The sequence below is a fragment of the Agromyces sp. NPDC057865 genome, from assembly GCF_042796995.1.
GTDB lineage: Bacteria > Actinomycetota > Actinomycetes > Actinomycetales > Microbacteriaceae > Agromyces.
The window spans coordinates 903163-1128791 of record NZ_JBHVMJ010000002.1 but is presented as its reverse complement, the minus strand read 5'-3'; the positions used below and the strand labels follow the sequence as shown (position 1 = coordinate 1128791).

Sequence of the window (225629 nt, the reverse complement as noted above, 5' to 3'; positions counted from 1 at the left end):
CAGGTGGTGCGCGACACCTACCCGGGAAGCGCGTTGAAGCAGTTGAGCTCCTTCGGGCGCTTCACGCAGGTGCTCGACGGCGACGCGGGCGTGAACGAGGTGCGGATGCGACTCGAGGGCAGCTTCGAGGGGGCCTCGATCATGGGGGACGAGGTGCTCGTCGTCCTGCCGACCGCCGGGGAGTTCGCGTGGTCCGTCGGCGACGAGCGCGGCATGGGCAACCACCCGTTCCTCTGCCAGCCGGGCGACCGCATCCGGAGCCGCCAGGCCGACGCGTCGCTCCAGCTCATGAGCTTCGACGCGGGGGCGATGGCGGGGTTCGCGGCCGACGCGTACGGCATGCCCGACGTCGACGTCCGCTTCGATGGCCCCGACCCCGTGTCGCCCGATCTCGAGCGGTTCTGGATCGCCACGGCGGAACTGGCGGCGGCGGTGTTCCGCGACCCGGCGCTCGACGCGATGCCGATCGTGCATGCCACGACGCGTCGTCACCTCGCGATGGTCACGCTCGAGGCGTTCCGCCTCGCCGGCGAACCAGAGGTGCGCCTCGCGGCGATGGGTCGCCGTCAGCGGCTTCGGGGGCGGGCGGTCGCCTACCTCGACGAGCACGCCCACGAGCCGATCACGTCCGATGACGTCGCGCGTGCCGTGGGCGTCCCGACGCGGGTGCTCGACGAGCTCCTCCGTGCGACGGCGGGGTCGACCACCGCCGACCTGCTCGGTCGCGCCCGCCTCGCCGGCGCGCACGCCGAGCTCGCGCGAGCGGACGCCGAGTCGACGACCATCGCCGCCGTCGCCCGCGCGTGGGGCTACCGGGACGCAGCGGCCTTCGCCCGCCACTACCGGGCGGCCTACGGACGGCCGCCTTCGCACACGCTCCGCTCGTAGCGAGCGCGGGTCGACACCGCGAGCCGGGCGACGCGACGCCGGCTCGCGGATGTCGCCCCCGATCGGCCGCGGATGCGGCAGGGTGGTCGCATGGACTCCCCGCGCCCGATCGCCTGGTCGTGGCGGAACGTCGCCCACGGCGTGCTGCTCGCGCTGCCGGCGGTCGTGGCATGCGTGTTCGATCCGTCGCTCGGACTGCCGCTCGCGGTCGGCGTGCTTCCTGCGGCGGCCCTGGGCCTGCGCAGCACGCGTCGGGAGCGCGCCCTCGTGATCCTCGTCGGAGTGGTCGCGGGCGCGTCCATCTTCCTCGGGTCGGTGGTCGCGGGCCGTGCCGTGCTCGCCGTGCTGATGGTGTTCGTGCTCTGCGTCGTCGTGGCCGCGATGACCGCCGATCCCTCGCGCCGCCTCGCTCCGTTGATGCAGATGCTCGGGCTGCCGCTGTACGGCGCCGGACTCTCCGAATCCTCGTGGACGGGACTCGCGGCCGGGCTCCTCATGGTGGCGGGATCCGTCTACGGCTGGCTCGTCTCGCTCGCCTGGACCGAGGGGGAGCGCGCGCCCCGACCCCCGCGGGTCTCCGCGTCACGGACGACGATGCTCGTCTACGGGGTGCAGATCGGGCTGGCCGGCGCCGCCGGCGCGGCGCTGGGGTTCGCGTTCGGCGTGGACCACCCCGGCTGGGCGTGCACCGCCGCCCTGCTCGTGAGCCGCCCCGATCGGCGTCAGCTCGACGCCCGCGGCTGGGGACGCGGGGCATCCGTCGTGCTCGGCGCGGTGGTCGCCTGCACCATCGCCGCGTTCTCCGCGTCGGACCCCGTGATCGCCGTGCTGGTGCTCGTGACGCTCGCCGTCGGCACGGGGACGTCGGGGAGCCGCTGGTACGTCTTCCCGTTCTTCTCGACGGTGCTCGTGCTGTCGATGCTGCTGCTCGACGAGACCGAGTCGGCCTCGCACTGGTTCCTCGAGCGAGTCGGGCTGACCCTGCTCGGCGTCGCGCTCGCGCTCGTCGCGGCGTGGATCTTCACGCCGATCAGGCAGCGCGTGCGAGCGGCCTCGGTCGCAGCGGGCCCGTGAGCGCCCGTTCGGGCCGGGCCCCAGGCGGTGGCGGATGCCGGAGCGAGCACCGATAATCGCATCGGATCCATCGCGGCGGGCGGAGCGTCACGCCGGAATCGGGGAGGCGACGTGGGGGAGATCGGCTTCGAGGACGCGCTCGCGCGGACGGCGGAGGGCCTGCGGGCGATGGGGCGCGGCGACCCCGCGCCGTACCGCTCGTGCTGGGCGACCACCGACGACGTCACGCTGTTCGGCGCCTTCGGCACGATCGAGCGCGGGTACGACGACGTCATGGCGACGCTCGACTGGGTGGCGAGCCGGTTCAGCGAGGGTGCCCTGGTGCCCGAGTACGACCTCGTGCACGTCGGGGAGGACACGGCCCACACCGTCGGGTTCGAGCGGGGCGTCGTGCGCGTCGACGGGGGAGACCCCGGCGAGATCACGATCCGCGTGACGCACGTCTACCGCCGCCTCGGCGACGGGTGGCGCATCGTGCACCGTCACGGCGACCATCCGCCGGTGCTCGCGCGTCCGCCGCGGCTCGACGCATAGCCGGCGCCGAAACGCGACGGATGCCGCGCGCCGCCCTCAGCTCATCCGGTCGAGCCGGCGCAGGATCAGCCCCTCGCGCAGCGCCCACGGCGACACGTCGAGCTCGGGTACGTCGAACGCCTTCATCGCCTCGGAGAGCACGACGGCGCCCGCGACGATCTGGAAGGTGCGGTCGGCCGTGATGCCGGGCAGCGCCGGCCTGGCGTCGGCGGGGATGCGCGCGAGCCGCGGGATCCAGTCGTCGAGGCCCTTCCGGCGCAGGATGCTCCGCTCCTCGGAGCCGACACCCTCCTCCGTCCACCCCGCCAGCCGTGCCAGCGACCGGATGGTCTTCGACGAGCCGACGACGTGGTCGGGCGAGGGCAGGTGGGCGAAGTCGGGCAGCGCGGATTCGAGCACGCCCGCCGCATGCTCGCGCAGCGCCTGCACCTGCTCGGTGCTGGGCGGGTCGTCGGGGAGGAACGCGACCGTCGACCGACCGGCGCCGAGGGGCAGCGACTCCGCCACGTCGGGCACCTCGTCGGCGCCGCTCGCGATCTCGAGCGAGCCCCCGCCGATGTCGAAGAGCAGGATCCGCTCGGCCGACCACCCGTACCAGCGGCGCACCGCGAGGAACGTGAGCCGCGCCTCGTCGTCGCCCGACAGCACCTGCAGCTCGACGCCGGTCTCGCGCGCGATGCGGGAGAGCACCTCCTCGCCGTTCGCCGCCTCGCGGATGGCGGAGGTCGCGAACGGCAGCAGCTCCTCGATGCCGGCCTCGCGCGCGGCATCCGCTGCACCGCCCACCGCGTCGAGGATGGCGACGACGCCCTCGTCGCTGATCGCGCCGTCGGGCTCGAGGTACCGCATGAGGCGAAGGACCGCCTTGTGCGAGGCCGTGGGGATGGGGCGGGCACCGGGATGGGCGTCGACGACCAGCAGGTGCACGGTGTTGGATCCGACATCGAGGACACCGAGGCGCATGGTGCGAGCGTAGCCGTGCGGGCGTGCACCGCGGGTCCGTTTCGTGCATACTGGTGCGACTGGGACGATCGTCCCACTTCGGTCGGCAACGGAGTCGAGAGGAGCCGCGTGGCCCGCATCCCCGCACCCGAGCGCCGTGCGGCGCTCATCGAGGCGGCCCTGCGCGTCGTGTCCCAGCACGGCATCGCGCAGGCGACCACACGCGCGATCGTCGCCGAGGCCGACATGTCGCTCGCGAGCTTCCACTACGCGTTCGACTCGCGCGACGAGCTCATCGACGAGCTCATCGCCACGGTCGTCGCCCGCGAGCAGGCGGCGGTCATGCCCCAGGTGGTGCCCGGCCAGGGCCTCCGCGAGATCCTGGAGGCGGGCATCCTCCGCTACTTCGAGCACCTCAGGGCCGACCCCGAGCACGAGCAGGCGATGCTCGAGCTCACCCAGTACGCGCTGCGGTCGCCCGACCGGCATCCGCTCGCGCTCGCGCAGTACGCGCGGTACGTCGAGCTCGCCGAGCGCTCGCTCGAGCTCGCCGCGAGCGTGGCGGATGCCGCGTGGCGCGTGCCCGTCGCCCTGGCGGCGCGCGTGCTCGTCGCGTTCACCGACGGGCTCACGCTCACCTGGCTCGTCGACCGTGACGACGCCGCCGCTCGCGCGGTCGCAGCAGCGGCCGCGGACGCCCTCTCGAGAATGGCCGACCCCCGATGACCCACCTCGACGCGCCCGCCGGCCACTCGGCCACCGCGCCCGCGGCGCTCGGCGAACCCACCCGACGCGTCGGCGCCGGCTGGATCACCGCGTTCGCGACGGCCTGGTTCGGCATCTGGATGGCGCAGCTCACACCCGTGCAACTGCTGCTGCCCGCCCAGGTCGACGAGCGGCTGCATCCCGAGAACTGGGTCGACAGCGTCGTCGCGTTCGGCGCGATCTCGGGCGTCGCCGCGCTCGCGACGATCATCGCGTATCCGCTGACGGGAGCGCTCTCCGACCGCACGACGTCGCGGTTCGGCCGCCGTCGCCCGTGGATCCTGATCGGCGCGCTCGTGTTCGCGGTCTCGCTCGTGCTCCTCGGGTTCCAGTCCGAGATGTGGGCGATCGGCGCCGCGTGGGTCGCGGCATCCGTCGGCTTCTGCATCATGACCGCCGCGCTCACCGCGACGATCTCCGACCAGGTGCCCGTGAACCAGCGCGGATTCGTGTCGGGATGGATGTCGGCGCCGCAGGCCGTCGGCATCATCGTGGGCCTGCTGCTCGTGACCGAACTCGTCACCGACCGCGTGACGGGCTACGCGCTCCTCGCGGCGATCCTGGTCGTGCTCGCCGTGCCGTTCCTGTTCCGCCACGACGAGCCGCTCACGGCGACCGAACGCACGCGGGTGTCGGCGAAGCACATCATCGCGGGCTTCTGGATCAGCCCCCGCAAGCACCCCGACTTCGGCTGGACGCTGCTCAGCCGCGTCATGGTCTCGATCGGCAACGCGCTCGGCACGAGCCTGCTGCTCTACTTCCTCATGTTCCAGCTCGACGACGAGCACGCGGAGGACGACCTGATCATCCTCACGCTCATCTACATGGTGTTCGTGATCCTCGCCTCGCTCGGCCTCGGGAGGCTCTCCGACCGGCTCGGGCGACGCAAGGCCTTCGTGTTCCTCGCCTCGGGCCTGCAGGGCGTCGCCGCGCTCCTGCTCGCGATCGTGCCCGACCTCTCGGTCGCCATGGTCGCCGCCGGCCTCCTCGGGCTCGGCTACGGCTGCTTCCTCTCGGTCGACCAGGCGCTCGCCACACAGGTGCTGCCGGATGCCGCGACGCGCGGCCAGGACCTCGGCATCATGAACATCGCCTCCGCCGTGCCGCAGGCGATCGCGCCGCTCATCGGCGCCGCCGCGGTGCTCATGACCGGGTCGTTCGTGCTCGTCTTCGTGCTCTCGGCCGTGTTCGCCTTCGGCGGCGCGCTCGCCGTGGCCCGGGTGCGGAGCGTGCGATGACCGCCTCGCTCGACCTGCGCGTCGGCCCCGCGACGACGGATGCCGCGCCCTGGACCGACCCGTCCCGGTACTGGCCCGCCCTCACCGCCGCCACCCGGCAGCTCGACGCGCCCGTGGGCGCGATCCACCTCGGCGCCCTGCGGCACAACGCGGAGGACATGACCCGCCGCGCGGCGGGCACGCCCATCCGCATCGCGTCGAAGTCGGTGCGCGTGCGCAGCGTGATCGAGTCGCTCCTCGCGCAGCCCGGCTACCACGGGGTGCTGGCCTACACGCTCGCCGAGGCGCTCTGGCTCGCCGACACGATCGACGACCTCGTGGTGGGCTATCCCACGGCCGAGCGCGGAAGCATCCGCCGACTCTCGACCGACGCCGGCCTCGCCGGCCGCATCACGCTCATGGTCGACTCGCCGCAGCAGCTCGACCTCGTCGACGACGTGCTGCCGCCCGGCCGCCGCGAGGAGGTACGCGTGTGCCTCGAGCTCGACGCCTCGTGGAACGCGCCCGTGCTCGGGCACCTCGGCGTGCGGCGGTCGCCCGTGCACGATCCGTCCGACGCGGGCGCGCTCGCCGCGTACATCGCCGAGCGGCCGGGCTTCCGCCTCGTCGGCGTCATGTCGTACGAGGCCCAGATCGCGGGCGTCACCAATCGGCCCAAGGGCAGGCCCGTCGACGGCGCGATCAACCGCTGGATGCAGTCCCGCTCGATGCCCGAGCTCGTCGAGCGCCGGGCCCGCGCGGTGGCGGCGGTGCGCGAGCACGCCGACCTCGAGTTCGTGAACGGCGGCGGCACCGGCTCGCTCGAGGTCACCTCGGCCGACCCCTCGGTCACCGAGATCGCGGCCGGCTCCGGCCTGTTCGGCGGCCACCTGTTCGACGGGTACGCCCACTTCACGCCCGCCCCGGCCGCGGCGTTCGCGCTCGATGTGGTCCGCTCGCCGAGCCCCGAGCACGCCACCATCCTCGGCGGCGGGTGGATCGCGTCGGGGCCGCCCGCGGCCGACCGTGTGCCGAGGATCGTGTGGCCCGAGGGCCTCGAGCTGCTGGGGCGGGAGTCGGCGGGCGAGGTGCAGACGCCCGTGACGGGCGCGGCGGCGCGCGCGCTGCGCGCGGGGGACCGGGTGTGGTTCCGGCACACGAAGTCGGGCGAGCTGTCGGAGCACCTGAACGAGTTCGCCGTCGTCGACGGCGACGAGGTGGTCGACACCGTGCCCACCTATCGAGGCGAGGGGAAGGCGTTCCTGTGACGGCGAGCGGAGCGACGTGGCGCAACTGGGCGCGCACCGAGTCGGTGCGGCCCCTGCGGGTGGAGCGGCCCGCCACGGCCGGCGCGGTGCAGCGGGCGGTGACCTCCGCCGCGGCATCCGGCCTGCGCATCAAGCCCATCGGCGCGAGCCACAGCTTCACCGGCATCGCCCTCGCGCCCGACGTGCAGCTCGACCTCACCGAGCTGTCGGGCGTCATCGACGCGGATGTCGCGACCGGCCGGGTGACGCTCGCCGCCGGCACGCGGCTCCACGCGCTCCCCGAACTGCTCGCGCCGTACGGCCTCGCCCTGCAGAACATGGGCGACATCGACCGGCAGACCATCTCGGGCGCCACCTCCACCGGCACGCACGGCACCGGCCTTGCGTTCGGCGGCCTCGCGACCCAGATCGTCGCCGCCAAGCTCGTGACCGGCACCGGGGAGCTCATCACGATCAGCGAGACCGAGCGCCCCGAGCTGCTGCCCGCCGTTCGCCTCGGCCTCGGCGCGCTCGGCGTGCTCGTCGAGGTGACGCTGCAGCTCGTGCCGCGGTTCGTGCTGCACGCGGTCGAGCGCCAGGAGCCGTTCGGCCTCGTGCTCGACGAGTGGATCCACCGCGTGCGCGAGCACGACCACTTCGAGTTCTACTGGTTCCCGCACACGGACACCGCGCTCACCAAGACGAACACGCGCCTGCCGGGCGACGCGCCGCGCAAGCCCCTCGGGCGGGTGTCGCGCTGGATCGACGACGAGCTCCTCGCCAACGGCGCCTACCGGGCGATGTGCCTGCACGGGCACCTGCAGCCCGGCATCACCCCGAGGCTGGCCCGGCTCGTCGACACGTTCACCGGCGAGCGCGACTTCACCGACTTCTCGCCGAAGGTGTTCACCACGAACCGCACGGTGCGCTTCCGCGAGATGGAGTACGCGATCCCGCTCGAGGCGATCCCGGAGGCGGTGCGCGGGGTGCGCGAGCTCATCGAGCGGAACGGGTGGAGCGTCAGCTTCCCGATCGAGGTGCGCGCCGCGGCATCCGACGAGAACTGGCTCTCGACGGCGCACGGTCGCGACACCGGCTACATCGCCGTGCACCGGTACCACCGCGAGGACCCCACCGAGTACTTCGCGGCGGTCGAGCAGCTCATGCGCGGCTTCGGCGGCCGCCCGCATTGGGGCAAGATGCACACCCAGTCGGCCGAGACCCTGCGCGAGGTGTACCCGCGGTTCGACGACTTCCTGCGGGTGCGCGACGAGCTCGACCCCGAGCGTCGCTTCGCGAACCCCTACCTCGACCGCGTGCTCGGCACGGGACGAGCGGATGCCGCGGCCGACGCCGCCCCCGACGCCGGCGCTACGGCGTCCGCCGACGCAGCGTGACCGAGCCGACCACGATCGACCCGACGATCCAGGCGCCGATCGCGAGGATGCGTGCCCAGATCCAGGCGGCATCCTCGGAGCCGTCGGCGACGGCCGTGAGCGCGTCGATCGCGTAGCTCAGGGGCAGCCAGTCGCTGATCGCCTCGAGCACCTCGGGCAGCTGGTCGCGCGGGATGAAGATGCCGCCGAGCAGGATCTGCGGGAACACCAGCAGCGGCATGAACTGCACGACCTGGAACTCGGTCCGGGCGAACGCGCTCGCGAGCAGCCCGAAGGCGGTGCCGAGCAGCGCGTCGGCGACGGTCACGGCGAACAGCAGCCAGATCGAGCCCTCGATCTCGAGGCCGCACACGAACACCGCGAACGACACCGCGATCGCCGTCTGGAAGACCGCGAGGAAGCCGAACGCGAGCGCGTAGCCGAGGATGAAGTCGCCCTTGCCGAGCGGCATCGAGAACAGCCGCTCGAGCGTGCCGCTGCGCCGCTCGCGGAGCGTCGAGATGCTCGTGACGAGGAACATGACGATGAACGGGAACAGCGCGATCATCGCCGGCCCGATGGTCTGGAACACGTCGGTGTCGGTGAAGATCCAGGCGACGAGCCCGATGAGCAGGCTCGGCACGACGAGCAGCAGGCCGACGGTGCGCGGATCGTGGCGGATCTGCGTGAGCACGCGGCCCGCGGTCGAGAACGTGCGGACGAGGGTCATCGCGTCGCCTCGCTTCCGACGTCGTCGGCCGCCCTGGCATGCTTCGCGACATGCACCGGCGCATCCCCCGATTCGCCGTCGTGCGGCTGGAGGTCGGGCTCCCCGCGGCCGATGAGGCGGAGGAACGCCTCCTCGACGTCGTCGGTGCCGGTGAACGCGAGCACGCCCTGCACGGTGTCGTCGGCGAGCAGTTCGCCGTCGCGCATGAGCAGGAGCCGGTCGCACCGCTTGGCCTCGTCCATGACATGACTCGAGACGAGGAGGGTCGCACCGTCGGCGGCGAGCTCGTGGAAGAGCTGCCAGAGCTCGACGCGAAGCACCGGGTCGAGTCCCACCGTCGGCTCGTCGAGCACGAGCACCTCGGGGTCGCCGAGGAGGGCGGCGGCCAGCGAGACCCGGCCGCGCTGCCCGCCCGAGAGCGAGCCGGCGAGCCGGCCGGCGACCGAGCCGAGGTCGGTGCGCTCGATGACCCGGTCGATGTCGGATGCCGGAGCGCCGAGCACCTTGCGGAAGTACGAGAGGTTCTGCCGCACGGTGAGGTCGTCGTACACGCTGGCCTGCTGCGTATAGTACGCGACGCGGCGGCGGAGCCCCCTCGAGCCGGCGGGGAGGCCGAGCACGTCGATGGTGCCCGACTGGACGACCTGGACGCCCACGATCGAGCGCATCAGCGTGGTCTTGCCGCTGCCGCTCGGGCCGAGGAGGCCGACGATGAGCCCCTTCGGCACGGCGAGCGAGAGCCCCTGCAGCACGGGCGTCTTCGCCCGCTTCACGTGCAGGTCGTGCACGACGATGGCGGGCCCGCTCGTCGCGGCATCCGCGTTATTCATCATGTGCTGAATTGTGCGCCGGTGCCACGGTGCTGTCAAGGATCCGCGCGTCGCCCGTGAGATGGAACTGCACGACCGGCGCGACGCGTGCGACGAGTTCGTCGTCGGACATCGACGCGACCGGCTCGAACGCGAGCACGTACCGCACCATGATGATGCCGACGACCTGCGATGCGGCGAGCTCCGCGCGCAGCTCGGCGTCCTCGGCGTCACCGAGCCGCGTGGCCAGGCGCAGCATGATCTCGCGCCGGAGGAACTCGCGCAGCATCCGCGAGACCGGCCCCTGCGCCATCACCGATCGCATCGCGGCGGCCGCCGCGGGCTGCACCTTCGGATTGCCCCACGCGGCGAGCACGGCCCGCAGCAGGCGGGCACCGAGCTCGTCCATCGGCCCGTCGAGCGCGCCCTGCACGATGCGGTCGGGGCGGAGCGGCACCGCCACCACCTCGGCCACGAGCGCGGACTTGTCGTCGAAGTAGTGGTGCACGAGGCGCGGGTCGACGTGCGCGCGGCGGGCGATCGAGCGGATCGACGCCGCCTCGTAGCCGCGCTCGCCGAACTCGGCGGCCGCCGCCGCGAGGATGCGCGCCTTCGTGTCGTCGGGGTTGGCGCCTCGCGGTCGCCCGCGTCGGCGCGGCCCCTCACGCTGCTCCACAGGCTGAGCCTACGCCCGGAGCCCGCCGCGGCTTCCCTTCGAGTCTCATGGGAAGCTCACTGCCGCCGCCTGACCGATCGGTAGGATGAATTCCACACCCCGACAGTCGCCGCAGCGCTAGGAGTCCGTGCCATGGAATGGCTCATCCCCGTCATCATCGTCGTCGTACTCCTCCTCATCATCGGCATCTACCTGTGGGCCACCTACAACTCCCTCGTGACGCTCAACGTGCGCGTCGACGAGGCGTGGAGCGACATCACGGTGCAGCTCAAGCGGCGAGCCGACCTGATCCCCAACCTCATCGAGGCGGTCAAGGGCTACGCGGCGCACGAGAAGGCGGTCTTCGAGAACGTCACCAGGGCGCGTGCCGAGACGCTGCAGGCGCAGGGTCCGGCCGAGGCGGGTGCCGCCGAGAACCACATGCAGCAGGCGCTGAAGTCGATCTTCGCGGTCGCCGAGGCGTACCCGCAGCTGCAGGCCAGCCAGAACTTCCTCCAGTTGCAGTCCGAGTTGGTCGACACCGAAGACAAGATCCAGGCCTCGCGGCGCTTCTACAACGGCGGCGTGCGCGAGCTCAACACGAAGATCAAGGTCTTCCCGAACACGCTCTTCGTGCGCGGCCTCGGCTTCCACGAGCGCGAGTTCTTCGAGGTCACGGAGCCGGCCGCCATCGCCGAGCCGCCGCGCGTGCAGTTCTAAGGGCCGTCGTTGTACCGAGCGATCGCCAGGAACAAACGCAACACCGTCTTCATCATCCTGTTCTTCCTCGCCATCATCGGCGGGTTGGGCTGGCTCGCCGCGTGGGTCTACAACGACCTCACGATCGTGATCGTCACGCTGGTGATCGCGACGGCGTACGCGGTGTTCCAGTACTTCACCGCCGACCGGCAGGCGCTCGCCATGTCGGGCGCCGTCGAGCTGCGCAGCAAGGCCGACCACCCGCGGCTCTGGCGCACGGTCGAGAACCTCTCGATCACGACCGGCACGCCCATGCCGCGCGTGTTCGTGATCTCCGATCCGGCGCCCAACGCGTTCGCGACCGGACGCGACCCCGAGCACGCCGTCGTCGCGGCGACCACGGGCCTGCTCGAGCTCATGGACGATGCCGAGCTCGAGGGCGTCATGGCGCACGAGCTCGGCCACGTCCGCAACTACGACATCCGGCTCTCGATGATCGTCTTCGGCCTCGTCGTGGCGGTGGGCTTCGTCTCCGACATGCTCGTGCGCATGACCTTCTTCGGGCGCGGCAACAACAACCAGAACCCGATCGTGCTGGTCTTCGGCCTCATCGCGCTCCTCATCGCGCCGCTCGTCGCGAGCCTCGTGCAGCTCGCGGTCTCGCGGCAGCGCGAGTACCTGGCGGATGCCACGGGCGCGATGACCACCCGTCACCCCGATGCCCTGGCGAGCGCCCTCGAGAAGCTCGAGGCCTACGGTCGGCCGATGCAGCGCCAGAACTCGTCGATGGCCCACCTCTGGATCGCCGACCCGCTGAAGCCCGGCGTCATCGACCGCCTCTTCGCGACGCACCCGCCGATCGCCGAGCGCGTCAAGCGGCTCGAGCAGATGGGCGGCGCGTTCTAGGGCAACGCCCCAGCCCTACGCCGCCAGCTCCGCTCGCAGCGCGGGCGCGAGGTCGCCGCGGCCCACGACGTGCACCTCGTCGAGGCCCTGCCACGCGGCCGCCTGCCACAGCACGGGCAGCAGCCGCGCCGCCGTCTCGTCGGGGGCGCCGTGCTCGATCCACGCCGACTGCACGCGCAGCACCTTGGCCTTGCGGTCGCTCTTGAGGTCGACGCGACCGACGACGTCGTCGTCGATGAGCACCGGCAGCGAGTAGTACCCGAACTTTCGCTCGGGCTCGGGCGTGTAGATCTCGATGCGGTAGTGGAAGTCGAAGAGCCGTTCGGTGCGCGGCCGGAACCACACCACCGGGTCGAACGGCGAGAGCACCGCGGCCGCGTCCATGCGGCGGGGCCGACGGGCGTCGCGATGCACCCACGCGGGCGTGGCGCGAGTGCCGGTGGTCCACCCGGGGACCTCGACGGGCAGCAGCTCGCCGGCCTCCTCGAGGTCGCGCACGGCGACGCGGACGGGCGCGCGCAGCATGCGCCAGTAGTCGGCGAGATCGGCCTCGGTCGCGATGCCGAGCGCGATCGACGCACGGCGCACGAGCTCGCGCACCGCCTCGGGCTCGGGTGGCGCCGCATCGAGCAGCTCGGGGGCCAGCGCCTGCTCGGGCAGGGCGTAGACCCGCTCGAACCGCACGCGCTCCACGCACACGACCTCGCCGACCCGGAACATCCACTCGAGCGTGCGCTTCACGTCGGACCAGCCCCACCACGGGCCGCGCCGCTCGTTGGCGTCGTGCTCGATCTCGCTCGCCCGCATCGGGCCGTTGGCCAGGAGCTCGCCACGGAGCCAGTCGGCGAGGGTGCGGTTCTCGACGAGCCAGCCGCCCCACTCGCTGCCCTTCTGCCGGTACTCCTCGCGGCGGAACTCGAACAGCGGCCAGAGCTCGCGTGGGATGAACGCCGCCATGTGCGCCCACGACTCGACCATGCGCCCCCGCCGGCCCGTGGTGAGCCGGTCGAGCAGGTCGCGGTCGTAGGCGCCGAGGCGGCTGAACGCGGGCAGGTAGTGGCTGCGCTCGAACACGTTGACCGAGTCGATCTGCAGCACCCCGAGCCGGTCGACGAGCCCGGCGACCTGCCGCAGGCCCGGCTCGGCGGCGGCCGGGCGCCCGAAGCCCTGGGCCGCCAGGGCGATGCGGCGCGCGAGCGCGGGACTGACGGTGTCGACCATGATCCTCAGACCCTATCCGGAGCCACCGACAGGCACCGACCGCCGCAGGCGGCCCCGCCGCATGCCGTGCCCGGAATGCGGCCCGCCTAGACTGGAGCGATGACGGGGTCGAGCGACCAGGGGCGAGGCAGGTTCGTCAAGCGGTGGCGTGCCGCCGAACGCGATTCGCCGCCCGCGCCGCCGCATCGCGACGCCACCGACTCGATCCCGTTCGGCATGCGCATCGCGGCCGCCTGGTCGTGGCGGCTCCTGCTCATCGGCGGCGTGCTCGCGGTCGTGATCTTCCTCGTCATCCAGCTGCGCCTCATCGTCATCCCGCTGCTGGTCGCGGTGCTCCTGGGTGCCCTGCTGGTGCCGTTCTCGCAGCTCCTGCAGCGCCACGGCTGGCCGAAGTGGCTCGCGGTCACGGTCGCGATGCTCTCGACGCTGATCGTCGTCGGCGGGCTGCTCGCGGTCGGGATCTCGTTCATCGCGCGCGACCGCGACGAGCTGTACGCGCAGAGCATCGTCGCGTGGGACGACTTCCGGGCGTGGCTCCTCGAGGGCCCGTTCCACATCACCGAGCAGCAGCTCAACGACTGGGCCTCGCAGATCTTCACCTCGATCCAGCAGGACAGCAGCGTGCTCGTGAGCGGCGCGCTCTCGGTCGGCTCGACGCTCGGCCACTTCCTCGCGGGCATGCTGCTCGCGCTGTTCGCGACCCTCTTCATCCTCATCGACGGCAAGCACATCTGGCGCTGGATCGTCGGGGTCTTCCCCAAGCGGGCGCGCGCGGCCGTCGACGGCGCCGGCCGGGCCGGCTGGGCGACCCTGCAGAACTTCGTGAAGGTGCAGATCCTCGTCGCCACGATCGACGCCATCGGCATCGGCCTCGGCGCGTTCCTGCTCGGCGTGCCGCTCGCCGTGCCGATCGCGATCCTCGTGTTCCTCGGCTCCTTCATCCCGATCGTCGGCGCGGTCGTCACGGGTGCGCTCGCCGTCTTCGTCGCGCTCATCTACAACGGCTGGGTCATCGCGCTCATCATGCTCGGCGTCGTCCTGCTCGTGCAGCAGGTCGAGGGGCACATCCTGCAGCCGCTCATCATGGGCACGGCCGTGAAGGTGCATCCGCTCGGCGTCGTCATCGCAGTCGCCACGGGGTCGCTGCTGGCCGGCATTCCCGGTGCGCTCTTCGCCGTGCCCGTCGCCGCCGTCGTCAACGTGATGATCAGCTACATCGCCGGCGGCAGTTGGAAGGGCGAGACCGGCCCACCCGCGACGGAGGCGCGGTCGCCGCTCTGGCGCACCGTGCCGCAGCGACCGGGCTACCAGCGAGGAGAATGAACGAGTGATCACGACCATCCCGGGTCCGGGACTCGCCGAGTTCGAACGCGCGCGCGAGGTCGTGTCGCGCGTCGCCCGGCGCACGCCCATGGAATCCTCCCAGTACCTCGCCGAGCGGCTCGGACTGCCCGTCTACCTGAAGTGCGAGAACCTGCAGCGCACGGGCTCCTACAAGCTCCGCGGCGCCTCCAATCGCATCGCCGCGCTGAGCGACGCCGAGCGCGCCCGCGGCGTCGTGGCGGCGTCGGCCGGCAATCACGCGCAGGGGGTCGCCTACGCGGCCCGCGAGGGCGGCATCCGCGCGACGATCTTCATGCCCGTCGGCGTCGCGCTGCCCAAGCTCGACGCGACGCGGGCGTACGGGGCCGACGTCGTGCTCGTCGGCGACTCGATCGGCGAGACCATCGAGGCGGCCGAGGCGTTCGCCGCCGAGTCGGGCGCCGTGATGATCCCGCCGTTCGACCACCCCGACGTCATCGCCGGCCAGGGCACGCTCGGCCTCGAGATCCTCGAGCAGGCGCCGGATGCCACGACGATCGTCGTGCCCATCGGCGGCGGCGGGCTCGCCGCCGGCATCGCCAGCGCCGCGAAGCAGCAGGCCGCGAAGGAGGGTCGCCCGCTGCGGATCGTGGGCGTGCAGGCCGAGAACGCCGCGCCCTACATCGCGTCGCTCGCGGCGGGGGAGCCGCGCCAGGTGCCGGTCGTGCCGACCATCGCCGACGGCATCGCCGTCTACCGGCCGGGCGAGCTGAACTTCGCGATCATCCGCGACACCATCGACGAGGTCGTGACCGTCACCGAGGACGACATCGCCCGAGCGCTGCTCGTGCTGCTCGAGCGCGCCAAGCTCGTGGTCGAGCCGGCGGGCGCGGTGGCGGTCGCCGCGATGATGACGGGCGCCGTGCAGTCCGACGGACCCGTGGTCGCGGTGCTCTCGGGCGGCAACATCGACCCGTTGCTCATGCAGCGCGTCGTCGCGCACGGGCTCGCGGCATCCGACCGGTACCTCACCATCAGCGTCGGGCTGCCCGATCGTCCGGGCCAGCTCGCGAACGTCGCCGCGCTCCTCGCCGAGGCGAACGCGAACGTCGTCGAGGTGCTGCACACGCGGCACGGCTCGGGCATGCAGATCACCGAGGTCGAGCTGCGGCTCTCCGTCGAGACCCGGGGCCCCGAGCACCGGGCGGCGGTCGTCGAGGTGCTGCGCCGCGCCGGCTACGATCCGCGCGTCGAGACCGACTGAGCAGCGGCACGGATGCCGCGGCGTCGCGTCGCGGCATCCGCTCGCGCCCTGCCGACGACGACAGCCCCCGCGCATCGCGCGGGGGCCGTCGGACGTTTCGGAATCGGGAAGCCTACTGGCCGCCCCAGGTCTCGACGCCGGTGACCTGCACCGCGATCTCGCGGCCGTTCGGCGCGGTGTAGCTCGTCGAGTCGCCGACCTTGAGGCCGAGGATGGCGGCGCCGAGCGGCGAGGATTCGCTGAAGACGTCGAGCTCGGAGTCGCCGGCGATCTCGCGGCTGCCGATGAGGAACCGCTCCTCGTCGCCGGCGATGACCGCGGTGATGACGGTGCCGGGCTCGACGACGCCCGACGACTCGGGCGCCTCGCCGACCTGCGCCGTGCGGAGCAGCTGCGTCAGCTGGCGGATGCGGGCCTCCTGCTTGCCCTGCTCGTCCTTCGCGGCGTGGTACCCGCCGTTCTCCTTGAGGTCACCCTCCTCACGCGCGGCCTCGATGCGCTTGGCGATCTCCTCGCGGCCGTGCGTCGAGAGCTGCTCGAGCTCGCCGGCGAGTCGGTCGAAGGCCTCCTGCGTGAGCCAGGTGACGGTGGCGTCCTGCGCCATGGTGCACTCTCCCGTGTATCGGATACACACTGTATAGACGTGACGCCCCGACGTCTGCCGGGGCGAATGACCCATATTAGGTGAGCCAGCAGGTCGAAATCAAACCCGTGTTCGCCTCCCGGGCGACCCGCACGCGCTCCGTGAACGTGCGCAGGTGCCGGTCGGATGCCGGGATCTCGACGACCTTCCAGCCGACGACGGTGAAGTCCTCGTCGTAGGCCTGGACGATGCACGCCGTGGGGTTGCCGGGCGGCACCGAGAGGGTCCAGCTGACCTCGACCGCGCGCTCGTCGTTGAGGAGCCGGTGACCCGTGTCGGTGGCCTGCACCGTCGGCTTCTGGCCGTCGAGTCCGGCCCAGACCACCCACGCGACGAGCACGACCGCGAACGCGATCGCGGCGCCGATGATGAGCCACCGATCGCGGCTGCGGTTGGTGCGGGTTCGGCCGTATCGCGCGGCGAGCGCGTCGGTCTCAGGCTCGGCCACCGCCCGGCTCCTTCCAACCTCGATCGTCTAGGCTTGGAACCAGCCTAACCCCGCCCCGCGAAGCCGAGATCCTCGGTGAAAGTGAGTCCGATGCTCGCCGTGCCCGCCTGTTCCACCGTCGGAGCACGCTCGTGATCGCTGCCGTCCTGCCCGCCCTCGTGCGCGCCGCGACGCAGGAGCCGAGCGACGAGTTCGACCCCGACACCGTCACCCCCGGCATCTGGGGCTTCGTGCTCACGTTCGTCATCATGGTCGTGGTCGTGCTCCTCGTGCTCGACATGGTGCGTCGCATCCGCCGGGTGAACTACCGGGCCGAAGTGCGCGAGCAGCTCGAGTCCGAGCGACTCGAGCAGGAGCTGATCGAGAGCGGGCTCGAGCGCGACCCGCTCGACGACCTCGACGACCTCGACGGCACGGATGCCACAGGCCGCCCCGCGCGCGAGGGCCGCCCCGCGGCATCCGACGACGACCAGCCGCCGGCCCGCTAGCTCACCGGCCGCACCGCACCGACTGCGCCGCGGCGGAACGCCTTGCGCGCCCGCTCAGGCCGCGTGGTACGCGGGCGCCATCGCGATGAGCAGCGTCGCGGTCCAGTGGCACATGAACGCGAGCACCGTGCACGTGTGGAAGATCTCGTGGAAGCCGAACACACCGGGCCAGGGGTTGGGCTTCTTCAGGCCGTAGACGATCGCGCCGGCCGTGTAGAGCAGGCCGCCGACGATGACGAGGACCATCATGGCGACGCTCGCGGCGAGCAGGTCGCCGAGGTACATGACCGCCGCCCAGCCGAGCAGCAGGTAGATCGGCACGTAGAGCCAGCGCGGGGCGGTGATCCAGAACACGCGGAACCCGATGCCGAGCAGCGCTCCCGCCCAGACGACCGCGAGCAGCACGAAGCCCTTGTCGGGCGGCAGCGCGAGGAGCGCCAACGGCGTGTACGTGCCCGCGATGAGCAGGAAGATGTTGGCATGGTCGATGCGCTTCAGCACGACCTTGGTGCGCGGCTTCCAGTTGAAGCGGTGGTAGAGCGCCGAGTTGCCGAAGAGCAGCATCGACGTGAGCATGAACACCGCGCTCGCCCACTTCGCCCATGGTCCCTCGGCGAGCACGATGAGCACGATGCCCGCCGCGATCGTCACCGGGAACGTGCCCGCGTGGATCCAGCCGCGCCACTTCGGCTTGACCTCGGCGGTGTGGCTCAGCGAGTCGTCGAGGAGGGGGATGTTCGGCAGGTCGGGGCCGTGCGCCTCGCGGCTGATCGCGACATCCGCCGTGTCGTCGGGCGCGACCGGGCTGCTGAGGTCGTCCGCGAGGGTGGGTGCCTCGCGGTGGCGCTTCGGGGTCATGGACACACTGTAGGGCCGACAGCATCACGATCCGCTGTGAGCCCGGGAGCCGCGTCGGGGTAGCGTAGTGCCGTGCAGACGAGCGATCAGCCCCTCGGTCGCGGCATCCTCTACCGCCTCTACCAGAACCGGCTCCGCCGCGGCCTCGACTCCGCGGCCCTGCCGCAGCACGTCGCGATGATCATCGACGGCAACCGGCGCTGGGCGAAGCAGCTCGGCTACGACTCCGCAGCGCACGGTCACCGGGCGGGCGCCGCGAAGATGCGCGAGTTCCTCGAGTGGTGCGACGACCTCGGCATCAAGGTCGTGACGCTCTACCTGCTCTCGAGCGACAACCTCGGCAACCGGCCGAGCGCCGAGCTCTCGGACCTGTTCGAGATCATCGCCGAGCTCGCCGAGGAGCTCTCGCACTACCGCGACTGGCGGGTGCAGCACGTCGGGTCGGATGCCGGCCTGCCCGAGCCGCTCGTCGCCGCGCTCGACGCCGCCGAGCACCGCACCGCCGACAAGCGCGGCCTGCACGTGAACCTCGCCGTCGGCTACGGCGGGCGCAAGGAGATCACCGACGCGATGCGCTCGATCGTCGCCTCGCACCACGCCGAGGGCCGCAGCCTGGAAGACCTGGCAGAGCGCCTGACGCCCGACCTCATCGGGGAGCACCTGTACACCGTCGGGCAGCCCGATCCCGACCTCGTCATCCGCACGTCGGGCGAGCAGCGGCTCAGCGACTTCATGCTCTGGCAGGCCGCGCACAGCGAGTTCTACTTCGTCGAGGCGCTCGGGCCCGACCTGCGCCAGGTCGACTTCCTGCGCGCGCTGCGCGACTACGAGAAGCGCCACCGCAGATTCGGCGGCTGACCCCGTTCTTTCCCGGCCTCCGGTTCTGCCATGATGAGGCTCGGAGAAGGGGGCGTACGTGACGATCGACGCATTCATCGCGGGCTTCACCGAGGAGCCCGGCTACCTCGACTACGGCCGGTTCGGTCCGCTCGCGACCCCGGCCGCCGAGGAGGCGTTCGCGCTCACCCAGGTGCTCGAGCGCGCGCGCCACGGCAGCGTCGACGTGTTCGCCGAGCAGGACGCGCGGGTGCGCGCCGCGGCATCCGCCCTCACCGGCTTCCCGACCGACCAGATCGTGTTCCAGCCGAACACGTCGCAGGGCATCATGCACGCGATGTTCGGGCTCACCGGCAGCGTGCTGCTCTCGCCCGGGGAGTTCCCGAGCCTGCCGATCGCCGCGGTGCGCGCGCAGGAGGCGCTGCACTCGGTGCAGCCCGTGTGGCTCGAGACCGACCACGGCAAGGTCACGCCCGGGCAGATCCGCGAGCAGCTCGAGACCAACGTCGCCGCGGTCGCGGTGAGCCTCGTCGACTCGCGCACGGGCTACCTGTGCGACATCGAGGGCATCCGCCAGGTCATCGGCGACCGACTGCTCATCGTCGACGCGATCCAGGGCTTCGGCGTCGTCGACGCGCCGTGGACGGCGGCCGACGTGGTGCTGACCGGCGGGCAGAAGTGGTGCCGCGCCGGGTGGGGCACGGGCATCATGGCGCTCTCCGATCGCGCGCTCGAGCGGCTCACGCCCGTCTTCTCGGGCTTCACCGGCACCGAGGAGGACGAGCCCTGGGGGCACGTGCCGCCGCCCGCGCCCGACGCGCGCGCGTACCGCGTGTCGAATCCCGACCCCATCGCCGAGGCGCGGTTCGCGGCCGCGCTCGAGGACATCGCCGCGGCGGGCGTGCCCGCGATCAACGCGGCGATCGCCGGCTGGGTGAGTCGCGTCATCGAGCTGGCCGACGAGTTCGCGCTCGCGGTCGTGAGCTCGCGCGACGAGCAGGAGCGCGCGGGCATCGTCGTGCTCGAGCCGCCCGCCGGACAGGTCACGTACCTCACGGCCTCGCTCCACAACCACGGCGTCACCGCCACGACCCGCAACGGGCAGGTCCGGCTCAGCGTGCACGCGGCGACGAACGAGGAGACCCTCGACATGCTTCGGGGCGCGTTCGTGTCGTACGGCACGGCCGCGTCGTACTGAGCGTCGCACCGGCCGAGCGGATGCCGCGGCATCCGCTCAGGCACCCCACCCGTTTGTGAACACGGTGTGAACGTTTCGCGTGTCGGAACCATGGGTGTCGGCACCCCGACGTACGCTCGACCCATCGGGCAACGTGCCTGATCGAGTCGGCTTCGTGAAGCGCTCGTGGAGGGATTCGCCGGCCGGCGCGAGAGCCGAGCGGAAGCTCGGGGCGGGAGCGGTTGTGGCCTCACTCGATACCTCCAAGTCCGTCGGTCAGAACACCGGTCGCGTATCGCGGCCCGACAGCGCGGCACCCACGGGTGCCGCGCAATCCGTGCGGACGTACGTGCTCGACACCTCGGTGCTCCTGTCGGATCCCCGGGCGCTGTTCCGCTTCGCCGAGCACGCGGTGGTCCTTCCTGTCGTCGTCATCACGGAGCTCGAGGCGAAGCGCAACGACCCCGAGATCGGGTACTTCGCGCGCCAGTCGCTGCGGATCCTCGATGAGCTGCGCGTCGAGCACGAGCGGCTCGACTTCCCGATCCCGGTCGGCGAGGGCGGCTCGCTGCGGGTGGAGCTCAACCACTCGAGCCCGTCGGTGCTGCCGAGCGGACTGCAGCTCGGCGACAACGACTCGCGCATCCTCGCCTGCGCGGCCAACCTCGCGAACGACGGCGTCGCCGTCACGGTGGTCTCGAAGGACCTGCCGCTGCGCGTGAAGGCCGCGTCGATCGGCCTCGACGCCCAGGAGTACCGTGCCGAGCTCGCGCCCGACTCCGGCTGGACCGGCATGGCCGAGCTCTCGCTCGGCTCCAACGACATGGCGAAGCTCTACGAGCACGAGCGCCTCGAGACGCGCGAGGTCGAGGCGCTGCCCGTCAACACGGGCCTCGTGATCCACTCCGAGCGCGGGTCGGCGCTCGGCCGCGTCGTCGGCGAGCACGAGGTGCGCCTCGTGCGCGGCGACCGCGACATCTTCGGCGTCCACGGCCGCTCGGCCGAGCAGCGGCTCGCGATCGACCTGCTGCTCGACCCCGAGATCGGCATCCTCTCGCTCGGCGGTCGCGCCGGCACCGGCAAGTCGGCGCTCGCGCTGTGCGCCGGGCTCGAGATGGTGCTCGAGCGGCAGCAGCACAAGAAGATCATGGTGTTCCGCCCGCTCTACGCGGTCGGCGGCCAGGAGCTCGGCTACCTGCCCGGCGACCAGGGCGAGAAGATGAACCCCTGGGGCCAGGCCGTGTTCGACACGCTCGGCTCGGTCGTCTCCGACAACGTGCTCGAGGAGGTCGTCGACCGGGGCATCCTCGAGGTGCTGCCCCTCACGCACATCCGCGGGCGGTCGCTCCACGACGCGTTCGTGATCGTCGACGAGGCGCAGTCCCTCGAGCGCAACGTGCTGCTCACGGTCCTGAGCCGCATCGGCCAGAACTCGCGGGTCGTGCTCACCCACGACGTCGCCCAGCGCGACAACCTGCGGGTCGGCCGCCACGACGGCGTCGCGAGCGTGATCGAGACGCTGAAGGGGCATCCGCTGTTCGCGCACGTCACGCTCACCCGCTCGGAGCGCTCGGCGATCGCCGCGCTCGTCTCGGAGATGCTCGACGGGGCCGAGCTCACCTGACCCTTCCTGAGCACTCGCGGGGCGGTCGGGGGGCCGTCCCGCGAGTGGAGGTCGGATCGTACGCGCGGACTGAGTTGCGTCTCGCCGGCTCGGTCAGCCGTAGATCTTCTCGGCGTACGAGGGGCCGTAGTACTCCTCGAGCAGCTCGAGCGACTCGTCGGGGCGCTCGAGCGTGCGCGCGATGACGGGGCGGCGGGGCGCGGCATCGGGCGTCCAGGTGGTCGGATCCCACGTCTTCGAACGCAGGAACGCCTTCGAGCAGTGGAAGAACACCTCGTCGATCGCGACCTCGAGCACGAGCGCGGGCACGTGCGTGCGCACGCACATCCGCTCGGCGTAGGGCACGTCGCGCAGGAGCCGGGCCCGGCCGTTGACGCGCAGCGTGTCGCCGCGGCCGGGGATCACGAAGTCGAGTCCGACGTGCGGATTCGCGAGCACGTTGTGGAAGCCGTCGGCGCGCCGGTTGCCGGGCCGCTCGGGGAGCGCGATCGTCGTGTCGTCGAGCACGAGCGCGAAGCCCGGCGGGTCGCCCTTCGGCGAGACGTCGGCGTTGCCCTCGGCGTCGGCGGTCGCGATGAAGCACAGCGGCGAGGCGGCGAGCCAGGCGCGGTCGAGCTCGTGCAGCCGGTCGCGCACCTTGCTCCGGGCGGCTGGCAGCGGCTGCCCGACGAGCTCCTCGAGCTCGGCGACCGAGGTGACCGGGGTTCCTCCGTGATCCATGGCTCCCACGCTACGCCCGCACGACCAAGCGCCCCGACGCCAGGGACGTCGGGGCGCTTCGCGATGCGGGTCAGGCCTTCGGCGGCCGCGTCATCGACAGCAGGTCGAGGGCCGCGTCGAGCTGCTCCTCGGTGAGCTCGCCGCGGTCGACGAAGCCGAGGTCGACGACGGCGTCGCGCACGGTGATGCCGTTCTTCACCGAGTGCTTCGCGATCTTCGCGGCGTTCTCGTAGCCGATGTGCTTGTTGAGCGGCGTCACGATCGACGGCGACATGCCGGCGAGGGCGCTCGTGCGCTCGACGTTCGCCTCGAGCCCGTCGACGGTCTTGTCGGCGAGGGCGCGCGTCGAGTTGGCGAGCAGGCGGATCGACTCGAGCAGTGCGGTGCCCATGACGGGGATCTGCACGTTGAGCTCGAACGAGCCGGATGCTCCGGCCCACGCGATCGTCGCGTCGTTCCCGATGACGCGCGAGGCGACCATGAGCACGGCCTCGGGGATGACCGGGTTCACCTTGCCGGGCATGATCGACGAGCCCGGCTGCAGGTCGGGGATGCTGAGCTCGCCGAGGCCGGTGTTCGGGCCGGAGCCCATCCAGCGCAGGTCGTTGCAGATCTTCGTGAGGCTCACCGCGATGGTGCGCAGGGCGCCGGATGCGTCGACGAGGCCGTCGCGGTTGGCCTGCGCCTCGAAGTGGTCGACCGCCTCGGTGATCGGCAGCTCGGTCTCCTGCTGGAGGAGCTCGATGACGAGCTGCGGGAAGCCCGCGGGCGTGTTGATGCCGGTGCCGACGGCGGTGCCGCCGAGCGGAACCTCCGCGACGCGGGGGAGCGCCGTGCGCACGCGCTCGATGCCGAGGCGCACCTGGCGGGCGTAGCCGCCGAACTCCTGGCCGAGGGTGACGGGTGTCGCGTCCATGAGGTGCGTGCGGCCGGCCTTGACGACGTCGGCCCACAGCTCGGCCTTGGCCTCGAGCGAGACCGCGAGGTGGTCGAGCGCCGGGACCAGGTCGTCGATGAGGGCTGCCGTCACGGCGATGTGCACCGACGTCGGGAAGACGTCGTTCGACGACTGCGACGCGTTCACGTGGTCGTTCGGGTGCACCGGCGAGCCGAGCTTCTCGGTCGCGAGCGTGGCGAGCACCTCGTTCATGTTCATGTTCGACGACGTGCCGGAGCCGGTCTGGTAGACGTCGACGGGGAAGTGCGCGACGACGTCGTGGCGGCCGGCGATGACCTCGTCGGCGGCGTCCTCGATCGCACGCGCGATCGCCGGGTCGAGCACGCCGAGGCGGGCGTTCGCCTGCGCGGCGGCCTTCTTGATGCGCGCGAGCGCCTGGATCTGCTGGACCTCGAGGCCCGAGCCCGAGATGGGGAAGTTCTCGACGGCGCGCTGCGTCTGCGCCCGGTAGAGCGCCGCGGCCGGCACCCTCACCTCGCCCATCGTGTCGTGCTCGATGCGGTACTCGGCGGCGTTGTCCACCACGGTTCGTTCCCCTTCGGTTCGCATGCCGGATGCCCCGGCCGGACGCCGCTCGCGCGGCTGGGCGGCGTTAGATGCGGCCGACGACGACGTCGGTCTCGGCGCGGCCCTCGACGAGCCGGTAGTTCGCGCCCACGACAGCCAGCGTACCCGCTGCGACGGCGTCGCTGATGACCTCCGAGCGCTCGAGGAGCTCGGCCACGGTGTTGCGCAGGTGCTCTCGGCCGACGTAGGCCGCGTCGATGTGGTCGACCTCGACGGGGGCGCCGGCCTCGACGCCCGCGACGCGTCGCACGGCGGGGACGATCTTCTCGACGAGCGACGAGATGTGCGGCGGCAGCGGCGCCGCGTCGGGGCCCTGCGACTCGATCGCGGCGCGCACCGCGCCGCAGTGGTCGTGCGCCAGCACGAGGATGAGCGGCACGCCCAGCACGCCGACGGCGTACTCGAGCGAGCCCAGCGCCGAGTCGGAGACGACCTGCCCGGCGTTGCGCACGACGAAGGCGTCGCCGAGCCCGATGTCGAAGATGATCTCCGCCGACAGTCGCGAGTCGGAGCATCCGAAGATCGCGACCGACGGACGTTGGGAGAGGGCGAGCTCGCGCCGGCGATCGACGTCTTGACGTGGATGCCGCGGCTCGCCCCCGATGAACCGCTGGTTGCCGGCGCGCAGCTCGCGCCAGGCCTCTGCGGGGGACTCGGGGCGGCGTTCGGTCGGCTGCTCGCTCACGGCGGCTCCTCTCGGGGCGGGTCGGGCTCGGCTTCGGATCAGCGCAGTGCGTCGATGGTGGGGGTGAGGGCGGTGGCCAACGTCTCGAACTCCTCGGGCGTGCCGGTGCCGAGCAGGACGAACGTGCTGTCGCCCGCCTCGGTGGTGAGTCCGTACTTCGCGTTGCCCACGTCGTCGCCCGTGTCGCGGTTGTCGTACACGGTCCACTCGACGCCGTCGATCGTGGTCGTGCCCGTGGCCAGCGTGCGGGCGAGCAGGCCCGCCACCCACGTGGGGTTGGCGTCGAAGCCCTGGTACATGCCGATGTACTCGTCGCTCGGCGTGAGGTAGCCAACGTACCAGGCGGTGACCTCGTCGACCTGCGACGTGCGCAGCTCGGCGGCGTTCGCACGCCAGCCCTCGGGAAGCTCGGGCACGGCGAGCTGGTCGTCGCTCGCCACCTGCGCCTGCTCGGCGATGGGCGCCACGTCGACGTCGCGCGTCATCGCCGTGTCGGAGCGCGGCACGAGCAGCACGATCACGAGCACGACCAGCAGGCTCGCGCCGAGCGACAGCACGAGGTTGAGCACGGTCTGCCGCTGGCGGTGCAGGCGCGAGTTCTGGGCCTTGCGAGCGGCCGTCTCCTCAGGGGTCTCGGGGCGGCCGAGCTCGGCCACCACCCGCTGCGGTCGCTGCGCCATCAGCGGGCGCCGGGGTCGTCGGATGCCGCGGGCGTGCCGCGCCCGGCTCCGGCGCGCGCCGCGTCGAGGCGCGCCCGCGCGCCGATGAGCCACTCCTCGCACCGTGCTGCGAGCGCCTCGCCGCGCTCCCACAGCGCGAGCGACTGCTCGAGGGTCGCGGAGCCCTGCTCGAGCTCGGCGACGACCTGCACGAGTTCGTCGCGCGCCTGCTCGTACGTCAGCTCGGCGACATCCGTGGTGGGGGGCATGCCACCCATTCTATTCGGCGTCGCCGACCCCGTCGTCGCGGCCCGACGCCCCCGTGGAGCGCCCCGCGCCCCCTGTGGACGGTGCGGGCTCGCGGAGGTCGTGCGACGCGGCGCCGGTGGAGACCGCCCCGAGCACGCCCTCGGCGAGCGTGAGCGTGAGCGTCGCGCCCTCGGGGGCGCCCCCCGGCGCCCGCAGCACGTGCCCGTCGGGACCCTGCACGATGGCGTAGCCGCGGTCGAGCGTCGCCTGCGGCGACAGGGCGCGCAGGTGGCCGCGGAGCTCGCCGACCCGCGCCGTCTGCTTCTCGATGCAGCGCTCCATGAGCTCGGTGCCGCGCGCGACCCAGCGCGTGAGGTCCTCGGCGCGACGGTCGACGATCCAGCCGGCCTCGGCGAGGGCCGGGCGGGCCCGCAGGTGGCCGATCCGGTCGATCTCGCGCGAGAGCAGCGCGGAGAGCCGCATGCCGAGGCGGGCGCGGGCCTGCTCGACACGCATGAGCTCCTCGGCGACGTCGGGCACGACGCGCTTCGCGGCATCCGTCGGCGTCGAGGCCCTGAGGTCGGCGACGTCGTCGAGCAGCGGCCGGTCGGCCTCGTGGCCGATCGCCGAGACGATGGGGGTGGATGCCGCGGCCGCCGCGCGCACGACCCGCTCGTCGCTGAAGCCCAGCAGGTTCTGGAAGTCGCCGCCGCCGCGCGCGACGATGATCACCTCGACGTCCGGGTCGGCGTCGAGCCGTCGGATCGCGTTGACGACCTCGGGCGCCGTGCGGTCGCCCTGCACCGACGCGTACGCCGTGCGGAACTCGACCGCGGGCCAGCGCAGGCGGGCGTTTCGCAGCACGTCCTGCTCGGCGTCGCTGTCGCGCGCCGTGACGAGGCCCACCACGGCCGGGAGGAAGGGGAGGCGCTTCTTGCGGTCGGCGTCGAAGAGGCCCTCGGCGGCGAGCTGCCGGCGGAGGCGCTCGAGGCGCTCGAGCAGGTCGCCGAGGCCGACGTGCTTCATGTCGTAGACCTGCATCGAGAGCGTGCCGCCCTTGACCCACCAGCTCGGCTTCGCGAGCAGCACCGCGTGGTCGCCCTGCTTGAACTGCTCGGCCAGGCGTGCACGCACCGACGACCACATCGTGAACGAGACCGTGGCGTCGGTCTCGAGGTCCTTCAGCTTGCCGTAGACGTTGCCGCCCGAGACGCCCCACTGCGTGATCTCGCCCTCGACCCAGACCGTGCCGAGGCGGTCGAGGTAGTCCTTGAGCTTCGCGGAGAGCAGCGCCACGGGCCACGGATGCTCGCGCGTCGCCGGTGCGTCCGTCATGGGTCCTCCCGCCGCCCGCCCAGCATCGCCCGCGTAGGATGGACACCGTGACGAGCACGACGGATGCCCCGCGAATCGGCCTTGGGATGCCCAGGATGCCGGGCGTTCGCGGCCGGCTCAAGGATATCCCCGCCCCCGGACGCAAGCGGGTGCTGCTCGCGGCGCCCCGCGGCTACTGCGCCGGCGTCGACCGCGCCGTGATCGCCGTCGAGAAGGCGCTCGAGCACTACGGCGCGCCCGTCTACGTGCGCAAGCAGATCGTGCACAACATCCACGTGGTGACCGAGCTCGAGAAGCAGGGCGCGATCTTCGTCGACGAGGTCGACGAGGTGCCCGAGGGCGCCCACGTGGTGTTCAGCGCGCACGGCGTCTCGCCGGCCGTCGTGAACGCGGCATCCGATCGGGGCTTGCACGCCATCGACGCCACGTGCCCGCTCGTCACCAAGGTGCACCGCGAGGCCGTGCGCTTCGCGCGCGACGACTACGAGATCCTGCTCATCGGCCACGAGGGCCACGAGGAGGTCGAGGGCACCGCAGGCGAGGCGCCCGACCACGTCACGCTCGTGAACAGCCCCGACGACGTGCCGAACATCGAGGTGCGCGACCCCGAGAAGGTGGTGTGGCTCTCGCAGACCACGCTGTCGGTCGACGAGACCATGGAGACCGTGCGGCGGCTGCGCGAGCGGTTCCCCGCCCTGCAGGACCCGCCCTCCGACGACATCTGCTACGCCACCCAGAACCGCCAGGTCGCGATCAAGAAGGTCGCGCAGGAGGCCGAGCTCGTCATCGTCGTCGGCTCCGCGAACTCGTCGAACAGCGTGCGCCTCGTCGAGGTCGCGCTCGAGAACGGCGCCAAGGCCGCGTACCGGGTCGACTACTCGACCGAGATCAGGCAGGAGTGGCTCGACGGCGTGACGACGGTCGGCGTGACGAGCGGGGCATCCGTGCCCGAGGGGCTCGTCAAGGAGGTGCTCCTCGAGCTCGAGGACGCCGGCTACGGCGAGGTCGCCGAGGTGAAGACGGCCGAGGAGGACCTCATGTTCTCGCTGCCGAAGGAGCTGCGCCGCGACCTCAGCGGCAACCGCGACGCCCGTGCCCTGGGCGGGCGCTCGCGCGCGAACGCCGACGCCTGACACCCGCGTCCGGCGGGGCCGGGCGCGTTCGCTGTGAGCGTGCGTCCTGATGAGTGAGTGAGCGCTCACTCCGAGGTACGATCGCCGAATGGAACGCACCGTCGAGCGCCCCGGCCGCGCGAGCCCGCTTCCCGTCGAGGAGCGCCGCCGCGCCATCGCCCGCGCCACCGTGCCGCTCATCGTCGCGTACGGCCGCGACGTGACGACGCGCCAGATCGCCGAGGCGGCCGGCGTCGCCGAGGGCACCCTCTTCCGGGTGTTCGACGACAAGGAGGCGATCATCGACGCCGCCGTCGAGGAGTTCCTCGACCCCGAGCCGTTCCGGGCCGCGCTCCGGTCGATCGACGCGTCGCTGCCGCTCGAGCTCAAGGTCCGGCTCATCATCGACCGCTTCCACGACCGGTTCACGGGCATCTTCGGGGTCTTCGCCTCGCTGGGCGGTCGTCCGCGGCCCCCGGCATCCGCGGACCCGGCGGTGATCGTGTCGATCTTCGAGCAGCTGCTCGCACCCGAGCTCGAACGCCTGCGCGTGCCGCCCGCCGGCGTGTTCGCGTTCGTCCGGCTCGTCGCCTTCGCGTCGGCGATACCGCACCTCAACGACCTGCCCGGCAGCCTCGACTCCGCCGAGCTCGCGCACCTCGTCGTCCACGGCATCGAGAAGGGATCCGACCCATGCTGATGCGACTCCTCGTCCAGCACCTGCGGCCGTACTGGGGCCTGTTGATCGGGGTGGTGGTGTTCCAGTTCGCCCAGTCGATGGCCTCGCTCTACCTGCCCACGCTGAACGCCGACATCATCGACGACGGCGTCGCCAAGGGCGACATGGGCGTCATCCTCTCGATCGGCGGTGTCATGCTCGGCGTGACGCTGGTGCAGATCGCCTGCGCGATCGCCGCGGTCTGGTTCGGCGCCAAGGCGGCCATGGCGTTCGGCCGCGACGTGCGCCGCTCGGTGTTCCGCCGCGTCGGCGACTTCTCGGAGCAGGAGGTGTCGCGCTTCGGCGCGCCGAGCCTCATCACCCGGTCGACGAACGACGTGCAGCAGGTGCAGATGCTCGTGCTCATGTCGTGCACGGTGCTCGTGTCGGCGCCGATCCTCGCCATCGGCGGCGTCATCTTCGCGCTCCGCGAGGACCTCACGCTGTCGTGGATCATGGTGGTCGCCGTGCCGGTGCTGCTCCTCGTCCTGGGCATCATCCTCAGCCGCATGGTGCCGCTGTTCCAGTCGATGCAGAAGCGGATCGACGGCGTGAACCGGGTGCTGCGCGAGCAGCTCACCGGCATCCGCGTCATCCGCGCCTTCGTGCGCGAGCAGGTCGAGGACGACCGGTTCGAGCAGGCGAACGACGCGCTCACCGACACCGCACTGCGCGCCGGCCGGCTCTTCGCGCTCGTCTTCCCGATCGTGCTGCTCGTGCTCAACGTGTCGAGCGTCGCGGTGCTCTGGTTCGGCGCCTTCCGCGTCGAGGACGGCTCGCTGCAGATCGGCTCGCTCATCGCGTTCCTCAGCTACCTGATCCAGATCCTCATCGCGGTCATGATGGCGACGATGATCGCGTTCCTGCTGCCGCGTGCCGTGGTCTCCGCAGGCCGGATCGGCGAGGTGCTGGGGACCGAGCCGTCGGTCGTCGAGCCGATCGGCGGCACGACCGAGTTGACGGAGCCCGGCACCCTCGAGTTCCGGCACGTGACGTTCGCCTACCCCGGTGCCGAGGATCCGGTGCTCAAGGACGTCAGCTTCGTCGCCGAACCGGGCAGGGTCACGGCGGTGATCGGCGCGACGGGCGCCGGCAAGACCACGATCGTCAACCTCGCGGCGCGCCTCTTCGACGTGACGAGCGGCAGCGTGCTCGTCGGCGGCGTCGACGTGCGCGAGCTCGACTCCGACGTGCTCAACGCCCAGTTCGGGCTCGTGCCGCAGAAGCCCTACCTCTTCGCCGGCACGGTCGCATCCACGCTCCGCTACGGCGATCCCGACGCGACCGACGACGAGCTCTGGGCCGTGCTCGAGACCGCGCAGGCGCGCGACTTCGTCGAGGCCATGCCAGAGGGGCTCGAGGCATCCGTCGCACAGGGCGGCACCAACGTGTCGGGCGGCCAGCGGCAGCGCCTCTCGATCGCGCGGGCGCTCGTGCGCAGGCCGCCGATCCTGCTGTTCGACGACTCGTTCTCGGCGCTCGACACGGCGACCGACGCGCGATTGCGGTCCGCGCTCGCACGAGCCGAGGCCGGCGCCACGATGCTCGTCGTCGCCCAGCGCGTCGCGACGATCGTCGGCGCCGACCAGATCCTCGTCGTCGACGACGGACGCATCGTCGCACGCGGCACGCACGAGGAGCTGCTGGAGACCTCGCCGACCTATGCCGAGATCGTGGAGAGCCAGCTGAGCGCGGAGGAGGCGGCGGCATGACCGACGAGCGACAGGAGACGCAGGCTCCGCCGCGGCCGCCCATGCGGCGCGGGCCGATGGGCGGCGGCCCCATGGGCATGATGGCGATGCCCGGCGAGAAGTCGATGGACTTCTGGCCGAGCGCCAAGCGACTGCTCGGCCGGCTCCGTCCCGAGCGCGCGCTCGTCGTGCTCGTGATCCTGCTCGGGGTCGTGAGCGTCACGTTCTCGGTCCTCGGGCCGAAGATCCTCGGCGAGGGCACGAACCTCATCTTCGAGGGCTTCATCTCATCGCAGATGCCCGCCGGCGCCACGCAGGAGCAGGTCGTGGCCGCGCTCCGCGCGCAGGGCAACGACCAGCAGGCCGACATGGTCGCCTCGATGCACCTCGTGCCCGGACAGGGCATCGACTTCACCGCGCTCGCCACGGTGCTCGCGTGGGTGCTCCTGCTCTACGTGCTCGCCGCACTGTTCGCGTGGGCCCAGGGCTACGTGCTGAACGGCGTCACCCAGCGCACCGTCTACCGGCTGCGCCAGGACGTCGAGGCGAAGATCCATCGCCTCCCGCTGTCGTACTTCGACCGGATGCCGCGAGGCGAGCTGCTCTCGCGGGTGACGAACGACATCGACAACATCTCGCAGACGCTGCAGCAGACCATGAGCCAGCTGCTCACCTCGCTCCTCACGGTGGTCGGCGTGCTCGTCATGATGTTCATCATCTCGCCGGTGCTCGCGCTCATCGCACTCGTCACGATCCCGCTGACGCTGGTGATCACGGCGCTCATCGCGAAGCGCTCGCAGGGGCTGTTCGTGAAGCAGTGGCGGCACACCGGCGAGCTCAACGCCCAGGTGGAGGAGGCCTACTCGGGCCACGCCCTCGTGCGCGTGTTCGGCCGCCGTCCCGAGGTCGGCCGCCGGTTCGACGAGAAGAACGAGGAGCTCTACCAGCAGAGCTTCGGCGCCCAGTTCGTGAGCGGCCTGATCATGCCCGCCATGACGTTCGTCGGCAACCTCGTCTACGTCGGCATCGCCGTCGTGGGCGGCCTGATGGTCGCGGCGGGCACCATCTCGCTCGGCGACGTGCAGGCGTTCATCCAGTACTCGCGCCAGTTCACGCAGCCGCTCGCGCAGCTCGGCTCGATGGCCAACCTGCTCCAGTCGGGCGTCGCGAGCGCAGAGCGCGTCTTCGAGTTGCTCGACGCCGACGAGCAGTCGGCCGACCCGGCGAAGCCCGAACGGCCGGCCGCGACGAGCGGGCGCCTCGTCTTCGACGACGTGTCGTTCCGCTACGACCCCGAGAAGCCGCTCATCGACCACCTCTCGCTCACGGCGGAGCCCGGCATGTCCATCGCCATCGTCGGACCCACGGGCGCGGGCAAGACCACGCTCGTGAACCTGCTCATGCGCTTCTACGAGCTCGACTCCGGCCGGATCACGCTCGACGGACTCGACGTCACGCGGATGACGCGCGACGAGCTCCGCTCGCGGATGGGCATGGTGCTGCAGGACACGTGGCTGTTCGCCGGCACGATCCGCGAGAACATCGCCTACGGGCGCCCGGGCGCGACGGAGGAGGAGATCCTCGAGGCCGCCCGCGCGACGTACGTGGACCGGTTCGTGCGGAGCCTGCCCGACGGCTACGACACGCGGCTCGACGACGAGGCGTCGAACCTGTCGGCCGGCGAGAAGCAGCTCATCACGATCGCGCGCGCATTCCTCGCGAGCCCGTCGGTGCTCATCCTCGACGAGGCGACGAGCTCGGTCGACACCCGCACCGAGCTGCTGCTGCAGCACGCGATGAACGCGCTCCGCGCCGACCGCACGAGCTTCGTGATCGCGCACCGGCTCTCGACGATCCGCGACGCCGACCTCATCATCGTGATGGAGGAGGGGCGGATCGTGGAGCAGGGCTCCCACCAGGAGCTGCTCGCCGCGAGCGGCGCGTACGCGCGGCTGTACGAGGCCCAGTTCGCGGCGCCGCTCGAGGAGGCCACGGACGCCGGGGAGGGCGCTCCGGCGCTGGCGCGGTGACCCGGGGTGGAGACCACGGACGGGCCGGCGCGATGCGCTCGGCCCGTCCGCCGTTACTGCGCGCTGCTCCTGCGCATGAACTCGAAGAAGGTCGGGTCGCTCGCGAACACGATCAGGCCGACGACCATCACGACCGCGAATGCGACGACTCCGGCGACGACGGGTACCCACCACGCGAGCCGGCCGGCGCGCATGCGCGCACGGGACCACAGCAGGGCCCCGATCCACAGCGTCACCTGGAGGATGGCACCGATCCCGATCGCGACGGGCACGATCGGACCCGGCGTGAACGACGTCGGGGGCTCGGTGCCGAGCAGACCGGCGGTCAGCTGCGCCGAGGAGAGCGCGGCATCCGGCATCGTGAGGAGCGACAGCACGTTGTAGATGACTCCCAACACGCCGAACGCCAGGAGCGCGATGGTCCAGCCGCGATCGAGCGGGTGGGCGTGCGCGCCGGTGCCGGCAATCGTCGCCGGCGTGGGGGCGGCAGCGGGTGTCGCCGGTGCCGACGGCGGAGACTCGGCGGACGCCGCCTCCCGCGGCGGCTGCCAGCTCCAGCCTTCGGGGGCGTACTCGCCGTAGCGCGGACGAGGCCGCGGGTCGACGGGCCGCCCCTCATCGGAAGGGGGATTCGTCGGCCGAGCGGCCTCGTCCTGCGGCATCCGTCTGCCTACGCGCTGATCGAGTTGCCGGCCGAGCCCAACTGACGAGTGGACTCGCCCACGCGGACGGCCATCGCCGACTCGGCGACCTTGCCCCAGGCGCGCGGGTCGTAGAGCTTCTTGTTGCCCACCGAGCCGTCGACCTTGAGCACGCCGTCGTAGTTCTCGAACATGTACCCCGCGATCGAGCGCGTGAACGCGTACTGCGTGTCGGTGTCGATGTTCATCTTCACGACGCCGTTGCGCACGGCCTCGGCGATCTCCTCGTCGGTCGAGCCCGAGCCGCCGTGGAAGACGAGGTCGAGGGGCTTCGGGCCGGTGCCGTACTTCGCGGCGAGGCCGTCCTGGATGTCCTTCAGGAGCTCGGGTCGGAGCTTCACGTTGCCGGGCGCGTAGACGCCGTGCACGTTGCCGAACGTGAGCGCGGCCATGTAGCGGCCCTGCTCGCCGAGGCCGAGCGCCTCGACCGTCTTGATCGCGTCGTCGAGCGTCGTGTAGAGGTGCTCGTTGATCTCGTGGCTGACCCCGTCCTCCTCGCCGCCGACGACGCCGATCTCGACCTCGAGCACGGCGTTGATCGCCTTCATGCGAGGGAGGATCTCCTTTGCGATCTCGAGGTTCTCGTCGAGCGGAACCGCCGAGCCGTCCCACATGTGGGACTGGAAGATCGGGTTGCGTCCGGCCTTGACCTCCTCCTCGGAGGCGGCGATGAGCGGGAACACGAAGTCGTCGAGCGCGTTCTTCGGGCAGTGGTCGGTGTGCAGCGCGACCGTGATCGGGTAGGACTTCGCGACCTCGTGCGCGAACCTCGCGAATGCGAGGGCGCCGGTCGAACGGGCCTTCACCGTGTGGCCCGCGAAGTAGTCGGCGCCGCCCGTCGTCACCTGGATGATGCCGTCGGAGCCCGACTCGGTGAGACCCTGCAGCACCGCGTTGAGCGTCTGCGAGGAGGAGACGTTGAACGCCGGGAAGGCGAAGCCCTTCGCCTTGGCGGTGTCGAGCATCTCGGCGTACTGCTCCGGGGTTGCGATGGGCATGGTGCTCCTTCGAAGGTGACGTTGGGGTTCGTTGACGAGTCTAGCGAGGTGACGAGGAGTGCTCAGGTCGCCGGCGACCGGCAGGATGGACGGGTGACCTCCCCGGCCCCCACGCCCCTCGACGAGCTCGGCGACGCGCTGGCGCATGCGCTGCGGGATGCCACGGCGGCGGCCGCGGCATCCGTCGTGCCGCTCGTCGGCTCGGGCGACGGCATGGCGGTCGACGGCACCGCGGTGGGCGCGCTGCGCGCCGCACTCGCCGTGATCGCCGTCGACGGGCGCGTCGTCGCGGGGGAGGGCGAGAAGGACGAGGCGCCGATGCTCGCACCGGGCGAGCGGTTCGGCACGGGCGGGCCGGCGCTCGACCTCGCTGTCGACCCGGTCGACGGCACGAGGCTCGCGGCATCCGGTCGCGACGGGGCGCTGGCCGTGCTCGCCGTCACCGGCCGCGACGGCTTCGCCGACCTCGGCCCGGCGCACTACCTCGCCAAGCAGGTCACCTGGTTGCCGGATGCTGCGGGGCTCCCCATCGAACGGCTCGTACGACGCCTCGCCGACGTGCGCGGCGTCGCGCCGGCGCAGGTGCGCGTCGCGGTGCAGGACCGGCCGCGGAACGCGGAGGTCGCCGCGCGCGCCCGAGCCGCCGGCGCGACCGTGGTGCCGTTCGAGCACGGCGACATCGAGCGATCGCTGCGGGCCGCGCAGCGTGGCACCGACCTCGACGTGGTGACCGGCATCGGGGGAGCGCCCGAGGGGCTGCTCACGGCCGCCGCGGTCCGGGCGCTCGGGGCCGACATGGTCGCGTCGTACGCGCCGCAGTCCGCCGCGGAGGCGGAGCGGCTGGCGGCGTCGGGGCGGACGGCGGGAACGCGGTTCACGCTCGACGACCTCTGCCGAGGTCCGGCGTGGCTGTTCCTCAGCGCGGTCACGGCGTGCCGGCCGGGCGCCGACGGCGTGCTCGAGGCGGCGCGGCGCGAGGCCCGCGGCATCCGTGTCGCGTCGTGGCACGTCGGGCCGCGGAGCTCGCCGCAGTGGTCGGAGCTGGTCGTGGGAGACGACGGAGTGGTCGTGGGCGTCGTCTCGTGAGGCGGTTCCGGCTGATCGTTAAGAACGCACGAACTTTCACGTCCTCGACGCCACGGAATGCGTTTTCCCAACCTCGGAATCGTTAAGCTCGAAAGCAGGCTCGGCACCGGTTCGCGGATGCCACTCAGGCCCCGACCTCCGACCGACCACTCCGGGAAGGACCTCCGATCGTGAGCACCGACATCGAAAGCAGCCTCTACCTGCACCCCGACCGCAACATCGCGCTCGAGCTCGTGCGCGCGACCGAGGCCGCTGCGATCCGCTCGTACCCGTGGATCGGGCGCGGCGACAAGCTCGCCGCCGACGGTGCCGCGGTCGACGCCATGCGGGCCTTCCTCGGCACGGTGAACTTCGACGGCGTCGTGGTCATCGGCGAGGGCGAGAAGGACGAGGCGCCCATGCTCTTCAACGGCGAGCGCGTCGGCAACGGCCGCGGCCCCGCCTGCGACATCGCGGTCGACCCGATCGACGGCACCTCGCTCACCGCCGCCGGGCGTCAGAACGCCCTGTCGGTCATCGCCGTCGCCGACCGCGGCACGATGCTCGACGCGTCCTCCGTCTTCTACATGGACAAGATCGTCACGGATGCCTCCGGCATCGGCGTCGTCGACATCCGCAAGCCCATCGGCGAGAACCTGCGCGCGCTCGCGGCCGCCAAGGGCAAGGACGTCGGCGAGCTCCGGGTCGCGGTGCTCAACCGCCCGCGACACGAGCAGCTCATCGCCGACATCCGCGCGGTCGGCGCCGGCACGCGCCTCATCAGCGACGGCGACGTGGCCGGCGGCATCAACGCGGCGCGTTACGAGTCGCGCATCGACATGTGCGTCGGCATCGGCGGCAGCCCCGAGGGCATCACCACCGCGTGCGCGATCAAGGCGCTCGGCGGCTTCATGCAGGGCCGGCTCGCGCCGAAGGACGACGCCGAGCGTGCCCGCGGCGAGGCGGCGGGACTCGACTGCGACCAGGTCTACGAGCTCGATGACCTCGTGCGCAGCGACAACACCTTCTTCGTGGCCACCGGCGTGACCGACGGCGAACTCGTCGACGGCGTGCGCAAGAAGGGCCCGATCATCCGCACCGAGTCGATCGTGCTGCGCGGCAAGTCGGGGACCATCCGCCGCGTCGTGGCCGACCACCTCGTGGAGAAGTGGCTCGACGAAGCCGACCGATGACGCGATTCCACGGGCGGATGTCCGTGGAATTCGCGAGAATGGCCGGATGAGCGACGGGACGAGGCTGCCGCGCGCGCTGCGCCCGTTCACCTCGGGCCAGTACCGGCTGCTCACCGTCGCGCTGGCGGCGTCGCTGCTGTCGGCCGGCGCATGGATCGTCGCGGCCGTGTGGCAGGTCGTCGAGCTCGGCGGATCGCCGGTCGACCTGTCGTTCGTCGCGGTCGGGTCGAGCCTCGGACTCGTCATCGCCGTGCTGTTCGGCGGGGTCGCCGCCGACCGCATCCCGCAGCGGCGCATCCTGCTCACGGTCGAGGTCGTGCGCGGCGTCGGGTTCGCGACCGCCGCGGTGCTCGCCGCGACCGGGGTCATCGAGGTCTGGCACGTCGCCGTCATCTCGTTCGTGCTCGGCCTGGCCGACGGGTTCTTCTATCCCGCGTACTCGGCGTGGCTGCCGGCGATCCTGCCGGCCGACCGGCTCCTCGCGGCGAACGGCATCGAGGGCGTGCTGCGTCCGGCCGTGATGCAGGCGGCCGGTCCGGCGCTCGCGAGCGCATGCATCGCGCTGCAGGGTCCGTGGCTCGCGTTCGCGGTCGTGGCGGTGCTGCAGGTCGCGGCCGCCGCCGTGCTCGGCTTCATGCGCACGACCCCGGTGCGGCGCGACCTCGACTCGCTCGACGTGCACCCCGTGCGGCAGTCGTTCATCGACCTGCGCGACGGCTTCGCCTACCTGCTGCGCACGCGCTGGCTGTTCGCGACGCTCGCGTTCTCGATCATCCTCGTGTTCCTCATCATGGGCCCGATCGAGGTGCTGCTGCCGTTCGCCGTCAAGGACCAGACGGGCGGCGGCGCGGGGGCGTACGCGCTCGCACTCGCGGGCTTCGGCGTCGGCGGCGCGGTCGGGTCGCTCGCGGTCGCCTCGATGAAGCTGCCGCGGCGGTACCTCACGCTCATGATCCTGGCCTGGGGCTTCGGATGCCTCCCGCTCGCGATCATCGGGTACACCTCGTGGCTCTGGGTCATGGTCGTGGCCGTGTTCATCTGCGGCGTCCTCTTCGACGGTGCGCAGGTGGTGTGGGGCACGCTGCTGCAGCGGCGCGTGCCGCCCTCGATGCTCGGCCGCGTCTCGAGCCTGGACTTCTTCGTGTCGCTCGCGCTCATGCCGATCTCGATGGCCGTGGCTGGCCCGGTCGGCGAGTGGATCGGGCTCGCCCCGGCGTTCCTCATCGCGGGCGTCATTCCGCCGCTGCTCGCGCTCGCGACGCTCGCGTTCGCCCGGCTCGGCCGTGATGAGCTGGCGCACCCGCTCGACGGGCACCCCGACGAGGACGTCGTGACGGGTGCCGAGGCGGCCGCCGGCTTCGCCCCGCCCGTCGACGAGCCGCACCACCGGCACGAGCCGACCCGACGCGCCGACCCCGACCTCGAGCCCGGATAGGCCGCTCGCAGCTCGCCGCGACAACCCCTCGACGACGAAGCGGACGTGTGGAAGCGTGGCTCGTGCCGACCCGGCATCACGAGTACGGAGGAGGACCCACGTGGTCACGATCAAGGATGCATTCCCGGGATTCAGCGTCGACGACCTCGGTGCGGTGCGCGAGTTCTACGGGACGAAGCTCGGGCTGCGCATCGAGGACGGGCAGATGGGCTCCCTGAACATCACGCTGCCATCGGGCCAGACCGTCTTCGTCTACCCGAAGGACAACCACGAGCCGGCGACGTTCACGATCCTGAACCTCATCGTCGAGGACATCGACCGCGCGGTCGACGAGCTCAACGAGGCCGGCGTCGTGACGAAGATCTACTCGGGCGACCAGGACTTCGGCACCGACGAACGCGGGATCTCGCGCAGCTCGGACGAGAATCCCGGGCCGAACATCGCCTGGTTCACGGACCCCGCCGGGAACGTCATCAGCGTCATCGAGGGCTGAACGCCGAGTTGTTCGCGCGCCCTGGCCGCCCCGTCGACCTGACGCCCTCGCGCTCGGGCGGCGACGGCGCGCGCTGGCCGCTGGCGTCGACCTGACGCCCTCGCGCTCGGGCGGCGACGGCGCGCGCGTCACCCCTTGTGCGAAGCGTCGCCCGACTCGATCTGGCGACGCAGCTCGGGGTCGAGGTCGGCGCCCGTGCCCGCGACCAGCTCGTAGGCGGTGAGCTCGCGCGGCGCCTCCTCGATGCCCTGCAGCGGCGCGAGGATCTTCGACTCGTCGAGGGCCCCGAGCTTGCGCGCGGTCGGCAGCACCTGGCGCTCGAGGGAGCCGACGAACGCGTTGTAGTCCTTCACGCTGCGCTCGATCGTGCGGCCGAGCTTCTCGATGTGGGACGCCGTGGTGGCGAGGCGCGAGTACAGCTCGCGGCTGAGATCGAAGAGCGTCTTCGCCTCGTTGGTCAGCACGTCCTGCTGCCACGAGAACGCCACGGTCTTCAGGACCGACCAGAGGGTCACGGGCGACGCCAGCGCCACGCGCTTCGCGAACGCGAACTCCATGATGCTCGGGTCGGCCTCGAGCGCGGCCGAGACGAGCGACTCGCTCGGGATGAACGCGATGACGAGCTCGGGCGAGGCGTCGAGGCCGTTCCAGTAGCCCTTCGAGCCGAGCGCCGTGATGTGCGCGCGCACGGCCTGCACGTGCTGCTTCATGAACTCGGCGCGCCGGGCCGCGTCGGCGCCGACCGCCGTGGCGGGGATCTGGCTCGCCTCGAGGTAGGCCGAGAATGGCACCTTCGCGTCGACGGCGATCGACTTGCCGCCGGGCAGGCGCACCACCATGTCGGGACGGCCTGCGCCGGAGTCGCTCGAGATGCTCGACTGCAGGTCGAAGTCGACGCGCTCGATGAGGCCGGCGGCCTCGACCACGCTGCGCAGCTGGGTCTCGCCCCAGACGCCGCGGGTGCTGTTCGAGCGGAGCGCGGACGCGAGCGCCTCAGCGGTGGAGCGCAGCCGCTCCTCGGACTCGGCCGCGGACTTGAGCTGCTGGGCGAGCTCGCCGTGCTGCTGGTGGCGCTGGGTCTCGAGCTGCGTCACCTTCGACTGCATCTCGGTGAGCGACTGCTTGACGGGCGCGAGCGCCGTCAGGACGCGGCTCTCGGCCTGCTCGCGCGCCTCGCGGGCCTGCTGCTCGGCGCGGTGCTGCTCGACGAGCTCGCGGTGCTGGTGCTGGGCCGTGAGGATCTGCTCGCGGAGCGCCTCGGCCGTGGCCGCGGTCGCGGCGAGCTCCTCGCGGAGGAGGGACTTGGCCGCCTCCTCGCCGGCGCGGACCTCGGCGATCTGCGCCTGGTGACGCGCCTCGATGAGCGCCGGGTCCTCGACGACGACCGGGTCGCCGGCCCCCGCGATTCGGCGCGCGGCCACGAACCATGCACCGAGCGCGCCGAGCGCGACGCCGAGGACGAGGCCGATGACGAGCAGCAGGATCTCCATGTCCCCGAGTGTGGCAGCGGCGTCCGACATCGCTCGCGAGGCGGCTCGGCCGGGCGGGGATCGGAGGTCGCGAGTGGCGTCTCGATACGCGTCGGCCTGCGGCCGGCGCTACTCGACGACCGGAGGGGGTCGGCCTGCGGCTTGCGCTGCTCGACGACCGAGGGCTCGCGCCGTTGCGCCACTTCAGCGGCCCGCGCACCGCTCCGACTGGCGCGGGGAGCGTCGAACTGGCGCGGGGAGGCGTCTCGATACGCGTCGGCCTGCGGCCGGCGCTACTCGACGACCGGGGACTGGCGCAGCGCGCCTACTGCAGGGCCATCGGCCCCTGCGCCGACTGCTGCGCCTGCGTGGCGACCGACCCGATCGCGCCGAGCGGCACCCGCGTGAGGTGCGCCAGCCGTTCGACGTCGTCGGCCTCGTGGCGCTTCGCCGCGTGCACGATGATCGCCGCGCACGCCTCGGCGTCGGCCAGCGCGTCGTGGTGCGAGAAGTCCTCGAACCCGGCGGCCATCGCCGCCGACGGCAGGCGGTACGACTCGAGGTGGTACGTGCGGCGCGCCACCTGCAGGCTGCAGAGGTAGCGGAAGTCGGGGACCTCGAGGCCGAACGCGGTCGAGGTCTTGGCGATGACGCCCATGTCGAACCCGGCGTTGTGGGCGACGAGCACGTCGCTCCCGGCGAACTCCCGCAGCGCGGGCAGGTGCACGGGCCAGCCTGGCGCGTCGTCGACCATGTCGCGCGTGATGCCGTGGATGCGCACGTTCCACTCCGAGAACTCGTCGTGCGGGAACGGCGGCCGGATGTACCAGTGCACCCGGTCGACGACCCGCCCGTCGCGGACCTTCACGAGGCCGACCGAGCAGGCCGACGCGCTCGACGGATTGGCGGTTTCGAAGTCGATCGCGGTGAAGTCCACTGGCACGCGTGCATCGTCGCACGCGGTTCCGACACGGCCGGGCGCGTCGTGTGGCGCGTCGGCGATCGGGCTGCGGATGCCGCGTCGGCGCCGCATCCGACGGTTGACGGATGCCGCGGGCAGGGCGTGGAATGGCTGCGGGAGCGCCGAGCCGACGGGCGCCGCGAGGGTGAGGAGACCGGATGACCGAGTTGCCCGCACCGGTTGCCGAGGCGTTCGACGCCACCAACGCCGGCGACCTCGACCGGTTCGTCGCCGCGTTCGCCGACGACGGCGTCATCGACGACTGGGGGCGCGAGTTCCGCGGCCGCGAGGAGATCGCGGGCTGGAGCCGTCGCGAGTCGATCGGCGTGCACCAGACCTTCGACGTCGGCGACGTCCGCGAGGCCGGCGACGAGGTGATCGTCGCGGCCGACGTCGGGGGCGACGGGTTCAACGGGCCGTCGACGTTCATCTTCCGGCTCGCACCCGGCGGCGCGGCGATCGAGCGAATGGTCATCACGGGGTGAGCGAGCCGTGAGCGACGTCCCCGAATCGACCGGTCCCGAGCGCCCCGACGGCCTCGTCGTCGACCCGAACGACCCCGCGACGATGCGCACGGCGCGCTCGTTCGGCGCCGCGGCATCCGTGTACCACGCGTCGCGCCCGGGCTACCCGGTCGATGCGGTCGCCTGGCTCATCGGCGACGCGCAGCGCGTGCTCGACCTCGGGGCCGGAACGGGAAAGCTCACCGAGGCGCTCATCGAGCTCGACCGCGACGTGATCGCCGTCGACCCCGTCGAGGAGATGCTCGAGGAGCTCGAGGTCGCGGTGCCCGGGGTGCCGCGCATCCTCGGCACTGCCGAGGACATCCCGATCGAGGACGGCTCGGTCGACGCCGTCGTGGCCGGCCAGGCGTGGCACTGGTTCGTGCCCGAGCGCGCGGTTCCCGAGATCGCGCGCGTGCTGCGTCCGGGCGGCGTGCTCGGACTGGTCTGGAACAGCCGCGACACGAGCGCGGACTGGCTGCGCGAGTCCGGCGAGATCATGCACGAGCGGCACGACGCGAGCGCCACGTTCGAGAGCTACGTGCGCATCGGGTCGCCGTTCGGTCCTATCGAGGAGCACACGGTCGAGTGGCGCGAGCCGATGTCGCGAGTGCGCTTCCTCGACCTCGTGCGCTCGCGCAGCTACTTCATCACGGCCCCGCCCGAGGAGCAGGCGTCGACCATCGCCGCGCTCGAGACGCTGCTCGACACGCATCCCGACCTCGCGGGCGCGGAGGAGCTCGCCGTGCCCTACGTGACGCGCTGCTTCCGCGCGCGGCTGCGCTGAACTCGCGCGGCCGGCTTCCAGGCGCGCCCGCCGGTCGCCTCACGCGTCCAGCAGGTCGGCCGTCGCGCGCAGGATCGCGACGACGGCGTCGCGCTGCCGATCGGATGCCGCGCCGGCGTCGGTGCGCGCGCCGGGTCCGACCGGCGTCACCGCACCGGTCCCGACCGTCCCCGCGCCGTCGCCGGCGACGGCCGACGCGCTCGCCGTGCCGAGCAGGATCCGCCCGCCGAGCACCTCCTCGCCATGGAACTCGGGCGTCTGCCGGCGGTTCGGCCCGAACTGCTCGACGACCTGCCGCACGAAGTCCCGGTTCGAGACCGAGCCGACGCCGGTCGTCAGCAGCGGGATGGCCGTGCGCGTGAAGTCGCCGTGGCCGCCCGACTCCCACGCCACCTCGGTGGCCTTGCAGGCGCTGAACAGCACCTCGCGGCGCACCCCCGCGGCCCTCGGAGCGGCCGGCGCGACCACCTCGGACGCGAGCACGCTCGCGATCGCGGCATCCCGCACCGGGTCGGCCTCGTCGGACACCGGCGCGACCCCGCGGTCGGCGCGGTACGCCTCCTCGTCCTCGCGCGTGAGCACCACGGCGCGCGGCAGCGAGTCGCCGACGGGCGTGAGGTCGACGCGCGGCGCACGGTTCGCCGAGCCCGAGTGACAGCTGTCGAAGAACGCCGTGAGCGCGACGCCCTCGGGGATGACGTCCCAGATGCGGGCGAGGTCGTCGTCGATGATGAGCCGGCCCTGCTTGCGGAAGTCCACGGGGCAGAGCGCCTCGTCCTTGGCGACGTCGCCGTCGTCCTCGTCGGCGTCGAGGTCGGGCACGAACGTGCCGTGTCCCGAGTACTGCACCGCGAGCACGTCGCCCGGCGCGGCCTGGCTGACGAGCTCGAGGATGCCGCGCAGGATCGCGTCGCGGCTGGCCGCGGCATCCGTCAGCTCGGTGACCTCGAACTGCGCGGCGCGCAGGGCTTCGGCCCAGGCGCGCTCGTCGGCGACGCAGCCCTTCAGGCGGTCGCCCTCGTCGGGGTAGGCGTCGACGCCGATGCAGAGCGCCCGGCGTGCGCCGGCGCCCGGCGCGGCATCCGCCGCCCCTGCGGCCCCTGCGACCGCGCCCGCTGCGGACCGCGAGCCTGCTGCCGCGGGCACGTCCTCGTACTCGGGCCACGGCGCCACCTCGCGCGACTTCCTCGGGAACGACGTGACCGTCGCCACGCCCGCCACGCGCCGGGCGACGCTCTCCATGGTGGGCCCGTCGTTGTCGAAGTCGCCGTGCGAGGTCGCGGCGCTCGCCGTGCGCACGCCCACCGCGTTCGGGGCGAGCACGAGTTCGCCGTCGGCAGAGGCACCGGTGAAGAAGTCGGCGAGCTCGGCGTCGCGCGTGAGGAACTTCGCCATGCCGAGGATCGGCGTCGCCTTCTGCGGCTCGAACGACGCCGACACGAGGTAGAGCAGCGACTTGTTGTAGATCCGCAGGCACGTGTCGGCACGCTCGGCCTCGTCATCCATCGTGAAGATCGCGACGCGCGCGATCTTGCCGCTGCGCGCGTGCGGCATCACGAGCTTCGAGAACGTGTCGACGCGCACGGCCGGGGCGAGCAGGTTGAGCGACGCGATCTCGGGGACGTCCGCCGCGAGCGCCGCGTCGAGCAGGTGCGAGTGGAAGATCGAGCCCGCGCTGTGGCCGACCGCGTGCACCTCGATCTCGTTGGGGTGGTCGGCCATGAACTTCGCGAGTGCGCGCACGAAGTAGTGCCCGCCGCCGCCCTTCACGGATGCCGCGGCGGCATCGATCTTCATGTCGTTCCAGATCCCGCCGCCGCCGAGCAGCCGCGCCGCGACCTCGAGGAACGTGTCCTTCGCCTCGTCGACCCAGCCGCGGCGGCCGCCCGACGCCCAGCGCCGCAGCGCGTCCCAGAGCGCCGTGCCGAGGCCCGTCTCCCACACGAAGTGGATCGGGTAGACGCCGTTCTCCTTCCACCACGCCACCTGCTGCTGAGCGATCCCGAAGCCCGACGCCTTGTCGACGAGCCCGCCGTGCGCGTAGAGCACGACCGGCACCGGGCCGGGCGCGTGCGCGGCGACGAAGGCCGGCAGGTGCGTCTCGAAGAGCGCGTCGATGTCGCCCGTCGTGGTGCGGTAGGCGCCCACGTCCCGCGGCTCGGAGGGGGCGCCGGTGGCGAGCTTCCCGTCCTCGAGCGTGATCACGTGCGGCCGGAGGTCGGCGAGCTCGGCCGCCGAGAGGTCGGGTCCGCCGCGCGGGGCGGCCGGTGCCGCGGCGGTGGGCGGCGACGGGGGAGCGGACGGGCTCGGCGGGCGTACGGCGTTCATGGCTGCGGTCCTTCCGGGATGGGCTGGTCGAGCGGGTCGGGCGGTGCGGGCGGTGCGGGCTGATCTGGCTGGTCGAGTGCTGCGGGCTGGTCTGGCTGGTCGGGTGCCGCGGGCTGGTCGGGTGCTGCGGGTGCTGCGGGCCGGTCGACGTGCATGCGGGCGCGCGGGTGGGCGTACACGGCGTAGGCGAGCTCCGAGAGGTCGGCGTCCTCGTGCGCGGCGCGCCGGGCCTCGCGGGCCGCCTCTGCGATCGTGAGCTCCCCGTCGGCGAGACCCACGTAGAACGCCTCGACGAAGGTCGAGGCCGGCTCGTCGCCGACGGCCCATGAGCATCCGACGAACGCGGCCGCGCCGCCGCGGAGGAACGCCTCGGGGAATCCGCCGAGGGCGGTCGGACCCGCCGGCAGGCGGCCGATGTCGCACGCGTTGAGGAACACGAACGGTCCCGTGTCCGCATCGTCGAGGCGTCCGCGGTCGGGCAGGTCGCGACGCAGCTCGCCGTCGGAGTACCGCGCGAGCGGCACGTCCTCCGTCTCGCTGAACGCCGCCAGCAGGAGCTCCTGCACCTGCGGGGATGCCGCGCTCCAGCGTCCGTGCCCGGCGAAGTGCAGCAGGTCGAAGCCCTGCTGCATGAGCCCGGTGATGCCGTCGGCGTCGTCGGGGTCGATGGTCGTCGCCGCGAACCGGTCCTCGAGGAACCGCCGCTCCTCCGCGGTGTGCGTCAGGCGCAGGTGCTGGTCGGCGTACTCGGGGCAGACGAAGCGCACGCCCGCGGGCGTCACGGTGAGGTCGATCGGGTGCGCGGTGTCGTACACCCAGCGGGTGAGTCCGTAGGTGCTGAGGAACCGCGGGATCAGGTCATCCTCCGGCTGCTTCGCCGTGGTCGGGTCCTTCGGCGGCACCAGATGCACGATCTCCCACGGGATGTCGAGCTCGCCCGCGGTCTGCACGATGAGGCCGTCGAGCTCGTCCTGGGAGTTCCAGAGGAGCTCCCGTACCGGTCCGCTGAAGAGGCGATCCGCGAGTCCCATGCCGAGCTTGCGCAGGCGCCAGAGGCCTCGGCGGGCGCGCTTGTCGCGATCGGTGATCTCGGCGAGCTCGGCACGGATGCCGCCGACCTTGTCGTACGTGCGCGAGATGAACGCGGCCTTGTCGTCGAGCGGCGTCGTGCATTCCGCGGAGTCCGAGCCGACCGTCACGCGGATCCGCAGCACCGACTCGGTGCCGACGATCGACTCGTCGATGCGGATGCTCGGCAGCACCAGGAGCTCGGGATCCGGCTCGATGACGTCGGCGGTCACCCGCGTCGGCTCGACCGCGGCGCGCACGCCGGCCGCGATGATCTCCGCGGTGAGGCGGAGCGTGGCGAGCGGCAGGTCGGCGTCCTGGCGCACGACGAGCGACACCTCGCCGCTGCCCGGGATCGGCCCGACGACGTGGAACACGTGCTCCGCGACCTCCGCGTCGGACTCCGGCAGTCGTGCGGCGACGGTCTCGGGCTCGCCCGCCACGAGCCGGAACCCTCGCAGCGCGATCGTCACGGTGACATCGCGTCGCGGGTCGACCATGATCCCCTGCTCGGCGTGCGTCGTGCCCGCGGATGCCTCGAGCCGCTGTCGGCTCAGGCGGAACCGCACCTCCGTGACCTCGTCGACGACGACGCGGCGGGGCATCTCGGCGTGCACGTGCGCGAGGACCCGGCGCTCGATGGGCTCATCGCCGGCGCCCCCGACGCCGAGCGAATCCTCGGGGCCGAGCTCGGGACCGGCGCCGAGGCCGTCGTCCGGCGAGACCGGGGAGGGGACGGGCGTGACCGGCCCGGGCGCGGGCGCGCCGCGCATGGGCGGCGGCTCGGCGGCGGGCGGCGGCGGCGCACCGGGTGCGGGCATCGATGGTGGCGGCGGCGGCGGCGGGGGAGGCGGTGCCGGCGGTGGCGGCGGCGCACTCGGCGCGGGCATCGAGGCCGGTGGCGGCGCCGTCGGCATCGGGAATGACGGTGCCGGCGGGGGCGGCGCGGAGCGTGTGGGGGGCGGCGCGGAGCGAGTCGGTGGCGGCGGTGCCTCGGCGCCGGGTTCTGCGGCTTCCTCGGGCGGCTCGGCGCCGCGCGGCGCCTCGGGCGCGGCGGCCTCGAGGCGCTCGGCGGCGTAGGCGCGGGCGAGCTCCTCGGCCTCGGCCTCGGTCTCGCACTCGACCACGACCACGATCCCGCGTCGCGGACCGATGCCGAACGGCAGCACGACCTCGAGCGCGTCGGGGTCGTCGCCCCTCGGCCGGAAGGTGCAGAGCAGGTCCTCGACCTGCACGAACACGATGACGCGCCGCGGGTCGACGTCGTCGGCGAGCGAGAGCACGATGGCGGGCGGCCCGCCGCCGGTGCCGACGAGGTCGGCGCGGGCGAGCACGCGTCCCGACGAGGGCGGCGTCCAGTCGACGGCGTCCGCCGCGGCGACGACGCGGATCGCGCCGCGCGCACCGAGCACCGCCGACGGCGGCATCATGGCCCGGGCCTCCGCCCGAGGCATCCGACGACAACGTTCGCCGAGGCCCCCGCCACCATGTGCAATTCAGGTGCGGAGGCGTGTCGCGGCGCGAGAGTCCGGCGTGTCGCACCGACACGCCGCGTCGGGACCTGAATTGCGCACCCGCCGATCCGCCTGCACGTGGCGTACATGGCCGATTCCCCCTCGACTCGTCGCACCGCCGACGAACATGAGCGGTGCTCGACTTCACCCTCAGGCGCAGCATACGACCGCGGGGACTCCGCCCACCAGCGTCTGCGGGCACGTTCAGTGGCACCCCGGATGCCGCGGAGGGACCGCCCTGAGCGTGCGCTTCGTGTCGGGGCATCCGGCCGCGGCATCCGTGCACAGGACCGCGGTCGGAACCACCCCCAGACGCGACGTACGCTGTTCGGGTGGAACGCGGGCGGATGTACCTCTTCTTGGCGCTCGCGAACCTCTTCTGGGCCGGCAACTACGTGTTCGGCGAGATGGTCACGCGGGAGATCTCGCCGATCTCGCTGACGTTCTTCCGGTGGGCGTTCGCGGTGCTGCCGCTGCTCGCCCTGGCGTGGCTCATCGAGCGTCCGAACTGGCGCGAGGCGTGGCGCGAGTGGAAGCTGCACCTGCTGCAGTCGGTGCTCGGCCTGACCGGCTACACGCTGCTGCTCTACGCCGCGCTGGGCCTCACGGGGGCAGTGAACGCCGCGGTCATCAGCGCCATCAACCCGGCCACGATCGCGCTCGCCGCGGCGATCTTCCTGCACGAGCGGCTGAACCGGGTGCAGGTGCTCGGCATCGTCGTCGCCTTCGTCGGCGTGACCGTCGTGCTCACCGGCGGCGACGTCGTGCAGCTCGTCGAGCAGGGCTTCGGCGTCGGCGACCTGCTCGTCATCGGCTCGGTGCTCGCGTGGACGGTGTACTCGCTCATCTCGCGGCGCCTCGTGACGCCGCCCATCACCGCGACCTCGGTGCAGGCGGTCTTCGCCGTCGTCACCATGCTGCCGCTCATCGCGTTCACGGGCGTCTCGCTGCCGTCGTCGCCCGGCGGCGCGCTCGGACTGGCGTACATCGTGGTGTTCCCCTCGATGGCCGGCTACGCGCTCTGGAACATCGGCGCGTCGAAGGTCGGTCCGTCACGGGCGGGCATCTTCCTCAACCTGCTGCCCGTGTTCACCGTGGTCATCGCGCTCGCGTTCGGCGCCACGCTCGAGCTGCCCGCCGTGATCGGCGGCGCGATCGTGATCGCGGGCGTGTACCTCACGCTGCACCAGCGACGCGGCTCAGCGCCTGGGCTCTCCGGCGACCCGATCGAGCCAATCGCGAAGAAGCGCCCCGAATAGCTCGGGTCGCTCGAACTGCAGGTTGTGGCCGGCGACGTCGAGCACGGCGAAGGTCGCGGTGGGGTAGCGCTCCACGAGGCGCCATTGGTCGCGATAGCCCACGACCCAGTCCTGCCGACCGGCGATGATCAGCGTGGGCGCCGTGAACGGGTCGCCGCGCTCGATCGGCTCCTCGAGCCCGTACTCGCCGCGGATCCGCGTGATGGCGACGGGGTCGCCCGCCTCCAGGCCCGGTGCGACCTCGGTGCGGAAGCGCTCGAGCGCCTCGGTCGACTCGACCACCGCGATGTCGGTGAACTCGGCGGCCTCGACGGGATCGAGGCGTGCGATCAGCTCGGGGTCGGGGCGGCGCACCGCGCGCGCCGGGACGCGCCGGGCGGACGCGTCGGCGACGACCATCGGGCAGATGAGCGCGAGTCCGAGCACCTGCGCCCGCCGCCGTTGCACGAGCGCGCGCGAGAGGTAGCCGCCGTACGACTCGCCGACGAGCAGGAACGGCTCGTCGCCGATCGCCTCGTCGATGAACGCGTCGACCCGGTCGAGCACGTCGCGCGTGCTGGAGATGCCGTCGCCCGGGGAGGCGCCGAGCCCCGGAAGGTCGGGGTAGACGCGCCGGATCGGCTCGTCGGGGCCGAACAGGGGCTCGAGGCATCCGCTCATGAGGCGATGGTCGACGGGGAAGCCGTGCAGGGCGAGCAGGGGCAGCCCGGCGCCGCGCTCGAGGACGTTGAGGGCCGGAACGGTCACGCTCGAACCCTATGCGTCGGTCCCGACATCCGTCGCACAGCAGCCCCCGGGCCGCCGCCGGGTACGATGGACGCCCGTGGCTCTCACTATCGGCATCGTCGGCCTGCCCAACGTCGGCAAGTCCACCCTCTTCAACGCCCTGACCAAGAACCAGGTGCTCGCGGCGAACTACCCGTTCGCGACGATCGAGCCGAACATCGGCGTGGTGAACCTGCCCGACCCGCGGCTCGAGACCCTCGCGGGTATCTTCGGCTCCGAGCGCATCCTGCCCGCGACCGTGTCGTTCGTCGACATCGCCGGCATCGTGCGCGGCGCTTCGGAGGGTGAGGGGCTGGGCAACAAGTTCCTCGCCAACATCCGCGAGGCCGACGCGATCGCGCAGGTCGTGCGCGGGTTCGACGACTCCGATGTCGTTCACGTCGAAGGCACGATCGACCCCAAGGCCGACATGGAGACGATCAACACCGAGCTCATCCTCGCCGACCTCGAGACGCTCGAGCGCGCCATCACGCGCTTCGAGAAGGAGGTCAAGGGCAGGAAGCTCGACCCCTCCGTGCTCGCGGCCGCCAACGAGGCGCTCGAGGTGCTGCAGAAGGGCACGCCGCTCAGCGCGGCATCCGTCGACCTCGCGCCCATCGCCGAGCTCGGCCTGCTCACCGCGAAGCCCTTCATCTACGTCTTCAACGTCGACGAGGCGACGCTCACGGATGCCGCGCGCAAGGCCGAGCTCGCCGCGCTCGTCGCGCCCGCCGAGGCCGTCTTCCTGGACGCCAAGATCGAGTCCGAGCTCATCGACCTCGACCCCGCGGATGCCGCGGAGCTGCTCGCGTCGACCGGCCAGGACGAGTCGGGCCTCGACCAGCTCGCCCGCGTCGGCTTCGACACGCTCGGCCTGCAGACGTACCTCACGGCCGGCCCGAAGGAGTCGCGCGCCTGGACGATCCGCAAGGGCTGGAAGGCCCCGCAGGCGGCGGGCGTCATCCACACCGACTTCGAGCGCGGCTTCATCAAGGCGGAGGTCATTTCGTTCGCCGACCTCGTCGAGACCGGCTCGGTCGTCGAGGCCCGTGCGAAGGGCAAGGCCCGCATGGAGGGCAAGGACTACGTCATGCAGGACGGCGACGTGGTCGAGTTCCGGTTCAACGTGTGACATCTCGGGCGACATGACGGGTCGTATCGAATGAGCCGTCGAACGGGCGGAAATCGGTACGAGCCTGATGCACACTGGCGATTCGGCAATCGAGCCGGCGCTGCAACGCTCGTCGCAGCAGGCATCGCATGCATGATGGCGTCTGCCGAGAGCTGGAATGCGGGTATCGCGGTGCTCGGCGTTCTGTTCGTGACCGTCGGCGCACGGTGGGTCACCAGGGTGAAACGCGCCGCCGTGGAGTACGACACGGTCGGCGTGACGATCGTCGGACTCTTCTGGACCCGTCGTATCGCTCGCTCATCGATCCGCGACGTCCACGCGGACCACCGTTGGGCCGCCGTCGTCTGGTGCGACCAACGCGGCCGGTGGAGGTGGACACCGCTCAGTCCGATAGCCACCGGAGGCGGGTGGCGCGGCATCCTGCTCATTCCCGAGGCGACGCTCGAAGCGCGGCAACGCTACCTGAAGCGCCTCGCGAAATGGGCTCGGCTGTGAGCCGAGCAGCGAAGGCGCTGCACTCGAGGGAGTCGTGAACCGACCGAACCGGCTGCAGCGTGTCGGCCGGATCGCCTTCTACGCATTCGCGTCGCTCCTGCTCTGCATACTCGCCGGGCTGGGTGTCGCGGGTGCGATCGACTCGACGCAACCCGTGCGGTGGGGGACGTTCACCGAGGAATCCTGTGAGTCCCGGACACGAGGAGGGTGCAGGAGTCTCGGAACATGGGTGAGCGACGACGGGACGATCACGAGGCGCGAGGTCTACCTCGACGGGCGGACCGAGCCCGGCGGCATCGTCCGAGCCGGATATCGACCTGCGGGGATCATCGATTACGACAATGACATCGTGCACACCGAGGTGTGGATCGGTGGCGGGGTCTGGATGCCATGGGTATTCGCAGCCGGATTTCTCGGCTACACGATCGCGAAGGCGTACAAATGGGGGCACCTCAGGCCGGCGAGTCTCTGCGCGCGTGGGCGTGGCCGGCACGTGCGTCAGCCGGGCTGACGCCCGCCTTCGCCGGGCGCGATATGGTCAGCGGATGCGCGCGATCCCGGACTCCCTCGACTCTGCCGTTGTCGCTGAGATCGATGCACGCCTGGCCGGCATCGAGCTGGAGCACGGCGTGCGGATCCCGTGGGCGATCGAGAGTGGGAGTCGAGCCTGGGGGTTCCCTTCGCCTGACAGCGACTACGACTGCCGATTCATCTACGTACGGCCCGACACCGAGTACCTCACGCTGTGGCCGGCGCGGGACGTGATCGAGACGCCCTTGGACCGCATCTTCGATGTGAACGGCTGGGATCTCGCCAAGGCCGTCCGCTTGGTCGTGAAGGGCAATGCCGCGGCGATCGAGTGGCTCCGCTCGCCGATCGTGTACTCGGGTGACGTGGGCTTCCGCGATCGCCTGCTGGGTTTCGCGAACGAGGTGGTCGAGCGAGTGCTGATCGCACGTCACTACCTGCACGTGGCGCGACAGCAGCAGACGGGAACTCCGTCGCTCAAGCGCTTCTTCTACGTGCTTCGGCCGGCGGCGGCGTTGCGTTGGCTCGCTGACAATCCGGAGGCGGCCCTTCCCCCCATGGATCTCCCGACCCTGCTCCGGGAGACCGACGTTCCGTCGAACGTTCGGGACGCAGCATCCGAGCTGATCGCGACGAAGGCGGTGACCCGCGAGATCGGCAGTGTCGCTCCGCACGATGCGCTCGTCCGGTTCGTGGCGGAGGAACTCGACCGGGCGGAGGCCTTCGAGGGCGCCTCGACGACCCGGGATGCCACGGAGGTGCGAGAGCAGGCGGACGCGTTCTTCCAGGCGGAGATCGCTGTTCGTGCATACTCCGGGCCTGCCGCGCTGCGGCTCGATCAGGTCGCGCGATGATCGCAGACTTCTTCGGTGACGTCCTCGCCTGGTTCGTGGGGGACACGGTCACGGATGGCGTCCTCGGCGGATAGCGCTCAGGAGCGCGACGCAAGGTCTTCCCGGGCGGGATACGCGTGGTGTCCGGCCGTCAGTCCGGCCTCAGTCCCGAATGGCTCATCGGGGAGTGGACGATCCGCACCGGGCGCCTGACCATGGACACGTTGGTCGTCCCGATCATCGAAACCGTCGCGGGCTCGCGTCGACCGGCCGGAATCGATGAACGGCCCATGAGGAGTGAGACGATCATCGTCACCGCTCGCACCGAGACCGCGACGCTCGAATGGGCGATGCCGCGTCGATCCGACGGGCTCGCACTGAGGGCGTTGGGCGTCCCAGACTCCGCCGAGCGCCGTTCCCTCGGCTGAATCGTCGAGAGGACGCAAAGTGCCGCTTCTGGCGCGGGAAAGCAGCACATTGCGTCCTCTCGCGGCGCGGCCGACGCTGTGGGCGCGCCCCCGCGACGAGGAAGATGATCCCCATGACTGACGTGATCGTGGTCGGGGCCGGCCCCGCCGGCATGATGCTCGCCGGCGAGCTGGCGCTGGCGGGCGTCGACGTCTCCGTCGTCGAACGCCGTACCACCTCGGAGCTCGTCGGTTCGCGCGCAGGCGGCTTCCACTCGCGCACGATCGAGATCCTCGACCAGCGCGGGATCGCCGATCGGTTCCTTGCGGCGGGGCAGACGGCGCAGACGGCGAGGTTCGGGACATCCGTGCTCGACATCGGCGATGTCCCGACGCGGCATCCGTATGGCCTCGCGCTCTGGCAGAACCAGATCGAGCCGATACTTCGCGCCTGGATCGAGGAGCTGGGCGTTCGCATCGAGCACGGCCGCGAGGTGACCGGCTTCGTGCAGGACGACGACGGCGTCGACGTCGAGTTCGCCGACGGCGAGACGAGGCGCGCGAGCTACCTCGTCGGGGCCGACGGCGGCCGCAGCGTGATCCGCAAGGCCGCAGGCATCGACTTCCCGGGCTGGGAGGCCACGCGGAGCAACCTCATCGCCGAGGTCGAGGTGACGGGGGAGCCGCCGCCGGGGATGCGACAGGACGAGTCGGGAACGCACGGACTCCTGCCGATGCCGGGCGGACCGACGTACCGGGTCGTCACGACCGAGCGGCAACTCGTCACGGCCGCGGAGCCGACGCTCGCCGACCTCAGCAACGCGCTCACGGCGGTGTACGGCACGGACTTCGGCGTGCACGACCCGACCTGGATCTCGCGGTTCACGGATGCCACGCGCCAGGCCGCGAGGTACCGGAACGGGCGCGTCCTGCTGGTCGGCGACGCCGCGCACATCCACTACCCCGCGGGCGGCCAGGGCATCGGGCTGGGCATCCAGGACGCCGTCAACCTGGGATGGAAGCTCGCGCAGGTCGTGCAGGGCGCCTCGCCGGAGGCGCTGCTCGACACCTACACCGCCGAGCGGCATCCCGCGGATGCACGGGCACTTCAACTCTCGATGGCGCAGACGGTCCTCCAGCGCGCCGACCCGCGCACCGGTGCGCTCAACGAGATCATCGACGACCTCCTGATGACGGATGCCGCGCGCACGCAGCTCGCGGCACGTATCCACGGTCTCGACGTCGCGTACGACCTCGGCGCGGGGCATCCGCTGCTCGGCCGACGGATGCCCGACCTCGACCTCGACTTCGTGACTGCGGATGGCCCGACGCGGGTCTACGAGCTCCTGCACGATGCCCGGCCGCTGCTGCTCGACCTCGCCGGTTCACGCAAATTCGAGGTCTCACCGGGGGCGGACCGCGTGCGCATGGTGGGCGCGCGATTCGAGGGCGCCTTGAAGCTGCCCGTTCTCGGGGAGGTCGCACGGCCGACCGCCGTGCTCGTGCGGCCCGACGGCCACGTCGCGTGGGTCGAGGACGGATCCGAGGAGTCCCTCGCCGACGCGCTCACGCGCTGGTTCGGTGACGCATCATCGCCCACCGCCGACCCTGGCCAGAGCTGACGGACAGGCTCAGTCGACCTCGGACCCGTCCACCGCGTCCTCCGATCGCAGCCGCGGCTCGGTGCGAAGGTGCGGTCGCAGGCCGGCCTTGTCGGCGTAGAACGCGCGGATCCGGTCCATGTCGGCGGGCACGTCGCCGGTGAGCTCGATGGTCGGGCCGAGGCCCGTCGTCATCGTCGTGCGGTCGACGTAGCCCAGCGTGACGGGCATGCCCGTCTCCCGGGCGATGCGATAGAAGCCCGACTTCCAGTACTCGTTCGCGCCGCGAGTGCCGTCGGGCGTCACCACGAGGCCGAACACCTCGCCCGAGTGCACCCGGTCCACGACCTCGCCGACGACGCGGCCGGGGTCGGAGCGATCGACCGGGATGCCGCCGAGTGCCCGCATGATCGGGCCGCGCCATCCGGCGAACAGGCTCTTCTTGCCGAGCCATCGAACGTCGATGCCGAGCCGCCAGGCGATGCCGAGCATGAGCACGAAGTCCCAGTTCGACGTGTGCGGCGCGCCGACGAGCATGGTCGGGCGATCGGGCGCCGGCTCGCTGACGAGACGCCAACGACTCACGGCCCAGTAGACGCGGGACACGAGTCGTCGGAGCATCCGGCAACCGTATGCCACGCCGCATGTCCGCCGCGGCATGCGATCCAGTGGCGCGACTCAATCGCCCGCGCCCGCCTTCCGCGCGAACCCCGCGAACCGCTCGTGCACCTCGACGCCGCTGCCGCCCAGCATCGCCGCCTTCTGCTCGAGCATCTCGAGCGCGCGGTCGCTGATCGACCCGTAGACCTCGACCCCGGTGAGGGTGATCATGTCGGCCAGGCTGCGGAACTGCTCCCGGCCGACCTCGAGGTGCAGCTCGAGCGATTCGCTGTCGGGGTGCACGGCCGTGACCGTCATGCGTCGGGATGCCGCGTCGAGATGGAATCCGTAGGCGATGAGGCGCGGCTCGAGCTCCTGGATCACCCCGACGACCCGACGGATTCCCTGCTCCAGCTCCCCGAGGCGCCCCTCGTGGATGTCGGAGTGGTCGAGGTAGACGATGACGTCCGCGTCGAGAGGTGCGGGTTCGCCGGCCATGTGTTCACGGTACTCCGCGGGGGCCCCGGCGGCGTTGATGCATCCGGTTGCGAGGGGACGCGAATCGCCGTGCGACAGGGCGCGAAAGCGGCGATCCGCGTCCCCTCGCGGCACCGCGCATGCGGGAGACGCGAAGTCCGCGACCGGCACGTGCAAGACTCACCGCAGTGGCGACACATCCTCTACGTGAGGACTCCGAACGCCGCAGTGGAAGCCGACCTGAGCGAGGGGGTGGCGATGGCCGACGGTGCCGACGCGACATCCGATCGCCCCGACGACCTCGCGTGGTTCACCGACGTCGTGCGCGAGCACTCGACCGCGCTCGTGCGGTACTTCGCCCGTCGTGGCCCCCGCCAGGACGCGGAGGACCTCGCCGCCGACGTGTTCGTCACCGCCTGGCGCCGTCGCGACGACGTGCCGCGCGACGCCGCGCTGCCCTGGCTGTACCGCACCGCCGGCTTCACGCTCGCGAACCACCGGCGCAAGATCGTCGACCTCCCCGTCGACGAGGTGCCCGAGGCCGGCACGGCGCGCGTCGCCGACGACCCCGAGCTCAGCGCGCTCTTCGACGCCGAGCTTCGTGGCGCGCTCGCGAGCGTCGGCGAACGCGATCGGCAGATCCTGCTGCTGCATGCGTGGGAGGGCCTCGACGGCGAGGAGCTCGCCGCGGTGCTCGGCATCTCGCGATCGGGGGCGGATGCCGCGCTGTCCCGTGCCCGCAAGCGCCTCCGCGAGGCGTGGGGCGAGCGACTCTCGTTCTAGTCGCCGCACGCGGTCACGGCTCCGTGCAAGGTCGGGGCCGCTCGCGACACATCCATCAGTGAACGGATGTCACGGAGGGTGATCGACATGAACGACCGGCACGACGACGAACTCGACCCCGTCGAGCGCCTCCGGGCCGCCGACCCCGCCGCGAACGTCGAGCCCAGCGCGGGCTTCACCGACGGGGTCGTCGCACGAGCCGCAGCGGATGCCGCGGGCGAGGGTGCCCAGGCGGGCGAGGCGACGCCCTCCGAGACTCCGGCCGTCGCCGACCTCGCGGCCGAACGCGCACGCCGCCGCAACCGCTGGCTGACGGCCGCGGCCGTCGCGGCATCCGTGCTGATCATCGGCGGCGGTGGGTACGCGATCGGCGCGACCACGACCGGAACGAGCACGGTCGCCGGCAGCGCCGCGCCGCCCATCTCGCTGCAGTCGGGCGTCGGTGCGGCGACCGAGCAGGGCGTGCCCCAGCCCGACGCGGCGGCCGGCGCCCCCGAGAGCAGCAAGATGTCCGCCGGATCGGGTGCGACCGACCGAATGCTGCCCTACGGCTACGGCCGGAACGTCTTCAGAGCGTCGGGCCTCTCGACCGACGAGGGCACGGCGACCGCGTACGCCTACGACGCGCGCTCGGCGTCGAACGCCGAGACCGTCGGCGCGCTCGCCGCGGCGCTCGGCCTGTCGGGCACGCCCGAGCTCAAGGACGGCGGCTGGGTCGTCGGCCCGCAGGACGGCACGGCGCCGTCCCTCTGGGTGGGCCTCGACGGCACCCTCTCCTTCTCCTACTGGGACCCGCAGCTCAACCCGTGGCAGTGCGCGCCCGACGCGACCGTCTGCGAACCGACCGGGACGGCACCCGGCGAGGCCGCGGCGATCGACGCCCTGCGCTCGCTCATCTCGTCCGCCGGGCGCGACGCCGGGTCCTTCGAGTACGCCTCCCAGGTCTACGAGGGCTCGCCGACGCGCACCGCGCAGGCGTGGCCGCTCGTCGACGGGCAGCGCACCGACCAGGGCTGGTACCTCGAGCTCGCCGAGGGCGGCATCGTCAACGCATCGGGTTCGCTCGCCGAGCCCGTGCAGCTCGGCGACTACCCGATCGTGAGCGAGCAGGAGGCCTTCGAGCGCCTCTCCGACCCCCGCTTCGGCGCTCAGGTGATGGCCATGCCGTTCGCGGCGCAGGAGGCGAAGTCGGCCGAGTCGGCCGCGCCCACCGAGTGGGTCCCGCCGACCGAGCCGCCCGCGATCCCGGCCGACGGCACCGCCATCTCGTGGCCCGTCAACGAGGTCGAGATCGTCGACGCCCGCCTCGGGCTCGCGACCCAGTGGCAGCCCGACGGCAGCGTCCTCCTCGTGCCGGCCTACGAGTTCACGGATGCCGCGGGCGGCACCTGGTCGGTCATCGCCGTCGCCGACTCGAAGCTCGATTTCGCGACCGAATAGCCCTCGACCGGGGGTCCCGGCACACGTAGCGCTGGAGCGGACGGATGCGTACCCTTGGCAGATGCTCGCATGCCCGGAACACGACCTGCCGGTCGAGCGCCACGAGGACGTGGACGCCCTGGACACACGACTCGGCCGACGCGCGCCCCAGGTCTGGTACACCTGCAACGAGGGGTGCCATCTCTCGGGGCAGGAACTCGTCGACGACTAGCGATCGCCGGCCACGACGTGATCGCCGTCCGACTCGCGCCGGACGGGTGGACAGGGGTGGAGCGATGATGAAGCAGGTGGCCGACGGCGTCTGGGTTCGCCAGAGCGAGTGGGTGTGGTCCAACTCCACCGTGGTGCGCGTCGACGACGGGGTGATCCTCGTCGATCCCGGCATCGACGGTGCCGACCTGAACGCCCTGGCCGATGAGATCGATCGACTCGGCCTTCTGGTGATCGCCGGGTTCTCCACGCACCTGCACTGGGACCACCTCCTCTGGCACGAGCGCTTCGGCGACGTCCCGCGCTACGCCACGGCTCCGTCCGCACAGGCGGTCGACGCGGTGCGCGATCGAGCGCAGGCGATGGCGGAGGAGAGCGCCGAGGGCGTGCCGCTCGAGCTGATCGGGCGGCTCACCGCGCTGCCCGCCGACGGCGGCCCGATACCCGGCGAGCTCATCGAGCACGAGGCCCACGCCATCGGCCACGCCGCGGTCCTGCTCGCGGACCGTGGGGTGCTCATCGCCGGCGACATGCTCTCCGACGTGCTCATCCCGCTCCTCGACTTCCGTCGCGACGGTCAGGTCGACGCCTACGAGGTCGCCCTCGACCGGCTCGGCGCGGCCGCCGCGGACGTCGACGTCGTGATCCCCGGCCACGGCGCCGTCGCGGAGGGTCCCGAGGTGGCTTCTCGCCTCGCCGCCGATCGTGCGTACATCGACGCGCTGCGGCGCGGGGTGGAACCCGACGACGCCCGCCTGGAGCAGGAGTGGCTCGCCGGTCCGCACCAGGGCAACGTGGAGCAGGCGCGACGCTCGTCGGAGTGATCGTCGGAGGCATCACGAACCTCCTCTACCGGCGTCGGCGCGGCGAGGGCTAGGGTCGAGGCATCCCGCGACGGCGCGGGGGTGGGGAGCCGGCCATGAGCAATCACGTCTACCGCGTCACCGAGATCGTCGGGACCTCTCCCGAGGGCATCGACACCGCGATCCGCAATGCGATCTCCCGCGCGACCAACACGCTGCGGCACGTCGACTGGTTCGAGGTCGTGTCGGTGCGCGGCGAGGTCGAGGGCAACGACGTCGCGCACTACCAGGTCACGATCAAGGTGGGGTTCCGGCTCGAGGACTGACCTCGCCGACGAGGGGTCCCGACACCTCACGCCGCAGGCGCGCGTCGATCGGAAGCCGCAGCCCGAGCCGCTGCAGCTCCGCGGCCATCCAGGTGCGTCGACGTCCCGTGCGGAACCGGTGCACGAGCCAGCCGACCAGGATGTCGGCGACGCCGCCGATGTAGACCAGCCAGAACCACCACTGGTGACCGGGCGCCGCCAGCAGGTACACCACGCCCACGATCAGCACCACGATCCCCGCTGCGTACGCGACCGAGCCAACGGAGCGCATCGTCGGGAGCAGCGGCGCGGCCTGGCGGAGCGCCCACACGGTCGCATGGTCGTCGCGCAGCTGCTCGAGGAGCCGGCGCTGCGTCGACGGCGGCATCGCGTCGAGCACCGAGGTGAGGCTCTCGGCCCGCCGGAGGTCGTCGGCGTTCGAGTGCAGGCGCGGCACGATGATGGCTCCGGCGAGCGTGATCAGCGTCACGATGATCGGGATCACCATGGCGTCCACGGTCGACGGACCAGCGACTTGGACCTGAAGCATCCTCGTCTTCCCCCTGGGCACAGGCTAGCAGCGCATCCGATCCCGCCGACAGTCGCGGCAGCTCCCGGATCGCTGCGGGGCGTGGCGGTTGTCGTCGGCCCGTGCGAGGCTGGGCGCATGCCCGAGTCACCTGAGGTGCAGGCACTCGCCGACGATCTCGGCCGCCGGCTCGCCGGTCACGAGATCCTCGGCGTCGACGTGCTCGAGTTCCGGGTCACGAAGACGCGGGCGCGTCCGCTCGAGTCGTTGATCGGCCGCCGCGTAGCGGGTGTCACCAGGCGCGGCAAGCTGCTCGACTTCGCGCTCGACGACGACGCGCACCTCGTCGTGTCGCTCGGGCGGCACGGCTGGGCGCGCTACGGCGGCGCCGAGGCATCCGTCACCGAAGCGCCGACCGGCGAGGCCGAGCCGCCGCCGCCCGCCCTGATCGTGCTCGAGTTCGACGACGGCACGACGCTCGAGCTGACGGATGCCGGTGACTGGATCTCACTCGGCGGCTGGGTGGTCGACGACCCCTTCGAGGTGCCCGCCGTGGCGAAGCTCGGCCCCGACCCCGCCGACCCGGCGTTCAGCCGGGCGGACTTCGACGCCGGCGTCGTCGGCCGTCGCAAGCAGGTCAAGGCCGTCCTGCAGGAGCAGGAGTCGCTCGCGGGCATCGGCAACGCGTACTCCGACGAGATCCTCCACGCGGCGCAGGTGTCGCCCGTCGCGCACGCCGCGTCGCTCGGTGGCGATGAGCTCGACCGCCTGTTCGAGGCGACGGTGGGCGTCATCTCCGAGGCCGTCACGGCCCGGAGCGGCGTCCCGATCGACCAGCTCAAGGCCGCCAAGATCGCGTCGATGCGCGTGCACGGGCGAACGGGGGAGCCGTGCCCGCGGTGCGGCGACGAGATCCGGGACTTCTCGTTCGCGAGCACGACGGCGCAGTACTCGGCGACGTGCCAGACGGGCGGCGACGTGCTGCCGCTGCGCGAGTCCTGACGACGGGTCTCGTGGTGGACGCCCGCATCCTGCTCGTGCGGCACGGCGAGACCGACTGGAACACCGACGGACTGGTGCAGGGCCGCAGCGACCTGCCACTCAACGCGCGCGGTCTCGTGCAGGCCGCCGAGGCGGCTGCGGCGCTCGTGGGTCGCGGCATCCGTCGTGTGGTCAGCAGCCCGCTGCAGCGGGCGACGCAGACCGCCGAGGTCATCGCGGAGGCGCTCGGCCTCGACGGCTTCGACGTCGACGACGACCTCGTCGAGCAGGCGTTCGGTCGCGCGGAGGGGTTGCGGTGGGCTGATGCGACCGCGCGCTATCCCGAGGGCGTGCCCGGCATGGAGGACCGCTCGTCCGTGGTCGCGCGGGCCGTGGCGGCGCTCGAGCGCTGGGCCGTGCCGGGGGAGACGATCGCGGTGGTCACGCATCGCGGCGTCATCAACGCGCTGCGCCTCTCGGTCGGCGAGCACCCCGACACCGTCACGCCCGCGTTCGGGAATGCCGCGATCCACGAGCTCGTGCTCGCCGACGGGCGACTGCGCGCCGTCGAGGAGCCCGGATGACGTCCCGATGGCGACCCGATGACGACCAGGGCGAGCGCGCTCAGTCGGGCGATCCGAGCGGGCCCGTGCCGGTCCCGTCGGGCACGGTCCGCACCTCGAGGAGCTCCTCGCGGCCGCTGCCGCCCGACGACGTGAGCGTGAGCACCGGCCCGACGCCGGTGGCATAGAACTTCAGCTCCTCGACGGTCGGCTCGAGCGGTGTGGTGTCGCGGGTGAGCAGAGCGCCCTCGAACGCCCCGTAGGGCACCTCGACGAGCTCGGTGACGCCGAGCACGGCGCCCTCGTCCTCGGCCTCGCCCGCGAGGTACTCCTGCCGGTACGACATCCCGGGTTGCGGACCGGCCGGCAGCGCGATGCCCGGCAGTGCGCCGTCGACGCCTGCCTCGAAGCTGCCATCGCGCGACACGACCCGGCCGCCCTCGAACTCGGCGGTGTCCTCCCCGAGGTACCAGATGGCGCCGTCGGCGTCCTGGGCGTACCAGTCGAACGTGTCCTCCACGAGCTCGTCGCCTCGCGTCACGCTGTCCCGCACCACGCGCGCCTCGATGCCGTTCGCGATGCGCTTCGTCTGGGAGGTCACGGTGACGTGCACCGTGAGGTCGCCGGCGGGGTCCGTCTCGCGGTAGACCCACTGGGTGCCCGGCTTCATCGGCCAGTACGGATTGTCGATGTCGGTGGTGAAGTCGGCCGGGTCGAGCGAGACCGGCTCATCGCTCCGGGGGAGTGACGACGGCGCGGCCGCGTGCTGCGGGGAACCGGTGCAGGCGGTGAGCAGCGCTGCGGCGACGGCGGCGATCGCGACCGGTGCGGTCCTCGTCCTCCTGGCGTTCATGGGATGCCTCGATTCCGACGCGATGGATCCTCACTCCAGGATGCGCCGCGACGCCGATCGCCGCGATCGGCGTTCAGGCGAGGTTCAGCCGGGTTCAGCGTCCCTTCAGCGGGAGCGTACTCCCGCGCGATCCGAGAGCCGGCGCTCGAGGTCGGCCTCCGACTCGACGAACCACACGTGGTCGGCCCGGTTCGACTCGCGCACGTAGTCGCGCAGCGCATCGCTCTTCGCGACCTGGTCGCCGATGTCGCCCACCACGGCCAGGCGGATGCGGTAGTTGACGAGCTTCTGCGTGATCTCCCCGGCGATGCCGGTCTTCAGGCGGAAGAACTTCGGATCGAGGCGCTCGACGGGCACCGCCACGAGCTCGGCCTGGTGCGACCAGGCCGATCCCACGAGGTCGGCGGCGTCGTCGGGCGTCGAGATGGGCTCACCCTCGGAGTCGAGGAGGAGCACGCGGACGCCATGCTGTTCGTCGATGCGCATGAGACGACCATAGCCCCCGGATGGGGGTGGCGGGTCATGTTTCGTAGTGCGCCAGCCACGTGGCGAGCAGGCGCTCGAGGGTCGCGGCATCCGTCGCCGACAGGGCGTCGTCCAGCAGCCGACGCTCGTTCGCGACGTGGGCCGTGAATGCGCGATCGATGAGCTCGCGCCCGGCGTCGGTGAGCGCGATGACCCGACCCCGCCCGTCGTCGGCGCTCTGCCGGCGGCTCACGAGCCCGCGGGCCTCGAGTCGGTCCAGCCGCTTGGTCATCGCACCCGTCGTGACCATGGTCGTCGCCGCGAGCTCGCCCGGAGTGCGCTCGAAGGGAGCGCCCGCCCGTCGCAGGGTCGCGAGCACGTCGAACTCGCCCTCGGCGAGATCGAACGTGCGGTAGACGGCCACCAGGTCTTCGGTGAGGTGGTTCGCGAGGCGATGCAGGCGGCCGAAGACGCCCTGCGGCGCGAGGTCGAGATCGGGTCGTTCCCGCTCCCACTCGGCCATGATGCGGGCCACGCGATCGGAATGCTGCTCCATGCCTTCCATAGTAGCTTCCGGGGAAGCTATAATAGCTTCCATGGAAGTTAGTTGGCGGTGGACCATGGTGGCGATGATCGCGCCGATCGCCTGGGGCAGCACCTACTTCGTGACGCGGCAGTTCCTGCCGGCCGACATCCCGCTGTGGGGTGCGGTGCTGCGCGCCCTGCCGGCCGGCCTGCTCCTCTTCGTCGTGCGCCCGCGGATGCCGCGTGGCGCGTGGTGGTGGCGCGCCCTCGTGCTCGGGGCGTTGAACATGGGCGCCTTCTTCGTGCTCGTCTACCTGGCCGCGCAGCTGCTGCCCACGAGCATCGCCTCGATGATCATGGCCACCTCGCCGATCGTGATGATGCTGTTCGCGTGGCTCCTCGTGTCCGAGCGGCTGCGGGTGCTCTCGCTCGTGGGAGCCGTCGTCGGCGTGGCCGGCGTCGTGCTGATGCTGATCGGCGGCGCGGCATCCGTCGACCCTTGGGGGGTGGTCGCCGCGGTGGCCGCGATGACCATGGCGTCGTTCGGCTACACGCTCGCGAAGCGCTGGGGCGGCGACGTCGACGCGATCTCGCTCTCGTCGTGGCAGCTCATCGCCGGCGGCGTCCTGCTCGTGCCGTTCGCCCTCGTCTGGGAGGGCGCGCCGCCCGCGCTCGATCCGCCGGCGATCGCCGCCTTCGCCTACGTCGGCGTGGTGGCGACGGCGATCGCGTTCGTCGCCTGGTTCAGTGCCCTCCGCCGCCTCGATGCCGGCGCGGTCGGCCTGATCGGCCTGCTCAACCCCGCGACGGGCGTGCTGCTCGGCACGCTCGTGGCCGGCGAGGCGCTGTCGGCGAACCAGGCGGGCGGCATGGCGCTCGTGCTGGTCGGCATCGTGATCGGGCAGCCGGTCGCCGCCCGCGTGGTCGCCGCATGGCGGCGTCGGCGGCCGACGGATGCCGCGGCGCCCGGGTCGACGCCGAACCCGACGTCGCCGCCCCGCCGGGAGCTCGCTACGGCGAGCCGAGGCACGTGACCTGGTTGATCCACCCGTACGCGTAGTCGTCGTTGCCGTAGACGACCGGCGTCGCCTCGCCGGCCACGACGTCGTCGATCTCGATCGTGTCGGTGACGTCCGGCACGAGCGCGTCGGCGTCGTTCGAGAACCCGAGCTGCACCTGCAGCGTCGCGCAGTCCGACTCGGTGAAGAGCGCCGCCTCCCAGCAGCCCTGTTCGTGCTCCGTCGAGCACTCGGCGTCGTAGCGACCGTCCGTGTAGAACTCGAGTGCGGCCGGGAAGGCGAAGTACGTCTCGCTCGACTCGAACCGTTCGACGCCGTCCTCGTCCGGGCCGTTCGAGCCGTTCGACTCCTGTGCCTCCTCGATGGCCTCCTGCGCGGTCGTCGCCGCCTGCGTCACGAGGTTCACGGCGCCGATGGTCCCGAAGGTGATGAGGGCCAGGAGCGCGACGCCGCCGGCGACGATGGCGGCGATCGCGCCGCCCGAGAGACCCCGCTTCCGTGGCGGCGCGGCCGCGGCATCCGTCGCCGTCGCCGTGCCGGCCTCGTGCAGCAGCACCTGCCGCGCGGTCGCGAGCGTTCCCGCCCACTGCTCGGCCTCCCGCCGCTGCGTCGAGTCCTGGTACCGCGACGGATGCCGCGCCCAGTACTCCTCGGAATAGGCGCGCTCGACGAGCTCGACGGTGAGGGGTGCGTCGGGGAAGATGCGCAGCACCTGCCGCGCCGTGATGGGGTCCACAGGGTGATCGTAGGGCGAGAACGGCCGTGATGTGGCCGGAGGGTGAGACGATGTCATGGTGCCCGAGCTGCCCGAGGTGGATGCGCTCGTGGGATTCCTCCGCGAGCGCGCCGTCGGCCGTGCCGTCACGGGGGCGACGGTCGCGGCCATCTCGGCGCTGAAGACCTTCGATCCGCCGCTGCAGGCGCTCGCCGGGCGCACGATCGACGGTGCGCAGCGGCACGGCAAGTTCGTCGACCTCGAGCTCGGCGACCTGCACCTCGTCTTCCACCTCGCTCGCGCCGGCTGGCTGCGCTGGTACGAGGAGCTGCCGAAGACCGTGATCCGACCGGGCAAGTCGCCCATCGCCCTGCGTGTCCGACTCGACGACGGCTCGGGGTTCGACCTCACCGAGGCGGGCACCAAGAAGTCGCTCGCGGTCTACGTCGTGCGCGATCCCGCCGAGGTGCCCGGCATCGCCCGGCTCGGTCCCGACCCCACGGCGCCCGACTTCACGCTCGACGACTTCACCGGGATCCTGAAGGGGCGCCGCACGCAGATCAAGGGGCTGCTTCGCGACCAGTCCGTCTTCGCCGGCGTCGGCAACGCGTACTCCGACGAGATCCTGCACAATGCGCGCATGTCGCCCTACGCGCTCGCCGCGAACCTCAAGCCCGACGATGTCGAGCGCCTCTACCGGGCGCTGCGCGACACGCTCGCCGAGGCCGTCGCCGGCGCAGCGGGCCGGCCCCCTGAGGAGTTGAAGGACGGCAAGCGCAGCCGCATGCAGGTGCACGGCCGCACCGGGCAGACGTGCCCCGTCTGCGGCGACACCGTGCGCGAGGTCATCTTCGCCGACTCCACCTTCCAGTACTGCCCCACTTGCCAGACCGGCGGCAAGCCGCTCGCCGACCGCGTGCTCTCGCGGCTGCTGAAGTAGCGCGCCGCCGCCGTCTCCGGCAGCTCGCTCCGATGTCGGATGCCGCTGCGAGACTGTGAGCGATGACGTACCTGCACACCCGTCGCCTCCTGCTCACGTCCCTCACGCTCGACCACCTCGACGACTACCACCGCGTCTACGGCGACCCGCGCACGTGGGAGCACCTCCCGAGCGGTCGGCACGCCGATCGCGCGCAGTCCGCCCGTGCCATCGAGCGCTCGATGGAGAGTCGGCGCGCGCACGGGTTCGGTCACCTGGCCGTCACGCTGCGCGAACCCGTCGGCGACCTTCCGCCGGGCGGATTCATCGGCACGGCCGGCGCAGCGATGCTGCCGTTCGGCGCGTGGAACCTCGGCTACCGGTTCCTGCCCGAGGCGTGGGGGCGCGGGTTGGCGGGCGAGGCCGCCGCCGCGTCGATCGAGGCCGCCAGGTCGACCGCGCCCGACGTGCCGGTCACGGCGCGCGTCCTGGCGAACAACCCCGCGTCGATCCGCGTGCTCGAGCGACTCGACCTCGAGCTGGTGTGGCAGGGCGCGTCGACGACCGAGCCGAGCGGGCCCGACGACACGACCCACCTCGAGCGGCTGGTGTTCGCCGACCGCCCGCTCGACGACGCCATGCTCGCCGAGGTCATCGCCCTCGGCTGATTACCGGGGCAGACTGCATCCATGGCCATCTCCGAGACCGACCTCGTCCACCTCCGCCGTGCCGTCGCCCTCGCCGAGGAGGCAGCCGACGCCGGCGACGGCCCCTTCGGCTCCGTGCTCGTCGACGCCGACGGGGTCGAGCGCTTCGCCGACCGCAACCGCGAGCAGAGCACCGGCGACCCGACGCGGCATCCCGAGATCGAGATCGCGCGCTGGGCCGTCACGCACCTGACTCCCGCAGGCCGCGCGGCCGCGACCGTGTACACGTCGGGGGAGCACTGCCCGATGTGCTCCGCGGCGCACGCCTGGGTGGGCCTCGGCCGCATCGTGTTCGCTGCGTCGTCGGCGCAGATCACCGAGTGGCGCGCAGCGGCCGGCGCCGGTCCGTCGGCCGTGGCCGCGCTGCCGATCGCGGTCGTCGCGCCCGGCCTCGACGCCGAGGGTCCGGTCGACGGCCTCGCCGACGAGGTGCGCGTGCTGATCGAGCGCGAGGCCGCGGCTGGGGCGTGACGCGCCGACGGGCGACGAAGCGTCCTGCTCCGCCGCCCGCCGAGGTCGTTCCGCCTAGATGTGGCGCCCGCTCTCCGTGTTGCGCGGCTCCGGGGACGCCGCCTGGGCGTCGAGCGTGGCCCGCTCGTCGCGCGCGGCCTGATCGCGCTCGGCGGCCGTTCGCTCGTCAGAGCCCGCGTCGCGGTCGTCCGTGGCGGCCACGCGGTCGTCGTGCAGTGCCGTGCGGTCGTCGCGGGCCGCGACGCGCTCGTCGGTCACCGCGGTGCGGTCGTCGGCTCGTGCCTCCGCCGTCTCGGCGCGGGCCGCGTCCTCGTCGCGCACGACATCGGGGTCGACCTCGTCGGCCTTGCGCATGCGCTCGTCGGTCTGGGTGCGCAGCTGCTGCGCATCCGCCTGGTGCGCCGCGCTCTCTCGCTCGAGTCGCTCGGCCTCGAGCTTCGCCTGCATCGCGTCGGCCTCGGCCTGCTTCGCCGCGGCGGCCGCGGTCGCGGCATCCGCTTCGCGCTCGCGGCGCGAGACGTCGGACTCGTAGGCGTCGCGGCGCAACTCCTCGGCCTTGCGGCGCTCGGATTCGAGGTGCGCCTCGCGGCGGCGCCGGCTGGTCATGAGCACGACGACCACGATGATCGCGATGACGACGATGATGCCGACGATGATCCAGATGATGGTGCTGGTGTCCACAGGGAACCGCCTCCTCGGGTCGGGTCACGTTCAGCACATCCCGTGCGACCGCATGTCCGCAACGCCTTGCCAAACACCGCGGAGTGCGGGATCATCCGCACGCGCCGGCCGCGGTGGCCGGCTCACGAAACTCCTCCTGACCTGCGAGTACGCCGTCGACGAGTCGCTCCAGCACCGCGAGCCCGTCGGGCGAGGTGACCGACTCGAGGTGCCCCTGCACGGATGCCACGCCGGACCCGCGCAGCGCATCGACGACGCCGGTCGTGGCATCCGCGGCCACCTCGAGCCCGAGCCTCGGCGTCGTCGAGCCCGCCGGCGCGACGGCCGAGAAGGTGTTGTGAAGCCGATCGCCGCGCGCTGTCCGAAGACGTCGACCTCGAGCTGCACGCCCTGCCGCGGTGCGGGCAGGGGCGCGATCCCGAGTCCGGCGAGGTCGGCCAGCAGCTGATGGCTGAGGCAGACCGCGAGCAGCGGTCGCTGCGTCTCGAGGCGCGCCGCGATGAGGTCGCGCAGGCGCGCGATCCGCGGGTCGGAGCGGTCGCGCGGATCGCCGGGACCGGGTCCGAAGACCACGAGGTCCTCGGTCGGATCGTGGTCCACCGCGTGCCATTGCGCGACCCGGGCGTCGAGGCCGAGATGGCGCAGCTGGTGGGCGAGCATGGTCGTGAAGTCGTCGCCGGCGTCGATGACGAGGGCGCTCGTCGCCTGCGAGGGCCGCGCCGCCTGCGGTGAACGCCAGAACGCCGCGAGCCGGTCGTTGCGCGCCTTGAGCAGCGTGTCGAGGTGGTCGGCCTCGAGACCCCGCTCCGGTGCCGACGCGCGCCGCAGCGCTCCGAGCGCCGTGAGCACGCCCGCCGCCTTCGCCCGGGTCTCGGCGACCTCGCCCTCGGGGTCGGAGTGCCGCACGAGCGTCGCGCCGACGGGCACGCGCACGCGGCCGGCGCCATCGAGGTAGGCGGTGCGGATGAGGATCGGCGCGTCCACGTCGTAGCCGCCTGGTCGGGGCGTGAAGCGGGCGAGCACGCCGGCGTAGTAGCCGCGCGGGGTGGGCTCGTGCCGTGCGATCACCGCGCAGGCGTTGCCCATCGGCGATCCCGTGACCGTCGGCGCGAACATCGTGCGCCGGAGCACCTCGCGCGGGTCGAGCGCGGAGCGACCTTCGAGCAGGTACTCGGTGTGCGTGAGCCGCGACATCCGCTTGAGGAACGGGCCACGGATGCGCCCGCCCTCGGGGCACACCGCGCTCATCATCTTGAGCTCCTCGTCGACCACCATGACGAGCTCCTCGCGCTCCTTCACGTCGTCGAGGAACGCGAGCAGGGCATCGTCGTCGCGTGCCGCATCGCCGTGCCGGAACGTGCCGCTGATCGGGTTCATCGAGACGACGCCGTCGATCGAGGAGACGTGCCGCTCGGGCGTGGCGCCCACGGCGGCGAGCCCGGGCGTGCTGAGCGCGAACGTCCAGTAGGCGCCGGTCTCGTGCTCGAGGAGCTGCCGCAGCCAGCCCAGCACCGCCTCGGCGGGCGAGGCATCCGTCGAGCCGGTGAACTCGCGCCGGATGACGAAGTTGGCGCCCTCGCCCCGGCCGATCTCGTCGTCGATGACGTGACGCACCACGGCCGCGTAGTCCGCGTCGCTCACGTCGACCTCGAGGTCGCCGACGACCACCGGATGCCGCGGCAGCACCGCGATCGCCTCGTCGACGTCGAGCGACTCGCGGTCGCGGACGACGAGGCAGCGGATCGGCGCGCCGTCGTCGTGCGCCGCGAAGCCGCGCTCGCGCACCTGCCGGAAGGGCACGAGGGCGAGCACCTCCGCTCCGTCGAGCGGGATGTCGGCGAGGCGGTCGACGTCGACGACGTCGCCGACGAGCACGTCGAGCACCGGTTCGTGCTCGCGGTGGATCACCGCGAACGACGGCGCGTCGGCGGCGAGGAGCGTGTGGAGCAGGCGGGTCATGTCGGTCTCCGGTCGGGCCCTCGGCCGGAAACGTGCCCGCACATGCGAGACGACCGCCCTCGGGCGGTCGTCGTGCGTCGGTGTACGCGTGAAGGCCGCCTAGGAGGCGGGCCACCAGGTGCGGATCGACGCGGTCATGACGAGCACTCTATGGCATGCGCACCTCGGGCGCACCATGCGGGACGCGCCGTTACGATGCGAGGGTGCAGCCCCACCCCAGCTCCGACGACCGGCCGACGACGCCGTCGACGTCCGAGCCCGATCCCGTGGTCGTGGCGCGCCTGCGCGCCGCCGGCTGCGTCTTCGCCGAGGACGAGGCGGTGCTGCTCGCGGCCGAGGTCGACGGTCGAGCGGATGCCGCGACGGAGCTCGAGCACCTCGTCGCGCGCCGCGTGGCGGGCGAGCCCCTCGAGCAGGTGCTCGGCTGGGCCGAGTTCGCCGGACTGCGGATCGTGGTGGAGCCCGGTGTGTTCGTGCCGCGCCGCCGCACGGAGCTGCTCGCGGCGGAGGCCACGCGGCTCGCGTCTGCCGTTTCGGGGCGACCGGCGGTCGTGGTCGACCTCTGCTGCGGTGCCGGCGCGATCGGCGCGGCCGTCGCGGCCGGGGTCGCTGCCGCCGGAGGTCGCGTCGAGCTCGTCGCCGCCGACGTCGACCCCGCCGCGGTGCGCGCCGCCCGCCGCAACCTCGAGCCGATCGGAGGCCTGGTCGTGGAGGGCGACCTCTTCGACCCGCTGCCGGAGGAGATCCGCGAGCGGGTCGACGTGCTCGCCGTGAACGCGCCCTACGTCCCGACGGCCGAGATCGGCCTGATGCCGCCCGAGGCCCGCGACCACGAGGCGCACGTCGCGCTCGACGGCGGGGACGACGGCCTCGACGTGCACCGGCGCGTCGCGGCATCCGCTGCGCAGTGGCTGGCGCCGGGCGGTCACCTGCTCATCGAGACGAGTCGCGGTCAGGCGGCGCGCACGACCGCGCTGGTCGAGGCCGGCGGACTCGAGGCGCGCGTGCTGCGCGACGACGAACTCGCGGCGACCGTGGTCGTCGGCCGCCGCCGCTGACTGCTCGGATGCGGCGGTCCCACGACCGGCTCAGGCGCCGCCCGGTTCCTCCCGGCGCGCATCCTTGAGGATCCGTTGCACCTCGGCGTCGGACGTCTGCCGGAAGTCGAGGTAGTGCATGCCCACCGCCATGAAGCCCGGCGGGGTCGACAGGCACACCACCTCGTCGACCTCGGGCATGGCCGCGAGCTCGGCCATGCTGTCGGGCGCGCCCACGGGCATGGCCAGCACGACGGATGCCGCGCCGAGCTCCTTCGCGACGACCGCGGCGACCCGCGCGGTCGCACCGGTCGCGACCCCGTCGTCGACGATCACGGCGGTGCGTCCCGTGAGCTCCACGGGATCGGCGGTGCCGCGGAAGCGCACGACCCGCGCCTCGAGCTCCGCGCGCTCCTTCCGTTCGACGGCGGCGAGGTCGGCGTCGCGCACCCCGCCGTACCGCAGGACGTCGTCGTTGAGCACGCGGGCGCCGCGCTCGCCGATGGCCCCCATGGCGACCTCGGGCTGTCGCGGAAGGCCGAGCTTGCGCACCACGAGCACGTCGAGCGGCGCGTCGAGCGCCGTGGCGAGCTCGGCCGCGACCGGGACGCCGCCCCGCGGCAGACCGAGCACGACCGGACGGTGCAGCGCACGGCCCGCGAAGGCCCGCGCCAGACGCCGGCCCGCGTCACGTCGATCGGTGAAGTGCTCCATGTCGTAGCATCCGTCCGCCCGCCGCCGTGTCGCTGTTCCCGGTCGGCTCCCGTTCAGATCCCGGAGACGAGCGCCGCCCGGAGCGGTTCGCTCAGCGACGGCGCCTCGTCGACGTCGACCGCCAGCGCCTGCAGCATCCGTCCGAGGTAGACGCGGGCGGCGGCCGCGATCGCGATGTCGACAATCTCCTGGTCGCTGAAGCCCGCCGCGCGCAGCCGCAGCGAATCGGCATCCGTCATCGCTGCGGCATCCGTCGCCACCCGCTCGGCGAACGCCATCATCTCGACCTCGGCGTCGGTCAGGCCCGCGTCCCGATAGTCGCGGGCGATGCGCTCGAGCTGCGCCTCCTCGAACACCGAGAGCGACTTCACGCCGTGCGCCAGCCGGCAGTGCCGGGAGCCCGTGGCATGGGCGGCCGCGAGCGTGACGAGCTCGTAGCGGCGGATGCCCAGCGGAATCGCGACCGAGCGCGTGAGCGCGACGAACGCGCGGTCCGCCGCAGGGTTCAGCGCCATCGCGCGGGCGTGCGTCGGGATGTACCCCGACGACGCGCGTTCCTCGTCGTAGATCGCGGCCACCTCGCCGGTGGCCTCCTCCTCGGGCACGGTCGGCACGATCATCGCTGCACCTCGGTTCGCGTCGCTGGGATGGCCTCATGCTCGCACGCGACTGCGTCGGACGCCACCCCTCCGAGATGCCCCGATTCCCGCCCCGAAACCCCGCCGAACCGCTCGCGCGAATAGCCTGCGGCACCCCCTCCGTCAAGCCCTGTCATCGAGTCGACCCGTCCGCTTAGCGTTGGAGATCCGACGGCAGGGGACGCGGCTCACGGAGCCCCGGAGCCGCGTGTTCGTCGGGACGGGAGAACACCGAAGACGCCTGTGTGACGACTGAGGGGTCGCACCCAGGGCGGGGGAGCGGGTCGGATGACTGGGGGTCATCCGACCCGCGGTGTTCCCACTCCGCGGGACCCTTCGCATGCTTGGCACGACCCTTCCCATGCCCGTCGGGTGATCCGATGACGAGCCGCTCGCCACCCACGCCCACGTCCCCCGACCGCGTCGAGGATGGCGCCGACGGCAAGCGCTCTCCCATGCGTTCGTCGGCGGCACCGATCGGGACCGCCGTACGATCCCGAGCGAAGTTCGCGTATCGGGATGCGTCGCCTATGCTGATGGGCATCCTTCCCCCGGACGGGGGAACCCGTCCAGTGAGGGAATCGGCGGCGCCACGGCACCGTCCAGCTTGGAGTGTCCGTGGGGCGTCACAGTGTGAAGGCTCCGGCGAAGAGGCCGGGCCGTGCACTCATCCTTTCCATCGTGGCCGCCGTCGCGGTCGTCGGCGTCGTCGCGTCGGGGGTCTTCCTCTGGGTCGGCGGGTACCTCAATCCGCTGTTCGCCGCGGCCGACGCCGGCTGCGCCGACCGCGAGCGGATCGTCATCGTGGCCGACACCACGATCGCTCCGGCGCTGACCGACATCGCCAGGGACTTCGACGCCGCGTCGGAGACCTGCGTGCAGACGAAGATCACGTCGCAGGACTCGGCCGACACGTCGGCGGTGCTCGCGTCGGGCGGCCTCGACGCCGACGCGTGGATCCCCGAGTCCGACGTGTGGGTCGACCGCATGGCCGCCACGGCCGCCTCGCTCGGGCAGACGCCGCCCGAGGTCGAGGTCGGCGAGGCGGTCGCCACGACGCCCGTCGTGTTCGCCGCGCCCGCCACGAAGGCGGCCGAGATCGCGAGCGAGCCGGTGACGTGGACCCGCGTGCTCGGCGGCGGCATGCCCACGATCCTGCCCGACCCCGAGGCGTCGTCGACCAGCCTCGCGGGCCTGCTCGCCCTGCGCGGGCACTCGTCGCCCGACGACCCGCGACAGTTCGCGGGCGCCATGATCGAGCTCGGCAAGTCCATCCCCGCCTCGACGGGAGCGGCTTTCGCGGCGCTCGCCGCGGTGCAGCAGCCGAGCGTCGTGATCACGAGCGAGGCGCAGGTGGCGGCGTACAACCTCGAGGACCCGTCGGAGACGCTGGTCGCGGCCTACCCGGCCGACGGCACCGTGCTCGTCGACTACCCGTTCGTGCGCCTCCCGGGGCGCGCCGACGAGGGCAAGGCGTCGACCGCCGACGGCGCCGCGAGCGCGACCCAGACCCGTGCCGAGCTGCTCACCGCCTTCGCCGCGGCGGCTCGCGACGCCACCGATCGCCTCGCCGCCGACGGATTCCGTTCGCCCGACGGCGCGGGCACGATCGACGTGGCCGGCCTCGCCGCCGAGGGACCCGTGGGTGCGGCGACCGAGCTCGACGCTGCCGCGCAGCTCGAGATCCTGCGGGCCTGGGCGGTGCTGACGCTCCGCTCGCGGATGCTCGCGGTCATCGACGTGTCGGGCTCGATGGAGGAGCCCGCCGAGAGCGGCCTGCGGCGCATCGACATCTTCCAGCAGGCCGCGATCGGGGCCATGGAGAAGTTCTCGGGCGAGGTCGAGATGGGCGTCTGGGTCTTCTCGACCGCGCGCAACGGCGACCTCGACTGGGAGGACCTCTCGCCTATCGCGCCGCTCGCCGACCAGGCGCACAAGGCCGAGATCGCCGGCATCATCCAATCGCTGCCGGCGCGACTGGGCGGCGCCACCGGTCTCTACGACACGACGCTCGCGGCCGTGCAGCGCGTGCGGGAGTCGTACGACCCCGAGAAGGTCAACTCGGTGCTGCTCATCACCGACGGTCGCAACGAGGACGAGAACGGGATCGACCTCGACACCCTGCTCGCGGAGCTCGCCAAGATCGACGACCCGACGAAGCCGGTGCCGGTCATCATGATCGGATTCGGTCCCGACACCGACCTCGCGGCGATGCAGCAGATCGCGCAGGCGACCAAGGGGGCGGCGTACTCCGCCTCGCGACCCGAGGACCTCGGGACCGTACTGGTCGACGCGCTCTCGCAGCGCACCTGCCGCCCGAACTGCGGCTGACGCGCACGCACCGCGCACGGCGCAAAGCGCACGGCGCACGGCGCATGACGAAGGGCCCGGCATCGTGCCGGGCCCTTCGTCATGCCGTGGTCGGATGCCGCGTCGTCACGCCTCGGTCGAGGCCGCCTCGAGTGCGGCGTCGCCGTGCGCGCCCGTCGCCATGTCGGCCGGCTTCCGCACGAAGAAGGCGCCGACGACGGCCGCGATCGAGATGATCGCGCCGACCATGAACGCCGTGCGCAGGCCGGCCGCCTGGGCCGCCTCGGCCGTCGCACCCGTCGCGGCCACGGAGGCGGTGACCGCCGCCATGACCGTGACGAAGAGCGCGGTGCCGGCGGCGCCCGCGACCTGCTGCACGGTGCCGACGATCGCCGAGCCGTGCGAGTAGAAGCGCGGCTCGACCGACCCGAGGGCCGACGTGAACAGCGGGGTGAACATGAAGGCGAGACCTGCGGAGAGCGCGACGTGCGCGATCAGGAGCATCCACGGGGACGTGGTCTCGGTCACCATGGTGAGCGACCAGAGCACTGCGCTCACCACGATGCTGCCGGGGACCAGCAGCGGCGTCGGCCCGAACCGGTCGAAGAGGCGACCGACGGTGGGGCCGAGCAGACCCATGAGCAGGCCGCCGGGGAGCAGGAGCAGGCCGGTGATGGCGGGCTCGAGGTGCAGCACGTCCTGGAGGTAGATCGGCAGCAGGATGATCGTGCCGAACAGGGCGGCCATCACGACGACCATGAGCGCGACCGAGATCGAGAAGTTGCGCGACCGGAACGTGCGCAGGTCGAGCAGCGCGCGGTCGCGTCGCTGCAGCAGCAGCTGGCGGAGGATGAACGTCGCGATGCCGATCGCGCCCACGGCGAGCGAGATCCACATGCCGGCGGGCGAGCCCGTGCCCGAGACGACGCCGCCGACGAGGCTCAGTCCGTAGACCAGGCCGCCGAAGCCGAACGCCGACAGGATCACCGAGAACACGTCGATGGGGATGACGCGCGGCTCGCTGACGTTCTCGACCCGGCGGATGCCGATGATCAGCATCACCAGGGCGATCGGCAGCACGAGCCAGAACATGTACCGCCACGACAGGTACGTGAGGATGAGGCCCGAGATCGTCGGCCCGATCGCGGGCGCGACCGAGATCACGGTCGAGACCCGACCCATGAAGCGGCCGCGGTCGGCGGGCGCGACGAGCGTCATGAGCGTGGTCATGAGCAGCGGCATCATGATGGCCGTGCCGCTCGCCTGCACGACGCGCGCGACCAGCAGCACCTCGAAGCCGGGCGCGAGCGCGGCGATCAGGGTGCCCGCGGAGAAGAGGGTCATCGCGGCGATGAAGATCGGGCGGGTGGCGAACCGCTGCAGCAGGAAGCCGGTGATGGGGATGACGACCGCCATCGTCAGCATGAACGCCGTGGTGAGCCACTGCGCGGCCTCGATGGTGATGCCGAGGTCGGTGACGAGGTGGGGGATGGCGACGCCCATGATCGTCTCGTTGAGGATGACGACGAAGGCGGAGGCGAGGAGCAGCCAGATCACGCGCGAGTTGCGCTTGCCGTGGAGGGCCTCGGCGTCGGTGTGGTGCTGGGCGTGCTCGGAAGCCGCATCGCCGGCGGCGACGGGCTGGTTCTGGGTCAGGTCGGGAACGGCGCGTTCGGTCAAGGAAAAGGCATCCAATCGATCTCGGCGCAGAGCGGCGCCGGAGGAGTTGCGTCGAATGTGAGAGACAACCCGCGTCGGATGAGTCGCTATTCCCGATTCGAGGGATCGATCGGAACGTATGGAATCCAGCGGCGCGAACACGCGGAAGCGCGTGCAGGTTGCATATGCGGAGTGCGGTTCAGCCGCGCACCACGAGTCGTGTGCACGGAAGGCACGGACTACGGAGCGGGCGCGGGCCCGTCGGTCGGCGTGGCGTCGGGAAGCCACCCCTCGAGGAGCTCCTCTTCGGGAGCGACCTCGTCTTCGACCCGCGTCTCGGCGTCGCGCTCGGCGTCGTCGTCGGCGGGGATGGTGGTGGGATCGGTCATGGCTTCACGATACTGCGCACCACCGACACCGCCCGGGCGACCGCGGCCGCGGCATCCGCCACGTCGTGCTCGGTCGTCTCGGCGCCGAGCGTGAATCGCACGGCGGTCTGCGCGAGCTCCGCGGGAAGCCCGATCGCCGTGAGCACGTGCGACGGCTCGTCGCTGCCCGCGGCGCACGCCGATCCGCTCGAGCAGATCACGCCGTCGCGCTCGAGCTCGAGCAGCACCGCCTCGCCGCTCGTGCCGGGGAAGACGTACGACACCGTCCCGGGCAGCCGGTGCACGGGATCACCAGTGAGCACGGCATCGGGCACCGAGGCGGCGATGCGGGCGATGAGCTCGGCGGCGAGCGCGCCGACGCGGGCCGCGGCATCCGCCCGCTCGGCCTCGGCGAGGCGCAGGGCCGTCGCGAAGGCCACCGCGCCCGCCACGTTCTCGGTGCCCGAGCGACGCCCGCGCTCCTGGCCGCCGCCGTGCACGACGGGCTCGAGCGGGATCCGGCCGCGCACGATCAGCGCGCCCGTGCCCTTGGGTGCGCCGACCTTGTGGCCCGCGAGCGAGAGCGCGTCGACGCCGAGCCCGTCGAGCGGGAGCGGCAGCCAGCCGGCCGCCTGCACGGCATCCGTGTGGAACCGGGCTCCCGACGCGTGCGCGACCTCGGCGAGCTCGGCGACGGGCTGCACCGTGCCGATCTCGTTGTTCGCGAGCTGCACCGACACGAGTGCGGTGCCGGGTCGGATGACGCGCGCCAGCGCCTCGGCATGCACCAGGCCGCCCGCATCGACCGCCACCTCGTCGACCGTGAAGCCGTGCACGCGCGCGAGGTACGCCGCGGACTCGAGCACCGCCTCGTGCTCGATCGGGGAGACCACGAGGTGCCGGCCGCGCGGGTTCGCGAGCGCGATGCCCTTGATCGCGAGGTTGTCGGCCTCGGTGCCGCCGCTCGTGAACACGACGTCGCCGGGACGGCATCCGACCACCGCGGCCACCTCGGCCCGTGCCGCCGCGAGCGCCCGGGATGCCTCGTCGCCGAGCCCGTGGTGGCTCGACGGGTTCCCGAACGAGCCCGTGAGGTAGGGCCACATCGCCTCGAGGGCCTCGCGGCGCACGGGCGTGGTGGCGGCGTGGTCGAGGAAGATCACGGCGACACCTCGGGTGCGGGGGCCGGGGTTGCGGGCGCAGTCGAAGCGGCCGCCGCGGCATCCGTCGTCGCCTCGATCACGACGTCGAGCCCCAGGTCGAGCGCCCGCGCCGAATGCGTGAGCGCGCCGACCGAGATCACGTCGACGCCGGTCGCGGCGATCGCGGCGACCGTGTCGAGCGAGACGCCGCCGGATGCCTCGACGACGGCCCGTCCGCCGATGCGCGCGACGCCCGCGCGCAGGTCGTCGAGCGTGAAGTTGTCGAGCATGATCGTGTCGGCGCCGCCCGCGAGCACGGCGTCGAGCTGGTCGAGCCGGTCGACCTCGACCTCGAGGTGGGCGGTGTGCGGCATCCGCTCGCGCGCCTCGCGCAGCGCCGCGGCGAGGTCGCGGCCGCCCGCGGTGAGCACGGCGAGGTGATTGTCCTTCGCCATGATCGCGTCGGACAGCGAGCGGCGGTGGTTGCGCCCGCCGCCGTCGCGCACGGCCTGGCGCTCGAGGCTGCGCAGCCCCGGCGTCGTCTTGCGGGTGTCCACGACGCGCGCGCCGGTGCCGGCGACCGCGGCGACGTACGTCGCGGTCAGCGTCGCGACGCCCGACATGCGCTGCACGAGGTTGAGGCCGACGCGCTCGGCGGTGAGGATGCCGCGAGCCGGTCCCTGCACGCGGGCGAGCACCGCGCCCGCCTCGAAGGCCTCGCCGTCCGCGGCGAGGCGCTCCACGACGATCCGCGGATCCGTGAGGCGGAACGCCGCCGCGAACACCTCGACGCCGCTCAGCACGCCGGGCTCGCGCGCGACGAGCTCGGCCGTCGCCGTCGCCGACCCGGGGATGAGCGTCTCCGACGTGAGGTCGCCCCAGGGCGCGTCCTCGTCGAGCGCGGCGGTGACGATGCGGTCGATCTCGCGGACGTCGGTCATCAGGCGGCCTCCTCGAGGGCGTGGGCGGCGGGGGTCGGGGTCGGCGTCGCCAGGAGCGGCTCGGCCGTCGTGGCATGCGGATCATCGGTGCGGAAGTGCGCGCCGACGCTCTCGGTCCGCGCGATCGCAGCGGCCACGGTCAGGCGCGCGAGGTCGAGCAGGTTGCGGTCCTCCGCCGTGCGGCGGTCGACGACCTCGGGCGCACGCCACGCGTCGAGCGCAGCGGATGCCGCGGCGAGCCCGTCGCCCGAGCGCTCGAGCCCGGCGTGCTCCCACATGAGCTCCTGCAGCTCGGCTCGGTCGACGATGTCCAGCGGATCCGCCGTTTCCACGCGCGAGATGCAGGAAGAAACGGCCGCCGCGCCGCGGACGCGAGTGGCCCGGTCGGCGTGTCGCCTGGAAGTTCCTGCAGCCGGTCGGTCGACGTGGACGTCGGCGGATGAGGCGGATGCTGCGGATGAGGCGGATGCTGCGGGCGCGGGGCCGAGCGCCCGTGCCGCCCGGTCGGCGAACACGGCCGCCTCGAGCAGCGAGTTCGACGCCAGCCGGTTCGCGCCGTGCACGCCGGTGCGCGCGCACTCGCCGACCGCGAAGAGCCCGGGCAGGCTCGTGCGCCCGTCGAGGTCGGTGACCACGCCGCCCATGGCGTAGTGCGCCGCGGGCGTGATCGGAACGGGCCGCGTGCCCCACTCGAAGCCGGCGTCGCGGCACGCCGCGTCGATGCCGGGGAATCGGGCGGCGAGGAAGTCCGCGCCGAGCGCGGTCGCGTCGAGGAGCACGGGACGTCCGTCCTGCTCGGCCATGCGCTTCCACACGGCTCGGGCGACGACGTCGCGCGGGGCGAGCTCGGCCCGCGGGTCCACCTCGGGCATGAAGCGCTCGCCGCGCTCGTCGACGATCACGGCGCCCTCGCCGCGCACCGCTTCGGAGATCAGGGGCGTGCCAGGCGCGGCCAGCGCCGTCGGGTGGAACTGCACGAACTCGAGGTCGGCGACCTCCGCTCCGGCGCGCCACGCGGCCGCGACGCCGTCGCCGGTCGCCACGCCGGGGTTCGTCGTATGCCGGTAGAGGCATCCGCTGCCGCCGGTGGCGAGCACGACGGCGTCGGCCCGCACCTCGGTGAAGCCGGATGCCGCGAGCAGCCGGGCTCCCACGACGCATCCGTGCTCGACCACGAGGTCGACGAGCATCGTGTGCTCGTGCACGCGGACCGCGCGACGACGCACCGTGGCGACCAGCGCGGACTCGATCGCCGCACCCGTGCCGTCGCCGCCCGCGTGCAGGATGCGCGCACGGGAATGCGCCGCCTCGAGACCGCGCGCAAGGCCCGAGTCGCCGCGGTCGAACGCGACGCCGAAGCGGATGAGGTCGCGCACGCGGGCCGGTCCCTCGTCGCAGAGCGCACGGACCGCCGCCGGGTCGGAGAGGCCCGCTCCAGCCGCGATCGTGTCGGCGTAGTGCCGCTCGGCCGAGTCGTCGGGGAACAGCGCCGCGGCGATGCCGCCCTGCGCGTGGCGGGTGCTGCCCTCGACGAGCGCCGCCTTCGTGACGACCTCGACCTCGTGGCCGGCGTCCGCGGCCTTCACCGCGGTCCACAGGCCGGCGATGCCGCCGCCGATCACGAGCACGCGAGCCATGGTCAGGCTCCCGCCGGGGCCTCGAGACGCGTCGCCTTCGGCGTCGCCTTCGGCGTCGCTCCTCGACCAGCGGTGTCGGCCGGCGTCGCGGCCGGCGGCTTCGCCGCGAGCATCCGCTCGAGGGCGAGCCGCGCCGGGTCGGCGACGCTGTCGGGCACCGTGATGCGGTTGACGACGCGGCCGGCGACGAGCTCCTCGAGCACCCACGCGAGGTAGCCCGGGTGGATGCGGTACATCGTCGAGCACGGGCACACGACCGGGTCGAGGCAGAAGATCGTGTGCTCGGGGTACTCCGCGGCGAGGCGCTGCACGAGGTTGATCTCGGTGCCGATCGCGAAGGTCGAGCCGACGGGGGCTGCCTTGATGGCCTTCACGATGAAGTCGGTCGAGCCTGCGGCATCCGCTGCGTCGACGACCGGCATGGGGCACTCGGGGTGCACGATGACCTGCACGCCGGGGTGCTCGCGCCGCGCCTGGTCGATCTGGTCGACCGTGAAGCGGCGGTGCACCGAGCAGAAGCCGTGCCAGAGGATGACGCGGGCGTCGGCGAGCTCCTCGGCGGAGTTGCCGCCGAGCGCCTTGCGCGGGTTCCACATCGGCATCTGCTCGAGCGGCACGCCCATGGCCTTCGCGGTGTTGCGGCCGAGGTGCTGATCGGGGAAGAACAGCACGCGCTGGCCACGCTCGAACGCCCACTCGAGCACCGTGCGCGCGTTCGACGACGTGCAGACGATGCCGCCGTTGCGGCCGACGAAGCCCTTGAGGGCCGCGGACGAGTTCATGTACGTGACCGGGATGACCGGCACGCGACCGTCGGCGTCGGTGGCCGTGAGGTCGCCGTAGACCTCCTCGAGCTGCTCCCAACACTCCTCGACGCTCGACTCGTCGGCCATGTCGGCCATCGAGCAGCCCGCGGCGAGGTTAGGCAGGATGACCGCCTGGTCGGGCGTCGAGAGCAGGTCGGCCGTCTCGGCCATGAAATGCACGCCGCAGAACACGATCGCCTCGGCGTCGGGCTTCGTGAGCGCCGCGTTCGCGAGCTGGAAGGAGTCGCCCACGAAGTCGGCGTGCTCCACGACCTCGTCGCGCTGGTAGAAGTGCCCGAGCACGACGACGCGGTCGCCGAGCGTGGCCTTCGCGGCGCGGATGCGGTCGTGCAGCTCCGCGTCGGAGGCGCGGCGGTACTCGTCGGGCAGCGCGCCCTGGCGCGGCGAGCCGGTGGGGATGACGTCGCCCATCGACGCGCCGGGCCCGTATCCGGCCGGGCCGCGGTCGAACTCCCACGGCCCCTCGGCGAGCTCGGGCGCGCAGGTGGAGCCGGCCGACGAGCCCGTCGAGATGAGCCGGATCGAGCGGTCGACGGATGCCGCGAGCCGGACGTCGCGGGCGGGAGGCTGGACGATGGTCATGATCGGCTCCTCGTCAGGGGTGGGGTCAATGGGATGGGATCAGTGGGATGGGTCGGTGACGTGGGTCAGCGGGCCGGGTCGGACGCGGGCGCCATCGCGGACGCCGTGTCGAAGCGGTAGAGGGCGGGCGGACGGTGCCGCGTGCCTGAGAGGCGCTCGCCCGTGTCGACGAGCGTGCCGGAGGCCTCCATGGTGCGGCGGAAGTTCGCGGGGTCGAGGCGCTTGCGGAGCACGACCTCGTGCACGGCGCGGAGCTCGGCCAGGGTGAACGTCTCGCCGAGGAAGGCGTGCGCGATGCGCGAGTACTCGAGCTTCGTGCGCAGCCGCAGCAGCGCGTAGTCGATGATCGCGCGGTGGTCGAACGCGAGGTCGGGCAGCTCGTCCTCGTCGAACCACTGCACGTTCTCGTCGGAGACCGCGCGCTCGACCTCGTCGGAGTGCACGAGCGCCCAGTACACGACCGACACGACGCGCTCGTCGGGGGAGCGGTCGACGGCTCCGAACGTGTAGAGCTGCTCGAGGTACTTCGGCGTGAGCCCGGTCGTCTCGGCGAGCGTGCGCGCCGCCGCGCCCTCGAGCGCCTCGCCGACGGGCAGCCAGCCGCCGGGCAGCGCCCAGCGCCCGAGACCCGGCTCGCGGAGCCGGCGCACGAGCGGCAGGCGGAGGCTCGGACGCTCGGCGCCCTCGTCGGGGCTGAGCGCGAAGATGACCGTCGAGACGGCGAGGCGCGCCTGTGTGGCCGGGTCGTGCTGCTGCGGCATCCGTGGCCCCTCACTCGTTCGGATCGGTCTTCGAGTCATGATGACCCTAAGTGCTGGGAATCAGCTTACAGTCAACGTGACACGAACGCGAATTCCGTGACGTCACCGAGGTGCAGACCGGTGCTGGCCCGGATGCCGCGGCCCATGCCGGGCGGGCACCATCGACGAAGCCCGATTCCACTCCTGAAAGCGAGCCTGCACATGCGCAAGCTGTTCCTCGTCGTCACGATCCTGTTCACGGCCTCCGTGATCCTGCAGCTCTACTTCGCCGCCGTCGGCGTGTTCTCGAACCCCGAGGACGAGCTGTTCGCTTGGCACGGCACCAACGGCCGCATCGTGCTGCCGATCCTCGCGCTGCTGCTCATCGTCACCGCGGCCCTCGCGCGGGCCGGGAAGCGCACGATCTGGCTGAGCGTGCTGCCGCTCGTGCTGATCCTGTTCCAGACCGTGCTCTTCATCCTCACGGGCGTGATCTTCGGACTCGACGAGTCGAGCCACGCCGACCCGCCCCTCGCCGCGACGCTCTTCCTCGGGCTCCACGCCGTGAACGGCGCCGCGATCCTGCTCCTCGGCGTGCTGCTCGTGGTGCGTGCCCGCAGGCTCGTCCGCGAGGGCGCGCCGACGAAGCCCGCCGTCGCCGCGGACGACGCGCCCGCCGCCGTGCCGAGCGCCTGAGCCGGGACGCACGATTCCGCTCACCGACTCCCGACGCGCAGCGAGGAGGGCCCGATGACCACCGCGGCCCTCCTCCTGCTGCAGTCGGCCGCCGCCATCGCCGGCGCGGGCCTCTGGCTCGCCGCCGGCTTCACCGCGGGTTCGACGACCGATCGCGCCGACCGGCGCGAACGACGGACCGTGACCGCGCTGGCCGCGGCCGGGACGCTCCTGCTCATCGCCGCGGGCGCCGGGGCACTCGCCCTCGCCGGCCGCGGCTGGTGGTTCGCCGGCGAGAAGCTCGTCGTGGGCCTGCCGTTCCAGGCCGCGGGCCTCGTCGCCGGCGCCGTCGGCCTCGCCTGGTGGCTGCGTGGCATCCAGGTGCCCGTGGCCCGCACGCTCGTGCTCGGCGGCGGCTACGCGATGGCGGCCGCCGCGGCCGCCACCTGGCTGGTCGGCTACCCGCCGCAGCCCCTCGCGACGCTGCTGCTCCTCCTCGCCGTGCTGCTCGCGACCGGATTCACCTGGACGCTCCTCGCGCACCGCGGGCGTCGTGCCATCACGGGCTTCGCGGGCCTGCTCGCGGTGCTGCTCGCCGGCGGGGTCGGGTGGTCGTGGCTATCCGACACCTCGGCGCCGCGCCTCCAGGCATCCGCTTCGCATGGTCACGGCGAGCCGGCGACGGATGCCGCGACGACGGTCTCGACGAGCGCGACGGCCTCGACGACCTCCGTGAGCGACCTCCGCACGCCCGCCGACGCGACCGGCGACGTGCACGCGTTCGAGCTCACCGCCGCGCGCCACGACGTGGAGCTCGCGTCGGGCGACACCGTGGAGGCGTGGGGCTTCGGCGGCGACACCGTCGTCGGTCCCGAACTGCGCGTCACCGAGGGCGAGCTCGTCGAGGTCGCCCTCGCGAACCGCGACATCGACGATGGCGTGACGCTGCACTGGCACGGCTACGAGGTACCGAACGGCGAGGACGGCGTCGCCGGCGTGACCCAGGACGCCGTGCTGCCCGGGGAGCGATTCACCTCCCGGTTCGTCGCCGACACGCCCGGCACGTACTGGTACCACACGCACCAGGCCGCCTCGGAGGGCGTGCGCCGCGGCCTGTACGGCATGCTCGTCGTCGAGCCGGCGGCGGGCATGGCCGAGTCGCTCGACCTCGCGCTCCCGGTGCATCGCATCGGCGGCGAGGTCGTGGTGGGCACGACCGACGGGCCGCAGTCGTTCGAAGCCGCTGAGGGCGACACCGTGCGGCTCAGGGTCGCGAACACCGAGCAGACGCCCATGCGCGTCACCGTGGTCGGCGCGCCGTTCCGGGTCGCCGCGGTCGACGGCCGCGAGCTGTCCTCGGGCGACGAGGTGGAGCGTCGGTCGGTGCGGCTCGGCGCCGGCGCGCGGGCCGACCTCGTGTTCACAATGCCCGCGGACGGCGTGCGCTTCGAGACCGACTTCTCCGCGGCATCCGTGGTCGTGGTCGCCCCGCCGGGCTCGGAGGGGCCGGGCCTCGCGCGCGAGGTGTCGGAGGTGCCCGAGCTCGACCTGCTCGCCTACGGAGCGGGCGACCGGAGCGTCGACGACGCCCTCGCCGAACTCGGACCCTTCACCGCCGAGGGCGAGCTGGTGCTCGATCGGATGCCGCGCTTCGTCGGCGGCGCGCCGACCTACGCGTACACCGTGAACGGGCAGGTGTTCCCGCATATCGACCCGGTCGATGTGCGCGAGGGCGACGTCGTGAAGCTCACAGTCGTCAACCGCGGCTTCGACGTGCACCCGATGCACGTGCACGGCCATCACGTGCTCGTGCTCTCCCGGGACGGAGTGCCGGCGACGGGTGCGCCGCTCTGGCTCGACACGGTCGACGTGCGGCCCGGCGAGGTCTGGGAGCTCGCGCTCGTCGCCGACAACCCGGGCATCTGGATGGACCACTGCCACGACCTCTCGCACGCGGCCGCCGGCATGATGATGACGCTCGCCTACGAGGGCGTGACCACGCCGTTCGAGCACGACGCGCACGGCAACCGGCCCGAGTAGGGCTGCACGCGCCCGCGTCGGCTAGGATCGGCGGTACAACCTCACACCGGGCCATCGACGCGTCGCGGGAGAGCCGGGCAGTTCCATCAGGAGACACACTGGCCGGCACCGAAGGAGCAAGCCTCCCCGCCAATCTCTCAGGTCTCACACCGCGACGACGAGGCCGCTCTGAAAAGCGGATCGGGCATTCCCGCCACATCCCGCCGACGGTGAAAGCGCGAACCTTCGCGTGAAGCTCTCAGGCCCATGACAGAGGGGGAGTTCCCAGCGGCATCCGCCGACCGCCCGCGCGACTCTGGAGAACTCGTGACCGACCCCGGCACCACCGAATCCGGCCCTACCGAACGTCGAAGCCCCCTCGATGCGGTGCACCGCGCCGCCGGCGCGTCGTTCACCGACTTCGCGGGCTGGCAGATGCCCGTGCGCTACTCGAGCGACCTCGCCGAGCACCACGCCGTGCGTACGCACGCCGGCATCTTCGACCTCTCGCACATGGGCGAGATCATCCTGCTCGGGCCGGGCTCCGCGGCGGCGCTCGACTTCGCGCTCGCCGGCAGGCTGTCGGCCATCGAGATCGGCCAGGCCAAGTACTCGCTGCTGCTCGACGAGGACGGCGGCATCATCGACGACCTCGTCGTCTACCGCACCGGCGACGACCGCTACATGGTCGTGGCGAACGCCGCCAACCGCGAGGTCGTCGCGAAGGAGCTCGTCGCGCGTGCCGAGGGCTTCGACACGTTCGTCTCCGACGAGAGCGACGACGTGGCGCTCGTCGCCCTCCAGGGCCCCGACGCGCGCGCGGTGCTCGAGGAGACGCCGGGCTTCGGCGTCGACGACGGCCCGAGCAACGACGTCGAGGAGTTCGACGTGCAGCTCGCCGCGCTCAAGTACTACCGCGCCTTCCCGGCGACGTTCGAGGGCGAGCCCGTGCTCGTCGCCCGCACCGGCTACACGGGTGAGGACGGCTTCGAGCTCTACGTCGCCCCCGACCGCGCAGCGCGCCTCTGGGAGGCCCTCACCGAGACCGGCGGTCCGCGCGTCGTGCCGGCCGGGCTCGCCAGCCGCGACACGCTGCGCCTCGAGGCGGGCATGCCTCTCTACGGCCACGAGCTGAACCGCGACATCCTCCCCGTGCAGGCCGGCCTCGGCCGCGTCGTCGCGCTCGCGAAGGAGGGCGACTTCGTCGGTCGCGCCGCCATCGAGGCGGGTCCTCCGACGGATGCCCCGGTGCTCGTCGGCCTCGCCGCCGAGGGCCGCCGCGCCGCGCGCGCCGACTACGAGGTCTACGACGGCGAGGGCGCGGATGCCGCGCGCGTCGGCGTCGTGACGAGCGGCGCCCTGTCGCCGACGCTCGGCCACCCCGTGGCGATGGCGTTCGTCGCGCCCGATGCCGCGGAGCCCGGCCGCGAGCTGTACGTCGACGTCCGGGGCACGCGCGTCCCGGCATCCGTCGTGCCGCTCCCCTTCTACAAGCGCCCCGCCTGACGCACACGACCGAACCCACCGCACCGCCCACCGCGAGGAGAACCCATGACCGACCTGACCGCCCTGCAGTACACCGAGGAGCACGAATGGGTGCTCGTCGACGGCGACACCCTGACGATCGGCATCACCGACTACGCGGCCGAGAAGCTCGGCGACGTCGTCTACGTCGACCTGCCCAAGGCCGGCACGCAGATCACGTCGGGGAACGTCGTGGGCGAGATCGAGTCGACGAAGTCGGTCGGCGAGCTGTTCGCGCCCGTCGACGGCGAGGTCGTCGAGGCGAACCAGGCGGTGATCGACGCGCCCGAGCTCGTGAACAGCGACCCGTTCGGCGAGGGCTGGCTCATCAAGGTCACCGCGCCGAACCTCCCGAAGCTGCTCACCCACGACGAGTACCGGGCGCTCACCGGCGAGTAGCCGGCCACCCCACGCCACACCGGTCTCGAGACGCCGCTGCGCGGCTCCTCGACCAGCGAACCAGAGAAGGATCCCCATGCCCACCTCCCCGGCCTTCGACCTCGACGCGTTCGGGCGCCGCCACATCGGCACGACCCCGCGCGACCACGAGTGGATGCTCGCCGCGCTCGGCTACGACTCGCTCGATGCGCTCATGACGGCGGCGGTGCCGACGGCCATCCGCATGGGGGAGGTGGTCGACTCGGTGATCCCGCCGGCCGCCACCGAGCGCGAGGCGATCGCGGAGCTCGCCGCGCTCGCCGAGCAGAACACCGTGCGCACCTCGATGATCGGCCTGGGCTACTCCGGCACGATCACGCCCGCCGTGATCCAGCGGAACGTGCTCGAGAACCCGAGCTGGTACACCGCCTACACGCCGTACCAGCCCGAGATCTCGCAGGGCCGCCTCGAGGCGCTCATCAACTTCCAGACGATGGTGTCCGACCTCACGGGGCTCGACACCGCGAACGCGTCGATGCTCGACGAGGGCACCGCGGTCGTCGAGGGCATGCTCCTCGCCCGCCGCGGCTCGAAGTCCGCCTCGAACCGCTTCGTCGTCGACGCCGACGCGCTGCCGCAGACGCACGCGCTGCTCGTCTCGCGCGCCGAGGCCGTGGGCATCGAGCTCGTCCTCCTGCCGCTCGCGGAGCTCGTCGAAGCGAGCGAGGCCGACGGCGATGCCCGTCTCGACCGGCTCACCGAGCGGTTGGGCGAGCACTTCGGCATCTTCGTGCAGTACCCGGGCGCCTCGGGCCGCGTGTGGAACCCGGCATCCGTCATCGCCGCATCGAAGGAACAGGGTGCGCTCGCGGTCGTCGCGGCCGACCTGCTCGCGATGTCGCTGCTGACGAGCCCGGGCGAGCTGGGGGCGGATGTCGCGGTGGGCACCTCGCAGCGGTTCGGCGTGCCCATGGGCTTCGGCGGCCCGCACGCCGGCTACATGGCGGTGCGCAAGGGCCTCGAGCGCCAGCTCCCGGGTCGCCTCGTCGGCGTCTCGCAGGATGCCGCGGGCCACCCGGCCTACCGGCTGAGCCTCCAGGCGCGCGAGCAGCACATCCGTCGCGAGAAGGCGACCTCGAACATCTGCACCGCCCAGGTGCTCCTCGCCGTCATGGCGTCGATGTACGCCGTGTACCACGGGCCGCGCGGCATCCGGCACATCGCGACGACGACGGCGGCGAAGGCCAAGGCGCTCGCCGACGTGCTCACGGGCCACGGCCTGACGCTCGCGCACGACTCCTACTTCGACACCGTGCGGGTGCACGTGCCCGGCCTCGCGAAGAACGTCGTCGAGCGCGCCCGCGAGCTCGGACTCAACGTCTGGGAGGCCGACGAGGCGACCGTGCACATCGCGGTCGACGAGACCACCACCGCCGACGAGCTCGCGCGGGTCGTCGAGGCGTTCGGGTTCGACCCGCGCATCGACGTGCCGGTGTCGCTCCGCGAGCTGCCCGCCAGCCTGCCCGAGTCGCTGCGCCGCACCTCCTCGTACCTCGAGCACCCCGTCTTCAACACGCACCAGTCCGAGACGCAGATGATGCGGTACCTGAAGTCGCTCGCCGACCGGGACTACGCGCTCGACCGCGGCATGATCCCGCTCGGCTCGTGCACCATGAAGCTCAACGCCGCCACCGAGATGCAGTCGGTCACGTGGCCCGAGTTCGCGAACCTGCACCCGTTCGCTCCCGAGGCCGACGTCGTCGGCACGCTCGGACTCATCGAGCAGCTCGAGAACTGGCTCGCCGAGGTCACGGGCTACGACACGGTCTCGCTGCAGCCCAACGCGGGCAGCCAGGGCGAGCTCGCGGGCCTCCTCGCGATCCGCGGCTACCACCGCGCGAACGGCGACCTCGACCGCGACCTGTGCCTCATCCCGTCGAGCGCGCACGGCACGAACGCGGCATCCGCGGTGCTCGCCGGCATGCGCGTCGTGGTCGTCGCCTGCGACGAGCTCGGCAACGTCGACCTCGACGACCTGCGCGCGAAGATCGCGGAGCACGCCGACCGGATCGCTGCGCTCATGATCACCTACCCGTCGACGCACGGCGTCTACGAGCACGAGGTCACGCAGATCACCCAGGCCGTGCACGACGCCGGCGGCCAGGTGTACGTCGACGGCGCGAACCTCAACGCGCTGCTCGGCTTCGCCCGCTTCGGCGACTTCGGCGGCGACGTGTCGCATCTCAACCTGCACAAGACGTTCTGCATCCCGCACGGCGGCGGCGGGCCGGGCGTCGGCCCGGTGGCGGCGAAGGCGCACCTCGCGCCGTACCTGCCCGGCCACCCGCTCGCGCAGCGCGCCGACCACTCGGGCGGCGTCACGCACGACGGCGGGCCCGTCTCGGCGGCGCCGTACGGCAGCCCGTCGATCCTCCCGATCTCGTGGGCGTACGTGCGCATGATGGGCTCGGAGGGCCTCAAGCAGGCGACCGCGACCGCGGTGCTCGCGGCGAACTACGTCGCGGCGCGCCTGCGCGACCACTTCCCGGTGCTCTACACGGGCGACAACGGGCTCGTCGCGCACGAGTGCATCCTCGACCTGCGCCCGCTCACCGCGGCCACCGGCGTCACGGTCGACGACGTCGCGAAGCGGCTCATCGACTACGGCTTCCACGCGCCGACCATGTCGTTCCCCGTGGCGGGCACGCTCATGGTCGAGCCGACCGAGTCGGAGGACCTCGCCGAGCTCGATCGCTTCATCGAGGCGATGATCGCGATCAAGGCCGAGGCCGACGCGGTGGGCCGCGGCGAATGGCCGGCCGACGACAATCCGCTGCGCAACGCGCCGCACACGGCGGAGTCGGTCATCGCGGGGGAGTGGACGCATCCGTACACCCGCGAGCAGGCCGTCTACCCGGTGCACTCGCTCGTGCGCAACAAGTACTGGGCGCCGGTGCGCCGAATCGACCAGGCCTTCGGCGACCGCAACCTCGTCTGCGCCTGCCCGCCGGTGGAGGCGTTCGCGTAGCCGACCGATGCACCATGCGGATGCTTCGGCGCGACGGTGTCGAAGCATCCGCGAGACTGAACCCCACGGGGCTCCTTCTCGTTGTCACCGCAGGAGGTGACCGATGTCGCAGGACGACGATCGTCGGCTCGTCGCGCTGTACGACGCGCACGGGCCGTCGTTGTGGCGGTACGTCGTGCACCTCACGGGCGACCCAGCGGGCGCCGACGACATCGTGCAGGAGACGCTCCTGCGCGCATGGCGGAGCCCGCGCATCCTCGAGCAGGAGCCCGCGTCGACGCGGTCGTGGATGTTCACCGTCGCGCGGAACCTCGTCATCGACGAGGCGCGCAGCGCTCGCCGCCGGCACGAGATCGGCGTCGGCGAGCTGCCCGACCCCGGACGCGAGGACGGCACCGACCAGCTCTTCGAGAGCCTCATCATCGAGGAGGCGCTCGCCGGCCTCGACTTCGAGCACCGTGCCGTGATCGTGCACGCCTACTACGGCGGCTGCAGCATCGCGGAGGTCGCGCGGCGGCTCTCTATCCCGGAGGGGACGGTCAAGTCGCGGCTGCACTACGGATTGCGGGCCCTGCGCCTCGCATTGCAGGAGAAGGGGGTGACGCGATGAACCCGGATCACTCGCGCTACGCCGACTGGGACTCCGCCTACGTGCTCGGCGCGCTCTCGCCGGCCGAGCGCCGTGAGTACGAGGAGCACCTCGAGACCTGCGACGCCTGCCGCCGATCGGTGGCCGAGCTCTCGCCGATGCCGGGCCTGCTCGCACGGCTGTCCGCCGACCGCGCCGAGGCGCTCCTCGAGGAGCCCGAGGGCGCGACGTCGTCGCCCCACCCCGCGCTGCTCGACGCCGTGCGTCGTGAAGGCCGACGTCGTCGCCTCCGTCGCACGCGCATGCGCATCGTGCTGGCCGCTGCGGCGGCGGTCGTCGCGATCGCCGCGGTCGCCGTGCCGCTCTCGCTCATGCGGCCGGCGACGGATCGGCAGCTCGTCGCGTTCGAGACCGTCGCCGATCGCCCGGTCACCGCGAGCGCGGTCCTCACGCCGGTGGAGTGGGGCACGCGGATCGAGCTCGACTGCACCTACGAGACGACGCCCGGCGAGGACCACGCCGAGGAGAGCTGGCCGTACGCGCTCGTCGTGATCGGCCACGACGGCACGACCTCAGAGGTGTCGACCTGGCGGGCGACGCCGGGAGCGACCGCGCGACTCGAGGCGGGCAGCGCCCTGCCCGTCGACCAGATCGCGTCGCTCGAGATCCGGGCGGTCGCGACCGGCGACGTGCTCATGCGCAGCGTCGCCGGCTGAGCGGCATCGGCCGGGTCGGGCGGCGTCAGGCCGTCGCGGGCCGCTGGGGTGCCGGGCGCGGCGCGACGTGCCGTCCGCGTTCGGTGTAGACGCGGGCTGCGGATGCCGCTACGGCGGCCCTGCTGCGCTCCACGACGCGGCGCTCCGCGTCGTGGATCTCGTCCTCGGTCGCCCGGAATCGGCGGTCGGTGGTGCGTGCGGAGAGGCCGCCCGCGGCGATGGCGTGTGCGAGGTCCATGGTCCTTCGTTCCCTTCGGCGCGAGGGGAGTCGGTTCGCGCCCAGACCATGCTCGCGATGCGCGCGACGCGACGGATCCGGGCGGTCCCGATGGTCGCCCCCGGGAGTACACTGAGGTTCTCTCGAAGAGGGGGTTGCGCAATGATCTCCGCCGACCTGATCGGAGTGCTGGGCACGCTCGCGTTCGCGGGCCTCTTCGTCGGGAGCTCGATGCTCGCCGGCCGGGGCTTCGGGCTCGAACAGCGAGCCGGACTCCTCGAGCGACGCGACCCGGGCACGGCCGAGGCGCTGCGCCGCGCCCAGTCGTTCACCGACTACTCGAGCAGCACCGTCTTCGGCGGCGAGGGGTTCTCGGCCGTCTGCTCGCCGAGCCGGCGCAGCTGGCACGACATGGCGCGCGTGCGCGCGACCGACTCCGACCTCCGCGTCGAGGTGCCCGAGGAGTCGCTGCCGCCCATGCCCGCGACGGTCGTGGCCCTCGCGCGCAGCGAGCACGTGCCGCAGGCGCCGCGCACGCGGCATCCGTCGCCCGTCGCGCCGCAGGCCGCTCAGGCCGGGGGAGCGAAGAGCTCGGGCCACCAGCCCACCGCGAGCGGATAGCCCACGAACGACACGATGTCGAGGATCCAGTGCGCGATGACGAGCGGCATCGTGCGACCCCATCGCGAGTAGACCCACCCGAACACGACGCCCATCGCGACGTTGCCGACGAACGGCCCGAACCCCTGGTAGAGGTGGTAGGTGCCGCGCAGCACGGCGCTCGAGAGGATCGTCGCCCAGCGGCCCACGCCGAGCTCGCGGAACCGCGTGAACAGGTAGCCGACGACGATGATCTCCTCGGTGAGCGCGGCCTCCAGCGCGCGGAACACGAGCATGGGCACCGTCCACCAGAACCAGTCGACCGGTGAGGTCTGCACCGCGACCGTGACGCCGAGCGCCCGGCCGATCGCGTAGAGCGCGAGCCCGGGGACGCCGATGACGGCGACGAGCAGCAGGCCGGATGCCGCGTCGCGCCCCGGCCGGGTCAGGTCGAAGCCGATGCGGCGGAACGGGCTCAGACCCGGCTGCCACAGCAGGTAGAGCACGAGCGCGACCGCGAACAGCCCGAAGAAGACGTCGAGGAACTGGTACGTGAAGTCGAGCCACTCCCGGCTCGAACGCGACGGATTCAGCGCGACGGACTGGTCGCCGAGCGCCCGTTCCTCGGTCAGCTTGGCGATCAGGGAGACGATCGAGTACACCGCCGACGCCCCCAAGCTGAGACCGAGGACGATCACGACCTCGATCCGGAGGCGGCGCCGGGGGGTTGACATGCGGTTATCCTCGCATGTCAACCCCCCATGCAAGATTCGTGCGTGCTGACAGCGGTTTCCGCTTCCGGACCGGGCGCTACATTGCGCGTCGGTAACGGTTTCCTCTGGAGTTTGATTCCACAGGAAGCGATACATAACCTCGATCTATCCCAGCGCACCACGCGGCCATAAGTCGTGCGTCTGCGCTCATCTCACAGGAGGAACATTGAAGATCAAGAGAATCGGCGTCGCCGCCATTGCTCTTGCTGCAGCCGGCGCACTCGCGCTCACTGGCTGCACGAGCGGCTCGCCCGAGTCGACCGGCGGTGCCGGCAGCTCGACCGCGGTCATCACGACCAACGGCTCGGAGCCGCAGAACCCGCTGGTTCCCACCAACACCAACGAGACCGGTGGTGGCAAGATCCTCGACGCGATCTTCGCGGGCCTCGTCTACTACGACGCCGACGGTGCTCCGCACAACGACATGGCGGAGTCGATCGAGACCGAGGACGCGCAGAACTACACGATCAAGATCAAGGCCGACCAGAAGTTCTCGAACGGCGAGCCGGTGACGGCGAACTCGTTCGTCGACGCCTGGAACTACGGCGCGCTCCTCTCGAACGAGCAGCTCTCGAGCTACTTCTTCGAGTCGATCGAGGGCTTCAGCTACGACGAGGACTCGGAGCTCACGGGCCTCGCGGTCGTCGACGACCTGACCTTCACGGTCAAGCTCAAGCAGCCCGAGTCGGACTTCCCGCTGCGCCTCGGCTACTCGGCGTTCTTCCCGCTCCCCGAGTCGGCCTTCGAGGACATCGCCGCGTTCGGTGAGAACCCGGTCGGCAACGGCCCGTACATGCTCGACGGCGAAGGCGCCTGGAAGCACAACGAGAAGATCGACCTCGTCGTGAACCCCGACTACGACGGCCCCCGTGTCGCGCAGAACGGCGGACTCGACATCATCTTCTACGCCACGCAGGAAGCGGCGTACGCCGACCTCCAGGGCGGCAACCTCGACGTGCTCGACGCCATCCCCGACGGCGCGCTCTCGACCTTCCAGGACGAGTTCGGCGACCGCTCGGTCACGCAGGCCGCGGCGATCTTCCAGTCGTTCACGATCCCGGCGCGTCTCCCGCACTTCGACGGCGAGGAGGGCAACCTCCGTCGCGCCGCGATCTCGAAGGCGATCAACCGCGAGGAGATCACCGACGTGATCTTCTCGGGCACCCGCACCCCGGCGCACGACTTCACGTCGCCCGTCATCGACGGCTACTCGGAGGACATCCCCGGCTCCGACGTGCTCGACTTCGACGCCGACGCCGCGAAGGACCTGTGGGCCCAGGCTGACGCCATCTCCCCGTGGAGCGGCTCCTTCCAGATCGCGTACAACGCCGACGGCGGCCACCAGGCCTGGGTCGACGCAGTCGCGAACCAGCTGAAGAACAACCTCGGCATCGACGCGTCGGGCGCTCCGTACCCGACCTTCGCCGAGGTCCGCACCGCGATCACCGACCGCACCATCCAGACCGCGTTCCGCACCGGTTGGCAGGCCGATTACCCGGCCCTGTTCAACTTCCTCGGCCCGATCTACGCGACCGGCGCCGGCTCGAACGACGGTGACTACTCGAACGCCGACTTCGACGCGCTCCTCAAGGAGGGTCTCGCCGAGACCGACCTCGAGAAGGCCAACGAGAAGTTCCAGCAGGCTCAGGAGATCCTCTTCAAGGACCTCCCCGCGATCCCGCTGTGGTACTCGACGGTCAACGGTGCCTGGGGCCAGACGGTCGAGAACGTCCAGTTCGGCTGGAACTCGGTCCCGCTGTACTACGAGGTGACCAAGAGCGAGTAATTCTCGTTCAGGGGTGACTCGGGGTTAGACTCTGAGGCGCCCGTGGGGCGGCAGTCGAATCGACTGCCGCCCCACTCCCACGTATCCCCGGTGCCCGGCCGATCGGCGTAGCATCGTGTGGACGAACTTCCAAACGGTGAGGTTTCTTTCAACATGTCAACATCCACGAACAGCGGGGCCTGATCAATGGCCGGCTACATCGTGCGCCGACTGCTTCAGGCGATCCCTGTCCTGCTCGGCACCACCTTCCTGATCTACTTCATGGTCTTCGCAATGCCGGGAGACCCGATCGTCGCCCTGTTCGGCGACAAGACCCCGCCCCCGCAGGTCATCGAGCAGCTGCGCGAGCGCTACCACCTGGACCAGCCGTTCATCGTCCAGTACTTCATCTTCCTCGGCAACATCTTCCGCGGAGACCTCGGCACCTCGTTCTCGGGCCAGCCCGTCTCGGAGATCCTGGCGGCGACCTTCCCCGTCACGCTCCGCCTCGCGGTGCTCGCCATCTTCTTCGAGATGATCGCCGGCATCTCGGTGGGCCTCATCTCGGGCCTCCGCAAGGGCGGCATCTTCGACGCGAGCGCGCTCGTCGTGAGCCTCATCCTGATCTCGCTGCCGATCTTCGTGGTCGCGTTCGTCGCGCAGTACATCTTCGGCATCCAACTCGGCTGGTTCAGAACCACCGTGGGCGTCGGAGCCCCGACGCAGGACCTGATATTGCCAGCGCTGGTGCTGGCGACGATCAGCTTCGCGCAGATCACCCGACTGACGAGGGCGTCGGTCATCGACACGGACACGCAGGACTTCGTTCGCACCGCCGCGAGCAAGGGCCTGTCGCGCACCCGCATCGTGCCCGTGCACATCCTGCGCAACTCGCTCATCCCCGTCGTCACCTATCTCGCCGTCGACTTCGGCGTGCTGATGGTCGGCGCGACGGTCACGGAGGGCATCTTCAACGTGCCCGGCGTCGGCCGCACCCTCTACCAGGCGATCATCCGCGGAGAGGGACCCACCGTCGTCTCCTTCGTGACCGTCATGGTGCTGATCTACCTCGTGGTGAACCTGCTGGTGGATCTGCTGTACGCCGTTCTCGACCCGAGGATCCGCTATGCCAAGTAACACCACCAGACCCGATCAGCAGCACTTCGTCGCGCCGATCGAGGAGACCCCGCTCGTCGCGATCGACAAGGTCCAGACCGAGGGCAAGCCCTCGAACCTCTGGCGCGACGCCTGGAACGACGTGCGCAAGCGCCCGATGTTCTGGATCTCCTCGGCGCTCATCGTGCTCGTCGTGATCGTCGCGCTCTTCCCGGGCCTGTTCACGCAGGTCCCGCCGAACAACGACTGCCAGCTGGCGAACAGCAACGGCGCGCCCACCGATGGCCACCCGCTCGGCTTCACGAAGCAGGGCTGCGACATCTACTCGCGCATCATCCACGGCACGTCGACGTCGCTCTCGGTCGGCATCATCGTGACCGTGCTGGTCTTCGTGCTCGGCATCGTCTTCGGCGCCTTCGCGGGCTTCTACGGCGGCTGGATCGACTCGGTCCTCTCGCGCCTCGGCGACATCTTCTTCTCGATCCCCTACATCCTCGCGGCCGTGGTCATCATGTCGGTGTTCTCGCAGTACGCGAACGTGTGGGTGATCTCGCTCGCCATCGGCATATTCGCGTGGCCGGCGACAGCACGTGTGCTGAGAGCCGAGATCCTCAGGGTGAAGAACGCCGACTTCGTCATGGCGGCCACCGCCCTCGGCGTCTCGCGGTTCCGCATCCTGGTGCGCCACGTGCTCCCGAACTCGATCGCGCCCGTCATCGTCATCACGACGATCTCGCTCGCGTCGGCGATCGTCGCGGAGGCGACGCTGTCGTTCCTCGGCGTCGGACTGCCCTCGTCCACCATGTCGTGGGGCAACGACATCAGCGCCGCGCAGACCGACCTCCGCACGGCGCCGCAGGTGCTCATCCTCCCGTCCATCGCGCTGTCGATCACCGTGCTGAGCTTCATCATGCTCGGCGAGGTCATCCGTGACGCGCTCGACCCGAAGGCGAGGGCGCAGCGATGACCGAGATCGTCAACACCGACGTCCAGCAGACCAGCGTCGACACCGGCGAGCGTCCCCTCCTCGAGATCAAGGACCTCCAGGTCGGCTTCAACACCCAGGACGGCCTCGTGAAGGCCGTGGACGGCGTGAACATCACGCTCTACCGCGGCCAGAGCCTCGCCATCGTGGGCGAGTCGGGTTCGGGCAAGTCGACGACCGCGCACGCGATCATCAACCTGCTCCCCGGCACCGGCCACATCTCCGGCGGCCAGATCCTCCTCGACGGCCAGGACCTCACCAAGGCGTCGAAGAAGGAGATGGAGTCGATCCGCGGTCGCAAGATCGGCTTCGTCCCCCAGGACCCGATGTCCAACCTCAACCCGGTGTGGTCGATCGGCTTCCAGGTCGAGGAGGCCATCAAGGCGAACGGCATCGCGACCGGGCGCAAGGAGGTCAAGAAGCGCGCGATCGAGGTGCTGAAGCAGGCCGGCCTGCAGGACGCGGACCGGCGCCTGAAGCAGTTCCCGCACCAGTTCTCGGGCGGCATGCGCCAGCGCGTGCTCATCGGCATGGGCCTCGCTGCCGACCCGCAGCTGCTCATCGCCGACGAGCCCACCTCGGCGCTCGACGTCACGGTGCAGCGCGTGATCCTCGACCACCTCGAGTCGCTCACCCGGGAGCTCGGCACGACCCTGCTGTTCATCACGCACGACCTCGGCCTCGCGGCCGAGCGCGCCGAGCAGCTCGTGGTCATGTACAAGGGCCGCGTGGTGGAGTCGGGTCCGTCGGCACAGATCCTTCAGAACCCGCAGCACCCCTACACGCAGCGCCTCGTGGCGGCGGCCCCGAGCCTCGCCTCGCGTCGCATCCAGGCGTCGGGCAGCATCGCGGCGGCCGAGTCGTCGATGGCCGCGGACGCCTCCTCGGCGGCCGGCGACACCATCGACCTCATCGCCACGGCCGAGGCCCGCGCCGAGGCGCTCGAGGCCGCGGCATCCGCCCCGCCCGCGATCGTCGTCGAGAACCTCACGAAGGTCTTCAAGATCCGCGGCTCGGGCGACTTCACGGCGGTCGACGACGTCTCGTTCCAGATCGCGAAGGGCACCACCACGGCGCTCGTCGGCGAGTCGGGATCGGGCAAGTCGACCGTGGCGAAGATGCTGCTGAAGCTCGAGGACGCCACGAGCGGCAAGATCGTGGTCGGCGGCAAGGACCTGGCGAGCGTCACCGGCAAGGAGCTCTTCGACCTCCGCAGCCGGATGCAGCCCGTCTTCCAGGACCCGTACGGCTCGCTGAACCCGCTGCGCAACATCGGCAACACCATCTCTGAGCCGCTGTTCACGCACAAGGTCGGCACTCGCGCCTCACGCCGCGAGCGCGTGTTCGAGCTGCTCGACCAGGTGTCGCTCCCGCGCACCCTCATCAGCCGCTACCCGAACGAGCTGTCGGGCGGACAGCGCCAGCGCATCGCCATCGCGCGCGCGCTCGCGCTGAAGCCCCAGATCGTGGTGCTCGACGAGGCCGTGTCGGCGCTCGACGTGCTCGTGCAGGCCCAGATCCTGCGCCTGCTCGCCGACCTGCAGGCCGAGCTCGGGCTCACCTACCTGTTCATCACCCACGACCTCGCGGTGGTGCGCGTCATCGCCGACCACGTGTGCGTGATGCAGCGCGGCAAGATCGTGGAGAAGGCGACCACCGACGAGGTGTTCGACAACCCCAAGGAGCAGTACACCCGCGACCTGCTCGCGGCGATCCCCGGGGCCGGCATCCAGCTCGGCGCCTAGTCACGCGACGACCGGAACGCCCGGCATCCGCTCATCCGGATGCCGGGCGTTCGGCGTTCCCAGCCGAACCCGCGCCGCGCACGGTAGGATTGGATGGCGCGCGCCGCGCTTCGGCGCCGCGCCATCCCACCGACCTCCACACACAGCGCTTCCGCGCTGCCGTCGTGCCGCCCGCCCAGGGCTGCGCCGGTGCCATGTGACGACACGTACCCCACTGAGGACCCACCAATGGCCAACGCCACCCGCAACGACCTGCGCAACGTCGCGATCGTCGCCCACGTCGACCACGGCAAGACGACCCTCGTCGACGCCATGCTCAAGCAGACCAACTCGTTCGCCGAGCACGCGCACGTCGACGAGCGCGCGATGGACTCGAACGAGCTCGAGCGCGAGAAGGGCATCACGATCCTCGCGAAGAACACCGCGGTCGAGTACCGCGGTGCGCACGCGAACGGCGGCGCCGTGACCATCAACGTGATCGACACCCCGGGCCACGCCGACTTCGGCGGCGAGGTCGAGCGCGGCCTCTCGATGGTCGACGGCGTGGTGCTCCTCGTCGACGCGAGCGAGGGTCCGCTGCCGCAGACGCGCTTCGTGCTGCGAAAGGCGCTCGAGGCCCGCCTCCCGGTGATCCTGCTCGTCAACAAGACCGACCGGCCCGACGCGCGCATCGACGAGGTCGTCGCCGAGAGCCAGGACCTGCTCCTCGGCCTCGCGAGCGACCTCGCCGACGACGTCCCCGACCTCGACCTCGACGCGATCCTCGACGTGCCCGTCGTCTACGCGTCGGGCAAGGCCGGCCGCGCCTCGAGCACGAAGCCGGCCAACGGCAGCCTGCCCGACAGCGACGACCTCGAACCGCTCTTCGCGGCGATCCTCGAGCACGTTCCCGCGCCGACCTACGACGACGAGGCGCCGCTGCAGGCGTGGGTGACGAACCTCGACGCGTCGCCGTTCCTCGGCCGCCTCGCGCTGCTGCGCGTCTTCAACGGCACCATCCGCAAGGGCCAGACGGTCGCGTGGGTGCGCCACGACGGCTCGCACTCGAACGTGCGCATCACCGAGCTCCTGAAGACGAAGGCGCTCGAGCGCTTCCCCGCCGAGGATGCGGGCCCCGGCGACATCATCGCCGTCGCGGGCATCGAGGACATCACGATCGGCGAGACCCTCGCCGACTCCGAGGACGTGCGCCCGCTGCCGGCGATCCACGTCGACGACCCCGCGATCTCGATGACGATCGGCACGAACACGTCGCCCATCGTCGGCAAGGTCAAGGGCCACAAGCTCACCGCGCGCATGGTGAAGGACCGCCTCGACCGCGAGCTGGTCGGCAACGTGTCGCTGAAGGTGGTCGACATCGGCCGCCCCGACGCGTGGGAGGTGCAGGGCCGCGGCGAGCTCGCGCTCGCGATCCTCGTCGAGCAGATGCGCCGCGAGGGCTTCGAGCTCACGGTCGGCAAGCCGCAGGTGGTCACCCGCACCGTCGACGGCAAGGTGCACGAGCCCTTCGAGCACCTCACGATCGACGCGCCCGAGGAGTACCTCGGTGCGATCACGCAGCTCCTCGCTGCGCGCAAGGGCCGCATGGACAACATGGCGAACCACGGCACGGGCTGGGTCCGCATGGAGTTCATCGTGCCGAGCCGCGGGCTCATCGGGTTCCGCACCGAGTTCCTCACCATCACGCGCGGCACCGGCATCGCGAACGCGATCTCGCACGGCTACGACGAGTGGGCCGGCGCCATCATGACGCGCAACAACGGCTCCATCGTGGCCGACCGCGCCGGCGTGGTCACGCCGTTCGCCATCATCGCGCTCCAGGAGCGGATGACCTTCTTCGTGAACCCCACGGAGGAGGTCTACGAGGGCATGGTCATCGGCGAGAACTCGCGCAGCGACGACATGGACGTGAACATCACGAAGGAGAAGAAGCTCACGAACATGCGTTCGTCGACGGCCGACACCTTCGAGTCGATGACGCCCTCGCGCCAGCTCACGCTCGAGGAGTGCCTCGAGTTCGCCCGCGAGGACGAGTGCGTCGAGGTCACGCCCGAGAAGGTGCGCATCCGCAAGGTCGAGCTCGACCAGACGGCGCGTGCCCGCGCGGCGTCGCGCCTGAAGAAGCAGGGCTAGCACGCCCGGACGAAGGACGCCCGGGGGAGTACCTCGGGCGTCCTTCGGCGTCTCCGGCGGGGCCAACCATTTGAATCGTTTCGGGAAAGCGTTCTCAGGGCTTTCCCAGATAACGGTTCGATAACGGAGGAACCTCCCAGACTCGGTGCGTACGGTAGGCGAGATTGTCTCAACGCCCCCGAACCCGAATACATAACGCACTGCATGACTCCCCCCAAGCACGGCCGTCGAGCCGCCTCAACGCCCCCTGTCCGCTTCACCACCCGCAGCACCCGAGCGACCCGTGAGTCCGCCGCACGCTCCAGCGAGCGTCGCGAGGCCGCGGCAGCCACGGCCTCGACGCCGACGACCCGTCCCGACGGCCGTCGGCGGTCGCTCCGCCCGGCCGTCTCGGTGCTCGCGATGTCGTTCGTCGGCGGCATGATGATCGCCACGAGCGTGCCGGCGCTCGCCATCAGCGCGACCGACGCCGAGCCGCGCGCCTCGGTCTACGCCCCCGTCGACGACACGATCTCGCTCGACCCGCAGACGCTCGACGTCGCGAGCGAGGCCGTGCTCGAGCCCATGATGCCCGGCGGCTACTCGGTCGAGGCGGCTCCGCCGCCCATCACGAGCGAGGTCGCCGGCCTCGGCTCGGTCTCGGTCCTCGAGTCCGGCCGCATCGTCTGGCCGGTCGTCGACTGGTCGAAGCGCGCCTCGGGCTTCGGCCCCCGCGAAGCGCCCTGCGACGGCTGCTCGACGTATCACGACGGCGTCGACTTCAACCCCGGCAACGGCACGCCCGTCATGTCGGTCGCCGACGGTGTCGTCGTGCTCGCCACCGAGGACGGCGGCGGGCTCGGCGTGAACGTCGAGGTGCAGCACAACATCGGCGGCGAGCTCATCACGACCTCGTACGGCCACATGCAGTACGGCTCGCTCCAGGTGTCAGAGGGCCAGCAGATCACCGCCGGCCAGCAGATCGGCCTCGTCGGCACCACCGGCCAGTCGACCGGTCCGCACCTGCACCTCGAGATGTTCGGCGCCGACGGCGTCCGCTTCGACGGGTTCGCCTGGCTCTCCGGACACGTCAACGCCTGACGAGTACCGCGGATGCCGCGGGGCGGGCGTGCGTGCGCCCGCCCCGCGCTGCACCCGGAGGCGTTGCCGCCGTGACGCCCTGACGTCTCAGGCGCCCCCGAATCGCGGCTCGCGCTTCTCGAGGAACGCGGCGACGCCCTCACGCATGTCGTCCGTGCGGAATGCGTCCTCGAACGCGCCGACCTCGAGGTCGCTCGCGACCTCGGTGGGCTGACCGGCCGCCTCGACGAGCACGCGCTTGGCGATGCCGACCGCGGTGGGGGAGTTCGTCGCGATCAGGTCGATCGTCGCGCGGGCTCCGTCGAGGAGCGCCGCGCGGTCGGCGAAGCTGCGGGCGACGAGGCCCGAGTCGAGCGCCTCGTCGATCCCGATCCGCCGTCCGGAGTAGATGAGCTCCTTCGCGCGTGCGAGGCCCACCGCCCGCGGCAACCGCACGGTGCCGCCGAAGCCGGGGATGAGGCCGAGCTTCACCTCGGGCTGGCCGAACGTCGAGGCATCCGTCGCGTAGATGAGGTCGCACGCGAGCGCCATCTCGAGCCCGCCGCCGAGCGCGTAGCCGTCGACGCAGGCGATGACCGGTGCCGGGAGCGCCTCGATCGCGGCCGCGGCCCGGTGCCCGCGACGCGAGAGCTCGGCGGCCTCCTCGGGCGTCAGCGCGGTCATGGCGCGGATGTCCGCCCCGGCGACGAACGCCCGCCCGCCCTCGCCGACGAGCAGGACGCCGCGGATCTCCGGCACCTCGTCGGCCAGCGCCGTGAACGCGGCCTCGAGCTCCTCGAGCACCGACGCCGAGAGCGCGTTGAGCGCGGCGGGCCGGTCGATCACGACGATCGCGACGTTCGCATCGCGTTCCACGCGCACCGCCCGCTCGCCGTCGCCCCCGGTCGCTGCAGCATCCGACATCGTCATCGTGTCCTCTCCGGCGGCGCCGGCGCCGCGCCTCACCCACGCTACGGCATCGTCGCGCCCGAGCGCCGGGCGATAGACTCCGAGCGAGCGGATGCCGCGGCTCCGCGCCGCGCACACGGCTCGCCCTCCGCCATCGACTGCCACCGAGGAGTCCGCCATGTCGACCCCGACCCGCACACGTGCCGCGATCGCCCTCGCGATCGCCGGCGTCACCGCGTCGCTCCTGACCGGCTGCAATCCCGTCGACGCCGTGCAGCAGGGCGTCGAGGACGCCATCGAGAGCGCGACCGGCGGCGACGTCAGCCTCGGCGAGCTGCCCGAGGGCTTCCCCGAGTCGGTTCCCCTGATCGACGGCGAGATCGCGATCGGCGCCGGGGGATCGGCCGAGGGCACGGAGGGCTGGGTCGTCACCGTCACGTCCGACGCCGCCGATCCGGTGGCCGATGCGGTGGCCGCCCTCGAGGGCGCCGGATTCACCAAGGACGAGTCGATCGCGACCGGTGGCGTGGGCGCCGAGTTCTACTCCGACGGCGAGTACTCCGTGCTGCTCGTCGGGCAGGGATCGTCGGTCGTCTACACCGTGACTCCGGTGCAGTGAACGACCAGCAGAGCCCGACGCTGCTCGCGCGCGTCGGCACGTACGCCCTCGCCTTCCTCATCGGCGTGATCTACGGCGCGGTCGCCACGGTCGGGCATCGGCAGAGCTTCCGCATCGGCGACGTCGAGGTCCCCTGGGGCCTCGTGCTCGCCCTCGTCGGCGTCTTCGCGCTCCTCCTCGGCATCCGGCTCGTGGCCGGCGGTCGCTGGGCCGCCGCGGCCGCCGGCGCCGGCATCGTGGGGATCGTCGCGCTGCTCACGCTGCCCGGCCCCGGCGGCTCCGTGCTCGTCGCCGGCGACCTCGTCGGCACCATCTGGGCGGTCGGACCGGCACTCATCGCCGTGCTCGTCGTCGCGTGGCCGAGCCTGCCCGCGCGACGCACCGCCGTCGCCGACGGCGCATAGACTGGTATCCCAGCCATCCGAGAGGACAGCGAGTCACCGTGACCTATGTCATCGCCCTGCCGTGTGTCGACGTCAAGGACCGGGCCTGCATCGACGAGTGCCCCGTCGACTGCATCTACGAGGGTGAACGCTCGCTGTACATCCACCCCGACGAGTGCGTCGACTGCGGCGCCTGCGAGCCCGTGTGCCCCGTCGAGGCGATCTACTACGAAGACGACCTCCCTGAGGAGTGGGCCGACTACTACAAGGCCAACGTCGAGTTCTTCGACGAGGTCGGCTCGCCGGGTGGCGCTGCGAAGGTCGGCGTGATCCCCAAGGACCACCCGATCATCGCCGCCCTGCCTCCGCAGGGCCACTGAGCATGGCGCGAGGCGACCTGCCCGACTACCCCTGGGACCTCATGGGCCCCTACCGCGACCGGGCCGAGTCGCACCCCGGCGGCATCGTCGACCTGTCGATCGGCTCGCCCGTCGACCCCACCCCCGTGATCGTGCGCGAGGCGCTCGCCGTCGCCACCGACGCGCATGCGTACCCGACCACCGTCGGCACGGCCGAGTTGCGCGCCGAGATCGTGCGCTGGTTCGAGCGGCGCCGCGGCGTGCCCGGGCTCACCGAGGCGAACGTGCTGCCCACGATCGGCTCGAAGGAGCTCGTCGCGCTGCTGCCGTTCCTGCTCGGCCTCGGCGAGGGCGACATCGTCGTGCACCCGCGCGCGGCGTACCCCAGCTACGAGATGGGCGCGGTGCTCGTCGGCGCGACCGCCATGGCTGCCGACGACCCGGCCGACTGGCCCGTCGGCGCGCGGCTGATCTGGCTGAACAGCCCCGGCAACCCCGACGGGGGCGTGCTCACGATCGAGGAGCTCCGCGCCGCCCGCGCCCGCGCCCGCGAGCTCGGCGCCGTCATCGTCGGCGACGAGTGCTACGCCGAGCTCGGCTGGGAGGGCCGCTGGGCCGACGAGCCCGTGCCGAGCCTCCTCGACCCGGCCGTCACCGACGGCGACCGGCGCGACACCCTCGTCATCTACTCGCTCTCGAAGCAGTCGAACATGGCCGGCTACCGCGCAGCGTTCATGGCCGGGTGCCGCACGCTCATCGAGCGCATCACCAGCGTGCGCAAGCACGCGGGGCTCATGCTGCCGCAGCCGCTCCAGCACGCGATGGTCGCGGCCCTCGGCGACGAGGTGCACGTCGCGGAGCAGAAGGAGCGGTACCGGGCGCGCCGCGGCATCCTGAAGTCGGCCCTCGAGGACGCCGGGTTCCGCATCGACCGCAGCGAGGCCGGGCTCTACCTCTGGGCGACCGAGGGTCGCGATGCGTGGGACAGCCTGGGCCGCCTCGCCGATCTCGGCATCCTGGGCGGGCCCGGGCACTTCTACGGGGTGCACTTCCCCGAGCACGTGCGGCTCTCGCTCACGGCGAGCGACGAGCGCATCTCCGCGGCCGCGGAGCGGCTCCAGGCGGTCGCCTCGGGGTGAGCCGAGGCAACCCTGTGTGTACCCCCAACGGAAGCCCTGATCTCTTGGCGGATGCCACAGTGTGCCGCGAGCACGTCTAGGCTGTATTCGGATCCGCGGCCCTTCGGCCCCCAATTCGGAAAGCAGGTGACCGCGAACGTGACGATCACAGGAGGCGCCGTGAGCGACGTCGTGACCCCGGCGAGCGGGCAGAACCCCCAGGCCGCCACCCTGTCCTTCCCGGGCGGCACCGCGGAGTTCCCGATCCGCACGGCCGTCGACGGCAACTCGAGCATCGACCTGTCGACCCTCACCCGCCAGACCGGCCTCACCGCGCTCGACTACGGCTTCGTCAACACCGCGTCGACCCAGTCGAAGATCACCTACATCGACGGCGAGCAGGGCATCCTGCGCTACCGCGGATTCCCGATCGAGCAGCTCGCCGAGCACTCCACGTACCTCGAGGTGGCGTGGCTGCTCATCTACGGCAGCCTGCCGACGACCGACCAGCTCGGCGAGTTCGACGAGAAGATCCGCCGGCACACGCTGCTGCACGAGGACCTCAAGCGGTTCTTCTCCGCGCTCCCGCACACCGCGCACCCGATGGCCGTGCTCTCGAGCGCGGTCTCCGCACTCTCGACCTACTACGAGGACTCGTCGGACCCCCACGACCTCGACGACGTCGAGCTCACGATGGTGCGCCTGCTCGCGAAGCTTCCCGTCATCGCCGCCTATGCGCACAAGAAGAGCATCGGCCAGGCGTTCCTCTACCCCGACAACTCGCTGAGCTTCGTCGACAACTTCCTTCGGCTCAACTTCGGCAACATGGCCGAGCCGTACGCGATCGACCCGGTGCTCTCGAAGGCGCTCGACCGGCTGCTCATCCTCCACGAGGACCACGAGCAGAACGCGTCCACGTCGACCGTGCGCCTCGTCGGCTCCACCGGTGCCAACCTCTACGCGTCGATCTCCGCCGGCATCCAGGCGCTCTCGGGCCCGCTCCACGGCGGCGCGAACGAGGCCGTGCTGCAGATGCTCGCGCGCATCCGCGACTCCGGCGAGGGCGTCGCGAAGTTCGTCGAGCGTGTCAAGCGCAAGGAGGACGGCGTCAAGCTCATGGGCTTCGGCCACCGGGTCTACAAGAACTACGACCCGCGCGCAAGGCTCGTGAAGGAGTCGGCCGACGAGGTCCTCGAGGGCCTCGGCGTCAACGACCCGCTGCTCGACCTCGCGAAGGAGCTCGAGCAGATCGCGCTCGAGGACGACTACTTCAAGGAGCGTCGCCTCTACCCGAACGTGGACTTCTACACGGGCGTGATCTACAAGGCGATGGGCTTCCCCACGCGCATGTTCACCGTGCTGTTCGCGATCGGCCGCCTGCCCGGCTGGATGGCGCACTGGCGCGAGATGAACCTCGACCCGCAGACGAAGATCGGCCGCCCTCAGCAGCTGTACGTGGGCGAGCCGGCGCGCGGCTACCCCTCGGCCTGAACCTCAGCCCCCGGCCGGCTGCAGCTGCAGCGTGTCGCTTGCGGCCTCGCGCACGGCGTCCATGGTGAACGGCCACTCGCGCGTCTCGCCGTCCTGCCAGAGCGGAGCCTGGTCGGCGTAGTGGGGGTGGAACGCGTGCCCCGACGCGCCCGTGAGGTTGACCCACCGTGACGCGTCGAGGTCGTCGAGGTCGACGATCATGCGCATCGACGGCACCCAGTCCACGCCGTACCCGATGCTCGCGTCCCAGCCGATCGCGTTCACGATCGACGAGCCGCCGCCGACCTCGTACGGCCCGCGGTTGAACAGCCACTCGATCGGGCCGATGCCCGACTGCCCGAAGCTCTGGTTGGTCAGCGTGAGCGTGTGCAGGAGGCCCCAGCGCCACCGGTCGGGGTCGGCGCCCATGCGGTTGGACGACTCGTCCCACGCGTCGTCGAGGGCCTGCGCGAGCATGGCGTCGCGACCGGCGACGCCCTGGTCCTCGTTCGTCCACCAGCGTGCATCGGGCTCGTCGAGCAGCCCGTCGACCACGCCGTACCAGCGGTCGCCGCCCACGGGCCGGGTCGGCTCGGGCAGCGAGCCGAACATGTCGTCGAGGAGGTTGCGCCAGAACACCGCGAAGTACGCGGCCTGGCCGCTGTCGACGTCGGCGCGGCCGTCCCAGCCGTCGAGCAGGTCGGCGCCGCGCGCCGCGTCGCCCTCGAGCGACAGCTCTGCGATGACGGGCAGGATCGCCGCGGCGTTCAGATCCGCGGTGTCGAGCTGCATCTCGGCGAGGTCGTCCGCGGTGAGCTTCTCGCCGTCGGCGATGCGCTCCTGCAGCATCCGCTCGATCGTCTCGGCCCGGTAGCCGAGGTCCCAGTCCTGGGTGAGCACGGGCCCGTCGCGGCTGACGGGGTTGTTGGCGGTGATGATCCACCCGCGGTCGGGGTTGAGCATCGAGGGCAGCTGGTCGAAGGGCACCATGCCGCTCCAGCCGTTGTCGCTCGTCCAGCCGGGCATGGGCACGGTGCCGTCGCCCGAGCGCCGGATCGGGATGGAGCCGGGCGCCTGGTAGCCGATGTTGCCGTCGACGTCGGCGTAGACGAGGTTCTGCGCGGGCACGTCGAACAGGTCGGCCGCGGCGCGGAAGGCGGCCCAGTCCTTGGCGCGGTTCAGCGCGAAGATGGAGGCGGCGGTGGTGCCCGGGGTCAGGGCCGTCCACTGGAGCGACAGCTCGTACCGGCCGTCGGGGGCGCCGGATGCCGCGGGGTACTCGGCCGCGATCTCGCCGAAGTCCGAGCCGATGTCGGTCACGATCGGCCCACGCGCCGTGGAGCGCACCGTGATGGTGACGGGATCGCCCCCGGCCACGTCGATGGTCTCCTCGCGGAGCGTGAGCGGCACGGCCTGCCCGTCGAGCTGGTAGGTGTCGCCGTCGACCTTCTCGAGGTAGAGGTCGGCCACGTCGGGCCCGAGGTTGGTGAAGCCCCAGGCGATGCGCTGGTTGTGGCCGATGATCACGCCCGGCAGGCCCGAGAACGTGTAGCCCGCGACGTCGAAGTCGCAGTCCTCACGGAGTTCGGCGCAGTGCAGGCCCATCTGCGTCCAGATGGAGGGCATCGCGGGCCCGAGGTGCGGGTCGTTGGCCAGGAGCGGCATCCCCGACTCGGTGAGCGCGCCGGAGACGACCCACGAGTTCGAGCCGAGCTCGCCGCCGTCGGGCCCGAGCAGCTCGGGCACGTCGTCGAGCAGCGCCGCGAGCGACGACAGGGGCGCGGCGATCGCCGCGGCCGTCTCGGGGTCGAGGGTCGAGGGCGAAGCGGATGCCCCGTCGGGCAGCGCCTCGGCGTCGAGGCCCGCCGGAGCCGCCTCGGCCGGCATCCCCTTCATGATGGTCGGCATCGAGTCCCACGCGAATCCGGGGTGCAGCCGAGCGACCTCCTCGGCGGGCAGCTCGCTCGCGAGGAGCGCGCGGTCGACCTCGTCGACGAGGTTGGACCGGAGGTCCCAGGCCATGGCCTTGAGCCACGCGATGGAGTCGACGGGTGTCCACGGCTCGGGCGTGTAGCCCGGGTTCTGCAGGCCCAGCAGGGCGTACTCGAGGGAGAGGTCGGCACCGGAGCGCTCCTCGAGGTACGCGTTGACGCCCTGGGCGTAGGCCTCGTAGTAGCCGCGCGTGGCCGGGTCGAGCAGCGAGTACTCCTGCTCGGCGATGCCGCGCCAGTCGAGCGTGCGCACGAACGCGTCGGTGGCGACCTGCGACTCGCCGAAGAGCTCCGCAACGCGCCCGGCCGTCACGTGCCGGCGGAAGTCCATCTCCCAGAACCGGTCCTGCGCGTGCACGTAGCCCTGCGCGAGGAAGAGGTCGTGGTCGGTCTCGGCGACGAGCTGCGGGATGCCGGCGTCGTCGCGGTAGACCGTCACCGCGGCCGTGAGGCCCGGCACCTCGAGGCGGCCGCTCGTGGTCGGGAAGGAGCGCTGCACCGTCCACCAGCCGAGGCCCGCCGCGGCGACCACGAGCACGAGCACCGCGATGAGCAGGCCCGTCAGGAACGCGAGTCCCCGATGCCGGTGGGTCCTGGGTGCGTCGGTCCCCACGTCACTCCTTCGTGATGCGCACGGCGACGGCCGCCGACCGGCGGCCTGAGGACCCCACTGTAGTCGACGTCGCCGTGCGTCGCGTCAGGCGTGCAGCGCGGCGTTCAGGGCGACCCCGTCGCCCGTGCGCGAGAGCACCTCGACCTGGCCGTTGAGGGAGTTGCGGCGGAACAGCAGGTTCGGCACGCCCGAGAGCTCGAGGGCCTTCACGGTGCGGCCGGCCTCGCCCGCGCCGCCCACGACGACCACCTTCGTGCCCGCCGTGACGTAGAGCCCCGCCTCGACGACGGAGTCGTCGCCGATGGAGATGCCGATGCCCGAGTTCGCCCCGAGCAGGGCGCGCTCGCCGATCGCGACGCGCTGCGTGCCGCCGCCCGAGAGGGTGCCCATGATGGACGCGCCGCCGCCGATGTCGCTGCCGTCGCCGACCACGACGCCCTGCGAGATCCGGCCCTCCACCATCGACGTGCCGAGGGTGCCGGCGTTGAAGTTCACGAAGCCCTCGTGCATCACGGTGGTGCCGGGCGCGAGGTGGGCGCCGAGGCGCACGCGCGAGGCATCCGCGATGCGCACGCGCTCGGGCACGACGTAGTCGAGCAGGCGCGGGAACTTGTCGACCCCGGTGGCGTGGATGCCGTCGCGCTGCAGGGCGGGCCGCAGCCGGGCGAAGTCGGTCGGATGCACCGGGCCCGCGTTCGTCCACACGACCGCGGGCAGGTGGCCGAACACGCCGTCGAGGTTGACCTCGTTGGGCCGCACGACGAGGTGCGACAGCAGGTGCAGGCGCAGGTAGGCGTCGGACGTGCCCGCGGGCGGCGCGTCGAGGTCGATCACGACGGTGACGGGCTCCACCGACACGGCGCGGCGTTCGTCGCGCTCGGCGAGCGCTCGCAGCTCGACCGGCACGGGCGATCCGTCGTCGAGGCCGAGCGCGGGCGACGGGTACCACGTGTCGAGCACGGTCCCGTCGGCGGCGACCGTCGCCAGGCCGTGACCCCAGGCGGTGCGGGCAGGGGAGGAGGCGGCGTCGTTCGTGGCGGGCATGACTCCAGCGTATCCGCGGGCCGCCCGCCCGCGGCATCCGTGACGCACGTGGTCGCTCCGTAGACTCGGAGCATGCCTGCTGACGCCTCGCCCCGGCCCGTGCTCGACCTCACCGCAGACTCGGTGGCCATCACGCAGGCGATCTGCGACGTTCCCAGCGTCTCGGGCGACGAGACGCTGCTCGCCGACCTCGTCGTCGAGGCCCTCGCGGATGCCGCGCACCTCGAGCTCATCCGCGACGGCGACACCGTGGTCGCCCGCACGAACCTCGGCCGGGAGCGCCGCGTCGTGATCGCGGGTCACCTCGACACCGTGCCGATCAACCGCAACCTGCCGACCCGGTTCGAGACGGTCGACGGCGAGCGCTACCTCTGGGGTCGCGGCACGGTGGACATGAAGGGCGGCGTCGCGGTGCAGCTGAAGCTCGCTTCGGAGCTCGCGGATCCCGCGTACGACATCACGTGGATGTGGTACGACCACGAGGAGGTCTCCGCCGAGCTCAACGGCCTCGGACGCCTCGCGCGCAACCGGCCCGACCTGTTCACGGGCGACTTCGCGATCCTGGGCGAGCCGTCGAACTCCCGCGTCGAGGGCGGCTGCAACGGCAACCTCCGGGTCGAGCTGCGCGCCTACGGCGTGCGCGCGCACTCGGCGCGCAGCTGGGTCGGCGACAACGCCGTGCACAAGCTCGCGCCCGCGCTCGAGCGGCTCGCCGCCTACGAGGCCGAGACCGTCGAGGTCGACGGGCTCGCCTACCGCGAGGGACTGAACGCCGTGGGCGTCTCGGGCGGCATCGCGGGCAACGTGATCCCCGACGAGGCCATGCTGCACGTGAACTACCGCTTCGCGCCGAGCCGCACGGTGGCCGAGGCGATCGAGATCGTGCGCGACCTGTTCCCCGAGTACGAGCTCACGGTCGTCGACGAGGCGGAGGGCGCCCGGCCGGGCCTCGACGCCGAGTTCGCGCAGCGGTTCGTGGCCGCGGTGGGCGGGCCGGCGCATCCGAAGTACGGCTGGACGGACGTCGCGCGGTTCAGCGCGATGGGCGTCCCCGCCGTGAACTTCGGGCCGGGCGACCCGCTGAAGGCCCACGCCGACGACGAGCGCGTCGCGACCGACCAGATCCTGCAGTGCGAGCGCGCGCTGCGGTCGTGGCTCAGCGGCGCGGCCTGAGCGGGGCCGCCGTGACGAGCACGCCGATCGAGCGGGAGCGCGATCCGTTCCGCGCCACCCGGTCGTCGCCGCGCGTTCGGTGGCGACTGCTGCCGTGGTGGGCGAAGGTCGCGATCGTCTACGCCGCGTCCCGCGTCGTCACCACGGTCATCGTGCTGTCGCTCGCGAGCGTGCAGGGCCCGAACCCGTGGACGCCGGCCAAGCCCGGGTACTTCGAGTACGCGAACATGTGGGACGCGCTCTGGTACCAGCTCATCTGGCTGGGCGGCTACCCGTCGACCCTGCCGCTCACCGCCGAGGGGCACGTCGGCGAGAACGCGTGGGCGTTCCTCCCGGTCTACCCGGCGCTCGTCGGCTCGCTCACGTGGCTCGCCGTGCCGTGGAACGTCGCGTCGGTGCTCGTCTCGGTGGCCGCCGGGCTCGGGACCGCGCTCGTGTTCCACCGGCTCATGTCGCGCTTCCTCGAGCCCGATCGCGCCCTGTTCGCGGTCGTGCTGTTCTGCGTCGCGCCCGTCGCGCCGATCATGCAGTTCGGCTATGCCGAGTCGCTCGGATTCCTCTGGCTGGCGCTCGCGCTCCTGCTGCTCGTCGACCGTCGCTACGGCTGGCTCTTCCCGGTGGTGCTCGCGTGGTCGTTCACGCGCCCCGGCGCGCTCGCGTTCGCGCTGGCGCTGGTCCTGCATTGGGCGTGGCGGTGGTTCCGCCGCGACACGGAGCCGTTCTCCGTGCGCGAACGCGTGCTCGCGGCATCCGCGGCCGTGTTCTCGGGGCTCGCGGGCCTCGCCTGGATCGCCATCGCCGGGATCGCGACCGGCGACCTCATGGCCTACTTCGACACGGAGCTCGCGTGGCGCTCGGCGTACATCGGGTACCGCGAGCTCGTGCCGTTCACGGCGTGGTTCCTGTCGGGGGAGTGGTGGCTGCAGCAGCCGATGGGCACCATCGCGGTCATCGCGCTCATCCTCGCCTTCGCCCTGTTCCTGGCCTCCCCGGCGGTCCGGCGCCTCGGGATCGACATCCGGTTCTGGTCGATCAGCTACGCGCTCTACCTGCTGGCCGTGTTCTTCCCGCAGTCGAGCACGTTCCGCATCCTCGCGCCGCTCTTCCCGCTGCTCGGCGCGCTCGCCCTGCCACGGTCCAAGTGGTACCGCTGGGGACTCGTCGTGCTCTTCCTGCTGCTCCAGGTCGGCTGGCTCCTCATCTGCTGGGGCGTCGACGGGCGCGACTGGACCCCGCCGTGATGCGTGCGCACATCTCCTGATGAGCGGTGGAATCGAGCGTGCGGATGCCGCGTCGCGCGCGCTCGGGGCGTTGGAAGCGTTGTCCACAAGCCGGCCGGGATTTCCCAGCGCCGCTCGGGATGGCCGATAATGGGAAGATCAGCCACGAAAGGGGTAGCTCAATGGCGGCCATGAAGCCACGCACCGGAGACGGGCCTATGGAGGCTGTGAAGGAGGGTCGCCTCATCATCGTGCGGGTTCCGCTCGAGGGAGGCGGTCGCCTCGTCGTCTCGGTGAACGACGCTGAGGCCAAGGAGCTCTACGACGTCCTCGGCGGCGTCGTGAATCCCGCCTGAGTCAGGCCCCCAGCTTCACGATCTGGAGCAGGCCGTCTCCCGCAGGGGAGACGGCCGTCGCAACTGCCGACGACGCGGAGAGCTCGGAGATGAGCTCGCGGAACGCGGTCGCGGCGTCGTCCCGGCGCGCCGGGTCGGCGACGCGACCCTTCCAGAGCGCACGGGCGACGAGCACCGAGCCGTAGGGCTTCGCCAGGCGCAGCCCGTGCTCGACGTACTCGATCACGGACGGGGCATCCGCGTCGATGACGACGACGTCGTAGGAGCTCTCGTTCATGCGCGGGAGCACCTCGCTCGCACGCCCGGCGATGAGCCGCACGCGCGCGGGCGCGATCCCGGCGTCGGCGAAGTGCTCGCGGGCGTGCTGCTGGTACTCGTTCTCGGTGTCGATCGACGTCAGCATCGCGCTGCGCACGGTCTGCAGCATCCACAGGCCCGACACGCCCACGCCGGTGCCCACCTCGATGATGGACTCGGCGCGCGCGGCCGCGGCGATGACGCCGAGCTGGGCGCCGACGGCGGGTGAGACCGGGTCGATGCCGAGCTCGAGGGACTGCTGCCTGGCCTTCGCGATGGCGTCGGACTCCACGACCGACTCGTCGACGTACTTCCAGTTCAGGTCTCGATCGGACACTTCGGCTCCCGGTGATCTCTCGACCCCCAAGCCTACGGTGAGGCGCTAGCGGCGAACACACGCCTCGCCGCCCACTATCCTGTAGTGGTGTTCGGTCTGACGTTCGAGAAGCTCCTCATCATCGGGGTGATCGCCGTCTTCCTGCTCGGGCCCGAGCGACTCCCGCACTACGCCGCGCAGCTCGGCCGTCTCGTGCGCTCGCTGCGCGACATGGCGAGCGGCGCGAAGGACCGCGTCAAGGAGGAGATGGGCTCCGACTTCGACGACGTCGACTGGCGCAAGCTCGACCCCCGGCAGTACGACCCGCGGCGCATCATCCGCGAGGCGCTGACCGACGTCGACCCGTTCGCCGAGCCCGAACCGGCGAAGCCCGTCGTGGCCCGCGCGACCGTGAACGAGAACTCGGCCTACCTGCAGCACAAGCGCAAGCGCGAGGTGCTCGGCGCCGGCGAGACCGCGCCGTTCGACTCCGAGGCCACCTAGCCTCGAACCACCTCGGCTTCGCGCACCTCAGCGGCGACGGATGCCGCGCAGCACGCGTGCGAGCAGCATGAACGGCTCGGCGAGCAGTCCCACCTCGCGCCCGCTCCGCGGCAGCTGCAGGAGCCCGGTCGCCGTCGAGATCGTGACCGGCTCGACGAACCGCATGAGGCCCTCGGGTCCGTTGCGGCGGCCGACGCCCGACGACTTCACGCCGCCCATCGGTGCGTCGACCGAGGCAAACGAGCCCCGGTACGCCTCGTTGATGTTCACGCTGCCCGCCTCGAGCGCCTCGGCGACCCGCCGCGCGCGTCTCGGCGACGTCGTGAAGACGGAGGCGTTGAGGCCGTAGTCGCTCGCGTTCGCGGCGAGCACCGCCTCCTCCTCGGAATCGACGAGGTAGAGCGACGCGACCGCGCCGAAGGTCTCCTCGGCGTGCACGCGCATCTCGGGCGTGACGCCCGTGAGCACCGTGGGCTCGAAGAACCACGGTCCGACCTCGGGGCGCGCGTGACCGCCGGCGAGCACGGTCGCGCCCTTGCCGAGCGCGTCGTCGAGGTGCGCCTGGACGCGATCGAGCTGCGCGGCCGTCGCGAGCGAGCCGAAGTCGGAGCCGTAGTCGAGCGACGATCCGAGGGTCGCGGACCCGAGGCGGTCGACGAGCGCCTTCGTGAACGGCCCGGCGACCTTCCGCTGCACGTAGATGCGCTCCATCGAGACGCAGAGCTGGCCCATGGCCGAGAAGCAGCCGAACGCGATATCCGCCGCAGCGCGCTCGGGGTCGACGTCGTCGAGGACGATCGCGGCGTTCTTGCCGCCGAGCTCGAGCGACGCGCCGACGAGGCGGCGGCCGGCCTTCTCGGCGATGCGCCGGCCGACGGCCGTCGAACCGGTGAAGCAGATGAAGTCGGCCTCGTCGGTGAGCGCCTCGCCCACCTCGTCGGCCGGCCCGGCGACGACCGCCCACAGCGCCTCGGGCACGCCGGCGTCGACGAACGCCCGCCGCAGGGCGAGGATCGACAGCGCACCCTGGTCGTCGGCCTTCTGCACGACGGCGCAGCCGGCCGCGAGCGCCGGCATGACGTCCATCGCGGCGAGGCTGAGCGCGTAGTTCCACGGCGTGATGACGCCCGCGACGCCCTTCGGGCGGTAGCGCACGCGCGTGGTCATGACGAGGGGGATGCCGGCGCGACGCCGACGGCCGTGCAGCACGCGCCGCGCGGCGAGCGCGTTGTAGCGGGTCACGGATGCCGCCTGGAAGACCTCCTCGAGCGCCTGCCCGCGCGTCTTGCCGCTCTCGAGCTGCACGAGGTCGAGCAGGAGCTCGCGTCGGTCGAGGAGCAGGTCGTGCGCGCGCAGGAGCACGCGGCGACGCTCGGCGAACCCGGCGCGCGCCCAGGCGAGCTGCGCGAGGCGGGCGCGGGCGACCGCGTCGCGCACGTCGTCGGCGCTCGAGCGGGGCAGCTCGTGCAGGGTCTCGCCGGTCGAGGGGGTGGGGACGGCGGTGGTCTCGGAACCCGACGCGACGACGTCGTCGGCGAGGCTCCGGTACAGGTCGGGGGAGGCCATCGTGGCACGCATGAGGCACAGTCTAGGTCAGTTGTCCCACTTCGCCGTTCGATGAGTACACTGCCTCCATGACCGCACCGGAGCGATCCCTGTCCCGTGGCGTCGTGACCAGGTATGCGATCGGCTCGATCGGCACCGGCGGGTTCGCGACGCTGCCCGGCCTCGTGCTCGTGTACTACCTGACCGACACCCTCGGCGTCGCCGCGCTCGTGGCCGGGCTGGTGGTGACCGCCGCCAAGGTGTGGGACGTCGTGATCGACCCGTGGATCGGGGAGCGCAGCGACCGGGCGCTCGCGCGCACCGGTACGCGCCGCACGTGGATGATCGTAGGCGCGGTCGCGCTGCCCGTGGGCTTCGTGCTCACGTTCGCGGTGCCCGCGGGGCTCGACCCCGCGGCATCCGGCACCTGGGTGTTCGTCGCGTTCCTCGCGACGGCGACGGCCTTCAGCGTTTTCCAGGTGCCGTACATCGCGCTGCCGGCGGAGCTCACGAGCGACTACGACGCCCGCACGCGACTCCTCACCTGGCGCGTGGTGGTGCTCACGGTGGCGATCCTGCTGTTCGGCGCGGGCGGCCCCGAGGTGCGCGCCGCGTTCGCCGACGAGCACGTCGGCTACCTCGTAATGGCGGTCGTCGCCGGCGTCGTGATCGGGGCGGGGATGCTCGTGGCATCCTTCACCGCCGCTCGCGGTGCACCGAGCGGCCGGCACGAGCCGCGGAGCCTTCGCGCCGGCTACGCCGAGGGCTTCGGGGCGCTCCGCCGCAGTCGCCCGTTCCGCGACCTGCTCGCGGCCTTCGTGCTGCAGGGGCTCGCGACCGGCGTCATGCTCGCGGGCGCCCAGTTCGTCGCGACCTGGGTGTTGCACGACGAGAGCGCCGTGACGTTCCTGTTCATCGCGCTCATCGCACCCGCCGTGCTCTGCGCGCCGGTCTGGCAGCAGGTCGCCCGCCGGGTGGGCAAGGAGCGCGGTTTCGCCATCGCGAGCATCCTGTTCGCCGTGGCCGCGGCGTCGCTCGTCGGCATGCTCTGGGCGCCCGGGGCGTGGGTGTATGCGCCCGTCGCCCTCGCGGGCGCCGCCTACGCGGGCATGCAGTCGCTCCCCATGGCCATGCTGCCCGACGTGATCTCGCACGACGCGCGCCAGCACGGCGAGGGTCGTGCGGGCAGCTTCGGCGGCATCTGGACGGCCGGGGAGACCGCAGGCATGGCGCTCGGCGCGACGCTGCTCACGATCGCGCTCGCGGTCACGGGCTACGTCGAGTCGGCCGGATCGACGGTCGTCGAGCAGCCCGCCGCGGCGGTCGTCGGCATCGTCGTCAGCTTCAGCCTGCTGCCCGCGGCGCTCGTGCTGCTGAGCCTCGTGCCGATCGGACGCTACCCGCTCCGCAGGCATGACATCCAGGCGGATGCCGCGCTCCGGGCGGTGGCGCTGTGAGCGTGTTCCGGCGCGACCCCGCCGAGGTCATCGCCGAGCTCGAGTCCCTCCGCGCCGCCGACGCGCCGACGCATGGCGGACGCGTGCTCTCGTACGTGTACGACTCCGGCGAGCACGCCCTCGACGAGCTGGCCGGCGAGGCTGCTCGCCTCGTGCAGCCGGTGAACGGGCTCGACCCGACGACGTTCACGTCGGTCGCCGCGATGGAGTCGGCCGTGGTCGGCTTCGCTCGTCGCGTGTTCCACGGCGAGGCCGGCGGCGTGGGCGACGGCGATGGCGCCGAGGCCGACGCCGAGCTCGTGGTCGGCTCGGTGACATCGGGCGGAACCGAGAGCTGCATCCTCGCGGTGAAGACGGCCCGCGACGCGTGGCGTGCGGCCCGCGAGGGCACGCCGCGCACCCCGCGGCTCGTCGCGCCCGTCACGGTGCACGCGGCGTTCCACAAGGCGGCGGAGCTGCTCGGCCTCGCGCTCGACCTCGTCCCCGTCGACCCGGCGACCGGCGCCCCGCGCGTCGACGACCTGGAGGAGCGCCTCGGCGACGACGTCGCGCTCGTGGTCGTCAGCGCGCCCTCGTACCCCTTCGCGACGCTCGACCCGGTCGCCGAGGTCGCCGCGATCTGCGCCGCCCGCCACATCGCGCTGCACGTCGACGCCTGCATCGGCGGGTTCGCGCTCGCGTTCTGGCCCGGTGAGCTGCCGGCGTGGGACTTCGCGGTGCCGGGCGTGACGAGCCTCTCCGCCGACCTGCACAAGTACGGCTACGCCCCGAAGGGCATCTCGGTGCTGCTCACGCGGGGGCGCGACCGCCAGCGCCGCCAGTACTTCGCGACGACGGCCTGGCCGGGCTACCCGGTCGTCAACCCGACGCTCGCGGGCTCCCGGCCGGCCGGACCGCTCGCCGCGTCCTGGGCGATCGTGCAGGCGCTCGGTGAGCCCGGCTTCGTCGAGCTCACGGGCCGCGCCGCCCGCGCGACGGCCGCGCTCCGCTCCCACGTCGACGGCATCGAGGGGCTCCGGGTGGTCGGCGACCCGACCGGTCCGCTGCTCGCGGTCGCGACCGACGACGAGGTCGCGCCCGATCGTCGCGTCGACCCGCATCACTGGGCGGATGCCGCGCGCACCGCGGGCTGGCACCTGCAGCTGCAGCCCGGCCTCGTCCAGTCCGACGGCACGCGCCTGCCGCACACGACGCACCTCACCATCACGCCCGTGACGGAGTCCGTGCTGCCCGAGCTGTCCGCCGCGCTCGTGGCCGCCGCCGACGCGGTCCGCGGCGCGCCGCCGATCGACGGCGGGGAGCTGCTCGCCAGACTCGCCGCGCAGCCGCCCGGCGGGACGGACGCGCTCGCCGCGGCATCCCTTGGACAGGCTCAGGGCGGCGCCGCCGGCCTCGACAGCGAATCGGCCGCGTCGCTGCTCGCCGCGTTCGGGCTGCTCGGCGGCGCGGGCGCGACGGGTGCGCTGCCCGATCGGCTGGCACCGGTGCTCGCGCTCGTCGAGGCGCTGCCCGGCCCGCTCACCGAGCGGCTGCTCGTGGAACTGCTCGCCCGGGTGGTCGAGCCGCGCCCCGCGGCATCCGACTAGCGCTGTTCAGCCGGCGCTGCTCAGCCCCCGAAGCGGACGCTGGCGACCGTCATCGTGCCGTCCTCGTCGACCCGCACCACGCAGCGGACCGTGCGCTCCTGGCTCTCGCCGTCCTCCTCGTAGGACACCGATCCCTGCGTACGGTACTCGGCGTCGTCGACCTGCTGGACGTCGGAGAACAACGGCAGGTCCTCGACGGTGTTGCCGCGGGCCTCGAGGTCGTCCTGCACGGCGGTCAGGCACAGCGACTGCACCTGCGCGTCGGGGTCGGACGACGACGCGCCGCCGGTGTAGCGGAGGAAGGTCGCGACCAGGCCGATGCCGAGGAACACGAGCATCACCGGGATCGCCCACCGCGCCCACTCGGGGAGGTCCGAGAGCCAGCCGCCGCCCTTCGACCCGGAGGAGGGGGATCCACTCGACTGCGGCGCGTCCGTCATGCGTCGCATGCTAGTCCGCGGTCGCCGCCGCGTCGATGGACCTGTCCGGGGGGTCCTAGCCGGCGGGAGCCTCCAGCCCGCAGCGCTCGCCGTAGTACGCGTACAGCTCGGCCTTGAGCCCCGGATCGCTCGGCACGTCGAGGCGACCGGCCCGTCCGTCGCCCGTCTCGATCTCGAAGGGGAGGATCGTGCCGCGCTTGTCGTCGGCGATGGCGTGCGCGTCGCAGCGCGCCGGCCGCACCGGCAGGCTGAGCACGAGCGGCGGGTCGCCGGCCGCGACGTCGATGCCGAGCGTCCAGTCGATACCGTCCTCGGCGTTCAGCAGCGTGGTGCCGTACACCCGGTCGATGCGCATGGTCGTGTCGCCCGATGCCACGGGCTCGATCGTCACGTCGATGAACGCGCGCCGATCGGGGCCGCTGCCGGTCGAGCGCAGGTGCTCGGGCAGCACGATCGCGGCGACGTCCGCGACGGACGCCGCGAGGCAGTCCTCCGCGTTCACGCGCGCGACCGTGTCGAACGGATCGTCGGCGGTGAGGTCGCCGGTCGCCTCGACCCCCGACGCGGTGCGGGTGCTCACGTGCACGACGACCGGGCCGGATTCGGCGTCGCACCGGCTCTCGGGCAGGTCGAGCCGGATCGCGATCGCGTCGCCGCCGCCGCCCAACTCGAACGGCTTCGTGCGCTCGAGCCCCTCGGCGAACGTCGGCGTCTCGACCTCGAACCCCTCGACGGTGACCGGCTCGGCGCCGGAGTTGACGAAGCGCACCACGAGCCGCCCGTTCACGACGTCGAGGCGGCCCTGCTGGATTGCGACGGCGAGGCCGTCGGGCAGCGGCTCCTCGGCCGGCGCCGCGGGTGCAGCGCAGCCGGCGAGCACGGTCGCAGCGGTTGCGAGGGCGCCGACGAGCGCGAGCGAGCGGATGACGCGGCGGTGCGGCATCCCGTCGACGGGCTCAGGGCGGCGCCTGCTCACCGTCTCACCGCACCGTGACGTCGAGCCGGCGGCCGCCGAGCGCGCGCGGGAGCGCCGCGAGCTGCGCCGCGACGTCCTCGATGGCCCGAGCGGCGGGATCGTCGGGCGCGGCCACGACGACGGGCACGCCGGCGTCGCCGCCCTGCCGCAGCGCGATGCTCAGGGGCACGCTCGCGAGGAGCGGGACCGGCGCCGGCCGGCCCTCGGAGAGACGCTCGGCGACGAGCTCGCCGCCGCCCGAGCCGAACAGCTCGACGAGGCCGTCGGGGCCGGCGAAGCCCGCCATGTTCTCGACGACGCCGACGATGCGCTGCCCGGTCTGCCGGGCGACGACGCCCGAGCGCTCGGCCACGTCGGCCGCGGCGGGCTGCGGCGTCGTGACGACCACGACCTCCGCGTTCGGCAGCAGCTGGCCGAGCGAGATGGCCACATCGCCCGTGCCGGGCGGCAGGTCGACGAGCAGCACGTCGAGGTCGCCGAAGTACACATCGGTGAGGAACTGCGAGAGCGTGCGGTGCAGCATCGGCCCGCGCCACGCCACGGCGACCGACGACGCCCGCCCACCGGGTTCGGTCGGCTCGACGAACATGCCGATCGAGATCACCTTCACGCCGTGCGCGACGGGCGGCAGGATCATCTCGTCGACGCGCGTGGGCCGCGCCGCGTTGCCGTGCTCGTCGACGAGGCCGAGCAGGCCGGGGATCGAGAACCCGTGCACGTCGGCGTCGACGAGCCCGACCGAGAGACCGCGCGCGGCGAGCGCGACGGCGAGGTTGGCGGTGAGCGTCGACTTGCCGACCCCGCCCTTGCCGCTCGTGATCGCGATGACGCGCGTGAGGCTCCCCGGTCCGAACGGGTTGCCGCGTGCGGCGCGTCCGCCGCGGAGCCGCTCGGTGAGCGCGGCGCGCTGCTCGGGCGTCATGACCGAGAGGGTCACGTCGGCGTTGCCGGCGCCGGCGACGGCCTCGGCCGCCTGCCGCACGTCGCGTTCGATGCGGTCGGAGGCGGGGCATCCGACGATCGTGAGCCGGATGCCCACGTGCACGCGCCCGTCGTCGCCGGCCATCACCGAGTCGACCATGTCGAGCTCGGTGATGGGCTTGCGGATCTCGGGATCGATCACCGACCCGAGCGCCGCACGCACCGACGCCTCGAGGTCAGGACGCGGCATGCTCGCGTTCTTCCTCGTCGCGGCGGTCGAGCTCCTCGAGCACCGCCTTCAGCTCGGCGCGGATGAAGTCGCGCGACGCGAGATCGCGCACCGCGAGCCGCAGCGCCACGACCTCGCGGGCGAGGTACTCGGTGTCGGCGAGGTTGCGCTCGGCGCGCTGGCGGTCCTGCTCGATCTGCACGCGGTCGCGGTCGTCCTGCCGGTTCTGGGCGAGCAGGATCAGGGGCGCCGCGTACGAGGCCTGCAGCGAGAGCACGAGGGTGAGGGCCGTGAACCCGATCGCGATGGAGTCGAACCGATACGGCTCGGGCGCGAAGGTGTTCCACGCCATCCAGGTGATCGCGAACACCGACAGCCCGAGCAGGAAGCCCGGGGTGCCCATGCCGCGCGCGACCCACTCCGTGAAGCGGCCGAAGCGGTCGTTGTCGCCCGTTCCACGGAAGGGCGCAGATCGGCGGATGCCTTTCGGGGTGTCGAACCGGCGGTCCTCGACGTCAACGCGTGCCATCTCCTGCCCTCCTTCCGTTCGGGATCGGGATGCTTCCGGTGGTCAGCTGGGCACGCGCCGCGGCGCGGCGGCCCACCTCGGTCTCCTCGGGATGACTTCGCCAGTCATCGGGCAGGAGGTAGTCGAGCACGTCGTCAATGGTCACCACCCCGACGAGTCGATGCTTCTCGTCGACGACCGGCACCGACACGAGGTCGTAGCTCGCCAGGATGCGGCTGACCTCGGCGGCGGAGGTGTCGGCGGTCACGGGCTCGAGGCCCGCGTCGATGAGGGTGCCCAGGCGCTCGTGCGGCGGGTAGCGCAGCATCCGCTGGAAGTGCACCATGCCGAGGAACCGGCCCGTGGGCGGCTCGTAGGGCGGGAGCGTGACGCACACTGCGGCACCGAGCGCGGGCGGCAGGTCGTGCCGGCGGATGAGCGCGAGGCCCTCGGCCACGGTCGCGTCGGCCGACACGATGATCGGCTCGGTCGTCATGAGGCCGCCCGCGGTGTCGGGCCCGTAGGAGAGGAGGAAGCGCACGTCGTCGGCCTCCTCGGGCTCCATGAGCTCGAGCAGGTGCTCGCCGCGCTCCTCGGGCAGCTGCGCGATCAGGTCGGCGGCGTCGTCGGGCTGCATGTGGTCGAGCACGTCGGCGGCACGGTCGTCGCCGAGCCGGGCGAGGATGTCGACCTGGTCGGACTCGGGCATCTCCTCCAGCACGTCGGCGAGCCGGTCGTCGGAGAGCTCCTCGGCGACCTCCTGCCGCCGCTGCGCCGGCAGGTCGAGCAGGGTGTTCGCGAGGTCGGCGGGCTTCAGCTCGGAGTAGGTGGCGATGAGCTGCTCGGCCGACTGGGCCTCGCCCTTGGGAGCGAGCTCACGCACCTCGCGCCAGGTGACGTAGGCGGACTGGCCCTTGGCGAACGGCGACGCGCTGGCCTTCGGGCGGCGCACGAAGAGCTGGTCGACCTCCCACTCGCCGGGCTCCTGCTCCTCGATCGCGACGTCCTCGATGGTCGCCTCGCCGGAGCCGTCGTTGAAGACGACCTTGCGGCCGAGCATCTCGGCGATGACGCGCACCTCGCCGCCGCGCTGCTCGAAGCGGCGCAGGTTGATGAGCCCGGTCGTGATGATCTGGCCGCCGCCGATGGACGTGACCCGTCCGATCGACACGAACACGCGGCGCTTGCCTGGGATCTCGACGATGAGGCCCACGACGCGCGGAGGGTCGTTCTTGCGGTACACGACGAGGACGTCGCGCACCTTGCCGACCCGATCCCCGGCGGGGTCGAAGACGGCGCACCCGGCGAGTCGGGCGACGAAGACTCTCGTGGCGCTCACGACTACCAACTTAGCCCCCGGAACCGGGAAGAACGCCCGTTCCCCGGCCCTGCGCGGGCGCCCATGGGAGAATGACCGGGTGAGCAACCCTGGACCCTTCGGCGGCCGCACGGCACGTCAGTTCCCGACCCTGCCGAAGGGCGAGACCGTGGCGAGCTTCGAGACGTACCAGGAGGCGCAGGCCGCGGTGGACAAGCTCGCGAAGGCCGCCTTCCCGGTGAAGGAGCTCGCGATCGTCGGCACCGACCTCACGAGCGTCGAGCGCATCACGGGCGTCCTGACCTGGGGCCGCGCGGCCGGCGCCGGCGCGCTCTCGGGCGCCTGGTTCGGCACGTTCCTCGGGCTGCTCTTCTTCATCTTCTCGCCCACGGGCGCGGGCCTCGGCATCCTCGGCTCGGCCATCCTCATCGGCGCCGGGTTCGGCATGATCTTCGGCCTCGTCTCGTACTCGATCAACCGCCGCCGGCGCGACTTCACGTCGGTCATGCAGGTGCTCGCCACGCGCTACGCGATCATCGCGGAGCCCGAGCACGTCGCCCGGGCCAGAACGGTGCTGGGCACGGATGCCGCGGGCTTCGCGCCCGTCGCATCGGCCCCCATCGTGCCGCCGACCCCGCCGACCGCACCCGCGCAGCCCGCCGCCGGCGAGCCCGAGGCGCCCGTCGCGCCCCAGCCCGGCAGCGCCGAAGGCCAGGACGGGTCCCGCCCGCTCACCTACGGCGAGGCGCAGGACGCCGCCCGACGCGCCGCGCGCGAGCGCCGCGACGCCGGCGAGTCCTGAGGACCCGAGCGGTCAGTCGCGGCTGCCGCGCACGAACACTGCGCGACGCCGGCGAGTCCTGACGACCCGAGCGGTCAGCCGCGGCTGCCGCGGACCCAGGCCTCGACCTCGTCGACCGTGCGCGGGATGCGCGCCGAGAGGTTCTCGGCGCCGTCGGCCGTCACGAGGATGTCGTCTTCGATGCGCACGCCGATGCCGCGGAACTCGGCGGGCACCGTGAGGTCGTCGGGCTGGAAGTACAGGCCCGGCTCGATCGTGAAGACCATGCCCGGCGCGAGCTCGCCGTCGAGGTAGAGCGACCGGCGCGCCTGCGCGCAGTCGTGCACGTCGAGGCCGAGGTGGTGGCTGGTGCCGTGCACCATGTAGCGGCGGTGGAACTGGTTCTCGGGCTCGAGCGACTCCTCGGCCGAGACCGGGAGGAAGCCCCACTCCGCGGTCTTGCGCGCGATGACCGCCATTGCGGCGGCGTGCACCTCGCGGAAGATCGCACCCGGCCGCACGACGGCGAACGCGGCATCCGCGGCCTCGAGCACGGCCTCGTAGACCTGGCGCTGCACGGCCGAGAAGGTGCCGTTCACCGGGAACGTGCGCGTGATGTCGGCGGTGTAGTAGCTGTCGCGCTCGACGCCCGCGTCGAGCAGCACGAGATCGCCGGGCACGACGGGGCCGTCGTTGCGGGTCCAGTGCAGGATCGTGGCGTGCGGGCCGGCTGCGGCGATCGAGCCGTAGCCGACGTCGTTGCCGTCGAGTCGAGCACGCGTGGCGAACACGCCCTCGATGACGCGCTCGCCGCGCACCTCGGACGTGATGCGCGGGAGCTCCTCGAGCACCTCGGTGAAGCCGCGCTGCGTCGCGTCGATCGCGGCGCGGAGCTCGGCGACCTCGTAGTCGTCCTTCACGAGGCGCAGCTCGGACAGGACCCGTGCCAGCTCGGCGTCGGGCTCGTGCTCGGCGTTGACCTCGAGCGAGAACGGGGTGTCGGCGGCGTTCGTCGACAGCGCCGTCTCGGCGGCCCAGCGGATGCGGGCGTGGTCGACGCGCTCGGTGATCGCGGCGTCGGCCTCGCGCACCACGAGCGTCGCGGTGTCGACGGCCGAGAGCAGGTGGTCGAGGTCGGCCAGGTCGCGCGTCGCGAGCGCGAGGTCGGCGGCCACGTGGACGAGCGAGGGGCGTGCGCCGATCCAGAACTCGCCGATGGCGGGGTTGGCGTAGAACTCCTCGGAGTCGCGTCCGGCGCGCTCGCGGAAGTAGACGGTCGCCTCGTGGCCGTCGGCCGTCGGCTCGAGGATGAGGACGGCCCCCGGCTCGGAGTCGGAGCCCCAGCCCGTGAGGTGCGCGAACGCGGAGTGGGCGCGGAACGGGTAGTCGGTGTCGTTCGAGCGCTGCTTCATGTCGCCGGCGGGCACGATGAGCCGCTGGCCGGGGAACGCGGCCGAGACGGTGGCACGACGCGCCGCGGCGTGGGCGGCCTGCTCGCGAGCGGGCGGCAGGGTCTCGTCGCGCTCGGCCCAACCGTCGCCGATGAATCGCTTGAAGCCCTCGGAGCCCGGGGTGGTCGAGCGATTCGCGTTGCGGCCCTCCTCGTCGGGGGCGGTGGGTGCGGTGGTCGTGCTGGTGTCGCTCGTCTCGGACATGTGCTCCATTCTCGCACCGTCCGACGTCCTCACCCGACGGGGGTGAGGGTCGCGACGACGGGCCGGTGGTCGCTGCCCGACTGGTCGACGTCGCCGATCACGCGGAACGCGTCGACGCGCCAGCCCGGGGTGGCGAGCACGTGGTCGATCGGGCTGCCGAGGAGCTCGGGCACGTCGGTCGGCCAGGTCCCGAGGCCGCCGGCGCCCGCCGCCACGGCCGCGTCGCGGCACCGGCCGAGGTCGCCGCCGTCGACGCCGCGACCCGCGAAGTGGTCGACGGTCGCGTTGAAGTCGCCCGCCATGATCACGTTCCCGCCCGAGCACTGCTCGGCGAGCCAGTCGAGGTCGCTGCGCCAGTTGCGCAGCTCCCAGCGGATGGGCGCGACCGCGTGCACGGCGACGATCCGCGGGCCGTCGCCGTCGACGGGCTCGGCGACGATCGACGGCAGGGTGTTGGTGTTGCCGGGCGGCCCGGGGGAGAGCGCCGACACCACCTCGTACTCGCCGAGGTCGGGCGAGATGAGGATCGTCGTCGATCGCGCCTTCGCGATGTCGTCGAACGCGACCGTGTGCACCCACATCGGCCGTCCGCCCTCGCGCATCGCGATCGCAACCTCCTCGCCGAGCGGATCGGTCGTCTCGGGGAGCACGACCACGTTGGCGCCCTCGTCGAGCGCCAGGCCCGCGATGGTCGCGGCGTCGGGCACCTCGCCGAGGGTGTTCCAGCTCAGCACGGTGACGGATGCTGCTTCGCCCGCGGCATCCGACCCACCCGTGCCGCGCGCGGCGATCACCGCGACGTTGCCGATGGCGAACAGCGCGAGGACCAGCGCCATCGCGATGCCGAACACGCGAGTGGCGCGGGGGATCGCGGCCAGCGCGAGCACGAGCGCGGCCACGCCGGCGCAGGCGGCCGCCGCGCCGCGCAGCGCCACGACGTGCGCCGCCACCCACTGGTTCTGCAGCCCGAAGCCCTGCGGCCACAGGAGCACGGCCGCGACCAGGGCGGTGCCGAGCACGAGAGCCCAGCCGAGGATGCGGGGGAGCATTCCACCCAGCCTAGGCGAGGCTCGGCGCGCGCGGCCGAGGCGCCGCCGCCGATCGGCTGGGAGGATGCCGGGACTAGCATGAGGGGATGCCAGCAGCCCCCCTCACCGTCGGCGAGGCGGACCTGCACGCGCATTCGACGGTGTCCGACGGCACGGAGTCGCCGGCCGAGCTGATGGTTCAGGCGGCCGCGGCGGGACTCTGGGGCGTGGCACTCACCGACCACGACTCGACGAGCGGCTGGGCCGAGGCGGCCGCCGCGGTGCCGGCCACGGGCGTGGTGCTCATCCCGGGCATGGAGCTGTCGACGCGCGAGGGCTTCATGAGCGTGCACATGCTCGCCTACCTCGTGGACCCGCTCGACGAGCGGCTGCTCGCCGAGACCTCGCGCATCCGCGAGTCGCGCCTCGCCCGCGCCGAGGAGATCGTGCGGCGCATCGGCCGCGACTACGACCTGAGCTGGGACGACGTGCTGGCGCAGACGAGCGAGGGTGCGACGATCGGCCGTCCGCACATCGCCGACGCGCTCGTCGCCCGCGGGCACGTGGCCACGCGGTCCGCGGCCTTCGCCGGCATCCTGCACCCGCGCGCGGGGTACGCCCAGCCGCACTACGCGCCCGACCCGCTCACCGGCGTGCGGCTCATCCGCGCCGCCGGCGGCGTGCCCGTGCTCGCGCATCCCGGCACGCGCGGCGCCGAGCGCGTCATTCCGCCCGAGCGCCTCGGGCGGCTGGTCGACGCCGGGCTCTTCGGCCTCGAGATCGACCACCCCGAGAATCGCGCCGACGCGAAGGCCCGGCTGCGCGAGCTCGCGCGCACGCACGGACTCGCCGTGACCGGCTCGAGCGACTACCACGGCACGGGCAAGCCGAACCGCCTCGGCGAGCTGCGCACGGCGCCCGAGGTCGTCGAGCGCATCATCGCCGAGGGTCGCGGCTCGGCGCCCGTCACGCCGTAGGGCGCGGGCGCTCGGGCTTGGCGCGAGCGCGCGTCACGCGCCGTCGCCCGCGCGTGCTCAGGCCTGCGGCGCGGCCCCGCCGGTCCGCGGACCGCGACGGCGGCGACGACGACGCGGTGCCGCGTTGCCGTCGTGGTGCTCGTGGCCCTTGCCGTCGTGCGTGCCGGTGCCGGGCTCCTTGACCGCGGCGACCGCCGTGTCGGACTTCTCGGCCTGCTCGCCGCCGTCGCCGGCCGGCTGGCCGGCACGGGTGCGACGACGCGAGCGCGACCGGGGTGCGCGCTCGGCGCCCTCGGCGCGGCCCTCGCTGCGGCCCGCCGTGCTCGACCGCGTCGGCGCCGCGGCGGCCGTGGGCTTCAAGCGGCCCTTGGTGCCCTCGGGGATGTCGAGGTCGGAGAACAGGTGCGGGCTCGACGAGTACGTCTCGGTGGGCTCGGGCTGGCCGAACTCGAGGGCGCGGTTGATGAGCGCCCACTTGTGCAGGTCGTCCCAGTCGACGAACGTCACGGCGATGCCGGTCTTGCCGGCGCGGCCCGTGCGACCCACGCGGTGCAGGTACGCCTTGTCGTCGTCGGGGATGGTGTGGTTGATGACGTGCGTCACGTCGTCGACGTCGATGCCGCGCGCCGCGACATCCGTGGCGATGAGCACGTCCTTCTTGCCGGCCTTGAAGGCGGCCATGGCCCGCTCGCGCTGGTCCTGGTTGAGGTCGCCGTGCACGGCGGCGGCGTTGAAGCCTCGGTCGTTGAGCTCCTCGACGAGCTTCGCCGCCGCGCGCTTGGTGCGCGTGAAGATGACGGTCTTGCCGCGGCCGTCGGCCTGGAGGATGCGCGAGATCACCTCGTCCTTGTCGAGCGAATGCGCCCGGTAGACCAGGTGCTTGATGTTCGCCTGCGTGAGGCCCTCGTCGGGGTCGTTCGCGCGGATGTGGATGGGGCGCGTCATGAAGCGGCGCGCGAGCGCGACGATCGGGCCCGGCATCGTCGCCGAGAACAGCATGGTGTGGCGGACCGCCGGAACCTTGGCGAAGATCTTCTCGATGTCGGGCAGGAAGCCGAGGTCGAGCATCTTGTCGGCCTCGTCGAGCACCATCTCGCGCACGTCGGCGAGGGACAGGAGGCGCTGGTTGACGAGGTCGATGAGGCGGCCGGGCGTGCCGACGACGATCTGCGCGCCCGCCTTGAGCTGCTCGATCTGGCCCTCGTACGCCTTGCCGCCGTAGATGGAGACGACGGTCGTCGGGCGGTTGGAGGCGGCGAGCTCGAGGTCCTCGGTCACCTGCACGCAGAGCTCGCGGGTCGGCACCACGATGAGCGCCTTCACGCCGGGCTCGGGCGCGTCGCCGAGGCGCTGGATCAGCGGGAGGCCGAAGCCGAAGGTCTTGCCGGTGCCGGTCTTGGCCTGGCCGATGATGTCCTGCCCGGAGAGGGCGAGGGGGATGGTCTGCTCCTGGATGGGGAAGGCATCGACGATGCCCTTCCCGGCGAGGGCGTCGACGATGTCGGACGCGACGCCGAGGTCGGTGAAAGTAGTCAAAGATCTGCCTGTCGAAGTTCGTGATGAGGGGGATGCGCCTCGTCTCGATCACAGGCGCATGGCCGCGGATCCAATGCCCGCATGCCCCTCCACCCTATCGGAGTGCGCCTGAGAGACTGTCGCGGGGCCGCGCGGAGGCCGCGGGAACGCGCCCGTCGGCCCCCCACGGGGCACCCGGGAGGCTCGGATATAGGCTGTCCCCGTGGTGTTCTGGACGAATCGGCGGGTCTCCCGCCCCGAGACGCCGCGCCTGCGTCCCCGCGTCGCCCCCACCGAGCTGGCGAAGGTCGACTTCACCGAGCTGGTGCCCGAGCCCGTGCCGTTCCTCGGCCAGGCCGCGTACATCCAGCTCGAGTTCTTCGAGAACCTCGCCAAGGCGGTGGCCACCGCGCCGACGCTGCCCGCGAAGGAGGGCCTCAGCGCCGCGGCGGGCGTCGCGTTGCGCAAGCACCACGCCCTCATCGCGGAGCTCCGCCGCCTGGGCGTCGAGCCCGACGACGTGATGGCACCGTTCGCGCCGGCGACCGACCGGTTCCGCCTGGTCTCCTCGGGCGCCGACTGGTACGAGCTCCTGCTCGGCATCCACGTCACGGCCGGGATGCTCGACGGCTACTTCTCGCGCCTCGCCGAGGGACTGCCGGTCGAGCTCGGCTCGCGCGTGCGCGCCATCCTCGACGAGGAGGGTGCGTCGGCCGTACTCGAGACCGAGCTGAAGGCGGCCGTCTCGACCGACCCGCACCTCGCCGACCGGCTCGCGCTCTGGGGGCGCAGCCTCGTCGGCGACACGCTGCTCATCGCGCGGTCGGCGCTGCGGGCGTCCGAGGCATCCGGCGACGACGTCGAGCCGGTGTTCACCGAGCTCATCGCCGACCACACGCGTCGCATGGACGCACTCGGGCTCACCGCCTGAGGGGCACGCGTTCGCGCTCGCCGCACGCGCGGCGCGCGCTCGGGCTCACCGGCTGATCGGCGAGTCGCGACACCGGTCGGTCAGGCCTTGCGCGCGGATGCCCCGGGGCGGGCGAGGCGCTCGAACAGGGCCGTGTCGGCGTGCTCCCGGCGCGGGCCGATGAGGAGCACCGCACCGACCGAGGCGAGCGCGGCCGCAGCGAGCGACACGACCCAGATCCATCCGCCGTCCCACGCCCAGCCGAGCCACGTGAGGGCGACCCACACGATCGCGGCCACGCCGGCGCCGATGGCCGGGACGAGCGCACTGCCGTAGGTGTGGCGACGCGGGAGCGCGTACCGCGCGGCCAGGCCGAGGATCGCCCCGCCGAGCACCACGAAGAGGAGCTCCATCGTCAGGCGACGAATCCGACGCGGCGCGACTCCTCGGAGCCGATCTCCACGTAGGCGAGCGCCGCCGACGGCACGACGTAGACGGTGCCCTTGTCGTCGGAGAGCTTCAGGTGCGCGGCCTGCCCGGCAAGGGCCGCCGCGACGGCCGTCTCCACCTCCGCCGCCGTCTGCGAGGTCTCGAATGAGAGTTCACGGGGGGAGTTCTGGATGCCGATGCGAACGTCCACGGTGCGCCTTTCTGCTCTTGCTGAAACCCTACGACACGGGCCGCGCCGGGTCGTACCCGTTCACTGTCGGCGGAACGAGTTAGCGTTCAGGCATGCCCGGCACCGCGACCCTCCTGCACCCCGTCGCGACCCTCGTCGACGGCGAGCACGCGGCGGTCTTCGGGGCCCCGGGCAGCGGCAAGACCCGGCTCGTGATCGACCTCGTCGCCGAGCGCGTCGAGCATCGCGGCTACACGACCGACCAGGTGCTCGTGCTCTCCGCCACGCGCGCGTCGGCGACCGCGCTGCGCGACGAGCTCGCGGTGCGGCTCGGGGTCACCACGCGCGGTCCACTGGCCCGCACGGCGAACTCCGTCGCGTTCCAGCTCGTCCGCGCGTTCACCGGCGAGTCGGTCACGCTGCTCACGGGCGCCGAGCACGACCAGATCGTCGGCGAGCTGCTCGAGGGCGGCATCCGCGACGGCTTCGGGCCCGCCTGGCCCGATCCGCTCACGCCCGAGGTGCGGGCCCTGCGCGGCTTCCGCTCCGAGCTGCGCGACGTCATGATGCGCGCCGTCGAGCACGGCGTCGCCGCCGACGACCTCGCCCGCCTCGGCGAGCGGGCGGGCCGGCCCGAGTGGGCGGCCGTCGCCGCGTTCCTCGCCGAGTACGCCGAGGTGAAGGAGCAACTGCGGCCGACGCAGTTCGACTCGGCCGAGCTCGGCGCGTTCGCCGCGGCGATCGTGCGACGCAGCGCGATCGACCCTGCGGCATCCGCGGCGCTCGGGGTGCTCGCCGGGCTGCGGCTCATCGTCGTCGACGACGCGCAGGAGGCGACGGAGTCCACGGCGGCGCTCCTCGGCGCCTTCGCCTCGCGCGGCGTCGCGATCGTGGCGTTCGGCGACCCCGACGTGGCGAGCAACGGATTCCGTGGCGGACGCCCCGAACTGCTCGGCTCGCTCGGCTCCGTGGTGGGCGCTCCCGTGCGGCGCATCGACCTCGACGCGGTGCATCGCGGCCGCCCCGCGATCCGCGACCTCGTGAGTTCAGTCACGTCGCACATCGGCACGGCGCTCGGCGGCACGCACCGCCAGGCGTCCATGGCAGGGCTCGGCGATGCCGACGCCTCCGTCGACGCCCATGGCGAGGGTTCGGGTCCCGAACGTCCTGCCGACTCCGACCCGCTGGCCGCCGTCCTCGGCATCGAGGCCGTCTCGCACGCCGCCGAGTGCCAGGCGATCGCCGGGCTGCTGCGCGAGCGCCACCTGCTCGACGGCGTTCCGTGGTCGTCGATGGCCGTCGTCGTCCGCTCGGGCGCCGACGTGCCGGCCATCGAGCGCGGCCTCGCGCTCGCCGACGTGCCCACCTCGGGCGACGCCGCCCGCACTGCCCTGCGCGAGGCGCCCGCCGCCGCGGCGCTGCTCGCCGCCGCATCGTTCGTGCTCGGGCGCGAGCCGCTCACCCCCGAGCTCGCCGTGGGCCTGCTCACGGGTCCGCTCGGCCGCCTCGACGGGGTCGGGCTGCGCCGGCTCCGGCTCGCGCTCCGGCACGAGGAGCTGGCAGTTGGTGGCTCCCGGCCCGGCGACGAGCTCCTCGTCGACGCGCTGTCGGCTCCCGGCGGCTTCGAGACGATCGACGCCGCGCCGGGGCGCCGGGCCGCCCGGCTCGCGAAGCTGATGCATGCCGCTCGCGTCGTCGCCGGGACGGGCGGCACCATCGAGGAGGTGATCTGGTCGCTGTGGGAGGGCAGCGCGCTCGCGACCGAGTGGGGCGCCCAAGCGCGGGGAACGGGGGTGCTCGCCGAGGAGGCGAACCGTTCGCTCGACGCCGCGGTCGCCCTGTTCGCCGCAGCGACGCGCTTCGTCGAGCGCGAGCCCGACGCGCCGGCGCTCCGCTTCGTCGACGACGTGCTCGCGAGCGAGCTCCCCGAGGACTCCCTCGCCCCCCGGCGCAACGCCGAGACCGTGCTCGTCACGACGCCGCCCGCGCTCATCGGCCGCGAGTTCGACGTAGTAGTGATCGCGGGCCTGCAAGACGGCGTGTGGCCCAACCTCCGTCCCCGCGGCACGCTGCTGCACGCCGGCCTGCTTCCGCGCGTCGTCCAGGCCGCCCGCGCCGGGGCACCGATCCCCGCGCCCGAGACGACGACCGAGGCACGTGCCACGGTCCGCGGCGACGAGCTTCGGCTCTTCGCTCTGGCCACGTCGCGCGCGCGCCGCCAGCTCGTGCTGAGCTGCACCGCCAACGACGACGAGCAGCCCTCGATGCTGATGGGCTACGCCGCCGAGCGCATCCGCCCGCGGCGCCGTCCGCTGCACCTGCGCGGGCTCGTCGGCGCGCTGCGCCGCGACCTCGCCGCGAGCCGCGACCACGAGGCCGCCGCGGCGCTCGCCCTGCTCGCCGAAGCGGGCGTTCCCGGTGCGCACCCCGACGACTGGTACGGACTCGCGGAACCCTCGACGACCGCGCCGATCGTCGACCTCGGTGGCGACCCCGAGGCGGTCGTGGCGGTCTCCCCGTCGCAGATCGATCGGGCAGAGGAGTCGCCGCTCGGCTGGTTCATCGATCGCGTCGCCGCTCCGCCGTCGGGCATCGCCGCATCGATCGGCACCCTGGTGCACGCCGTGGTCGAGGAGGCCGGGTCGCGCGACGACGGCGACACGAGCATCGAGACGCTGTGGGCGGCCGTCGAGGAACGCTGGCGCGACCTGCGCTTCGAGGCGGGCTGGGTGGCCGAGCGCGAGCGCCGTGGCGCGCGTCGCATGGCCGAGGGCGCCTCCGACTACCTCACCCAGTTCCGCGACGACCGCAAGGTCCTCCTCGGCGCGGAGGGCCGCTTCACCCTCGTCGTCGACCGCATCCGCGTGACCGGCACCATCGACCGGGTGGAGGCGTCGCCCGACGGCACCACGGTCATCGTCGACCTGAAGACGGGCCGCACGACCCCCACGGCCGAGCAGACCGCGCAGCATCCGCAGCTCGCGGCGTACCAGCTCGCCGCACGGCTCGGCGAGGTGCCGAACGCCGGCGTGCACGGCGGCGCGAAGCTCGTGTACGTGGCCAAGCCCGTGCGCGGGCTCGCCTTCAGCGAACGCGCGCAGCAGCCGTTCGACGACGACGACGAGGCCGCGTTCCGCGAGCGGCTCGCCGCGGTGGCGCGCACCATGTCGGGCAGCGAGTTCGAGGGCCCGGGCGAGCTCGGGTTCCGGTCGCGGTTCGGGTCGTGGCAGTACCGCGTGCACCTGGTCCCGGCGGTGTCCGCATGAGCGCCGACCACAGCCCGGGTCCGATCCGCGCGGCTCCGATCCGCGCGGGTTCGATCGGCAGTGGTTCGATCGGCAGTGGTTCGATCGGCAGGGGTTCGATCGGCGCCGTCGAGATCGCCGCGCGGCTCGGGCTCCACGCACCCACCGACGAGCAGCGAGCGGTCATCGAGGCAGACCCGCACGGCGCGAGCATCGTCGTCGCCGGGGCCGGCAGCGGCAAGACCGAGACCATGGCGAACCGCGTCGTCTGGCTGCTCGCCAACGGGCACGTCGCCGTGCCCGAAGTGCTCGGACTCACGTTCACGCGCAAGGCCGCGGGCGAGTTGGCCGACCGGGTGCGCGAGCGCGTGGGGCAGCTCGTGGCCGAGGGCATCGCCGACGTCGAGCTCGATCCGCTCGAGTCCGCCGCCGTCGGAACCTACAACGCGTTCGCGAGCGCGATCTACCGGGAGCACGCGATGCTCATCGGCCGCGAGCCCGACGCCTCCGTGCTCGGCGAGGCATCCGCGTGGATGCTCGCGCGGTCGGTCGCCGGCGCGTCGGCCGACCCGCGCCTCGTCGAGCTCGACGCGTCGCTCGACCGCGTCACCGGGGCCGTGCTCGCGCTCAGCCGTGCGCTCGCCGAGAACGTGGCCGACAGCCGCGACGTGCGCGCCTTCGCGCGCGACTTCCTCGCGATGGAGGGGCTCCCGATCGAGGCGCCGCGCAAGCGCACTGACTTCGCGACGTTCGTCGACGCACTGGGCGTGGTCGGCGCGCTCCCGCCGCTCCTCGACCTGGCCGATGCCTACCAGGCGGCCAAGCGCGAGCGGGGGCACGTCGAGTTCAGCGACCAGGTCGCGCTCGCGCTCGCCATCTGCGAGCGGCATCCGCACGTCGTGGCGGCCCACCGCGAGCGTGCGCGCACCGTGCTGCTCGACGAGTACCAGGACACGAGCGTCGTGCAGACGCGCCTGCTCGCGACGCTGTTCCGCGGTCACTCGGTCATGGCCGTCGGCGACCCCGACCAGTCGATCTACGGATGGCGCGGGGCGAGCGCCGCGAACCTGGCCCGCTTCTCGCGCGACTTCGCCGCCGACGCCGACGGCGCGCCGGGCGAGGCCGGCGTCTTCGACCTCTCGACGAGCTGGCGCAACCCCCGCATCGTGCTCGACGCCGCGAACGCGCTCATCGAGCCGCTCGACGCCGGCATCCCGAAGGCGCCCCTCGCCCCGTCGCCATTCGCCGGCGCCGGGGTCGTCGACACGGCGTGGGCGGAGACGATCGAGGAGGAGGCCGACCTCGTCGCCCGCTGGTTCCGGGATCGCGTCGGCACGGGCCAGGGGCGCGAGGCGCGCAGCGGCGCGCTCCTCTGCCGCACCTTCGCGAACGTCGGCGTGTTCACGGCGGCGCTCCGCGCGCACGGCGTTCCGGCCCATGTGCTCGGGCTCGCCGGGCTGCTCGACCAGCCGGTGATCGCCGACCTCGTCGCGGTGCTCCGCGTGCTCCACGACCCGACGGCCGGCTCCGAGCTCATCCGTGTGCTCGGCGGCGCCCGGTGGCGCATCGGCCCGGCCGACCTCGTCGCGCTCAACGGCCTCGCCCGCTGGCTGGCCGACCGCGACCTGGGCAGCCGTCGCCTCGACGACGACGTGCGCCGCGAGCTGCGCGCGTCGATCGCCCCCGACGAATCGCCGTCGATCGTCGACGCCCTCGACTTCCTGCTCACGGCGCCCGACGGCCATTCCGCGCTCCGCGGCTTCACCGCGGTGGGCCTCGGTCGCATGCGCCGGGCGGGCGCGCAGCTGCAGTCGCTGCGCCGCCGGGCCGGGTTGGGGCTCGTCGACTTCGTGCACCTCGTGGAGCAGGAGCTGCTCCTCGACATCGAGGTGGCCGCGAACGCCGCCCAGCCGCTCGGCGCGCCGAGCCTCGAGGCGTTCGACGAACTGCTCGCCGGCTTCGCCGACGTGTCCGAGCACCCGACGCTCGGCGCATTCCTCGGCTGGCTCACCGAGGCCGAGCAGCGCGACCGCCTGGCTCCTCGTCAAGACGAACCCGAGCCCGGCGCCGTGCAGGTGCTCTCGATCCACGGCTCGAAGGGCCTGGAGTGGGACGTCGTGGCGATCCCGCGGCTCGTCGACGAGGAGCTGCCGGCGAAGCCGCGCACCACGAAGGGCTGGCTCGCGTTCGGGGAACTGCCGAACGACTTCAAGGGCGACCGCGACGAGCTGCCCGAGCTGCAGTGGCGCGGGGTGCCGAGCCAGGCGGAGTTCGACCGGGCGCTCGGCGCCTTCGCAAGCGAGAACCGCGAGCGTCTCGCCGAGGAGGAGCGTCGACTCGCCTACGTGGCGCTCACCCGCACGCGCGACGAGCTCCTGCTCACCGGATCGTGGTGGTCGACGCAGAAGTCGCCGCGCAAGCCCAGCCCCTACCTCTATGAGCTGGCTCGCGCGGGCATCGTCGCGCCCGGCGTGCTCCCGGCCGCGCCGGCTGCCGACGCCAACCCGCGCGCCGGTGCGACCGAGCGCCAGGTGTGGCCGCTCGATCCGCTCGGTGCACGGCGCGACCCCGTGCTCGCCGCAGCCGAGGCCGTGCGGGTCGCCGCCGAGCAGCCGAGCGGTGCGGGCATCGGCCCACGCCTCGCCGAGGAGGTGCGCCTGCTGCTGGAGGATCGGCGTCGCCGGTCGGAGGGGCCAGGGTCGCCCACCATCCCGACGCGCGTGCCGGCGTCCCGGTTCAAGGACTACGTCGACGACCCGTCCGCCGTCGCCGAGCAGCTGCGCCGCCCGATGCCGCAGCGGCCCTACCGGGCGACCCGGCTCGGCACGCTCTTCCACGCCTGGGTCGAGCACCGCGCGACCGGTGAGGGCGAGGCGTCGGCCATCGACGAGATCTGGCACGACGGGCTCTGGGACGACGACGATGCGCTCGGCCTCCGCCTCGAGGCGGAGCGGTCCGGCGCCGCAGTCGGCCAGACCGGCGACATCGGCGCCGACGGCGCAACCGCCGACGCTGCCGACAGCGGCGCCACCGGGCCCGCGGACGCCGCGCCGACGACGCCGTCGATCGTGACCGCGACCGCGGACCGCCTCCGCGCCCTGCAGGCCACCTTCGAGGCCTCCGAGTGGGGCGGCCGCAAGCCGATCGCGGTCGAGCTCGAGCTGCACCTGCCGATCGACGCGCACGTGTTCGTGTGCAAGCTCGACGCGGTCTACGACGTGCCCGCAGGGAGCGAGCTCGCGAAGCGCGGCATCCGCTACCAGGTCGTCGACTGGAAGACCGGCAAGGCGCCCCGCGACGCGCACGACCTCGAGCTCAAGCAGACCCAGCTCGCGCTCTACCGGCTCGCGTACGCGAAGTGGGCCGACGTGGCGCCCCAGACCGTCGACGCGGTGTTCTACTTCGTCGAGGACGACCGGGTCATCCGGCCCGACCGGCTCTACGACGAGGCGGCGTTGCGGCGCTCCTGGGCGTCGGTCGCGGCCGAAGCGGCTCCGGCGCCCGACCCGTCGTCGCCATCCGCGGCGTCGGCGCCCTCGCGCGTCGGCTGACCCGCGCTCGGCGCCGCGTCGCCCCAGTCGCTGAGGTCGAGCGGGATCGGCGCGGTGAGGTTCATCGCCGCCGCCGGGCGCTCGCCGGCCTCGCGCCGCTCGAGCTCCGAGAAGTCGTAGCTGTCGGTCAGCAGCGTCGCCCCGCCCTCGCGGGGCACGGCGCCGCGGGGCGTGTCGTCGAGCATCCGCTCCACGTCGCCGACGGTCATGATCGGCCCGGTCTCGGGCGACAGCGGCTCGCTCGACCGGTCGTGCACGCTCGCGGCGAGCCCGTCGAGCAGCGACACCGCGTCGTCGACGATCGCGCGGTCGCGCTGGTCGATGCCGTGCAGCAGCCAGCGGGCCAGCTCCAGCTCGCCGTAGAGCAGTGCACGCTGCGGCAGGTGCTCGTCGGCGCCGCCGCTCCGCCCGATCACGTAGGCCTCGAGGGCGAGCTCGGCGGATGCCCCGCGCGAGGTCATGAGCCAGTGCAGGTCGCGCGCGGGGTCGCCGACCGCCAGCGCCGCCCACCCGACGATCGCGCTGACCGCGTCGCCGTCGACGAGGATCGAGTCGGCGGTGAGTGCGCCGTTGATCACGGTGGGGCGGAACCGCCAGAGCGACTCGTCGTCGGTCGCCTGCTCCCACCGGCGCAGGATCGCCGCGGGCAGGTGCCCGGTGTCGGCGGCGCGCCCGATGAGCTCGATGACGCCGTCGCGGGTCTCGTCGGCGTTCTCCCGGGGGAGCCCGGCGTCGCCCACGAACCCGCTCGGCAGGGCGTGTATCGCCCCGACCGCGGCGCCGACCGCCGCGGCGAGGGCGTCATACTCGGTGAGCTCGTCGGCGGAGCGCACCCCGCCCGTGAGGAACTCGGTCACGATGGCGCGCGTACCGTCGATGGGCGCCTGGCCCACGAACTGGGGCACGCGGAACGGCAGGCGGGCGCGGATCCCGGCCGTCATCGCGCGGATGGCGACGAGGTCGGCGGACTGCTCCGTCTCGGCGTTCTGCGACCGCGGCGCGCGGATGACGAGGTGCCGGCCGTCGGCCGAACGGAGCTCGACGGCGTCGAAGCCTCCGTGGCTGCGGCGCGTGTGCGCACGGGCCGCGCTCACCTCGAGGCCGGGCACCGCCGCCGTGGCCAACGCGGCTAGAGTGAGAGGGGGTCTGGCCATGGCACACAGCTTAAGCAGGCGGATCCGCCTCCCGGGCGACCGCCACGCCTTCCCGCAGACTCCGCTCCGAAGCGCCCGGGCCCTCCGTGGCCGAGCCTGACGTGCCGAGAGGTGGCCGAGTGCGCGAACCGACTGCCCCGCCGCTCGCGCGCGCGGCCCTCGATCGCGACGGCGACGCCCGGGCCGACGACGACGCCCGCGCGCACTTCGACGCCGATCCGGCGGCCCGCGTCATCGCCGTGCATCGCGACAAGGCACTGCTCGCCGAGGTGATCGAGGGGTCGGCGCCGTCGCTCCAGTTCCTGCGCCCCGGCGACGTCCCCGCGCCCGTGCTGCGCGCCTATCTCGGTCGCACGGTCGCCTCGTCCGAGTCGCCCGACGGCCTCCCGCCCGGCACGCCGATCGAGCTGCGTGTCGTCGACGCGGATGCCGCGGCCGCACTCGAGGGCGAGGACGCCCGGTGGTCGGGACTCCGCGCAGCAGCGCCCGTGCTCGGCGACCGCGACGCTGGGCTCTTCACCGAGTCGCTCGCGCTCGCGAACTGGCACGCCGGCGCCCGCTTCTGCCCGCGGTGCGGTTCGACCACGACCGTGGTGCAGGCCGGCTGGGCGCGCCGGTGCGATCGCGAGGGCAACCTCCTCTTCCCGCGCACCGATCCGGCCGTGATCGTGCTCGTCACCGACGACGACGACCGGGTGTTGCTCGGCTCGAACGCGCTGTGGGAGCAGAACCGCTTCTCGCTGCTCGCCGGATTCGTCGAGCCGGGGGAGTCGCTCGAGGCGGCGGTGGTGCGCGAGGTCGGCGAGGAGGCGGGCCTGCGCGTCGACCGGGTCGACTACGGCGGGTCGCAGCCGTGGCCGTTCCCCGCGAGCCTGATGCTCGGCTTCACCGCGCGCGTCGCCGACGGCACGGTGCCGTCCACGGCGGCGCCCGACGGCGTCGAGATCCTGCAGCTGCGCTGGTTCACCCGGGCGGAGCTCGCCGAGGCGGTCGGCGACATCGCGCTCCCGGGCGGCTCGTCGATCGCCCGATGGCTGCTCGAGCACTGGTACGGCGGCCCGATTCCCGAGTCGCTCGCGTGGACGACGTCGTGACCGGGGCATCCGACCCGCTGCTCGCGCCGCTCGACGACGACCAGCGGGTGGTGGCCGAGGCGCTCATCGGGCCCGTCTGCGTGCTCGCGGGCGCGGGCACCGGCAAGACCCGGGCGATCACGCACCGCATCGCGTACGGCGTGGCCTCCGGCGCCTACGACCCCGCACGGGTCATGGCGCTCACCTTCACCTCGCGTGCGGCGGCCGAGCTGCGGGCGCGTCTTCGCGCGCTCGGCGCGGGCGGCGTGCAGGCGCGCACGTTCCACGCCGCGGCGCTCGCGCAGCTCAACCACTTCTGGCCGCTCGTCGTCGGCGGGTCGGCGCCGCGCGTGCTCGAGTACAAGGGACGACTGCTCGGGGAGGCGGCCGAGCGGATGCGCCTGCGGGTCGACGTGCCGACGCTGCGCGACGTGGCATCCGAGATCGAATGGCGCAAGGTCAGCGTGCTCGGCATGGACGACTTCGAGCGTCGCGTCGCGTCGCGCGGCGCTCCCGGCGACCTCACGGCCGAGCAGCTGCTCGCGCTCATCGCGGGCTACGAGCAGCTCAAGGACGAGCGGCGCATGCTCGACTTCGAGGACGTGCTGCTCGCCACCGCGGGCATGATCGAGGCGGAGCCGTCGGTCGCGATGCAGGTGCGCGAGGGCTACCGGCACTTCGTCGTCGACGAGTACCAGGACGTGTCGCCGTCCCAGCAGCAGCTCCTCGACCTCTGGCTGGGCGGCCGCCGCGACCTCTGCGTGGTGGGCGACGCGAGCCAGACCATCTACTCGTTCGCGGGCGCGACGCCCGAGTACCTGCTCGGCTTCGAGCGCCGCTACGAGGACGCGACCCTCGTGCGGCTCGAGCGCAACTACCGCTCGACGGCCGAGATCGTCGACGTCGCCAACCGGCTCATGCGCGGTCGGCCGGGCGCGCTGCGCCTCGAGGCGGTGGCGGCCACCGGCTCCGCCGAGCCGACCACGGGCCGAGCGGATGCCGCGCCGCCGGTCGAACCGGTCGTGCTCGAGTTCCCCGACGAGCTCGCCGAGGCCCGTGCCGCCGCCACGCGCATCCGCGAGCGCATCGACGCGGGGATTCGTCCCGAGGCGATCGCCGTGCTCATGCGCGTGAACTCGCAGTCGGCGATCCTCGAGCGGGCGCTCGACGAGGTGGGCGTGAGCTCGCGCGTCCGCGGTGCGGCGCGGTTCTTCGACCAGCCCGAGGTGCGCGAGGCCGTGCACGCGCTGCGCGCGGCGGCGCTCACGATCTCGGGGGAGCCGCTCTTCAAGTCGGTGAGCGACGTGCTGCGGTCGCTCGGCTGGACCGTGCAGCCGCCCGAGGGTCCCGGCGCGGTGCGGGCGCGATGGGAGTCGCTCAACGCGATCGCGCGACTCGTCGACGATGCGCCCGACGGCACCACGTTCCGCGCGTTCGCCGACGACCTGCGCGCCCGCGCGGAGGCGCAGCACGAGCCGACGGTCTCCGCGGTCACGCTCGCGACGCTGCACTCCGCCAAGGGCCTCGAGTGGGACGAGGTGCACATCGTCGGCCTCACCGAGGGCATGCTGCCGATCGCGTACGCGAAGGGCTTCGACGCGATCGACGAGGAGCGGCGGCTGCTCTACGTCGGCATCACGCGGGCACGGCGCCGCCTCGCGTTGAGCTGGGCGCGGGCGAGCGGCGCGCATCGAGGGGAACGGGAGCCGTCGCGGTTCCTCCAGGAGCTGAGCACCCGCACTCGGGATGCGGCTCGTGCCGGTGCGACCGCGGGAGCGCGGCCGGTTGTGCGCGACCGAGCCTGATCGACGTCGACGCGAGCGCGCCCGGTCCGTGGGCCAGGCGATCGTCGACGGCCGCGACGGCGATCGCGGCGGCTTCGATCATCGCCCGCGCATCGCGGGTGGCCGAGGGGCGGCCGGCGAGCTGCGCCGCGATGGCCGGCCACGCGGCATCCGTGTCGCGACGTGCGAGCTCGAGGCAGCGCAGGCACGGGCCGGCGCCGGGCTCGACGAGCGGGCCGACCCGTGCGCCCGCGTCGTCGAACACGACGGCGAGGTGGGGCACGTCGCGGCGGAGCCACCGCAGGTGGCGCGCGGGACGCACGACCCAGTCGGCGGCGATGACGGCGATCGAGACGGCGTCGAGCACGGATGCCGCGACGCCCGTCGTGCCGTCGCCGGCCGGGTCCGTCGAGTCGGCGGCGTTGGCGGGGTGGGCGGCGTCGGCCGTGTCGCGCTCGAGGTCGACCACGTCGTGACCGAGGGCGGTCAGGTCCGCGGCGAGTCGCGCGCCGAGCTCACCCGCCGCGTCGATCGCCACCACGCGGCGCGGCGCGGCGTCCCCTGCGTCGGGCGCCTGCGTCGGCACCGCCTCGAACGCCGGCTCGAGCGCGATGAGCAATTCGCGCACGCGCCCAGGGCTGCCGCCGAGCCCGATGCCGATCGTGGTCAGCGTGCCGACGCTCGCGCCGTGGCGGAGCGCCGAGACCAGGCCCGTCTCGAGGTCGCCCGCGTCGCGGAGCACCACGCGGGCCTCCGCCGCGCCGAGCTGGAGGTCGGCTGGCGAGCGCCAGACGAGGGGGAGGGCCGGGTCGATGCGCGGAGCCATGCCGCGAGCATGCCCGAGCGCGGCGCGGCGGCGCGGCATCCGTCCACAGGTGGCAGGCACAGGGCCGCACGCACAGGGCCGGACTCACAGGGCGGCACGCACAGCGCCGGACGCGCAGGCGGGACGACCGGAGATCCCGGCACCCCGCCCGCCGTCGGGTCAGGCCTTGGGCTCCTCGCCGTCCTCGCCGGGCGCCGCGGGCGTCTCGCCGCGGAGCAGCTGCTCGAGCGCCTGGTCGAACTCGTCGTCGGCCTCGGACTCGGCGGTGTCGCTGCCCGTGAGTCGCGCGATGAGGCCGCTCGGGTCGTCGATGTCGGCCGACGTCGGCAGCAGGTCGGGGTGCGCCCAGAGCGCGTCGCGCGCCTCGACGCCGACCGCCTCGGTGACCGCACGCCACATGGCCGCCGCCTCGCGGAGCCGCCGCGGACGCAGCTCGAGGCCGACGAGCGTCGCGAACGCGGACTCGGCCGGGCCTCCGGACGCACGACGGCGCCGGATGGACTCGGCGATCGCGTCGGACTTGGGCAGGCGACCGGTGGCGTCGGCCGTCACCGCGTCGACCCAGCCCTCGACGAGCGCGAGCATCGTCTCGAGGCGGGCGAGCGCCGCCTCCTGCGCCTCGCTCTTCGGGCGGATCAGCGCGCCGTTCACGACCGCGTCGCGCAGCGCGTCGGTGTTCGACGGGTCGAAGCCCTCGGCGAGCTCCTCGAGGCGGTCGGTGTCGATGTCGATGCCGCGGGCGAAGGCCGTGATCGCGGTGATGAGGTGCAGGCGCAGCCAGCGCGCGTGCCGGAAGAGTCGTGCGTGCGCGAGCTCGCGCACACCGAGGTAGAGCTCCACCTGGTCGGTGGGGATGTCGAGGCCGTCGCCGAACTCGGCGAGGTTCTGGGGGAGCAGCGCAGCGCGGCCGTCGTTCTGCAGCGGGATGCCGATGTCGCCGCCCGAGACCACCTCGTCGGCGAGCTGCCCGACGACCTGGCCGAGCTGCATGGCGAACAGGGCACCGCCGATGCCGCGCATCATGCGGCTCGCGCCCTGGATCATCGACTTCAGCTCCTCGGGCGCCTGCTCGCTCATCACGCGGGTCAGGGAGTCGGAGATGCTGAGCGCCACGGGCTCCGCGAGCTGCGACCACACGGGCATGGTCGCCGCGACCCACGCGCGTCGCGTGAGCAGCTCGGGGGTGTCTGGCAGGCCGCCGAAGTCCACGGCCTCGTCGAGCCAGAGCGCCGCCACCTGGAGGGCCTGGTCGAGCCGGGCGCGCTCCTCGGGCGTGATCTGCCGCTGCTCGGATGCCGCGCGCTCCTCGCCCTGGCGCAGCGCGACGCTCCAGTCGATGCCCTCGTCGCCGCGGTTCATCGCCTGCTGCAGCTGCCCGAACAGGGCCGCGATGCTCGCCGGATCGTTGGGCAGTCCGGCTGCGCCCGCGAGCCGGGACGGATCGATGCCGCCCGACCCCGAGAGCAGCTCGCGGAGCATCTCCCGGAACTCCTCCTCGGGGTTCCGTTCGAAGGACTCGTCGTCCCGATCGGCCACGTGCGCCACCTCCAGTCGCGTCACTTCAACCGTAGCCCCGGCACTCGGGCGCGTGTCTGGGAAATGGCCTAGGCTGGGCCTTCCGGCTGTCCGCCCTTCGCGAACATCGCCGCCCGGCGCCCCAGGCGGCGTCCGGCTCGCCCTGGGAGGAATGGGATGGCCCTCTTCGACGACGACCCGTCGCCGCGCCCGCGCGCCCGCTCGCGCCGGGAGCGGATCGGCGGCATCGCGATCATCGTCGCCGTCCTCATCGGCGTGCTGTTCGCGCTGCTCCCGTCGCCGTACGTCATCGAGCAGCCCGGGCCGGTCTACGACACGCTGGGCACCGCCGACCACGACGGCGACGACGTCCCCCTCATCGAGATCCCCGACGAGGAGACCTTCCCCACCGACGGCGAGCTGAACCTGCTCACGGTGACCGTGCTCGGCCGCCCGGGGCAGACGCCGAACTGGCTCGAGGTGCTCGGCGCCTGGTTCGACCGCACGCGCTCGGCGGTGCCGGTCGAGGCGATCTTCCCGCCCGGCGTGACCGACGAGGACCGGGACGCGCAGAACGAGGCGGCGATGGTCGACTCCCAGCAGGACGCCATCGCGGCGGCCCTCGTCGAGCTCGGCTACGACTTCCCGCGCGACGTGACCGTCGCCGGCATCGTCGAGGACTCGCCCGCGGTGGGCGTCCTCGAGGAGGGCGACGTCATCGCCGAGGTGAACGGCGAGCCGGTCAACTCGATCGACGAGCTGCGCGGCGCGGTCCGCGACAACGGGGCGGAGGCCCCGGCGGAGCTGTCGATCGTGCGCGACGGCGCGCCGCTCACGGTGCAGGTGACCCCCGTCGAGCGCAACGGCTCGGTCGTGCTCGGGGTCGGCGTGCGGATGGCCTACGAGTTCCCGATCGACGTCGAGCTCCAGCTCGACAACGTCGGCGGCCCGAGCGCGGGCATGATGTTCGCCCTCGGCATCATCGACAAGCTCACGCCCGGCGGCATGACCGGCGGTGAGATCATCGCCGGCACCGGCACGATCGACTCGGCGGGCGAGGTCGGGGCCATCGGCGGCATCCGGCAGAAGCTCTGGGGCGCCGAGGGCGCGGGCGCCGACTGGTTCCTCGCACCCGCCTCGAACTGCGACGAGGTCGTGGGACATGTCCCCGACGGCATCCGGGTGTTCGCCGTGGAGACCCTCGACCAGGCGCGCTCCATCGTCGAGACCATCGGCGAGGGCGGCGACACCTCGGGATTCGCGTCCTGCGAGGCATCCTGAGGCGTCGCTGACAGCGAACGGCCGAACAGCCGTTTCCAAGCATCGCGACCATAGGATGGAATCCCGAGCCCCCACAGCGACCCCGAACAGAGGCCGAGAGTGTCAGCACAGACGCAAGAACCGAGGATTCCGCGACGCCGCGCGCCGATCCTGATCACGATCGGGGTCGTCGCCCTGCTGGTGATCGGGTTCTTCGTGTTCGTCGGACTCTACGCCGACGTCCTCTGGTACGACCAGCTCGGATTCCTGAACGTGCTCACCACGGAATGGATCGCGCGGATCGTCCTGTTCCTCATCGGGTTCCTCGCGATGGCCGTGCCCGTCTGGGCGTCGATCCAGCTCGCGTACCGCACGCGGCCCGTCTACGCGAAGCTCAACTCGCAGCTCGACCGGTACCAGGAGGTCTTCGAGCCGCTGCGCCGCCTCGCGATGTACGGCATCCCGGCCGTGCTCGGCGTGTTCGCCGGCGTCTCGGCATCGAGCCGCTGGGAGCTCACGCTCATGTGGCTCAACCGCACGCCGTTCGGGACGAACGACCCGCAGTTCGGCTTCGACGTGGGCTTCTACGTCTTCGAGCTCCCCTTCTACCGCTCGATCGTCGGGTTCGCCTCGGCCGTCGTGCTCCTCTCGCTCCTGCTCGTCATCGCGACGAACTACCTCTACGGCTCGATCCGCGTGAGCGGTCGCGAGGTCGTCATCTCCAAGTCGGCGCGCATCCAGATCGCCGTCACCGCGGGCATCTACCTGCTGCTGCAGGCCATCAGCATCTGGTTCGACCAGTACGCCACCGTCACCGAGAACTCGACGCTCATGACCGGTGCGGCATACACCGACGTCAACGCCGTCATCCCGGGTCGCGGCATCCTCGCCGCGATCGCCGCCGTCGTGGCGGTGCTGTTCTTCGTCACCGCGATCATCGGGCGCTGGCGCCTGCCGCTCATCGGCACGGCCCTGCTCATCGTGTCGAGCCTCATCATCGGCTCGCTCTACCCGTGGGTCATCCAGCGCTTCCAGGTCGACCCGAGCGCCCGTTCGCTCGAGGCGCCCTACATCGAGCGCAACATCGACCAGACACGCGACGCCTACGGGGTCGCCGACATCGAGTCGATCCCGTTCGAGGCGAAGACCGACGCCGAGCCCGGCGCGCTGCGATCGGATGCCGCGACGACCGCGAACATCCGCCTGATGGACCCGCTCGTGATCAGCCCGGCCTTCCAGCAGCTCGAGCAGTTCCGGCAGTACTACCAGTTCCCCGACGCGCTCGACGTCGACCGCTACGACATCGACGGCACCACGCAGGACACCGTGGTCGCCGTGCGCGACCTCGCCCTCTCGGGCCTCGGCGACGCCGAGACGTGGTTCAACTCGCACATCGTCTACACGCACGGCTACGGCCTCGTCGCGGCGGCGGGCAACCAGCGCTCGGTCGACGGCCAGCCGGTGTTCCTGCAGTCCGGCATCCCGTCGACGGGCGTGCTCGGCGAGTTCGAGCCGCGCGTGTACTTCGGCGAGGACTCGCCGTCGTACTCGATCGTGGGCGCACCCGACGGCTCCGACCCGGTCGAGCTCGACTACCCGGCGGCCGGCGCGTCGACCGACGAGCAGACCTACACGACGTTCGAGGGCGACGGCGGTCCGAAGCTCGACAACGTGTTCACGAAGCTCGTCTACGCGCTGAAGTTCCAGTCCGAGCAGATCTTCCTCTCCGACGCCGTGAACGACGACTCGCAGATCCTCTACGACCGCGACCCCATCGAGCGCGTCAAGAAGGTCGCGCCGTACCTCACGCTCGACTCCGACACCTACCCGTCGGTCGTCGACGGGCGCGTGGTCTGGATCGTCGACGGCTACACGCTCACCGACCAGTACCCGTACTCCAACAAGGTCAGCATGAGCGAGGCCATCGCCGACAGCGAGGGCCTGCCGCAGTCGCTCCCGTTCGACGAGGTCAACTACATCCGCAACTCGGTGAAGGCGACGGTCGACGCCTACGACGGCTCGGTGAAGCTCTACGCCTGGGACGACCAGGACCCCATCCTCCAGACCTGGCAGAAGATCTTCCCCTCGACGCTCGAGCCGATGAGCAAGATGTCGGGCGACCTGCTCAGCCACGTGCGCTACCCGGCCGACCTGTTCAAGATGCAGCGCGCCATCCTGGGCCGCTACCACGTGACCAACCCCGGCTCGTTCTACTCGCGTGAAGACGCGTGGACCACGCCGAACGACCCGACCGCGGCCTCGAACACGCAGCTGCTGCAGCCGCCGTACTACCTCACCATGCAGATGCCCGGGCAGGACGTGCCGGCGTACTCGCTGTACTCGACGTTCATCCCCGAGGCTCGCGGCGAGCAGAGTCGGAACGTGCTCCGCGGCTACCTCGCGGTGGACTCCGATGCCGGGTCGACCGACGGCGAACGTGCGGAGGGCTACGGCAAGCTGCGCCTGCTGACCCTCCCCGAAGACGACAACGTGCCGGGCCCCGGCCAGGTGCAGAACACCTTCAACGGCGATCCGACGGTGTCGCAGTCGCTGAACCTGCTGAAGCAGGGGCAGTCCGAGGTGATCAACGGCAACCTGCTCACGGTGCCGGTCGGCGGCGGCCTGCTCTACGTGCAGCCGGTCTACGTGAAGTCGACCGGGAACACGAGCTACCCGCTGCTCCAGAAGGTGCTCGTGGCCTTCGGCGACCAGATCGCGTTCCAGGACACGCTGGACCTCGCGCTCGACGTGCTGTTCGGCGGCGACTCCGGCGCCGCGGCAGGCGACGAGGAGGTGGAGCCCGGCACGACGCCGACGACGCCGCCCGAGGGCGGCGAGCAGCCGACCACGCCGACCGTCCCGAACGACGAGACGCAGGCGCTGCTCAACGAGGCGAAGGTCGCCCTGCAGAACAAGCAGGCCGCGCTCGCCGCGGGCGACTGGGCCGCGTACGGTGCCGCCGACGCGCAGCTCGCCGAGATCATCGCCCAGCTCATCCAGCTGAACCAGCCCGATACGAACCCGCAGTAGCGTGACCGTCGACCTGCGGGGCGGTGACTGGCTCGACGACAACCGGGCGAACTGGGACGAGCGCGTGCCCGTGCACGTCGCGTCGGACTTCTACGACCAGGAGCCGCTGCGGCGCGGCGACGGCGTGCTCGACCCCATCGCGCGGGCGGGCATCGATCGCCTGTTCCCGAACGGCATGCACGACGTGCGCGTGCTGCACCTGCAGTGCCACTTCGGCTCCGACACGCTCTCGCTCGCGAACCGCGGCGCGAGCGTCGTCGGCCTCGACTTCTCGCGGCCGGCGGTCGAGGAGGCGCGGCGCATGGCGGCCGAGCTCGGCATCGATGATCGGGCCCGCTTCGTGGAGGCGAACATCTACGATGCGCGACACCTGCTGCCCGAGCCCGAGTCGTTCGACCTCGTCTTCACGACCTGGGGCACGATCGGCTGGCTGCCCGACGTCGCGGAGTGGGCGCGCATCATCGCCTGGTTCCTGAAGCCGGGGGGCCGGCTCTACTTCGCCGACGGGCACCCCACCGCGTTCGTCTTCGACGGCGACGGCGGACCCGGCGGCCTGCCGGTGTTCCAGTACCCGTACGCGAACCCCGAGGCCGACGTGCTCGAGGACGGCCGCGACTACGCCGACGACGAGGTCGAGATCTCGAACGCGCGCACGTGGGAGTGGATGCATCCGCTCGCCGAGGTGCTGGGTGCGCTGCGCGAGGCCGGACTCTCGATCGACGCGTTCGACGAGCACTACCGGGTGCCGTGGCGGATCTTCCCGCTCACAGTGCCGGTCGGCGAGGGCATGTTCGGGTGGCCGTCCGAGCAGTGGCTCCCGCTCTCCTACGAGCTCGTCGCGACGGCCCCGCAGCGCTGACCGCACCCCTTCGACGGGGTGCTGCCGAGAGGCTCACCGAGAGCGCTTTCCATGGCCCGATCTGGGGTATTGTGACGACGGTGTCGCGCGAGCACACTGTGCCGTATGGGCGTGGTCGCGCAGGTGCTCGCGGTCGTCGAAGGGCTCGCCCTGATCGTGGTCGGGATCATCACGGCGTTCTTCTTCCGCAGCCCGCGGCTCTTCACGTTCCTCTACATCCAGCCGGCGGACCAGGAGGCGGTTCGGCCGTGGGCCGTCTACAGCGGCTACGCCAACATGCTCTGGGGGCTCGGCGTCCTCGCGGGCGTGCTGGCCGTGAACCTCGGCTATCCCGAGGTCGGACGCACCCTCGTGGCGTTCACGAGCATCGTGCTCGTCGTGCTCGGGTTCGTGATCATCTTCACCGAGATCCGGTACTGGCGGAACGTGATCGTGCTGGTGGCCCTGCCGGTGCTCGTGATCGTCGCCATGCTCGTCTGAGTCGGGCTCGATTGGACGACCGATGACCCGCATGCTAGTGTTATCTCTTGTGCCGCGGGGTGGAGCAGCTCGGTAGCTCGCTGGGCTCATAACCCAGAGGTCGTAGGTTCAAATCCTGCCCCCGCAACCGAAACAGAAGATCCCGGTCTCGTCCAGAGGCCGGGATCTTCTGCTTTTCCCGGCACTCTACGATGGCCGGATGGCCCTTCCCGAGACCCGCTCCGACCTCCTCGACGAGGCCCGCCGCGCCTTCGCCGGCCTCGACGACGCGATCGACCGGATCCCCGAGCCGCAGCGCTCGAGTGCGTTCCCGGATGCCGCGCTGCGCGACCACGACGTGCGGGACGTCGTCAACCACCTGCACGCCTGGCACGTGCTCCTCGACGGGTGGCTGGATGCCGCGGCGGTCGGCCGCACTCCGGCCTTCCCGGCCGAGGGCTACGACTGGGTTTCGCTCGACGAGCTCAACCACGTGCTGCGCGATCGATACCGCGGCGTCGCCCTCGCCGCCGCGCGGGCGCGGCTCCGCACGAGCCACGACCGGCTGCTCGTGCGCGTCGCCGGGATCGACGAGGCGGAGCTCTACGACGCGTCGCGGCATCCGTGGTCCTCTGGGCCGCTCGCGGAGCCCATGCACGAGTGCCTGGGCGGTCATTACGAGTGGGCGATCGGAGCCATCGCCGCTGCTCGTGACTGACCCGCATGCAGTGACGGGTGCCGCCCCGGTCGCGTTACGCTGACCGCATGGCCGCGCCGACTCCGACCGATCCCGGATTCCCGATCGCCGTCGCCCAGTTCGCGCCCGGCGCCGACGCCGATGCGAACCTCGCCGAGATCACCCGGCTCGCCGAGCTCGCGGTGGCGCGGGGCGCGCGCCTCGTCGTGTTCCCCGAGTACTCGAGCTGGTTCACGCCCGAGCCCGGACCCGACTGGCGCGCCAATGCGGAGCCCGTGGGCGGCCGGTTCACCGACGGGCTGGCCGAGCTCGCGACCCGCCTCGACGTGCACCTCGTCGCCGGGATGATCGAGCGGCTCGACGACGACGAGCGCCGCGTGGGCAACACGGTGATCGCCGTCGCGCCCGGCGAGGGCATTGCCGCCCGGTACCGGAAGCTGCACCTGTACGACGCGTTCGGGCAGCGCGAGTCCGAGTGGGTCGCGCCGGGCGACATCGCGTCGCCCGAGGTCTTCGAAGCGGGCGGCCTGCGGTTCGGGCTGCAGACCTGCTACGACGTGCGGTTCCCCGAGGTGACCCGCCGCATCGTCGACGCGGGCGCCGACGTGGTGTGCATGCCCGCCGAGTGGGTCCGCGGGCCGCTGAAGGAGGCGCACTGGCGCGTGCTCACGACGGCCCGTGCGCTCGAGAACACGATGTACGTGGCGGCCGCCGACCACGCGCCGCCGGTGGGCGCGGGCAACAGCATGATCGTCGACCCGATGGGCGTCGAGGTCGCCACGATCGGCGAGGCGACGGAGGTCGCGGTCGCCTGGGTGTCGCGCGAGCGCATCGAGGCGGTGCGAGGGCTCAACCCGGCGCTGGCGCTGCGGCGCTTCGACGTCACCGAGCGGCGCAGCTGAGCCGCTCGGCTCTGCCCGGACCCCCGGGGGTCAGCGCGCCGCGAGCCCCGCGAGCCGCGCCGACGCGTCCTCGAGCACCGAATGCCGCTTGCAGAACGCGAAGCGCACGAGGCTGCGGTACGCGTCCTGGCGGTCGGGGTGCACGAACGCCGACACCGGGACGCCCACCACGCCTGCGCGCTCGGGCAGCTCCCGGCACAGCACGGCTCCGTCGCGGTACCCGAGCGGCGCGGCATCCGCGACGATGAAGTAGCCCGCGTCGGGGCGCGAGATCGCGAAGCCCGCGGCCTCGAGGCCGACCGCCAGCAGGTCGCGCTTCGCGCCGAGCTCGGCCGCGGCATCCGCGAAGAACGCATCGGGCAGTCCCAACCCGGTCGCGATGGCGGGCTGGAAGGGGGCGCCGTTCACGAACGTGAGGTACTGCTTGACGGCGAGCACGGCGGTCACGAGCGGGGCGGGCGCGGTGACCCAGCCGATCTTCCAGCCGGTCGTCGAGAAGGTCTTGCCGCCCGACGAGATCGACACCGTGCGCTCCCACGCGCCCGGCAGCGTCGCGATGGGCGTGTGCGGCGTGCCGAACGTGAGGTGCTCGTAGACCTCGTCGGTGACGATGATCGCGTCGTGCCGTTCGGCGAGGCGCACGACGAGCTCCAGCGTCTCGCGGTCGAGCACCGCGCCGGTCGGGTTGTGCGGCGAGTTCACGAGGATCACGCGCGTGCGATCGGTCACCGCCGCCTCGAGCTCGGCCGGGTCGGGCTTCCAATCCGGGAATCGGAGCGGCACCGTGCGGTGCACGCCGCCGGCGCGCGCGATGAGGGCCGCGTACGCGTCGTAGTAGGGCTCGAACGTCACCACCTCGTCGCCCGCGTCGACGAAGGCGAGCAGCGTCGCGGCGAGCGCCTCGGTGGCACCGGCCGTCACGAGCACCTCGGATGCCGCGTCGACCTCGAGCCCGTACCAGCGGCGCTGGTGCGCGGCGATCGCCTCCCGCAGCACGGGCATGCCGATGCCCGGCGGGTACTGGTTGACCCCGTCGGCGATGGCCTGACGCGCCGCCTCGAGCACCTCGGCCGGGCCGTCCTCGTCGGGGAACCCCTGCCCGAGGTTGATCGCGCCCGTGCGCGCGGCGAGGGCGCTCATCTCGGCGAAGATCGTGGCGGCGATGCGGCCGTCGGCGTCGAGCAGGCCGGCGCCCGCGGCGGTGCGCTGCCATGGCCGCAGGCCGGGTGCGGGGGAGTAGTCGCTCACGCTCTCACCGTACGTCAGGGTGGGGCCGGTACGCTGGCGCACGGGCTCGACGGGCGCCGCCACCGCATTCGGAGGACTCACCGCCCGGTGATAGCCGGATCACAGACTTCGCCGATGCCGTACACAGACTCGCGCGGGATGCTGGCATCGCTTTGGAAGGAGCAGACCATGACCGACACCACTGACGGTTCGACGGGGGAGGCCCGCGAGGGCGTCGTCGACGCCACCTCCGCAACCCCTGAGCCCGCCGTGAGCCAGGCCGCAGAGGCCGCCGCGACCCCCGAGACCCCCGCCGCGTCGTCGGAGACGCCGGCAGCACCCCAGGCGGCTCCGGCCGCCGCCCCCGCGGCATCCGAGCCGGCTCCGGCCGCGCCCGCGACGCAGGCTCCGGCGGCACCGGCCGCACCGGCCGCACCCGCCGCTCCCGCGACCCAGGCGCCCGAGACTCCGGCTCCGGCCGCTCCCGCGACCCCGGCACCGGTCCCGGCCGCTCAGGCGACCGGCACGGTCTACCAGCCCGGCCAGGCCCCGCAGCCCTACGCCGCGCCCGCTCCCGTCCCCGCGGCATCCGCCCAGCAGACGGCCCCGACGCAGCCCGTGAGCGGCCAGGTGCCGCCCGCGTTCGGCGGACCCCGCCCGGCCGACGCCCCGGCGGCCGGCTCCTACGCCGGCGTGCCGCCGTACGGCACGCAGCCCGGCCAGCCCGCACAGGCCGGCCAGCCCGCGCCCAAGCAGCGCCGGGTGGGCCTCGGCGTCGCCGCCGCCATCGTCGCGGCCGCGCTCATCGGCGGCGCGTCCGGTGCCGGCATCACGGCGCTCATCTCGAGCAACCAGCCGCCCGCCACGAGCGACAGCGCCGGCAGCGCGCAGAACATCGTCGTCAACGACACGGACTCGGTGAACCAGATCACCGCCGTGGCCGCGAAGGCCAGCCCGAGCGTCGTGACCATCTCGGTCACCGGCGGCCAGGCCGGCGGCACCGGCTCGGGCATCATCCTGTCGGACGACGGCTACGTGCTCACCAACACCCACGTCGTGACCCTCGACGGCGCCACGGGCGACCCGACCATCCAGGTCAAGACGAGCGACGGCCACCTCTACGAGGCGAAGCTCGTCGGCACCGACCCGCTGTCCGACCTCGCGGTCATCAAGCTCGTGGACGCGTCGGGCCTCACGCCCCTCGACTTCGCCGACTCCGACAAGCTCAACGTCGGCGACACGGCGATCGCCATCGGGGCACCGCTCGGCCTCTCGGGCACCGTGACGAACGGCATCATCAGCGCGCTCAACCGCTCGATCGACGTGGCCTCCTCGGCCGCGCCGACGACGCCCGACGACTCGCAGGGCGACTCCGGCCAGGGCGACCAGGGCCAGGGCGACGGCCAGAGCCCGTTCGACTTCTTCTTCGACCTGCCCAACCCCGACGGCAGCCAGTCGCAGGCGCCGCAGGCGTCGTCCGGCCAGGTGTCGCTCCCGGTCATCCAGACGGATGCCGCGATCAACCCGGGCAACTCGGGCGGTGCGCTCCTCGACTCCGAGGGCAAGCTCATCGGCGTGAACGTCGCGATCCTCTCGGCGGGCGGCTCGAGCTCCGAGGCCGGCAACATCGGCGTCGGGTTCGCGGTGCCGTCGAACCTCGCGAAGCGCATCTCGCAGGAGATCATCGACAGCGGGACGGCCACGCACGGCCTCCTCGGCGCGACGGTCACGTCGGCCGAGGCGGACGGCCAGAGCGACACCGTCGGCGCCCTGATCTCCGAGGTGAGCTCGGGCGGCGCGGCGGAGCAGGCCGGCCTGAAGTCCGGTGACGTGGTCACCGAGTTCAACGGGGTGCCGATCACCGACCAGACCGACCTCACCGCGCAGGTCCGTGCGCTGCCGGGCGGTTCGAAGGCGCAGATCACCTTCACCCGCGACGGCGACTCGCAGACCGCGACCGTGACGCTCGGCACCTTCGAGGGCTGACGCTCGCACGACCGGTCGACCGGTCGACCGACGGGGCCGGGGTCCATGGGACCTCGGCCCCGTCGGCGTCCGCGGATGCACCGGCTGCTAGGCTCGATCGACCCGAGCGAGTGAGGAACATGCCCGATCAGCACCACCAGGCGGCAGCGTCGCCGCTCGTCGGCGTCTCGTACGTCATGCCGGTGCTGAACGACGCGTCGCACGTGCGCGCCGCCGTGGAGTCGATCCTCGCGCAGGACTACTCCGGGCCCGTCGAGGTGCTCATCGCGCTCGGTCCGTCGATCGACGGCACCGCCGAGCTCGTGGCCGACCTCGCCGCCCGCGACGACCGCGTGCGCGTGCTCGAGAACGAGGTGGGCTCGACGCCGTCGGGCCTCAACATCGGCATCCGCGCCGCGCGGTACCCGGTGGTCGTCCGGGTGGACTCGCACTCGATGCTGCCCGTCGACTACGCCCGCGTCGCCGTCGGCGTGCTCGAGCGCACGGGTGCCGACAACGTGGGCGGCATCATGGACGCCCACGGCGAGACCCCGTTCGAGCAGGCCGTCGCCCTTGCCTACACGACGAAGGTCGGCCTCGGCGGATCGGCGTTCCACGTCGGCGGCGCCGAGGGCCCGGCCGAGACCGTGTACCTCGGGGTGTTCCGCCGCAGCGCGCTCGAGCGCGTCGGCCTCTTCGACGAGACCATCAAGCGCGGCCAGGACTGGGAGCTCAACCGCCGCCTGCGCCAGACCGGCGGCACGGTGTGGTTCACGCCCGAGCTCGCCGTCACCTACCGGCCACGGTCGAGCGTCGACCGGCTCGCCCGGCAAATGTTCTCCACCGGCCTCTGGCGCGGCGAACTGGCACGTCGCTTCCCGGCGGCCAACGGCATCCGCTACTTCATCCCGCCAGCGATGGTGGTGGGCGTGACCATCGGCCTGATCCTCGGGATCATCGGCCTCGTGCAGGCCGTGATGGGCGCGACGCCGTGGCTGCTGCTGGGCTTCGTCGTCCCCGCCGCCTACCTGCTCTTCGTCGTCGCCGCGACCCTCGTCTACGCCCGCGGACGCGGGGCCGCCGTGGCGTGGTGGTTTCTCGTAGTCTTGCCCTGCATACACGTCTCGTGGGGTGTGGGCTTCGTGCTCGGGTACCTCTCGCTGACGAGCAACATCGCCAAGCACACGGGAAGGTGACGCGGATGTCACAAGCCGGTCCGGCCCAGGCCAGGCCCACGAGCATCGCCGAGCTCCGCGCCGTCACCCAGCCCCCCGAGGTCCGCGGTCGACGCAACGCCGAGCACTGGACGGCGTCGCTCTACCTCCGCCGCTTCTCGCCGTACCTCACGTGGTTCCTGCTGAAGACCCCGATCTCCGCGAACGGCGTCACGGGCCTCATGATCCTCGTCGGCTGGTCGACCGCGGCGGCCCTGCTCATCCCCGGGATCTGGGGCGCGCTGCTCGCGGTCGTGCTCGGCCAGCTGCAGATGCTCGTGGACTGCTGCGACGGCGAGGTCGCCCGCTGGCGTCGCACGTCGTCGCCCGCCGGCGTGTTCCTCGACAAGGTCGGCCACTACACGACCGAGGCGCTCATCCCGCTCGCGCTCGGCATCCGCGCCGCGGCGTACCCGCTCGAGTTCCCGGCCGACTTCCTCTGGACGACGGTCGGCGCCCTGCTCGCGCTCGTCATCGTGCTCAACAAGGCGCTCAACGACATGGTGCACGTCGCCCGCGCGAACGCCGGCTTGGCGAAGCTCGCCGACACGCACGGCGAGACCGCGCCGCGCGGCGGCCTCATCGCGAAGCTGCGCAAGGCGGCTCGGTTCCTGCCGTTCCATCGCCTCTACCACTCGGTCGAGCTGACGCTCATCGCGCTCGCCGCGGCCATCGTGGGCCTGTTCGCCGGGCAGCCGCTCGTGGATCGCATCGTCGTCGTGGTGCTGCTGCCGCTCGCGGCGCTCTCGCTGCTGGGGCACTTCGTCGCGATCATGGCCTCCCGCCGTGTCCGGTCCTGACCGTTCGTTCCCTGAGCCGGTCGAAGGGCCCGCTTCGACGGGCTCAGCGAGCGGCTCGGTCCCTGAGCCCGTCGAAGGGCCTGCTTCGACGGGCTCAGCGGGCGGAGCCGGGCGGCCGCGGGTCGGCGTCGTGGTGCTCACCATGGGCAAGCGGCCCGACGACCTCGCGCGCGGCATCCGGAGCGTGCTCGAGCAGCAGGACGTCGACGTCGACGTCGTATGCGTCGGCAACGGGTGGAACCCCGCGACCGCCGAGCCCCCGCTGCCGAGCGCGGTGAAGACGCTGCACCTGCCCGAGAACCTCGGCATCCCGGCCGGTCGCAACCGCGGCGTGCCCGAGGTGACGGGCGACGTGCTGTTCTTCCTCGACGACGACGCGTTCCTGCCGAGCCCGCGGTTCCTGGCCGACGGATGCCGCGAGCTCTCCGCCCGGCCCGAGCTCGGCCTCATCCAGCCCCGCGTCGTCGACCCCACCGGCGAGGTCTCCCCGCGACGCTGGATCCCGCGCATCCGCAAGGGCGACCCGGCGCACTCGAGCAACGTGTTCTCGTGCTGGGAGGGCGCCGTGCTGATGCCGCGCGCCGTGTTCGACGCCACCGGCGGCTGGGCGGATCCGTTCTTCTACGCGCACGAGGGCATCGAGTTGGCGTGGCGGGTGTGGGACACGGGTCACGTGGCCTGGTACGCCGGCGACCTCGAGGCGGGGCATCCGGTCATCGACCCCGCTCGGCACGCGTACTACTACCGGCTCAACGCGCGGAACCGCGTCTGGCTCGCCCGGCGCAACCTGCCGCTCGTGCTCGTGCCGCTCTACGTCGGCTCGTGGACCGCGATCCAGGTGCTGCGCTGGTTCCGCAACCCGTCGGCGCTCACGGCGTGGTTCGGCGGCTGGCGCGCGGGCTGGCGCGAGCATCCGGGGGAGCGGCGTCCGATGCGGTGGCGCACGGTGTGGCGGATGACGCTCGCGGGCCGGCCCCCGATCGTCTGACCCCGATCGTCCGACACCGGTCGCCCGACCCGGGCCCCGGGGCATCCGCGCCTTCGGTACCCTAGTGCGAGTGGGATTGCGGAGAGATGCACAGCGCGCCGTCAAGCTGGCCAAGGACATCATGTGGTCGCGGCGGGCGCAGCGTGAGCTGCTGAGGAAGCTGCGCGACCTCCCCGCGCTCGAACCGCACCACTACCGCGTCGGCGTGTACTTCGCCGATGGCCGGGTCAACCTCTACCAGTTGCGGCAGTGGTACAAGCCGCTGCTCGAGCTCTCGAAGACGCATCCGGTGCTCATCCTGAGCCGCGCCTCCGGGTCGGCGCTCGAGCTGCTCGAGGAGTCGCCCCTGCCCGTGGCGTACGTGCGTCGTGTCGTCGACCTCGAGCAGGTCATCCACGACCAGGACCTCCACGTCGTGTTCTACGTGAACCAGAACGCGAAGAACTTCCAGATGATGCGCTACGGGCGCCGCTGGCACGTGTTCATCAACCACGGCGAGTCCGACAAGATGTACATGACCACGAACCAGTTCAAGGCCTACGACTACGCCCTCATCGCGGGCGACGCGGCCCGGGCGCGGCTCGAGAAGGTGCTCTGGGACTACGACTTCGACAAGCGTGCGATCCCGATCGGGCGCCCGCAGGCCGACCACTACCTCGACGGCACGCCCCTGCCGTACACGCCCGACGATCGCGAGGTCGTGCTCTACGCACCCACGTGGGAGGGCGATCGCGGTGCCGCGGCGTACGGCTCGATCGCGTCGCACGGCGTCGCGCTCGTGAACGCGCTGCTCGCCACCGGACGGCACCGGGTGATCTACCGGCCGCACCCGCGATCGGGCGTCGTCGACCCCGACTACCGCGCAGCGAACCGCGAGATCATCGAGGCGATCGCCGCTGCCAACGCCGCCGATTCCTCGGCGCAGCACGTGTACGACGACGGCCCGTCGCTCGGCTGGCAGCTCGCGGCGGCGGATGTCGCGATCGTCGACATCTCGGCGATGGTCTACGATCGGCTCGCCGCGGGCAGGCCGCTGCTCATCACGCGTCCGGCCAACCCCGAGGCGCAGATCGACACGGGCGGCTACCTGCAGGCGTGCGAGTGGCTCGACGCCGGCGACGGGGCCAGCATGCTCGCGCGCGTCGACGAGGTCGCGCACGACGCCGAGGCGCTCGAACGGCTCGGTGTCTGGGTCGAGCGGTACTTCGGGGACACGACCCCCGGCGTCACGACGGCGCGATTCCACGACGCCGTCGACCACCTCATGGCCGAGTGGGCGCGCTTCGCCGCGCTGCACGCGGACGACGAGGAGGTCGACGAGTTCGAGGAGGACGACGAGGACGAGGCGGAGGCGCTGGCGTAGGCTCCGCGGGCTCGCGTACGGCGCTCAGCCGGCGCGCTGGGCCTGGGTGTCGTCGTCGCCGCGCTCGTCGACGGGCGGCGTGATGTCCGACGGCGTCTGAGGCTGCGCCCCCGCGACGTCGCTCGTCTCCTCGGCCTCGCCCGCTTCGAGCGCGTCGTGGCCCTTCCTCCGGCGGGTGATGCCGCGGCCGACCCTGCTGGCGGCTCCGCGGATGCCGCGTCCGGTCGTCGCCGCGAGCTCGCCGACGGCCACGCCGGCCCGGGTGATCCGGGAACCCGTCACGCGGATGAACCCGTCGCCCTCGCGCGGCTCGAGCTCCGCGGGCAGGACCGCGGGCGCCCCGCCGAACGCGAGCCGGGACTGCTGCAGCACCTTGCGGCCGAGCAGGTGGTTGCCCGTGCCGCCGATCGCGGCGCCGATGCCGAACGGGATCGCCTTGCCGATGATGCCCGCACCGCCGCGCACGGCGAACTGCTTGACGAACACTCGTCGCAGCTGGTCGACCATGGTGCCCATGAGCGCCTTCGGCATGCTGTTCGTGATGAGCTCGCCCCAGAACACGTTGCGGGCGGGTCCGCCGCCGGTCGCCTGCCCGGCGAACTGGCGCACGAGGTCGACGCCCTCGCGGCCGAGCATGAGGGTCATCACGAGCGCTCGTGCGCGCTCGGGGTTGTCCACGGGGATGCCGTGCACCTCGGCGACCGATTGCGCGAACAGGGCGGTCGCCTCGAGGAACCCGGCCGTCTCCACGCCGGACAGCGCGAGCGTGATGCCCGTGCTGATGCCGGGGATCACGGCGGTGGCGCCGACGGCGGCGCCGCCCGTGGTCACGGCGGCCAGGTAGCGCCGCTCGAGGATCCGCACGAGCTGGTCGGGCGTCGCGTTCGGCGCGCGTCGACGGATGCCGCGCAGGTGCGCCAGCACGATCGGACGCTGGATCGACAGCACCGCGTCGATGCCGCGCTCCATGCCCTGGGCGCGTCCGGTGTCGGCCGGGCGGTCGCCGGCTCCGCGGGTCGTCCCCGCCTGGCCCGGATCGGGCTGCCATGCCGCCGACCCGTCGGCGGGCGCACCCGGCTCGCCCTCGTGCGGTCCGGAGGGCCCCATCGAGGTGATCCTGTGCACCCGTTCGGCCATGCCGAGCATCTTAGAGCGCCCACCCGAGCGAACCCCCGATCATCGCTCGGGCTGGCCACGCGCGGGCGCGATGCGGTATGCGCCGCTCGGCTCAGCGCGGCAGCGGGTTCGGGCCCGTCGCCGTGACGAGCCGCTGGGGGACCCAGCCCTCGACGTGGTGGATGCCGTCGAACGTCCCGCCCTGCAGCTCGATCACCTCGCGCAGCGGGCGGCGGTGGAACTTCACGTGCGTGAAGTCCTCGAAGAGGACGTAGTACGGCTCGTTCCACCGATTCTGGAACTGCTGGCCGGTGAGCACCTCCCGATGCTCGCGGGAGAACGCGTCGACGTCCTCGCCGACGGCCACGCCGAAGTGCTCCATGCCCATCTTGTAGACGCGCTGGTGCACGGGCGGGATGAGCTCGATGAGCGGGATCTGCTTGCCGTCGAGGACCTCGAGCGGCTCGGCCAGCAGGAGCATGGACATCGGGCGGCCGTTCCAGACGCCCTCCACGTTGGCGGTCGAGTGGCGCTCGAGCAGGGTCCGCAGGTGCAGGTACTGGTCCCACTCCGGCACGCGGACGGCGAGGTGGCCCAGCTCGTAGGGCGCGATGTCGATGCCCCGGGCGAGCAGTCGATCGCGCTGCTGCGCCGTGAACGCCCGGTAGTCCCCGATGATGTCGCCGACCGGATCGGCCATCGCCGACCTCCCCTCAGCCGCCATGGTACGCCCGGGCATCCGACGTCGTCGTCGGGGGAACGAGGCCTAGGTCGTGCCGTGCTCGGCGTTGTAGCGCTCGAGCACGTCGTCGATGGGCCCGTCGAGCACGAGCGCACCCTTGTCGAGGTAGAGGCCCCGCGTGCAGAACCGCCGCAGGTCGCGTTCGTTGTGCGACACGAAGAAGAGCGTCCGGCCGCCGGCCAGGAGCTCCTCGATGCGCTTGTAGCACTTCTCGCGGAAGGCCTTGTCGCCGACCGCGAGCACCTCGTCGACGAGGATGATCGGCTCCTCGAGCTGCGAGATCACGGCGAACGCGATGCGCACCTTCATGCCGCTGGACAGGTGCTTGTAGGGCGTGTCGAGGAAGTCCGCGATGTCGGCGAACCCGATGATCCCGTCGAACTTCGCATCGATCTGCGAACGCGTCATGCCGTGCAGCCCGGCCGTCAGGTAGACGTTGTCGCGCACGGTCAGGTCGTCGACGAACCCGCCGGTGATCTCGATGAGCGGGGCGACGCCGCCCGTGACCACGACGCGGCCCTCGTCGGGCATCATGACGCCGGCCACGAGCTTCAGGAGCGTCGACTTGCCCTGGCCGTTGCGCCCGACCACGCCGATCGCCTCGCCGGGCCGCACTTCGATCGTGAGGTTCCGGAGCGCCCAGAACTCGCCGGGCCGCGTGCGGCGGCGGCGTCCGGCCAGCAGGTCCTTGAACGACCGGCGGCCGCGCCGGTTCCGGCGGAAGCGGATGCCGAGCCCCTCGGCCCGGATCGCGTACGTCTCCGTCGCCGCGAGGGCGGCGGCTGCGGCATCCGTCATCAGATCTCCTTCAGCACCTGGCGCACGCTGCCGCGGAAGACGAGGAGTCCGATGCCGAGCAGGGCGAGCGACATCAGGGCCGAGATCACGACGTTGAACCAGTCGAGCTCCTGCGGGAAGAAGCCGGCGCGGTAGAGGCCGAAGATGCCGGAGAGGGGGTTGAACGCGGCCCAGACGTGGAGCTGCTCGGGCAGGTTCTCGACGCCGTAGATGATCGGCGACGCGTAGAAGAGGAAGCGCAGGACGAGCTTCACCGCGCGCTCGAGGTCGCGGAAGAACACGACGAGCGGCGCGACGATGAGCGCGACCCCGCACGTGAGGATGGCCTGGAGCAGGATCGCGAGCGGGAAGAACACGAGCTCCCACCCCACCTTCGCCCCGGGCGAGAAGATCACGAAGAGGGCGAGCACCGGCAGCGAGAGCAGGAACTCGATGCCCTTCGAGAGCACGATGCGATTCACCCAGATCGTGCGCGGGATCATCGTCGACCGCACGAGCTTCGCGTCCTTCAGGAAGGCCCGGGTCGAGTCGGAGATCGCCCCGTTGAACCACATCCAGGGGAGCAGCGCCGCGAGCAGGAACACGATGTACGGCTCGGTGCCGACGGGCCGGTGGAACACCTGCGTGAACACGAACCAGTAGATGCCGGCCATGACGAGCGGGTCGAGGATCGACCAGAAGTAGCCCAGCGCCGACGTGGAGTAGCGCACCTTCAGGTCGCGCGTCGTGAGGAGCCAGAGGGAGTGTCGGTAGCGGATCCACGGCGTCCGCTGGAGCGGATGCGTGTCTCCAGCACTCCCGACGGATACCGCGCTCATCACGATCTCATCGTAGATGCCATGCGGCGGTAGGTTTGAAAGCAGGCGGGCGGCGCGTGCTGCGCCCCGTCGTGTGGCCGCGCCCGGTCGGAAGGAGTGTCGTGCACCGCACCAGCACCCGTGTGCTCCTCAGCTGCGCCGCGATCGGCGTCGCCGGGGGACTCGTGGCCGGGGCATCCGGATACCTCGCCGCGGCGTTCGCGGCGTTCATCCCCGTGCTCTACGGGCTCACGATCGGCACGCACTTCCTCCCGAGCGCCGTCGCCCTCGCGCTGCTGCGCCGTCCGGGCGTCGCCGTGCTGGCCGGCTTCATCGCGGGGCTCGTCGGCGCCGTGTTCGCGCCGCTCTGGATCTGGCGCTTCGTCGGCACCGGCCTGCTCGTCGGCGCCCTGCTCGAGCTGCCGTTCCTCGTCACCCGGTACCGCAACTGGAGTCCGTGGCTCTACTACCTCGCCGCCGGCTTCGCGGGCGTGGCGCTCGCCGTCGGCACGTTCGTCGTGCTCGGCGCCGAGCACTACGCGCCGTGGGCCTGGGTGCTCTACCTCGCGCTGTTCGTCGCGAGCCCGGTCTTCTTCACGTGGCTCGGCCGCGTCATCGCCGCACGGCTGGCGAAGGCGGGCGTCGCCCGGCAGTCGGTGGGCGACACGCAGAACGCCGCCTGAGACGCGAAGAGCGGATGCCGCGGAGCGTCCGCTCGCTCGCTCGCCACGCGCTTGCCCTGAGCCTGAGACGCGAAGAGCGGATGCCGTCGGGCATCCGCTCTCCACTGCTGTGGTGCTGCGATCACACGAAGTGGTTCGCACGCTCCAGGTCTTCGGCGAAGTCGATCTCGACCGCGTAGAGGTCGGAGATGTCCATCGGCTCGACGAGCATGCCCTGCTTCTCGATGGCGAGCTCGATGCCGCGCTCGAAGTAGTCCTGGTCGCCCACGCGCTGCAGGAACGCGAGGAGCGCGGCCTTGTCGCGGCTCGACACGTAGTTGATGCCGACGGCCTCGCCGAGACCGCCCCTGACGGTCTTCGAGAGCTCCTTGATGTAGCCCTCGGCGGTGGTCGTGTACTTGACCTCCTCGTCGGACACCTTCGCGGTGTTGACCGTCACGAACGACTGGTCGCGCTCGATGAGCGGCAGGGCGCGGTCGAGGATGCGCGGGTCGAACACGACGTCGCCGTTCATCCAGAGCACCCCGCCCGCCTGCGATGCCGCGAGGGCGCGCATGAGGCTCTTCGAGGTGTTCGTCTGGTCGTACTCCTCGTTGTAGACGAAGGACGCCTGCGGGAACGCCTCGATGATGTGCTCGAGCTTGTAGCCGACGACGATCGTCACGTTCGGGTCCTTGCCGAAGGCGTGCTCGATGTTGTCGAACTGCTGGCGCATGATGGTGCGGCCGTCGCTGAGCTCGGTGAGCGGTTTGGGGAGGGATCGTCCGAGCCGGCTCCCCATGCCGGCTGCCAGAATCACGATCTGGGTCACTGCATCTCCTTATGGTGGACGGATGCCGCGGGCGATCGGCCCCTCGCCGATTCTTCACCCGTCGTTCATCCGGAAGTTCACATGTGGACACGCCGTTATGCCGATATACAGGGTACCGGGCGGCCCCTTCGCGGAACGAGCCGAGCCCGACGTCGTAGTGCGATCGTGATGCGACGCTCAGGAAACCCACAGGTTCCCCCGCGCGTCGCATGACGGCCCGACTGGGTTACGCGGGTCGCGGTTGGTAGGTTGTCTGGGTGACTTCCGTTTCGCGCTCCGATCACGACGACGAAGCTCCCGAAGGCACCGGCACGGGGGTGTCCGCCGAGGGGGGACCGTCCAGCGCGCCGCGCACCCCGCGCGCGGCGGCGAAGCGCACGACGCGCTCCACGGCCTCGAAGTCGGGCGCCGCAGCCGCCTCGCGCACCGCCCGGTCCTCGGCCGCGAAGGGAGCGGCGTCGAAGACCGCAGCATCGCGCGCCGCCGCCTCCGAGGGTGCGCCCACGCGGCGCACGAGCTCGCGACCCGATGACACGTCGGGCGAGACCACGAGCACGACCGCCCGCACGGCGTCCACCGCCAAGAACGCCGCGGCGAAGTCGGCGGCGACCAAGACGGCCGCGTCCAAGACAGCCACGGCGAAGTCGGCTGCAGCCAAGCCGGCCACGTCGAAGACCACCGCCGCGACGGCCGCGTCGTCGCCCGAGGCCGACGAGACGACTCGGAAGGCACCCGCCGCTGTCACCGAGCAGTCCGCGTCGGGCGCATCGGATGCCGCGACGGATGCTGCCACGGCCGCGACCCCGGGTTCGAAGCGCACCACGGCATCGCGTTCCGCCTCCTCGAAGGCGGCGTCCGCCCGCGGCGAGGCCACAAAGTCCGTGCGTGCCGCGCGGGCCTCGGCCGCGTCCACGTCCTCCCAGCGCAGCCAGGCGGCCGCGGCCGCCAGCACGAAGCGCCAGACCCAGCGCGTCGCGGCGTCGCTGACCACCGAGACCACCGCCGCCGAGCGCGCGACCCGCAAGCCCGGTGCCGCGAAGGCGGTGCCGCCAACGGCCGACGCGGCGACGCCCGAGAGCACCGTCGACGAGACGACGCGCGAGCGTCCGATCGCCCGGAGCGCCGCGGCCCGCACCGCTGCGGCCGTCGCCGCCGCGGCGATCGCCGACGACGCGATCGCCGAGCCGGCGCCGACCGCGCCGCGTGCTCCCGAGCCGGCATCGAACCCGGCCGCCGCGACCGGTGCCGCACCGAGGCCGGTGGAGGAGGCGACCGCCGAGGCGCCGGCCGCGTTGGTGGCCGAGCCCGAACTCGAGGCCGACCCCGTCGTCGACGCCGACCCGGTCGTCGAGGTGGACCCGGTCGTCGAGGCGGACCCCGTCGTCCAGGCCGACTCGGTCGTCGAGGCGGACCCCGTGCCCGAGGCCGCCACCGACACCGCGGTCGCCGACGAGGTCGCCGCGGATCCGGTCGTCGCGAATCCGGTCGTCGCGGATCCGGTCGCCGAGGACGCACCCGTCACCCAGGACGCGACGCTCGCCGAGCTCGTTCCCACCGAGCCCGAGCCCACCGAGCCCGAGGCCCACACCGAGACGGCCGCCATCCAGACCGAGGTCGTCGAGCCCGACCCGGAGACCGGGACCGGGACCGGGAACGCCGCCGCCGCGGCATCCGCTGCCACGCTCACGCTCGACGAGGTGCTCGCCGACGCGGCCGTCGTCGAGGTCGCGGGAGCGGAGCTCGACGGCGACGAGGTGTCCGCCGATGCGACGGGCGAGCAGGCCGTGGCCGTGATCGCGGCGCCGCGCAAGCCCGCGCCGCGGAAGAAGCGCACGCTCCGCGTGGCGCGCGTCGCGCCGCCGGCGGACGCACCGCGCGTGCTCGAGATCCAGGGACTCATCAAGCGCTTCGGCGACACCACCGCGGTCGACGGCATCTCGCTCGACGTGCGCACGGGGTCGTTCTATGGCATCGTCGGCCCGAACGGCGCCGGCAAGACCACGACGCTGTCGATGGTGACGGGCCTGCTGCGGCCCGACGCGGGAACCGTACGGATCCACGGGGTCGACGCGTGGGGCGACCCGCGCGCGGCCAAGCGCCTGACGGGTGCGCTGCCCGACCGGCTCCGCCTCTTCGACCGCCTCACGGGCGCGCAGCTCCTGTACTACTCGGGCGCACTGCGCGGGCTCGACGACCGCACGGTGCGCGATCGCAGCGCCGACCTCATCGCCGCGTTCGGCCTCGAGGACGCCGTCGACCGCCTCGTCGCCGACTACTCCGCCGGCATGACGAAGAAGGTCGCGCTCGCGTGTGCGATGATCCACGCGCCGAGGCTGCTCGTGCTCGACGAGCCGTTCGAGTCGGTCGACCCGGTGTCGGCCGCGAACCTCACCGACATCCTCGAGCGCTTCGTCGAGGGGGGCGGCACGGTGCTGCTGTCGAGTCACGGCATGGACCTCATCGAGCGCGTGTGCGACTCCGCGGCGATCATCGTCGGCGGTCGGGTGCTCGCATCCGGCACGCTCGACGAGGTGCGCGCCGGGCAGACCCTCGAGGACCGCTTCGTCGAGCTCGCCGGCGGGCGCAAGGCTGCCGAGGGCATGGAGTGGCTGCACAGCTTCTCCGAGTGAGCGCAGCCACGGACGGCCACTGAACGTGAGACGACCACTGAACGTGAGAGGGAACGCGGGGTGTTCGCGGGGATGACGCAGGTGACGACGACCGAACGGCCCGCTGCTGCGGTGAAGCAGGTGAGGCAGCGGGGGCTGACCGCGCAGTTCCTGCGACTGAAGCTGCGGCTGCTGGGCAACATCTTCCGGCGCAGCCCCTGGCAGGTCGTGGGCATCTCGCTCGGACTCGTGTACGGCGTCGGCCTCGCCACGATCCTCTTCTTCACGCTCGTCGGCCTGCGCTTCGTCGACGACGTCGAGGTGATCCGCGACGTGTTCACGATCGTGGGCGCCGCCGTGGTCGTCGGGTTCGTGATCTTCCCGCTCGCGTTCGGCGTCGACGACACCATGGATCCACGCCGCTTCGCGCTCTTCGGACTGCCCGACCGCACGCTCGCACTCGGCCTCGCGCTCGCCGCCTTCATCGGCATCCCCGCCTTCGTGCTCGCGATCGTGCTCGCCGGCACGGTGGTGACCTGGTCGCGGGGCGTCGGCGAGACGCTCTTCGCCCTGCTCGCCGCACTGCTCGCGCTCGGCACGTGCATCCTGATCGCGCGCGTCACGACCGGCGTGGCATCCGTGCTGCTCGCGACCCGGCGCGCCCGCGAGGTGAGCGGCGTGCTCGGCGTGCTGCTCGTGGTGCTGCTCTCGCCGGTCATCGTCGTGCTCGTCACGCTGGACTGGGCGAACTCGGGGCTGCGCGTGCTCGAGTCGTTCGCGGCCGTCGTGGGCTGGACCCCGCTCGGCGCGGCCTTCGCGGCGCCCGGGGACGCCGCCGCCGGCGACTGGGGTCCCGCGATCCTGAAGTTCCTCATCGCCGCCGCGACGCTCGGCGCGATCTGGCTCGCGTGGCAGGCGCTCGTCGCGAAGATGCTGGTCACGCCCGGCCGCGAGGCATCCGCCCGCAGCTACCGCGGCCTCGGCTGGTTCGACCGGGTGCCGCACACGGCCACCGGCGCCGTCGCCGCGCGAAGCCTCACGTACTGGTTCCGCGACGCACGCTACTGGGTGTCGTTCATCATGGTGCCGATCGTGCCGCTCCTCGTGATCGTGCCGCTCGGCGTCGCCGGCATCCCGCTGCAGTACACGGCACTCATCCCGGTGCCGCTCATGTGCCTGCTGCTCGGCTGGTCGCTGCACAACGACACCGCCTTCGACAGCACGGCCGTGTGGCTGCACACCGTCTCGGGCGTGCGCGGCGCGGCCGACCGGGCCGGGCGGCTCGTGCCCGTGCTCATCGCCGGCGTGATCGTGATCGGGCTCGGCGGGGCGGTCACGGTGTTCGTGCTCGACGACTGGCGGCTGCTTCCGGCGCTCGTCGGCGTGAGCGCGGCCCTGCTCCTCGGCGGACTCGGCGTGAGCTCCATCATCTCGGCCCGGTTCCCGTATCCCGCGGTGAAGCCCGGCGACAGCCCGTTCCAGCAGCCCCAGTCGACCGGGGCCGTCACCGCGCTCGTGCAGTCGTTCACGATGCTCGGCTCGCTGCTCATCGCCGCGCCGGCGGTCGCGTTCGCCGCGCTCGGGCTGCTCGACGACCCCTCGTGGTACATGGCCTCGTTCGCGGCGGGCCTCGGCCTCGGCGTCGTCGTGCTCGCGGCCGGCATCGCCCTCGGCGGGCGCGTGTTCGACCGCCGCGGTCCCGAGATCCTCGCGGCCGCGCTGCGCGCGTAGCAGGCGGGCGGATGCCGCGAGCCGGTCATCCGCGACCGGCCGACCCCGGGGCATCCCCGCGTAGAATCGAGCGCATGATCGATCCCGTACGCGCGAGCATCGCCGACCCCGACGCACCCGGCGGAGGCACCGACGTGCTCGACCGGGAGCTCGAGAAGCTCCTCGAGGAGGAGTCGCTCGACCCGGGCGATCACGATCGCTTCGCGCACTACGTGAAGAAGGAGCAGATCCTCGAGTCGGCCGTCACGGGCAAGCCCGTCAAGGCGCTGTGCGGCAAGAAGTGGACGCCCGGACGCGACCCCGACAAGTTCCCGGTCTGCCCGACGTGCAAGGAGATCTACGAGCGTTTGCGCTCCGAATAGGGTGCAGCCGGCGTCGGCTGCCTAGCGGTACGTCGTCGGGATCACCGGCTCGCCGCGCCCGAGGCGGAACGCCTCGATCGGCAGCTCCTGCATGACCTCGGCGCGGTGCGCCCGCGCCGCGCGCAAGCCCTCGGGACCCAGGAAGGCGGGGTCCGCGACGCCGTCCTGCACCAGGTGCACCATGAGCGGGCGCAGCTCGCTGCCGGGCTCGAACTCGGCCTCGCCCTCGGGGCCATCGCCGACGAACACGAGCTCCTCGCGCGCCGTGCGGGTCGAGTCGAGCCGTCGTGCGGCGTTCTTGCGTCCGCCGACGCTCGCTTTGTGGGTGGAGGCCTTCGCGACCGCGACCCATTCGCCGGCGTCGTCGCGGCGGGCCACGAGCTTGTAGACCATGCCCGCGGCCGGGGAGCCCGAGCCGGTCACGACCGCCGTGCCGACGCCGTAGGAGTCGACGGGCGCGGCCGACAGCCCGGCGATCGTGAACTCGTCGAGGTCGCTCGTGACGGTGATGCGCGTGTTCACGGCGCCCAGCGCGTCGAGCTGTTCTCGCACGGCGGCGACCACCGTCGGCAGGTCGCCCGAGTCGATGCGCACCGCGCCGAGCTCGGGGCCGGCGACCTCCACGGCGAGCTCGACGCCGCGCGTGATGTCGTACGTGTCGATGAGCAGCGTGGTCTTGGGTCCGAACGCCTCGACCTGGGCGCGGAACGCGGCCTCCTCGCTGTCGTGCAGAAGCGTGAACGCGTGCGCGGCGGTGCCCATGGTCGGGATGCCCCAGGTGCGGCCGGCCTCGAGGTTCGACGTCGCGTCGAATCCTGAGATGTAGGCCGCCCTGGCCGCGGCGACCGCCGCGACCTCGCTCGTGCGACGAGATCCCATCTCGGCGATCGGACGTCCGAGCGCGACCGAGACCATGCGCGCAGCCGCGCTCGCGACGGAGGAGTCGTAGTTCAGGGTGGAGAGCACGACCGTCTCGAGCATGACGGCCTCGGCGAAGCTCGCCTGGATGGTGAGCAGCGGCGAACCGGGGAAGTACGCCTCGCCCTCGCGGTAGCCCCAGACGTCGCCGCGGAAGCGGTAGTCGGCGAGCCAGTCGAGCGTCTCGGGCCGCACGACCTGGTTCTCGCCGAGCCATTCGAGTTCGGCGTCCTCGAACCGGAACCGCTCGATGAGCTCGAGCAGCCGTCCGGTGCCGGCGACGACCCCGTAGCGGCGTCCGTCGGGCAGGCGCCGGGCGAACGCCTCGAACAGGCTCTCGCGGTGGGCGGTGCCGTCGCGCAGCGCGGCATCCACCATCGTGAGCTCGTAACGGTCGGTGAAGAGCGCAGCTGACCCGGTCACACGGTCAGCCTAGTGGTCACCCTCCGGTTGCCCGACGCGCGCGTGCGAGCCACGCGCGGCTTCCGTGTCGCCCGGTTCGGACGGCTCACGGCGATGACGTTTCCGAGCGAGATGAGGCCGAGTCCGACGAGCTGCCACGCGCCGAGGGCCTGCCCCAGCAGCACGAACCCGGCGAGCGCCGCGGCGGCCGGCTGCACGCTCTGCAGCACGCTGAAGAGCTGCTGCGGCAGGCGCCGGAGCACGAGCAGGTCGATCGAGTAGGGGAGCGCCGATGACAGGACGCCGATCGCCAGGCCGATGAGCAGCACGTGCGCGAGCTCCTCTGGGGCGAGGCCGGCGAGCGCCATGACGAGCAGCGGCGACGTGATGACGGCGGCGAGGAGGCTCGCGAGCGCGGTGCCCTGCACGCCGGGAAGGGTCTGGCCCGCACGCCGGCTGAGCACGATGTAGGCCGCCCACGAGGCCGCCGCGACGAGGGCGAACAGCACGCCGACGAGGTCGATGCCGGGCACGGTGCCGGTGAGCAGCACCACGCCGAGGCCCGCCATGACGCCGCACACGAGGTCGACGCGACGGCGAGAGCCGACGAGTGCGAGGGCGAGGGGGCCGAGGAACTCGAGCGTGACCGCGAGTCCGAGGCCGATGCGATCCACCGCGCCGTAGAGGGCCAGGTTCATGGTCACCAGGACGAGCCCGAGCAGCAGCGCCGGACGGACCGCCCGCCAGCTCAGGTCGCGCAGGCGGGGGCGCGCGACGGCGAGCAGCGCGACCGCGGCGACGGACTGCCGGAGCGCCACCACCCCGCTCGGTCCCACGAACGGGAAGATGGTGGCGCCCAGTGCCGCGCCGAGCTGCACCGATGCGGCGCCGCCGACGACGGCCGCTGCGGCGATGGGCACTCGTGACATGTCCTCGACGGTACGCCGGGATTCGTGCGAAGAGAAATGCAATCGGCGATGATTGATACGCTGAGTGCATGGACATCGAGGTTCGCCAACTCCGGGTGCTCGTCGCCGTCGACGAGGAGCGCTCGTTCACGGCGGCGGCCGACCGGCTCCGGATGTCGCAGGCCGCCGTTTCGCGGTCATTGGCGGCGCTCGAGCACGACCTCGGTGCGCGGCTCATGCACCGCACCACCCGGCGCGTGGAGCCCACCGAGGCCGGTGCGTCGTTCGCGGCCACAGCACGACGCGTGCTCGCCGAGCTCGATCGCGCCGTCGCCGAGGCGCGGGGCGAGCGCTCGGTGATCCGCGTCGGCTACCAGTGGGCCGCCCTGGGGGCGCATACCACTCCCGTGCTGCGGGCCTGGAACCGCTCGCACGCCGACGCCCCCATGCGGCTCGTGCGACTCAACCGCCGCGACGGCGGACTCGGCGACGGGCTCGTCGACGTCGCCGTGCTCCGCCACGGCGTCGACCCCGAGCTGGACTCCGAGCTCGTGGGCACCGAGCGGCGCGTCGTCGCCCTGCCGTTCGACCATCCGCTCGCCGAGCGCGCGTCGGTCGGCCTCGCCGACCTCGTGCCGTTCCTCGTCGCGGGCGACCGGAACACCGGCACGACGTCGACCGAGCTCTGGACGTCGGTCGGACTCCCCGCCCCGTCGATGACGCAGACGGGCGATGTCGAGGAGTGGCTCGACCTCATCGCGGCGGGCGACGCGATCGGCGTCACGGCGGAGGGCACCGTGCACCACTACCCGCGCCCGGGCGTCGTGTTCGTGCCGATCGACGACGCGCCGCCGATCGAGGTGCACCTGGCGTGGCACCGGCGGCACCGGCATCCGTTCGCCTCGCGCGTGGCCCGCGCCATTCGAACCGCCTACGAGGAGGAGGCGCTCGCCACGCTCCGGGGGGCTCGGGAAACCGGCGGCACCCCGGCCGACGCGACCTCGGCGCTCGCCTAAGCTTGGATGTCGTGACGGACGCACCGATCGGCATCTTCGACTCCGGTGTCGGCGGCCTCACGGTCGCCCGTGCCGTGAAGGACCAGTTGCCGAACGAGTCGATCCTCTACATCGGCGACCTCGAGCACTCGCCCTACGGCCCGAAGAAGATCGCCGACGTGCGCGGCTACGCGCTCGCGGTGCTCGACGACCTCGTGCTGCAGGGCGTGAAGATGCTCGTGATCGCCTGCAACACCGCCTCGTCGGCGATGCTCAGGGACGCGCGCGAGCGCTACGACGTGCCGGTGGTCGAGGTGATCCAGCCGGCCGTGCGCCGCGCCGTCGCCACCACGCGCAACGGCCGCGTCGGCGTGATCGGCACCGTGGGCACCGTGCAGTCGCGCGCATACGACGACGCCTTCGCGGCCGCGCCGCACCTCGAGCTGTTCTCGCAGGCGTGCCCGCGCTTCGTGGAGTTCGTCGAGGCGGGCATCACCAGCGGGCCCGAGCTGCTGTCGGTCGCCGAGGAGTACCTCGCGCCACTGCGGGAGGCGGACGTCGACACGCTCGTGCTCGGCTGCACGCACTACCCGTTCCTCAAGGGCGCGATCTCGTACGTCATGGGGGAGCAGGTGGCGCTCGTGTCGAGCGACGTCGAGACCGCCAACGACGTGTACCGGGTACTCGTCTCCAACGGCATGGAGCGCACGTCGCCGATGCCGCCCAGCTATCGCTACGAGGCCACGGGGGAGTCGACGAGCGCCTTCCTCGACCTCGCCCACCGCCTCATCGCCCCCGAGATCCCGAGCGTCGAGCTCGTGCAGACGGGCGTGATCACCCTTCCCCAGCAGCCGTCGAGCCGTTGAGCGACGCCGTTCCACCCCGCAGTCCGACCCCCCACTTCGACCCCCCACTTCGACAGGAGAACGCATGACCGAGGCATCCGACCCGAGCACGACGAGCGGCACGGCGAACGTGGTGCGGGCCGACGGCCGCGCCCCCGACGAGCTGCGCCCCGTGACCATCGAGCGCGGCTGGAGCACCCACGCCGAGGGCAGCGCACTCATCTCGTTCGGCGGCACGAAGGTGCTGTGCACGGCGTCGTTCACGAACGGCGTGCCGCGCTGGATGACCGGCAAGGGCCGCGGCTGGGTCACCGCCGAGTACGCGATGCTGCCCCGCTCGACGAACACCCGAAACGACCGCGAATCCGTCAAGGGCCGCATCGGCGGCCGCACGCACGAGATCAGCCGCCTCATCGGACGCAGCCTGCGCGCCGTCGTCGACACCAAGGGCCTCGGCGAGAACACCATCCAGCTCGACTGCGACGTGCTGCAGGCCGACGGCGGCACGCGCACCGCCGCGATCACGGGCGCCTACATCGCGCTCGCCGACGCCATCGAATGGGCGCGCGAGCGGAAGTTCATCGGCCAGCGCGCGAAGCCGCTCATCGACACCGTGTCGGCGGTCTCCGTCGGCATCATCGACGGCACGCCGATGCTCGACCTCGCGTACGTCGAGGACGTGCGCGCCGAGACCGACATGAACGTCGTCGCCACCGGACGCGGCCTCTTCGTCGAGGTGCAGGGCACCGCAGAGGGCGCGCCGTTCGACCGCCGCGAGCTCGACTCGCTGCTCGACCTCGCGCTGGCGGGCACCACGGAGCTCACCCGCCTGCAGCAGGCGGCGCTCGCGGCATCCGTCGAGCAGGCCGGCGCATGAGCCTCGAGTTCGTGCTCGCGAGCCACAACGCGAAGAAGGTGCGCGAGTTCCAGCGCATCATCGGCGAGCGGATGCCGCAGGCCGTCGTGCACGAGTACGACGGTCCCGAGCCCGTGGAGGACGGCGTCACCTTCGCCGAGAACGCCCTCATCAAGGCGCGCCGTGCGGCGGAGCACACTGGACGCATCGCGCTCGCCGACGACTCGGGCATCGTGGTCGACGTGCTCGGCGCCGCGCCCGGCATCCTCTCCGCGCGCTGGGCGGGGCATACGGCCGGGGACGAGGCGAACGTGCGCCTGCTGCTCGACCAGGTCTCGGACATCTCCCGCCCGCACCGCGGCGCGGAGTTCCGCTGCACGATCGCGCTCGTGGTGCCGCCGACGCTGCTCGACGGCGGTCACGAGTACGTCGCCGAGGGCCACTGGCGCGGCACGCTCGCGTACGAGCCGCGCGGATCGAACGGCTTCGGCTACGACCCGATCTTCGAGCCCGAGGGTCTCGAGGTGACGGCGGCCGAGCTGCGGCCCGAGGAGAAGGACGCGCAGAGCCACCGCGCCCGCGCGTTCGCCGAGCTACTCCCCGAACTCGAGCGGATCGCGGCGCTGCTGCCCGCCGGCTGAGCGGGCTCGCCCGGCGGGACTCGTCCCGCGGTACCACGGTGCCACCCCACGTCGGCACCGTGGTCTGACGACGTCGGATCCGCCGCTCCGTAGCTTCGATCGTGCACTCCCGCCGGGACCTCCGGCGGGGCGTCAGATCGAAGGGAACGTCGATCATCATGATCGAAGTCGAACACCTCACCAAGCGCTTCGGCGCCACCACCGCCGTCGACGACCTCTCGTTCACCGTGCGCCCCGGCACCGTCACGGGCTTCCTGGGCCCGAACGGCGCCGGCAAGTCCACGGCGATGAAGGCCGTCGCCGGCCTCGTGCGACCGACCTCGGGCACGACCCGCGTGAACGGGCGCCCGATCGCCCAGCACACCGCGCCGCTCACCGAGATCGGAACGCTGCTCGGCACCGCGGCGCACCCTGGACGCACGGCGCGGAACCACCTGCGCGCGCTCGCCACGACGCACGGCCTCGGGCGGGCCCGCGTCGAGGAGGTGCTGCGACTCACGGGCATGGAGGCGGTCGCGAACCGACGCGTCGGCACGTACTCCATGGGCATGTCCCAGCGCCTCGGCCTCGCGGCCGCCCTGCTCGGCGACCCGCACACGATCATGCTCGACGAGCCGATCAACGGGCTCGACCCCGACGGCATCGTCTGGGTGCGCCACTTCCTGCGCGGCCTCGCCGCCGAGGGCCGGACGGTGTTCCTCTCGTCGCACCTCATGAGCGAGATGGCGCAGACCGCCGACCACCTCGTCGTGATCGGCCGCGGCCGGCTCATCGCCGAGGCGCCGATCGCGCAGCTGCTCGACGGCGCCGGCGAGACCCGCGTCGTCGTGCGGACCCCCGACGCCGACCGCCTGGTGCCGGTCCTCGTCGGGCCGGGGGTCACCGTCACGAGCGTCGCCGCAGGCGAGCTGGAGGTCACGGGCCTCGATGCCGCGCGGATCGCCGCGATCGCGCGCGACCACGACGTGCTGCTGCACGAACTCTCGACCCGGACGGCCTCGCTCGAGGAGGCCTACCTCTCACTGACCGACGCCGCACTGGACTACCAGGCCGCGCCGGCGACCGCGGCGCGATGAACGCCGCAACGGAACCGAAGGAGCAACATCCCATGTCCGCAACCACCACAGCTCCGCGCGTGACGTTCCCCCGGCTCGTCGGCGCCGAATGGCTGAAGGCGCGCACCGTTCGGGCCACCTTCTGGACGATCGGCGCGACCGTCGCCGTCACGGTCCTGTTCGCGGCCGGCATCCTGCAGCTCGTGCTGCTCGCGCCCCCCGCCGACGTGCCCGATGCCGGGGCCGTCGTCACCGACAACTACGGCGCCGTGCCCACCCTCGGCGTGCTCGGGCTGTCGTTCATGTTCTCGTACGCGCTCGTCGCCGTGCTCGGCGTGCTGCTCGTGAGCCCCGAGCGGTCGTCTGGCCTGCTGGGCGCCACGCTCGTGGCTGCGCCTCGTCGCACGCCCGTGTTCGTCGCGAAGCTCCTGGTGTCCGCGTTGCTGGGCGTGGCCGTCGCGCTCGTCGTGGGCATCGCGTCGGCGCTGCTCGTGCAGCCGTCGCTCGCCGGCCTCGGACTGGCCTCGTCACCGTTCGGGGCCGACGCCCTGCAGGTGCTCGCCGGCGGCGCCGTGTTCCTCGGGCTCGTCGCGGCGATGTCGACCGCCATCGCCTCGCTGTTCCGGGGCACCGCGGCCGCGATGGGTGCCGTGCTCGGGCTGCTGCTGCTCGCGCCGGCGCTGCTCCCGATCATCCCGGGGATCGGCGCGCACCTGGCCGGAATGCTGCCGAGCGGCGCCGGTATGATGCTGTTCCAATCCGCAGCCCAGGTCGGCTGGCAGCCGATCGCCACCGGAGGACTCGTCCTCCTCGGCTGGACGGTCGTCGCAGCGGTGCTGGGCGGCGTGCTCTTCAAGAGACGAGACGTGTGATGGCCGAGCGGGGACCCACCACCGCCGGGGCGGACACCCCCGACCGGGGCGGGCCCCCGCGCGCGGATGCGGCCGCGGCGGGCCAGCCGATCGGCCGCTTCCTGCGTGCGCGGCCGTGGCTCATCGACGCGGCCGTCTCGCTCGTCTTCACGGCGATCGTCGTCGCGACGCTCGCTTCGGAGGTGCTCACGGGCCAAGCCACGGTCACGGTGTGGGACGTGCTGACGATCGCCGGCACCGCCGTCGCCCTGCTCTTCCGTCGCCGGGCGCCGCTCACGGTGCTCGTCGTGGTGCTGCTGCTCACGACGGTCATCACGTTCTCGGCGCAGTCGAACCTGCTCCTCGCGGTGCCGCTCGCGCTCTACGCGGTCGCCGCCTTCCGCTCGCCGACGATCGGTTGGATCGCGGGTGCGGGCGCCTTCCTCGTCACGGTCGTGAGCCTGTTCGCCTGGCTGCCCGCCCTCTCGGCGCAGATCGGGGAGCCGGGCACCTTCGACATCCCGGTCGTGCTCCTCACCATCGCGATGGCCGACACCGTGGGCGTGCTGCTCGGCGCGAACACGTGGCAGCGCGCGCTGCGCGTGCAGGTGCTCACCGAGCAGGCCGAGCAGCTCGCGCGCGAACGCGACGCGCAGGCGCGCATCGCGACGCTCGCCGAGCGCAGCCGCATCGCCGGCGAGATGCACGACATCGTCGCGCACAGCCTGTCGGTCATGATCTCGCTGGCCGACGGTGCCGACGCAGCACTCGAACGCGATCCGGCGACCGCACGCCGTGCGCTGGCCCAGCTCGCCGAGACCGGGCGCTCGGCCCTGCAGGACATGCGCCGCACCCTGTCGGTCCTCGGCGAGTCGACGGATGCCGCAGCCGCCCGCGAGCCCGCGCCGGGCCACGACGACCTCGCCGACCTCGTCGAGCGCTTCCGCACGGCCGGGCTCCCGGTGCGATTCTCGGTGCGCGGCGCGCCGATCGCGAACGCCGCCTTCGAGCTGGCCGTCTACCGCGTCGTGCAGGAGGGGCTGACCAATGCGCTGCGCTACGCGCCAGACGCCGAGCATGTCGCCGTCGCCGTGGAGTACGGCCCGCCGACCACGACCGTCACGGTGACGGACGACGGCCGCGGCGGGCCAGCGGGCGAGTCCGCCGGGTCGGGCCGCGGCCTCATCGGCATGGCCGAGCGCGCGGCGGTCTTCGGCGGCACGGTCGACGCGGGCGCCCTCGCGACCGGCGGTTGGCAGGTCCGGGTCGTGCTCCCGCACCCCGACGGCGGTCCGGCCGCCGAGGACGGGGCCGGGAGGGGAGACGGCGATGGCTGACGAGGCGCCCGGTCGCGGCATCCGGCTGCTGCTCGTCGACGACCAGCCGCTCATCCGGCTCGGGTTCCGCATGGTGCTCGAGGGCGAGGCCGACCTGGTGGTCGTCGGGGAGGCCGACGACGGCGCGGCCGCCATCGCGCGCACCGGCGAGCTCGCGCCCGACGTCGTGGTCATGGACGTGCGGATGCCCGGCATGGACGGGATCGCCGCGACCGAGCGAATCGTCGCGACCTCGCCGGGAACGCGGGTGCTCATCGTCACGACGTTCGACCTCGACGAGTACGCGTTCGCGGGACTCCGCGCGGGCGCGAGCGGCTTCCTCCTGAAGAACGCGCCGCCTGCCGAGCTCGTGCACGCCATCCGCACGGTCGCCGCCGGCGACGCGATCGTCGAGCCGCGCGTCACACGGCGACTCCTCGACCTCTTCGGCGCGCAGCTCCCCGCCGACGGCGCGGTCGCTCCCGCCGAACCCGTGGCGGTCCGCGATCCGCTCGACGACCCCCGGCTCGCGTCGCTCACCGAGCGCGAGGCCGAGGTGTTCACGGCCATCGCCCGCGGCATGAGCAACGCGGAGATCTCGTCGGCGTTCTACCTGTCGGAGTCGACGGTGAAGACGCACGTCGGCCGCGTCCTCATGAAGCTCGGACTCCGCGATCGCATCCACGCCGTCGTCCTGGGCTACGAGACCGGCGTCGTGCGTCCGGGTGCCGCCGACGGGCCCGCGCCCGCCTGAGAACGCGTCTCATTCCCATCACGGGCCGGTCGCGGCATCCGCGCCTACGCTGGAGGGGATGGCACACTCGCACACCCATGAGGTCCCCTCCCACCGCGGTCGCATCGTGGTGGCGATGGCGATCATCGGCGCGTTCCTGGTGGTGCAGGTCGTCGGCGGCATCCTGAGCGGTTCGCTGGCGCTGCTCGCCGACGCGGGGCACATGGCGAGCGACCTCATCGGGCTCGTCGTCGCGCTCGTGGCGGCCATCGTCGCGGCGCGACCCGCGACCGACCGGCAGACCTACGGGTACCGGCGGGCGGAGGTGCTCGGGGCGCTCGTGAACGGCGTCATCCTGCTCGTCGTGTCGGTGTCGGTGGCCGTCTCGGCGATCGGACGGCTGATGAGCGGCGCCGAGGGCGAGGCGCACGAGGTGCAGGGCGTGCCGATGCTCGTCATCGCGGTCATCGGCCTCCTCGCGAACGTCGCCGCCATGCTCGTGCTGCGCAGCGGCGCGAAGGAGTCCATCAACATGCGCGGCGCCTACCTCGAGGTGCTCGGCGACCTCATCGGGTCGGGGCTCGTGATCATCGCCGCCCTCGTGATCGTCACCACGGGCTTCGACGCGGCCGACCCCATCGCGTCGCTCCTCATCGCCGTGCTCATCGTGCCGCGGGCGCTCTCGCTCCTGCGCGACGTCATGCACGTGCTCTTCGAGTCGGCGCCCGCCGACACCGACGTGGCCGAGATCCGCGAGCACCTGCTCGGCACCGCCGGCGTCGTCGCCGTGCACGACGTGCACGTGTGGCAGATCACGTCGGGGTCGCCGGTGTTCAGCGCGCACGTCGAAGTCGAGCCCGAGGTCTTCGAGTCGGGTCGCGCGGGCGAACTCCTCGACGAGCTGGGCGGATGCCTCGCCGAGCACTTCGACGTCGCGCACTCGACGTTCCAGCTCGAGCCGGCCGGCCGTGCTGAGCAGGAGCAGCCGCAGCATCCGTAGCGGATGTCGCGACGGACGCGCCTCGATGCAGCCGCAGGCGCCCGGCTCAGACCGCGAGCAGCCGCAGCATCCGTAGCGGATGCCGCGACGGTCGCGCCCCGACGCAGCCGCAGGCGCCCGGCTCAGACCGCGAGCAGCCGCAGCATCCGTAGCGGATGCCGCGACGGTCGCCCCGACGCGGCCGCAGGCGCCCGGCTCAGACCGCCAGCAGCCTCGCGAAGTAGGCGCGGATGTCGCCGACGAGCTCGTCGGGAGCCTCCATGGCCGGGAAGTGGCCGCCGCGGCGGTGCTCGCGCCAGAACGCGAGGTGCCCGTCGGGGTTGAGGATGCGCTCCATGAGCGGCTCCTCGCCGAACGCGGCCATGCCCTGCGGACGGTCGTGCTGACGGCCCCACGCCGCCTGGGCGTGCGCGGCCTCGTAGAGCAGGTTCGCGGCGCCGTCCCCGCCGCGGCCGAACCAGGTCACGGTGACGAGGGTGAGCAGCGCGTCGAGGTCGACCGCGTCCTCGGGCAGGTCAGCGCGCGGGTCGGTCCACTCCTGGAACTTCTCGACGATCCATGTCGCCTGCGCGATGGGGGAGTCGGTGAGCCCATAGGCGATGCTGAGCGGTCGCGTCGTCTGCAGCGCGAGATATCCGAAGTCCTCGGTGCGCGCGTCCTTCAGGCGCTGGTGGCGCTCGCGCTCGTCGTCGGTGAGGTGGTCGGTGGGCGGCGTGTACGCGGTCGCGATCGCACCGGGGTCGGTCGCCGCGATCGAGCCCAGCACGCGGTCGCCCGCGTCGAGGCAGAGCTGCTCGCTGACGCCGGCGCCGACGTCCTCGCCGAACACCGCGTAGCGGTCGTAGCCGAGCGCCTGCATGAGCTCGTCGAAGGCCCTCGCGGTGCGCGCGATGTCCCAGCCGTGGCTCGTGAGCGGGGTCGAGAACCCGAACCCCGGCATCGACGGGGCGACGACGTGGAAGGCGGGCGTCGCGGCATCCGCTGCACCGCCCTGCCCCGGCTCGGCGAGCAGCGGCGCGATACCCGCGAACTCGACGAAGCACGACGGATAGCCGTGCAGGAGCAGCAGCGGCACGGCCCCGTCGTCGCCGGAGCGCACGTGCAGCCCGTGGATCGGCTGGCCGTCGACCTCCGCGAGGAACTGGGGGAGCCGGTTGAGCCGCGCCTCCTCGGCCCGCCAGTCGTAGCCCTCGAGCCAGTAGCGGGCGAGGCGCTGTGCGTACGGCACTGGCGTTCCGCGCGCCCAGTCCTCGGTGAGCGCGGCAGGCCAGCGCGTTCGCGCGAGCCGATCCCGCAGGTCGGCGAGCTCCTCGTCGGGGATCGCGATCGTGTACGGCCGGATGTCCATGGCGTGGGTCCTCTCGATGGTGCGATCGCGGGCGGCGTCGTGCGCCGTTCCCTGCGTCGACGCGTCGAGTGAAGCGGATGCCGCGGGCGCCGTCTTGAACCGGAGCGACACGTGTCCGCGATGCGCCGCCGCGCCGCACTACACCGGCTCGTCGCGACGCTGCGACTCCGCGGGCGTGTAGCCCGTGAGCCGCTTCACGTCGCGGGTGAGGTGCGACTGGTCGGCGTAGCCCAGCGCGTACGCGACATCCGCGATCGCCTCGCCGGTGCGCAGGCGGGCGGCCGCCTCCCTGGCGCGGACGATCTGCCGCACCTGGCCGAGGCTCCGCCCCGTGATGCGGGTGAAGTGGCGCTCGACCGTGCGCACCGAGGCCGCCGGTTCGTCGCCGTGCAGGGCCGCCTCGATGAGCTCGTCGTGCGCGAGCAGCCCGGCGTCGTCGAAGGTCGCGAGCAGCGCATCGACGTCGTCGAAGTCGGGCACGGGCCAACTGCGGCCCGCGAGCTCGAAGTGCTCATCGTCGGGCATCGGCAGCGGCACCGTGCGATCGCACATCGAGTGCGGATCGACGTGCGTGAAGTAGGTGCCCTGCGTGAACCGGACGCCGACGTTGCGGTTGCCGGCCCGGTAGGGCACGACCGTCGGTCGCGACGACGGGCCGCTCAGCAGCACGCGCGACCCGTGCGGCATGCGCGTGAAGATCATGTCCCAGCAGGCGTCGGCCGCGGCGAGGTAGGTTCCGTCGGTCGTGTCGACGGTGTGCCAGAGCACGTCGACGAACCGGGACGATGAGGCTTTCTCCTCGTAGAGGAAGCTCATGCGGCCGAGTGTAGTCCCGGCCTCCGACGGCCTGCAGGGGCCAGGTGTGCCGCTAGCTTCGAGGGATGGAATCCTTCACGATCGCCGTCCCTTCCGAGGTGCTCGACGACCTGCCGTCACGCCTCACGCGCACGCGCTACACCAGGCCGAGCGCGCGGGGGTGGGAGGCCGGCACGGACCCGGCCTACCTCCGCTCCCTTGTCGAGTACTGGGCGGGCGAATTCGACTGGCGCGCCGCCGAGGCCAGGCTGAACGCGTATCCGCAGTTCCTCGACCGAGGACAGCACTTCGTGCACCTGCGTCGTGACGAGAGTCGGCCGCCGGTGCTGCTCGCGCACGGGTGGCCGAGCAGCTTCCTCGAGATGCTGCCGCTCGCCGACCTGCTCGACGTCGACGTCGTGATCCCGTCGCTGCCCGGATTCCTGTTCTCCGAGCTCGTCGACGGCCCGATCACCCGCGCCGCCATCGCCGAGACGTTCCACACGCTCATGACCGAGACCCTCGGCTACGAGCGGTACTTCCTGTTCGGCGGCGACATCGGCGGCGCGGCATCCGGATGGCTTGCGACGATGCACCCCGAGGAGGTCGCCGGCCTGCACGTGATACACGGGCCGTTCCCGGCAAACTTCGACGCGAGCCCCATCACCCCGGAGGAGCAGGCGTTCCTCGATGGCGAGGAGGCCCGCGACGAGGTGGACTCGGGCTACAGCTGGATCATGGGCACGCGCCCCGACACCATCGCGGCCGCCCTCGCCGACTCGCCGGCCGGCCTCGCGGCGTGGATCATCGACAAGCTCGACGCCTGGATCGATCCGGCCGGCGATCTCGAGAGCCGCTTCGACAAGGACACCCTGTGCACCGTGCTCACCCTGTACTGGGTCACCGAGTCGATCGGGACGTCGTTCCGCCAGTACCTCGACTGGCCGAAGAACGGACCACGACCGACGATCACCGTGCCCGTCGCCGTCACGCGGAGCCACGAAGCCGGCATGGAGCTGTTCCCGCGCTCGATCGCCGAGCGCGCGGCGACGGACATCCGCCAGTTCTCGACCCCCGGATCACGGCGGTCATTTCCTCGCATTCGAGGAGCCGCGGCTGATCGCCGACGAGCTCGGCGCGTTCATGCGCGCGGTCGGTTAGCGGGAACCGCCGGACGCGGCGTCGTCGCGCCGCCACGGGACGACCCGCGCAGCAGGGACCGCGCTCAGCGCTCCTCGGGACCGCGCTCGAAGACCTCGGGGTCGAGCACGAGGTGCTCCGCCTCCTCGTGGTCGGTCACGACGTCTTCGCCCGCCTCGGCCGCCCGCTTCGCCTTGCGCGACGACTGGAAGTAGTGCCACAGGGTCGGGATGAGCGTGAGCACCACCGCGCCGATGAGGATGACGTCGATGTACTCCTGCACGAACTCGGCCACGGGCGGGATGTAGCCGATGAGGTAGCCGAAGTACGTCAGCCCGACGCCCCAGATGATGGCGCCGATGAAGTTGTAGAGCGTGTACCTCTTGTAGTTCATGTGGCCGACGCCGGCGGCGACCGGCGCGAAGGTCCGCACGATCGGAACGAAGCGGGCCAGGATGATGGCGAGCGCGCCGAAGCGCTCGAAGAACGCGTTGGTGCGTTCGACGTTCTTCACGCTGAAGAGCCCGGACTCCTTGCGTTCGAACACGCTGGGGCCGAACTTGTGCCCGATGAGGTAGCCCATCTCGCCGCCGAGGAACGCCGCCAGGCCAATCGCCAGGCACACCCACCAGATGTCGACGCCGAACACGAGCGACGTGTGCGTGAGCAGTCCCGAGATGACGAGCAGCGTGTCGCCGGGGAGCAGGAAGCCGACGAGCAGCCCCGTCTCGGCGAACACGATGAGGCACACCACCACGAGCGCCCAGGGTCCTGCCGCGGAGATGATCGTCTCGGGATCGAGCCACGGGATGAGGGCGGTATGGATCATGTGCTGGGCTCCAGTCGTCGGACACGGCGGATCGCCGGGTCAACAGGCGGCGTGGTGTCGTTGCAGTCTACCCAGCGGATGCCGCGGCCGACTGGGATCCCGCCGGGAAATCATCCGAGCGGATGAGCCGGCACGAGCTCAGGCGTCGAGCGCCTCGAAGATCGCGCTGTTCATGCGGAACGACGTGCGCACCTCGGCGATGAGCACGTCGACCTCGGCGGGCTGGAGCGCGAGCGCGTTCATCGCCTCGCGGTAGCCGCGCTTGTAGCGCACCACGCCGTCGTCGGCGACGTCGAACCGGTAGAACCCGAGCTGCTCGGCCGTCGCGCCGTAGTGCCGGGCGACGAGCGACGCGATCGCCTGGCCGCCCGACAGGTCGCCGAGGTACCGCGTGTAGTGGTGCGCGAGGTAGCGCACGTCGTCGTCGGCGACGTCGCGCAGGTGGGCCGCATACTCGGCCGTCTCCGGCAGGGGCGGGTGCGCGTCACGCCAGTCGGATGCCGTAGGGCTCGGGCGCGAAGGAGGGAAGGGTCGCTCGTGTCGGAGGTCGTCGGTAACGTCGCGCGCATGCGGCACGGCTTCATCTTCACCGGCACCGATCCCGAGCTCGCGGTCGAGCTCGCACCGCTCGCCGAGGTGTCAGGGTGGGACGCGTTCTTCGTCTGGGAGGGCATCTGGGCGACCGACCCCTGGGCGGTGCTCGCGGCGTGCGCGGTCGTGACCGAGCGCATCCAACTCGGCACGATGCTCACGCCCGTGCCGCGCCGCCGCCCGTGGGAGCTCGCCGGCCAGACGATGACCGTCGACCGGCTCTCGAAGGGGCGCGTCATCCTCTCGGCCGGGCTCGGCGTGCCTCAAGACGTCGAGCAGCGGTTCTGGATCTTCGAGGACGACCCGGGTCGACGCGAGCGCGCCGAGCTGCTCGACGAGGGGCTCGAGCTCATGGAGCACCTCTGGCAGGGTGAGCCGTTCACGTACGAGGGCGACCACTTCCACGCGAAGCGCACCGACACCATGCTGCCGCCGAAGATCGTGCAGGAGCCGCGCATCACCACGTGGGTGGTCGGCGTCTGGCCGCGCATGAAGTCCATGCGGCGCGTGGCGCGCTACGACGGCTGGATCCCGAACTACGCGCCGCCGGGCGCGTCCGGCATCGATCCCGACGAGCAGCAGCGCACCTACACGCCCGAGATCGCCGCCGAGGCGATCACGTGGATCCGCGCCGAGCGCGAGCGCCTCGGTCTCGCCGATCGGCCGTTCGACGTCGTGCAGGAGGGCACGACCGGCGGCGTCGACCCCGAGTCGGATGCCGCGCGCGTCCGCCCCTGGGCCGAGGCGGGCGCCACGTGGTGGCTCGAGTCCGAATGGCAGGTGCCCGCCGAGCGCGTCGCCGAGTACGCTCGCGAGCGGCTGCGCGCGGGTCCGCCGCGGGTCGACTGACGCCCCGAGGCTGTGCGCATGACGCGCCTCCGCACCGAGCGCGGCCTCGACCGGCTGGTGAACTTCTCCGACGCGACCGTTGCGATCGCGATCACCGTGCTCCTGCTGCCGCTCGTCGACATCGCCCTCGAGATCGAGAAGCTCTCGCTCGGTGACCTGTTCGCGCGAAACCTCGGCACGATCATCGCGTTCGCCATCACGTTCGCCGTGATCGCACGACTGTGGTTCTCGCACCATCGCCTGTTCGAGGCGGCGATCGACTACGACAGCGGCATGATCTGGGTCAACTTCCTCTGGCTCGCGAGCATCGTCGTGATGCCGTTCACGGCGAACGTGCTGCACCGGCGTGCAGCGCGCGAAGACGCGCCCGCTTCGCCCTAGCGCAGCCGGTACTCCACCTCGGGCCGGCCCGGCGCGCCGTAGCGGCTCGCCCGCTCGACGACCCCGCTGTCGGCGAGGTGCTCGAGGTACCGCCGCGCGGTGACCCGCGACAGGTCGAGCGCGCCGGCGAGCTCCGTCGCCGAGACCGCGCTCGCCGGTGCGGCTCGCACCGCCGCTCGCACGCGGTCGAGCGTCTCGCGTGTCAGCCCCTTGGGCAGGTCGCCGCCCGAGCTCGTGCGCAGCGCCGCGAACGACGCGTCGACCTCCTGCTGGTCGGTGACCACGGCCGTGCCGACGCGCGCGTGGTAGTCGCGATACGCCGTGAGCTTCTCGGCGAACGCGGCGAAGCCGAACGGCTTGATGAGGTACTGCACGATGCCGAGCGACACGGCCGAGCGCACCACGGCGGCATCGCGCACGGCGGTCACCGCGATGACGTCGGTCTCGATGCCGGCGGCGCGCAGCGACCGGCAGAGCTCGATCCCCGTCGTGTCGGGGAGGTTCACGTCGAGGAGGATGAGGTCGAACGGCGCGGCGCGACCCTCGCGGGCGTCCCGCAGGATCCGGATCGCCTCGTGCCCCGTGTGCGCGACGCCCGCCGTGCGGAAGCCGTCGACGCGCTCGACGTAGGCTGCGTGCGCCTCGGCGGTGATGGGGTCGTCCTCCACGACGAGCACTCTCAGCGACGGGTCGGCCCGGCCGGTCGGGTCAGCCATCGGTCGTCGCCTCCGCGGCGGCGGGCGGGGGCGCGGATGCCGCGGCGGGGGCCGGCGCGACCGCGATGGGCAGCGTCACCGCGAAGCGCGAGCCCGTCACGTGGATGCGCCCGCCGATGCGCGTGACCGCCTGGCGCACGAGCGCGAGCCCGATGCCGTGTCCGGCGGCGCGCTTCGTGGTCACGCCGAGGTCGAACACGTGGTCGCCGTCGCGGGGTCCGGGCCCGCTGTCGGCGACCGCGATGCGCAGCTCGTCGCCCTCGGCCCGCACCGAGACCTCGACCCCGGGCGAGGGCGTGGCGGATGCCGCGTCGAGCGCGTTGTCGATGAGGTTGCCGACGATCGCGATGAGGTCGCGCGCCGGCACCGAGGTGGCTTCGAGCCGGTCGGGGAGATCGAGCTCGAAGGCGATTCCGCGCTCGGACGCCTGCGCCGCCTTGCCGAGGAGCAGCGCGAGCAGCACGGGCTCCTCGACGGCCGAGAGCAGCCGGTCGGCGAGGGCCTGGCTGAGGGCGAGCTCGGAGGTCGCGAGCTCCGCGGCATCCTGCGCCCGGTCGAGCTCGATGAGCGCGATGATCGTGTGCAGCCGGTTCGCGAACTCGTGCGCCTGCGAGCGCAGCGCGTCGGAGAGGGTCGTCATGGTGGCGAGCTCGCCGGTGAGCTCCTGAAGCTCGGTGTGGTCGCGGATCGTCGTGACGGAGCCGATGCGACCGGTGCCGATGCGCCCGGCGCCGGCGCGCTCGCGCCCGCGGTCCCGGTTCCGGTCGCGACCACGCTCACGGGAGACGATGACGTCGCGGTCGATCACGAGCACGTGCGTCGGCGTGATGGCGATCTCGTCGACCACGGCGTCGGTGCGACCGAGCACCTCGGCGACCGCCGGGGGCAGGTCGAACCGGTCGAGCGGCGTCGGCTCGTCGCGCCCGCGCTCGCGGCGGGGGAGGCCGAGCAGCTCCGCGGCGCGGTCGTTGTAGAGCACCACGGCGCCCGAGCGGTCCTGCAGCACGAGGCCCTCGCCGATGGAGTGCAGCACGCCCTCGTAGTAGGCGAACATGCGGCTCATCTCCTCGGCGCCGCGACCCCACGTGACGCGCCGGAGGTAGCGGCTGAGGAGCCAGGCGCCGACGGCGCCGATCGCGATCATGGCGAGGGCGGCGAGGATGACGGTCGCGATGCGGCCGCCGAGGGCGACCTGGGTGTTCGACACCGTGACGCCCGCGGCGACGAGCGCGATCACGTCGCCGGCGTCGTCCTCGACGGGGACGACGGCACGCACCGACGGACCGAGCGTGCCCGTGTACGTCTCGGTGAAGGCCTCGCCCGCGAGGGCGCGGTCGATGTTGCCGAGGAACTTCTGGCCGATCTGGGCGGGATCGCGATGCGTGTACCGGGTGCGGTCGGGCGCCATGATCGTCACGAAGTCGACCCCTGCCTCGGTCATGACGTCCTCGGCGTACGGCTGCAGTCGCGACGACGGGTCGCCCGTGCCCAGCGCGGTGCGCACGAACGGATCCGACGCGAGCGTCTCGGCGACGGCCATGCTCTTCGCGGCCGCGTCGCGTTCGACGTCGGCGCGGGCGTCCGCCCAGATCCACACGACGGCGATCGTCGCGAGCGCCACGATCATGACGAGTTGCAGGACGAAGAGCTTCGTGGCGATGCTCCAGCCCCGGATCCATCGCGTCATCGTGTCACCTCGCTCCATCGCTGCATTCAGCCTAGGCAGCGGTGCGAGCGCGTGGTGCGAACACTATGAACACAACGCGAGCGCGGGGCATCCGCCGTCTCATGCTTGCCCGATACCGACCCCATCGTCGACCGGCCCGCACCGACGACCGGCGATGAACCGACACGGAAGGCAGACGGCAATGGCGCTCCAGTCTCGAACCCCGGGCACGAAGTCCCGGCGCAGGATCGACTCCTCGCACTACCTCTACATCGCGGTGATCGGCGCGGTGCTCGCGGGCATCACGGTGGGCCTCGTCGCTCCCGAGTTCGCGGTGGGCCTGAAGCCCATCGGGGACGCGTTCGTGCTGCTCATCAAGATGATGATCGCCCCGATCATCTTCTGCACGATCGTGCTCGGCGTCGGCTCGATCGCGAAGGCGGCCACCGTCGGCAAGGTCGGCGGGCTGGCGCTGCTCTACTTCATCGTCATGTCGACGTTCGCGCTCGGCATCGGCCTCGTGGTGGGCAACCTCATCCACCCGGGCGAGGGCCTCAACATCTCGGGCGCCACCTACGACGCCGGCACGACCGAGGCGAAGACGACGCCGGAGTTCGTGCTCGGGATCATCCCGACCTCGCTGCTCTCGGCGCTCGTCGACGGCAACATCCTGCAGGTGCTCTTCGTGGCGCTGCTCGTGGGCTTCGCGCTGCAGAAGATGGGTCCGAAGGGCACGCCGATCCTCGGCGCGATCCGCCAGATCCAGGGGCTCGTGTTCCGCATCCTCGCGATGATCATGTGGGTCGCGCCCATCGGCGCGTTCGGCGCGATCGCCGCCGTGGTCGGCGCGACGGGCGTCGGCGCCATCTTCGCGCTCGGCACGCTCATGGTCGCGTTCTACATCACGTGCATCCTCTTCATCGTGGTGGTGCTCGGGTCGCTGCTCTGGGCCGTCACGCGGGTCAGCATCTTCAAGGTGATGAAATACCTCGGCCGCGAGTACCTGCTCATCGTCTCGACGTCGTCGAGCGAGGTCGTGCTGCCGCGCCTCATCGCCAAGATGGAGCACGCGGGCGTGTCGAAGCCGGTGGCGGGCATCACCATCCCGACGGGCTACTCGTTCAACCTCGATGGCACCGCGATCTACCTGACGATGGCGTCGCTGTTCATCGCGAGCGCGATGGGCACGCCGCTCTCGCTCGGCGAGCAGGTCGGCCTGCTGCTGTTCATGATGGTCGCCTCGAAGGGCGCGGCCGGCGTCACCGGCGCGGGACTCGCGACCCTCGCGGGCGGTCTGCAGGCGCACCGGCCCGACCTCGTCGACGGCGTCGGCGTCATCGTCGGCATCGACCGGTTCATGTCGGAGGCGCGGGCGCTCACCAACTTCACGGGCAACGCCGTCGCGACCCTGCTCGTCGGCACCTGGACGAAGCAGCTCGACCGCGACCAGCTGCGTCACGTGCTGGCGGGCGAGCGTCCGTTCGACGAGGCGACCATGAGCGTCGACGACCACCTGTCGCCCGACGAGCGGGCGGAGGTCGAGCGCGAGGCGGGCCACGAGGTCGACCCGGCGCATGAGGGCCGTCCCTCCACCGCCGCGATCGCCGCGATAGTGGGCGACCTCGACGAGGAGAAGGCCGGGCAGGGCAGTGGGCGCTGAGTCGATGACGACGACGGCGTCGACGTCGACCGGGACCGTCACGGCCTCGGGCGTCGAGGCGGGCACCGCATCCGCGGTGCCCGCCGGGCTCGCCCGCTCGTGGCTGCTCGTTCCGGGCTCGGCGTCCGACCTCGAGCGCCGCGTCGCGGCATCCGTCGCCGACGTCGTCGTGGTCGACCTCGAGGACGGCGTCGCGCCCGACGACAAGGGCCGCGCTCGGCGGGCGCTCGCCGCGGCCGCCGACGCCGGCCTGCGGCCGTGGGTGCGCATCGGCGACGCGGCCTCCGACGAGTGGCGAGCCGACGTCGCCCTGCTGCACGGGCGCGATCTCGTGGCGGGCGTCGTGCTCGCCAAGGTCGAGGCGCGCGATCACGTGCGGCGCACGGTGGACGCCCTCGATGGCGGGCTGCCGATCGTCGCGCTCCTCGAGAGCGCACGCGGCGTCGAGGCCGCGCTCGAGCTCGCCGAGGCGCCCGGCGTCATGCGGCTCGCGTTCGGCAGCGGCGACTTCCGGCGCGACACGGGCGCGGCCGACGATCCGCTCGCGCTGCTCTACGCGCGCTCGCGGCTCGTGTCGGCGAGCCGTGCCGCGGGCCTGCCGGGTCCCGTCGACGGACCCACGGTGCCGCGCGATGCCGACCTGCTCGCCACGGCGTCGCGGCACGCGGCATCCCTCGGCATGACGGGTCGGCTCTGCCTGCGCGAGGAGCAGGTCGTCGCCGTCAACGCTGCGCTGAGCCCGACCGGCGAGGAGCTCGCGTGGGCGGACGACGTGCTCGCCACGCTCGAGCGGTGCGGGATCCGCGACGGCAGCGACCTGCCGCGCATCGCGCGGGCGCGAGCCGTCCGCGACGCTGCCTCGGCGTTCGGCATCGAGGCGGATGCCGCACGGCCCAGCTCGGACTACGCCGACTGAGCGGTGCGGCTCCGGCCGCCGCGGAAGGGCCCGCGTGCGGCATTCAGCCGGGGCGTCACCGAGAGCTTCGGGATGAAGCGCGCGACCGCCAGGTCGCGGTGGAACGTGGGCACGGGCTGGACGCCGTCGTCTCGCCGACCCGGCCTACGCCGCCGACCAGCCGCCGTCGGACGCGAGCACGACGCCGTTCACGTTCACGCCGTCCTCGGAGAGCAGGAACGTGATGGATGCCGCGAGCGCCTCGGCCTCGGCGGCGTCGGGCAGGATCGCCATGGCCTGGCGCACGCGCTCCGCACCGAGCGGCGACGCGAACGACGCCTCGATGTTCGTGATGGTCGGGCCGGGAGCCACGGCGTTCACGCGCAGGCCGCTCGGGCCGTACATGAACGCGGTCGACTTCGTGAGGCCGACCACGGCGTGCTTCGAGGCCGTGTAGGCCACGCCGGCCGCCGAGCCGCGCAGCGCCGCCTCCGAGGCGGTGTTCACGATCGAGCCGGTGCCCTTCGCGAGCATCGTCGGCACGACGGCGCGCATGAGCTTCATGGTGCCGTCGACGTTCACGCGCATCACGCGCTGCCACACGGCGTCGGTGAGCTCGCCGATGGGGGTCATGTCGTCCATGATCCCGGCGATGTTCGCGAGGCCGTCGATGCGCTCGCCGGCCGCCGCCACGATCTCGGCCACCTTCGCGTCGTCGGTGATGTCGGCGACGAGCGTCACGACGTCGGCGCCCGCGTGGTCCGCGGCGAACTCGTCGAGGCGCTCCTGCGACACGTCGACGGCCACGACGCGGCCGCCCTCGCGGGCGATGCGCGACGCGGTGGCGCGGCCGATGCCCGAGCCCGCGCCGGTCACGATGACGGTCTTGCCCGCGAAGCGGCCCTGATCGAGTCGCTCGACCCACTCGGGTCGCTCGACGGACGTGCCCGCGGCATCCGTGTCGTCGTCGGCGGTCGCCTCGGCAGCTGCAGCGCGCGCGTCGGCGGAAGCGGCGGCGCCCGCGGGCACCTCGCCCGCGGCCGCGCGCGCGACGAGGTCGTCGACCATCTGCTGGCTGAACTGCCCCTTGCTGAGCTTGACCAGGCGCTTCAGCGCGAGGCGGTACACCGGGCGCAGCACGCTCGGGTCCTGGCCGGCCTGCGCGAGCATGTCGCGGATGATCGGACCGCCGACCGGGTGCTCGAGCCAGGTCTTGATGGAGTCGTCGCCGGTGAGGGGCTTGGGGGTGCTCATGGGGGTGCTTCCTTCTCTCTGGGCGTCCGAACCATACCGGACATCCTTGTCCGGTAGTAACGTAACACCCGTGCCTGAGCGTGGGAAGGGAATCCAGGGCGAGCGCAAGCCCAATCGCGGGCCGAGCGCCGGACCCGGGAATCGGCGCGCGCTCATCGCCGCCGCGCGTGAGGTCTTCGCGACCGAAGGGCTGCAGGCGCCGTTCAGCGCGGTGGCGAAGAAGGCGGGAGTCGGCCAGGGCAGCCTCTACCGGCACTTCCCCGACCGGCTCTCGCTGGCGGTCGCCGTGTTCGACGAGAACCTCGATGAGCTCGACCTCGCGGTCGCGCCCTCCGATGCCACGCTCGACGACCTGCTCGACGCGATCATCGGGCAGGTCGTGGTGTCGACGGCGTTCATCGACCTCATCTGGCACAACCGCCACGACGAGCGCGTGACGCACCTGAGCGACAAGCTGGCGGGCATCGTGGAGCGCGTGCTGGTGCGCGAACAGGCCGCCGGGCGACTCGGCGACCACGTCGAGTCCGCCGACGTGCTGCTCGCGATCACCATGCTCGCCGACGTGATCTCGCGGGCGGATGCCGCGGAGCGCCCCGACGTGGCCCGCCGGGCGTGGTCGCTCATGCACCACGCGTTCCTGCCGCGGGACTGACGCCGACACCCCCGAACGCGGCCCTGAGCCCGCCGCCGCGGCCGTGAGAACATGGCGCTGGGGATTGGGGGCTGGCGCATGGCCGACACGTATCCGAACATCGCCGACCACGGGCTCATCGGCGACCTGCAGACGGCCGCGCTCGTGGACTCGAACGGCACGATCGACTGGTTCTGCTGCCCGAGGTTCGACTCGCCGAGCGTGTTCGCGTCGCTGCTCGACGCCGAGCGAGGCGGCTTCTGCAGCGTGCGTCCGGCGACCGACGACTTCGTGTCGCGCCAGCTCTACCTGCCGAACACGGCGATCCTCGTGACGCGGTTCATGACCGAGCAGGGCGTCGGCGAGCTCATCGACTTCATGCCCGTGGCCGACGGCGTCGCCACCGACCGGCACCGTCTCGTGCGGATGCTGCGCGTGGTGCGCGGGACGTTGGACTTCGTCGCCGAGGTGCAGCCCCGCTTCGACTACGGCCGGCAGGCGCACGACTTCTCGGCGGTCGAGGGCGAGGGCGCCATCTTCCGGTCGCCCGACCAGGCGCTCACGATGCACCGCGTGGGCGATTTCGTGATGCACGGCGGCCAGCGGGCCGGGCGCGGCGAGCTCGTCGGCCAGGGCGTGCGCATCACCGGCTCGCTCGACGCGGGCGAGATGACGGGCGTGATGCTCGAGTCGGGCGGCGTGCCGCCGAAGCGCATCACGCACGACGAGCTGACCGACCTGTTCCTCGAGACCCGCCGGTTCTGGCGCGAGTGGAACGAACGCTCGACCTATCGTGGGCGCTGGCGCGAGATGGTCGCCCGCTCGGCGATGACCCTGAAGCTCATGACGTACGCGCCGACGGGGGCGCTCGTCGCGGCGCCGACGGCGGGTCTGCCCGAGCAAATCGGCGGGGAGCGCAACTGGGACTACCGGTACACGTGGATCCGCGACGCCTCGTTCTCGGTGTACGCCCTGCTCGGCCTCGGCTACACCGAGGAGGCCGAGCAGTTCGTGGAGTGGCTCATGCAGCGCGTGCACGAGAGCGCCGGCGACACGTCGGGACCGCTGAAAATCATGTACCGCGTCGACGGCTCGTCGGACCTCGTCGAGGAGACCCTCGACCACCTCTCGGGGTATCGCGGTTCCGCCCCGGTGCGGATCGGCAACGGCGCGGCCGACCAGCTGCAGCTCGACATCTACGGCGAGGCCATGGACTCGATCCACCTCGCCGACACGCACGGGCTCCAGCTCCCGCATGTCGGCTGGTCGCAGCTCAGCCAGCTCCTCGACTGGGTCTGCGACCACTGGGACACCGCCGAGGAGGGCATCTGGGAGACCCGCGGCGGGCCGAAGAAGTTCACGTACGGACGCTTCATGTGCTGGATCGCGCTCGACCGCGGCATCCGCCTCGCGCAGTCGCGGGGTCGGCCGGCGCCCATCCCGCGATGGCGCGAGCAGCGCGACGCGATCTACGCGTGGGTCATGGAGAACGGCTGGGACGAGGAGCGGAAGGCGTTCGTGCAGTACGAGGGCACCGAGGTGCTCGACGCGTCGCTCCTCATGATGCCGCTGATGGGCTTCATCGCGCCGCGCGACCCGATGTGGCTCTCGACGCTCGACGCGATGGAGGACGAGCTCGTCTCGGACAGCCTCGTCTACCGCTACAACCCGAGCGCGTCACCAGACGGCCTTCGCGGGTCCGAGGGCACGTTCACGCTGTGCTCCTTCTGGTACGTCGACGCGCTCGCGCGATCGGGGTTCCTCGACGAGGCGCAGCTCGTGTTCGAGAAGATGCTCACCTACGCGAACCACCTCGGCCTCTACGCCGAGGAGATCGGCCTCACCGGGGAGCAGCTCGGCAACTTCCCGCAGGCGTTCAGCCACCTCTCGCTCATCAACGCCGCTGTGAACCTCGACTACCAGCTCGACCACGGGTCGGGCTTCGTCGACCCCGTGCTGGCGAAGGGCCGCCGGGTCATCTGAACGGATGCCGCGAGGCGCCGCCGCAGCATCCGTGACACGCCGAGGCGCGGTTCGCCCGACCCGAGGCATCCTCGCAGTACGTTGAGGCCAAGCACCTCACTGTGAGCAAAGGAGCCATCGTGGCAGGTCCTCGTCCTGGGGGAGTCACCCTCGTCGCCGTTCTCGCCTGGATCTCTGGAGCACTCCAGATCCTCACCGGCGTCCTCATCCTCTTCGGTGGCCAGGGCGGCGGTACGACCGTCGCCTGGGTGGCGATCATCATCGGCATCATCACGATCATCGTGAGCCTCGGCCTGTTCCGGGGGAACAACGCTGCGAGGATCATCGTGGCGATCATCTTCGCGCTGAACCTGATCTCGGCGATCATCACGATGTTCGCGTATCCGGCGCAGCTCTGGTCGGCGCTGATCGCCGGTGCGCTGGCGCTCATCGGCCTGCTGCTGCTCTTCTCGGCCCGGGCGAACGAGTTCTTCCGCACCGCCTGACCACCGTCACCGACCAGCGCCGAGCGCGCGTCCTGCCTCAGGACGCGCGCTCGGCGCGTTCGGCGACGCGGCGCCGCACGATCGCGTCGGGCGCCGAGGTGAACCGGCCCGGACGGCCGTCGCCGGTGAGGTAGTGCACGCGGATGCCGCGGCCGAGGCGCGCGAGCCTGGTGACCTCGTACTCGGCGCCCGCGGCGTTGACGAGCGTGTCGCCCACGGCCAGTTGCCGTGTCGTCGTGAGCTCGATCGTGGTCATGTTGAGATGATCTCAGCAACCACCGACATCGCACCGGGCCGTGTTCCGGCCGTCGTTCATGGCGTCGTTCATGGCGTCGCGTTGCGTCGTCTTACCCCGGGCGTCGTCCGCTGACGCTCTGCGACGGACGCGGGTTCGCACCCACGAGGAGCAGGCATACGGTCGGGCCATGACTGATGTGGTTTCGATCGTCGCGGTGTCCGGCAGCCTGCACGCACCCTCCAAGACCACCGTGCTCGCGACCGAGCTGCTCGCGTCGTTCACGGCCGCCATCGAGGGCGTGGTGCCGAGCGGCGTCGCCGTCGAGCCGTACCTCATCGAGCTCGGTGAGATCGGGCGCGACTTCTCGGGCGCGCTGCGCCGCGACGAGCTGAGCCCCGCCGCCGAGGAGGCGCTGCGTCGCATCGAGTCGGCCACGCTGCTCATCGTCGCGAGCCCCGTCTACCGGGCGAGCTTCACCGGGCTGTTCAAGCACGTGTTCGACTTCGTCGGCCAGTACTCGCTCATCGACAAGCCCGTGCTGCTGGCGGCGACGGGCGGCAGCGACCGGCACGCGCTCATCATCGAGCACCAGTTCCGACCGCTCTTCTCGTTCTTCCAGGCGCTCACCCTGCCGATCGGCGTCTACGCGAGCGACGCCGACTTCGTCGACTACCGCATCGAGTCGGAGGCGCTGCAGGAGCGCATCTCGCAGGCCGTGACCCGCGGCCTGCCGGTGGTGCGCGGCACCCTGCCCGACGCCGTGTCGGAGTACGTCTCGACCTGGTGACCGCCGTGGCCGAGGGGGGATCGTTCGACGCACCGCGGCTCCGCGCCGTGCCGGGTGGCTCCGAGCCGCGCGGGTTCGTGCTGTTCGTCGGCATGGGGGAGGACGACTCGGCCGACGGGCGCATGACGATGCACCGCCTCGTCGACGCCCTCCGTCGCCGCGTCGCGGAGGTCGCGCCGTCGGCGGAGACGCACGCCGCGGTCGCGATCGCGCCCGTCGGCGCCGGCGGCCGGCACATCGACGTCGTCCGCCGGGCGATGAACGACCCCGGGCTCCGCCACCGCCCGCGGATGGCCCCGGTGCGCGTCGGCCGGGACGCGCGCCCGTCGGAGGGTGTGCTCATCGACGTCTCCCGCCGGCGCGTGTTCGTCGACGGCCGGACCGCCGACGTGACCTTCCGGGAGTTCGAGCTCCTGCAGTACCTCATCGCTCGCGAGGGGCGCGCGGTGCCGCGCGAGGAGCTGATCGCCGCGCTCTGGGACGGCGTCGAGGAGCTGCCGAGCGAGCGCACGGTCGACGTGCACGTGCGCCGTCTCCGCGTGAAGCTCGGCGAGCATCACGAGGTGCTGCGCACCGTGCGCCGGGTCGGCTACCAGTTCGAGCGCCGCCAGGGCGTCGTCGTGCGCCTCGCCTCGACGCCGAGCCCCGACCTGTTCTGACACGCGGCGACATCGATTCGCGGCCCGGTGCCGTCACCCGGGGTCATCCGCGAACGTCGCGCAGCGACATCCGAACGTGGGCGATGACGGGGCGTGACGAATTCCGTCACCGCGTGAACGGCGCCGTTGCAGGGCACCCGGGTGCCTCCATAACGTCGGTGCGACCACCCCGGGAACGCCGCCGACGAGCGACGTCGCGGGCACCCATCGACACGAGAGGAGAGCACGATGACCGCACTCGTCGTGCAGCTCGTCGCGGCCGACGACGACCTCGCCCGACCGCTCATCGCCGACCTCGCACGCGAGTACGACGCGCGCTACGGCGACTTCTTCGGCGAGCCGGCGAGCACCGAGCTGAGCCGCTATCCAGCGAGCGAATTCGCATCGCCGCACGGGGCGTTCCTGCTGCTCCTGGAGGACGGGCGACCCGTCGCGGGCGGTGCGTTCAAGCGCTACGACGCGACGACCGCCGAGCTCAAGCGCGTCTGGACGCACCCCGAGCGACGCGGACGCGGACTCGGCCGACGCGTCGTCGCCGAGCTCGAGGCCGAGGCCCTGCGCCGCGGTTACTCCGCGATCTTCCTCACCACGGGGCCGCGCCAGCCCGAGGCAGTGCGCCTCTACCTCGCGAGCGGCTACACGCCCCGGTTCGATCCCACCCTGCCCGCCGCCGACATCGGCATCCACGCGTTCGACAAGACGCTCGTCACCGAAGGAGCCCGCGCATGAGTCGCATCGCCACCGATCGCCGGCGCGACGCCGCGGCACCCGTGCCGACCGCCGGCGCCGCCGACGGAGTCCCGACCGCCCTGCAGCCGGGCGCGCCCACTGCAGGCGGAGCGGCCGCGGCGCCGGACCAGGTCGCCGCCCCGGTCCGGCCTGCCGGCCCGACGCCGCACGGCCTGAGCGTCGTGCCCGTCAAGCACTGGGGGCGCTGGATCGTCTCGGTCGTCGTCGCCTTCCTGATCGTGCAGTTCCTCTGGTCGCTGGCCGCGAACCCGAAGTGGCAGTGGGACGTGTTCGCCGAGTACTTCTTCGCGCCGTCGGTGCTGGAGTCGCTCGTGCTCACGCTGCAGCTCACGGCCATCTCGGGCGTCATCGGCTTCGCGCTCGGGGCCGTGCTCGCGATCTTCCGCCTCTCGAAGTCGCCGCTGCTCAACGCGGCCGCCTGGTGGTACATCTGGTTCTTCCGGTCGGTGCCGCTCGTGGTCCAGATCCTCGTCTGGTACAACCTCGGCTACCTGTACCCGACGCTCGGCCTCGGAACGCCGTTCACGACCGACTTCTGGCTCGTCGAGTTCCCGACGACGACGCTGCTCAGCGCCTTCGCCGCGGCGACCATCGGCCTCTCGCTGCACCAGGCGGCGTACTCGGCGGAGATCATCCGCGCCGGCATCCTCTCGGTCGACCAGGGCCAGCTCGAGGCGGCCGCGGCGCTCGCCCTGCCCCGTCGCATCCGCTTCTTCCGGATCACGCTGCCGCAGGCGGCCCGCGCCATCGTGCCGAACGCCTTCAACGAGATCATCGGCCTCGTGAAGGGCACCTCGGTGGTGTTCATCGTGGCGCTGCCCGAGCTCTTCTACACCGTGCAGGTGATCTACAACCGCAACCAGCGCGTCATCCCCATGCTGCTCGTCGCGGTCGTCTGGTACGCGGTCATCACGACCGTCCTGTCGATCGCCCAGTACTACGTCGAGCGCCGGTTCGCCCGCGGCGCCGTGCGCGAGCTGCCGCCGACGCCGATCCAGCGGGCGCGCCGCTGGGCGGCCGAGCAGTGGCGGCGCCTCGGCGACCAGGCACCGGATGCCGCGAGCCCACCGTCCCCGACCTCCGATGCCCCCACGGCATCGACCGCCGCCGCGACGACCGCCGTCTCCGCGACGACCGCCGCCGACCGCACCGGAGGTGCCGCATGACCAGCACGAGCCTCGCCCCGTCGTTCGACGAGCAGTTCGTCCCACTGCGACGTACGTCGACCGTCGGGCGCGTCGAGATCACCGACGTCACGAAGTCGTACGGCCCCCACGCCGTGCTGCGCGACGTCTCACTCACGATCGAGCCCGGCGAGGTCGTCGTGCTCATCGGCCCGTCGGGCTCGGGCAAGTCGACGCTGCTGCGCACGATCAACCACCTCGAGACCGTCGATCGCGGCTCGATCACGGTCGACGGCCAGTACATCGGCTACGAGCGCAAGGGCGACCGCCTCCACGAGCTGCACGAGGCCGAGATCCTGCGCCGGCGCACCCAGGTCGGGCTGGTGTTCCAGAACTTCAACCTCTTCCCGCACCTCACCGCAGTCGAGAACATCGTCGAGGCGCCCGTCGCCCTGGGCCGGCAGAACCGCAAGGAGGCGCGGGAGCTCGCGAGCGCGCTGCTCGCCCGCGTCGGCCTCGCCGACAAGGCGGACCACTACCCCCGCCAGCTCTCGGGCGGCCAGCAGCAGCGCGTGGCCATCGCGCGGGCGCTCGCCCTCTCGCCGAAGGTGCTGCTCTTCGACGAGCCCACGAGCGCGCTCGACCCCGAGCTCGTGGGCGAGGTGCTCGACGTGATCCGCGGGCTGGCCCGCGACGGCACGACCCTCGTCGTCGTCACGCACGAGATCGGGTTCGCCCGCGAGGTCGCCGACCGCGTGGTCTTCCTCGACCACGGCGAGATCGTCGAGCAGGGGCGACCCGCGCAGGTGCTGCTGAACCCGCAGCACGCGCGCACCAGAGACTTCCTCGCCAAGGTGCTCTAGACCGCACCGGCGTGGAGACCCGGCGCGGCGATCGCAGCGCCGCGCCGGGCGAGCATCCGAGAAACCGACCGGCTATCGGACGGAACAACCCTAGGAGAGTCCTCTCATGGCAATCAACAGGAAGCAGGTGGGGGTGATCGTCGCGGGCGTCGCGGCGCTGGCCCTCGTCGGCGGCGGCATCGCGTGGGCCGTCAGCGCGAGCAACTCGGCCGCGGCCGAGGACACCGTGTCCACCGAGGAGCAGGTGCAGGCGGCGTCGCAGTTCGACCTCACCTCGCAGAACGCGAAGGACCGGCCCACGATCGAGCCCGTCGCGGCGGCGGTCGAGGCCCTCGAGGCGAGCGGGTTCACGCCGATCGAGCCGGGCAAGCTCACGGTCGCGATCTCGCCGTGGGCAGCGCCGCTCGGCGTGCTCGCGTCCGACGACGACAGCACGGTGATCGGCACCGAAGCGGACTTCGGCTCGCTCATCGCCGACGGGCTCGGCCTCGAGTACAACCCGGTCGCCGTGAACTGGGCGGACTGGCCGCTCGGCATCCAGTCGGGCAAGTACGACCTCATCGCCTCGAACGTGACGGTCACCGAGGAGCGCAAGGAGCTCTACGACTTCGCCAGCTACCGCCAGGACCTGCTCGGCTTCTACGTGAAGTCCGACAGCGACATCGAGTCGATCGAGGGCGCCGAGGACATCTCGGGCCTGAAGATCGTGGTCGGCTCGGGCACGAACCAGGAGAAGATCCTGCTCGCCTGGAACGATGAGCTCGAGGCTGCGGGCGAGGAGCCCGCGGAGCTCGTCTACTACGACGACCAGGCGGCATCCGACCTCGCCCTCTCGTCGGGCCGCGTCGACGCGACGTTCGGCCCGAACGCCACCGCCGCGTACCGCGCCGCAACGACCGGCGAGTCGAAGCTCGTCGGCACCCTCAACGGCGGCTGGCCCGAGACGGCGCCCATCGCGGCCGGCACCGCCAAGGGCAACGGGCTCATCGAGCCCGTGCAGCTCGTGCTGCAGTCGATCATCGACGACGGCACCTACACCGAGGTGCTCGAGCGCTGGGCGCTCACGACGGAGGCCGTCGACGTCTCGGAGGTCAACCCGCCCGGCCTGCCGAAGTCCGAGTGACCCTCGGGTGACCAGGGCGGATGCCGCGCGGCCGATCGGTCGCGCGGCATCCGCATCGGTCGTTGCCGGCGTGCCGCCTCGGGCGTGGGTACGTCGATGGCAGGCGAGCGCGTCTCAGACCGTCGCGAACCGCCGCAGGCGGAACACGCCGGGCGACGGACGGCCGTCGACGAGGTCGGCGAGCACACGGCCGATGGCCGGCGTGAACTTGAAGCCGTGCCCCGAGAATCCGGCGCCCACGACGATCGGCCCCGCCGCATCGAGCAGGAACACCGAATCGGGCGTCGTGGTGTAGGTGCAGCTGATCGCGGTCACCGCGTCGGCGTCGGCGCCGGGCAGCCACTCGCGCATGTAGCGCCGCAGGGCGGCGAGCTGGACGGGCTCCGGCAGGAAATCGCGGGCGTCCGGGTCGACGACGGGCCCGGTGCCGTGCCAGCCCGCCTTGACGCCCGCACCGGGCGTGAGCATGCCGTACACGCCCGAGTACCACCAGTCGTCGCCCGGGCCCGGCCGGTGGTTGAAGCCGGGCCACTCGAACGACGTGTCGCGCACCGCGAAGTGCGCCGGCTGCTCCTGGGTGACGACCAGCGGCGGCAGCTCCACGGCTCCGCCGAGGAGCTTCGACGTCCAGGCGCCTGCGGTGACCACGACGCGGCGTGCGGTGAGTGTTCCGTCGTCGGTGCGCACCTCGACGCGGTCGTCATCGACGACACGGATGCCGCGCACCGGACTCTGGTGGCGGACCTCGGCGCCGCGGGCGACCGCCGCCTGCTGCAGGGCCCGCACCGCGGCATCCGCGTGGAGCCGACCGGCCGTCGGCGTGTGCAGCACGCGCGTCTCGAAGCGGATCCCCGGCCAGCGCCGCAGCGCCTCCTCGGGCGTCAGGAACGCGCTCGGGATGCCCGCGGACGCGAGCGCGGCGTGCACGTCGTCGAGGTCGGGATGGTCGCCGTGGTTCACGATCCCGACCTGCGCGAGGAGCAGGGTGCCCGTCTCGGCCTCGAGGTCGCGCCAGCGACGTTCGGCCTCCACGAGCAGGGCGACGTGCGCCGGCTCGGCGTAGGCCAGGTTGAAGTTTCGGGATGCCCCGTGCGAAGCCCCGTTGACGTGACCCTGGGCGAAGCGCTCGAGCAGCAGCACCTCGCGGCCGCGGCCGGCGAGCTGCCACGCGGCGGCGGAGCCCATCGCCCCGCCGCCGACGACGATGACGTCGAGGTCGGTCATCGGGCGAGGGTGCCCACGCGACCGGGCACGTCGATCGTGAACGCCAGCAGCCGGAACGTCCGGCCGCCGTCGACGATCTCGCGCTCGCGCTCGGTGAGCCGGGCGAACCCGAGCCGCTCGTAGAGCCGGTGCGCGCCGGTCATCTGCGGTCCGCTGTTCATGACCACGCGCTCGAGGCCGCGCAGCCGGGCGAGCTCGATGGCGTGCTCGGTGAGCGTTGCGCCGATGCCGCGGCCGCGCGCCGCGGGGTCCACCGCGAGGAGCCGGATGTCCAGTTCGCCCGGGGCCGCAAGTGGTGAGATGACCCCGCCGCGCCGAGGCGTCGCCACCGTGCCGAGCAGGCGGCCGTCCGCGGCATCCGCGGCGACCCACACCTGGTGCACGCGGGCGCGGGCGCCCACGTCGAGGATCGAGGCGCGGTATGTCTCGGACACGTCGTAGTCGTGCTCGTAGGCGCGCAGCGACAGTCGGGCGACGGCGTCCACCTCGTCGTCGCCCACGAGCCGCACGACGACGTCGTGGCGGCGGCGCAGCGGCAGCCGATAGTCGAGGTGATCGATGCGCGCATCGGTCGCGGCCTGCGGAGTGCGCGACCGATCGAACGGGGTGTAGCCGAGCCGCTCGTAGAGACGCTGGGCGGCATGGTTCAGCGTGCCCGTGTCGAGCACCACGGCCGACGCACCCCAGCCGTGCGCCTCCTCCTGTGCGGCGGCCGCGAGGGCCGCTCCGACGCCGCGCCCGCGGGCGCCGGGATCGACCGCGAGCAGCCGGAGCTCGGCCTCGTCGCCGACCGCGAGCCGGGCCTGCGGGCTGCTCGCGCGCAGGAGGCTCGCGGTGCCGACGAGCGCAGCGCCGCGCTGGTCGTGGGTCGGGACCTCGGCGACGAGCACCACGCCCGTCGCGGCCCGTTCGTCGACCGCTCGGAGGAGCGCACGGCGCTCGGCGCTCACGGGCAGGTGTCCGTATGGGCCGGCCGCGAACGCTCGCTCGGTGAGCCCCGTCACCGCCGAGAACTCGTCCGGTCGTCCCCCGCGGATGACGAGCCCGCCCGCCCTCACCGGGAAGCCACCGCGAGCGGGTCGATGCGGCGAGCGACCGCAGGGGTCGGGGCGGGAGGAGCTGCGGCCGGCCGCCCGCCCTCGCCGCCCGCCGCGATGGGCGCCGCGGCATCCGCTCGACCGCCTGCCGACGAGGGCCGCGTCGCGTACGGGTCGCCCGACCCCCACAGTGTGGTCGGCAGCTCGCGCCGCAGCACCGGCACGACCTCTGTCGCGAGGCGCTCGAGGAGGTCGTGCTGCTGCTCGATCGGGAGCGTCGACGGCAGGCTCACGGACTGCAGGTCGTGGCCGAAGGCCTCGTGGAAGCGGCCGATCTTGTCGACGACCTGCTGGGGGCTGCCCACGAGCGCAGGCCCGTCGGCGATGGCGTGGTCGATGTCGCGGAACGGCGTGTTGTTGCCGGGCACGTTCGTGGCGGCGACGAGCGCCTCGTAGACGGGTCCGTAGAGCTCGCGGGCCTGCTGCGTCGTGTCGGCGAGGAAGAGAGCGCCCGAGCCCGCGCCGACGTACGCCGAGCGCAGGTCGTGGCCGTGGCGGGCGAACTCGTCGCGGTAGTGGTCGACGAGCACCGCGTAGTTGCGCAGCGGCTGGATGGCGTTCGCCGAGAACAGCGGGTCGCCCCAGCGCGCCGCGAGCGCCGCCGAGGCGAGCGTCGTCGCCGAACCGTGCCAGACGCGTGGCGCGCCCGCGTAGGGGCGGGGGAGCGTCGTGGTCGCGCGCTGCGCCCGGGTGTATGGGGTCGCATCCCAGTCGACGTCGGTCTGCCTCCAGAGCCGACGCAGCAGGGCGTACTTGTCCGCCAGCAGCTCCCACTGATCGTCGATCTCGAGGCCGAACAGCGGGAACTGCGCCGCCTCGTTGCCCTTGCCGATCGTGAGCTCGAGGCGGCCGCGCGACAGCTGGTCGATCGTCGCGTAGTCCTCGGCCACGCGCACGGGGTCGAGCACCGAGAGAACCGTCACGCCCGTCTGCAGGCGGATGGTCGACGTCGCCGCGGCGATCGCGCCGAGCAGCACGCTCGGCGACGAGGAGAGGAAGTGCCCGGCGTGACGCTCGCCGACCGAGAAGGCGTCGAACCCGAGCCGCTCGGCCCGGCGGGCGAGCTCGACCGTCTGGTCGAGGCGCTCCGCCGGGCTGACGAGCCGGCCGGTGATCGGGTTCTCGACGTACGGGACGATGTCGAGCAGCTGGAACCGCATCGCTCAGGCCGCCTGCCGCCCGAGGGGCGTCTTCTCGCCGGCCTCGATGCCGACCGGCAGGCGATTGCCCGCCGGGGGCAGCGGACACGTCGCGTAGTCGGTGTAGGCGCACGGCAGGTTCACGGCGCGGTTGAAGTCGAGCACGACCGAGCCATCGGCGTCGGGTGCGTCGACCGAGAGGCTGCGGTTCGCCGCGTAGGTCGTGAGTCCGCTCGTCGCGTCGGTGAAGAGCACGAGGAGGCTGCCGGGCGCCGAGCCGTTGAACGCCGTGAGGCGGAATGTCTCGCCGCGAAGCTCGAACTCCAGCTCGCCGGGCGCCTCGTAGACGTGCTGCAGCCCTTCGACGGCCGCGCCGACGGTGACCTCGCGAGGCGCGTCGAACGGCACGAACCGCCCGGCCGCGAGCCAGCGCGGGTTCGGCAGGTAGGTCGGCGTGCCCGTGTACGCGACCCGGAACGGGAACGCGGGGTCACGCGGCCTCAGGATGTCGCGTCCGCCGCGCTTGGCGAGCTCGATCGCCAGGTCGCCCGAACGGAGCGTGACGCCCGAGCGCTCGGCGATCGGGCCGAACGCGTGCCGGCCCGAGAGTGCGACGCCGTCGAGCTCCAGCACCTCGTCCGCGTCGAGCTCGACCACGGGTCCCTCGTCGCCCGTCGTCCACGTGCCCGGCGTGCGGTCGAAGCGCTGCGGCGCCTCGTCGAGCCAGTGCAGGCCGGTCACGGCGAGGAAGCCGTGCCCGTCGGCCCGTGCGGCTTCGTGGGCCCGGTGCCAGTCCTCCCACTCGCGGGCGAAGGCGGCGCGGTCGATGCCCGCGGCGGCAGCGGAGGTGTTCGGGGTGCTCAGTGTGTCGGTCATGTCCGCATGGTAGGCAGGCCGCGAGGCGGGCTCGGGAGTCGTTGCGGCAGATGTCGAGCGGTCGTCACGGGGCGTCACGAGCCGGCTCATGCGACCGCCTCCGCGAGGTCCGAGCCGTCGTGCGCGAGGCCTCCGAACGCGCGCGCGTCGAGGGACTCCGCGGCATTCCAGGCCTCCGCGAGCAGGCGATACGAGTCGACGCGGCGTGCATGGTCGTGTGTGATCGTCGTGACGAGCAGCTCGTCGGCGCCCGTCGCCCGCTGCAGCGTCTCGAGGAGCCCGACCACCGTCTCGGGCGATCCGACGAAGCGAGTGTCGAGGCGGTCCTGCACCGCGGCGAGTTGCGCGTCGTCGAGTCGGTCGTCGGGGATCGCCTCCTCGGGCCGCGGGAAGCGCACCGCGCCCTGGCCCTCGCGGATGGAGAGGACCCACTCGGCGTAACCGGCGGCCAGGCGGCCGGCCTCGGCATCGGTCTCGGCGACCACGACGTCCACGGAGACGATCACGTGCGGTCGCTCGAGTTCAGCCGACGGCCGGAAGTGCGCCCGGTACTCGGCGACCGACTCCAGCACGCCGCTCGGCGCGACATGGTAGTTCGCACCGAAGCGCAGCCCGAGGCGCCCGGCGAGCCGTGCGCTCTCCCCGGCGGTCGAGCCGTGCACCCACAGCTGCACGTCGCTGCCCTCGGCGGGCTGCACGGTGATCGGGATGCCGTCGCCGACGTAGCCGCCGGCGAGGAACGCCCGAAGCGCGTCGACGTCGTCGGCGAACCGCGCGGCATCGCCGGGAACCCGTCCGAGGAGCCGACCCTGCAGTGCGAAGCGGGCGCGGTCGAAGCGGAACGGACGGGCCGGCGGCACCACGAGCCCGTCGACGATCGCATTGTCGACCGGGGGTGCGGGGGAGGCGGCGACCGGCGCGGCATCCGGTGCCGTCGACGGAGCGGAGCCGGCGGCATCCGGCGGCGGGAAGCCGGACCGGCCCAGGCCGAGGTCGACCCGACCCGGCCACAGCGCGGCCACCGTGCCGAACGCCTCGGCCACCTGGAGCGGCTCGTAGTTGCCGAGGATGGTCGCCGCGGTGCCGACCCGGATGCGATCGGTCGATGCCGCGAGGATGCCGATGAACGTGTGCGGGGCAGACCCGGCCACGCCGGGGTTGAGGTGGTGCTCGGCGAGCCAGTAGCGGGCGTAGCCGAACGCCTCGGCGCGCTGCGCGAGGTCGATCGCGTTGCGCAGGGCTTCGGCGGCCGTCGAGCCTTCGGCGATCGGCACGAGGTCGAGCACCGAGAGCGGCACCCGGGATGAATGCGGCTCAACCGGCACGGCGCACCTCCTGGTCCGCGGCGAGCTCGGTGGGCTCGGGCAGGCCGAGGTTTCGGCGCAGGGTCGCGCCCTCCTCGTACTCGGTGCGGTAGACCCCGCGTTCCTGCAGTTCGGGGATCACGCGGTCGACGAACTCGTCGAGCCCGTGCGGCGAGGTGGTGCCGACGATGACGAAGCCGTCGGTGGCCCGCTCCTGCACGTAGCGGTCGAGCTCGGCCGCGACCTGCGACGGGGTTCCGATGAACGACTGGCGGCCCGAGACCTTGATGACGAGCTCGCGGATGCCGAGCCCCTCCGCCTCGGCCTGTTCGCGCCAGGCACGCGCGACCTGCACCGCGTTCGGGAAGCGGGCCGCCCAGCCGCGGGCGAGTGCGGCATCGGGGTCGGGATCGAACTCGGGCAGGGGTCCGTCGGGGTCGCGATCGGAGAGGTCGGTGCCCCAGACCTGCTCGAGCACCGTGATCGCCGTGCGCGGGGTGACCTGGGCGAGCGAGGTCTCACGGGCGCGCTCCTGCGCCTCGCCATCGGTGTCCCCGATGGCGAAGGTCACGGCGGGCAGGATCTTCAGGGAGTCCTCGCTTCGGCCCCATCCGGCGAGGCGGCCTTTCACGTCGGCGTAGAACGCCCGCGCCTCGGCGAACTCGCTGTGCCGGGAGAAGATCACCTCGGCGTGCTCGGACGCGAACTCGCGGCCATCGGAGGAGTCGCCCGCCTGCACGATCACGGGGTAGCGCTGCGGACTCCGCGGCACGGTGAACGTGCCGGCCACGTCGAACTGGGGTCCGTGGTGGGCGAACGGCGCGACCCCGTCGTCGGAAAGGAACGCACCGGAGGCCCGGTCGGCGACGACCGCGGCGGGGGCCCAGCTGTCCCAGAGCTCCTTGGCCAAGCTCACGAACTCCGCGGCGCGCACGTAGCGGTCGCCGTGGTCGAGGTATCCGCCGCGACGGAAGTTCGCTCCGTGGAAGGCGTCGGAGCTCGTCACGACGTTCCAGCCCGCGCGCCCGCCCGACAGGTGGTCGAGGGTCGCGAGCTGGCGGGCGAGCTCATAGGGCTCGTTGAACGTCGCGCTCAGCGTGCCGACGAGACCCACGTGCCGCGTCACCGCGGCGAGCGCCGTCAGGATCGCGAGCGTGTTCGGGCGGCCGACGACGTCGAGGTCGTGGACGAGGCCCTTGTGCTCGCGCAGCCGCAGCCCCTCGGCGAGGAACACGTAGTCGAAGCGTCCCCGTTCGGCGGTGCGCCCGAAGTGCTCGAAGGCGCTGAAGTCGATCTGGCTGCGGTGCAGCGGATCGGACCAGATCGTCGTGTTGTTCACGCCGGGGAAATGGGCGGCCAGGTGCACCTGGCGCTTCTCGGTCGTGGTCATGCTGCGGCCTCCTGACGCGCGTAGCGATTGGCGGGTCGGTCGAAGCCGAGGCGTTCGCGGAGCGTGGCTCCGGAGGCGGCCGGCCGGCCGAGCGCCGGCAGCACCCAGTCGGCGAGCTGCTCGAGGTCGCGCGGCAGGCGGGCGGGCCGTAGGCGCACGCCGTCGTAGCCGAGCTCGACCCACGCGGCGATGCGGTCGACGAGCTCATCGGGCGTGCCGGCGAAGATGAGCCCGTCGGATGCCGCGGGGGAGCCGTTCGCCTCGTCGAGGCGGTCGAGCGCCCGTCGGGCGGCCGCCGGGGTGGACTCGAGCACGACGAGCACGTCGGCGAGCACCGAGAGCGGGCGCCCCACGCGGCCGACCCGCGCCTCCGCGTCGCGGACCTCGTCGAGGATCGACGACGCCTGCGCGTCGTCTTGGGGCGTCACGAAGACGAGGTCGGTGCTCGTCGCGGCGAGCTCGTACGGGATCGCCTGGTGCGCGAGCGCCGCGACGAGCGGCTGTCCCTGTGGCGACCGCGGCACGATCGACGCGCCCGTCACCGAGAACCACCGGCCCTCGAAGTCGGCGGAGTGCAGCTTGTCGCGATCGATGAACCGGCCGGTCCCGACGTCGCGGATGATCGCGTCGTCCTCCCAGCTGTCCCAGAGCCGGCGCACGACCTCGACCGCGTCGCGCGCCTCGTCGAAGAGCTCGCGCACCAGCGCCGAATCGCCGCGGCGCGCCTCCTCGAGGTCGAGCGGCGGGAAGCTCCGGCGCCCGAAGTGCGCGGCCTCGTGGGCGGCTCCCGACACCTGCACGCGCCACCCGGCCCGACCCCGGCTCGCGAAGTCGAGCGTCTGCAGGCCCGTGGCGACGTGGAACGGCTCGGTGTGCGTCGTCGTCACGGTCGGCACGAGTCCGATGCGGCTCGTGACGGGCGCGAGGAACGAGGCGATGAGGAGCGCGTCGAGCCGCCCGCGGACCTGGTCGCGCCGACCGTCGAGTGCGCCGAACGCCGAGGACTGCAGGCCGAGCGCGTCCTCGATCGTGAGGAGGTCGACGTCGGCGCGCTCGGCGAGCTGCGCGAGGGACTGCCAGTATGCGGCGGTGAACAGCTCGGCCGGTCGGGCCGACGGGTCGCGCCAGGCGGCGGGATGCCAGCCCGCCCCGTCGAGCGCGACGGCGATGGTGGGTCGTCGAGTCATGCGGGCCACCTTCCGCCGCGTCGAGCCGCCCGGGCAAGGCGGGTCGTCACCCGGCGCCGCAATCGCAACACGGCTTCATCAGGGGCATCCGGCGTCGTGTAATGCGGCGTCGCGGAGCGCAACCGCCGTTCACGCCGGGTCATCCGACGCGACACCGCTGGATCGTCCGGCGCCCGGCGAGGAGCATGGAGGCATGGGCACCCACGCGATTCCGACGACCGCGACGACGCTCGAAGCGGAGGCGCTCGAGTTCGTGCGCGACCTCATCCGCATCGAGAGCGTCAACACCGGCGACCTCGCGACCATCGGCGACGGCGAGGCGCAGGCGGCCACGTACGTGCGCGACGCGCTCGAGGAGGTCGGCTACGAGGTCGCCTACGTCGAGTCGACTCCTGGCCGCGGGAACGTCGTCGCGCGTCTCGCGGGATCGGATCCGTCGCGCGGTGCGCTCGTCGTGCACGCGCACCTCGACGTCGTGCCGGTCGACGGACAGGACTGGACGCATCCGCCGTTCGGCGCCGAGATCGAGGACGGCGTGCTCTACGGCCGCGGCGCCGTCGACATGAAGCACTTCGCGGGCGTGATCCTCGCCATCGCGCGGGCGTTCCGGCGCGACGGGATCGTGCCCGACCGCGACCTCGTCTTCGCCTTCTTCGCCGATGAGGAGGCGGGCGGCACCTGGGGCGCGCGCTGGCTCGTCGAGCACCGGCCCGAGCTGTTCGACGGCGCGACCGAGGCGCTCAGCGAGGTGGGCGGCTTCTCGGTGCCGCTCGCGCCGGGCCGACGCGCCTACCTCGCGGCGACCGCGGAGAAGGGCGTCGCATGGGCACGGTTGCGCACGCGCGGCCGGCCGGGTCACGGCTCGCGTCCGACCGACGACAACGCCGTCGTGCGCCTCGCCCGGGCGGTCGCGGCGATCGGCGAGCACCGCTTCCCGGTGACGCGGACGCCGGCCGTCGAGGAGCTCCTGCGCGTGTTCGGCGAGGCGCGCGGGATCGACTTCGACGACGAGCGCATCGACGAGCAGCTCGAGGCCCTCGGCTTCGTCGGCGGCCTCATCGGCGCGTCGCTGCGCGACACGGCGTCGCCGACCGTGCTGGAGGCGGGGTCGAAGACGAACGTGATCCCCGCCGCCGCGACCGCGACGCTCGACCTGCGCGTGGTGCCCGGGCACGAGGAGTCGTTCCGCCGGGACCTGCGGACGCTCGTCGGGGACGACATCGAGATCGAGGTCGGATCGTGGTTCCCGGCGATTGCGGCCGATCCCGCTGCGCCGCTCCTCGACGTCATCGGGCGTGCGATCGCACGCGAGGATCCCGATGGGGTCGTGGTGCCGTACCTGCTGCCCGCGAGCACCGACAACAAGCACCTCGCGCGCCTCGGCATCGCGGGCTACGGGTTCGTGCCGCTTCGGGTCCCCGACGGCTTCGACGTGTTCGGGCAGTTCCACACCGCCGACGAGCACGTGCCGGTCGAGAGCCTGGCGTTCTGCGCGCGTGTCACGGCGGAGGTGCTGCGCGGGGCGTGAACGCGCGCCCCGCGGCATCCGCCACCCGGACGCAACGCGAACGGCGGCCCCGGCCGATCATGGGGATCGGGCCGGGGCCGCCGTCGTGCCGGCTGTCTGCGAATCAGCCTTGGCCGTGCTTGCCGTAGGGGTTGAGCAGCGCCTCCTCGGTGCCGGGGACGATGCCCTCCTCCGTGGCGGTCGGGTGGCCCTCGTCGGGCGGGAACGACTCCGTCATCGACATCGGCATGGCGCCGTTGCGGTAGAGGTTGTTCGAGCCCGTCGACGGCTTCCACGTGTTGGCGTCCCAGTCGGGCACGTAGTTGCGGTACCCGCCCGTGTTCACCTCGATGCGCAGGCCGCTCGGGTCGCGGAAGTACAGGAACGACTGCTCGCCGATGCCGTGGATCGACGGGCCGTACTCGATGTGCACGCCGTTCTCCATGAGCACGTCGGCCGCGATCAGGAGCTCCTCGCGGGTGTCGACCCAGAACGCGTAGTGGTTGATGCGGCCGGGGCGCGACGAGCTGTCGAGCACGACGCCGAGGTCGTGCGACTTCTCGTTGGTCGTGATGACCGCGAAGACCGTGATGGGCGCCTCGTCGAGCTCCGTGTAGGCCATGATGCGGAAGCCGAGCACCTCGTTGTGCCACTTGGCGAAGGCCTTCACGTCGGATGCCGCGATGGTGACGTGGTCGAGGAACCGCGGGGCTCCGGCGACGCTGGAGCGCTTCTCGGGGCGGTCGGGGAAGATCGACGCGTGCTCGTCCTCGGCGTGGTACTGCTCGACGTCCCAGGCGAGGCGGATGGTGTGTCCCCAGGGGCCGGTGAAGACGTACGAGCGGCCGCGACCGGGGCCGGAGTCCGACCACTCGCCCGTCACGCCCGCCTCCTCGACGCGGCGCGCCGCCTCTTCGAGGGCCTCAGGGCTCGTGGTGCGCCAGCCGATCTCGACGAGGGCCGGCTCGGGCCCCTCCGAGATGACGACGCTGTGGTGCGTGTAGTCGCCCCACGAGCGCAGGTAGACCTTGCCGCCGTCGCGGCCGACCTCGCGCAGGCCGAGGCGCTCCTCGTAGAACGCGACCGACGCCTCGACGTCGGGTGCCGCGATCTCGACGTGCGAGAGATGTGACAGGAGGGTGATCATCGTCGATCCTTCTTCGTTCCGGGTGGCGGCGCCGAGCCGCAGGATGGTGCGTGCCGCTTCGGCACTGCATCCACTCTCGGTGAGCGGGGCCCATCAGGGAAGCTGAATCTGATGATGCCTCGGATCGACCTGCCTGATATGCACCGAGGAATACGATGTGCGCATGGCCGGTGGAGGCAGCGACGGCCGCTCCGTCGCCGAGAAGCTCTTCGCGATCGCCGACGCCTTCCAGGGCCGCGAGGACCTGTCGCTCAGCGAGATCGCCGCGCGCGCGAACCTCCCGCTGTCGACCGCCCACCGCCTCGTGGCCGAGTGGGTGGAGTGGGGCGGACTCGTCCGCGGCGAGGACGGGCGCTACCGGGTGGGCATGCGCGTCTGGCGACTCGGCGTGCGGCAGCCGACGGCCATGCGGCTCCGGCGCATCGCGATGCCGTACCTCGAGGACCTGCTCGAGGCCACCACCGAGCACGTGCACCTCGCGGTGCGCGACGGGCTCGGTGCGATCTACCTCGAGCGGCTGTCGGGGGCCGACGCGGTCTCGGTGATCTCCGACGTGGGCTCGCGCCTGCCGCTGCACGCCACGGGCGTGGGCCTCGTGCTCCTCGCGCACGCGCCCTCGGAGGTCTTCGACGAGGTGCTCGCCTCCCAGCCGCGCAGGTACCTGCCGAACACGCTCACCGAGGAGCGCGAGCTGCGGCGCCGCCTCGCCGAGATCCGCTCGTTCGGGATCTCCACGTCGTTGGAGGAGCTCACGCGCGGTGCGTTCTCGGTGGCGGCGCCCGTGCGCGACGCGACGGGGGAGGTCGTCGCTGCGGTGTCGGTCATCGCCCACGTCGAGCGTGTGGGAGAGCCGCAGTTCGCCCTCGGCGTGCGCATGGCCGCGCGCGGCATCTCGTCGGCGCTGGGGTATCGACCGGCCGGCGAATAGCGGGGCGGGTCGAGTCGCGCCTGCGATTTCTTCCACTGGGTGGAAGCATGGCCCCGGATGCCGCGCCACCGCTGCATGCTCGTCACGTCCTTCCCGACGACGTGAGAGGCGTACCCACGTGCGACAGTCCACCTCCGTGGCCATCATCGGCGCCGGCCCCGCCGGCCTCATGCTCGGCCATCTCCTGGCGCAGGCCGACGTGCCGTTCGTCATCCTCGAGGCCCAGACCCGCGAGCACGTGCTCGGCCGCATCCGCGCCGGCGTGCTCGAGCAGGGCTCGGTCGACCTGCTCGCCGAGCACGGCCTCGACGCCGACCTGCGCGAGCGCGGTCTCACCCACCACGGCATCTACCTGCAGTACGAGGGCCGGCGCCACCACGTCGATTTCGTCGACCTCGTCGGCCGCACCGTCACGGTCTACGGCCAGCAGGCGCTCGTCAAGCACCTGCTCGCCGAGCACGAGCGCATCGGCTCGAACGTGGTGTTCGAGGCGCGGGACGTCGAGCCCGTCGGCGTCACCGGCGCGCGTCCGACCGTCACCTACACCAGGGACGGCGTCACCGAGGAGCTCGAGTGCGACTTCGTCGTGGGCGCCGACGGCTACCACGGCGTGTGCCGGCGCAGCATCCCCGACGGCGGCATCGAGGTCTTCGAGCGCGCGTACCCGTTCGGCTGGCTCGGGATCCTCGCCGACGTGCCGCCCTCGACCGACGACCTCATCTACGCGCTCCACAGCGACGGCTTCGGCATGCACTCGATGCGCTCGCTCGAGGTCTCGCGCCTCTACGTCCAGGTCGCGCCCGACGAGTCGATCGACGACTGGAGCGACGCGCGCATCTGGGACGCGCTGCAGACCCGCCTCGGCGTCGACGGGTGGGAGCTGCGCGAGGGTCCCATCACCGAGAAGTCGATCACGCCCATGCGCAGCTTCGTGGTGTCCACGATGCAGCACGGCCGCATGTTCCTCGCGGGCGACGCGGGGCACATCGTGCCGCCGACGGGAGCGAAGGGCCTGAACTCGGCGATCGCCGACGTCGCGCTCCTCGCCCGCGGCATCCTCGACCACCGCGCGGGCGACGACACCGGCCTCGCGCGCTACAGCGACCGCGCGCTCGCGCGGCAGTGGAAGGTGCAGCACTTCTCGCAGTGGATGACCGAGATGCTGCACGTGCACCACGAGGTGCCGGATGCCTCGGCGCGCGCGTTCCGCTACCGGAGCCAGGTCGGCCAGCTCGAGTACGTGACCGGCTCGCACGCCGCCCTCCAGAGCCTCGCCGAGCAGTACGCCGGCCTTCCCTTCACCACGGAGTGACCATGCAACGACCCGCATCCCAGCCCGAGCTGACGCAGGCGACGATCAGCGGCGAGATCGCCGACCGCCACGGCCGCGAACGCGATGTCGCGGCATCCGCCGGTGCACCGCTCGCCGCGCACCCGCGTCGCGACTTCGCGCCGTACCGGTCGACGCTGCTGCGGCATCCGACGCACGAGCTCGTGCGCGCCGACCCCGAGGAGATCGAGCTCGTCTCGCCGGCGTTCGGGCACACCGACGTGTCGCCCGAGGAGGCCGACCTCACGATCCAGCACGTCGGCGAGCCGCTCGGCGAGCGCATCGTCATCACGGGACGCGTGCTCGACGGCGAGGGTCGTCCCGTGCGCAACCAGCTCGTCGAGATCTGGCAGGCGAACGCGTCGGGGCGCTACGTGCACAAGCGCGACCAGCACCCGGCCCCGCTCGACCCGAACTTCACGGGCGTCGGGCGCCTGATCACGGGCGACGACGGCTCGTACCGGCTCACCACCATCAAGCCCGGGGCGTACCCGTGGAAGAACCACCGGAACGCCTGGCGGCCCGCGCACATCCACTTCTCGTTCTTCGGCACGGCGTTCACGCAGCGCCTCGTGACGCAGATGTACTTCCCGGGCGACCCGCTGTTCGCGCTCGACCCGATCTACCAGTCGATCGTCGACCCCGCGGCGCGCGAGCGGCTCGTCGCGTCGTACGACCACGACGTGTCGGAGCCCGAGTGGTCGCTCGGCTACCGCTGGGACGTGGTGCTCACCGGCCCGAAGTCGACGTGGATGGAACCGGAGGACGCCGACCATGCCTGAGGAGTCGATGCCCCGGCAGGCGCCGGCCCGGCATGCGCTGGGCCAGACCCCGTCGCAGACCCTTGGCCCGTTCTTCGGCTACGCGCTGCCGTATCCGGGCGGGCCCGACGTGCGGGCGCCGTGGCTGCACGACGCGATCCGGCTGCACGGCACCGTGTCCGACGGCGCGGGCGACCCGATCCCCGACGCGATCGTCGAGATCTGGGGCGCGGATGCCGCGGGCCGGCCATCGACCGAGCGCGGCTCGTTCGAGCGCGACCAGCACGGCTTCACCGGCTACGGCCGCGCGGCGGTCGACCGCGACGGCCACTACTCGTTCACGACCCTGAAGCCGGGCGCCGCCCGCGAGGGATCCGCGCCCTACCTCGTCGTGGCGCTGTTCGCCCGCGGCGTGCTGCACCACCTCTTCACCCGTGCGTACTTCGACGACGAGGCCGAGGCGAACGCCGCCGACCCGCTGCTGTCGCGCGTCGACGCCGACCGCCGCGAGACGCTCGTCGCCCGCGCCGACGCTCCCCGCTCGTACCGCTTCGACGTCCGCCTGCAGGGCGACGGCGAGACCGTGTTCCTCGACTACGGCACCGAGGTCTGACGAGGATGGGGTCATGACCGACTGGGGACTCATCGATCCGGGTGGCGCCGACGCGACCGCCACCGACGACGAGGCCGTGCTCGCGGCGCTCGTCGACGTCGAGCGGGCGCTGCTGCGGGCGTGGGGGAGCGTGCTCGACGAGTTCCTCGACGCGCAGGCCGACGCGCTCGATTCCGCTGCCCTCGACCGCGACGCCCTGCGCGCCGGCGTCGAGCGCGACGGGGTGCCCGTCGTCGCCCTCGTGCCCGCGCTGCGCGCGCAGCTCGAGGCGGCGGGGCTTCCAGCCGATCGACTCCACCTCGGCGCCACGAGCCAGGACGTCGTCGACACGGCCCTCATGTTCGTCGCACGCGATGCCCTCGCGGCCGCGCGCGCCTCGCTCGTCGAGGCGGGACGGGGGCTCGCGGTGCTCGGGCAGGGCGCCCGGCACCGCCCGCGCATCGCGCGGTCACTCGCCCGCCATGGCGAGGCGTCGACCCTCGGCGTGCTCGCCGCGGGCTGGCTCGACGGCGTGAGCTCGGCCGTCGCGGCGATCGATGCGGTCGAGTTCCCGGTGCAGTTCGGCGGTGCGGTGGGCACCGGTGCGGCAGCGGATGCCGCGGCCGGGCGTCCGGGCGCCGCCGATGAGGTGCGCGCCGAGTTGGCCGCCCAGCTCGGGCTCGCCGACCCCGGTCGGTCGTGGCACGCCGAGCGCACGCCCGTGCTCGCCGCGGCATCCGCCGCCGCCAGCGTCGTCGCGGCCCTCGGGCGCATCGCGGGCGACGCGACGTTCCTCTCGCGGGAGGAGGTCGGCGAGGTGCGCCTCGCGAACGCCGGCGGCTCGTCGGCGATGCCGCACAAGCGCAATCCCGCCGACGCGGTCGCGATCACGGCCGCGGCCGTCGAGGCGCCCGGGCTGCTCTCGGTCATCGCGAGCGCGGCGATCGCCGGCGACGAGCGGTCCGCCGGCCGCTGGCACGCCGAGTGGTCGGCGCTCAGGCGCCTTGCGCGGCTCGCGCGCTCGGCGTCCGCCGCCGCGTCGCGCCTCGTGTCGGGACTCGAGTTCGACGCCGACCGCGCCGCCGCGCTGCTCGCGGACTCGGGCCCGGCCGGCGCGCGTCCCGACCGCGACGTGCTCGCCGCGGCATCCGACCGCGTGGTCGACCGCTCCGTCGCCCGTTTCACCCGCCTCACCGAACCGGAGGCCCGCGCATGACCGTTCCCCGACTCCTCGGCTCGTTCGCTCCGGGCACCGCGCCCGACGCGGCGAACCCGCTGCTCGTGCTGCTGCCGTCGCTCGGCACCGAGTCCACGCTGTGGGACGGCGTCGTCGCCGCCCTGCGCGCCGATTCCCGCACTGCTGGGCTGCGCATCCTGCGCATCGACCTGCCCGGGCACGGCGCGAGCCCGGCGGTGCCCGGTCCCGTCAGCATCCCCGACCTCGCCGAGGCCGTGCTCGCGGTCGTCGACGAGGCCGGCGGCGGCGGGTTCCACGTCGCGGGCGTCTCGCTCGGCGGCGTCATCGCGCTCGAGCTCGCGGTCGCGCACCCCGAGCGCGTGCAGAGCCTCGTCATGAGCTGCAGCGGCGCGCGCATCGGCACCGCCCAGGGCTGGACGGACCGCGCGGCGCAGGTGCGCGCGAGCGGCACGGCGTCGCTCGTGACGGCCAGCGCGGGCCGCTGGTTCGCGCCCGGGTTCCTCGACCGGGACGCGGGCGGGCCCGGCGCGCGCACGCTCACCGCGCTCGTCGACGTGGACGACGCCTCGTACGCCCGCTGCGCCGAGGCGCTCGCCGACTTCGATCGCACGGCCGACCTCGGTTCGCTGGCCGTGCCGACGCTCGCGATCAGCGGCGAGCACGACGCGGTCACCACGCCCGCGTCGATGCAGGACCTCGCCGACGACATCCCCGGTGCGCGGCACATCGCGCTCGACGGGGCGTCGCACCTCGCCGTGCTCGAGGAGCCCGCGACCGTGGCCGAGCTCATCGCGGAGCACGTCGGCGCCGCCGAGCGGGCCGCTGCGGCATCCGTCGTGCACGACCACGGCATGACCGTGCGCCGCGCCGTGCTCGGCGACGCGCACGTCGACCGGGCGATCGCGGGCACGACGCCCGAGACGGCGGCGTTCCAGGACTTCGTCACCCGCACGGCGTGGGGCGACATCTGGGCCCGGCCCGGCCTGACGCGCCGCGAGCGGTCGATCGCGACGCTCGCGAGCCTCATGACCGGCGGCCATGAGAACGAGATCGCGATGCACGTGCGCGCCGCGCTGCGGAACGGGCTCACGCGCGACGAGATCGCCGAGGTGCTGCTGCACACGGCGCTCTATGCGGGCCTGCCCGCCGCGAACAGCGCGCTCGCGATCATGCGGGACGTGTTCGCGGAGCACGATGCCGCGGACGCGCCGGACACGAACGACTGACCCGACCTCCCGATTCCCCCTTCCCGATTTCCCCACTTCCCGAGCTACGGAGCATCCATGGACAAGACCTACGCGTCGGCCGACGAGGCCGTCGCCGACATCCCGTCGGGGTCGTCGCTCGCCGTCGGCGGCTTCGGCCTGTCGGGCGTGCCGATCACGATCATCCGGGCGCTGCTCGCCCGCGGCGTCGGCGACCTCGAGGTCGTCTCGAACAACTGCGGTGTCGACGGCTGGGGCCTCGGCGAGCTGCTCTCGGCCGGACGCATCCGCAAGGTCATCGCGAGCTACATCGGGGAGAACCGGGAGTTCGCCCGGCAGTACCTCTCGGGCGAGGTCGAGGTCGAGCTCACCCCGCAGGGCACGCTCGCCGAGCGGCTGCGCGCCGGCGGCGTCGGCATCCCGGCGTTCTACACCGCGACGGGCGCCGGCACCGCCGTCTCCGAGGGCGGGATGCCGCTGCGGTACGCGCCCGACGGCTCGGTCGCGCTCACGAGCGATCCGAAGGAGCTGCGTCCGTTCGACGTGTTCGGCAAGTCCCGCGAGTACGTGCTCGAGCAGGCGATCCGCGCGGACTACGGCCTGGTGCGGGCCGCCGTCGGCGACCGGCACGGCAACCTGCGCTTCGAGAAGTCGACGCGCAACTTCAACCCGCTCGCCGGCATGGCGGGGCGCATCACGATCGCCGAGGTCGACGAGCTCGTCGAGCCCGGCGTGCTCGGTCCCGACGACATCCACCTGCCCGGGATCTACGTGGACCGCGTGATCGTGCTGACGCCCGAGCAGGCGACCGACCTGCCGATCGAGAAGGTGACCGTGCGGGCGCGGCCCGTGGCATCCGGAACCGACCGAGCCGCCGTAGCGCCCGCCGCCGACCAGGCCGAGGAGGCCCGCTGATGTCCCTCACCCGCGACGAGATGGCCGCCCGCGCCGCCCGCGAGCTCGAGGACGGCTCCTACGTGAACCTCGGCATCGGACTGCCGACGCTCATCCCGAACCACCTGCCCGAGGGGGTCGAGGTCGTGCTGCATTCCGAGAACGGCATCCTCGGCGTCGGCCCGTACCCGTGGGAGGGCGAGGAGGACCCCAAGCTCATCAACGCGGGCAAGGAGACCGTCACCGTGCTGCCCGGTGCGGCGTACTTCGACTCGGCGGCGAGCTTCGGCATGATCCGCGGCGGACGCATCACGACCGCGGTGCTCGGCGCCATGCAGGTCTCGTCGGGCGGCGACATCGCCAACTGGGCGGTGCCCGGCAAGATGGTGAAGGGCATGGGCGGTGCCATGGACCTCGTCAACGGCGCGGAGCACGTCATCGTCGTCATGGAGCACGTCGCGAAGGACGGCTCCGCGAAGATCGTCGAGCAGTGCACGCTGCCGCTCACGGGCAAGGCGTGCGTCGACCGCATCATCACCGACCTCGCTGTCTTCGACGTGACCTCCGAGGGGCTCGTGCTCGTCGAGCTCGCGCCCGGCGTGACGGTCGAGCAGGTGACGGATGTCACCGGCGCCCCGTTCACCGTCGGAGCCGACCGGTGAGCGACCGGTGCTCGAGCCGCACGCCCCGGTGCTCGAGGAGCGCGCGGCGCAGCCGCACACTCCGGTGGTCGAGCAGCGCGCGGCGCAGCCGCACGCGTATCGAGACCCGTGGAGCCATCGCATGACCGAGCTCCGCGACGTCGTGATCTGCGCCCCGGTGCGCACCCCCGTCGGCCGCATGGGCGGCGCCCTCGCGACCGTTCCGGCGCTCGAACTCGCGACGACCGTGCTCGGCACGCTGCTCGAGCGCACGGGCGTCGACCCGGCGGCGATCGACGGGGTCATCGGCGCCCAGGGCTACCCGACCATGGAGGCGCCGGCGATCGGCCGGGTGGCTGCGCTCGATGCGGGATTCCCCGTCACGACGAACGGCTACCAGCTCGATCGGCGTTGCGGATCGGGTCTGCAGGCCGTGCTCAACGCCGCGATGGAGGTCCAGACCGGCGTCTCGGAGGCCGTCGTCGCGCTCGGCGTCGAATCGATGTCGAACGCGCCGCTGTACACCGTCGAGGGTCGGCGCGGTGTGTCGGGCGCGGGGCTGCTGCTGCGCGACGCACTCTCGCGCGGACGGGAGACGGTCGGAGGCGTTCGCTTCCCGACGCCCGACGGCAACGTGGGCTCGGCCGAGCTGCTGCGCGCGGAGTACGGCATCTCGCGCGAGGCGCAGGACACGTTCGCGCTGCAGTCGCATCGCCGGGCGGTCGCCGCGCAGGAGTCGGGCGCATTCGACGCCGAGCTCGTGCCCGTGTCCGTCGAAGGTCGACGCGGCACCGTCGTCGTCGACCGCGACGAGCATCCGCGCGGGGACTCGTCCCTCGAGGCGCTCGCAGCGCTGAAGCCCATCCTCGGCCGGAGCGATCCCGACGCCACCGTGACCGCGGGGAACTCGAGCGGCCAGAACGACGCGGCCGCGGCGTGCATCGTCACGACGCCCGATCGCGCCCGCGAGCTCGGACTGCAGCCGATGCTGCGGCTGGTCTCGTGGGCGGTCGCGGGCAACGACCCGCTGCGCTTCGGCGTCGCGCCCGTGCCCACGGCGAACCTCGCGCTGGCGCGGGCTGGACTGGGATTCGACGACCTCGACGTCATCGAGCTCAACGAGGCGTTCGCCGTGCAGGTGCTCGCGTGCCTGGCCGACTGGGGCGTCGACGCGGAGGATCCGCGGCTGAACCCGCGGGGGAGCGGCATCTCGATCGGCCACCCGATCGGCGCCACGGGCATCCGCATGCTCGCGACGCTCGCGCACGAGTTGCCCGCGCTCGACGGCGAGCTCGCGCTCGAGACGATGTGCATCGGCGGGGGCCAGGCGCTCGCCGCGGTGTTCGCGCGGGTGTAGCCAGAGTCCGTGGGTTGAGGAGCGCCCGGCGGAGCCGGACGCGTCTCGAAACCCCGTTCGGTGCAGGTTTCGAGACGCCTGCTTCGCTGGCTCCTCAACCCGCGGGCTGCTGAACCGGCGGGCGGCGGGTTTCGAGACGCCTGCTTCGCTGGCTCCTCAACCCGCGGGCTGCTGAACCGGCGGGCGCCGGGTTTCGAGACGCCTGCTTCGCTGGCTCCTCAACCCGCGACCCGCTCAACCCGCGGAGAGGCGACCCAGCGCCTCACGCACCGTCGCCGCGTCGCCGCCTCTCGCGACGGCTCCGACGGCGGCCCGCCAGGACGCGGCGAGCATCGCGCCGAGCTCTTCAGACGATGGCGCGCAGAGCTCGGCCAACGCGCGAGCGATGGTGTCGGGCTCGTCGCCCATCGGGGGTTCCGCGAGCATCCATGCGAACCCGGCCTTGATCGCGAAGTCGAAGCCCACTGCGAGCGCGGCGCCGATGCGCGCGCTCGCCGACCCCTTGGGAAGGGCCGCCGCAGCGCCCTCCATGCGGTCGAGCACCCGGCGCTCGACGTCGGTGCGCACGAACGCGTAGATCCCGAGCTTGCCGTCGAAGTGGTGGTAGAGGGCGCCGGTCGTGACCTCCGCGGCGCGGGCGAGGTCGGCGACGGTGACCTCGTCGAACGGCCGCGAGCCGAATTCGCGGGCAGCGGCGAGCACGAGGCGCCCCTTCGGGGACGTCGAAACCGGGATCCACTCGCGCATGTGACCATAATGCCGTTATGCTGAGGGCAAGTCACGTTACGACACACGGAAAGGCTGCGCGATGAAGCTCGAGTTCCTCCTGGCCCCAACGTCCGACCTGGCCGCCTCCCTGGCCCTCTACCGCGATGCGTTCGGCGCCGAGGAGGTGTGGCGCGAGGGCGACACGACCGTCTCGCTCGGCATGCCCGGCACCGACGTGCAGCTCATGCTCGACGCGAACGATCCCGATGCCCCGGCCGGGCCGGTGTTCGTCGTCGACAGCGTCGAGCGATTCCACGCCGACGCGCCCGCGGGACTCGACGTGATCGCCGAGCCGGCCGAGATCCCGGGCGGCCGGCTGGCGACGTATCGCGATCCCAACGGGCTCGTGATCTACGTCATGGACCAGTCGACCGACGCAACCGTCGGCTGACGCGCGCTCATCACCGCGTTCGGGCGGCGTGCGGTGCGCCGTCTGGAAGTTGAATTCCTGCGCGTCGGTCAGAACGGTGGCGCCTCCGAGACGACGGTGGGCGCTTCCGTGGTGACGGTGAACCCTGTCGGCGTGGTGATCGCGACCTTCCCCGAGGGCATCCGCCGATAGGCGACGCGGCTCAGGTTCTTGCGACGGTTGCCGTTCTCGCAGAGCGGGAACAGGTTGTCACGATTCGTGCGCCCCATGTCGCGGACCCACTCCTCGAGATGATCGACATCGGAATCGTGGGCCGGGCGGGAGCACGTCGGATCGATGCAGGTCTCGAAGCGAAGCGCGACCCAGTCGCGTTGCGCCTTCGTCGGCCGGTAACGCGTGCGGTCGTAGTCGAGGATCTCGCCGTTGAACGGGTCGGTGGCGACCCGTCGGAACGACGGGGCCTTCGCGAACAGGCGCGCCGCCGAGCGTCGATCGATGCTGCCGTATCCCGCTAGCTCGATCGGCTGGTCGCTCTCGCCCAGGAGGGAGAGCAGCGGAACGAGCAGCATCGGACGCACCTTCGCGGCGGTCGGAGTGCCGTCGCCCGCGAGCCAACCCACGGCGAGATCGGCGCGGAGCTGATCACGTGAGCGCCAGCCGGGCTCGCCTACCCGGGTCTTCTGCTGCTCGGCGCGGGCGGTGGCGTTCAATCGCTCGACGATGCGCACGGCATCGGGTGCCGCGACGAGGGCGTGGAGGTACGCCATCCCGTCGTCGGCTCGCTCGATCCAGATGCGTCGGTCGGCGAACGCCTTCGTGTGCCGGTCTTCGGGGGATTCCCGAAGTACTCGCTCCTTCAGGCGCCGCGCCCGAGCTCGGAACACCGACACGGTCGTCGTGGATGCGGATGCGGCCACGCGCTCGTCGAATGCTTCGAGGGCTCCTTCGTCGGCCCATCCCGTCACGAGGTCGACCGCGGCGCGGACGTGCCCGACCGTGGTGACGCCGGCGACGAACGCATCGCGCAAGGTCGGCAGACGGTCTTCGAGCACCTGGGCTTCGTGGGCGATCGAGCCCACCTGGTTGGCCGAGAGCTGCAGGCGCAGCCCCGCATCGTATGCCGCGGTGTCTTCGGCAATCGCCAATGCGTCAGCCCGTGCCATGCCCTCGGAGCGCAGGTAGACCTGCGGATTGGCGCGAGCCAGTCGCATCAGTTCGGCCAAGGCGGTCCAGAGCCGGGCATGAGCCCGATTCGCGTCGGATTGCGCGTACGATGCCTCGTTCAAGCGATCGACGATGAGATCGAGGCCGGTAGCCACTGCGGTTCCCGCGATCGAGGGAAAGCCCGCGGCCGACTCGGATTCGCCGGTCAACACGGCGGCGCGATTTCGTGCAGGGGTGAATGCATGACTGTCTCCAGTTCGTTCACTCCGGCACGAGTAGTTTCAGTATAGCAGATAGATTCGAATGATCGTCCTGATGTTGCAAGACAACATCGAACAAACGTACGACAACTGGGAAGATAACTTGACCGTCGGAGCCCTCATCGCGCGTGTCGATCGGCGTGAGGATCCGGCGACGTGGCAATCGGTGAACCGAAGGGCGCCTCGTTCACGCAACGTATCGAGCGATCACCGCGGGCATCGTTCACGATGTGCAGAGCGATCGACGGAGTGCATCGATGCGCAACCTGGCGAAGCGATCGACGTTGCAAGCGCCAGCGTTGCGCGTCGATGTCGCGCGCCGCCGCTCACCCCACGTACCGCACGATGGGGCGCTCGAGCGTGGCCGTGACCGTCGCGAGCGACACTCCTCCACGCCCGCCTCGTCGCGCACGGTTGCGCGGTCGCGTTCCTTCCCCCGCTCGTGGTGGCCGAGGCATCGGAGTGCGCCCTCGGGCCCAGCGGGAGCGCGCGGACCATCCGGGTCGCGCTGCGCACCGGCAGCGAGGCCAACCCGGCCATCGCCGCCGCGCGGACGGCGCTGATGTCGGGCGGCGTCGGCGCGTGAGGTGAGTGAACGAGCTCAGCGAGCGCGCTCGGGTCCGCTGACGCTCCCGTCCACGCTGGTCACGGTCGTGAGCAGGAACACGGCGTCCTCGAGCGCGAGCACCGCGTGTCGATGATGGGTCAGCACCTCGATGCGGCCGTCGCGGATGTCGGTGACGTCCTGGCCGGTCACGCGCACGCTGCCCACCAGCACCTGCAGGCTCGCGGCGGCGGGGGAGTTGTGCTCGGCGAGCTCGACCCCGTCGCGCAGGGCGATGATGGTCTGGCGCATCGGGCCGTCGCGCAGGATGAGCTCGGCACTGCGGCCGTGCTCGTCCCCGAGCGCGGCATCGAGGTGGCGTTGGGCGAGAACGGTGAGATCGGCCACGGCAGTCCTCCGTCGGAAGCGGCTGCCTCCAGTATGCCAAGCGGGGGTCGGCAGGTGGAGTGTCGGCGGTCAGTCGGCGATGATCGTCCCGCCGTCGATGACGATGTTCTGCCCGGTGACGAAGGCGCCGGCGGATGACGCGAGCCAGACGACCGCGCCGGCGACCTCCTCGACGCGGCCGAACCGCCGCAGCGGGGTGCGCTCGCGCCGCACGATCGCGAGCGACGGATCCTCGGTGATCGGACGGGCGAAGTCTGTCTCGATGACGCCGGGGGAGATCGCGTTCGCGCGCACGCCGTGCGGGCCCCACTGCACGGCGAGGTTCCTGGCGAGCTGCGCGTTCGCCGCCTTCGTCATGCCGTAGCCCGACAGCACCCGGTTGCCGCGGAGCCCGGCGATGCTCGACATCACGAGGAACGCACCGCCGCCGGACTCGGCGATGACCGGCACGGCGGCATTCGCGAGCGCGGCGACCGAGCGCACGTGCAGCGCGTACATCCGGTCGAGGGCGTCGAGGTCGGCCGGTCCCGGCTCGTCGAGCGCGGCGCCCGCGTTCGCGACCACGGTGTCGAGGCGGCCCCAGCGGCCGAGGGCCGCCGCCACGATCGCCGCCGCGGCGCCGTCGGCCGTGACATCCGTGCCGCGGCCGTGCACCTCGAGCCCCGGGGCGCTCATGGCGGCGGCCACGCCCTCAGGGTCGCTCGCAGGCAGCCCGACGAGCAGCACGCGCGCGCCGGCGGCGGCGAGCGCCTCCACGGCGGCGCGGCCGATGCCGGAGGAGCCGCCGGTCACGATCGCGACCTGTCCGGCGCACGAGAACAGGCGCGCGGGCGCGAGGTCCGAGCGCTCGGCGTCGTCGGTGTCGGTCATCGGCGCCTCCTGCTCCTCGTCGAGTGCCTCTCGTCAGCGTACGGACGGTCGCGGCCCTCGATCATCGTGATCGGTGATGCGCGGCATCACGGCGCCGGCGGCACGACACCATGGAACCGGACCGTTCGGAGCGGAAGGGGTCGCCGATGGAGGCGCATGCAGGACGCCGATACGTCGTCACGGGAGCGGCGTCGGGAATCGGGGCGGCGACCGTGACCGCGCTCGCCAAGGCCGGGGCTCGGGTGGTCGCCGTCGACCTCGCGTGGGACGACCTCGCCGGCGGCGGCGACCGCGTGGAGCGGGTAGGGCTCGACGTCGCGGACCGGGAGCAGTGGGCCGAGCTCGCGACGCGACTCGTGGATGGGAGCGCGGCAGACGCCGCCTCCGGGCTCGCCGGAACGGTCGGCGACGACGATGTCCGCCTCGACGGCCTCGTGAACGCCGCCGGCATCACCCGCCGCGCACGCCTCGACGACGTGACGGCCGACGACTTCGAGCAGGCGTTCGCCGTCAACGCGATCGCTCCGGCGCTCGGCATGCAGGTGCTCGCACCGCTCATGCGGGCCGGCGGCTCCGTCGTGAACGTCGGGTCGGCCGCCGGCACGATGGCGCACTACGGCATCGCGTACGGCGCGAGCAAGTGGGCGCTCCGGGGCATCACGAAGACCGCGGCGATGGAGCTCGGGCCCCGCGGCATCCGCGTCAACCTCGTGAGCCCCGGGTTCATCGAGACGCCCATGACCGCGAGCGCGCCCGACGACTTCCGCGACGTGAACCTCGAGGCCACGCCGCTCGGGCGCACGGGCGGCGCCGAGGAGGTCGCCGCCGTCATCGCGCACCTGCTGTCGCCGGATGCCTCCTACGTCACGGGCGCCGAGATCGCCGTCGACGGCGGACTCACGGGCCATGGCGGCGGCTTGCCGATCGCGCGGTCGATGGGGTCGGCGCATCCACGACGCTGATGGACTCCATCATCGATCGGCCCTTCACTGATACCCGGGCACGCGGTTGACTGGATGACACGCACGGCACCGACGCGTGCGTGAATGGAGATCCACCCGTGACATCGTCGTCCGACGGCCTCACCGCCCCCTTCGCCCTGGTCCGCTTCCGCGCGGGCGACGCCGAGCCCGCGCTCGGCCTCGTCGCGGGCGACCGGGTGCGCGCGATCGGGCCCGACGAGCTGGGTGCGCCCGACCTCAACGCGTTCCTCGCCGAGGCGCCCGCCTCCTGGGAGCGACTCCGTGCCGTCGCCGACCAGGCGGATGCCTCGTGGCAGTCGCTCGCCGACGTGACGCTCACCGCGCCGGTCACCCCGCGGCAGGTGCTGCAGACCGGCGCGAACTACCGCACCCACGTCATCGACCTCGTCGCCGCCGGCCGCGCCAAGAACGACCCGCGGCCCATCGAGGAGCTGCGCGCCTGGGCCGCCGACATGATGGACACCCGCGCTCGCGAGGGCATCCCGTACTTCTTCATCGGCCTCCCGGCCGCAGTCGTCGGCGACGACGTCGACCTGGTGCTGCCGTCGTACAGCGACCAGCACGACTGGGAGCTCGAGCTCGCCGTCGTCATCGGCCGGGAGGCGTACCGCGTCGACCGCGAGCACGCCATGGACCACGTCGCCGGCTACACGATCGTCAACGACGTCACGACGCGCGACCTCGTCTTCCGTGAGGACATGAAGGAGATCGGCACGGACTGGTACCGCGGCAAGAACGCGCCGGGCTTCCTACCGACGGGCCCGTTCCTCGTGCCCGCGCCGTTCGTCGCCGAGCCGGGCGACCTGCACCTCGAACTCACGCTCAACGGCGACACCATGCAGGACGCGACGACCTCCGACCTGCTCTTCGATCTCCCCGCGCTCATCGCGGGGGCCTCGCAGAACATGCCGTTGCTGCCCGGCGACCTGCTGCTCACCGGCAGCCCCGCCGGCAACGGCATCGTGCACGGCCGGATGCTGCGCGACGGCGACGTCATGGTCGGCGCGATCCAGGGGCTCGGCGCGCAGACGGTGCGCGCGGTGGCGGAGCGCGTGACTGTCCCTTCGACGGGCTCAGGGACCGAGGCGCGCTCGGGGACACCGGTCCCTGAGCCCGTCGAAGGGACCACCTCGTGAAGACCCCCACCGAGGACCCGCGCGCACTCGACCGCACCGACCCCGCGCGGCACATCGCCGAGGCGGCCGAGGCATACCGCAACTGGGGCCGCTGGGGCGACGACGACGCGCTCGGCACCCTGAACTTCATCTCAGACGCCGAGCGCGCGCACGCCGCCGGCCTCGTGCGGCGCGGCGCGAGCTTCTCCCTCGCGCAGCCGTTCGACATGAACGGTCCGCAGCAGGGCTGGCGCCGCCGCACCAACCCGGTGCACACCATGCTCGACACGGGCACGGATGCCGCGGCCGGCGCCCAGGGCTTCCCGCACGGCCTCGGCGGGGCCGACGACGTCATCGCGATGCCACTGCAGTGCTCGACGCAGTGGGACGGGCTCGGCCACATCTTCGACCACGGCGTCGCCTGGAACGGCCGCCCGGCCGGATCCGTCGTGACGAGCGACGGCGACCTCGTCACGGGAATCGAGCACGCGGCATCCGCCATCACCGGACGCGGCGTGCTGCTCGACGTCGGTCGGTACCTGCGGCCCGAGGCGAGCGAGGACGGCCCCGCCGGCGAGCTGCCCGACGGCTACGCCATCACGACCGCCGACCTCGAGGCGTGCATCGCCGCCCAGGGCGCGACGAGCGCCGTCGGCCGCGGCGATCTCGTGCTCGTGCGCACCGGCCGCTACGCCCGAGCGCTGCGCGAGGGCTGGAACGGCTACGCCGGCGGCCCCAGCGCGGGGCTGAGCTTCACGACCGCCGGCTGGCTGCACCGCACCGAGATCGCCGCGATCGCG

Annotated in this window: 216 protein-coding genes, 1 tRNA gene, 1 pseudogene and 1 riboswitch (2 of these 219 only partly in view); of the genes and pseudogenes, 131 read left to right on the top strand and 87 right to left on the bottom strand. The window is 72.3% G+C overall.

Features of this window, described 5'->3' with window-relative positions:
- The 3 genes from ACFVN5_RS12940 to ACFVN5_RS12930 all read left to right on the top strand — a co-directional run.
- Window positions 1-888, top strand: the 3' portion of a protein-coding gene (locus ACFVN5_RS12940; RefSeq protein ID WP_376955614.1) for a helix-turn-helix transcriptional regulator. Its footprint begins 57 nt before the window's first position; 888 of the gene's 945 nt are visible here — the last part of the coding sequence; its start codon lies beyond the left edge, outside the window; it ends in the stop codon at window positions 886-888.
- 90 nt (window positions 889-978) lie between these two features.
- Window positions 979-1962 carry an FUSC family protein gene (locus tag ACFVN5_RS12935; protein ID WP_376955613.1) on the top strand — a complete coding sequence of 328 codons (984 nt, stop codon included), beginning with the start codon at window positions 979-981 and terminating at the stop codon, window positions 1960-1962.
- 111 nt (window positions 1963-2073) lie between these two features.
- Window positions 2074-2496, top strand: a complete 423-nt coding sequence (locus ACFVN5_RS12930; protein WP_376955612.1) for a YybH family protein — start codon at window positions 2074-2076, stop codon at window positions 2494-2496.
- Window positions 2497-2532: 36 nt separating this feature from the next.
- Here ACFVN5_RS12930 and ACFVN5_RS12925 read toward each other — a convergent pair whose 3' ends face one another.
- A complete protein-coding gene (locus ACFVN5_RS12925) occupies window positions 2533-3459 on the bottom strand; it encodes a Ppx/GppA phosphatase family protein (protein WP_376955611.1) in 927 nt (308 codons plus the stop codon).
- Between the two features lie 108 nt (window positions 3460-3567).
- On the opposite strand from ACFVN5_RS12925, the gene ACFVN5_RS12920 reads away from it, so the two are divergent.
- Genes ACFVN5_RS12920 through ACFVN5_RS12905 form a run of 4 tightly spaced genes read left to right on the top strand, consistent with a single transcriptional unit; the run spans window position 3568 to window position 8064 of the window.
- The gene (locus ACFVN5_RS12920; RefSeq protein WP_376955610.1) at window positions 3568-4164 is read left to right on the top strand and encodes a TetR/AcrR family transcriptional regulator; all 597 of its coding nucleotides are present in this window, start codon (window positions 3568-3570) and stop codon (window positions 4162-4164) included.
- Window positions 4161-5441, top strand: a complete 1281-nt coding sequence (locus ACFVN5_RS12915; RefSeq protein WP_376955609.1) for an MFS transporter — start codon at window positions 4161-4163, stop codon at window positions 5439-5441. Before ACFVN5_RS12920 ends, ACFVN5_RS12915 begins: the two co-directional genes overlap by 4 nt.
- Window positions 5438-6688, top strand: coding sequence for an alanine racemase (locus ACFVN5_RS12910; protein WP_376955608.1), 1251 nt, complete (start codon window positions 5438-5440; stop codon window positions 6686-6688). The genes ACFVN5_RS12915 and ACFVN5_RS12910 overlap by 4 nt, the downstream gene beginning before the upstream one ends.
- On the top strand, window positions 6685-8064 hold the full coding sequence (locus ACFVN5_RS12905; protein WP_376955607.1) for a D-arabinono-1,4-lactone oxidase: 1380 nt from the start codon (window positions 6685-6687) through the stop codon (window positions 8062-8064). Before ACFVN5_RS12910 ends, ACFVN5_RS12905 begins: the two co-directional genes overlap by 4 nt.
- On the opposite strand, the gene ACFVN5_RS12900 is transcribed toward ACFVN5_RS12905, so the two are convergent.
- From ACFVN5_RS12900 to ACFVN5_RS12890, 3 genes are read right to left on the bottom strand one after another with little or no spacing between them, the layout of a single operon-like run.
- Window positions 8039-8773 carry an ABC transporter permease gene (locus tag ACFVN5_RS12900; protein ID WP_376955606.1) on the bottom strand — a complete coding sequence of 245 codons (735 nt, stop codon included), beginning with the start codon at window positions 8771-8773 and terminating at the stop codon, window positions 8039-8041. The two genes, ACFVN5_RS12905 and ACFVN5_RS12900, sit on opposite strands and share 26 nt — an antisense overlap.
- On the bottom strand, window positions 8770-9606 hold the full coding sequence (locus ACFVN5_RS12895) for an ABC transporter ATP-binding protein (protein ID WP_376955605.1): 837 nt from the start codon (window positions 9604-9606) through the stop codon (window positions 8770-8772). Before ACFVN5_RS12895 ends, ACFVN5_RS12900 begins: the two co-directional genes overlap by 4 nt.
- On the bottom strand, window positions 9596-10258 hold the full coding sequence (locus ACFVN5_RS12890) for a TetR family transcriptional regulator (RefSeq protein ID WP_376955604.1): 663 nt from the start codon (window positions 10256-10258) through the stop codon (window positions 9596-9598). Before ACFVN5_RS12890 ends, ACFVN5_RS12895 begins: the two co-directional genes overlap by 11 nt.
- A 132-nt stretch (window positions 10259-10390) precedes the next feature.
- Between ACFVN5_RS12890 and ACFVN5_RS12885 the strand changes: the two genes are divergently transcribed.
- The gene (locus tag ACFVN5_RS12885) at window positions 10391-10957 is read left to right on the top strand and encodes a LemA family protein (RefSeq protein ID WP_376955603.1); all 567 of its coding nucleotides are present in this window, start codon (window positions 10391-10393) and stop codon (window positions 10955-10957) included.
- Window positions 10958-10966: 9 nt separating this feature from the next.
- Window positions 10967-11842: a M48 family metalloprotease gene (locus tag ACFVN5_RS12880; RefSeq protein WP_376955602.1), complete on the top strand. Its 876-nt coding sequence runs from the start codon at window positions 10967-10969 to the stop codon at window positions 11840-11842.
- A 15-nt stretch (window positions 11843-11857) separates the two neighbouring features.
- Here ACFVN5_RS12880 and ACFVN5_RS12875 read toward each other — a convergent pair whose 3' ends face one another.
- Window positions 11858-13063 (bottom strand): winged helix-turn-helix domain-containing protein, encoded by a 1206-nt coding sequence (locus ACFVN5_RS12875; RefSeq protein ID WP_376955601.1) that lies wholly within the window; start codon window positions 13061-13063, stop codon window positions 11858-11860.
- Between the two features lie 99 nt (window positions 13064-13162).
- Between ACFVN5_RS12875 and ACFVN5_RS12870 the strand changes: the two genes are divergently transcribed.
- Both ACFVN5_RS12870 and ilvA read left to right on the top strand, forming a co-directional pair.
- Window positions 13163-14386, top strand: coding sequence for an AI-2E family transporter (locus ACFVN5_RS12870; protein ID WP_376955600.1), 1224 nt, complete (start codon window positions 13163-13165; stop codon window positions 14384-14386).
- 4 nt (window positions 14387-14390) lie between these two features.
- Window positions 14391-15629 carry a threonine ammonia-lyase gene (ilvA, locus tag ACFVN5_RS12865; protein ID WP_376955599.1) on the top strand — a complete coding sequence of 413 codons (1239 nt, stop codon included), beginning with the start codon at window positions 14391-14393 and terminating at the stop codon, window positions 15627-15629.
- A 112-nt stretch (window positions 15630-15741) separates the two neighbouring features.
- On the opposite strand, the gene greA is transcribed toward ilvA, so the two are convergent.
- Both greA and ACFVN5_RS12855 read right to left on the bottom strand, forming a co-directional pair.
- A complete protein-coding gene (gene greA, locus ACFVN5_RS12860) occupies window positions 15742-16233 on the bottom strand; it encodes a transcription elongation factor GreA (protein ID WP_376955598.1) in 492 nt (163 codons plus the stop codon).
- 76 nt (window positions 16234-16309) lie between these two features.
- Window positions 16310-16720, bottom strand: coding sequence for a DUF4307 domain-containing protein (locus tag ACFVN5_RS12855; protein ID WP_376955597.1), 411 nt, complete (start codon window positions 16718-16720; stop codon window positions 16310-16312).
- A gap of 131 nt (window positions 16721-16851) precedes the next feature.
- Here ACFVN5_RS12855 and ACFVN5_RS12850 point away from each other — a divergent pair, with 131 nt between their 5' ends.
- Window positions 16852-17208 carry a hypothetical protein gene (locus ACFVN5_RS12850; RefSeq protein WP_376955596.1) on the top strand — a complete coding sequence of 119 codons (357 nt, stop codon included), beginning with the start codon at window positions 16852-16854 and terminating at the stop codon, window positions 17206-17208.
- Window positions 17209-17262: 54 nt separating this feature from the next.
- Here ACFVN5_RS12850 and ACFVN5_RS12845 read toward each other — a convergent pair whose 3' ends face one another.
- The gene (locus ACFVN5_RS12845) at window positions 17263-18066 is read right to left on the bottom strand and encodes a hemolysin III family protein (protein WP_376955595.1); all 804 of its coding nucleotides are present in this window, start codon (window positions 18064-18066) and stop codon (window positions 17263-17265) included.
- A gap of 72 nt (window positions 18067-18138) precedes the next feature.
- Between ACFVN5_RS12845 and ACFVN5_RS12840 the strand changes: the two genes are divergently transcribed.
- The 3 genes from ACFVN5_RS12840 (at window position 18139) to ACFVN5_RS12830 (ending at window position 21704) form a co-directional block, all read left to right on the top strand.
- The gene (locus tag ACFVN5_RS12840; RefSeq protein ID WP_376955594.1) at window positions 18139-18924 is read left to right on the top strand and encodes an isoprenyl transferase; all 786 of its coding nucleotides are present in this window, start codon (window positions 18139-18141) and stop codon (window positions 18922-18924) included.
- A gap of 58 nt (window positions 18925-18982) precedes the next feature.
- Window positions 18983-20101 carry an aminotransferase class V-fold PLP-dependent enzyme gene (locus ACFVN5_RS12835; protein ID WP_376955593.1) on the top strand — a complete coding sequence of 373 codons (1119 nt, stop codon included), beginning with the start codon at window positions 18983-18985 and terminating at the stop codon, window positions 20099-20101.
- Window positions 20102-20324: 223 nt separating this feature from the next.
- Window positions 20325-21704 (top strand): PhoH family protein, encoded by a 1380-nt coding sequence (locus ACFVN5_RS12830; RefSeq protein WP_376955592.1) that lies wholly within the window; start codon window positions 20325-20327, stop codon window positions 21702-21704.
- Between the two features lie 93 nt (window positions 21705-21797).
- On the opposite strand, the gene ACFVN5_RS12825 is transcribed toward ACFVN5_RS12830, so the two are convergent.
- From ACFVN5_RS12825 to xseA, 6 genes are all read right to left on the bottom strand, one after another.
- Window positions 21798-22424 (bottom strand): MSMEG_1061 family FMN-dependent PPOX-type flavoprotein, encoded by a 627-nt coding sequence (locus ACFVN5_RS12825; RefSeq protein WP_376955591.1) that lies wholly within the window; start codon window positions 22422-22424, stop codon window positions 21798-21800.
- Window positions 22425-22494: 70 nt separating this feature from the next.
- Window positions 22495-23907 carry a class II fumarate hydratase gene (locus tag ACFVN5_RS12820; protein WP_376955590.1) on the bottom strand — a complete coding sequence of 471 codons (1413 nt, stop codon included), beginning with the start codon at window positions 23905-23907 and terminating at the stop codon, window positions 22495-22497.
- A 67-nt stretch (window positions 23908-23974) separates the two neighbouring features.
- Entirely contained in the window at window positions 23975-24634 is a 660-nt protein-coding gene (locus tag ACFVN5_RS12815; RefSeq protein ID WP_376955589.1) for a carbonic anhydrase, read from the bottom strand.
- A 38-nt stretch (window positions 24635-24672) separates the two neighbouring features.
- Window positions 24673-25314, bottom strand: coding sequence for a DUF4245 domain-containing protein (locus ACFVN5_RS12810; RefSeq protein ID WP_376955588.1), 642 nt, complete (start codon window positions 25312-25314; stop codon window positions 24673-24675).
- Window positions 25314-25562, bottom strand: a complete 249-nt coding sequence (locus ACFVN5_RS12805) for an exodeoxyribonuclease VII small subunit (RefSeq protein ID WP_376955587.1) — start codon at window positions 25560-25562, stop codon at window positions 25314-25316. Before ACFVN5_RS12805 ends, ACFVN5_RS12810 begins: the two co-directional genes overlap by 1 nt.
- Window positions 25563-25572: 10 nt before the next feature.
- Window positions 25573-26877 carry an exodeoxyribonuclease VII large subunit gene (gene xseA / locus ACFVN5_RS12800; protein ID WP_376955586.1) on the bottom strand — a complete coding sequence of 435 codons (1305 nt, stop codon included), beginning with the start codon at window positions 26875-26877 and terminating at the stop codon, window positions 25573-25575.
- An 86-nt stretch (window positions 26878-26963) separates the two neighbouring features.
- Here xseA and ACFVN5_RS12795 point away from each other — a divergent pair, with 86 nt between their 5' ends.
- From ACFVN5_RS12795 to ACFVN5_RS12780, 4 genes are all read left to right on the top strand, one after another.
- Entirely contained in the window at window positions 26964-28010 is a 1047-nt protein-coding gene (locus ACFVN5_RS12795; RefSeq protein ID WP_376955649.1) for a 4-hydroxy-3-methylbut-2-enyl diphosphate reductase, read from the top strand.
- An 88-nt stretch (window positions 28011-28098) separates the two neighbouring features.
- Window positions 28099-28689 carry a TetR/AcrR family transcriptional regulator gene (locus ACFVN5_RS12790; RefSeq protein WP_376955585.1) on the top strand — a complete coding sequence of 197 codons (591 nt, stop codon included), beginning with the start codon at window positions 28099-28101 and terminating at the stop codon, window positions 28687-28689.
- Entirely contained in the window at window positions 28683-30419 is a 1737-nt protein-coding gene (locus tag ACFVN5_RS12785; RefSeq protein ID WP_376955584.1) for an ABC transporter ATP-binding protein, read from the top strand. The genes ACFVN5_RS12790 and ACFVN5_RS12785 overlap by 7 nt, the downstream gene beginning before the upstream one ends.
- Window positions 30416-32428 carry an ABC transporter ATP-binding protein gene (locus ACFVN5_RS12780; protein WP_376955583.1) on the top strand — a complete coding sequence of 671 codons (2013 nt, stop codon included), beginning with the start codon at window positions 30416-30418 and terminating at the stop codon, window positions 32426-32428. The genes ACFVN5_RS12785 and ACFVN5_RS12780 overlap by 4 nt, the downstream gene beginning before the upstream one ends.
- Window positions 32429-32481: 53 nt before the next feature.
- On the opposite strand, the gene ACFVN5_RS12775 is transcribed toward ACFVN5_RS12780, so the two are convergent.
- Both ACFVN5_RS12775 and fbaA read right to left on the bottom strand, forming a co-directional pair.
- Window positions 32482-33090, bottom strand: coding sequence for a DUF6264 family protein (locus ACFVN5_RS12775; protein WP_376955582.1), 609 nt, complete (start codon window positions 33088-33090; stop codon window positions 32482-32484).
- 8 nt (window positions 33091-33098) lie between these two features.
- Entirely contained in the window at window positions 33099-34127 is a 1029-nt protein-coding gene (fbaA, locus tag ACFVN5_RS12770) for a class II fructose-bisphosphate aldolase (protein WP_376955581.1), read from the bottom strand.
- A gap of 93 nt (window positions 34128-34220) precedes the next feature.
- Here fbaA and ACFVN5_RS12765 point away from each other — a divergent pair, with 93 nt between their 5' ends.
- The 4 genes from ACFVN5_RS12765 (at window position 34221) to ACFVN5_RS12750 (ending at window position 38313) form a co-directional block, all read left to right on the top strand.
- Entirely contained in the window at window positions 34221-35213 is a 993-nt protein-coding gene (locus tag ACFVN5_RS12765) for a fructose-bisphosphatase class II (RefSeq protein WP_376955580.1), read from the top strand.
- A gap of 167 nt (window positions 35214-35380) precedes the next feature.
- Window positions 35381-36385, top strand: a complete 1005-nt coding sequence (glpX, locus tag ACFVN5_RS12760; RefSeq protein ID WP_376955648.1) for a class II fructose-bisphosphatase — start codon at window positions 35381-35383, stop codon at window positions 36383-36385.
- Between the two features lie 46 nt (window positions 36386-36431).
- A complete protein-coding gene (locus ACFVN5_RS12755) occupies window positions 36432-37820 on the top strand; it encodes an MFS transporter (RefSeq protein ID WP_376955579.1) in 1389 nt (462 codons plus the stop codon).
- Between the two features lie 100 nt (window positions 37821-37920).
- The gene (locus ACFVN5_RS12750; protein WP_376955578.1) at window positions 37921-38313 is read left to right on the top strand and encodes a VOC family protein; all 393 of its coding nucleotides are present in this window, start codon (window positions 37921-37923) and stop codon (window positions 38311-38313) included.
- 128 nt (window positions 38314-38441) lie between these two features.
- On the opposite strand, the gene rmuC is transcribed toward ACFVN5_RS12750, so the two are convergent.
- Complete coding sequence (rmuC, locus tag ACFVN5_RS12745; RefSeq protein ID WP_376955577.1) at window positions 38442-39803, bottom strand: DNA recombination protein RmuC; 1362 nt, start codon at window positions 39801-39803, stop codon at window positions 38442-38444.
- Between the two features lie 304 nt (window positions 39804-40107).
- Window positions 40108-40725, bottom strand: a complete 618-nt coding sequence (locus ACFVN5_RS12740; RefSeq protein ID WP_376955576.1) for a 3'-5' exonuclease — start codon at window positions 40723-40725, stop codon at window positions 40108-40110.
- A gap of 176 nt (window positions 40726-40901) precedes the next feature.
- On the opposite strand from ACFVN5_RS12740, the gene ACFVN5_RS12735 reads away from it, so the two are divergent.
- Window positions 40902-41228 (top strand): nuclear transport factor 2 family protein, encoded by a 327-nt coding sequence (locus tag ACFVN5_RS12735; protein ID WP_376955575.1) that lies wholly within the window; start codon window positions 40902-40904, stop codon window positions 41226-41228.
- A gap of 7 nt (window positions 41229-41235) precedes the next feature.
- Window positions 41236-42033 carry a class I SAM-dependent methyltransferase gene (locus tag ACFVN5_RS12730; RefSeq protein WP_376955574.1) on the top strand — a complete coding sequence of 266 codons (798 nt, stop codon included), beginning with the start codon at window positions 41236-41238 and terminating at the stop codon, window positions 42031-42033.
- Between the two features lie 39 nt (window positions 42034-42072).
- Here the strand turns inward: ACFVN5_RS12730 and ACFVN5_RS12725 are convergent, their stop codons facing one another.
- Window positions 42073-44361: a caspase family protein gene (locus tag ACFVN5_RS12725; protein WP_376955573.1), complete on the bottom strand. Its 2289-nt coding sequence runs from the start codon at window positions 44359-44361 to the stop codon at window positions 42073-42075.
- Window positions 44358-46859 (bottom strand): CHAT domain-containing protein, encoded by a 2502-nt coding sequence (locus tag ACFVN5_RS12720; RefSeq protein ID WP_376955572.1) that lies wholly within the window; start codon window positions 46857-46859, stop codon window positions 44358-44360. Before ACFVN5_RS12720 ends, ACFVN5_RS12725 begins: the two co-directional genes overlap by 4 nt.
- Before the next feature lie 416 nt (window positions 46860-47275).
- On the opposite strand from ACFVN5_RS12720, the gene ACFVN5_RS12715 reads away from it, so the two are divergent.
- Complete coding sequence (locus ACFVN5_RS12715; RefSeq protein WP_376955571.1) at window positions 47276-48202, top strand: DMT family transporter; 927 nt, start codon at window positions 47276-47278, stop codon at window positions 48200-48202.
- Here ACFVN5_RS12715 and ACFVN5_RS12710 read toward each other — a convergent pair.
- Complete coding sequence (locus ACFVN5_RS12710) at window positions 48143-48949, bottom strand: alpha/beta fold hydrolase (RefSeq protein WP_376955570.1); 807 nt, start codon at window positions 48947-48949, stop codon at window positions 48143-48145. The two genes, ACFVN5_RS12715 and ACFVN5_RS12710, sit on opposite strands and share 60 nt — an antisense overlap.
- 76 nt (window positions 48950-49025) lie before the next feature.
- On the opposite strand from ACFVN5_RS12710, the gene ychF reads away from it, so the two are divergent.
- The 6 genes from ychF to ACFVN5_RS12680 all read left to right on the top strand — a co-directional run bounded on the left by ychF (window position 49026) and on the right by ACFVN5_RS12680 (window position 53984).
- Entirely contained in the window at window positions 49026-50099 is a 1074-nt protein-coding gene (gene ychF, locus ACFVN5_RS12705; RefSeq protein WP_376955569.1) for a redox-regulated ATPase YchF, read from the top strand.
- Between the two features lie 132 nt (window positions 50100-50231).
- On the top strand, window positions 50232-50594 hold the full coding sequence (locus tag ACFVN5_RS12700; protein ID WP_376955568.1) for a hypothetical protein: 363 nt from the start codon (window positions 50232-50234) through the stop codon (window positions 50592-50594).
- Window positions 50595-50823: 229 nt separating this feature from the next.
- Complete coding sequence (locus ACFVN5_RS12695; RefSeq protein ID WP_376955567.1) at window positions 50824-51105, top strand: hypothetical protein; 282 nt, start codon at window positions 50824-50826, stop codon at window positions 51103-51105.
- On the top strand, window positions 51071-51976 hold the full coding sequence (locus ACFVN5_RS12690) for a DNA polymerase beta superfamily protein (RefSeq protein ID WP_376955566.1): 906 nt from the start codon (window positions 51071-51073) through the stop codon (window positions 51974-51976). The genes ACFVN5_RS12695 and ACFVN5_RS12690 overlap by 35 nt, the downstream gene beginning before the upstream one ends.
- Before the next feature lie 269 nt (window positions 51977-52245).
- On the top strand, window positions 52246-52383 hold the full coding sequence (locus ACFVN5_RS12685; RefSeq protein WP_376955565.1) for a hypothetical protein: 138 nt from the start codon (window positions 52246-52248) through the stop codon (window positions 52381-52383).
- 113 nt (window positions 52384-52496) lie between these two features.
- Entirely contained in the window at window positions 52497-53984 is a 1488-nt protein-coding gene (locus tag ACFVN5_RS12680) for an FAD-dependent monooxygenase (RefSeq protein ID WP_376955564.1), read from the top strand.
- A gap of 9 nt (window positions 53985-53993) precedes the next feature.
- Here the strand turns inward: ACFVN5_RS12680 and ACFVN5_RS12675 are convergent, their stop codons facing one another.
- Together ACFVN5_RS12675 and ACFVN5_RS12670 are read right to left on the bottom strand one after the other, a co-directional pair.
- Complete coding sequence (locus tag ACFVN5_RS12675; protein WP_376955563.1) at window positions 53994-54584, bottom strand: 1-acyl-sn-glycerol-3-phosphate acyltransferase; 591 nt, start codon at window positions 54582-54584, stop codon at window positions 53994-53996.
- Between the two features lie 57 nt (window positions 54585-54641).
- Window positions 54642-55061: a hypothetical protein gene (locus tag ACFVN5_RS12670; protein WP_376955562.1), complete on the bottom strand. Its 420-nt coding sequence runs from the start codon at window positions 55059-55061 to the stop codon at window positions 54642-54644.
- 237 nt (window positions 55062-55298) lie between these two features.
- Between ACFVN5_RS12670 and ACFVN5_RS12665 the strand changes: the two genes are divergently transcribed.
- The 5 genes from ACFVN5_RS12665 (at window position 55299) to ACFVN5_RS12645 (ending at window position 58602) form a co-directional block, all read left to right on the top strand.
- Window positions 55299-55823: an RNA polymerase sigma factor gene (locus ACFVN5_RS12665; protein WP_376955561.1), complete on the top strand. Its 525-nt coding sequence runs from the start codon at window positions 55299-55301 to the stop codon at window positions 55821-55823.
- A gap of 87 nt (window positions 55824-55910) precedes the next feature.
- Window positions 55911-57263 carry a hypothetical protein gene (locus ACFVN5_RS12660; protein ID WP_376955560.1) on the top strand — a complete coding sequence of 451 codons (1353 nt, stop codon included), beginning with the start codon at window positions 55911-55913 and terminating at the stop codon, window positions 57261-57263.
- A gap of 61 nt (window positions 57264-57324) precedes the next feature.
- Entirely contained in the window at window positions 57325-57474 is a 150-nt protein-coding gene (locus ACFVN5_RS12655; RefSeq protein WP_376955559.1) for a hypothetical protein, read from the top strand.
- Window positions 57475-57538: 64 nt separating this feature from the next.
- Entirely contained in the window at window positions 57539-58297 is a 759-nt protein-coding gene (locus tag ACFVN5_RS12650) for an MBL fold metallo-hydrolase (RefSeq protein ID WP_376955558.1), read from the top strand.
- Window positions 58298-58392: 95 nt separating this feature from the next.
- The gene (locus tag ACFVN5_RS12645) at window positions 58393-58602 is read left to right on the top strand and encodes a dodecin (RefSeq protein WP_376955557.1); all 210 of its coding nucleotides are present in this window, start codon (window positions 58393-58395) and stop codon (window positions 58600-58602) included.
- On the opposite strand, the gene ACFVN5_RS12640 is transcribed toward ACFVN5_RS12645, so the two are convergent.
- Window positions 58574-59089: a hypothetical protein gene (locus ACFVN5_RS12640; protein WP_376955556.1), complete on the bottom strand. Its 516-nt coding sequence runs from the start codon at window positions 59087-59089 to the stop codon at window positions 58574-58576. The two genes, ACFVN5_RS12645 and ACFVN5_RS12640, sit on opposite strands and share 29 nt — an antisense overlap.
- A 159-nt stretch (window positions 59090-59248) precedes the next feature.
- On the opposite strand from ACFVN5_RS12640, the gene ACFVN5_RS12635 reads away from it, so the two are divergent.
- A complete protein-coding gene (locus ACFVN5_RS12635; RefSeq protein ID WP_376955555.1) occupies window positions 59249-60112 on the top strand; it encodes a DNA-formamidopyrimidine glycosylase family protein in 864 nt (287 codons plus the stop codon).
- A gap of 14 nt (window positions 60113-60126) precedes the next feature.
- Entirely contained in the window at window positions 60127-60675 is a 549-nt protein-coding gene (locus ACFVN5_RS12630) for a histidine phosphatase family protein (RefSeq protein ID WP_376955554.1), read from the top strand.
- A 40-nt stretch (window positions 60676-60715) separates the two neighbouring features.
- Here the strand turns inward: ACFVN5_RS12630 and ACFVN5_RS12625 are convergent, their stop codons facing one another.
- The 3 genes from ACFVN5_RS12625 to ACFVN5_RS12615 all read right to left on the bottom strand — a co-directional run bounded on the left by ACFVN5_RS12625 (window position 60716) and on the right by ACFVN5_RS12615 (window position 62528).
- A complete protein-coding gene (locus ACFVN5_RS12625; RefSeq protein WP_376955553.1) occupies window positions 60716-61507 on the bottom strand; it encodes a hypothetical protein in 792 nt (263 codons plus the stop codon).
- Between the two features lie 105 nt (window positions 61508-61612).
- Window positions 61613-61993, bottom strand: a complete 381-nt coding sequence (locus ACFVN5_RS12620; protein ID WP_376955552.1) for a DUF4180 domain-containing protein — start codon at window positions 61991-61993, stop codon at window positions 61613-61615.
- Between the two features lie 34 nt (window positions 61994-62027).
- Window positions 62028-62528: a MarR family winged helix-turn-helix transcriptional regulator gene (locus ACFVN5_RS12615; protein ID WP_376955551.1), complete on the bottom strand. Its 501-nt coding sequence runs from the start codon at window positions 62526-62528 to the stop codon at window positions 62028-62030.
- Window positions 62529-62568: 40 nt separating this feature from the next.
- Between ACFVN5_RS12615 and ACFVN5_RS12610 the strand changes: the two genes are divergently transcribed.
- Window positions 62569-63531 (top strand): EamA family transporter, encoded by a 963-nt coding sequence (locus ACFVN5_RS12610; protein ID WP_376955550.1) that lies wholly within the window; start codon window positions 62569-62571, stop codon window positions 63529-63531.
- On the opposite strand, the gene ACFVN5_RS12605 is transcribed toward ACFVN5_RS12610, so the two are convergent.
- A complete protein-coding gene (locus tag ACFVN5_RS12605; RefSeq protein ID WP_376955548.1) occupies window positions 63509-64252 on the bottom strand; it encodes a hypothetical protein in 744 nt (247 codons plus the stop codon). The two genes, ACFVN5_RS12610 and ACFVN5_RS12605, sit on opposite strands and share 23 nt — an antisense overlap.
- Window positions 64253-64310: 58 nt before the next feature.
- On the opposite strand from ACFVN5_RS12605, the gene ACFVN5_RS12600 reads away from it, so the two are divergent.
- The 3 genes from ACFVN5_RS12600 (at window position 64311) to ACFVN5_RS12590 (ending at window position 66328) form a co-directional block, all read left to right on the top strand.
- A complete protein-coding gene (locus ACFVN5_RS12600) occupies window positions 64311-65171 on the top strand; it encodes an Fpg/Nei family DNA glycosylase (RefSeq protein WP_376955546.1) in 861 nt (286 codons plus the stop codon).
- 62 nt (window positions 65172-65233) lie between these two features.
- On the top strand, window positions 65234-65818 hold the full coding sequence (locus tag ACFVN5_RS12595; protein WP_376955544.1) for a GNAT family N-acetyltransferase: 585 nt from the start codon (window positions 65234-65236) through the stop codon (window positions 65816-65818).
- Window positions 65819-65839: 21 nt separating this feature from the next.
- Window positions 65840-66328, top strand: coding sequence for a nucleoside deaminase (locus ACFVN5_RS12590; protein WP_376955542.1), 489 nt, complete (start codon window positions 65840-65842; stop codon window positions 66326-66328).
- Window positions 66329-66382: 54 nt separating this feature from the next.
- On the opposite strand, the gene ACFVN5_RS12585 is transcribed toward ACFVN5_RS12590, so the two are convergent.
- Both ACFVN5_RS12585 and ACFVN5_RS12580 read right to left on the bottom strand, forming a co-directional pair.
- Complete coding sequence (locus ACFVN5_RS12585; RefSeq protein WP_376955540.1) at window positions 66383-67009, bottom strand: hypothetical protein; 627 nt, start codon at window positions 67007-67009, stop codon at window positions 66383-66385.
- Window positions 67010-67039: 30 nt separating this feature from the next.
- Entirely contained in the window at window positions 67040-68968 is a 1929-nt protein-coding gene (locus tag ACFVN5_RS12580) for a chorismate-binding protein (protein WP_376955539.1), read from the bottom strand.
- A 203-nt stretch (window positions 68969-69171) separates the two neighbouring features.
- Between ACFVN5_RS12580 and ACFVN5_RS12575 the strand changes: the two genes are divergently transcribed.
- A complete protein-coding gene (locus ACFVN5_RS12575; RefSeq protein WP_376955537.1) occupies window positions 69172-70026 on the top strand; it encodes a putative protein N(5)-glutamine methyltransferase in 855 nt (284 codons plus the stop codon).
- Window positions 70027-70056: 30 nt separating this feature from the next.
- On the opposite strand, the gene ACFVN5_RS12570 is transcribed toward ACFVN5_RS12575, so the two are convergent.
- Window positions 70057-70719 carry a phosphoribosyltransferase gene (locus ACFVN5_RS12570; protein WP_376955535.1) on the bottom strand — a complete coding sequence of 221 codons (663 nt, stop codon included), beginning with the start codon at window positions 70717-70719 and terminating at the stop codon, window positions 70057-70059.
- 53 nt (window positions 70720-70772) lie between these two features.
- Window positions 70773-71339 (bottom strand): carboxymuconolactone decarboxylase family protein, encoded by a 567-nt coding sequence (locus ACFVN5_RS12565; RefSeq protein ID WP_376955533.1) that lies wholly within the window; start codon window positions 71337-71339, stop codon window positions 70773-70775.
- Between the two features lie 699 nt (window positions 71340-72038).
- Between ACFVN5_RS12565 and ACFVN5_RS12560 the strand changes: the two genes are divergently transcribed.
- Complete coding sequence (locus ACFVN5_RS12560) at window positions 72039-73688, top strand: VWA domain-containing protein (RefSeq protein ID WP_376955531.1); 1650 nt, start codon at window positions 72039-72041, stop codon at window positions 73686-73688.
- Between the two features lie 105 nt (window positions 73689-73793).
- Here the strand turns inward: ACFVN5_RS12560 and ACFVN5_RS12555 are convergent, their stop codons facing one another.
- From ACFVN5_RS12555 to ACFVN5_RS12525, 7 genes are all read right to left on the bottom strand, one after another.
- The gene (locus ACFVN5_RS12555; RefSeq protein ID WP_376955529.1) at window positions 73794-75347 is read right to left on the bottom strand and encodes an MDR family MFS transporter; all 1554 of its coding nucleotides are present in this window, start codon (window positions 75345-75347) and stop codon (window positions 73794-73796) included.
- 218 nt (window positions 75348-75565) lie between these two features.
- On the bottom strand, window positions 75566-75715 hold the full coding sequence (locus ACFVN5_RS12550; protein ID WP_376955527.1) for a hypothetical protein: 150 nt from the start codon (window positions 75713-75715) through the stop codon (window positions 75566-75568).
- Window positions 75712-76857 carry a cysteine desulfurase family protein gene (locus tag ACFVN5_RS12545; protein WP_376955525.1) on the bottom strand — a complete coding sequence of 382 codons (1146 nt, stop codon included), beginning with the start codon at window positions 76855-76857 and terminating at the stop codon, window positions 75712-75714. The genes ACFVN5_RS12550 and ACFVN5_RS12545 overlap by 4 nt, the downstream gene beginning before the upstream one ends.
- Window positions 76854-77777 carry a carboxylating nicotinate-nucleotide diphosphorylase gene (gene nadC / locus ACFVN5_RS12540; RefSeq protein WP_376955523.1) on the bottom strand — a complete coding sequence of 308 codons (924 nt, stop codon included), beginning with the start codon at window positions 77775-77777 and terminating at the stop codon, window positions 76854-76856. Before nadC ends, ACFVN5_RS12545 begins: the two co-directional genes overlap by 4 nt.
- Complete coding sequence (gene nadB, locus ACFVN5_RS12535; RefSeq protein WP_376955521.1) at window positions 77777-79414, bottom strand: L-aspartate oxidase; 1638 nt, start codon at window positions 79412-79414, stop codon at window positions 77777-77779. The genes nadC and nadB overlap by 1 nt, the downstream gene beginning before the upstream one ends.
- A 2-nt stretch (window positions 79415-79416) precedes the next feature.
- On the bottom strand, window positions 79417-80823 hold the full coding sequence (gene nadA, locus ACFVN5_RS12530) for a quinolinate synthase NadA (protein ID WP_376955519.1): 1407 nt from the start codon (window positions 80821-80823) through the stop codon (window positions 79417-79419).
- A gap of 65 nt (window positions 80824-80888) precedes the next feature.
- Complete coding sequence (locus tag ACFVN5_RS12525; protein ID WP_376955517.1) at window positions 80889-81584, bottom strand: NUDIX domain-containing protein; 696 nt, start codon at window positions 81582-81584, stop codon at window positions 80889-80891.
- A 201-nt stretch (window positions 81585-81785) separates the two neighbouring features.
- Between ACFVN5_RS12525 and ACFVN5_RS12520 the strand changes: the two genes are divergently transcribed.
- The 7 genes from ACFVN5_RS12520 to ACFVN5_RS12490 all read left to right on the top strand — a co-directional run bounded on the left by ACFVN5_RS12520 (window position 81786) and on the right by ACFVN5_RS12490 (window position 90492).
- On the top strand, window positions 81786-82259 hold the full coding sequence (locus tag ACFVN5_RS12520; RefSeq protein ID WP_376955515.1) for a DUF6220 domain-containing protein: 474 nt from the start codon (window positions 81786-81788) through the stop codon (window positions 82257-82259).
- 54 nt (window positions 82260-82313) lie between these two features.
- Window positions 82314-84278 (top strand): multicopper oxidase family protein, encoded by a 1965-nt coding sequence (locus ACFVN5_RS12515; RefSeq protein ID WP_376955514.1) that lies wholly within the window; start codon window positions 82314-82316, stop codon window positions 84276-84278.
- Between the two features lie 55 nt (window positions 84279-84333).
- Window positions 84334-84440, top strand: a riboswitch (glycine riboswitch).
- 144 nt (window positions 84441-84584) lie between these two features.
- Window positions 84585-85763: a glycine cleavage system aminomethyltransferase GcvT gene (gcvT, locus tag ACFVN5_RS12510; RefSeq protein WP_376955647.1), complete on the top strand. Its 1179-nt coding sequence runs from the start codon at window positions 84585-84587 to the stop codon at window positions 85761-85763.
- 45 nt (window positions 85764-85808) lie between these two features.
- Window positions 85809-86180: a glycine cleavage system protein GcvH gene (gene gcvH / locus ACFVN5_RS12505; RefSeq protein WP_376955512.1), complete on the top strand. Its 372-nt coding sequence runs from the start codon at window positions 85809-85811 to the stop codon at window positions 86178-86180.
- Window positions 86181-86256: 76 nt separating this feature from the next.
- Window positions 86257-89187, top strand: a complete 2931-nt coding sequence (gene gcvP / locus ACFVN5_RS12500) for an aminomethyl-transferring glycine dehydrogenase (RefSeq protein ID WP_376955510.1) — start codon at window positions 86257-86259, stop codon at window positions 89185-89187.
- 103 nt (window positions 89188-89290) lie between these two features.
- Complete coding sequence (locus ACFVN5_RS12495) at window positions 89291-89797, top strand: sigma-70 family RNA polymerase sigma factor (RefSeq protein ID WP_376955508.1); 507 nt, start codon at window positions 89291-89293, stop codon at window positions 89795-89797.
- On the top strand, window positions 89794-90492 hold the full coding sequence (locus tag ACFVN5_RS12490; protein WP_376955506.1) for an anti-sigma factor family protein: 699 nt from the start codon (window positions 89794-89796) through the stop codon (window positions 90490-90492). The genes ACFVN5_RS12495 and ACFVN5_RS12490 overlap by 4 nt, the downstream gene beginning before the upstream one ends.
- A gap of 25 nt (window positions 90493-90517) precedes the next feature.
- On the opposite strand, the gene ACFVN5_RS12485 is transcribed toward ACFVN5_RS12490, so the two are convergent.
- Window positions 90518-90730, bottom strand: coding sequence for a hypothetical protein (locus ACFVN5_RS12485; RefSeq protein WP_376955504.1), 213 nt, complete (start codon window positions 90728-90730; stop codon window positions 90518-90520).
- A gap of 141 nt (window positions 90731-90871) precedes the next feature.
- Here ACFVN5_RS12485 and ACFVN5_RS12480 point away from each other — a divergent pair, with 141 nt between their 5' ends.
- On the top strand, window positions 90872-91330 hold the full coding sequence (locus tag ACFVN5_RS12480; protein WP_376955502.1) for a hypothetical protein: 459 nt from the start codon (window positions 90872-90874) through the stop codon (window positions 91328-91330).
- Here ACFVN5_RS12480 and ACFVN5_RS12475 read toward each other — a convergent pair.
- Complete coding sequence (locus ACFVN5_RS12475) at window positions 91279-92043, bottom strand: CPBP family intramembrane glutamic endopeptidase (RefSeq protein WP_376955500.1); 765 nt, start codon at window positions 92041-92043, stop codon at window positions 91279-91281. The genes ACFVN5_RS12480 and ACFVN5_RS12475 overlap by 52 nt on opposite strands.
- Window positions 92044-92248: 205 nt before the next feature.
- Here ACFVN5_RS12475 and ACFVN5_RS12470 point away from each other — a divergent pair, with 205 nt between their 5' ends.
- The 6 genes from ACFVN5_RS12470 (at window position 92249) to ACFVN5_RS12445 (ending at window position 100906) form a co-directional block, all read left to right on the top strand.
- Window positions 92249-93868, top strand: a complete 1620-nt coding sequence (locus ACFVN5_RS12470) for an ABC transporter substrate-binding protein (RefSeq protein ID WP_376955499.1) — start codon at window positions 92249-92251, stop codon at window positions 93866-93868.
- Window positions 93869-94054: 186 nt separating this feature from the next.
- On the top strand, window positions 94055-94984 hold the full coding sequence (locus tag ACFVN5_RS12465) for an ABC transporter permease (RefSeq protein ID WP_376955498.1): 930 nt from the start codon (window positions 94055-94057) through the stop codon (window positions 94982-94984).
- Window positions 94974-95930: an ABC transporter permease gene (locus ACFVN5_RS12460; RefSeq protein ID WP_376955497.1), complete on the top strand. Its 957-nt coding sequence runs from the start codon at window positions 94974-94976 to the stop codon at window positions 95928-95930. The genes ACFVN5_RS12465 and ACFVN5_RS12460 overlap by 11 nt, the downstream gene beginning before the upstream one ends.
- Window positions 95927-97693, top strand: coding sequence for a dipeptide ABC transporter ATP-binding protein (locus ACFVN5_RS12455; protein WP_376955496.1), 1767 nt, complete (start codon window positions 95927-95929; stop codon window positions 97691-97693). The genes ACFVN5_RS12460 and ACFVN5_RS12455 overlap by 4 nt, the downstream gene beginning before the upstream one ends.
- Window positions 97694-97921: 228 nt before the next feature.
- On the top strand, window positions 97922-99826 hold the full coding sequence (typA, locus tag ACFVN5_RS12450; protein ID WP_376955495.1) for a translational GTPase TypA: 1905 nt from the start codon (window positions 97922-97924) through the stop codon (window positions 99824-99826).
- Window positions 99827-100030: 204 nt separating this feature from the next.
- Window positions 100031-100906 carry a M23 family metallopeptidase gene (locus ACFVN5_RS12445; protein WP_376955493.1) on the top strand — a complete coding sequence of 292 codons (876 nt, stop codon included), beginning with the start codon at window positions 100031-100033 and terminating at the stop codon, window positions 100904-100906.
- A gap of 87 nt (window positions 100907-100993) precedes the next feature.
- Here ACFVN5_RS12445 and ACFVN5_RS12440 read toward each other — a convergent pair whose 3' ends face one another.
- A complete protein-coding gene (locus ACFVN5_RS12440) occupies window positions 100994-101815 on the bottom strand; it encodes an enoyl-CoA hydratase/isomerase family protein (RefSeq protein ID WP_376955491.1) in 822 nt (273 codons plus the stop codon).
- A 157-nt stretch (window positions 101816-101972) separates the two neighbouring features.
- Here ACFVN5_RS12440 and ACFVN5_RS12435 point away from each other — a divergent pair, with 157 nt between their 5' ends.
- From ACFVN5_RS12435 to ACFVN5_RS12415, 5 genes are all read left to right on the top strand, one after another.
- The gene (locus ACFVN5_RS12435; RefSeq protein ID WP_376955490.1) at window positions 101973-102413 is read left to right on the top strand and encodes a hypothetical protein; all 441 of its coding nucleotides are present in this window, start codon (window positions 101973-101975) and stop codon (window positions 102411-102413) included.
- On the top strand, window positions 102410-102817 hold the full coding sequence (locus tag ACFVN5_RS12430; protein WP_376955488.1) for a histidinol dehydrogenase: 408 nt from the start codon (window positions 102410-102412) through the stop codon (window positions 102815-102817). Before ACFVN5_RS12435 ends, ACFVN5_RS12430 begins: the two co-directional genes overlap by 4 nt.
- A 38-nt stretch (window positions 102818-102855) precedes the next feature.
- Window positions 102856-103176, top strand: a complete 321-nt coding sequence (fdxA, locus tag ACFVN5_RS12425; RefSeq protein WP_148734475.1) for a ferredoxin — start codon at window positions 102856-102858, stop codon at window positions 103174-103176.
- A gap of 2 nt (window positions 103177-103178) precedes the next feature.
- On the top strand, window positions 103179-104294 hold the full coding sequence (gene dapC / locus ACFVN5_RS12420) for a succinyldiaminopimelate transaminase (RefSeq protein WP_376955486.1): 1116 nt from the start codon (window positions 103179-103181) through the stop codon (window positions 104292-104294).
- A 159-nt stretch (window positions 104295-104453) separates the two neighbouring features.
- Complete coding sequence (locus ACFVN5_RS12415) at window positions 104454-105764, top strand: citrate synthase (RefSeq protein ID WP_376955485.1); 1311 nt, start codon at window positions 104454-104456, stop codon at window positions 105762-105764.
- Window positions 105765-105767: 3 nt separating this feature from the next.
- On the opposite strand, the gene ACFVN5_RS12410 is transcribed toward ACFVN5_RS12415, so the two are convergent.
- A complete protein-coding gene (locus ACFVN5_RS12410; protein ID WP_376955484.1) occupies window positions 105768-108347 on the bottom strand; it encodes a penicillin acylase family protein in 2580 nt (859 codons plus the stop codon).
- 84 nt (window positions 108348-108431) lie between these two features.
- Entirely contained in the window at window positions 108432-109391 is a 960-nt protein-coding gene (gene dapD, locus ACFVN5_RS12405) for a 2,3,4,5-tetrahydropyridine-2,6-dicarboxylate N-succinyltransferase (RefSeq protein ID WP_376955482.1), read from the bottom strand.
- Between the two features lie 72 nt (window positions 109392-109463).
- Here dapD and dapE point away from each other — a divergent pair, with 72 nt between their 5' ends.
- The 3 genes from dapE to ACFVN5_RS12390 all read left to right on the top strand — a co-directional run bounded on the left by dapE (window position 109464) and on the right by ACFVN5_RS12390 (window position 112140).
- Window positions 109464-110564, top strand: a complete 1101-nt coding sequence (gene dapE / locus ACFVN5_RS12400; protein WP_376955481.1) for a succinyl-diaminopimelate desuccinylase — start codon at window positions 109464-109466, stop codon at window positions 110562-110564.
- Window positions 110565-110575: 11 nt separating this feature from the next.
- Entirely contained in the window at window positions 110576-111805 is a 1230-nt protein-coding gene (locus tag ACFVN5_RS12395) for a hypothetical protein (RefSeq protein WP_376955480.1), read from the top strand.
- A gap of 161 nt (window positions 111806-111966) precedes the next feature.
- The gene (locus tag ACFVN5_RS12390; RefSeq protein ID WP_067875042.1) at window positions 111967-112140 is read left to right on the top strand and encodes a DUF3117 domain-containing protein; all 174 of its coding nucleotides are present in this window, start codon (window positions 111967-111969) and stop codon (window positions 112138-112140) included.
- Window position 112141: 1 nt separating this feature from the next.
- Here ACFVN5_RS12390 and ACFVN5_RS12385 read toward each other — a convergent pair whose 3' ends face one another.
- Window positions 112142-112774, bottom strand: a complete 633-nt coding sequence (locus ACFVN5_RS12385; protein ID WP_376955479.1) for an O-methyltransferase — start codon at window positions 112772-112774, stop codon at window positions 112142-112144.
- 84 nt (window positions 112775-112858) lie between these two features.
- On the opposite strand from ACFVN5_RS12385, the gene ACFVN5_RS12380 reads away from it, so the two are divergent.
- Entirely contained in the window at window positions 112859-113257 is a 399-nt protein-coding gene (locus tag ACFVN5_RS12380; protein WP_376955478.1) for a twin-arginine translocase TatA/TatE family subunit, read from the top strand.
- A gap of 27 nt (window positions 113258-113284) precedes the next feature.
- Here ACFVN5_RS12380 and ACFVN5_RS12375 read toward each other — a convergent pair whose 3' ends face one another.
- On the bottom strand, window positions 113285-114835 hold the full coding sequence (locus tag ACFVN5_RS12375; RefSeq protein ID WP_376955477.1) for a succinic semialdehyde dehydrogenase: 1551 nt from the start codon (window positions 114833-114835) through the stop codon (window positions 113285-113287).
- A gap of 56 nt (window positions 114836-114891) precedes the next feature.
- On the opposite strand from ACFVN5_RS12375, the gene ACFVN5_RS12370 reads away from it, so the two are divergent.
- Together ACFVN5_RS12370 and ACFVN5_RS12365 are read left to right on the top strand one after the other, a co-directional pair.
- A complete protein-coding gene (locus tag ACFVN5_RS12370; protein ID WP_376955476.1) occupies window positions 114892-116259 on the top strand; it encodes an MFS transporter in 1368 nt (455 codons plus the stop codon).
- The gene (locus tag ACFVN5_RS12365; RefSeq protein WP_376955475.1) at window positions 116256-117845 is read left to right on the top strand and encodes a pyridoxal phosphate-dependent decarboxylase family protein; all 1590 of its coding nucleotides are present in this window, start codon (window positions 116256-116258) and stop codon (window positions 117843-117845) included. Before ACFVN5_RS12370 ends, ACFVN5_RS12365 begins: the two co-directional genes overlap by 4 nt.
- A 20-nt stretch (window positions 117846-117865) precedes the next feature.
- Here the strand turns inward: ACFVN5_RS12365 and ACFVN5_RS12360 are convergent, their stop codons facing one another.
- Genes ACFVN5_RS12360 through ACFVN5_RS12340 form a run of 5 tightly spaced genes read right to left on the bottom strand, consistent with a single transcriptional unit; the run spans window position 117866 to window position 122258 of the window.
- A complete protein-coding gene (locus tag ACFVN5_RS12360; protein WP_376955473.1) occupies window positions 117866-118285 on the bottom strand; it encodes a hypothetical protein in 420 nt (139 codons plus the stop codon).
- A gap of 55 nt (window positions 118286-118340) precedes the next feature.
- Window positions 118341-119261, bottom strand: coding sequence for a hypothetical protein (locus ACFVN5_RS12355; RefSeq protein WP_376955471.1), 921 nt, complete (start codon window positions 119259-119261; stop codon window positions 118341-118343).
- A gap of 4 nt (window positions 119262-119265) precedes the next feature.
- The gene (locus ACFVN5_RS12350) at window positions 119266-120432 is read right to left on the bottom strand and encodes an Mrp/NBP35 family ATP-binding protein (RefSeq protein WP_376955470.1); all 1167 of its coding nucleotides are present in this window, start codon (window positions 120430-120432) and stop codon (window positions 119266-119268) included.
- Window positions 120419-120940 carry a DUF1003 domain-containing protein gene (locus tag ACFVN5_RS12345; protein ID WP_376955469.1) on the bottom strand — a complete coding sequence of 174 codons (522 nt, stop codon included), beginning with the start codon at window positions 120938-120940 and terminating at the stop codon, window positions 120419-120421. The genes ACFVN5_RS12350 and ACFVN5_RS12345 overlap by 14 nt, the downstream gene beginning before the upstream one ends.
- Window positions 120927-122258 carry a magnesium transporter MgtE N-terminal domain-containing protein gene (locus ACFVN5_RS12340; protein ID WP_376955467.1) on the bottom strand — a complete coding sequence of 444 codons (1332 nt, stop codon included), beginning with the start codon at window positions 122256-122258 and terminating at the stop codon, window positions 120927-120929. The genes ACFVN5_RS12345 and ACFVN5_RS12340 overlap by 14 nt, the downstream gene beginning before the upstream one ends.
- Window positions 122259-122337: 79 nt before the next feature.
- On the opposite strand from ACFVN5_RS12340, the gene ACFVN5_RS12335 reads away from it, so the two are divergent.
- On the top strand, window positions 122338-123039 hold the full coding sequence (locus ACFVN5_RS12335) for a general stress protein (protein ID WP_376955466.1): 702 nt from the start codon (window positions 122338-122340) through the stop codon (window positions 123037-123039).
- Between the two features lie 74 nt (window positions 123040-123113).
- Here ACFVN5_RS12335 and ACFVN5_RS12330 read toward each other — a convergent pair whose 3' ends face one another.
- Both ACFVN5_RS12330 and ACFVN5_RS12325 read right to left on the bottom strand, forming a co-directional pair.
- Entirely contained in the window at window positions 123114-124673 is a 1560-nt protein-coding gene (locus tag ACFVN5_RS12330) for an aminopeptidase P family protein (RefSeq protein ID WP_376955465.1), read from the bottom strand.
- 29 nt (window positions 124674-124702) lie between these two features.
- The gene (locus ACFVN5_RS12325) at window positions 124703-125722 is read right to left on the bottom strand and encodes an endonuclease/exonuclease/phosphatase family protein (protein ID WP_376955464.1); all 1020 of its coding nucleotides are present in this window, start codon (window positions 125720-125722) and stop codon (window positions 124703-124705) included.
- Between the two features lie 86 nt (window positions 125723-125808).
- On the opposite strand from ACFVN5_RS12325, the gene ACFVN5_RS12320 reads away from it, so the two are divergent.
- The gene (locus ACFVN5_RS12320; RefSeq protein ID WP_376955462.1) at window positions 125809-126678 is read left to right on the top strand and encodes a PHP domain-containing protein; all 870 of its coding nucleotides are present in this window, start codon (window positions 125809-125811) and stop codon (window positions 126676-126678) included.
- A gap of 57 nt (window positions 126679-126735) precedes the next feature.
- Here the strand turns inward: ACFVN5_RS12320 and ACFVN5_RS12315 are convergent, their stop codons facing one another.
- On the bottom strand, window positions 126736-128214 hold the full coding sequence (locus tag ACFVN5_RS12315) for a DEAD/DEAH box helicase (RefSeq protein ID WP_376955461.1): 1479 nt from the start codon (window positions 128212-128214) through the stop codon (window positions 126736-126738).
- A 202-nt stretch (window positions 128215-128416) separates the two neighbouring features.
- Here ACFVN5_RS12315 and ACFVN5_RS12310 point away from each other — a divergent pair, with 202 nt between their 5' ends.
- The gene (locus ACFVN5_RS12310; RefSeq protein ID WP_376955460.1) at window positions 128417-129124 is read left to right on the top strand and encodes a ferritin-like fold-containing protein; all 708 of its coding nucleotides are present in this window, start codon (window positions 128417-128419) and stop codon (window positions 129122-129124) included.
- Between the two features lie 80 nt (window positions 129125-129204).
- Here the strand turns inward: ACFVN5_RS12310 and ACFVN5_RS12305 are convergent, their stop codons facing one another.
- Window positions 129205-129516, bottom strand: coding sequence for a hypothetical protein (locus ACFVN5_RS12305; protein WP_376955459.1), 312 nt, complete (start codon window positions 129514-129516; stop codon window positions 129205-129207).
- Between the two features lie 2 nt (window positions 129517-129518).
- Window positions 129519-129743, bottom strand: coding sequence for a DUF3107 domain-containing protein (locus tag ACFVN5_RS12300; protein ID WP_376955458.1), 225 nt, complete (start codon window positions 129741-129743; stop codon window positions 129519-129521).
- A gap of 92 nt (window positions 129744-129835) precedes the next feature.
- On the opposite strand from ACFVN5_RS12300, the gene ACFVN5_RS12295 reads away from it, so the two are divergent.
- Together ACFVN5_RS12295 and ACFVN5_RS12290 are read left to right on the top strand one after the other, a co-directional pair.
- The gene (locus ACFVN5_RS12295) at window positions 129836-132988 is read left to right on the top strand and encodes a PD-(D/E)XK nuclease family protein (protein ID WP_376955456.1); all 3153 of its coding nucleotides are present in this window, start codon (window positions 129836-129838) and stop codon (window positions 132986-132988) included.
- Complete coding sequence (locus tag ACFVN5_RS12290) at window positions 132985-136518, top strand: ATP-dependent DNA helicase (RefSeq protein WP_376955455.1); 3534 nt, start codon at window positions 132985-132987, stop codon at window positions 136516-136518. The genes ACFVN5_RS12295 and ACFVN5_RS12290 overlap by 4 nt, the downstream gene beginning before the upstream one ends.
- On the opposite strand, the gene ACFVN5_RS12285 is transcribed toward ACFVN5_RS12290, so the two are convergent.
- Window positions 136407-137672, bottom strand: coding sequence for a phosphotransferase (locus ACFVN5_RS12285; RefSeq protein ID WP_376955454.1), 1266 nt, complete (start codon window positions 137670-137672; stop codon window positions 136407-136409). The two genes, ACFVN5_RS12290 and ACFVN5_RS12285, sit on opposite strands and share 112 nt — an antisense overlap.
- A gap of 119 nt (window positions 137673-137791) precedes the next feature.
- On the opposite strand from ACFVN5_RS12285, the gene nudC reads away from it, so the two are divergent.
- Both nudC and ACFVN5_RS12275 read left to right on the top strand, forming a co-directional pair.
- A complete protein-coding gene (gene nudC, locus ACFVN5_RS12280) occupies window positions 137792-138766 on the top strand; it encodes an NAD(+) diphosphatase (protein ID WP_376955452.1) in 975 nt (324 codons plus the stop codon).
- Window positions 138703-140550 (top strand): ATP-dependent helicase, encoded by a 1848-nt coding sequence (locus ACFVN5_RS12275; protein ID WP_376955451.1) that lies wholly within the window; start codon window positions 138703-138705, stop codon window positions 140548-140550. Before nudC ends, ACFVN5_RS12275 begins: the two co-directional genes overlap by 64 nt.
- 964 nt (window positions 140551-141514) lie before the next feature.
- Here ACFVN5_RS12275 and ACFVN5_RS12270 read toward each other — a convergent pair.
- The gene (locus ACFVN5_RS12270) at window positions 141515-142834 is read right to left on the bottom strand and encodes a zinc-dependent metalloprotease (RefSeq protein WP_376955646.1); all 1320 of its coding nucleotides are present in this window, start codon (window positions 142832-142834) and stop codon (window positions 141515-141517) included.
- 213 nt (window positions 142835-143047) lie between these two features.
- On the opposite strand from ACFVN5_RS12270, the gene ACFVN5_RS12265 reads away from it, so the two are divergent.
- The 7 genes from ACFVN5_RS12265 (at window position 143048) to ACFVN5_RS12235 (ending at window position 150077) form a co-directional block, all read left to right on the top strand.
- Window positions 143048-144151 (top strand): PDZ domain-containing protein, encoded by a 1104-nt coding sequence (locus ACFVN5_RS12265; protein ID WP_376955449.1) that lies wholly within the window; start codon window positions 143048-143050, stop codon window positions 144149-144151.
- Between the two features lie 99 nt (window positions 144152-144250).
- Window positions 144251-147160, top strand: coding sequence for a UPF0182 family protein (locus ACFVN5_RS12260; protein WP_376955448.1), 2910 nt, complete (start codon window positions 144251-144253; stop codon window positions 147158-147160).
- Window position 147161: 1 nt separating this feature from the next.
- Window positions 147162-148019, top strand: coding sequence for a class I SAM-dependent methyltransferase (locus ACFVN5_RS12255; RefSeq protein ID WP_376955447.1), 858 nt, complete (start codon window positions 147162-147164; stop codon window positions 148017-148019).
- A 105-nt stretch (window positions 148020-148124) separates the two neighbouring features.
- A complete protein-coding gene (locus tag ACFVN5_RS12250; protein WP_376955446.1) occupies window positions 148125-148499 on the top strand; it encodes a DUF1304 family protein in 375 nt (124 codons plus the stop codon).
- A 53-nt stretch (window positions 148500-148552) separates the two neighbouring features.
- Window positions 148553-148626, top strand: a tRNA-Met gene (locus tag ACFVN5_RS12245).
- A 72-nt stretch (window positions 148627-148698) separates the two neighbouring features.
- Window positions 148699-149196, top strand: coding sequence for a ClbS/DfsB family four-helix bundle protein (locus ACFVN5_RS12240; protein WP_376955445.1), 498 nt, complete (start codon window positions 148699-148701; stop codon window positions 149194-149196).
- A gap of 47 nt (window positions 149197-149243) precedes the next feature.
- Window positions 149244-150077, top strand: coding sequence for a carbon-nitrogen hydrolase family protein (locus ACFVN5_RS12235; protein WP_376955444.1), 834 nt, complete (start codon window positions 149244-149246; stop codon window positions 150075-150077).
- Window positions 150078-150107: 30 nt separating this feature from the next.
- Here ACFVN5_RS12235 and ACFVN5_RS12230 read toward each other — a convergent pair whose 3' ends face one another.
- Window positions 150108-151325 (bottom strand): pyridoxal phosphate-dependent aminotransferase, encoded by a 1218-nt coding sequence (locus ACFVN5_RS12230; RefSeq protein ID WP_376955443.1) that lies wholly within the window; start codon window positions 151323-151325, stop codon window positions 150108-150110.
- 168 nt (window positions 151326-151493) lie between these two features.
- On the opposite strand from ACFVN5_RS12230, the gene ACFVN5_RS12225 reads away from it, so the two are divergent.
- From ACFVN5_RS12225 to ACFVN5_RS12205, 5 genes are all read left to right on the top strand, one after another.
- Entirely contained in the window at window positions 151494-153290 is a 1797-nt protein-coding gene (locus ACFVN5_RS12225; RefSeq protein WP_376955442.1) for a S1C family serine protease, read from the top strand.
- Window positions 153291-153409: 119 nt separating this feature from the next.
- Window positions 153410-154465, top strand: coding sequence for a glycosyltransferase family 2 protein (locus ACFVN5_RS12220; protein ID WP_376955441.1), 1056 nt, complete (start codon window positions 153410-153412; stop codon window positions 154463-154465).
- Between the two features lie 5 nt (window positions 154466-154470).
- Window positions 154471-155283, top strand: coding sequence for a CDP-alcohol phosphatidyltransferase family protein (locus tag ACFVN5_RS12215; RefSeq protein ID WP_376955440.1), 813 nt, complete (start codon window positions 154471-154473; stop codon window positions 155281-155283).
- A gap of 142 nt (window positions 155284-155425) precedes the next feature.
- Window positions 155426-156271, top strand: coding sequence for a glycosyltransferase family 2 protein (locus ACFVN5_RS12210; RefSeq protein ID WP_376955645.1), 846 nt, complete (start codon window positions 155426-155428; stop codon window positions 156269-156271).
- 70 nt (window positions 156272-156341) lie between these two features.
- Entirely contained in the window at window positions 156342-157634 is a 1293-nt protein-coding gene (locus ACFVN5_RS12205) for a CDP-glycerol glycerophosphotransferase family protein (protein ID WP_376955439.1), read from the top strand.
- A gap of 24 nt (window positions 157635-157658) precedes the next feature.
- Here ACFVN5_RS12205 and ACFVN5_RS12200 read toward each other — a convergent pair whose 3' ends face one another.
- The 4 genes from ACFVN5_RS12200 to ACFVN5_RS12185 form a co-directional block, all read right to left on the bottom strand.
- Complete coding sequence (locus tag ACFVN5_RS12200) at window positions 157659-158741, bottom strand: hypothetical protein (RefSeq protein ID WP_376955437.1); 1083 nt, start codon at window positions 158739-158741, stop codon at window positions 157659-157661.
- Window positions 158742-158862: 121 nt separating this feature from the next.
- On the bottom strand, window positions 158863-159450 hold the full coding sequence (locus ACFVN5_RS12195; protein WP_376955436.1) for a VOC family protein: 588 nt from the start codon (window positions 159448-159450) through the stop codon (window positions 158863-158865).
- A gap of 66 nt (window positions 159451-159516) precedes the next feature.
- Window positions 159517-160290: an ABC transporter ATP-binding protein gene (locus ACFVN5_RS12190; RefSeq protein ID WP_376955435.1), complete on the bottom strand. Its 774-nt coding sequence runs from the start codon at window positions 160288-160290 to the stop codon at window positions 159517-159519.
- Complete coding sequence (locus ACFVN5_RS12185; RefSeq protein ID WP_376955434.1) at window positions 160290-161108, bottom strand: ABC transporter permease; 819 nt, start codon at window positions 161106-161108, stop codon at window positions 160290-160292. The genes ACFVN5_RS12190 and ACFVN5_RS12185 overlap by 1 nt, the downstream gene beginning before the upstream one ends.
- A 101-nt stretch (window positions 161109-161209) precedes the next feature.
- On the opposite strand from ACFVN5_RS12185, the gene ACFVN5_RS12180 reads away from it, so the two are divergent.
- Window positions 161210-161770: an ECF transporter S component gene (locus ACFVN5_RS12180; protein ID WP_376955432.1), complete on the top strand. Its 561-nt coding sequence runs from the start codon at window positions 161210-161212 to the stop codon at window positions 161768-161770.
- A gap of 121 nt (window positions 161771-161891) precedes the next feature.
- Here the strand turns inward: ACFVN5_RS12180 and ACFVN5_RS12175 are convergent, their stop codons facing one another.
- Window positions 161892-162581, bottom strand: a complete 690-nt coding sequence (locus ACFVN5_RS12175) for an NTP transferase domain-containing protein (RefSeq protein WP_376955430.1) — start codon at window positions 162579-162581, stop codon at window positions 161892-161894.
- A 280-nt stretch (window positions 162582-162861) separates the two neighbouring features.
- A complete protein-coding gene (locus ACFVN5_RS12170; protein ID WP_376955429.1) occupies window positions 162862-163401 on the bottom strand; it encodes a hypothetical protein in 540 nt (179 codons plus the stop codon).
- 61 nt (window positions 163402-163462) lie between these two features.
- Here ACFVN5_RS12170 and ACFVN5_RS12165 point away from each other — a divergent pair, with 61 nt between their 5' ends.
- From ACFVN5_RS12165 to ACFVN5_RS12155, 3 genes are all read left to right on the top strand, one after another.
- Window positions 163463-165211 carry an ATP-binding cassette domain-containing protein gene (locus tag ACFVN5_RS12165; protein ID WP_376955427.1) on the top strand — a complete coding sequence of 583 codons (1749 nt, stop codon included), beginning with the start codon at window positions 163463-163465 and terminating at the stop codon, window positions 165209-165211.
- Window positions 165212-165292: 81 nt separating this feature from the next.
- A complete protein-coding gene (locus ACFVN5_RS12160; protein ID WP_376955426.1) occupies window positions 165293-166921 on the top strand; it encodes a hypothetical protein in 1629 nt (542 codons plus the stop codon).
- A gap of 74 nt (window positions 166922-166995) precedes the next feature.
- Window positions 166996-167283, top strand: a complete 288-nt coding sequence (locus ACFVN5_RS12155) for a DUF3039 domain-containing protein (RefSeq protein ID WP_376955424.1) — start codon at window positions 166996-166998, stop codon at window positions 167281-167283.
- A 21-nt stretch (window positions 167284-167304) separates the two neighbouring features.
- On the opposite strand, the gene ACFVN5_RS12150 is transcribed toward ACFVN5_RS12155, so the two are convergent.
- A complete protein-coding gene (locus ACFVN5_RS12150) occupies window positions 167305-168624 on the bottom strand; it encodes a nicotinate phosphoribosyltransferase (RefSeq protein ID WP_376955422.1) in 1320 nt (439 codons plus the stop codon).
- Window positions 168621-169532 carry a DMT family transporter gene (locus ACFVN5_RS12145; RefSeq protein WP_376955421.1) on the bottom strand — a complete coding sequence of 304 codons (912 nt, stop codon included), beginning with the start codon at window positions 169530-169532 and terminating at the stop codon, window positions 168621-168623. The genes ACFVN5_RS12150 and ACFVN5_RS12145 overlap by 4 nt, the downstream gene beginning before the upstream one ends.
- Before the next feature lie 68 nt (window positions 169533-169600).
- Here ACFVN5_RS12145 and ACFVN5_RS12140 point away from each other — a divergent pair, with 68 nt between their 5' ends.
- The 9 genes from ACFVN5_RS12140 (at window position 169601) to ACFVN5_RS12100 (ending at window position 177803) form a co-directional block, all read left to right on the top strand.
- Window positions 169601-170527, top strand: a complete 927-nt coding sequence (locus tag ACFVN5_RS12140) for a LysR family transcriptional regulator (RefSeq protein ID WP_376955420.1) — start codon at window positions 169601-169603, stop codon at window positions 170525-170527.
- A gap of 11 nt (window positions 170528-170538) precedes the next feature.
- Window positions 170539-171372: a glutamate racemase gene (murI, locus tag ACFVN5_RS12135; protein ID WP_376955419.1), complete on the top strand. Its 834-nt coding sequence runs from the start codon at window positions 170539-170541 to the stop codon at window positions 171370-171372.
- A gap of 64 nt (window positions 171373-171436) precedes the next feature.
- A complete protein-coding gene (gene rph / locus ACFVN5_RS12130; RefSeq protein WP_376955418.1) occupies window positions 171437-172228 on the top strand; it encodes a ribonuclease PH in 792 nt (263 codons plus the stop codon).
- Window positions 172225-172848: an RdgB/HAM1 family non-canonical purine NTP pyrophosphatase gene (gene rdgB / locus ACFVN5_RS12125; protein WP_376955416.1), complete on the top strand. Its 624-nt coding sequence runs from the start codon at window positions 172225-172227 to the stop codon at window positions 172846-172848. Before rph ends, rdgB begins: the two co-directional genes overlap by 4 nt.
- Before the next feature lie 158 nt (window positions 172849-173006).
- On the top strand, window positions 173007-173924 hold the full coding sequence (locus tag ACFVN5_RS12120) for an ABC transporter ATP-binding protein (protein WP_376955415.1): 918 nt from the start codon (window positions 173007-173009) through the stop codon (window positions 173922-173924).
- Between the two features lie 32 nt (window positions 173925-173956).
- A complete protein-coding gene (locus ACFVN5_RS12115; protein ID WP_376955414.1) occupies window positions 173957-174775 on the top strand; it encodes a hypothetical protein in 819 nt (272 codons plus the stop codon).
- Window positions 174775-176091: a sensor histidine kinase gene (locus ACFVN5_RS12110; RefSeq protein ID WP_376955412.1), complete on the top strand. Its 1317-nt coding sequence runs from the start codon at window positions 174775-174777 to the stop codon at window positions 176089-176091. The genes ACFVN5_RS12115 and ACFVN5_RS12110 overlap by 1 nt, the downstream gene beginning before the upstream one ends.
- Window positions 176084-176824, top strand: coding sequence for a response regulator (locus tag ACFVN5_RS12105; RefSeq protein ID WP_376955411.1), 741 nt, complete (start codon window positions 176084-176086; stop codon window positions 176822-176824). Before ACFVN5_RS12110 ends, ACFVN5_RS12105 begins: the two co-directional genes overlap by 8 nt.
- A 58-nt stretch (window positions 176825-176882) precedes the next feature.
- Entirely contained in the window at window positions 176883-177803 is a 921-nt protein-coding gene (locus ACFVN5_RS12100) for a cation diffusion facilitator family transporter (protein WP_376955410.1), read from the top strand.
- 196 nt (window positions 177804-177999) lie between these two features.
- Here ACFVN5_RS12100 and ACFVN5_RS12095 read toward each other — a convergent pair whose 3' ends face one another.
- Together ACFVN5_RS12095 and ACFVN5_RS12090 are read right to left on the bottom strand one after the other, a co-directional pair.
- Window positions 178000-179262, bottom strand: a complete 1263-nt coding sequence (locus ACFVN5_RS12095) for an epoxide hydrolase family protein (protein WP_376955408.1) — start codon at window positions 179260-179262, stop codon at window positions 178000-178002.
- A 27-nt stretch (window positions 179263-179289) separates the two neighbouring features.
- Window positions 179290-179967, bottom strand: a complete 678-nt coding sequence (locus tag ACFVN5_RS12090; protein ID WP_376955407.1) for a helix-turn-helix domain-containing protein — start codon at window positions 179965-179967, stop codon at window positions 179290-179292.
- A 65-nt stretch (window positions 179968-180032) separates the two neighbouring features.
- Between ACFVN5_RS12090 and ACFVN5_RS12085 the strand changes: the two are divergent.
- Window positions 180033-180590: pseudogene (locus tag ACFVN5_RS12085) on the top strand (epoxide hydrolase family protein); the annotation flags it as partial.
- 581 nt (window positions 180591-181171) lie between these two features.
- Here ACFVN5_RS12085 and ACFVN5_RS12080 read toward each other — a convergent pair.
- Window positions 181172-181915: a DedA family protein gene (locus ACFVN5_RS12080; RefSeq protein ID WP_376955406.1), complete on the bottom strand. Its 744-nt coding sequence runs from the start codon at window positions 181913-181915 to the stop codon at window positions 181172-181174.
- Window positions 181916-182053: 138 nt separating this feature from the next.
- Entirely contained in the window at window positions 182054-182491 is a 438-nt protein-coding gene (locus tag ACFVN5_RS12075) for a biliverdin-producing heme oxygenase (RefSeq protein ID WP_376955405.1), read from the bottom strand.
- Between ACFVN5_RS12075 and ACFVN5_RS12070 the strand changes: the two genes are divergently transcribed.
- Window positions 182483-183355, top strand: coding sequence for an LLM class flavin-dependent oxidoreductase (locus ACFVN5_RS12070; protein ID WP_376955403.1), 873 nt, complete (start codon window positions 182483-182485; stop codon window positions 183353-183355). The two genes, ACFVN5_RS12075 and ACFVN5_RS12070, sit on opposite strands and share 9 nt — an antisense overlap.
- An 18-nt stretch (window positions 183356-183373) precedes the next feature.
- Complete coding sequence (locus tag ACFVN5_RS12065) at window positions 183374-183736, top strand: TMEM175 family protein (RefSeq protein ID WP_376955402.1); 363 nt, start codon at window positions 183374-183376, stop codon at window positions 183734-183736.
- Here the strand turns inward: ACFVN5_RS12065 and ACFVN5_RS12060 are convergent.
- Window positions 183733-184452 (bottom strand): response regulator, encoded by a 720-nt coding sequence (locus ACFVN5_RS12060; RefSeq protein ID WP_376955400.1) that lies wholly within the window; start codon window positions 184450-184452, stop codon window positions 183733-183735. The genes ACFVN5_RS12065 and ACFVN5_RS12060 overlap by 4 nt on opposite strands.
- Entirely contained in the window at window positions 184445-186139 is a 1695-nt protein-coding gene (locus tag ACFVN5_RS12055; protein ID WP_376955399.1) for an ATP-binding protein, read from the bottom strand. Before ACFVN5_RS12055 ends, ACFVN5_RS12060 begins: the two co-directional genes overlap by 8 nt.
- Before the next feature lie 181 nt (window positions 186140-186320).
- On the opposite strand from ACFVN5_RS12055, the gene ACFVN5_RS12050 reads away from it, so the two are divergent.
- Together ACFVN5_RS12050 and ACFVN5_RS12045 are read left to right on the top strand one after the other, a co-directional pair.
- Window positions 186321-187778 (top strand): cation:dicarboxylate symporter family transporter, encoded by a 1458-nt coding sequence (locus ACFVN5_RS12050; protein ID WP_376955397.1) that lies wholly within the window; start codon window positions 186321-186323, stop codon window positions 187776-187778.
- Window positions 187779-187782: 4 nt separating this feature from the next.
- A complete protein-coding gene (locus ACFVN5_RS12045) occupies window positions 187783-188694 on the top strand; it encodes an HpcH/HpaI aldolase/citrate lyase family protein (protein ID WP_376955395.1) in 912 nt (303 codons plus the stop codon).
- Between the two features lie 144 nt (window positions 188695-188838).
- Here the strand turns inward: ACFVN5_RS12045 and ACFVN5_RS12040 are convergent, their stop codons facing one another.
- Window positions 188839-189927 (bottom strand): SDR family NAD(P)-dependent oxidoreductase, encoded by a 1089-nt coding sequence (locus tag ACFVN5_RS12040; RefSeq protein ID WP_376955394.1) that lies wholly within the window; start codon window positions 189925-189927, stop codon window positions 188839-188841.
- Between the two features lie 70 nt (window positions 189928-189997).
- Here ACFVN5_RS12040 and ACFVN5_RS12035 point away from each other — a divergent pair, with 70 nt between their 5' ends.
- The 3 genes from ACFVN5_RS12035 to ACFVN5_RS12025 all read left to right on the top strand — a co-directional run bounded on the left by ACFVN5_RS12035 (window position 189998) and on the right by ACFVN5_RS12025 (window position 193026).
- Entirely contained in the window at window positions 189998-190579 is a 582-nt protein-coding gene (locus ACFVN5_RS12035; protein WP_376955393.1) for a TetR family transcriptional regulator, read from the top strand.
- A gap of 78 nt (window positions 190580-190657) precedes the next feature.
- Window positions 190658-192541 (top strand): glycoside hydrolase family 15 protein, encoded by a 1884-nt coding sequence (locus tag ACFVN5_RS12030; RefSeq protein WP_376955392.1) that lies wholly within the window; start codon window positions 190658-190660, stop codon window positions 192539-192541.
- 119 nt (window positions 192542-192660) lie between these two features.
- Window positions 192661-193026, top strand: coding sequence for a hypothetical protein (locus tag ACFVN5_RS12025; RefSeq protein ID WP_376955391.1), 366 nt, complete (start codon window positions 192661-192663; stop codon window positions 193024-193026).
- A gap of 37 nt (window positions 193027-193063) precedes the next feature.
- Here the strand turns inward: ACFVN5_RS12025 and ACFVN5_RS12020 are convergent, their stop codons facing one another.
- Window positions 193064-193282, bottom strand: coding sequence for a hypothetical protein (locus ACFVN5_RS12020; RefSeq protein ID WP_376955389.1), 219 nt, complete (start codon window positions 193280-193282; stop codon window positions 193064-193066).
- A gap of 169 nt (window positions 193283-193451) precedes the next feature.
- Here ACFVN5_RS12020 and msuE point away from each other — a divergent pair, with 169 nt between their 5' ends.
- From msuE to ACFVN5_RS11990, 6 genes are all read left to right on the top strand, one after another.
- Window positions 193452-194051, top strand: a complete 600-nt coding sequence (gene msuE, locus ACFVN5_RS12015; protein ID WP_376955388.1) for an FMN reductase — start codon at window positions 193452-193454, stop codon at window positions 194049-194051.
- A gap of 5 nt (window positions 194052-194056) precedes the next feature.
- Window positions 194057-194710, top strand: a complete 654-nt coding sequence (locus ACFVN5_RS12010; RefSeq protein WP_376955387.1) for a winged helix-turn-helix domain-containing protein — start codon at window positions 194057-194059, stop codon at window positions 194708-194710.
- A 228-nt stretch (window positions 194711-194938) separates the two neighbouring features.
- On the top strand, window positions 194939-195439 hold the full coding sequence (locus ACFVN5_RS12005) for a GNAT family N-acetyltransferase (protein ID WP_376955386.1): 501 nt from the start codon (window positions 194939-194941) through the stop codon (window positions 195437-195439).
- Window positions 195436-196626, top strand: a complete 1191-nt coding sequence (locus tag ACFVN5_RS12000; protein WP_376955385.1) for an amino acid ABC transporter permease — start codon at window positions 195436-195438, stop codon at window positions 196624-196626. The genes ACFVN5_RS12005 and ACFVN5_RS12000 overlap by 4 nt, the downstream gene beginning before the upstream one ends.
- Window positions 196623-197447, top strand: a complete 825-nt coding sequence (locus ACFVN5_RS11995) for an amino acid ABC transporter ATP-binding protein (RefSeq protein WP_376955384.1) — start codon at window positions 196623-196625, stop codon at window positions 197445-197447. Before ACFVN5_RS12000 ends, ACFVN5_RS11995 begins: the two co-directional genes overlap by 4 nt.
- 106 nt (window positions 197448-197553) lie before the next feature.
- Window positions 197554-198570: an ABC transporter substrate-binding protein gene (locus ACFVN5_RS11990; protein WP_376955382.1), complete on the top strand. Its 1017-nt coding sequence runs from the start codon at window positions 197554-197556 to the stop codon at window positions 198568-198570.
- A 114-nt stretch (window positions 198571-198684) separates the two neighbouring features.
- Here ACFVN5_RS11990 and ACFVN5_RS11985 read toward each other — a convergent pair whose 3' ends face one another.
- From ACFVN5_RS11985 to ACFVN5_RS11955, 7 genes are all read right to left on the bottom strand, one after another.
- Window positions 198685-199794, bottom strand: a complete 1110-nt coding sequence (locus ACFVN5_RS11985) for an FAD-dependent oxidoreductase (protein ID WP_376955380.1) — start codon at window positions 199792-199794, stop codon at window positions 198685-198687.
- Complete coding sequence (locus tag ACFVN5_RS11980) at window positions 199791-200798, bottom strand: GNAT family N-acetyltransferase (RefSeq protein ID WP_376955378.1); 1008 nt, start codon at window positions 200796-200798, stop codon at window positions 199791-199793. The genes ACFVN5_RS11985 and ACFVN5_RS11980 overlap by 4 nt, the downstream gene beginning before the upstream one ends.
- A gap of 50 nt (window positions 200799-200848) precedes the next feature.
- On the bottom strand, window positions 200849-202051 hold the full coding sequence (locus ACFVN5_RS11975; RefSeq protein WP_376955377.1) for an LLM class flavin-dependent oxidoreductase: 1203 nt from the start codon (window positions 202049-202051) through the stop codon (window positions 200849-200851).
- 3 nt (window positions 202052-202054) lie between these two features.
- The gene (locus ACFVN5_RS11970; RefSeq protein WP_376955376.1) at window positions 202055-202906 is read right to left on the bottom strand and encodes a DUF1684 domain-containing protein; all 852 of its coding nucleotides are present in this window, start codon (window positions 202904-202906) and stop codon (window positions 202055-202057) included.
- Between the two features lie 86 nt (window positions 202907-202992).
- The gene (locus ACFVN5_RS11965; protein WP_376955375.1) at window positions 202993-204231 is read right to left on the bottom strand and encodes an LLM class flavin-dependent oxidoreductase; all 1239 of its coding nucleotides are present in this window, start codon (window positions 204229-204231) and stop codon (window positions 202993-202995) included.
- Window positions 204221-205600 carry an NtaA/DmoA family FMN-dependent monooxygenase gene (locus ACFVN5_RS11960; protein WP_376955374.1) on the bottom strand — a complete coding sequence of 460 codons (1380 nt, stop codon included), beginning with the start codon at window positions 205598-205600 and terminating at the stop codon, window positions 204221-204223. The genes ACFVN5_RS11965 and ACFVN5_RS11960 overlap by 11 nt, the downstream gene beginning before the upstream one ends.
- The gene (locus ACFVN5_RS11955; protein ID WP_376955373.1) at window positions 205597-206787 is read right to left on the bottom strand and encodes an LLM class flavin-dependent oxidoreductase; all 1191 of its coding nucleotides are present in this window, start codon (window positions 206785-206787) and stop codon (window positions 205597-205599) included. The genes ACFVN5_RS11960 and ACFVN5_RS11955 overlap by 4 nt, the downstream gene beginning before the upstream one ends.
- Window positions 206788-206980: 193 nt before the next feature.
- Here ACFVN5_RS11955 and ACFVN5_RS11950 point away from each other — a divergent pair, with 193 nt between their 5' ends.
- The gene (locus ACFVN5_RS11950) at window positions 206981-208315 is read left to right on the top strand and encodes a M20/M25/M40 family metallo-hydrolase (RefSeq protein ID WP_376955372.1); all 1335 of its coding nucleotides are present in this window, start codon (window positions 206981-206983) and stop codon (window positions 208313-208315) included.
- Between the two features lie 103 nt (window positions 208316-208418).
- On the opposite strand, the gene ACFVN5_RS11945 is transcribed toward ACFVN5_RS11950, so the two are convergent.
- Complete coding sequence (locus ACFVN5_RS11945) at window positions 208419-209441, bottom strand: VOC family protein (protein WP_376955370.1); 1023 nt, start codon at window positions 209439-209441, stop codon at window positions 208419-208421.
- A 163-nt stretch (window positions 209442-209604) separates the two neighbouring features.
- Between ACFVN5_RS11945 and ACFVN5_RS11940 the strand changes: the two genes are divergently transcribed.
- The 9 genes from ACFVN5_RS11940 (at window position 209605) to ACFVN5_RS11900 (ending at window position 218347) form a co-directional block, all read left to right on the top strand.
- Window positions 209605-210369 carry an IclR family transcriptional regulator gene (locus ACFVN5_RS11940; protein ID WP_376955369.1) on the top strand — a complete coding sequence of 255 codons (765 nt, stop codon included), beginning with the start codon at window positions 209605-209607 and terminating at the stop codon, window positions 210367-210369.
- A 118-nt stretch (window positions 210370-210487) separates the two neighbouring features.
- Window positions 210488-211681 carry a 4-hydroxybenzoate 3-monooxygenase gene (locus ACFVN5_RS11935; RefSeq protein WP_376955368.1) on the top strand — a complete coding sequence of 398 codons (1194 nt, stop codon included), beginning with the start codon at window positions 210488-210490 and terminating at the stop codon, window positions 211679-211681.
- 2 nt (window positions 211682-211683) lie between these two features.
- A complete protein-coding gene (gene pcaH, locus ACFVN5_RS11930; RefSeq protein WP_376955367.1) occupies window positions 211684-212481 on the top strand; it encodes a protocatechuate 3,4-dioxygenase subunit beta in 798 nt (265 codons plus the stop codon).
- Window positions 212474-213073 carry a protocatechuate 3,4-dioxygenase subunit alpha gene (pcaG, locus tag ACFVN5_RS11925; RefSeq protein ID WP_376955366.1) on the top strand — a complete coding sequence of 200 codons (600 nt, stop codon included), beginning with the start codon at window positions 212474-212476 and terminating at the stop codon, window positions 213071-213073. Before pcaH ends, pcaG begins: the two co-directional genes overlap by 8 nt.
- Before the next feature lie 13 nt (window positions 213074-213086).
- Window positions 213087-214268 (top strand): lyase family protein, encoded by a 1182-nt coding sequence (locus ACFVN5_RS11920; RefSeq protein ID WP_376955365.1) that lies wholly within the window; start codon window positions 213087-213089, stop codon window positions 214266-214268.
- Entirely contained in the window at window positions 214265-215476 is a 1212-nt protein-coding gene (pcaC, locus tag ACFVN5_RS11915) for a 4-carboxymuconolactone decarboxylase (RefSeq protein ID WP_376955364.1), read from the top strand. Before ACFVN5_RS11920 ends, pcaC begins: the two co-directional genes overlap by 4 nt.
- Before the next feature lie 57 nt (window positions 215477-215533).
- A complete protein-coding gene (locus ACFVN5_RS11910; RefSeq protein WP_376955362.1) occupies window positions 215534-216370 on the top strand; it encodes a CoA transferase subunit A in 837 nt (278 codons plus the stop codon).
- On the top strand, window positions 216370-217011 hold the full coding sequence (locus ACFVN5_RS11905; protein ID WP_376955361.1) for a CoA transferase subunit B: 642 nt from the start codon (window positions 216370-216372) through the stop codon (window positions 217009-217011). The genes ACFVN5_RS11910 and ACFVN5_RS11905 overlap by 1 nt, the downstream gene beginning before the upstream one ends.
- On the top strand, window positions 216971-218347 hold the full coding sequence (locus ACFVN5_RS11900) for an acetyl-CoA C-acetyltransferase (RefSeq protein ID WP_376955360.1): 1377 nt from the start codon (window positions 216971-216973) through the stop codon (window positions 218345-218347). Before ACFVN5_RS11905 ends, ACFVN5_RS11900 begins: the two co-directional genes overlap by 41 nt.
- 234 nt (window positions 218348-218581) lie before the next feature.
- Here ACFVN5_RS11900 and ACFVN5_RS11895 read toward each other — a convergent pair whose 3' ends face one another.
- On the bottom strand, window positions 218582-219094 hold the full coding sequence (locus tag ACFVN5_RS11895) for a TetR/AcrR family transcriptional regulator (protein ID WP_376955359.1): 513 nt from the start codon (window positions 219092-219094) through the stop codon (window positions 218582-218584).
- A 61-nt stretch (window positions 219095-219155) separates the two neighbouring features.
- Between ACFVN5_RS11895 and ACFVN5_RS11890 the strand changes: the two genes are divergently transcribed.
- Window positions 219156-219506 (top strand): VOC family protein, encoded by a 351-nt coding sequence (locus ACFVN5_RS11890; protein WP_376955357.1) that lies wholly within the window; start codon window positions 219156-219158, stop codon window positions 219504-219506.
- A gap of 68 nt (window positions 219507-219574) precedes the next feature.
- Here ACFVN5_RS11890 and ACFVN5_RS11885 read toward each other — a convergent pair whose 3' ends face one another.
- Complete coding sequence (locus ACFVN5_RS11885; RefSeq protein WP_376955356.1) at window positions 219575-220861, bottom strand: DUF222 domain-containing protein; 1287 nt, start codon at window positions 220859-220861, stop codon at window positions 219575-219577.
- Window positions 220862-221354: 493 nt separating this feature from the next.
- Here ACFVN5_RS11885 and ACFVN5_RS11880 point away from each other — a divergent pair, with 493 nt between their 5' ends.
- Window positions 221355-221495 carry a hypothetical protein gene (locus ACFVN5_RS11880; RefSeq protein WP_376955355.1) on the top strand — a complete coding sequence of 47 codons (141 nt, stop codon included), beginning with the start codon at window positions 221355-221357 and terminating at the stop codon, window positions 221493-221495.
- A 15-nt stretch (window positions 221496-221510) separates the two neighbouring features.
- On the opposite strand, the gene ACFVN5_RS11875 is transcribed toward ACFVN5_RS11880, so the two are convergent.
- A complete protein-coding gene (locus ACFVN5_RS11875) occupies window positions 221511-221861 on the bottom strand; it encodes a cupin (protein ID WP_376955354.1) in 351 nt (116 codons plus the stop codon).
- A 69-nt stretch (window positions 221862-221930) separates the two neighbouring features.
- Window positions 221931-222731, bottom strand: a complete 801-nt coding sequence (locus ACFVN5_RS11870; protein WP_376955353.1) for an SDR family NAD(P)-dependent oxidoreductase — start codon at window positions 222729-222731, stop codon at window positions 221931-221933.
- Window positions 222732-222877: 146 nt separating this feature from the next.
- On the opposite strand from ACFVN5_RS11870, the gene ACFVN5_RS11865 reads away from it, so the two are divergent.
- The 3 genes from ACFVN5_RS11865 to ACFVN5_RS11855 form a co-directional block, all read left to right on the top strand.
- Window positions 222878-223693 carry an SDR family NAD(P)-dependent oxidoreductase gene (locus ACFVN5_RS11865; protein ID WP_376955351.1) on the top strand — a complete coding sequence of 272 codons (816 nt, stop codon included), beginning with the start codon at window positions 222878-222880 and terminating at the stop codon, window positions 223691-223693.
- Between the two features lie 98 nt (window positions 223694-223791).
- Entirely contained in the window at window positions 223792-224850 is a 1059-nt protein-coding gene (locus tag ACFVN5_RS11860) for a fumarylacetoacetate hydrolase family protein (protein WP_376955349.1), read from the top strand.
- On the top strand, window positions 224847-225629 hold the 5' portion of the coding sequence (locus ACFVN5_RS11855; RefSeq protein ID WP_376955348.1) for a cyclase family protein. It continues 231 nt past the right edge of the window; 783 of the gene's 1014 nt are visible here — the first part of the coding sequence; the start codon lies at window positions 224847-224849; its stop codon lies off the right edge, out of view. The genes ACFVN5_RS11860 and ACFVN5_RS11855 overlap by 4 nt, the downstream gene beginning before the upstream one ends.

Bases quoted from the DNA above. Each gene is read 5' to 3' on its own strand.
- ACFVN5_RS12935 (WP_376955613.1), top strand. From the start codon at position 979: ATGGACTCCCCGCGCCCGATCGCCTGGTCGTGGCGGAACGTCGCCCAC.
- ACFVN5_RS12925 (WP_376955611.1), bottom strand. From the start codon at position 3,459: ATGCGCCTCGGTGTCCTCGATGTCGGATCCAACACCGTGCACCTGCTG.
- ACFVN5_RS12915 (WP_376955609.1), top strand. From the start codon at position 4,161: ATGACCCACCTCGACGCGCCCGCCGGCCACTCGGCCACCGCGCCCGCG.
- ACFVN5_RS12910 (WP_376955608.1), top strand. From the start codon at position 5,438: ATGACCGCCTCGCTCGACCTGCGCGTCGGCCCCGCGACGACGGATGCC.
- ACFVN5_RS12900 (WP_376955606.1), bottom strand. From the start codon at position 8,773: ATGACCCTCGTCCGCACGTTCTCGACCGCGGGCCGCGTGCTCACGCAG.
- ACFVN5_RS12895 (WP_376955605.1), bottom strand. From the start codon at position 9,606: ATGATGAATAACGCGGATGCCGCGACGAGCGGGCCCGCCATCGTCGTG.
- ACFVN5_RS12885 (WP_376955603.1), top strand. From the start codon at position 10,391: ATGGAATGGCTCATCCCCGTCATCATCGTCGTCGTACTCCTCCTCATC.
- ACFVN5_RS12875 (WP_376955601.1), bottom strand. From the start codon at position 13,063: ATGGTCGACACCGTCAGTCCCGCGCTCGCGCGCCGCATCGCCCTGGCG.
- ACFVN5_RS12870 (WP_376955600.1), top strand. From the start codon at position 13,163: ATGACGGGGTCGAGCGACCAGGGGCGAGGCAGGTTCGTCAAGCGGTGG.
- greA (WP_376955598.1), bottom strand. From the start codon at position 16,233: ATGGCGCAGGACGCCACCGTCACCTGGCTCACGCAGGAGGCCTTCGAC.
- ACFVN5_RS12845 (WP_376955595.1), bottom strand. From the start codon at position 18,066: ATGACCCCGAAGCGCCACCGCGAGGCACCCACCCTCGCGGACGACCTC.
- ACFVN5_RS12825 (WP_376955591.1), bottom strand. From the start codon at position 22,424: ATGGATCACGGAGGAACCCCGGTCACCTCGGTCGCCGAGCTCGAGGAG.
- ACFVN5_RS12810 (WP_376955588.1), bottom strand. From the start codon at position 25,314: ATGGCGCAGCGACCGCAGCGGGTGGTGGCCGAGCTCGGCCGCCCCGAG.
- ACFVN5_RS12805 (WP_376955587.1), bottom strand. From the start codon at position 25,562: ATGCCCCCCACCACGGATGTCGCCGAGCTGACGTACGAGCAGGCGCGC.
- xseA (WP_376955586.1), bottom strand. From the start codon at position 26,877: ATGACGGACGCACCGGCGACGCGCGAGCATCCGTGGCCCGTGGCGCTG.
- ACFVN5_RS12795 (WP_376955649.1), top strand. From the start codon at position 26,964: ATGCCCAGGATGCCGGGCGTTCGCGGCCGGCTCAAGGATATCCCCGCC.
- ACFVN5_RS12790 (WP_376955585.1), top strand. From the start codon at position 28,099: ATGGAACGCACCGTCGAGCGCCCCGGCCGCGCGAGCCCGCTTCCCGTC.
- ACFVN5_RS12785 (WP_376955584.1), top strand. From the start codon at position 28,683: ATGCTGATGCGACTCCTCGTCCAGCACCTGCGGCCGTACTGGGGCCTG.
- ACFVN5_RS12780 (WP_376955583.1), top strand. From the start codon at position 30,416: ATGACCGACGAGCGACAGGAGACGCAGGCTCCGCCGCGGCCGCCCATG.
- ACFVN5_RS12775 (WP_376955582.1), bottom strand. From the start codon at position 33,090: ATGCCGCAGGACGAGGCCGCTCGGCCGACGAATCCCCCTTCCGATGAG.
- fbaA (WP_376955581.1), bottom strand. From the start codon at position 34,127: ATGCCCATCGCAACCCCGGAGCAGTACGCCGAGATGCTCGACACCGCC.
- ACFVN5_RS12755 (WP_376955579.1), top strand. From the start codon at position 36,432: ATGAGCGACGGGACGAGGCTGCCGCGCGCGCTGCGCCCGTTCACCTCG.
- rmuC (WP_376955577.1), bottom strand. From the start codon at position 39,803: ATGGAGATCCTGCTGCTCGTCATCGGCCTCGTCCTCGGCGTCGCGCTC.
- ACFVN5_RS12735 (WP_376955575.1), top strand. From the start codon at position 40,902: ATGACCGAGTTGCCCGCACCGGTTGCCGAGGCGTTCGACGCCACCAAC.
- ACFVN5_RS12725 (WP_376955573.1), bottom strand. From the start codon at position 44,361: ATGAACGCCGTACGCCCGCCGAGCCCGTCCGCTCCCCCGTCGCCGCCC.
- ACFVN5_RS12720 (WP_376955572.1), bottom strand. From the start codon at position 46,859: ATGATGCCGCCGTCGGCGGTGCTCGGTGCGCGCGGCGCGATCCGCGTC.
- ACFVN5_RS12700 (WP_376955568.1), top strand. From the start codon at position 50,232: ATGATGGCGTCTGCCGAGAGCTGGAATGCGGGTATCGCGGTGCTCGGC.
- ACFVN5_RS12685 (WP_376955565.1), top strand. From the start codon at position 52,246: ATGAGGAGTGAGACGATCATCGTCACCGCTCGCACCGAGACCGCGACG.
- ACFVN5_RS12680 (WP_376955564.1), top strand. From the start codon at position 52,497: ATGACTGACGTGATCGTGGTCGGGGCCGGCCCCGCCGGCATGATGCTC.
- ACFVN5_RS12675 (WP_376955563.1), bottom strand. From the start codon at position 54,584: ATGCTCCGACGACTCGTGTCCCGCGTCTACTGGGCCGTGAGTCGTTGG.
- ACFVN5_RS12670 (WP_376955562.1), bottom strand. From the start codon at position 55,061: ATGGCCGGCGAACCCGCACCTCTCGACGCGGACGTCATCGTCTACCTC.
- ACFVN5_RS12665 (WP_376955561.1), top strand. From the start codon at position 55,299: ATGGCCGACGGTGCCGACGCGACATCCGATCGCCCCGACGACCTCGCG.
- ACFVN5_RS12660 (WP_376955560.1), top strand. From the start codon at position 55,911: ATGAACGACCGGCACGACGACGAACTCGACCCCGTCGAGCGCCTCCGG.
- ACFVN5_RS12655 (WP_376955559.1), top strand. From the start codon at position 57,325: ATGCTCGCATGCCCGGAACACGACCTGCCGGTCGAGCGCCACGAGGAC.
- ACFVN5_RS12650 (WP_376955558.1), top strand. From the start codon at position 57,539: ATGATGAAGCAGGTGGCCGACGGCGTCTGGGTTCGCCAGAGCGAGTGG.
- ACFVN5_RS12645 (WP_376955557.1), top strand. From the start codon at position 58,393: ATGAGCAATCACGTCTACCGCGTCACCGAGATCGTCGGGACCTCTCCC.
- ACFVN5_RS12640 (WP_376955556.1), bottom strand. From the start codon at position 59,089: ATGGTGATCCCGATCATCGTGACGCTGATCACGCTCGCCGGAGCCATC.
- ACFVN5_RS12635 (WP_376955555.1), top strand. From the start codon at position 59,249: ATGCCCGAGTCACCTGAGGTGCAGGCACTCGCCGACGATCTCGGCCGC.
- ACFVN5_RS12625 (WP_376955553.1), bottom strand. From the start codon at position 61,507: ATGAACGCCAGGAGGACGAGGACCGCACCGGTCGCGATCGCCGCCGTC.
- ACFVN5_RS12620 (WP_376955552.1), bottom strand. From the start codon at position 61,993: ATGCGCATCGACGAACAGCATGGCGTCCGCGTGCTCCTCCTCGACTCC.
- ACFVN5_RS12615 (WP_376955551.1), bottom strand. From the start codon at position 62,528: ATGGAGCAGCATTCCGATCGCGTGGCCCGCATCATGGCCGAGTGGGAG.
- ACFVN5_RS12610 (WP_376955550.1), top strand. From the start codon at position 62,569: ATGGAAGTTAGTTGGCGGTGGACCATGGTGGCGATGATCGCGCCGATC.
- ACFVN5_RS12595 (WP_376955544.1), top strand. From the start codon at position 65,234: ATGACGTACCTGCACACCCGTCGCCTCCTGCTCACGTCCCTCACGCTC.
- ACFVN5_RS12590 (WP_376955542.1), top strand. From the start codon at position 65,840: ATGGCCATCTCCGAGACCGACCTCGTCCACCTCCGCCGTGCCGTCGCC.
- ACFVN5_RS12580 (WP_376955539.1), bottom strand. From the start codon at position 68,968: ATGACCCGCCTGCTCCACACGCTCCTCGCCGCCGACGCGCCGTCGTTC.
- ACFVN5_RS12570 (WP_376955535.1), bottom strand. From the start codon at position 70,719: ATGGAGCACTTCACCGATCGACGTGACGCGGGCCGGCGTCTGGCGCGG.
- ACFVN5_RS12565 (WP_376955533.1), bottom strand. From the start codon at position 71,339: ATGATCGTGCCGACCGTGCCCGAGGAGGAGGCCACCGGCGAGGTGGCC.
- ACFVN5_RS12550 (WP_376955527.1), bottom strand. From the start codon at position 75,715: ATGACCGATCCCACCACCATCCCCGCCGACGACGACGCCGAGCGCGAC.
- nadC (WP_376955523.1), bottom strand. From the start codon at position 77,777: ATGACCGACGTCCGCGAGATCGACCGCATCGTCACCGCCGCGCTCGAC.
- nadB (WP_376955521.1), bottom strand. From the start codon at position 79,414: ATGGCTCGCGTGCTCGTGATCGGCGGCGGCATCGCCGGCCTGTGGACC.
- nadA (WP_376955519.1), bottom strand. From the start codon at position 80,823: ATGACCATCGTCCAGCCTCCCGCCCGCGACGTCCGGCTCGCGGCATCC.
- ACFVN5_RS12525 (WP_376955517.1), bottom strand. From the start codon at position 81,584: ATGCCGCAGCAGCACGACCCGGCCACACAGGCGCGCCTCGCCGTCTCG.
- ACFVN5_RS12520 (WP_376955515.1), top strand. From the start codon at position 81,786: ATGCGCAAGCTGTTCCTCGTCGTCACGATCCTGTTCACGGCCTCCGTG.
- ACFVN5_RS12515 (WP_376955514.1), top strand. From the start codon at position 82,314: ATGACCACCGCGGCCCTCCTCCTGCTGCAGTCGGCCGCCGCCATCGCC.
- gcvH (WP_376955512.1), top strand. From the start codon at position 85,809: ATGACCGACCTGACCGCCCTGCAGTACACCGAGGAGCACGAATGGGTG.
- gcvP (WP_376955510.1), top strand. From the start codon at position 86,257: ATGCCCACCTCCCCGGCCTTCGACCTCGACGCGTTCGGGCGCCGCCAC.
- ACFVN5_RS12495 (WP_376955508.1), top strand. From the start codon at position 89,291: ATGTCGCAGGACGACGATCGTCGGCTCGTCGCGCTGTACGACGCGCAC.
- ACFVN5_RS12490 (WP_376955506.1), top strand. From the start codon at position 89,794: ATGAACCCGGATCACTCGCGCTACGCCGACTGGGACTCCGCCTACGTG.
- ACFVN5_RS12485 (WP_376955504.1), bottom strand. From the start codon at position 90,730: ATGGACCTCGCACACGCCATCGCCGCGGGCGGCCTCTCCGCACGCACC.
- ACFVN5_RS12480 (WP_376955502.1), top strand. From the start codon at position 90,872: ATGATCTCCGCCGACCTGATCGGAGTGCTGGGCACGCTCGCGTTCGCG.
- ACFVN5_RS12475 (WP_376955500.1), bottom strand. From the start codon at position 92,043: ATGTCAACCCCCCGGCGCCGCCTCCGGATCGAGGTCGTGATCGTCCTC.
- ACFVN5_RS12465 (WP_376955498.1), top strand. From the start codon at position 94,055: ATGGCCGGCTACATCGTGCGCCGACTGCTTCAGGCGATCCCTGTCCTG.
- ACFVN5_RS12460 (WP_376955497.1), top strand. From the start codon at position 94,974: ATGCCAAGTAACACCACCAGACCCGATCAGCAGCACTTCGTCGCGCCG.
- ACFVN5_RS12455 (WP_376955496.1), top strand. From the start codon at position 95,927: ATGACCGAGATCGTCAACACCGACGTCCAGCAGACCAGCGTCGACACC.
- typA (WP_376955495.1), top strand. From the start codon at position 97,922: ATGGCCAACGCCACCCGCAACGACCTGCGCAACGTCGCGATCGTCGCC.
- ACFVN5_RS12445 (WP_376955493.1), top strand. From the start codon at position 100,031: ATGACTCCCCCCAAGCACGGCCGTCGAGCCGCCTCAACGCCCCCTGTC.
- ACFVN5_RS12440 (WP_376955491.1), bottom strand. From the start codon at position 101,815: ATGACGATGTCGGATGCTGCAGCGACCGGGGGCGACGGCGAGCGGGCG.
- ACFVN5_RS12435 (WP_376955490.1), top strand. From the start codon at position 101,973: ATGTCGACCCCGACCCGCACACGTGCCGCGATCGCCCTCGCGATCGCC.
- dapC (WP_376955486.1), top strand. From the start codon at position 103,179: ATGGCGCGAGGCGACCTGCCCGACTACCCCTGGGACCTCATGGGCCCC.
- dapD (WP_376955482.1), bottom strand. From the start codon at position 109,391: ATGCCCGCCACGAACGACGCCGCCTCCTCCCCTGCCCGCACCGCCTGG.
- dapE (WP_376955481.1), top strand. From the start codon at position 109,464: ATGCCTGCTGACGCCTCGCCCCGGCCCGTGCTCGACCTCACCGCAGAC.
- ACFVN5_RS12390 (WP_067875042.1), top strand. From the start codon at position 111,967: ATGGCGGCCATGAAGCCACGCACCGGAGACGGGCCTATGGAGGCTGTG.
- ACFVN5_RS12375 (WP_376955477.1), bottom strand. From the start codon at position 114,835: ATGCGTGCCACGATGGCCTCCCCCGACCTGTACCGGAGCCTCGCCGAC.
- ACFVN5_RS12370 (WP_376955476.1), top strand. From the start codon at position 114,892: ATGACCGCACCGGAGCGATCCCTGTCCCGTGGCGTCGTGACCAGGTAT.
- ACFVN5_RS12360 (WP_376955473.1), bottom strand. From the start codon at position 118,285: ATGACGGACGCGCCGCAGTCGAGTGGATCCCCCTCCTCCGGGTCGAAG.
- ACFVN5_RS12350 (WP_376955470.1), bottom strand. From the start codon at position 120,432: ATGCCGCGTCCTGACCTCGAGGCGTCGGTGCGTGCGGCGCTCGGGTCG.
- ACFVN5_RS12345 (WP_376955469.1), bottom strand. From the start codon at position 120,940: ATGGCACGCGTTGACGTCGAGGACCGCCGGTTCGACACCCCGAAAGGC.
- ACFVN5_RS12330 (WP_376955465.1), bottom strand. From the start codon at position 124,673: ATGTCCGAGACGAGCGACACCAGCACGACCACCGCACCCACCGCCCCC.
- ACFVN5_RS12325 (WP_376955464.1), bottom strand. From the start codon at position 125,722: ATGCTCCCCCGCATCCTCGGCTGGGCTCTCGTGCTCGGCACCGCCCTG.
- ACFVN5_RS12320 (WP_376955462.1), top strand. From the start codon at position 125,809: ATGCCAGCAGCCCCCCTCACCGTCGGCGAGGCGGACCTGCACGCGCAT.
- ACFVN5_RS12305 (WP_376955459.1), bottom strand. From the start codon at position 129,516: ATGGAGCTCCTCTTCGTGGTGCTCGGCGGGGCGATCCTCGGCCTGGCC.
- ACFVN5_RS12295 (WP_376955456.1), top strand. From the start codon at position 129,836: ATGCCCGGCACCGCGACCCTCCTGCACCCCGTCGCGACCCTCGTCGAC.
- ACFVN5_RS12290 (WP_376955455.1), top strand. From the start codon at position 132,985: ATGAGCGCCGACCACAGCCCGGGTCCGATCCGCGCGGCTCCGATCCGC.
- ACFVN5_RS12285 (WP_376955454.1), bottom strand. From the start codon at position 137,672: ATGGCCAGACCCCCTCTCACTCTAGCCGCGTTGGCCACGGCGGCGGTG.
- ACFVN5_RS12275 (WP_376955451.1), top strand. From the start codon at position 138,703: ATGGCTGCTCGAGCACTGGTACGGCGGCCCGATTCCCGAGTCGCTCGC.
- ACFVN5_RS12270 (WP_376955646.1), bottom strand. From the start codon at position 142,834: ATGCTCCGCGAGCTGCTCTCGGGGTCGGGCGGCATCGATCCGTCCCGG.
- ACFVN5_RS12265 (WP_376955449.1), top strand. From the start codon at position 143,048: ATGGCCCTCTTCGACGACGACCCGTCGCCGCGCCCGCGCGCCCGCTCG.
- ACFVN5_RS12250 (WP_376955446.1), top strand. From the start codon at position 148,125: ATGGGCGTGGTCGCGCAGGTGCTCGCGGTCGTCGAAGGGCTCGCCCTG.
- ACFVN5_RS12240 (WP_376955445.1), top strand. From the start codon at position 148,699: ATGGCCCTTCCCGAGACCCGCTCCGACCTCCTCGACGAGGCCCGCCGC.
- ACFVN5_RS12235 (WP_376955444.1), top strand. From the start codon at position 149,244: ATGGCCGCGCCGACTCCGACCGATCCCGGATTCCCGATCGCCGTCGCC.
- ACFVN5_RS12225 (WP_376955442.1), top strand. From the start codon at position 151,494: ATGACCGACACCACTGACGGTTCGACGGGGGAGGCCCGCGAGGGCGTC.
- ACFVN5_RS12220 (WP_376955441.1), top strand. From the start codon at position 153,410: ATGCCCGATCAGCACCACCAGGCGGCAGCGTCGCCGCTCGTCGGCGTC.
- ACFVN5_RS12215 (WP_376955440.1), top strand. From the start codon at position 154,471: ATGTCACAAGCCGGTCCGGCCCAGGCCAGGCCCACGAGCATCGCCGAG.
- ACFVN5_RS12210 (WP_376955645.1), top strand. From the start codon at position 155,426: ATGGGCAAGCGGCCCGACGACCTCGCGCGCGGCATCCGGAGCGTGCTC.
- ACFVN5_RS12200 (WP_376955437.1), bottom strand. From the start codon at position 158,741: ATGGGGCCCTCCGGACCGCACGAGGGCGAGCCGGGTGCGCCCGCCGAC.
- ACFVN5_RS12195 (WP_376955436.1), bottom strand. From the start codon at position 159,450: ATGGCCGATCCGGTCGGCGACATCATCGGGGACTACCGGGCGTTCACG.
- ACFVN5_RS12190 (WP_376955435.1), bottom strand. From the start codon at position 160,290: ATGACGGATGCCGCAGCCGCCGCCCTCGCGGCGACGGAGACGTACGCG.
- ACFVN5_RS12185 (WP_376955434.1), bottom strand. From the start codon at position 161,108: ATGAGCGCGGTATCCGTCGGGAGTGCTGGAGACACGCATCCGCTCCAG.
- ACFVN5_RS12155 (WP_376955424.1), top strand. From the start codon at position 166,996: ATGATCGATCCCGTACGCGCGAGCATCGCCGACCCCGACGCACCCGGC.
- ACFVN5_RS12145 (WP_376955421.1), bottom strand. From the start codon at position 169,532: ATGTCACGAGTGCCCATCGCCGCAGCGGCCGTCGTCGGCGGCGCCGCA.
- ACFVN5_RS12140 (WP_376955420.1), top strand. From the start codon at position 169,601: ATGGACATCGAGGTTCGCCAACTCCGGGTGCTCGTCGCCGTCGACGAG.
- rph (WP_376955418.1), top strand. From the start codon at position 171,437: ATGACCGAGGCATCCGACCCGAGCACGACGAGCGGCACGGCGAACGTG.
- rdgB (WP_376955416.1), top strand. From the start codon at position 172,225: ATGAGCCTCGAGTTCGTGCTCGCGAGCCACAACGCGAAGAAGGTGCGC.
- ACFVN5_RS12120 (WP_376955415.1), top strand. From the start codon at position 173,007: ATGATCGAAGTCGAACACCTCACCAAGCGCTTCGGCGCCACCACCGCC.
- ACFVN5_RS12115 (WP_376955414.1), top strand. From the start codon at position 173,957: ATGTCCGCAACCACCACAGCTCCGCGCGTGACGTTCCCCCGGCTCGTC.
- ACFVN5_RS12110 (WP_376955412.1), top strand. From the start codon at position 174,775: ATGGCCGAGCGGGGACCCACCACCGCCGGGGCGGACACCCCCGACCGG.
- ACFVN5_RS12105 (WP_376955411.1), top strand. From the start codon at position 176,084: ATGGCTGACGAGGCGCCCGGTCGCGGCATCCGGCTGCTGCTCGTCGAC.
- ACFVN5_RS12100 (WP_376955410.1), top strand. From the start codon at position 176,883: ATGGCACACTCGCACACCCATGAGGTCCCCTCCCACCGCGGTCGCATC.
- ACFVN5_RS12090 (WP_376955407.1), bottom strand. From the start codon at position 179,967: ATGAGCTTCCTCTACGAGGAGAAAGCCTCATCGTCCCGGTTCGTCGAC.
- ACFVN5_RS12080 (WP_376955406.1), bottom strand. From the start codon at position 181,915: ATGATCCATACCGCCCTCATCCCGTGGCTCGATCCCGAGACGATCATC.
- ACFVN5_RS12070 (WP_376955403.1), top strand. From the start codon at position 182,483: ATGCGGCACGGCTTCATCTTCACCGGCACCGATCCCGAGCTCGCGGTC.
- ACFVN5_RS12065 (WP_376955402.1), top strand. From the start codon at position 183,374: ATGACGCGCCTCCGCACCGAGCGCGGCCTCGACCGGCTGGTGAACTTC.
- ACFVN5_RS12060 (WP_376955400.1), bottom strand. From the start codon at position 184,452: ATGGCTGACCCGACCGGCCGGGCCGACCCGTCGCTGAGAGTGCTCGTC.
- ACFVN5_RS12055 (WP_376955399.1), bottom strand. From the start codon at position 186,139: ATGACGCGATGGATCCGGGGCTGGAGCATCGCCACGAAGCTCTTCGTC.
- ACFVN5_RS12050 (WP_376955397.1), top strand. From the start codon at position 186,321: ATGGCGCTCCAGTCTCGAACCCCGGGCACGAAGTCCCGGCGCAGGATC.
- ACFVN5_RS12045 (WP_376955395.1), top strand. From the start codon at position 187,783: ATGACGACGACGGCGTCGACGTCGACCGGGACCGTCACGGCCTCGGGC.
- ACFVN5_RS12040 (WP_376955394.1), bottom strand. From the start codon at position 189,927: ATGAGCACCCCCAAGCCCCTCACCGGCGACGACTCCATCAAGACCTGG.
- ACFVN5_RS12030 (WP_376955392.1), top strand. From the start codon at position 190,658: ATGGCCGACACGTATCCGAACATCGCCGACCACGGGCTCATCGGCGAC.
- ACFVN5_RS12020 (WP_376955389.1), bottom strand. From the start codon at position 193,282: ATGACCACGATCGAGCTCACGACGACACGGCAACTGGCCGTGGGCGAC.
- msuE (WP_376955388.1), top strand. From the start codon at position 193,452: ATGACTGATGTGGTTTCGATCGTCGCGGTGTCCGGCAGCCTGCACGCA.
- ACFVN5_RS12005 (WP_376955386.1), top strand. From the start codon at position 194,939: ATGACCGCACTCGTCGTGCAGCTCGTCGCGGCCGACGACGACCTCGCC.
- ACFVN5_RS12000 (WP_376955385.1), top strand. From the start codon at position 195,436: ATGAGTCGCATCGCCACCGATCGCCGGCGCGACGCCGCGGCACCCGTG.
- ACFVN5_RS11995 (WP_376955384.1), top strand. From the start codon at position 196,623: ATGACCAGCACGAGCCTCGCCCCGTCGTTCGACGAGCAGTTCGTCCCA.
- ACFVN5_RS11990 (WP_376955382.1), top strand. From the start codon at position 197,554: ATGGCAATCAACAGGAAGCAGGTGGGGGTGATCGTCGCGGGCGTCGCG.
- ACFVN5_RS11985 (WP_376955380.1), bottom strand. From the start codon at position 199,794: ATGACCGACCTCGACGTCATCGTCGTCGGCGGCGGGGCGATGGGCTCC.
- ACFVN5_RS11975 (WP_376955377.1), bottom strand. From the start codon at position 202,051: ATGCGGTTCCAGCTGCTCGACATCGTCCCGTACGTCGAGAACCCGATC.
- ACFVN5_RS11970 (WP_376955376.1), bottom strand. From the start codon at position 202,906: ATGACCGACACACTGAGCACCCCGAACACCTCCGCTGCCGCCGCGGGC.
- ACFVN5_RS11960 (WP_376955374.1), bottom strand. From the start codon at position 205,600: ATGACCACGACCGAGAAGCGCCAGGTGCACCTGGCCGCCCATTTCCCC.
- ACFVN5_RS11955 (WP_376955373.1), bottom strand. From the start codon at position 206,787: ATGACTCGACGACCCACCATCGCCGTCGCGCTCGACGGGGCGGGCTGG.
- ACFVN5_RS11950 (WP_376955372.1), top strand. From the start codon at position 206,981: ATGGGCACCCACGCGATTCCGACGACCGCGACGACGCTCGAAGCGGAG.
- ACFVN5_RS11945 (WP_376955370.1), bottom strand. From the start codon at position 209,441: ATGATCACCCTCCTGTCACATCTCTCGCACGTCGAGATCGCGGCACCC.
- ACFVN5_RS11940 (WP_376955369.1), top strand. From the start codon at position 209,605: ATGGCCGGTGGAGGCAGCGACGGCCGCTCCGTCGCCGAGAAGCTCTTC.
- pcaH (WP_376955367.1), top strand. From the start codon at position 211,684: ATGCAACGACCCGCATCCCAGCCCGAGCTGACGCAGGCGACGATCAGC.
- pcaG (WP_376955366.1), top strand. From the start codon at position 212,474: ATGCCTGAGGAGTCGATGCCCCGGCAGGCGCCGGCCCGGCATGCGCTG.
- ACFVN5_RS11920 (WP_376955365.1), top strand. From the start codon at position 213,087: ATGACCGACTGGGGACTCATCGATCCGGGTGGCGCCGACGCGACCGCC.
- pcaC (WP_376955364.1), top strand. From the start codon at position 214,265: ATGACCGTTCCCCGACTCCTCGGCTCGTTCGCTCCGGGCACCGCGCCC.
- ACFVN5_RS11910 (WP_376955362.1), top strand. From the start codon at position 215,534: ATGGACAAGACCTACGCGTCGGCCGACGAGGCCGTCGCCGACATCCCG.
- ACFVN5_RS11905 (WP_376955361.1), top strand. From the start codon at position 216,370: ATGTCCCTCACCCGCGACGAGATGGCCGCCCGCGCCGCCCGCGAGCTC.
- ACFVN5_RS11900 (WP_376955360.1), top strand. From the start codon at position 216,971: ATGTCACCGGCGCCCCGTTCACCGTCGGAGCCGACCGGTGAGCGACCG.
- ACFVN5_RS11895 (WP_376955359.1), bottom strand. From the start codon at position 219,094: ATGCGCGAGTGGATCCCGGTTTCGACGTCCCCGAAGGGGCGCCTCGTG.
- ACFVN5_RS11890 (WP_376955357.1), top strand. From the start codon at position 219,156: ATGAAGCTCGAGTTCCTCCTGGCCCCAACGTCCGACCTGGCCGCCTCC.
- ACFVN5_RS11870 (WP_376955353.1), bottom strand. From the start codon at position 222,731: ATGACCGACACCGACGACGCCGAGCGCTCGGACCTCGCGCCCGCGCGC.
- ACFVN5_RS11865 (WP_376955351.1), top strand. From the start codon at position 222,878: ATGGAGGCGCATGCAGGACGCCGATACGTCGTCACGGGAGCGGCGTCG.